We start from the raw sequence: 230686 nt of genomic DNA, 5'->3' as shown, positions 1-230686 counted from the left end.
GTGCGCCTGGGCCTCTGGATGACAAGCCATGGTGCACGGCGACGCGTGTCGATTGGCTACGGATCCGCACGAAAAAGCCCGCCTCCAATCCGGAGGCGGGCTTCTCGTGGCGATCGCGCAACCGCGATCAGGTCTTGAAGCCGCTGACCAGCTCGCGCATCCGCTCGGCGGCGTGCAGCAGCTCGGCGCTGGACGCCGACATCTCCTGCGTGGCGGCCGACTGCTCTTCGGCGGCGGCCGACACCTCCTCGGCGCTCGCTGCGTGCGACTCGGAGGTGGTGGACACGTCGGTCAGCGCCGACTCCACCCCGCTCATCGCCTGCGAATTGCGCACGGCGGCTTCCTCCACCTGGTTGGCGGCCAGGCGCACCCCGTCCACCGCCGCCAGGATCTGCTCCAGCGCACTGTCGGCGCCGCGCGACACCTCTTCGACGTCGGCCACCTTTTCGGTGCTGCGCCCCATGGTGCCCACCACCTCGGCGATGCGCCCGCGGATGGCCTGCACGTTCTGCGCGACCTCGTTGGCCGCGCGGGCGGAGCCCTCGGCCAGCTTTCGCACCTCTTCGGCCACCACCGCGAAGCCGCGGCCGTGCTCGCCCGCGCGCGCGGCCTCGATGGCCGCGTTCAGCGCCAGCAGGTTGGTCTGCCGCGCGATGGCGGTGATCGTTTCGACGAAGCGGTCGATCTGCGCCGAGGTCTGCGCCAGCTCGTTCACCTGGCTGGCCGACTCGGTGACCACCTCGCGGATCTCCAGCAGCCGCTGGAGCGCCCCCGACACCTCGGTGCGGCTTTGCGCGGCCACCACGTAGATCTGCTCGGAAAGCGACGTCACCATCTGCGACGCGTGGGCGATTTCGTCGGAGCGCTGCCCCATCTCCTCGAGCGCGTCGCGGGTGGCCTGCAGCCCCTGAGACTGCGTTTCGGCGCCGCCGGCGATGCCCACCATGGCCGTGGCCACCTCGCCGCTGGAGGCGGCCACCTCTTCGCTGATGCTGGACAGGTCCGACGCGAAGTTGCTGATGCGCTGCGCCGTTCCCGCGGTTTCGCCCACGATGTTGCGCAGCTGCCCGGCCATCTGCTCGAAGGCGCCGGCCAGCGTGGCGAACTCGCGCGTCATCCCCGCCGTCTGGCCGTTGAAGCTCACGCGAAGGTCGCCCTCCCCCAGCTGCGTGGCGGCCAGCTCCAGCGTGCGCAGCGGCGTCTGGATCTGCCGCAGCACCAGGTAGATGAGCCCGGCGGTGAACAGCCCCGCCAGCAGCCCCAGGGCGCCCAGCAGCAGCTGCCAGCGGCTGACCTCGCCGCGCAGCTCGCGGGCGGCGTCGGTCACCTTTTGCGTTTGCGCGGCGCTGATGGCGCGGATGGACTGCTCCAGTTCCCGCGTCTGCGGGCGCACCACCGCCACGCGGCGCAGCGCCGCGTCGCGCTCGCCCACGTCTACCTGCGCGTGCGCCAGGGCGTACTCCACCTCGATGCGCTGGTGCGCCTGCTCGATGGCGGCGATCTGCTGGCTCTCGGCGGTGGACAGGTTTTCCAGGTCCCGGTAGCGGCGCCGCGACTCGTGCGCCTGCCGGCCGTACTGCGAGAACGCCTGCGCGAACTGCGGGTCGGGGCTCACCAGGTAGCGCTCGCCCGCGGCGATCTGGTTGAGGATCAGCGACTCCAGCGAGGTGCCGATCTCGGAGCTGATGCGCAGCTGTGACATGCGGTTTTCCATGTCGCGCGACAGCTTCTGCAGCACCATCACCGACGTGACGGCGCCGATCATCGACACGGCGACGATGACGGCGCCGCCCAGGTACAGCCAGCGCTTGAGGGTGCCGCGCCCCCGGCCCATCTGCCACGCCGCGCTCATCGGGCCCCCTGGGGCAGCACGATGCGTCCGCCCTGAATCACTCCCAGCGTGAACTGCTTGTTCACCGGATCTCCGTTGCTATCGAATGCCACTCTTCCGGCCACGCCCTCGAAGGCGGGTGGGCCGCCGTCCTGCCCCACGTGCTCCAGGTAGCCGCGGATGGCCTCTGGGGTCTGCCGCCCGTCGGCCAGCGCGCGCGCCATCAGCCGCACCGCGTCGTACGCCAGCGCCGCCTGCGAGTCCGGCTCGTCGCCGTAGCGGGCCCGGTATCGCGCCGCGAAGGCGCGCGACGAATCCGACATCTGCGGATGGAACAGCAGCCCCACCCCGGTGCCGTCGAAGCGCGCCCCCGCGGCCGCCAGCCCCTCGATGCCGTCGCCGCCCATGAAGCGGGCCTGCATCCCCAGCGACTGCGCCTGGGTGATGGCCCGCGCGGCCGGGTCCTGCAGGCCGGCCAGGAACACCAGGTCCACCCCGCGGCGCTGCATCCGCCGCAGGTAGGGGGTGAAGTCCTGCGTGTCGTCCAGGAACGGATCGGCGGCTACGGCCGTCGCGCCGCTCTTCTGCAGGGCCGCCATGAAGTTGCGCGCCAGCCCCTGCCCGTAGTCGTCGTTGGCGTACAGCACGCCGATGCGCCGCCCCATCTGCCGGGCCATCTGCGCGAGCGCCACCGCGTTGGCCGAGTCGCTGCTGGCCACGCGGTAGATCCACGGCCCCAGGCGCGACACCTCGGGGCTGGTGGCGCTGGTGGCCAGGGCGGCCACCCGGCCCTCGTAGGTGGCGGCGGCCTTGATGGTGGCGCCGGAGTACACGTGGCCCACCACGGCCAGCACGCGCGGGTCGTTCACCAGCGAGTCGGCGGCGGCGATGGCCGACTCGGGGTCGCCCTTGTCGTTCACCACGCGCAGCGCCAGCTGCCGCCGGCCGATGCCCCCCGCCTTGTTGATCTCCTCTACCGCGAGCTCCGCCCCCAGCCGCGAACGCACCCCGTAGGTGTCTTCGGCGCCCTTGGTGTCGGTGAGCGGCACCGCGAGGCCCAGCAGCAGGGGCTCGCCCCCCTCCCGGCCGCACGCGCCGAGCGCCAGGAACGCGGCGGCACAGATCGCCAGCGCGGGGGCGCGGAGCGTCGCGGCGCCGGGGGAACGGGCCAGTGACATGCGGGTGTGTGGCGTAATGGAGCGTGTGGCCCCGTGAGTTGCCGGGAGGGAGGTAAGCGCAAGCTATTCGGGCGTTACAGCGTTGTCAACGATGGCCCGCGCGCGTTGCCCGCCCGCCTTGCCGCCGATACGTTCCGCCCCATGTCATCGGTCATTTTCCCCCGGGTTCGCGCGTGAGCGACGCCGCCCTGGAGCCCGACGCCCGGGCCTACGACGCGCGGCTCCTGCGCCGCATGATCGGCTACCTGCGCCCGTACAAGTGGCGCGTGGCGCTGGCCCTGCTGCTGCTGTTCGCCGGGGCGGCGCTGGAGCTGGCGGGGCCGTACCTGACCAAGGTGGCGCTGGACCGGGCCATCCCCGAGCGCGACGCCGCCCTGCTGACGCGGCTGGTGGCGTTCTACGTGGGTGCGCTGGTGCTGGCGTTCGCTACCGAGTACCTGCACACCCTGCTGACCACCTGGCTGGGGCAGCGGGTGATGTTCGACCTGCGCACGGAGGTGTTTGCGCACCTTCAGCGTCTGTCGCTGCGCTACTTCGACCGCAACCCGGTCGGGCGGCTGATGACGCGGGTGACCAACGACGTCGAGCAGCTGAACGAGGCGTTTTCGTCCGGCCTGGTCACGGTGTTCGGCGACGTGTTCACCGTGCTCTTCATCCTGGGGCTGATGCTTCAGCTGAACTGGCGGCTTGCGCTGGTGACCTTTACGGTGCTGCCGCTGGTGGCGGTGACCACGTTCGTCTTCCGCGGGCTGATCCGCACGGCCTACCGCGACATCCGGGTGCGGCTGGCGCGCATCAACGCCTTTACGCAGGAGCACGTGTCCGGCTTGCGCGTGGTGCAGCTCTTCGGGCGCGAGCGGCCGGTGATGGAGAACTTCAAGCAGGTGAACGCCGACCACCTGGAGGCGCACCTGCGCTCCATCACCTACTACGCCCTGTTCTTTCCCGTCATCGAGGTGCTGACGGCCGTGGCCCTGGCGCTGATCCTGTGGTACGGCGGCGGCGAAACCATCCAGGGCGCCATGACGGTGGGGGTGGTGGCCGCCTTCCTCCAGTACACGCGCCGCTTCTTCCGCCCCATCCAGGACCTGTCGGAAAAGTACAACATCCTGCAGGGCGCCATGGCGGCGTCGGAGCGCATCTTCGAGCTGCTGGACACCGAGCCCGAGGTGCGCGACGCGGCCGAGCCCCTTCGGCTGCCGGAGCCGGGGCGGGGTGAGATCGAGTTCCGCGACGTCTGGTTCCGCTACGATGACGACGGCGAGTGGGTTCTGCGCGGGGTCAGCTTCGTGGCGCGGCCGGGGGAGCGCGTGGCCATCGTGGGCGCCACCGGGGCGGGAAAGAGCACCATCATCTCGCTGCTGATGAGGTTCTACGAGCCCAGCCGCGGCGAGGTGCGGTTCGACGGGGTGCCCATCCACCGGGTGCCCGTGGCCGAGCTGCGCGGGCGCATTTCGCTGGTGCTCCAGGACGTGTTCCTGTTCAGCGAGGACGTGGCGTCCAACATTCGCCTGGGCAACGAGGGGATCAGCGACGAGGCGGTGCGCCAGGCGGCGGTGCGCGTGGGGGCCGACCGGTTCGTGCAGCGGCTGCCCGGCGGATACGCGCAGCCGCTGGGTGAGCGCGGGCTTTCGTTGAGCGTGGGCGAGCGGCGCCTGGTGTCGTTCGCCCGGGCGCTGGCGTTCGAGCCCCTGGTGCTGGTGCTGGACGAGGCCACCAGCTCGGTGGATTCGGAGCTGGAGGCGCAGATCGACGAGGCGCTGGCCGTGCTGATGCGCGGGCGCACCTCGCTGGTGATCGCGCATCGCCTGTCCACCGTCCAGAGCGCGGACCAGATCCTGGTGCTTCACCACGGCGAGCTTCGCGAGCGTGGCACGCACGGCGAGCTGCTGCGCCGCGGCGGGCTGTACGCGCGGCTCCACGAACTGCAGTTCGTGCGGTCCCAGGGCGGGTGAACCCGCGGTTCAGGGGTCCCGCGCCTCGGTGTCATCCCGAGGAAGCGGCCACGCGAACCCGGCCCGCGCTCCGCACTCCGCAGCGACCGAGGGATCCGCCACACACTCCCGGGTGCGCCCGGAATCCCGCCGGGCACCCCGTCCAGGAGCGGATCCAGGTGCGGGCCCAGGGGCGGGTGAACCCGCGGCTGGAAAAGCGGAAAGCCCCGACTCGGGCCGCTGTCGCGTCCCGCTCGGGGCTTCACCCGCACGCACGCCGTACCTGCCTAAGCGCGTGTCGTCATCCTGAGGCGCAGGGCAGGCGCACCGTGCCGTCGCGTCGCCAGACCTGCGCGCCGAAGGATCTAACCGCGGATGCGTACCAGCCAGCGCGCGGCAGCGGTCACCAACGCCGAGGCCACGGCGGGTGATGCGGCGGCAATCACAGGACCCGGCCGGCACGGAGTAGCCAGCCGAGCAGCGCGCAATTGATCGCCACAGTCGCCCAGAATACGAACTGGAACGTCGCTTTCCGCGTTTTGTGTCGCAAGCGATCTTGAGCGAGAAGTCCTCCGGGCCAGCCGCCGAGCAAATCGATCAGGTGGAGTGTCCGTTCTCTCGTGCGCATCCTGCCAGCTTGAGCCGCAGTCTTGTCATGGCGGTAAAACAAAAACGCAATACAGCTCAGTGCGCCGTAGCCAATCGCGACCGCCGGCGCGATCAGCTCTCCAGCCCATCCGGCGACTAGGGCGCTGAGAGCCACAGCGGCAGCCGCTGTGCGCCATCCGACCCGACCGGACTGCCTGTCCTTCGCCATCGAGAGAGTAGCCGGGTCGGTGAGGAGTATCCTAACGCCTAAACCTCCGTCGCATTCAGCTTCGCTCCAGAACATGAGCGGCACACCGACCGGCGCACAAGCCCGCGGCGGGCACCACCGCATGAGAAGCTGAATGTCGACTGCAGCGCTCGTTAGGCGACGCGGAGACGTAGCCCGTTTCAGCGGGCGACGTGCACGAGGCTTTGCGACCCGGCTCGCGACAGCCGCTCCTGAGTTAGCAGGTCAGCCAGGGCTTGCCGTCACTCACGCGCCCAGCGCACGTCCATGCCCTCACGCCCCGCGAGCGCCTCCCGGAGCAGACCCACCAACCCGGCATCGGCACCATCGCCCGCGAGCATGTCGATGGTCTCGGCCGTCAGGTAGTAGTCCTGGTCAGTCGCGGACTCCTCCTGGAGCGAGTCCACGAGGCGCTGGAACTGCACTTCGCTGATCTCGCCCAGCCGGGTTCCTCGCTCGGCGTCGTACAGCTGAATCATCTGGTACTCTCCAGGTCGAGTGAGTAGTGCGTCCGGCTGACTTGTTGTTCAGAAGACGGAATTCCGGCCAACACCCCGTCTGCTCGCGCATCGCCGAATCCCGCTCCTCCAGATAACGCGCCCCCACCCGTCCGTCAAGCGACAATACATCTCACACGCGCAAGCGAATTCTTTGCGGGCTGCAGCCGCCGTGGCGTTATCCGCAGTAGGCGTGTGAAGGAACCCATGATCTCGACCCCCGTCTCGCAATAAGCGGTTTGTACGGCACGCGCGCCGTGTCTGTCCACCCTCGTGGCCCCACCACGCTAGAACAGGTCCGCCGTCAACGTTGAACTGGGGATTCAGGCAAGACGGAGATGCCGCCGGACCAGCATGGTCAACTCCTCAACGCCTACGTCGGTCCATTCGCCCGCTGGTGTGTAGGGCAGCGGGTTCGCCTCACCGGATGGTAGCTCCAGTGACACATCGTATCGATTCTGCCGAGTGCCGAAAGTAGACAGATACACGAGCCGATCGGGGTCGTTCAATGACGCGATCCCCGTGGCGAAAAGGTCAGCCGACCAGTAGTCGCGGACTACGAAGGCCGCTGCCCCCAGCCGCAGGCGCAGCTCTTCGAGGGCCCGAAGTATCGATTCGTGCTTCACGGACAGCTCCGAAGATTCACGAAGGCAGCGCGATCCAGAAGGATGCCATGACGCCGGTCGAGCGTGAAGCGGATCGGGAACCGATCGTAGGACCGGGTGGGGCTCAGAACGACGCCTCGAATCCGATCGACGGCAGGAGCGGGAACATGCTGATGCCGGAGCGCGTGGGCGGGTTCTTGTCGTAGTTGTAGAAGTAGAACAGGACGTTGCGCTTGTTGTAGGCGTTCAGCACCTGCAGGTACGGCGTGAAGGTGCCCCAGCGGCGCGTGTAGGGGTGGGGTCCAGGGTGGTACACCGCGTCATCGTAGCACGCCAGGAACGCCACTTGGAGCTTACATGCCGATCACCGTCCGCGCGAAATCACCGTACAAGCCGAGCAGAATATCGCCGCGACCCGGTACACGCGTTATTAGCCCGAACATATCCATCTCAGTATCGTAGACGATCCGGTAGCCCGAATCGTCGGTACCCGTTTCGGCCGCGACCAGCCAGAACGTTTCGACGGTGTCGCTATCGAGGCTGATGCGCGCCGTGACCGGCCGAGGGGGGACGAGGTGAGCCTCGGCCCAGGCGCGGTAATGCCCGTTCAGCCCCCTGAGGCCAGCGGCGACTTCCTCCTCGATGCGGGCGAGGATGCGAGATTCGTCCACGTTGTCCCCCTCGTTAGAAGCTGGCCTCCATTCTCGTTGGCGGCAGGCACTCCGGGCCGGCGTTCGCTGCCGCGGTTGATTCGGTGGCGCAGGGCACTACAGTGGCATGATGAGCACGAGGGCTCCGGCAAGCGCCACAACGATCCCCCACCGGGCGCGACCACTCCAGCGGATGGGCTCACGGTGCCAGCTCAGGTACGCGAAGGCCAGAAGCGCGAGGAGCAGCAGAGTGATCCCCACCTGGAGCTGTACCCAGCCCGCGGGTTGAATGCGGGCGAGCCAACTGAGGGGGACGAGCATGAGTGCCGCGCACACAGCGTAGGAGCGGGCCAGGTGCCGAGGGTTTGCGGCCGGTCGGGTCAGATGCGTGTGGATGCTTTTGTTCATCTCGAAAATGTTTGGCCGGGGGATGGATGACTGCCGTCACCACGATGCATGTTCAGCGGCCCTAGCGTCCAACTCACATGCCGCTGGCCGCATCCGCTCTCGTGTCTGCACCGGGCTTGGGCGGCGAGCGGTCCGGTGCACGCCTGTCAGGAGGCTTGGCCCCTGTTCGCCTTCAACAACCGGCAAAGCACGCCAGCGATGTTCCACGCGTCGTCTGCGCCGCGGTGGTGGGTTCCTTCCATTTCGAGCCCCAACCGCGCATACGCCTCGTCCATGCCCAGCTCGCGTTCTGCGCCGGAGGCCACGGCGAATAGCGTCTTCACGTTCAGGTGGCTGATCCCAAAAGGATAGCCGATGCCCTTTTCCTTGCAGGCGCGCTCGAACTGGCGGCGATCATAGTCTCCCCAGCTGGCCCACAGCCGGTCCTGTGAAAAGAGCTCCTTCTTGAGAATGCGTGTCGCATCGGCCAGGGAGCCTGCGTCCTTCAGGTGAGCAGCGGTCAAGGTCGTGAGCCGGGTGCAGAACTCGCTGACCTCAGACTTCACCGGCTTGATGAGGATGCTCCGCTTCTCAACCCGCTCCAGCGAGGCGACATCGACAGTGCAGACGCCGATCTCGATGATCTCGCTGACTTGGCCGGGAGGAGGAGTCCCCTCCCAGCAGGTGGACTCGAGATCGACCACCAGGATCTGATCCAGACGCTTCGCCATCGTCTTCGTCGCCTCACGACACAAGGGTCAGGGTGCGGGGCCGACGCTGAAGAGTCTCGCCTCGCCCGAAAGCATGCAAGGCCCCGCATCCCCTGCAGCCGATCGTTAGGCGGCTCACGGAGACGCGGCGCTGCACAAACTACCCACTGTCGCAGCAACGTCCAGAAAATCTCCGCTACGGGTCTAATGTAACCTTGCGCAAGGTAACAGAAAGCTCATACTCGAACAGTGATACGTTCGGCACGTACGAGCAGGCAAGCCGAAGGTCTTCAGAAATCTCTCGCGCGGCTATCATTCCCCGAACCTGCTGATCGGGTTCGGCCTGATGCTTCTGAATCCACGCCATGTAACGGAGGAGTTGGCCCACCACGCGATCATAGCCTTTGGAGACCTTTAGCTCGATCACGACGAGATTTCGGTTGGAATCAAGTGCAAGTATGTCGATGAACCGACCGCCGGCCGGAAACTCAATTCCGGCGATGCCTTCATCCTGATAAAGTTGCAGGCCGGGTTCAAGCAAGCTCAAGTTCCTGGCCAGGAAATCACGCAAGTCACTTTCATACGCAAATTCGTTGGCCAGTTCTTCCGAAACCGACTCGCGAACAACCGGCGTTGTGATCACATCCGACCTGGCGTGAATCGGAGCAGGGTCGTTTGACGGATCGTACAGGCGGAAGCTCCCGCCGTCGACCTGAAACAGCAGGTCTTCATCCACCTTGACGCTGTAGTGAAGCCGGCTGGCAGCGTTGGTCGAGAAGCGAATCAAGTGCGCTGAAATAGTACCCTCTTTGATCTTGGGGTACTTCGCGGCAAACCACGCCAGCGCGTCGTCCTTGGTGAACACGTGGCCCAGAGCGGGAGCAAGCTCCTGCGCCATGTCGCGGATCAGAATTCGGACCGGCTTGTCGTAGATTGGCATAACCGTGTTAAATGAGAGTGACGCTAACGCCCCAAGGGCCAGGGGTGCGGGGCCGCCGCGCAAGACTTTCATCCCAGTCGAAAGCGTGCACTGCCCCGCATCCCCTGCAGCCGATTGTTAGGTCGCTCCGCGGACGCGGGAACTGACTCTATTGCTTGATGCACGTCACGGAGAGAGAGCACCTGCGGCTACCGCGATGCTTTCCAAGCGCCCTAACTTGTTGTTGAGTGGGCGAAATTCCGCCCAATACCCCGTCCGCTCGCGCATCGCCCGAATCCCGCTCCTCCAAATCATGCGCACCCACCCACCCGTCAAACGACGGTACATATCAGAAGCTCGCTTCGAAGCCGATGGACGGCAGGAAGGGGAACATGCTGATGCCGGAGCGCGTGGGCGGGCTCTTGTCGTAGTTGTAGAAGTAGAACAGCACGTTCCGCTTGTTGTAGGCGTTCAGCACCTGCACGTACGGCGTGAAGCTGCCCCAGCGGCGGGTGTAGGGGCGGCGCACGGTGACGTCCAGGCGGTGGTACGCGGGGTAGCGCTCGCGGTTGCGGTCCGCCAGCACCACATAGTAGTTCGGATCCTCGTCGTCCCCGGTCCGCGGGTAGGGAAAGCGGTATCCGCCCTCCGCGATGTCTGTCTCGAACCCCAGCACCTGCGCCACGGGACGCGTAAACGGCGTTCCCGATCCGTAGTTCCAGCGCAGCCCCGCGTCTATTCCGCCCGGCAGCTCGTACTGCATCACCACGTCGACGTCCACGCGCCGGTCGAAGATGGGCGCGAAGGTCACCGTCTGCGGCACGCCTTCGATGCCGACTGCCGCCGGATCGGGAAAGGTGCGAGACGCCTTCAGCAGGCTCACCGTCGTCCAGCCGGTCAGGCGGCCGGTGCTGCGGCGCACCAGCACGTCCATCCCGTAGCTGTTTCCATCGCCCAGCAGCAGGTCGTCGCCCGGATGGTTGGGGTCGTCGGCCGGGTTGAGGTCCGTCACGCCGCCGTAGTGCCGGTAGTAGCCCTCCACCGAGGCGTACCACCGCTCGCCCCAATACTTTTCGAGCCCCAGCTGCACCTGGTCCGACACGACGGGCGGCACGTTGGCGTCGGCCAGCACCCAGGTGTCGTTGCTCAGCGGAAGCTGCTCGTCGCGCAGGGAGTGGAGGAACTGCACGTAGCGCCCGGCCGCCACCTTCAGCGCCGCGCTGCGGTCCGCCCCCAGGAAGCGCTTGACGGCCAGCCGAGGCGAGGGAATCACGCACGAGCGGTTGGGGCGGACCACCACGTCCTCCGGGTCATCCGGAAACGGGTCGGCGGGCGGACCCGACGAGCAGGCGCCGGCGTTGCTCCGCCCGAAATCCAGCCGCAGCCCCGGCTCCACGATCCACGCGGGCGAGGGCTGCCAGCGAGCCTGCCCGTACGCAGCGGCGAACAGCCCGGAGCGCGACCCGTCGACGAACACCGTGCCTCCCGCCTCGGCGCGGTTGTCGTAGCGCATGCGGTTCAGCTCGCCGCCCGTCTGCACCGTCAGCCGCGGGCTGACCTGGCCCGTGAAGTCGCTGCGCAACGCGGTTTCCTGCACGCTGCTGCCGAAGCGCGCGTCGGAAAAATCGGGAAAGCGCAGGAGCTCGGCGTAGCGCGAAAAGCCCAGCCGCGTCTCCGCCACCCAGCGGCTGCCCACGGGCTGGGTCCAGCGCACCCCCGCCACGTCGTTCCCCCAGTTCCAGGTTACGCGCAGCACGCTGCCGGCGTCCTCCTCCCCCGGCGGATCGAAGTCCGACAGGTCCAGCACGTCCTCACCGAAGTAGCCCGTCAGCTGCACCCGCCCGCCGCCGCCCGTCTCCACCGTGGCGCCGGCCTGAAGGTCCGTCAGGTGATAGGGAAAGTCGGTGATGGGCCGCAGCAGCGCGTCGAAGTACGAGCGCCGCGCCGAGACGAACCAGCTTGCGTTCTCGCCGCCCAGCGACCGGGCGACGCGTTTCGGCAGGCTGGAATGGACGGCCACGCGCGACGACACCAGCGACACGCCCGTCTCCACCGCCAGCGGCCCGTCGCCCGGCTCGGTTTCCACCGTCAGCACCGACGACACGCGCCCGCCGTACTGCGCGCCGAAGCCGCCGGACAGCAGCTCGGCGCGGGCGATGACGTCGGAGTTGAAGACGCTGAACAGCCCGCCCAGGTGAAAGGGGTTGAAGATGGTGAAGCCGTCCAGCAGGATCAGGTTCTGGTCCGACGAGCCGCCGCGCACGTTGAAGGCGCTGGAAAAGTCGGAGGTGCTCACGACGCCGGGAAGCACCTCCACGGCCCGCAGCACGTCGGCCTCGCCCAGGCCGGGGAGCATCTTGATCTCGTTGCCGGTGATGACCCGCGCGGTGATGCCGGCCTCCGTCTCGAAGCGCACCCGCTCGCGCTGCGTTCCGCGCGGGCTGACCACCTCCACCCCTTCCAGCACGTAGGGCCGCTCGCCCAGCCGAAGCTGCACGGTGTGCCGCGCGCCGGCGCCCAGCGACACGGCCTGCCGCACGTCGCCGAACCCCACGCGCGAGGCGCGCAGCGTCCAGCGGCCGGGGCGCAGTCCGTCGATGCGGAACGCGCCGTCCTCGCCGCTCGTCGTGCGGCGGGCGGTACCCGACTCCGGCGTCGCCTCGACCGCCGCGCCCGCGACGCCCTCGCCCTCCGGCCCGATCACCCGCCCCGCGATGGACGCCGGCTCCTGCGCCGCGGCGGGAGCGGTCCACGCCGCGAGCGCGATCATGGCAAACCAGCAGATCCGCCGCACGAGGCGGTGGATCGGTGCATCCGATGTCGGCATTGATCCCCTGCGAAACCGCGTCCGTACGATGGCTACCTTGGAAAGAGACGCCGCCCGGCACGGCGGCGCAACCGGCTCTACGCCGGCCGGGCGCGAAAGGTCCGTACAAGGTGCGGCTACTTGACGCGCGGCACGGCGGGGGGGAGTTTGACCGGCCCGGGGCGAGCACGCCCGGTCATCCTGAACCGACCGACAGAGGACACGATGGAGTTGACCCGCCGGCGGCTGGTGAGCATTCGCCGCTACGTGCCGATGGACAGCATCCGCGACTACGCGGAGCTGTGGATTGCCCTGCACGCCGCCGCCACGTCCAAGGGCGCGCACGCCTGGCACTTCGCCTCGGCCGACCAGCCGAACGTCTACGTGGAGTTCCTGGAGTTCGGCGGAGACAGCGACATCCGCAGCGATACCGAGACGCTGGCCGCCATCAAGGCGCTGCACGAGCGCTTCGGCGAGCCGTATCCCACGCCGCTGACGCTGGAGGAGTGGGTGGAGCTTCCCCCGCCTCCGCCCATCACCCCCGCATGAGCGACCGCGCGCGGCTGCTGGCGCTGCTGCTAGAGCGCTCGTTCCGCACGGGCGACTTCGTGCTGGCTTCGGGCGCGCGCAGCAGCTACTACATCGACTGCCGTACCAGCACCACCCACGCCGAGGGCCAGGCGCTGGTGGGCCGGCTGGGGCTGGCGCTGCTCGCCGAAGCGGGGCTGCGTCCGTCCTCCGTGGGCGGGCTGACGATGGGTGCGGACCCGGTGTCGTACGCCATCGCGCACGCGTCGTGGCTGGCGGGGGAGCCGGTACACTCCTTTTCCGTGCGCAAGCAGCCCAAGGAGCACGGCACGGGCAAGCGGGTGGAGGGGTGCTTTGCGCCGGGGGACCGCGTGGTCGTGGTGGAGGACGTGATCACCAGCGGAAAGAGCGCCCTGCAGGCCTGCGACGCGGTGGAGGCGGAGGGCGGAACCGTGCTGGGGGTGCTGGCGCTGGTGGATCGCGAAGCGGGGGGGCGTGAGGCCGTCGAGGCGCGCGGCTACCCCGTGCACGTGCTCTTTCGCGTGGGCGAGCTGCTGGAGGCGGCGGGGTAGGGGGCGCGGCGGAGAGGGGTCGGGTGCGTCTCGATTGATCCCGGCGCATGCCCCTGGTGGCCCCCCATCCCCAACCCTTCCCCCGCAAACTGCGCGGGGGAAGGGAGCCAGCGCCGTGCGCTTCGGCTGGGGTGGTGCTCGGGCTGACGGCGGAGGCGGGATGCGGTGCGTTTCGACTGATCCCGGCGCATGCCCCTGGCAGCCCTCTCTCCCCGGCCCTCTCCCCCGCAAGCGGGGGAAAGGGAGAATTCGATCGCGCTTAGGTACGTTCGGCGCGCGTGCAGGTGAAGCCCCGAGCGGGACGCGACAGCGGCCCGAGTCGGGGCTTTCCGCTGTTCCAGCCGCGGGTTCACCCGCCCCTGGAACCCGCGCCGGGCCACCGCCCCTGGCTGTTCGGCCGCGCTGGTGCTTCGGATGACGGCGGAACACGGATCGGGTGCGTCTCGATCGATCCCGGCGCATGCCGCGGGTGGCCCCTCCCCCGGCCCCTCCCCGCACGCTACGCATGCGGAGAGGGGAGAATTTCGGGATGCGCCTGGCTGGCCAGGCGCACTCTACCATCCCGCGCAGTCCGCGAAGGCGGACTTCGGGCCGTTGTTGCCGCGAATTCATTCGCCCCAGCAGAGCCGAGGCCTCTGCTCCCGTGACGCTGCCGCGCCGGGGCTGGGCTCGCGGCCGTTGCCGTCCCCGCACGGGTCCTGCATGTTGGCCGCAGCCCTTCCCCGACCCACGACACCAGGACACGCGGATGATCAGGATCGTTCCGGCACTCGCTCTTCTGCTCCTGTCCGCCCCCGTGGCGGCCCAGGAGCGCGCGTACTTCCAGCAGGGCGTCGACTACCGCATCGAGGCGGCGCTGGACGAGGACAGCGACGTGCTGCACGGCCGGGCGCGGCTGCGCTACACCAACCGCTCCCGCTCCACGCTCGACACGCTGTTCATCCACCAGCACCTGAACGCCTTTCGCCCCAACAGCGCCTGGGCCCGGCGCGAGCTGGAGTATGGCGAGCGGCGCTTCACCAACCTGGGTCCCCAGGAGCACGCGTTCGAGCGGTTCACCTCGGTGACGGTGGACGGCGCCGCCGTGCGCCCCGCATACCCCGGGGCCCCGGACTCCACCGTGGCCGCCCTCGCGCTGCCCCGCCCGCTGGCTCCCGGCGCCTCGGTGACCGTGGTGATGGACTGGGACGCCCGCCTCAGCACCCTTCCGCGGCGGCAGGGCAGGCGGGGGCGCCACTTCGACTTCGCCCAGTGGTACCCGCGCATCGCCGTGTACGACCGCACGGGGTGGGCGTACCAGGCGCTGCTGCCGCAGGGCGAGTTCTACGGCGAGTTCGGCCGCTACGACGTGACGCTGGACGTGGCCGCCGACCAGGTGATCGGCTCCACGGGCATCGCCGTGGAGGGGAACCCGGGCTACCAGAACGCCACCCTGGGCCTTTCCGTGCGCCCCGGCCCGGCAGACGGGCTGGGGCTGCTGGCGGGCGAGCCCGCGGCGGGTCGCAAGCGCGTGCGCTTCGTGGCGGACAGCGTGCACCACTTCGGCTGGAGCGCCGACCCGGCGTACATACACGAGTTCGTGGAGCGCACGGTGCTCGACGAGGCGCGGGGGATGCATGGCGTGGCGGGAATCCACGTGCTGTACCTGCCCGGCGACACCGCGTGGGACGAGAACGCGGCCACCCGCCGCACCTACGACGCGCTCACCTGGCTGGAGGGGGTGTTCGGCCCGTACCCCTGGCCGCAGCTCACCAACCTCCATCGGCTGGAGAGCGGCGGCACCGAGTTTCCCATGCTGGTCATGAACGGCTCGGCCAGCGAGGGGCTGATCGTGCACGAGGTGACGCACCAGTACCTGCACGGCATCCTGGCCAACAACGAGTGGCGCGAGGGATGGATGGACGAGGGTTTCACCTCGTTCATGGTCAACTGGCGCCGCGAGCTGCAGGGCGACACTGCCGTCTGGCGCGGAACGATGGCGGGGCTGGAGCGGCTGGAACGGACGGATTCCATCGAGGCCATCGGCCTGCCGGGCGCGGCGTTCTCGTCGCCCCGCATCTACAGCGCGATGACGTATACCCGCGCCTCGGCCGTCTTCCGCATGCTGCGCGAGCTGGTGGGGGAGCAGACGTTCCGCCAGATCCTGCGCACCTTCTACGCGCGCCACCGGCTTCAGCACGTGACGGGCGAAGACTTCCAGCGCGTGGCCGAAGAGGTGAGCCGGCGCGACCTGGACTGGTTCTTCGGGCAGTGGATCACACGGACGGACCGGCTGGACTACGGCATCGCCCGGGCGAGCAGCGCGCCCACGGGCGACGGGCGCTGGCGCACGCGGGTGGAGGTGCTGCGGATGGGGCAGGCGTGGATGCCCGTGGTGCTGCGCGTGGGCGACGCCACGCGCACGCTGGATTCGCGCGCCCGGCGGCAGACGGTGGAGGTCGTTACCCGCGCCCGTCCGGCCGAGGCCGTGCTTGACCCCGCGTGGGTGCTGCTGGACATGGAGCGCGCCAACAACCGCGCGGAGCTTCGCTGACGTGAACTGGCTGCTGGTGGCGCTCGGCGGGGCCGCGGGCGCCGTCGCCCGCTACGGCGCCGGCCGGTGGGTGGGCGTGCCCGCCGGGGCCGGGTTCCCGTGGGCGACGTTCGGGGTGAACGTGGCCGGCTCGCTGCTGCTGGGCATCGTGGTGGCCCTCGTTCCGCCGGACGATCCGCGGCGCGCGCTGCTGGCCGTGGGCTTCTGCGGCGGGCTTACCACGTTCAGCACCTTTGGATACGAGACGATGGTGCTGTGGCAGCACCGCGTACGCCGTGGCGGCGGCCTACGTGGGCCTCAGTCTGCTGTCCGGTTTGCTCGGTGTCGTGCTTGGAATGTGGGGCGCTACAAGGCTGGCGCCATGAGCGCGCATGTATTTTTTACTGGCTTCCGCGCCGCTCTCACTGTATCTTTTCGGAGAGGATGATGGATCCATGAGCAAGAGGAAGAAGATGCTCACCGCCGAAGAGATCAAGGCTGCCGCGCTGGAACTCCCAGAGCACGAGTTGGATGACCTTATCGAGGACCTGGCGTCCATGCGCCCCGTGGAGTCGATCGCGGGGAAAGCGTGGATCGACGAAGCCGAACGGCGCATCGAGCTCTATCGCGCAGGAAAAGTGACCACGTACGACGCGGAAGACGTACTGGCTGATCCGGATGAAGCCACGTGAAGCTTCGGTTCACGGGTGACGCCAAGGCCGAGATCCACGAAGCGCGCGGATTTTACGCCGGAACCCCGGCGAGGGCGGGGTTCAATGCTGAACTTCGCCGTGCCGCGGCTCTGTTACGTGAGCGCCCGCTGGCTGGAAAACCCACAGGCAGGGTAGCGCGAGAATTCGTCCTGCCCGGACCGTACAGTCTCATCTACCACATCGATCACGACACGGTCGTGGTTTCTGCCGTGGCCCACCATCGCAGAGATCCAACATATTGGCACGGGCAATACGGTCAGGAACCCTGAGTGTCAACCTCCGCCTGGGGAAGAAGCCATGCTCACCGCCGAAGAGATCGAGGCCGCCGCGCTGGAACTGCCCGATAACGAGTTCGCGTCCCTGGTCGACCGGCTTGTGCAACTGGCTGCAGTCCGCAGCATCAGCCCCGCTGTGCTCGATTCCGCCGAGCGCCGCCTGGATGGCATTTACGTCGGCCGTGCGCCCACCATCGCATTTGAAGATCTGCTCGCGGAACTGGAAGCACCTCCGGGGCCTCGTCCGGGAGAACCCCGATGATCGGGAAGCCGTTTCCCCGTGTGGCTCGGCTGTTCGCCCTCACACCCGGTTTCCACATAGCATCGTTTACCAGCTGCTGCCGGAGTCGATTCCGGTCGCCGCCGTGACCCACCGACGGCCAGGATGACGTGGGCCGGGCTCATCCTGGTTACGAGGAGCGCGGCCGGTCCTCGCCGGGAGGTGACGCGACTGGCGGGTCGAGCACCGTAGAGGCGGGATCGGCCAGGGCTTCGCTCCGCTCCTGCGCCGCCAGCGCCTCGCGGCGGTCCCACTGGCTTCGCGCCTCCTGCGGCTCCACGTACAAAATGCGCACGGCCACCACGATCACGGCCAGCAGCGGCGTCGCCACGAACAGCGCCATCAGCCCGAACCCCAGCGCCAGCATCAGCTGCCACACCAACAGCACGGCGGGAGGAATGTTCACCGCCCGCTGCTCCACCAGCGGAACCGTGATGGCGTTCTGCACCTGCTGGAGCAGGAAGTAGAAGAGCGCCACGTACGCCGCCGTGATGGGCGAGATGGTAAACGCCACCATCATGGCCGGCGCCGCCGCGATCGTCGGGCCGAAGTTGGGGATGAACTCCATCAGCGCGGCGAACGCGGCCAGGGCCAGGGCGCCGGGAATCTTGAACAGCGTAAGCCCCACGTACGTCACCACGCCGATCAGCAGCATCGTGAGCGCCTTGCCGATCACCCACGAACGCAGGCTGCGCCCCGCCTCGTCGTAGATGCGCGTCCACTGCGGCCGCGCCTCGGGCGAGATCAGCCCCAGCAGCAGCGAGCGGTACAGGTGGGGCTGCGCGGCGAAGAAGCTGGCCAGCACGATGATGGCGAACGAGCCCAGCACCGTGGTGATCATGTTGAAGGCCAGCGGAACGAAGCGCCCCACGAAGTCCGTGAACTGGCGGGTGACGTTCCGCGCGAACTCCGAGTTGGGCCCCTGGCCCGTCTCTTCGCCCAGCCATGCCTGCGCACTCTCCACCGTGGCGGGCAGCTGAACGGCCAGCACGCGCATCTGACTGACCACCTGCGGGATCATGGCCCACAGCAGCCCCACCATGCTGCCGACGAACAGGATCACCATCAGCACCAGGCCGATGCGGAAGGGCAGCCCGTGCTTGGCCAGCCACCGCGCGGGCTGGTGGATGACGATGGCGATCAGGATGGCCAGCAGCACGACGAACACCGCGCCGTGCACCATCCAGAAGAAGCGCCAGAGGAAGAGGAACAGCATTCCCATGACGAAGATCCGCGCGACGTCGGCGGACCTCCAGACTACGCGGCGAACCTGGGCTTCTGACATTCAGACGGCGGCGCGGTGCGGTTGACTGGCCTGCTCGGGAAACGGACTTCGCCGGGTGGATGCACGATTCGGGCGTGAACGCCGGAGCCGCCCCCCGGAACGGCGCGAGGCCGCGCCCCCGGTGGGACGCGGCCTCGCCTGCGCGGGGCGGTTGGGTCAGCTGCCGCCGCCGCCGCCACGCCCGCCGCGGCTGCCCCCGCCGCTGCCGCCCCCGCGGGACGTCTTGGCCGCGCCGCCGCTCGATCCGCCCTTGGCACCGCCACCCGTGGTGCCCCCGGTGCTGCCACCCGTGGACCCTCCGGTGCTTCCGCCCGTCGTGCCGCCCGAGGCGCCGCCGCTGCGCGTGCCGGTGCCGCCCGACGTGCTGGCCGAAGCCGTGCCGCCGGTGCTCTTGCCGCGCCCCTTGGTGCCGCCGCTCGCCGCCACGGCACCCGCCACCGCCGCACCCGCGGCCGCGCCCACCGCCGCGCCGGCCGCGGCACCCGCCGCGCGCCGCCGGCCCGAGGGCGTGCCCTCACGGAAGTTCTTGCCGGCCGTGAACGAGATGGTGCTGCGCTCGGGGATCTGGATTTCCGCGCCGGTGCGCGGGTTGCGGCCCGTGCGGGCGGCGCGCGTCTTCTTGCTGAACTTGCCGAATCCGGGAATCGAAACCTCACCCAGCGAGTGCACCGCGCCCGAGATGGCACCCTCGGCCGTGTCGAAGATGGCGTCTACCGCCCGCTGCGCCGCCGCCTTGCTCAACTGGGCCTTGTCCGCGACCTGATCGATGAACTGCGACTTGTTCATTGGGCCTCTCCACGAGTGGCTGTTGAGATAAGGCGCGGCCGCTCGGCCGCCCCGCGCACCCCTGATGCAAACCCGGTTCCACTTCCGGCGGCGCCATTGCTGGGCTTAAGGCCCATCGGGCTGCAAAGTGCACGGGCCGCCGCGGCGGACGAGGCGCAAGGAATCCTCGTCCGCTGGCGCCATCTTCTTGTCGCGGGAGAGGTTAGGGCAGGGATCCCCCTGTCGCGCGAGAGTCCTCCCGCGCCCAAAAACCCTGAAATTACGCCGCCGCAAGGAAACGTGCGGGAGTGCGCATCGTGGCGTCTGGAGGCGCCCGGTGCTACCGCGGGCCGCTGAACCCCTGCCGGAACGAGTCCACCACGCGGCGGGCGGCCTGCTGGGCGTTGGAAAAGGTTTCGCGCGCGCTGTCGCGATAGCTGGCGGCGGCGGCGGACAGGTCCTGCGCGTACGCGGGCTCGGGCTCGCCGCGGCGCTTGTAGTCGCCCGCCAGGATGCGCTCGTAGGCGCCGCTCTCGAACCAGGTACGCATTTCGGCCACGCGGATCACCGGGGCCGGGTGGGTGAGCGCCAGCACGTTGAGCACCTTGAACACCTGGTCGGCCAGGTCGCCGGTCTCGCGGTACTCCTCGGCCTGGGCCAGGAAGTCGGCCAGGTTGGTGTCGCCGGAGTCGCCGCCCGCGAACTTCAGCATGGTGCGCATGGCGGGCTGCGGATCCTGCACCGCCAGGATCCCCGCGCGGTCGCAGCTGAGCTCGGCCTTGCGGTGCCACTCCATCAGCGCGGCCAGCACGGCGCGGGCGGCCAGCCCCACGATGGGAAAGCCCATCGTCGCCAGCTGGTACAGCACCGTCATCATCGTCAGGTACAGCGTGTGGCCGCTCATCACGTGGCCGATCTCGTGCCCCAGGATGAACCGCAGCTCGTCGTCGTCCAGCGCGTCGACCGTGGCTGAGGTGATGACGATGAACGGCTTCTGCATGCCGTACGCAAAGGCGTTGAACGTTACGTCCTGGCGCACGTATAGCGGACAGGGCGGCGCGTCGAGGGCGCGGCAGGCTTCGCCGTACAGCCGGTGCACCCGGCCGAACTGGGTGGGGCTCACGCGCACCGACGCGGAAAGAAAGGCCAGCCGCAGCGGCTTTTCGCCGAAAAAGCCGAACACCGCCCGCAGCACCTCGTCGAAGACGGGGATCTTGCGGAGCGCGTTCAGCGCGGCGCGGTCGGCCGGGTGCTCCCAGCTGCGCGGGTCGATGCCGGTGAGGATGCGGGTCTGGCGCGCCTCGGTCATGCGGGGCTCACGGATGCGGATGCGGCGAAACGGCGCGCCGGGGGGCGCGGGGATGGAAGCTGCGTACGGAAGGCGGGGCCGCGGGTTTCAGCAGGGAACCAATGGGCGGACGCACGGGGTATGCAGTACGTGTGCTTTCGCGCCACTATCGCGTTGGAGGGGAAACGTTTAGATTTTCCCCATCCTGCATCACGACCGGACGTTCGAACGGTCATCGCCGCCCGCGGGGCGGCGCACGCCGCGGTTCCACTTCTCTCTGCATCTTGGAGGATTTGCCATGCGCCGTCAACGCATCCTGAGCCTTTCGCTGGTTGCCCTGTTCGCCTTCGCGCTGCCGTCGGCGGTACAGGCGCAGCAGTCGCAGCTCCGGGGCACGTGGACGCTCAATCGTCAGCAGAGCGACGACATCAACGTCAAGATCAACACCGCCGTGGCGCGGATGAACGTCGTCGTTCGCCAGATCGCCCGTCCGCGCCTGCGCAGCACCAACACGGCGTATCCGCAGCTGGTGCTGACGCACGACGCCACCAACATCCGCGTCGACCTGCAGGGGCGCCCCTCGGTTTCCAGCCCCGCGAACGGCCAGCCCGTGCTGTGGCACCGCGAAACGGGCCGCACCTGCCCGCAGATGAAGGGCGACTGCGTCCGCGTGAGCACCGAGTGGGAGAACGGCCGCCTGGAGCAGACCTTTCAGGCCGAGGACGGCCGCCGCGTGAACGTCTACACGGTGAGCGCCGACGGCAACACGCTTACCATGAACGTCACCATCACCAGCCCGCGCCTGCCGCAGCCGCTTACCTACCGCCTGGTGTACAACCGCGCGCGGTAAGCTCCGCAGGAAGTCGAGGAACGAAGAGGCGGCCCGCGCGGGCCGCCTTTTTCGTTCCCCGGCGCCTTACGCCCCCGCTTCGCGGTCCGGGTGCTGCACCTCGCCGTCGTCGAACTCGGCCGGGAGCAGCGAGGGCACGATGCCGCCGCGCGTTTCCCAGGCGTCGAACACCTCGGCGTAGCCCAGGCCGTACGGCTCGCCCGTTACGCGCAGCCGCCGGTCGATCCATTCGGCGTTGCCGAAGCCGATGTTTTCGCGGTAGAAACGGCCCAGCTCGTGGATCCGGTCGCGGAAGGGCTCCACGTCCACCGCCACGGCGGGCAGGGTGGAATGCGCGCCGCGAAAGGTGAAGACGGGCACCGGCGCGCGGTGCGGCTGCCCGGGGCCCACCACCTTGGCGATGCGCGCCAGGGTGATGGCGTCGCGGAAGATCTTGCCGCTGGCCTGGTGGTCCGGGTGGCGCATGCCGCGCCCCCAGGCGTCGCCCCAGGTGAGCAGCGCGTCGGGCCGAATCTCCGCCACCAGCCGGGCCACGCGGTGGGCGCTCTCGGGACTGGCGTCGATGGAGCAGTCCGCGAAGTCCATGAACCGCGTTTCCACGCCCAGGATTTCGCCCGCGCGGCGCCCCTGCTCCTCGCGCCGCGCCGCCACCTCGGCGGTGGGGATGGGGCCCAGCGCCTCCGTCATCTCTCCCCGCGTCAGCCACACCACCACCACGCGGTCGCCCCGCGCACGCTGGGCCAGGATGGTTCCCGCGGCCCCCACCTCGTCGTCCGGGTGGGCCAGCCCCACCAGCAGCGTTTTCTGCATCCGTCCTCGTTTCCCGTTCGCATCCCCTCGTCCGTGGGGCTGGAATGTCCGCGCCGCCGGCGGCTACGGCAAGGCGCGTGCATTCGCGGGCCTTGCCGCGACGCAACGAGGTCCTGAGGGAGCGGATCGGCGCTGGCGGATCATCCGGCGACGATCGCGGGTACCTCGCCCGGCTCCGCGTCCGCCCACCGCGGCGCGGCCTCAGCGGCGGCGATCGCGATCCGCTCCGGGCGCGGCGGCGCGATCCGCATCCGGTCGTCCGCGTCCTCCGTGTCGGCGGGCAGCGGCCGGCGGCCGGCGAAGAGCGTCGCGAACACGTCGTCCATCCGCCGCTGGAGCGCGGGAGAGACGCGACTGTCGGCGCACGCCGCAAGCTCCGCCCGCTCACCTCCGATCATCGCCATCCATCCCCCAGAGTCGCCGGTTGACACGCACCGTCGTGAGGGCGCCAATGTACCGAATGAAAACCGAACAAGCAAGCTTCTGATTCGGGCGAGCGGCCATCGGGGGAGACGTGGACCGGCGACGGCGGTATCGATCGATGGCGTCTGGGGAGTCGTGGTGAAGCCGCGCATGGGCGGGGTGAACGGCGGTTTGCGGCCCTTCCACGCGGCGGCGGTTGGACATAGCTTCGAGCGGCGCACGTCCACCCTGTACCAGGATCCCGTTGCTCGCGGCTCTGCTCTACTCCCTTCCGTGGCTGCTCCTTCCCGTGCTGGCGGCGGCGTTCGTCCGGCGGCGGCCCCGGCTGGACGAGTGCCCGCCGGTGGTGGATGGAGACGCGCCGCTGGTCACGGTGATCGTCCCCGCGCGGAACGAGGCGCACAACGTGGCGGACTGCGTGAGCGGGCTGCTGGCGTCCGCGTATCCCCGCCTGCGGGTGATCGTGGTGGACGACGCTTCCGAGGACGGCACGGCGGCGGTCGCGCTGGCGGCGGGAAAGGGCGATCCGCGGCTGCTCGTGATCGACGCCGAGCCGCTGCCGGCCGGGTGGTTCGGCAAGCCGTGGGCGTGCGAGCAGGGGGTGCGGCAGGCGGAGGGCGAATTGATCGCCTTTTGCGACGCCGACATGCGGGTGGAGCCGGAACTGGTCGGGCGGAGCGTGGCCGCGCTGAAGGCGCACGGGGCGGCGCTGCTGTCGGCGGTGCCGCGCCAGGTGCTGGGCGGGTTCTGGGAGCGGGTGGTGATGGCGCAGGTGGGAATGCTGTTCCTGGCCCGCTACCCGGACGCGGCGCGCGTCAACCGTTCCCCCCGCACCCGCGACAAGATCGCGCTCGGCGGATACATTCTCGTGCGGCGCGACGCGTACCAGGCCGTGGGCGGACACCGCTCCGTGCGCCACGAGGTGTCGGAAGACATGGCCCTGGCCCAGCGCTTCCATGCGGCCGGCCACGCCCCGGTGCTGGTGCACGCCGAACCCTACCTCCGGGTGAGGATGTACCGCTCGCTGGCGGAAATCGTGGAGGGGTGGGGAAAGAACCTGGCGAGCTCGTCCACGCGCACGGCGCCGGGTCCGCTGGCCGCGCTGGTGCCCTGGCTGCTGGTGAGCGGCCTGTTCTTCTTCTGGCTGCTGCCGCCCCTGGTGCTGGTCCGCGGCGCGCTGGGCATCGTGGGTGCGCCGTGGGTCCCGGCGGCGGCGGTGGCGCAGGCCGTGTCGCTCGGGTTCTGGGCCGCCCTATACCGGCGCGAGGGGCAGAACCCGCTCTACGCGGTCCTTGCACCGCTGGGCGCGCTGGTGATGGCGGCAATCATCATCCGCAGCCTGCTGAGCGGCGGGCGCGTGACGTGGAAGGGCCGGCGATACGCGCCGGCCGCCGCGCGGGGATGAACGAGGGCCGACGATGAAGCTGCACGTGCTCGACCGCACCCAGCGGGTGCCGATTCCGCTGGAGCAGGCGTGGGACTTCTTTTCCGACGCGCGCAACCTGGCCACGATCACCCCGCCCGAGATGGGCTTCGAGGTCACGTCGCCGCTGCCGGAGCGCATGTACGCGGGGATGATCATCACCTACCGTGTCCGCCCGCTGCTGGGCGTGCCCGTCACCTGGGTGACGGAGATCACGCACGTGGAGGAGCACGTGCGCTTCGTGGACGAGCAGCGCTTCGGGCCGTACCGCTTCTGGCATCACCAGCACCTGTTCCGCCAGGTGCCGGGCGGCGTGGAGATGCGCGACATCGTGCACTACGCGCTGCCGCCGGGTGGCGGCGTGGCGCGCCGCTGGCTGGTGACGCCCAAGCTGGAGAACATCTTCGACTACCGGCGCAAGGTGCTGCATGACCGGTTCGGCCTGCTGGCCTGATCCACCTTCCCGCATCCGATGAACTCGCAGGAGACGGGCTTTCCCGCGTTCCCCCGCCTGGTGCACGAGGCACAGCCGCACCCCATGCTCACGCGCGGGGCGCTGCTCTGCGGCGTGCTGAGCCTGGCCATCATCGCGTCGCAGCTGGGGCCGCGGGCGTTCCTGCTGGGCTTTGCCGTCGCGGCGCTGCCGGTGCCCATCTACGTGGTGCTCGTCCTGTGGCTGGACCGGTTCGAGCCGGAGCCGGCGAAGACGCTGGCGCAGACCTTTGCGTGGGGCGCCACGGTGGCCGTGTTCGTGGCGCTGATCGTCAACTCGGTAACGGAAGAGGCGGTGGGCGGGGTGCTGGGGCCGGACGCGGGCGAGCTCTTCGGCAGCCTGGTGACCGCGCCGGTGATCGAGGAGGTGGCCAAGGGCGTGGCGCTGCTGCTGCTGTACCGCGAGCTCAAGGACGAGTTCGACGGGGTGATCGACGGCGTGGTGTACGCGGCGATGGTGGGGCTGGGCTTCGCGATGATCGAGAACGTGCAGTACTACGGCGATGCCATCGCCCGGGGCGACGAGAGCTCGGTGCTGACGTTCTTCCTGCGCGGCATGATGTCGCCGTTCGCGCATCCGCTGTTCACCAGCATGTTCGGCATTGGGCTGGGGTACGTGCGCGAGCGGCACGGCCAGGGAACGCGCTGGCTGGCGCCGCTGCTGGGGCTGCTCGTAGCCGTGCTGCTGCACTCGCTGTGGAACCTGGCGGCGAGCTTCGAAGGCTGGTTCCTGGCGCTGTACCTGGCGGTGATGCTGCCCGCCTTTCTCGCGGTGCTGGGGCTGATCTACCTGTCGCTGCTGCGCGAGGGGCGCGTGCTGCGCCAGCACCTCGCCTCGCTGGTGGGGGACGGCGTGCTGACCGGGGACGAGCTGGAGGCGCTCTGCCGGGTGCGCGCGCGGCTGGAGGCCAGCATGGCGGCGTGGCGCCGGGGCGGGGTCACGCACTGGCGCGACCGCCGCGAGATGCACCGCATTGCGAGCGAGCTGGCGTTCCACCGGTGGCGGGTGCTGCGCGGGCTGTCACTGGGGCCGGTTGCGGACGCCGAACGCGAAGCGGAATACCTGGGCCGCCTCTGCGAGCTGTGCGCCGCCGTCCGAACCCTGCAGGCCGGGCGCGATGCCGGAACGGGCGGGGCTCTGCCGTCCTGATCCCCTCGTTCTCACGCCGCAGCGAGCGCTGTCATCCTGGTCCCGACGCCGCACCAAGCCCTGTCATCCTGGTCCCGACGCCACACCAAGCCCTGTCATCCTGAGGCCCAGGCGCACCGCACTCGCCCGCAGAGCATCCCTTGCGGGCCGAAGGATCTAGCCAGGCGCCACTCCGAAAGCTGGGCGCGACAGCGGCACGGAAGCCCTGAATCGCCGGTCTCGGTGCGCTCCGGTGCGACTGTGCTCGGGCGGGTTCCCTCGCGGACCATGAGGCGTTTCGACTGGCGGCGGCGCATGCCTCGGCGGCCCTCTCCCCCCGGCCCCCTCTCCCGCAAGCGGGAGAGGGGGAGAATTCGATCACGCTTCGGCAGGTGCGGCGCGCGTGCGGTTGAAGCTCCGAGCGGGACGCGACAGCGGCCCGAGTCGGGGCTTTCCGCTGTTCCAGACGCGGGTTCACCCGCCCCTGGTCCGCCCGTCCACGCGCTTCGCTGTCGCTTTGCTTCACCGTCGCTGCGCTTCACCCCATGCCCTCCGCCTTGGACGGATCCCCGTCGCGCCGACGATGCGGAGGCGGACCAATGCAAAGAAGTGCGTCAAGACTCTGGCCGAAGTCGAATGGCCGCACTACTTTCGGCGGCGGACGGCGTTGTGCGCCGGCCGCGCTTTCGCTTTCCTGCTTTCCCCAGTACCGAAGTCCACATGCACCGGAAGATCTCCACGGGCCTCGTCGTGCTGAGCGCGCTCGGTGCCGCCGCGTGCACCGGGGGCCGCCCGCCTGCCGCGCCGGCACCCGCGCCGGCCGTCGTCCAGGCGCCGCCGCCCCCGGCCGACACACTGCGTCCCATCGGCGAGGGGTTCGGGCTGCAGGGCACGCGCCCCGAGGCCATCGGCGGCGATCTGCTGGGCACGGCCCAGTACGACCTGCCGGTCGTGGCCAACGAGTGGGTGCGGCTGGAGGTGGACTTCCTCGTCAACCAGCGCAAGTCCGTCGTCGCGGGATGGCTGCGGCAGGCGGACCGCTATGACGAGTGGGTGCGCGACGTCTTTGCGTCCTACGGCATTCCGCGCGACCTGCACCACCTGGGGATGGTGGAAAGCGGATACCGCGCCACCGTCCGCAGCCACGCCGGCGCCGTGGGGATGTGGCAGTTCATGCCCGCGACGGGGCGGGGGATGGGCCTGCGCATCGATTCACTCGTGGACGAGCGGATGGATCCCGTGCGCGCCACGCACGCCGCCGCGCGCCACCTGCGCCAGCTGAACCGCGAGTTCCGGGGCGACTGGGCACTCGCGGCGGCGGCGTACAACGCGGGCTCCGGCCGCATCAACCGCGGGCTGGGCCGCTTCAACGCCACGAACTTCTGGGACCTGGCGCAGCGCGGCGACCTGGCGCAGGAAACCCGGCACTACGTTCCCCGGCTGTACGCCGTCACCATCATCGCCAAGGACCCGGCGCGCTTCGGCTATCCCGCCCCCAGCGGCCCCGGCGAGCGCTTCTCGTACGACAGCGTGCGGGTAGACCTGGCCACGCCGCTCTCCGTGCTGGCGCAGGCCGGCAACCTTCCGGTGCAGCAGCTGGTGGATCTGAATCCGCACATGCTTCGGCAGGTGGCGCCCGCCAACTACTTCGTGTGGGTGCCGGCGGGGCAGGCCGCGGCCCTGCGCCAGGCGTACGCCGATTCGGAGTTCCGGCGGCGCGGCGGGTTCGCGTACTACCGCGTTCGCGAGGGCGATTCGCTGCAGCGCCTGGCCGAGCTTTCGGGCGTTTCGCAGGACCGCATCCGCTCGCTGAACCTGTCCACGAACCTCGATGCCCTGCGTCCCGGCGAGCGCCTGCGCCTCTTTGCCGACGCCGCCCGCACGCTGAACGCGCGCCCCGTGGAGCGTGTCGCGCGCCGCGAGAGCCGCGAATCCGAGCGCGAGTCGGGGAGCACGGAAGGCCGCTCGTCCGAGAGCCGGTCGTCGGAGAGCCGGGGCGAGCGCGCCGCCGGTTCGGAACGCGAGGGCCGCTCGTCGGAGTCGCGCAACGCGTCCGCCTCGCGCTCCTCGTCCGAGCGCAGCAACTCGGCAGAGCGCAGCGGCTCGACGGAGCGCAGCGGCTCGACGGAGCGGAGCAGCGAGCGCTCGTCCTCCACGTCGTCCGCGCGCCGGACGGAGTCGGGTGAGTCGCGGTCGGAGCGTTCGGCATCCGCCACGTCGCGCGCTGAGGGTTCATCGTCCGGCAACTCGTCCCGGAACGAGAGCGGGTCGTCGCGAAACGGGGGATCGTCGTCGCGCTCGGAGTCGAGCGGCGCGTCGTCCTCGCGCGCCGCGTCGGCCACTTCCTCGTCGCCGTCGCGTAGTGGATCGTCGTCCAGTGGCGCAGCGTTGGGCCGCACGCACAAGGTGGAAGACGGGGAGTCGCTGTGGGGGATCGCGCGGAAGTACGACGTGACGGTCGATGCCGTGCGCGCGGCCAACGACATGGATAGCGAAACCATCCAGCCGGGCCAGACGCTCCGCATCCCGCGCGCATCCTCGTCCGCCACCGCGAGCACGTCGCGCCCGGATTCCGCGCGCCGCTCCGCCAGCACGTCGAGCCGCGCTTCGGAGAACGAGCGGCGCTCTTCGTCCGCCAGCAGCGGGACCGCGCACACGTCGTCCTCCACCACCGGATCTGTTGATCGCCGGGCTTCCGCTTCGACAGCCGGTTCCGGTGAACGCCGCACGGGCTCTCGCGCGGATTCCTCCGCGTCCGGGGAGCGCCGGGCTTCGACTTCGGCATCGGGGAATGCGTCGGGCGGGCGCGGCTCGTCGTCGGCCGGATCGTCCGAGCGCCGTTCCTCGACGGCGGCATCCGGCCAGCGGGCGAACCCGACGGCATCCGGTGCGCGCGCGGCGGAGTCGGGGAGCCGGTCCGCGCGGCGGCATCACACGGTGGCGAGCGGGGAAACGCTGTGGAGCATCGCGCGGCAGTACAATACGAACGTCGATACGCTGCGCCGCGCCAACAACCTGGCTTCCGACGCGCAGATCCAGCCCGGACAGCGCCTGGCCATCCCCGCCGCCGACTGACGCGCGGATCGCGAAACATCATCACCCCCGGTGGGCGCCTGGCCTGCCGGGGGTGATTTTCGTTCGATGAGTGACGTGGATGGACTCGAGCGGGCCGCCGCGGCCGTTCGTCACGCGTGGTGTGTGGCGGATCCCTCAGTCGCTGCAACGCATGAAGCGAGGGAAAGTTACCCTTGGCCGCTCCATCGGGATGACATCGCGGGTCGGCAGGTGCGGCGTGCGTGCAGGTGAAGCCCCGAACGGGACGCGCCAGCGGCTCGTGCCGGGGCTTTCCGCTGGGTTTACCCGCCCCTGGTTCACCCGCCCGTGGATGGCGGCGCGCCATGGCCGGCTCCATCGTGACCCGATCCCCATCGTCACGAGCCGATCAGACCTGCGGCTCCGCGTCGACGGCGCCCACCTCGCCGGTCACGTCGTCGTCCGCCACGTCCTCCACCTCGTTTTCCGAGACGCCGATCACGGTGCCGTCCTCGAACTGCACCATGAACCCGTCGCGCCCATCCTCGTTGTTGTCGGCGCCCCAGTGGCCGATCACCTCGCCGGTGCGGCCGATGAACGGCTCCGACTGGTCATAATACGAGCGCACCACGCGTACCCTGTGCATCGCGGCCTCCGCGCTGAAATTCGGTGGATATCGAATCCTGGCCGGGCCGGGAAACGCACAAGCCGCGCCCGCCCCTGCTCAACCTCATCCAATGTCCGTGCCCAACCCCCGCGCCCGCAACCAGTTACCGTCGGCCCGGCCCGGGATGTGCATTGCCCGCGTCCCTTCATCGAACCCCAAGAGGAGGACGCGGGTGGCGGAGCGCAGCGAAACGGGACGGCCGCAGCCGTGGCCGGTGATCGGCGAGGAGCAGGAGGGTGATTTCGAGATGTTCACCGCCCGGGCCATCCGCGCCCGTTCGCCGGACGACGGCTCGGAGCACACCTTTCACATCGCCGACGCGCCGGACGGGGTAACGGTGATCGCTATCACCCCGGACGACGAGCTGGTGATGGTGCGGCAGTGGCGGCACCCGGTGCAGCGCGTGACGCTGGAAACGCCCAGCGGCATCATCGACGAGGGGGAGACGCCGGAAGAGGCCGCCGCCCGCGAGCTGCGCGAAGAAACGGGGTACGCCGGCGACGACCCCGAGTGCATCGGCTGCGTGGTGCTCAACCCGTCGTGGCAAACCACCCGCGTGCACGCCACGGTGGTCCGCAACGCGCGCCGCGCCGGCGAGCGCGACCTGGACGAGGGCGAGGACACGCGCGTGTGCCTGCTGAAGCTGAGCGAGGTGAGGCGGCGCGTGCTGGAGGGGGAAATCGACACCTCCAGCGTGGTCGCCGCGCTGGCCCTGTGGGACTGGCGCACGGGTACCATCGGGGCGAGCGTCGAGGGATGAGAATCGCGGTGCGGAAAACACATGAGTGCTTGCGGAGAAGCCACGCGCCGCTTACTTCTCCACCCGGGTCCGAGCGCGAAAAGATCAGATGTTTGTGTTCATCTCACACCTTACCGTCCCTGAAGCCGACCGCGGAGAGCTGGAGCGCCACTTTCGCCAGCGCTCCGGCCTGGTGGACGGCTTTCCCGGGTTTCTGTACCTGCAGCTGCTGCGGCCGCAGGCCGGCGAGGCCACGCACACCTTTCTCACCGCGTGGGAAAGCCGCGAGGCCTTTCGCGAATACATGCGCAGCCGCGAGCACGCCGAGTCGCACGCCCGGGAGCCGGGAGAGATCATGGGCCGCACCCAGGTGCGGCACGAAGCGTTCGAGGTGCTGATGGACTCGCGCACGCAGCCGGAGTGGCTGGCATGACGCCGGGCGAGCGCGCGGCCACCCTCATGCTGGACCGCCTGGGCGAGATCGCCCGCGCGGTGACCGAGGCCATGTACCGCGAAAATCCCGGGCTGCTGGCCCGGTACGGCGAGCGCGGCCGCGCCAAGTGCCTGCAGGACATGCGCTACAACCTGGAGCACCTGGCCCCCGCGGTGGAGCTGAACGATCCGCCCTGCTTCGTACGGTACATCGCCTGGTGCGACGAGCTGCTGCGTTCCCGCGGCGTGCCCACCCGCGACCTGGCGCGCTCGCTGGAATTGATGGAGGACGAGCTGCGCGCCCGCCTGGCGCCCGACGAGGCCGACGCGGCCATGGTGAGCCTTCGCGCGGGGCTCGCGATCCTGCGCCCCCGGGCCGCCGCGTGACGCTGGACGAGGCGCGCGAGCGCTACCTGGCCGCCGTGCTCGAGGGAAGCCGCAGGACGGCGTTCGGGGTGGTGGACGAGGCGTTCCACGCCGGCATCGGGCTGCGCGAGCTGTACCTGGGAGTGTTTCAGCCGGCCATGCGCGACATCGGCCGGCTGTGGCAGGAAAACCGCATCACCGTGGCCGACGAGCACCTGGCCACGGCCATCACCCAGGCCGCCATGGCGCGGCTGTACGACGAGCTGTTCCGCGGTGGGGGCGCGGCCGGGCCGCTGCTGATCGCCGCCTGCGCCGACACCGAGCGGCACGAGCTGGGGCTGCGGATGATCTGCGACGTGCTGGAGATGGAGGGCTGGGACACCGTGTTCCTGGGCGCCACCGTGCCCGTCGAAGACCTGGTGGCGATGGTGCGCGAGCGGCGCCCGCACGTGGTGGCGCTCTCGGCGAGCATCGCGCCGCACCTGCCGCGGGTGCGCGCGACGATCGACGCCATCCGCGAGGCCATGCCCGGCGCCGCCCCGCTGATCGCCGTCGGCGGGCGCGCCTTCGCCGACGATCCCGGCCTGGCGGAACGCCTGGGGGCCGACCTCACCGCGGCGGACGCGGTGCAGGCGGCCCGGCTGCTGAAGGAGAGAGTATCGGTATGACCTCGGCCACCACCCCGGGCCTTCCCCCCGTGCTGCGCGCCTTTCCGGGCGCGGTGCTGGCGCTCGACCGTGCCGGGATGGTCCTGGAATCCAACGGCTACCTGGAACGGGCCCTGGAGCGCGGCGTGGGCGGGCAGCCGTTCGCCACGGTGCTCGACCCGGCGTCGCGCCGAAAGCTGGACGCCATCCTCGCCCGCGAGCCGCGCGCCGGCCAGGACCCCGCCGCGGTGCCGGCGTGGGAGCTGATGCTGGCGGGGCGCGACACCCTGGAGCCCCGCTCGTTCTATCCCGTGTGGGACGACGGCGGCGACCGGCTGTGGCTGGTGGAGTGCCCCCGCGACCCGCGCTTCGACGCGCTGTACGAGGAGCTGGCGGCCGTCAACTCCGAGCAGGCCAACACGCAGCGCCAGCTGGCCAAGGAAAAGGCCCGCCTGGCGCGCGCCCTGGCCGAGCTGGAGCGAGAGCTGACGGAGAACGAGCGGCTGTCGCGCGCCCTGCAGGGGCAGAACGAGGAGATGGAGGCGCAGAACCAGGAACTCCTGGCGATGACCGAGGAGCTTCACGCGGGGCAGGACCAGCTGCTGGCCACCAACCAGCAGCTGGAGCGCCGTACGCGCGAGCTGCAGATTGCCCTGAACGCGCGCAGCCGCTTCTACTCGGCCATGAACCACGAGCTGCGCACCCCCATCAACGCGGTGATGGGGTACAACGACCTGCTGCTGGCCGAGGTGTACGGATCGCTCAGCGAGCAGCAGGAGCTGGCCGTGGAGCGCTCGCAGCGCGCGGCCCGGCACCTGCGGGAATTGGTGGACGACGTGCTGGACCTGTCGCGCCTGGAGCTGGGCAAGGCCGAGCTGGCCACGCAGGACGTGGACGCCGCCGCCCTGGTGGACGACATGCTGGACACGCTGCGCCCCGTCGCCGCGCAGGCCGGGGCGGAGATGCGCCGGGTGGATGGCGAGCCGGTGCGCGTGGTCACCGATCCGCGCCGGCTGCGGCAGATCGTGCTGAATCTGCTTTCCAACGCGTTGAAGTACGGTCAGGGCGCGCCGGTGTGGGCGCGGGTGGCGCGCGGCGCCGACGGCGGGCTGGTGCTGGAGGTGACGGACGGCGGGCCGGGGATTCCGCAGGAGGACCTGGGCCGCATTTTCGACGAGTTCGTGCAGCTGGCGCGCGAAGACAACACCGAGTCGGCGGGCCGCGACGGCACCGGGCTGGGGCTTTCCATCGCCCGCCGCATGGCCCACGCGCTGGGCGGTACCCTGGAAGCGGCGTCGACGGTGGGCGTAGGCAGCACCTTCCGGCTGACCCTGCCCCCGGCGCCGCCCCTGGCGGCCGGGCGCCCGAACGACCATCCACGATCCTGATACGGCCACATGGCGGAGCAGCAACCCGAAGCAAGGCAGGGCGAGCGCGCAGGCGACCGCCGCGGCCTCGAACGCCGCAGGTCCGATCGCCGCACCCCCGTTCCCCCCTGGCGCCGCTCGTGGGCGCTGGTGGGGTACGGCGTGGTGGGCGCGCTGCTGCTGATGATGCTCCTGAACTCCCTGGGCGACGGCGAGCCGGAGGGCCCGCCCGACGAGAAGCTCGTGTCGCGCAACGCGCCCCCCGAGACCACGGTGCGCGAGACGGAGGCCCCGGTGAACGCGCCGGAGGACGCCTACGGGCAGGCCGGTTTCGCGCGCCTGGTGGTGCAGGGCGATTCGGCGGTCGGCCGCATCGTCCGCGCGGAGATGTTCTGCGAGGCTCCCGGAAACTACACCGTGGTTTCGGCCGACACCGTCAGCCGCGCGGTCGCCAGCCTGATCCAGGAGGGCCGCGTTCCCGCCGCGGAGTGCAAGTGGGGACCCGCCGGCGAGGCGCAGCGCGAGGACTTCCTGCTGCTGGTGCCGCCGGCGCTGGCCGCGGAGTTCGCGGCCACCCCCGTGGTCACCGACGCGTTCGTCGAGCGCCACCGCGTGGTCGCCGAGCTGGAGTGGGTGGGCCGCTCCAAGGCGCTCGCGCTGCGCACGGCCGGCGTGTTCCGCGGCAACGCCACCCGGTGATCCATCTTTCCCGCACGCCCGAGACATCCATGAAATCTCGTACCCGCGTGGCCGCCGCACTGCTGGCGGCCACGTCCGCCGCGCTTCCCGCCGCCGCGCAGGAAACGCCGGACCCGCTGCTGCAGCGGGCGCTGCGCATCCACCGCACCGCCCCGCTGGTGGACGGGCACAACGACCTGCCCTGGGAAATCCGCGAAAAGGCGCAGGGCGACCTGACGCACATGAACTTCCAGGGGCCGCTCCCGCAGCAGCACACCGACGTGCCGCGGCTGCGGGCGGGGGGCGTGGGCGGCGTGTTCTGGGCGGCGTACGTTCCCGTCGAGCGCATCGGGAACGGGGCGGCGGCGTTCGCGCTGGAGCAGATCGGGCTGATCAAGCGGATGACGGACCACTCGCCCGACCTGGTGCTGGCGCGCACGGCCCAGGAGGTGGAGCGCATCCACGACGACGGGAAGGTGGCGTCGCTGATCGGCATCGAGGGTGGGCACGCCATCGAGAACTCGCTGGACGTGCTGCGCCAGTTCCACGAGCTGGGCGTGCGCTACATGACGCTCACGCACTCCAGCACCATCGACTGGGCCGACGCCGCCACCGACGAGGAGCGCCACGGCGGGCTCACCGCCTTCGGCGAAGAGGTGGTGCGCGAGATGAACCGGCTGGGGATGCTGGTGGACCTGTCGCACGTGTCGCCCGGGACCATGGCGGACGCCATCCGCGTCTCGGAAGCCCCGGTCATCTTTTCGCACTCCTCCGCCCGCGCCCTGGCCGACCATCCGCGCAACGTGCCCGACGAGGTGCTGCGGATGATGCCGGCGAACGGCGGGGTGGTGATGATCAACTTCTACTCCGGCTTCGTGGAGCCCTCGGCGGCGGCGCAGATGCGCAACATGTTCGACGTGCAGCGCCGCTTCCGCGAGCAGCACCCGAACGACGCCGAGGCCGCGCGCCGGGCCTACAACGAGTGGCGGGCGGCCAACCCGGTGCCGCGCGGCACCGTGGCCACCCTGGCCGACCACATCGACCACGTGGTGAAGGTGGCCGGCATCGACCACGTGGGGCTGGGCTCCGACTACGACGGCGTGACCTCGCTGCCCGTGGGGATGGAGGACGTCTCGCGCTTCCCCTACCTCACGGCGGAGCTGCTGCGCCGCGGCTACAGCGACGACGACGTGCGCAAGGTGCTGGGCGGCAACATCCTCCGCGCCATGCGCCGCGCCGAGGAAGTCGCCGAACGGCTTCAGCGCGAGCGCGGCCCGTCGCAGGCGGTGATCGACGTGATGGACCGCCGGCCCGTGCAGCGGGGCAGGGAGTAGACACTGTTGCGGCGGCTGGGGAAATCCGCCGGGCACTACGCGGAAAGCACCGAAGCAGACAGGCTGCCCCGGTGCTTTTTGCATCTCAGGCTTTGATCACCACTCCCATTCCTCTCCGTCCCACTCCGGCGAGCCGACGATTTCCGGGTCGAGAAGCGCATCGTCCCCTTCCTCGGCCATCCCCTGAAAGGCAGCATCCCAGCCGGCACGAGAGGGTTTCACTGCCTGGATGATGATCTGGTGGGACCGGACCTCCATCTCTACCTTGCCTCGAAGTCCGCTCTTTTCAAGGAGTGGTTTGGGGATGCGGATCCCATGCGAGTTGCCGATGCGAACGATGCGGGCTTTCATCCATGCCTCCCCTGGTGTGATCGCAATGTAAGCACGAAAGAGGCGTGGCCGAAGGCCGGAGGTGAAGGAAACGAGAAGGGGCGGGCGCCACGTGGCGCCCGCCCCTTCTCGTTTCCATCCGAAAGCCCGAGATCAGTCGCGGCTCTGCAGCTTCATGAGCAGGCGCAGGATCTCCAGGTACAGCCACACCAGCGTCACCATCAGGCCGAACGCGGCGTACCACTCCATGTAGCGCGGCGCGCCGTGCTCGGCGCCCTGCTCGATGAAGTCGAAGTCCAGCACCAGGTTGAGCGCGGCGATCACGATCACGAACACGCTGAACAAAATGCCGACGGTGCCGCCCGAGTGGATCATGGGGATGCTGGCCCCGAAAAAGCTCATCACGAAACCCGCCAGGTACACCAGCGCGATGCCGCCGGTGGCAGCCACGACGCCCAGCTTGAAGTTCTCGGTCGCGCGGATGAATCCCGAGCGATAGGCCAGCAGCAGGGCGAACAGCGTTCCGAAGGTGAGCGCCACCGCGGGGATCACCACGCCGGGGTACCGCGTCTCGGCCAGGGCCGAGACGCCGCCCAGGAACAGGCCTTCCATCACCGCGTACAGCGGCGCGGTCACCGGCGACCACTGCTTCTTGAAGATGGTCACCAGCGCCAGGACGAAGCCGCCGACCATTCCACCCACCATCAGCGGCAGGATGGACGCCGGGTCCCACGCCGTCATGGCCTTGTTCCAGATCCACGCGGCGGGCGCCATCAGCAGCAGGAGCATCAGCCCCACCTTGTTGACGGTGCCCTCGATGGTCATGCCCCCGGTGCCGTCCCACTGGCCCGCGAAGGTCTTGCTGTTCAGGGTAGGATTGGAGGTTCGCATCTGCTCGCGGTTCCGAAGGTGAAGGTTGGGTCTGGCGTATGATACGCCGCTGAGGGCCGCCGGTTTCGTCCGCGCTACCGGCGCCAGGTGAGCTCGATGGTGCTTACCGGGTGTCCGCCCGGCTCTTCGCGGTACTCGCGGGTGCGGGTGAGCACCCGGAACTCCCCGCCGAACCGGCCGCTCGCCACACCCACGCCCCAGCCCCGGCTGGCGACCAGGGGCTCGCGATGCACGCGCGGCGGCTGGCTTCCCAGGGTGTTTCCGTCCAGGAACAGGTTGCGCAGCACCGCCTGCCCGGAGGCCGTGGCGCTCAGGTACACCGAGGTGCTCTTCCGTGCGCGCGCGGCCCAGGGGTGGCGCAGGTCGTATCCCACGCGGGCGCGGACGCCGGCATGCGCGCCCGTGTGCACGTTGCCCAGCGTGGCCCCGACGTCCGCCACCACGTCGGCGATGCGGCCGTCGCCGGCGCGAAGCTCGGCCCGCTGCTCGGCGCCGTAGCGCAGCACCACGCCCGGCTCGAAGCCCAGCTGGTGCTGCCAGCCGACGACCTCCCGGAACCCGGTGAGCTCGTGGAAGGTTTCCATCACCGTCCGGCCCAGCGAGGGTTCCCCGGTGATGCCTACCTCGATGCCGTACGTGTGCCGCACGGGCCCTTCCACCACGCGCCCGGTGGCCGCCACGTACAGCCACCCGGCGTACGGCCGCTCCCCCGCGATGGCGACGTACGAGTCGTTGCGCGGCATGTACAGCCGCTGCCCGAACTCGAACGTGGTCGACACGCACCCGGCCTCGGGGTCCGCCGGGGCCGCGTCGCTCCCCTCGCGCGCGCAGGGCGCCAGGTCCGCGGCCAGCCCCGTCCATCCCGGCGCTCCCTCCAGCTCGGCCGCCAGCCGCAGGCCGTTGGAGTACTCGTAGTCCGGCCGTACGGCGAACGGAATCCAGAAGTTGTACGCGTCGTTGTCGGACGTCAGCTCCAACGAACGAACCTGGGCGGCCAGGGGCGCGGGGATGCACGCGGACGATGCGGCCAGGCCGAGTGCCAGGCGAAGGAGGACGGCGGGAGAACGCATTCAGGGAGATGGGCCGGCAGAGGGGACGCTGCAGGAATATAAACTCGCCCGGCAGCTCCGGACAGAGTGCACCTGCTCCTTGCGCACGAGCACTCGCCCCGTATGCTTCGGGCGCGCGGCCGCCCGCTCCTGACGCGGCGGTCTACTCATGCGGGACTCTCATGCATTCCTGTCCAGGCTGCGGGTCGGACGCAATCATCGCCGGCTCGTCTACGACCGCCACCGAAATCGCTCGCGCCTGGTCCATCCACGGCGACGGTACGCCGCCGCCCGCGTCGGTGGTCCACCGCAGCATCATGGAGGACGTGGGCGCGGAGGTGGTGCGCTTCGACCGCTGCCAGGGCTGCGGCCTGGAGCACGCCGTCCCCATGCGCAGCTGGAGCGGCTCGAACTACCCGCGCCAGGCGTACGGACTCGCCTTCGACCACCTGGTGGCGCTCGAGGACCTGGAGCGCCGCGAGCCGTCGAACCTCCTGGAGATCGGGTGTGCGAACGGCGCGTTCCTCGCCGCGGCCAGCGCGCTGGGGCATCGGCCCACGGGCATCGACTTCGTCCCCGAGTCCGTGGCGGAAGCCCGCGGCCAGGGACTCGACGTCCACGTGGGGGATGTCCGCTCGATCTCGCGGTTGAAGCCGGGGCAGCGATTCGAGACCATCGCCATGTTCCAGATCATCGAGCACCTGGAAGACCCCAATGCGGTCTTCGCCGACATCGCGGAGGTGGCCGCGCCGGGGGCACGCATCTACATCGGGTGCCCCTCGGCGACGCGCTACTCGCGGCACATCGCCAATGCGGGAACCCTCGCCGGAACAGACTTCTGGGACTGGCCCCCGGCGCACACGCTCCGCTGGACGGACGAGGCGTTCCGGGTGTTCCTGCCGCGCCACGGATGGACCGTGCGGTCCATCGGGCACGAGCCGCTTCACACGCTCGGCGCGGCGGCCCACCTCACCGCCATCGACGGAATGGCCCGTGGCTGGTACACGCGGCCGGTCCGCCGGCGCCTGGAGATCGCGCGGCGCCTGGTGCGGGTCGCCATCAGGCGGCGCCTGGCCCCGAGGCCGCTCACCGGCCTCCGCGTCCTCGTGATCGCCGACCTGTCCTAGGGGACCCCGGGCGAGATCCTTGGGCCGCGGCAGGTGGACGGTCTGGAAATGTGCGCGGTTCTTGCGCTCACCCGCCCGCGGGCGCCCTTACCGACTCACGCGGAGGCTGCGATGCCGCAAGGCTGGAGTAAGCACGACAACAAGATGTACGAAACCATCAGGGAAAGCTCCATGGACCGTGGGATGGATCCCGCCCAGGCCAAGGAGATCGCCGCGCGCACGGTGAACAAGCACCGGCGGCAGGAGGGCCGCACGCCCAACAAGCGCACCATGGGCACCGGCAACCCGCGCAAGCCGCTGGAGGAGCACACCCGCGACGAGCTGTACAACCTGGCGAAGGAGCACAAGATCGAGGGGCGCAGCAAGATGCAGAAGGACGAGCTGATCGCCGCGCTCAACGACGTGTAGCGCCGGCCCCGTCTCCACCAGGTTGCGGGATGCGGGGCGCGGAGGAACCTCTCCACGCCTCCGCGTCCTCACGTCTTTTTCCGCCGCTCAGGCCGCGAGGGCCGGGATGGACGTCATTCCCAGCAGGGCGCGGCGAACGTAGACCGGCACCATGGCGCGGCGCCAGTCGGGGTCTACGATGATGTTCTCCAGCGGATGGCACTGCTTGAAGGCCTGCTGGGCCACCGCCTCGGCCACGTCGCCCAGGCGCTGGCCCGCGGCCAGCTTGTCGAGCCCCGACACCACTCGCGGCCGCGAACCGAGAGCAGAGACGACGACGGCCAGCGTGCGCACCCGGTCGTCGGCGTCCAGGTCTGCCACCGTGGCGATGGAAAGCAGGGGAAAGTCGATGGAGTTGCGCTGGCGCACCTTCTGGTAGCCCATGCGCACCCCGGGGCCGGGAAGGGGCACGCGGACGCGGGCGACCAGCTCGTCGGGCCGCCGCACCGTGTTCCACTTGCCGTCGGCGATGAAGAACGCGTCCACCGGCAGGGTCCGCTCGCCGTCCGCCGAAACCAGGTCCACCACGGCGCCGAGGGCGATGAGCACGGGCGCAGTGTCGGACGAGTGGGCCGCCACGCACTTCTTGCCCGTACGGGTGACGTGGCAGACGTCGCCGTCCTTCTTCAGGCAGAAGCCCAGCGCGTTGCGCCAGAAGAACGACTGGTTGTAGTAGGTGCAGCGCGTGTCCAGGCACAGGTTGCCGCCCAGCGTGCCCTGGTTGCGGATCTGCGGGCCCGCCACCTTGCCCGCCGCCTCGGCCAGGGCGGGGAGCGCCTCGCGCACCAGCGGATGGCGCGACACCTCGGTCAGCGTCGCCGCGGCCCCCATCACCACCTGCGCCGCCCCGGCCGACCCAGCCTCCACCGCACGCCCCTCCGCGTCCGCCAGCCCGATGCCGTGAAGCTCGCCGATGCCCTTGAGCGCCACCAGGTGGCGCGGGGTGAACAGGCGGTGCTTCATGTTGGGCATCAGGTCGGTGCCGCCCGCGATGGGCATGGCGTCCGGATGCTCACGCAGGAACGCGGCGGCCTCGGCCAGGGTGCTCGGGCGGTGGTACGTGTATTCGTGAAGGCGCAGCATCGGCGGTTCGGCGGTCGGCGATCTCTCGAACGAGCGTTCAAGATACGGGGCGGGGACGCGAGATTCCAGATGGGCTCGTCCGGGGCAGTCCCGCACGACCCGCGGGGTGCGGAGAGGGGGCCTGTCATCCTGAGGCCCAGGCGCACCGTACTGGCCCGCAGCACATCCCGCGCGGGCCGAAGGATCCAGCCGCGGACGCGTACCAGCCCGGGCGCCGCAGCGGTCACGGATGCGGGGGCCTCGGCTGCCGTGTGGCCCTCACCCGGCGGCGCTGACACGCCTGCCACCCTCTCCCACAAACAGCGTGGGAGAGGGGGTACACTTCAGATGCGGTGCATGGTCAAGTCGTTGGTGCGCAAAGGCTTGTCATCCTTAAGGCCCAGGCGCACCGTGTTGGCCCGCAGCACATCCCCCGCAGGCCGAAGGATCCAGCCGCGGACACGTACCAACCGGGCGCGGTAGCGGTCACGGATGCGGGGGCCTCGGCCGTGCTGGGGCGAATGAATTCGCGGCAACAAGGGCCCAAAGTCCGCCTGCGCGGACTGCACGCGAAGCCGAGTGCGCAAGGCCAGCCGAAGCGCGTTTCAGGTCTCCCCCTCCCCTGCGAAGCGGGGGACGGGGGCCGGGGGGAGGGGGCTGCCGCGGCATGCGCGGGCAGCTAGTCGAGCCGCGATCGAAGGTCTCCTCTCTCCCACGCAGTTTGCGGGGGAGAGGACGGGAGAGGGGGCTCCCAGAGGCATGCACCGGCAGCCCGTCGAGCCGCGATCGACGTTCTCCCCTCTCCCGGCGCAGTTTGCCGGTGCAGGGGCGGGGGAGGGGCCAGACTTGGGCATTCTCCGGCACCCAGTCGAAGTCCCAAAGACGTTCTCCCCTCTCCGCACGGGGTTTGTGCGGGGAGGGGCTGGGGGAGGGGCCTCCAAGGCCCACGGCTTCGTGACCGCTGCCGCGCGCGGGCTTGTACGTGGCCGCGGCTAGATCCTTCGGCCCGCGTGGGATGTGCTACGGCCGGTTGGGGTGCGCCTGGGCCTCAGGATGACAAGGCTCCGGGCGTCGGCTCCGTCACTGGTTCCCAATTCTACGCGGGCAGCCGGACGACGAACTCCGCGCCTTCTCCGAACGTGCCGCCCACCGTGATGTCGCCCCCCAGCTTGCGCGCCAGCTGCCGCGCGATCGTCAGCCCCAGGCCCGTGCCGCGGGTGGCGGAATCGGTACGCGCCTCCCCACCCACCTGCTCGAACGGGCCGAAGATCCGCTCCCGGTCGTCGGGGTCGATCCCCGGGCCGGTGTCGCGGACGGCAATCTCCAGCCATCGCCCCTCGCCCGCCATCCGCGCCCGCAGGCTCACGACGCCGCGCGCCGTGAACTTGATGGCGTTGGAAACCAGCGCCGTCACGATCTGGCGCAGCCGCTCCGGGTCGGTGTCGATCGGCGGCAGGCCGCCGGGAACGTCTACCTGCAATTCCAGCCGCTTGGCCTCGGCCTGCTGGCGAAGGTGGGGAAGCACCGACTCCAGGAACGGGGCCAGGCTCACCGTGGCGGCGAACACGGGGAGCTTGTCGATCTCCACCGTGGTCAGCAGCAGCACGTCGTCCACCAGCCGCGACAGGTGCTCGGCGCAGACCCCCGCGCGCTCCGACGCGCGAATGGCGCCCGCGGGAACGTTGCCGTAGGTGTTGGTGGCCAGCAGGTGCGTGTAGCCGACGATGGCGTTCAGCGGGGTGCGCAGCTCGTGGCTGACCGCGGCGAAGAAGCGGCTCTTGGCGCGGCTGGCCTCCTCGGCCTCGGCGGCCAGGCGCGCCAGCTCCACCTCCTTGGCCAGCCGGTCGGTGACGTCCTCGAACAGGATCGACACGCCACCGTCCGGAAGGGGATGCGTCCACACGTCGAACCGCCGCCCGCGGTACAGCTTGCCCCGGGGATGGATGGCCTCCAGGTGCCGCGGCCCTCGCTCGCGCATGGTCCAGCGGATGGCGTTCACCACCGCGCGCGGCTCCTTGGGCAGCAGCGGCCACACGTCCACCCCCGCCGCGCGGCTGCGCCGGACGGAGAGCAGGGCCTCGGCGGCGCGGTTGACGTACGTGATCCGCCAGTCGCGGTCCACCGCGATGAAGCCGTCGCGGATGGATTCCAGCAGCTGCTCGTACTGCGCGGCCAGCCGCTGTTCGGCCGTGGCGTCGCGAAAGTGCAGGGCCAGCCCGCCGCTTTCCAGGGGCGACGCGTGCACCGCCAGGTGCCGCGCGAAGAGCTCGCGGTCGGAAAGCAGGGTCAGGTGAAGCACGGCCCCGGCACCGTCGGCCCGGGCCAGCCGCTCGCGCAGCTCCGAGGCGCCGTCTGCCGGAAGCAGGTCCCACACCTCGCGCCCGAGCGCGTCCCGGCGCGGAACGCCGAACAGGCGCTCGGCGGCGGCGTTCCAGTAGGTTACGCGGTGGTCGGCGTTCGCCATGCAGAACCCCTCGGCGAGTGCCTCGAGGGCCGCGTGGGCGGAACGCTCCAGCGATTGCGACACGGCGGTGGATACGGCGCGCTGCGGGGCGGCACCCCCGGCGGGGGCGCACGGAAACGGCTCCCGCGCCGCACGCCGCGTGCCCGCGAATCCGGCGGGATGCATTTTCCGCCACCCGCAGTGCTGTTCTGTCGATGGCCGAAAGAGCACGGACGTGCGGTCGAGTGGACCGTCAGCCGGCCGCGAGCGAGAAGCGTCCGCCGTCGTCGCGCACGCGCCCGCTGCTCCGCAGGTGATGGAGGATGGCGCGCAGCGAGCCCTCGGCGGCGCCGCGGAGGGCGGGGTGAAGCTCCGCCCCGTAGACGCGGTCGATCAGCTCGCCGGGGCGCGCGGGGCCTGCCGCCAGCGCGCGCTCCACCTGGGCGATGCGCTCCGCCCGGTGCGCGCGGTAGCGGTGGATGGCGGGGAGGGGATCCTCGATGGTGGGCCCATGGGCCGGGTGGATGGCGGACGGGTTCAGCGCCTGCACCCGGTCCAGCGACCGCAGGTACTCGGTCAGGTCGCCCTCCGGCGGGGCCACCAGCGTGGTGTCGGCGCCGCCCATGAACAGGTCGCCGGCAAAGAGGGCGCGGTCGCCTTCGCCCCCGTTCGCGTCCAGGAGAAAGGCGACGTGCTCCGGCGCGTGCCCCGGCGTCTGGATCACCCGCAGCACGCCGGCGTCGGTTTCCACGCGGTCGCGCTCGCCGATCCAGCGGAGGGCGCCGTCGAACAGGCGTGGACCGGCGGCGCCGCGGGCCATCATCACCGGCGCGCCGGTGCGCCGGGCCAGCTCCGGGGCCGCGTCGGCGTGGTCGGGGTGCGCGTGGGTGAGGAGGATGGCGACCGGCGGATGTCCATCCAGCGCGGCGGCGAGGGCGTCCAGGTGCGACGGGTCGGCCGGTCCGGGATCGATGACGGCCGGCCGCTCGCGCCCCACGAGAAAGGTGCGGGTGCCGTCCAGCGTCATCGGCGACGGGTTGGGGGCCAGCAGCGTGCGGATCATCTTACCGGGTATCGAGCAGGCTCCAAGGGACGAAACGGGCGGGGATCATGCAGATCCACGCCCGTCGTCGCCCTCCTCGGTTTTCTCCGGGACCGCCTTCGCGCGCGAACCGGGCTGGTGCACCTTGTTGAGCAGGTCGCGCGAGGACTGCAGCAGGTCCCGCGACTTGCGGAGCATGCTCCGCGTGCGCTCCACCACCTCGTCGATGCTGCCGTCGGCCGGCTGCCGCGGCGGAGGGGATTCGTTGTCGCTCATTCGGTGGCGGCTGGGGTGGCGGGGAGGGGCTCGGGGGCGAGCTCCGGCCGCGGCCGGCGGTCGGGGCGGGGCGCGACGGGGTCGGCGCTCATGCACAGGGCCAGCAGCTCCGGCTCGCCCAGCGCCTCCCAGTCGGGGCTGACCGGGTGAAGGCGGCGCTTTTCGCTGCCGCATTCGAAGCACAGCCAGCCCTCGGCCATGGACTCGGGGAGGAACAGGTCCGACTTGCGGCTGGGCGTCACGCTCCAGACGTTCCACTCGCGTCCGTCGGGGTCGAGAAAGCTCCGTACCGGCATTGCCTCACCGCGTTCTGGTACCCGGCATTCCTTGCCCGCCGTCACAACGTAGAGTCCCGCGGGCGTGGCCCGCAACGTGCTTCGCCACGAGCAACTTCCAGCCCGGCCCGGACGCACGACCTGCGATGGACATAAACATCAACTGCAAGCTTGCCGCCGTGCTGGCGGAGCGGATGCGCGGCGAGCGGAACGACCTCACCCGGCGCTGGCTGGACCGCATCGTCGCGCGCGTCGACATCGACCCCAACACCGTATTCCCCACCGACGAGCTGCTGAACCACGTTCCGCTGCTGATGGACCGCATCGCCGACTACCTGGAAAACCCGGCCGTCGACATCGTGGCCGAGTCGCCGGTGGTGGGCAAGGCCATGGAGCTGGGCGAGCTTCGCTACGCGCAGGGCTTCGACGTCCACGAGATCCTCAAGGAATACGAGCTCCTGGGCGGCGTGCTCTTCGCCTTCCTGGTGCGGACGGTGGAAAACATCGACGACCCGTGCACGCGGGCCGAGCTGCTGGCCTGCGCCCACCGCCTGTTCCGCGCCGTGTCCATCATCCAGCAGCTCACCACCTCGCAGTACCTGCGGCTGGCGTCGGAGCGGGTGCGCGAGCGCGAAGACCGGCTGCGCGGCTTCAACCGCACCGTCACCCACGAGCTGAAGAACCGCATCGGCGCGGTGCTGGGGGCGGGGCAGCTGCTGGAAGACCCCGACATCTCGGCGGACCCCGAGCGCCGCGCGCGCTTCGCGGCCATGGTGGTGCAGAACGCCGAGGGAATGCAGGACGTGCTGCAGAACCTGCTGGAGCTGTCGAAGATGGACAGCGACGCACGCCACCAGCGCAACGTTCCGCTTCCCCGGGTGGCGGCCGAGGTGTGCCGGCAGCTTCGGGAGATGTCGAGCGCGCGCAACGTGCGGGTGGTGATCGAGGACATGCCGGACGTCGAGGTGAACGCCGGCGCGATGGAGCTGTGCCTGACCAACTACGTGTCGAACGCCATCAAGTACTCCGACCCGTCGCGCTCCAACCGCTGGGTGCGCCTGAAGGCCGACGTGCGCCAGGGGGACGGCGGAGCCGACCTGGTGATCGCGGTGGAAGACAACGGGCTGGGGGTTCCCGAAGAGGCGCGCGAAAAGCTTTTTTCCCGCTTCTACCGCGCTCACGGCACCATCACGGGGGTGGAAGGCACCGGGCTGGGGCTCAGCATCGTGCGCGACACGGTGGAGTCGCTGGGCGGCCGCGCGTGGGCGGAGTTCGACGCGCCGGCCGGCTCGCGCTTCCTGCTGGCCGTGCCCTGCCGCCGGGCCGCGGACCGCGAGCGCCGCGGCGGGGCGGCCACGGCCCCGGACAGGTAACCGTTGGCGGGCGGCGCGCCGGAGCACCCTTTCACGCATTCGTCATTCGTTCTAACTTATTCGTCCCGGGGAACACCCCGCCGTTCCCGCCGGTAGCACAAATCAGATGTTTACCCGGCGGATTTCCGCCCCGCCCGCCCGCGCGCGACACCCGCGGGCGCTGGCCCCTGAGCAGCCCTCTCCCCGCTGGCCGATGCCGACGACACCCCTGAAAGTGCCCGATAGCCTGACGCAGCCCATGGACGCGGGCCGCCGCAACACGCGCGTGGAAGCGCTGAAGCGCGAGGTGGAGTCGCACGTGCGCTACACCCTGGCGCGCAACCTGGCCTCGGCCACGCCGCGCGACGTGTACATGGCCACGGCGTGGACGGTGCGCGACCGCCTGGCCGAGCGCTGGGCCGCCACCAACGCGCGCTACGAGCAGAGCGACGTCAAGCGCGTGTACTACCTGTCGCTGGAGTTCCTGATCGGGCGCACGCTGGGCAACGCGCTGATCAACCTGGGCTACTCGGGCGCCGCCGACGAGGCGCTGCAGGAGCTGGGGTACGAGATGGAGGAGCTGCAGGAGGGCGAGCCCGACGCCGGGCTGGGCAACGGCGGCCTGGGGCGGCTGGCGGCCTGCTACCTGGACAGCATGGCCACGCTGGAGCTGCCGGGGATGGGCTACGGCATCCGCTACGAGCACGGCATCTTCCGCCAGGCGGTGGACGAGCGCGGCCGGCAGGTGGAAAAGCCCGACAACTGGCTGAAGGACGGCAACCCGTGGGAGATCGCCCGCCCCGACCGCACCTACACGGTGCAGTTCTACGGGCGGGCGGAGCCGCGCCGCGACGCCGCCGGCCGCCTTCACTACCACTGGGTGGATACCAAGGACGTGCAGGCCATGGCGTTCGACACGCCGGTGCCGGGATACTGCAACAACACGGTGAACACCCTGCGGCTGTGGGCGGCGCGGGCCACCGAGGAGTTCGACCTGGAGGGCTTCATCCGCGGCAACTACATCGCCGCGGTGGAGGCGAAGACCCAGACCGAGACCATCTCCAAGGTGCTGTACCCGCCCGACGACACGGGCGCGGGCAAGGAGCTGCGGCTGAAGCAGCAGTTCTTCTTCGTCAGCGCCACGCTGCAGGACATCATCAAGCGGTACAAGACCGAGCGGTCGAGCTTCGGCGACTTTCCGGACAAGGTGCAGATCCAGCTGAACGACACCCACCCCGCGGTGGCCATCCCCGAGCTGATGCGCCTGCTGATGGACGAGGACGGGATGGAGTGGGACGTGGCGTTCGACATCGCGCGGCGCACCTTTGCCTACACCAACCACACGGTGCTTCCCGAGGCGCTGGAAACCTGGGGGCTGGACCTGTTCGGCCGGCTGCTGCCGCGCCACCTGGAGTTGATCCGTGAGATCGACCGGCGCTTCCGCGACCGCGTGTCCGAGAAGTTTCCCGGCGACGCGGCCCGCGAGGAGCGCATGGCCATCGTCGCCAACGGGCAGGTGAGGATGGCGCACCTGGCCATCGTGGGCAGCCACACCACCAACGGGGTGGCGGCGCTCCACACCGAGATCCTCAAGGACCGCATCTTCCGCGAGTTCGCCGAGCTCTGGCCCGACCGCTTCACCTCGGTGACCAACGGCATCACGCAGCGGCGGTGGATGCTCAAGGCCAACCCCGAGATGTCGGGGCTGATCACCGAGGCGCTGGGCAGCGAGAGGTGGGTGACGGAGCTGGAACTGCTGCGCGGGCTGGAGCCGTTCGCCGACGACGCCTCGTTCCGCGAGCGGTGGATGACCGTCAAGGCCCGCAACCGCGCGCGGCTGGCGACGATCGTCCACGAGATCACCGGCGTGGCCATCGCGCCGGGAACGATGATGGACGTGCAGGTGAAGCGCATGCACGAGTACAAGCGCCAGCTGCTGAACGCGCTGCGCTGCGTGGACACCTACCTGGAGCTTCTGGACTCGCCGGAGCGCGACATCCCCGTGCGCGCGGTGCTGTTCGGGGGCAAGGCGGCGCCCACGTACTGGTCTGCCAAGCTGATCATCCAGCTGACCAACGCCATCGCGCGCCACGTGAACGCCGACCCGGTGGCGGGGCGCAAGCTGCGGGTGGCCTTCCTTCCCGACTACCGGGTGTCGCTGGCGGAGCGCATCTTCCCGGGGAGCGACCTGTCGGAGCAGATTTCCACCGCCGGCTTCGAGGCGTCGGGAACGGGCAACATGAAGTTCGCCCTGAACGGCGCGCTGACCATCGGCACGCTGGACGGCGCCAACGTGGAGATCGCCGAGAACGTGGGCCTCGACAACATCTTCATCTTCGGGATGACGGCCGACGAGGTCGAGGCGCGGCGGGTGGCGGGCTACAATCCGCGGGCGGAGTACGAGGCCAGCCCGCGTCTGCGCCGGGTGCTGGACTTCGTCGCCAGCGGCATGCTGTCGCCCGAGGACCCGGGCCTCTTCCGCCCGGTGGTGGAGCACCTGCTGACGGCGGACGAGTTCATGGTGCTGGCCGACTTCGACGCGTTCCTGGACGCGCAGGCCACGGTAGACCTGGCCTGGGCCGACCAGCACGCCTGGACGCGCAAGGCGATCCTGAACGTGGCGCGCTGCGGGTTCTTCAGCAGCGACCGCTCGGTCAGGGACTACGCCAAGCGCATCTGGAAGCTGTAGGCTCTGGTGGGAACGCTCGACGCCCTCCTCCGCGGTGCGGGGGAGGGCCGTTTCGTGGGGAGAACTTCGGGTGGGGTTCCGGCGTTCCTCAGCGGTTGCGGATGGCGCCCACCCCCAGCCCCACCACCCCGCCGACGACCGCTCCCACCCCGGCCATCGGCAGGATGGCGATCCCGCACATGGAATCCGCGTCCCAGCAATCGGGGGACAGTGCGATGAGCGCGAGCCCGGCCACCGCCCCCACGCCAACCCCGATCACCCCGTGCGCGGCGGTGGACGGCGGTCGGGCGGTGAGGGCGGTCGAGCGCGCGTACACCGGCCCTGGGGTGAGCGCCGGGGGCAGCGGCTGGAGCGCGGCGCTGGCGAACGTGGCCGGAGCCTCGGCCGGACGGCCTTCGGCGTCGGCGGCCTGCTGGGCGTACGCGGGCGCGCCGAGCAGAGAGGCGAGGAGCACGGCAACGGCGTAGCGCACGAGGTTCATCGGTTTGCTCTGCGGGCGAGTGGTCGGAGCGCCGGGGTGCGCATCCGTGGTCGGCCGAAGTACCCGTTGGCCGTGCGCCGGTTCCGAGGGCTCACCGTGTAGGGGAGAGGGAGAATGCAGCCGCACGCCGGCTGCCCTCCATGATGTCATCCCGATGGAGCGGCCACGCGCAAGCCGCGGCAACGCCACACTTTGCAGCGACTGAGGGATCCGCCACAGACTTCACTGAAAATCGCCGATGCCGGAGATGCGCCGAGTCCGATCGGGGCCCCATCGTGCTGGCGGGGGGCCGCGAGGAGCGGGTCCGCACGCAGGTGATGGTGCGGCGGGTTCACCCGCTCTTTCTTTCGACGATGAGGACGGCTCGTCCGCGCGGGATGCCGCGATGGAACCGCTGCCCGGCGGCGGCGTTACGAGGCCGCGGCTTCCAGAAGGATCTCCGGATGCTTCTCGGCAATGCGCAGCAACCGCATGGCTGGCCCGCTCGGATCGCGCCGGCCCTGCTCCCAGTTCCGCAGCGTCTTTACACTGATCCCCAAGGCTTCCGCGAAGCGATCCTGCGTCATGCCGAGGCGCGCCCGTATCTCACGAGGGTCGGGCTCACCAAAGAAGTGAATCCGCTCGGCGGGAAGGTCCAGATCGCCACGGGAATGGGCGGCGGCCTCTTCCAGGCTCGCAACCAGCTCATCGAACAGCTTTTCCTCCATCACTCACCTGCCTCGATTTGATGGACCAGCGCAGCCAATGCCTTCCGCATGGCGGGCGACAAGTCTTCCTCCACGTTCTTGGCATAGAGGTGCAGGAGATAGCAGCGAAACGCCGGTGCACGGATGTAGTAGATGACCCGCACTCCGCCGCTCTTCCCACGCCCTTCCACCTTCCAGCGCAGCTTCCGCACGCCTCCGGTGCCTGGGATCACCACGCCGGCGTCAGGCCGTGCCAGCAACACGGCCTGAAGTTCTCGCAGGCCGTCATCCGCCAAGTACTCTTTCCGAGCGCGTTCGAATAACCTCGACTCTACGAAGATCATAGCAGCGATCCGGTTTCTACGCCAGAGGCGTAGCAGAGGTCCACCGATGAGCAAGCGCGTGAAGGGTTGCGGCCTATAGCCGATCGCCCTTAGAAGATGTGCACTTTGTGTGCTTTGCGCAACGGTTCCGTACAGTCGGCGCACGCGCTGTTCACGTCCAACCTGCCGCCGAACGGTCACCGCCGCGTCATCACCGGCAGCGGTTCATGGATCCTTTCGTCATGGGCGCGCCGTCTTCGGCGCAGGGCCAGAATCGCTACCGTTGCCCATGCATCCCTGCCCGGCGTACCTTCGCGGCAACCCCATCCCGTGATGCCCATGATCCGCCTGCCGTCCGCCCTGCTCCTGCTGGCCCTGGGCTGCGCCCCCGCCGCCACTCCACCCGCCGCCCCGGTCCAGGCCCCGTCCGCGCCCGCCGACGGGCTGGACGCGGAGCAGCAGGCGTGGGTGGACAGCACGCTCGCGTCTCTCACCCTGCGGCAGAAGGCGGGGCAGGTGGTGTTCGGGTGGACGGGGGGCGAGTACGTGGCGGCCGACTCGCCGGAGATGGAGCGGCTGCTGGAGATGGTGGAGCGCGACGGCATCGGGGGGCTGGTGATTTCGATGGGGCTGCCCCACAGCTACGCCGCCAAGCTGAACGCCCTGCAGCGCCGCGCCCCCGTGCCGCTGCTGGTGACCACCGACATGGAGAACGGGCCGGGGATGCGGCTGGCCGGCGGATACGCGCTGCCGTCGCTGCTCCCCCTGGGCGGAGGAACGTCGTTTCCGCCGGTGATGGCGCTGGGGGCCGTCGGCTCCGACTCGCTGGCGTACCAGGTGGGGCGGGTGATCGGGCGCGAGGCGCGGGCGGTGGGCGTTCACCTGACGTTCGGGCCGGTGCTGGACGTGAACTCCAACCCGCTGAACCCCATCATCAACGTCCGCTCGTTCGGCGAGAACGCGGGGGAGGTGGCGCGCCTGGGGTCGGCGCTGTCGCGGGGGATTCGCTCGGCCGGGCTGCTGTCGGCGGGCAAGCACTTTCCCGGTCACGGCGACGCCGAGGCCGACACCCACATCGGCTTCGCCGCCATCCGCGCCGACCGCGCCCGCCTGGACTCGGTGGAGCTGGTGCCCTTTCGCGCCGCCGTGCGCGCCGGCATCGACGGGATGATGGTGGCGCACATCTCCATGACCGGGATCGAGGGCCCGGAGGCGGCGCCGGCCTCGCTGTCGCCCGCCATTACCCGCGACCTGCTTCGCCGCGACCTGGGGTTCGGCGGGCTGGTGTTCACCGACGCCATGAACATGGGCGCGGTGATCCGGCGCTACGGCCAGCGCGAGCCGCTGCTGCTGGCGCTGGAGGCCGGGGCCGACGTGCTGCTGCAGCCCATCGACCCCCGGGAGGCGGTGGACGCCGTGGTCGCCGCGGTGCAGGCCGGCCGCGTCGCCCCGGAGCGGCTGGACGGATCGGTGCGCCGCGTGCTGGCCGCCAAGGCCCGCGCCGGCCTCCACCGGCGGCGGACCACCGAGCTGGACAGCGTGGAATCGGTCGTGGGCTCGCGCGCGCATGGCGAGCTGGCGCAGAGGGTGGCCGAGCGGTCCATCACCCTGGTGCGCGACGAAACCGGGCAGGTGCCCCTGGCGCCGGGAAGGCGGGTGCTGTCCATCACCTACGCGCAGCCGGCGGACATCATGGCCGGGCGCGGGTTCGACCGCGAGCTGGCGGCGGGCGGGTGGACGGTGGCCAGCGCCCGCGTGGACGACCGCACGCCGCCCGACGAGTACGCCCGCCTGCGCGCGCTGGCCGACTCGGCGGACGTGGTGGTGGCGTCGGCGTACGTGATGCCGCGCGAATACAGCGGAACGGTGGGCGCGCGGGGCGGCTTTCCCGCGCTGGTGCAGTCGCTGGCCGCGGCGGGGCGGCCGGTGGTGGCGGTGTCGTTCGGCAGCCCCTACGTGGTGGAGGCGTTTCCCGCCGTTCCCGCGTACCTGCTGGCGTGGGGGGGCGCGGAGGTCAGCCAGCGCGCCGCCGCCCGCGCCCTGGCGGGCGAAGCGGCCATCGGCGGACGCCTGCCCGTGTCGCTTCCGCCGCGCCACCCGCTCGGGACGGGGCTGGCGCGCCCGGCGCGCACGCCCCCGGGCCGGCCGTGAGGCGCCATCCTGTGCACGCCGATTGTGGAGCGGCACCCGGGCGAGCCATCCCGCGGATCACGATTTCGTAACTTTCGTCTTGTCAGCGGGGTCCGGGCGGCGTATCCTGTGCACCATCAACCCGGCTGCCGATCGGGCGCGGGGGCCGCCAGGCTCCTTGCGGCACGTGACGAAGGCTTCGCATCCGCGCGCAACGCGGTGGCCGCCCCGCCGCATCCCGCGGACGGGCGGGCCGCGGTTCCGGGCGCGCCCCACCCCCGTAGCGGAGGAAGAACTCCCCCCGAATTTCGTTCTGGTCCGGTTCCCGATCCATCCACGAATTATTCACGATTTCAGGAGGACGAGATGGGCATTCCCATCCAACGGAAGGGCTGGCTGACGCTGGCCGCCGCCGTGGGCCTGCTGTGCGCCGCCGCGCCGTCGCTGCACGCGCAGGGCGGCACCATCCGCGGCACCGTCGTCGAAACCGGCAACCGCCAGCCCCTGGCGGGCGCCACGGTGGCGGGCGGCGGCCGCAGCACGGTGACCGACGCGGCCGGCGAGTTCACGCTGGCCGAGGTGCCCGCGGGCCGGGTGCAGGTGCGCGCCAGCCGGCTGGGCTACCAGGCCGGCGAGACCTCGGTGTCGGTGGCGGCGGGCGCAACGGCGCGCGCCGACCTGGCGCTGGCCCCGGCCGCGCTGGGGCTGGACGCCATCGTGGTCACCGGCACCGCCGGCGTCACCAGCCGCCGCACCATTCCCAACTCCGTCACCTCGCTGGACGTGGCCCAGATCACCGAACGGACCACGGTGGGCGACGTCACCGAGATCCTGCAGGGGCGCACGCCGGGCGTGCAGATCCTTTCCAATTCGGGCACCCCGGGCGCGGCCGCCGACATCCGCATCCGCGGCGCGGGGTCGCTCACGGCGGTGCGGCCCGTCATCTACGTGGACGGCATCCGCTACAGCGACGCCGACCTGGGGAACTTCGGGGCCTCGGGCGGCGCCGTCACCTCGTTCAGCACGCAGGTGACGTCGGCGCTCTCCTTCATCAACCCCGAGGACATCGAGTCCATCGAGGTGATCAAGGGGCCCGCCGCCGCCACGCTGTACGGCGCCGAGGCCGCGGGCGGGGTGATCCAGGTGATCACCAAGAAGGGCACCCGCGGCAGCCAGCGCACCCAGTGGTCGGCCAAGGTGGAGTACGGCCAGAACCAGCTGCGGTCCGACCTGCCCGACAACTTCACCGTCTGCACCACGGCGCGCCTGACGGAAACGGTCAGCGCCACGAACCCCGCGCCGCGCTGGCCGGGGTGCCAGGGGCAGCAGGCGGGCTACGTGATCCGCGAGGAAAGCCCCATCCTGAACGACCCCTTCGGCGTGCGCGACGGTGACGTCCGGCGCCTGAACCTGTCGGTGCGCGGCGGGGGCGACCGCTTCTCGTACTTCGTGTCGGGCGACATGGACGAGGACAACGGCGTCTTCTACAACAGCTTCAACAACCGCCGCTCGGTGCGGGCCAACTTCACCGCCACGGCCAACGAGCGCCTGGACTTCCAGTTCAGCACCAACTTCGTCCGCAACCACCTGCGGCTTCCCATCGGCGACGAGTCGGCGCAGGGGCTGCTCTTCCTGTCGGTGCGCGGGCGTCCGGGGCGCTTCACGGGCTTTCCCGAAGTGTTTGCCGGGTACCCGGGCTCGGTGGGCGGCCTGCAGGCCAACGAGTACAACAACCAGACGCGCTCCGACCGCACCACGCTGGGCGGCACGGCCAACTACCGGCCCTTCCCCTGGTTCCGCAACCGCGTGACGCTGGGGCTGGACCTTACGCGGGGCGACGCGCAGATCCTTTCCACCCCGGGTTCCACCGACGCGCAGTTCGGCGAGGTTCCCGAGGGCATCGTGGCCATCCGCGAGCCCGAGGAGCGCTACTACACGGCCGACTACGTGGGCACCGCCGAGCTGCCGATCACCGACTGGCTGGAAAGCAGCACCTCGGTGGGCGTCAACTACATCGCCCGCCGGCGCGAAACGCTGACCGGCACCGGCCGCGGCCTGGGCGCCCCGGACATCACCACCATCCAGAGCGCGGCCTTCAGCTCGTCGAGCAACACCTACCTCGACAACAAGTCCATCGGCTACTACATCCAGGAGCAGCTGGGGTTCAACAACCGCCTGTTCCTGACCGGCGCGCTGCGGGCCGACGACAACTCCAGCTTCGGCCGCGAGTTCGACGTCATCGTGTACCCCAAGGCGGGCTTTTCGTGGGTGGTCTCGGAAGAGCCGCGGCTGGAAAGCTTCTTCCAGCGCTTCGCCGCCACGCAGGTGAAGGTGCGCGGCGCCTACGGCCAGGCGGGCCGCGCCCCGGACCCGTACTCGGCCAACCAGACGTACACCGTCGTCAAGGTCACCGCGCCCACGGCGACGGGCGTGACCACCGTCAACGGCATTCGCTCCGTGGGCTTCGGCAACCCCAACCTGGAGCCGGAGCGCGGCGAGGAGTACGAGCTGGGCTTCGAGGCGGGCTTCCTGGACGACCGGGTGACGCTGGACTTCACCTACTACGACAAGCGCACCGACAACCTGCTGCAGAACGCCGCGGTGGCGCCGTCCACGGGCTTCATCAGCTCGCAGCTCACCAACCTGGGCAACATCCGCAACACCGGCGTGGAGTTCCTGCTGAACCTGGTTCCCGTGCAGCGCGACGCCTTCACCTGGGAAAGCCGGTTCAACCTGGCCACCAACCAGAACGAGCTGGTGAGCTTCGGCGACGAGGCGCGCGTTCGCGCCGACGCGGCCTTCCAGGCGTACGGCACGGTGCAGGAGCATCGCGTGGGCCATCCGATCGCGGGGTTCTGGGCCCGGCTGCCGATGCGCGACGACGCCGGAAACATCCAGTTCGCCGCCAACAACCTGCCGCTGATGGACACGGCGTTCACCTACCTGGGATCGCCCACGCCCAGCCGCGAGATCGGCTGGGGCAACACCATCACGCTGTTCCGCAACGTGACGCTGTTCGCGCAGCTGGACTACAAGGGCGGCTTCAAGGTGTTCAACCGCAAGGAGTTCGACCGCTGCCGCCCGGCCGCGGCGGAGAACTGCGAGCGGTTGAACGACATCCGCTACTTCGAGCCGAAGAACGCTGCCGACAGCGCCCTGATCCGCGAGGTGAACGTGTACCGCGGAAGCGGCGTGAACTTCGCGACGGGGGCCACGCTCACCAACCTGCTGTTCTCCCCGTACGTCGAGGACGGCGACTTCCTGAAGCTGCGCGACGTTTCCATCAGCGTGGGGCTGCCGCGCGCGCTGGTGGCGCGCAGCGGCGCCTCCGGGGCCACCTTCACGCTGGCCGCGCGCAACCTGGCGACGCTGTGGACCCGGTACTCCGGCATCGACCCCGAGGCGAACACCTACGGCAACCGGTCGTTCGTGCGCGTGGACGCGTACGCGGCGCCGCAGAACCGCCGCGTCACCGCCTCGCTCAACATCAACTTCTGACCGGGAACCGGTGATGATGAAGAGATCTTTCGCCCCGGCCCGCTTCGGCCGCCGGGTGCTCGCGACGGGGGCCGCGCTGCTGGCCCTGGGAGGGCTGGGGGCCTGCGACGGGCTGCTGGACGTCGAGAACCCGCAGGCCATCGACCCCGAACAGCTGAACGATCCCGCGTACCTGACGCTGCTCACCTTCGGGGTGATGGGCGACTTCCAGCGGGCCTTCGACGACGTGGCCGTGTACACGGGGCTGTTCACCGACGAGCTGCGCAACCACGCCACCTTCTCGGAGGAGCCGCTGATCGAGACGCGGGCGGTGACCCCCGACAACGGCACCATCGGCGGCGGCGTGTACGCGCAGCTGCAGCGCGCCCGCGGCCTCGCCGACACCACGGCGCAGATCTTCCGCTCCGTCCGGGGCGATTCGGTGGCGACGGACCTTCGCTTCGCGCGGGTGCAGGCGTACAGCGGGATTTCGATCGTGCTGATGGGCGAGGTGCTGTGCGAGGCTCCCCTGAACAACAGCCGGCCCTACACGCCCCAGGAGCTGTTCCGCGACTTCGCGCTTCCGCGGCTGAACGAGGCCATCGCCGTGGCCACGGCGGCGCGGGCGGTGGGCGCCGCGGTGAACCCCTCCACGACGGCGTCGCGGGCGCTGGTGGAGGGCGCCGACTCCATCATCAACTTCGCCCGGGTGGGCGCCGCGCGCGCCGCGCTGAACCTGAACGACAAGCCGCTGGCCATCCAGTACGCCTCGCCGGTGCCGCTGGCGTTCCGGTTCAGCGCGTTCTACTCGGAGAACAGCGCCGAGGAGAACAACCTGGTCGACGCGCGGCTGCGGGCGGCCGTCAACTCGTCGGTGTCGGGAACGCCCTTCGAGGCGCTGGTGAACATGGACCCGCGGGTGCCCATTCCCACCGCCACCCGCACGGCGGTGGGGAGCGGGCAGCAGGTGTTCGTCCCCCGCTCGCCCAGCGCGTACAGCACGTTCACGGGAACGCTGCCGGGCGGCGATTTCAGCCGGGCGTCCAGCATCCGCGTGGCGTCGGGGCTGGAGGCGCGGTACATCCGCGCCGAGGCCGAGGGCCCCACGGCCGAGAACATCGCCTTCATCGAGTCGCGCCGCGTGATCGCCCCGGGCACCACCCCGGCGTCGGCCACGCAGCCGACGACGGCCGCGAACTACTTCAGCAATCTCCGCGACCAGCGGCGGCGCGACTTCTACCTCGACGCGCACCGCCTGGGCGACCTGCGCCGGTACCAGGCGCAGTACGGCGCGGGGATCGAGTCGTTCAACCAGTTCCAGACCGGGCCGGTGTCCGGCGCGCCGGGGCTGGCCTTCACCGAGCAATACTGCCTGCCGGTGAACCGCGCCGAGATGACGTCGAACCCGCACTATCAGTAACCTGCCGGACGCAGGGAGCGCTTCCGGCGCTCCCCGCGGGGGCTTCCGTCCCGGCGCCGCCGGGGCGGAAGCCCTTTTCGCATCCGCCGCTCGGGGCCGTTCCGGGGATGGCGCCCGGCGCGGAGCACGCGTAGTCTGAGGTCCTCCCCCAACCCGTATTCCCGATGCCCAACGCTCCGTCTTCCTGGTTCTCCGCGCTCCGCGACCGCCCGCTCGCCCTCGCCGCGGGGATGGCTGCCGCGCTGTCCGCCTGCACGGCCGCGGGCCGCCCGGCTGCCGCACCCCTCCCGGCCGCGGCCGAGGTCCGGGCCGAGGTCCAGGCCGAGGGGCTTCCCCCGGTGCCGCGCGAGTTCCGGGCGGTGTGGGTGGCCACGGTGGCCAACATCGACTGGCCGTCGCGCCCCGGCCTGTCCGCCGATTCGCAGCGGGCGGAGCTGGTGGCCATCATGGACCGCTCGGCGGCGCTCAACCTGAACGCCGTGATCCTGCAGGTGCGTCCGGCGGGCGACGCGCTGTACGCCTCGCCCCACGAGCCGTGGTCCGAGTACCTGACGGGCCAGTCGGGGCGCGATCCGGGCTACGACCCGCTGGCGTTCGCCGTCGACGAGGCGCACCGCCGCGGGATGGAGCTTCACGCCTGGTTCAATCCGTACCGCGCCCGCCACCCCTCGGCCCGGTCGGAGAACACGGAATCGCACATCACCCGGCGCCGGCCGGACCTGGTGCGCCGGTACGGCGGGAACGTGTGGATGGACCCCGGCGAGCCCGAGGTGCGCGCCCACTCGCTGCGCGTGATGCTCGACGTGGTGAGCCGGTACGACATCGACGGCGTGCACGTGGACGACTACTTCTACCCGTATCCCGAGCGGGACTCGGCCGGGCCGATCGGCTTTCCGGACGAGCCCAGCTGGCGGAAGTACGTCGCGGGCGGCGGGCGGCTGGCGCGCGACGACTGGCGCCGCGAGAACGTCAACACGCTGATCCGCGAGGTGTACCGCGGTATCAAGGACCGCAAGCCGTGGGTGAAGTTCGGCATCAGCCCCTTCGGCCTGTACCGGCCGGGACATCCGGCGGGGCAGGGCGTGGCGTTCGACCAGTACGCGCAGCTGTACGCCGATGCGCGGCTGTGGCTGCGGGAGGGGTGGATGGACTACTTCACCCCGCAGCTGTACTGGCCCATCTCGCGGCCGGACCTGAGCTATCCCGTGCTGCTGCGCTGGTGGGTCGAGCAGAACGTGCACAACCGGCACATGTGGCCGGGCAACTTCACCAGCCGGGTGGAGGTGCCCCCCGCGGGGTGGCGCGCGGAGGAGATCACCGACCAGGTGTGGGTGACGCGGGGGATGCCGGGCGCCACGGGCAACGTGCACTTCAGCATGCGGGTGTTCCTGCAGAACCGCGATTCCATCAACGAGCGGCTGGTGGCCGGCCCCTACCGGCACCCGGCGCTGGTTCCCGCGTCGCCCTGGCTGGGCGGCGGGGTGCTGGCGGCGCCCGGCGTGACGGTGCAGCTCACCTCGCCCGAGCGGCTGCTCTCGGTGCAGATGCAGCCGGCGCCGGGGACGGACCCGCGCTGGTGGGTGGTGCGCTGGCGCCGGGGGAGCGTGTGGGGGGTGGACGTGGTGCCCGGCGCGGACCGCACCTACACCATCCCCGAGCCGGCCGCGCCCGCCACCCCCGCGGTGCCCGCCGCCCCGGCGCCGCCCACCGCCGCCGTGGACCTGGTCACCGTGTCCGCGGTGGACCGCCTGGGGGTGGAGGGCGAGGCGGCGCGCGCGGTACCTCCGGCGGTCACGCCGTAATCCGTGGAGGCCTCGACCCAGTTGGGGCGACTGAAGTCGCGGCAACGACGGCCCGAAGTCCGCCTTCGCGGACTGCTGGCGAAGTGGCGTGTGCGAAGCCAGCGGGGTTGTGCATCCAGTGCCGGCATGGCGACAGGGCCCGTCATCCTGAGGCCCAGGCGAGCGACACCCGCCCGTACGCCACCCGTCGCGGGCCGAAGGATCTAACCGCGGACACTTCCAAGCCAGGGCGCGGCAGCGGGCACGAAAACCGAGGGGCCCCAAAAGCGGGTGAACCCGCCGCTGGGACAGCGGAAAGCCCCGACTCGGGTCGCTGATCGCGTCCCGCTCGGGGCTTCACCTGCACGCGGTCCGCACCTGCCGAAGCGCACACGAATTCTCCCCTCTCCCGCTTGCGGGAGAGGGGCCGGGGGTGAGGGCAGCCGCGGCATGCGCCGGCCCGATTCGAAGCGCCCCGACGTCGCGGCCTCTGCACGGGGCGATTCCGCGCTCCGGCCCTGCTCGGGCGACTGAAGTCGCGGCAACAACGGCCCAAAGTCCGCCTTCGCGGACTGCTCGCACAGTCGACTGCGCGAGGCCAGTCGAAGCGCAGTCGAATTCTCCCCTCTCCGCATGCGCAGCATGCGGGGAGGGGCCTCTCGCGGCATCCGCCAGCCCGATTCGAAGCGCCCCGGCGTCGCGGCCTCTGCACGGGTGCCCGCTGCCGCGCCCGGGCTCGGAGGCGCCCCAGGCTGGATCCTTCGGCCCGCGAGGGATGGAGTGCGGGAGGGTCAGGTGCGCCTGGGCCTCAGGATGACAGGCCCTTGTGCGGCAAGGAAACATCGTCGCCTCCCCTCCATACATCCCCACCATCCTCTCGCCCCCTCCGGCGGGGTGTGCTAGATTGGCAGCCCGCGAACGCGAGCGAATCACCCGCACCCGAACGTCCCGATGGCCGAGGGCACCCTTCTCCGCACCCCGCTGCACGGCGAGCACGCCGCGCTCAACGCCAAGCTGGTCCCCTTTGCGGGATACGAGATGCCGGTACAGTACCCCACCGGCATCACCGCCGAGCACCACGCCGTGCGCAAGGCCGCGGGGCTGTTCGACGTGTCGCACATGGGTGAGTTCGAGGTGCGCGGCGACGGGGCCATGGAGTTCGTCCAGTACGTGACGACCAACGACGTCAGCAAGATCGCCGTCGGGCAGGCGCAGTACGGCACCCTGCTGAACCACGAGGGCAAGCTGCTGGACGACCTGATCGTCTACCGCTACCCCGGCCACTACATGCTGGTGGTCAACGGCAGCAACAAGGACAAGGACTTCCGCTGGATCTCGCAGTTCACGGAGCAGTTCGGCGTGGAGCTGGTGGACCGGACGGACGAGATCGCCCTGCTGGCGCTGCAGGGCCCCCGCGCGGAAGATATCCTGCGCGGGCTGACCGACGCCGACCTCCCCGCCATACGCTACTACCGCTTCGCCGAGGGCACGGTGGACGGCATCGAGGCGACCATCAGCCGCACGGGCTACACGGGCGAGGACGGCTTCGAGCTGTACGTGCCGGCCGCGGACGCCCCGCGGCTGTGGCGCCGGCTGCTGGAGGTGGGCGCCGATGCCGGCCTGCTCCCCGCCGGCCTGGGCTGCCGCGATTCGCTTCGGCTGGAGATGGGCTACGCCCTGTACGGCAACGACCTGGACGAAGACACCACGCCGCTGGAGGCGGGGCTGGGCTGGGTGGTCAAGCTGGACAAGGGCGACTTCGTGGGGCGCGAGGCGCTGGCCCGGCAGAAGGAGCAGGGAGTGCAGAAGCGCCTGGTCGGCTTCCGGCTGAAGGAGCGCGGCTTTCCCCGTCACGGCTACCCGGTGTCGGTGGACGGGAGCGAGGCGGGCGTGGTCACCAGCGGCACGTCGAGCCCGTCGCTGGGGCAGGGGATCGGGATGGCGTACGTCCCCACCGCCGCCGCCAAGCCCGGGACGGAGATCGGCATCGTCATCCGCAGCGCGGCCGTTCCCGCGGAGGTGGTGAGGCCCCCGTTCTACACCGGCGGCTCGGTGAAGAAGGACTGATTTCCTCGTTTGATTCACGACGAAGCGATCCGGAACCGGAGCAGGATTCGAGAGTGGCGGAAGCGGTCCTGATTACCACGGACGACCTGGAGCCGGCGGTGCGGCTGCGGGCGGCCTTCGAAGGGCAGAACCTGCGGGTGGAGCTGCTGGCCCCCGGAGAGTCGCTGGACGACGCCCTGGCGGAGCCCATCCTGGTGGTGATCACCGGCGGCCTGCGCGAGCGCCGCGCCCGTGCACTGATCCACGCGGCGCGGGAGCGCGGCCGCACGCCCATCATCGGCCTGACGGAGCCGACGGAGCCGTCCAGCCGCGACATCTGCCGCCAGCTGGGCATCCACGAGTGCTTCCCCAAGCCCGTCGACGCCGACGAGGTTGCGCTGGTGGGGCGGCGGCTGGTGCAGCGCCAGGAACTGCGCGAAATCACCGGCATCGTCGGCGAGACCGCGGAGATGGAAGAGGTTCTGGAGCGCATCGTCCAGATCGCTCCGGTCAACTCCACCGTGCTCGTCCTGGGCGAAAGCGGCACGGGCAAGGAGCTGGTGGCGCGCGGCATCCACGCCCTCTCGCCCCGGCGGCACCGGCCGTTCATCGCCGTCAACGTGGCCGCGCTCCCCGAAAACCTGCTGGAAAGCGAGCTGTTCGGCCACGAGAAGGGCTCGTTCACCGGCGCGACGGACCGGCGCAAGGGCTTCTTCGAGCTGGCGAACGGCGGCTCCATCTTCCTGGACGAGATCGGCGAGATGCCGCTCTCCACGCAGACCAAGCTGCTGCGCGTGCTGGAGGAGCGCGAGTTCCGGCGCGTGGGCGGCGAAGAGTCCATCCGCGTGGACGTCCGCGTGATCGCCGCCACCAACCGCGAGATGCGCCAGGAGGTGGAGGTCGGCGAGTTCCGCCGCGACCTGTACCACCGCCTGAACGTCCTGCGCATCGACCTTCCGCCGCTGCGGGCCCGCCGCGACGACGTGCCGCGGCTGATCGAGGGCTTCATCCGCCAGTTCAGCGCCGAGCACGAGCGGCCCTTCCTGGGCATCGACCCGGAAGCGCTCGAGATCCTGGTGAACTACGACTGGCCGGGAAACGTCCGCGAGCTCAAGAACCTGATCGAGAGCATGGTGGTGCTGGCGCCCGGCCGCGTCATCCGCCCCGAGGACATTCCCCCGGAGGTGCGCCACGGCCGGCGCGAAACGCTGCTGCCGGTGGCCCTCGCGCGGCAGAACGGCCCTCGCGACGACGGCGGGCGGTCCTCCGGTACGCCTCCCGAACTGGAGTTCATCCTGCGCGCGCTGTACGACCTGCGCGTAGACATGGAAGACCTGCGCCGCGAGTTCGAGGTGTACCGCGCCCGCCAGCGAGACCCGATGGCCATTCCCGCGGCGCCCAACGCGTACGGCGCGTATCAACCGATCGCGCTCGGCCCGCCACCGATGGTGGACCTCGCGTCCGAGCCGGAGCCCGTGCGCGAGGAGGGGACGGTGGTGTTCCGCCCCGGCAAGACGATGAGCGACCTGGAGCACGAGGCCATCAACGCCGCCCTCCTCCACAGCCGCGGCAACCGCCGCAAGGCCGCGGAAATGCTGGGCATCGGCGAGCGGACGCTGTACCGCAAGCTCAAGGAATACGGCATCGAGACCTGAGGGTCGATGCAGTGGGATCAATGGCGACCGCCGGGCCTGGGCTCGGCGGTTCGCTTTTTGTGTGGAGCGCCGCGGACGCGTACCTGCGGGAGAGAAGACACCGATCACGAGCCGGATGACGAAGACCGACGGAACGCTGGACCTTTTCGCCATTACCGCACCCGGGCTCGAGCCACTGGCCGCGGCAGAGCTGCGGGCGATGGGAATCGACGGCGTGGTGGAGCCCGGCGGCGTGTCGTGGTCCGGACCGGCCGGGCAGATGTACGAGGCCAACCTTCGACTGCGGACGGCGAGCCGCGTGGTCGTCCGCGCCGCCAGCTTTCGCGCGCGGACGTTCTTCGAGCTGGAGCGGCACGCGCGCAAGGTGCCATGGGAGCGCTGGGTGAACCGCGGCGGGGCGGTGCGCCTGCGGGTGACCAGCAAGAAGAGCAAGCTGTACCACGAGGGCGCCATCGCCGAGCGCCTGCTGGACGCCATCACCCGCGCGGTCGGCCCGGTGGCAGGCGGCGCGCTGGGCAAGGACGAGGACGAGGCGGATCAGCCGGAGACGGCGGATGCGCAACTGTTCATCGTCCGCTTCGTGCGCGACGAGTGCGTGATCAGCGCCGATTCGTCGGGCGCGCTGCTGCACTTTCGCGGATACCGGCAGGCACTCGCGAAGGCGCCGCTGCGCGAGACGCTGGCCGCGGCCATGCTGCTGGGGAGCCGCTGGAACCCCGGCGCGCCCCTGCTCGATCCCATGTGCGGATCGGGGACGATCGCCGTTGAAGGCGCCCTTATCGCCCGTGGCATCGCGCCGGGCCTGGCGAACGCGGACCGCCAGCCGCGACCATTCGCGTTCACGTCGTGGCCAGACTTCGACCGGGCCGGGTGGGAATCCCTCGTGGACCGCGCGCGGGCCGAGATCCGGCCGTCAGCGGGCATCCCCATCCTGGGATCGGACCGGGACGAGGGTGCCATGCAGGCCGCCGCCGCAAACGCCGCCCGCGCGGGAGTGCTGGACGACCTGGAGTTGAGCGCGCGCCCGCTGTCCGCGATCGAGCCGCCGGAGGGCCCGGGGTGGATCGTCAGCAACCCGCCCTACGGCATCCGCGTCGGCGAGCGCGATCCGCTGCGCAACCTGTACTCGGCGCTGGGGCGCACGCTGCGGGAACGGTGCCCCGGGTGGACGCTGGCGCTGCTCTCGGCGGACCGCATGCTGGAGGGGCACACGGGCGTGCCCTTCGACGACGCCTTCCGCACCAGCAACGGGGGAATTCCGGTCAGGCTGGTGGTCGGGCGGGTGGAGTAGGAGGGGGAGTACGCTGGAGGAGGTGGGCGATCACGGGCAGCCATGCGGCCAGCGCCCCGGCGGCCAGAATCGCCAGGCACTGGTTCCGATCTTCCGCCGTATAAATCTCATCGGGAAGTTCGAGCATCGCCATCCAGACGCCGAGCATCGGCACGACCGCCGCGAGGCACGAGTGCCGGAGGGCGAAACGCAGGCTCGAATAGCGCCGCTTGTCAGCGAAGTACGCCAGCAGGATCAGGTGCACGAGCGCCAGCGGCGGAACGAACAGGTGCGAGATCACGAGCGTCCCGAAACCCGGGTAGGCCGTAGCGGACGCCGTCGAAGGCGTCGCCGCGATGGCCAGCATGCAGAAGAGCAGTCTTGTGCGCATGGAGCGGGATGACGGGCGGGACTTGATTGGGACTTGATGTATCAACGCCGGGTGAGGGTCGGCGCGGACGGGTGACGGCAAACGAGCCGGTCCCGATGCACGGGGCCGGCCCACTCGCATTGCCCGACGGCGCACCTTACTCGCGCGGAGGATCGCCCGGCTGGTAGGGAAGCTGGTTCATCAGGTAGCGCACCACAGAATCCACCTTGGACGTGCGCAGCCGGTCCGTCCGCGCGCCGACGATCGTGGTGTTGCCGTGGCGGTGCACCTCGACTACGACGGTGCCTTCGCCGCCGGAGTAGGTGCGCTCGTGGTGCCCGTCGCGGCTCATCGCAAGCTCGCCGCGGGTGGTGAGGATTTCGTCCGTCCGCGCCCAGATGTCACTGAGTGTCAGCACGGTGGTGCGCTCGTAGTCCGCCATCGTCCAAACCTTCCGTAAAGGGGGCCGCCGCGCCCCGCGAGTCACTGTTCCAGGATCGCATTCCGCAGCTCGGCGAAGGGCCGCGCGCCCACGATCCAGCGCGCCTCGTCGCCCGTGCCGGCCACGAGCGTGGGCGTCTGCTGGACCCCCACGCCCCGCGCCGCTTCCAGTTCCGCGTCGATGCGCGCCGCCGCGCCGCCCACGTCCAGCACCACGTGCATCTCCGTGGAATCCAGCCCCACCCCGGCGCCCAGCTCCGCCAGCACGTCGATGCGGCTGATGTCGCGGCCCTCGCCGAAGTAGGCGGCGAACAGGGCCTCGCGCATCCGCGCGCCCACGCCGTTGCGCGCCGCGAACGCCGCCGCCTCGTGCGCCTTGCGCGTCCGCACCGCCAGCGGGGGGACGACGAGCGGCAGGCCCAGCTCGTCGGCCAGGGGCCGCAGCGCATCCATCCACTCGCCGCTCATCTCCGGCAGCGGCCCGGGCGCGGGGTACAGCTCGAACGCCATCCAGGTGGGCTGCACCTGCCCCTCGCGCTGCATGCGCCGCACCGCCGCCTCGGCAACGTACGAGAAGGGGCAGGCGAAGTCCGAAAACACCACCAGCGGAACCGCCGCCATGCTCCAACCACTGCCCTGGGAACGCGCTCGGGAGGGCGCCAATCTGCCCCGCGTTTCGGCCCGCCGCAAGCCCGTCCAGCGCCCACGGGCGAATGAATTCGCTGCAACGACCACCCGAAGTCTGCCTTCGCAGACTGGCCTGTTGTCGTGTGGCTACAACGTGGGGGCACGCCCCGACCTCTGTCCTCCCGCCGAGTGCTGCCCCGGCGCAATCTGTCATCCAGAGGCCCGGGCGCACTGAACCGGCCCGCAGTGCATACCATGCAGGGCCGTGGGATCTTGCCGCGGATGCCTCTTGGCTGGGGCGCGGCAGCGGCGCGGAACCTCGGGCCTCCGTCCTGACCCTCGCCTGGGGGAGCGGCGCAAGCCTGCACGGGCGAATGAATTCGCTGCAACGACCACACGAAGTCTGCCTTCGCAGACTGGCTTGCTCTTGTGGCGAGGGCGCTGTTGCGCGACCGAGTTTTCCGGCCGGGCTCGCGTGCAGAGGTGGGTCCGGCGCGCGGCTTCAGTGTGTGGCGGATCCCTCAGTCGCTGCGGAGACTGGTGCGCAGTCGGGCTCGGGTGGGACCGCTCCTTCGGGATGACATTGCGCGTCGGCAGGTGCGGCGTTCGTGCGGCTTCAGCCGCCCCTGCTCGGGGGGGCGACGACTCGGGATTCCTGATCGTGGTTAGCCGTCAGCGGAAGCAGCGGAGGGGCGCGTCCAGCGGCTCGTAGTCGCCGCCGATCCGGAAGTGCCACCACTCCTTTTCGTAGTTGGCGTAGCCCTCGGCGCGCATCGCCTCCACCAGGATCATCCGGTTGGCGAGCACCTGACCGGTGGCGTTCGCGGTGTGGGCCGCCTCGGAAAAGGTGTCGTACGGCGTCCCCATGTCCAGCTCGCGGCCGGTCCGCGCATCCACCAGCGTCAGGTCCACCGTGGTCCCCAGGTTGTGGCCGCTCCGCCGCGCCACGTAGCCCTGCTGCAGCACCCACTGGTTTCCGCTGCGCTCGGCCCAGTTCACCATCGCCAGGGTGGCGCGGACGGGGCGATACGCGTCGAACACCTTCAGGCTCAGCCCCCGGGGGCGAAGCCGCCGCTGCACCCGGGCCAGCGCCTCGGCGGCGTTCGGCCGCAGCATCGCCAGGGGCCGCTCGTAGCCGGGGAGGACGGCGCCGGTGAAGTTGTTGCGCGTGGCGTAGCGGATGTCGGTGCGGATGGACGACTCCACGCGGCGCACGTTCACCAGCGTGCCCGCGGGGAGGTCGCACTCGCCCACGTGCGCCACCGCCGGCGCGCAGCCGGTGACGAGGACGGCGGCGAGGGCCAGGCCGAAGCTGCGCAGGAAGGGATTAGAAGTCATATCGGGCTCCGTCGGTGCCGAATTCAACGTGGGGAAAGATCGTCCGTGCCGCCGCGAGCTGCGCATCCTCCACGCCGGGCGGAAGGTGGACGAGCACCAGCCGCCCCGCGCCCGCCTCGCGCGCCACCTCGGCCGCCTGCTCGTTGGTGCTGTGCCCGCCCTGCTCGGTGCCGGTGGCCTCGTGCACCAGCACGTCCGCGCCGCGCGACAGCTCGATGATGGCGTCCGACTTGGCCGTGTCGCACGAGTACGCCGCCACGCCCGGGCCGCGCGCATCTTCCACGCGCAGGCCGACGACCGGAACGCCGTGGATGCCGGGCGCCGCCGTGATCCGCCACCGTTCGTTCGCCAGCACCTGCGCGCCGGACTCGTACGCCACCTCGTGCCAGTCGATGTCGGGCACGCCCTTCCATCCGCCGGTGCGGAACGCCTCCCAGGCGCGGCGGGCCTGGTCGATGGCGGGGCGGATTCCGTAGACGGGGATGGGGTCGCGGCGGCCGAGCAGCCAGAGCTTTTCCATGAACAGGGGAAAGCCCGAGACGTGGTCCGGGTGCTCGTGCGTAACGATCATCGCCTCGATGCCGGCCGGGTCGATGCCGGACGCCATCAGGCGCTGCACGGCGTCGCCGCCGCAGTCCACCACCACGCTGCGGCCCTGGCTTTCGAACGCCAGCATTGTGGTGGTGCGCGACGGGTCGCTGACCGCCGCGCCCGTGCCGAGAAGGTGAACGACGGGCATGGTGGCCCTGGTTCCAGGTGGGGGATGGAACTGCGTGCCTGCGTGCATCATCATGCGCCGCCCCGGCCCCACGGGGCAAGCGCCAGGCCCGGCGGGCCCCTCCCCCGGCAAACTGCGCCGGGAGAGGGGAGAACTTCGAGTGCGCTTCGGCTGGCTGCCGGTGAATGCCGCGGGAGCCCCCTCCCCCCGGCCCCCGTCCCCCGCTGCGCAGGGGAGGGGGAGACCTTCGATGCGCCTCGGCTGGCGTGGCGCACTCGACTGGCTCCCTTCCCCCGCGCAGTTTGCGGGGGAAGGGTTGGGGATGGGTGGCGCCGGCCCAGCACCGGACCTGCCCACTCACGCCTCTACCTTGGGGTGTACCCCTCTCCCACGCTGTTTGTGGGAGAGGGTGGCACGCGTGTCAGCGCGGCCGGGTGAGGGCCCCACGGCAGCCGGGGTCTCGGCTCCGGTGACCGCTGCCGCGCCCGGGCTTGTACGTGCCCGCGGCTAGATCGTTCGGCCCGCCAGGCCTGTGCTGCGGGCGGGTCCAGTGCGCCTGGGCCTCAGGATGACAAGCTCCTGTGCGGTTTTGTGGACTAGTGCGCGGAGACGCAGAAGGGCGGCCTCCCCCGTAGAGGAAGCCGCCCGTCCCTGTCCCTGCGCCCCGCCTGATCCAGCCGTCAGCGCTTCTCCTGGTCCTCCACCAGCTTGTTGCAGGCGTGGTCGGCGTACTCGCGCGACACGGTGAAGTCGTTGGCGTACAGGCGCGCGACGTTTTCCTCGACGCTGCCCTCCGAGGGCGGGCTCACCCTGAACTTGCCCGCCGACTGGATGTACGCCAGCGAATCCTGCTTGCTGCCGGCGTGGAACGCCGAGTCCAGGTACGCCGCCTCGTGCGCCTTTACGTCTGCGTACGCCGCGTACACCTGCGCGAACGTGTGCGGCGCCCGGACGATGTCGGGGATCTCGCCCCCGGCCTGCTGCTGCATCATGGTATCCAGCTGCGCCAGCTGCGACTGCGCCCGCTGCTGAAGCGCCTCGGTGATGCAGGCGGTGCGGCGGGCCTCCAGGCGCTTGGTGCGCTGCTCCGGCGTGATCTCGTCGCCGCCGCAGGCGGCCAGCAGCAGCGCCAGGACGGCAGGGGCGGTTCTGTACATGGCTCGGAAGGTCCGTTGGGCGTAGGGCATCGCAGGTGCGGCTTCAGGCGGATTCGGGAAACAGCGTCAGCTCGACGAGTTCGCAGAGCAGGTGGATCAGGGTGATGTGGCCTTCCTGGATGCGCTCCGTGGCCTGCGCGGGCACCGTCAGCAACTCGTCGCACAGTTCGCGCAGGGCGCCGCCGTGTTGGCCGGAAAGGCCCAGCACCAGCATCCCCCGTTGGCGGGCCGCCCGGGCCGCGCGGAGCACGTTGGGCGAGTTGCCGCTGGTGCTGATGGCCACCAGCACGTCGCCTGCGCGGCCCATCGCCTCCACCTGCCGGCTGAAGGCGGTGTCGAACTCGTGGTCGTTGCTCCAGCAGGTGAGCGTGGGCGCGTCCAGCAGGTGGTGCGCCGGGAGGCCCGGGCGGTCGCGCTTGTACCGCGCCACCAGCTCCTCCACCAGGTGCATCGCGTCGCACGCCGAGCCCCCGTTGCCGCACGCGTACAGCCGGTTTCCCGCGCGAAACGCCTCCGCCACCCGCGCCGCCGCCCGCGCCACGCCGGGCGCCATGTCGCGCATGGCCAGCTTCACCCGGGCAGATTCGTCCAGCGCGCCGCGCACCAGCTCCAGCGTTTCGGCTTCAGTCATGCGATACGGCGGCCCCGCGGGGCGTGGAACGGGCGAAAGCCGGGACGCGCCCCGGCCAGGATCGTACGGCTGATACTCCAACGCGGGTGGAATGATTCCATGGTGTGGACGGGCCACGCAAGGGCGGGGGCGGTGATGATGATGGCGGCGGCGGTGCTGGCCGCCTGCGAGCGCGCCGAAGACACCCTGGGCACCGTGCGCCGGGTGCCGCTCCCCGACAGCCTCGCCGACGGCGCCACCCTGGCAGTCGACTCCGCCCGGCACCTGTGGATCGGCACGCCGGGGCGGCTGATGGCGCTGGACTCGGCCGGGCGCTCCGTGCGCGTGGTGCAGACCCCCGGCACCGGGGCGCCGCGCCTGCTGGGGCAGAGTGCGGGACGCCTGGCCATCGCCGCGGGCGAGCGCGTGGCGGTGGCCGCCGCGGGAAGCGCGCGCGCCTCGGGCGGATGGAACTCGGCGGCGGTGCGCACCCTGGCGGCGGACCCGCGCGGGGCGTGGGTGTTCGCGGCCAACCGCCGGGGCGGCGTGGTGGGGCTGGACGCGGCCACGCTCACCCCCGCGTGGGGCTGGCCCGAAACGGGGACGCAGGCGCTGGCCGTGGCCGTGTCGCCGCTGGGCGACCGCGTGTACGTGTCGGTGGACGAGGGGGAAGACGGAAAATCGCAGGTGCAGGTGCGAGACGCGGCCAGCGGGCGGGTGCTCTTTCGCGCGGAGCAGGCCGATGCCTTGCGCTCGCTGGCCGCGGCCCCCGACGGCACCCTGTTCGGCGTCGCGGATGGCGCCGTCGTCCGGCTGCGGCACGAGGGGCAGGTGCTTCGGCGGCTGTGGTCGGTGTCGCCCGGGGCGGGTGACGCGGCGGAACTGCGGATGGACCCCACGGGGCGGCGGGTGGCGGTGCTGGGCAGGGGAAGCGGGGCCGCGCTGGCGGTGCTGGACGCGGGCGACGGCCGGGTGCTGGGACAAACGAAAACGGCGCCCCTCGACGCCGCGTTCGGCGTGGATGGGCGCCTGTACCTGCTGGAGCGCCGTGCCGTGCGGATCGTCCGCTAGCTCAGTGGCCCAGGTCCGAGTCGCCGCCCTTCATCATCAGGCCGGCCACCAGGAAGGGCAGCGAGTTCAGGGCAATGCTGAAGAACGCCGCGTAAACCAGGTACTGGTTGCCCCACATGAAGCCGGCGACCAGGGCGGCGATCGCCGGAAGGGTCATCAGCACGGCGGCGATCATGGCGAACTTCATCGGTCCGTCTCCAGAAGCGGTGCGTTGTCGCGGGTCGGGTGCCGCAAAGGCGCGCCAACCTACGCGCCCGCCCCGCCCTCCGGCAAGGGCCGCATTCGGCATGGAGGGTGCCAGCAGCCCCGGACGTGCCAAAGCTGCTCCGGTGATTTGTAGCAGACGTTGGGTTCGCAGGCCGCACTGAAGCGGGCGAAACGTTTGCGCGGCCGGTGGGGGGTCGCTATACTGTTCTGATTCCCGTATTCCCAAGCCGTTCCAAAGGTCCCGCTGCCTTCCTTGAAGGTACTGCTTCTCGACGCTGACCGCAGCCTTGGTCGAACGCTCGAACCGGAGCTGGACGACGCGGAGCTCCATGCCGCGTGTTCGCTGACGGACGGGCTGCGCCTGATCGCGTCGAGATCGTGGGACCTGATCCTCCTGGACGCCGATTTTTCCGGCGCGGGAATGGAACTGCTGGGGCGGCTGCACGGCGACGGGGGAATGGCGCCCGTGGTGCTGCTTTCGTCGCAGCCCACGATGGACCTGGCCATGGAGGCCATCCGGCACGGGGCGCACGACGTGCTTCCCAAGCCGCTGCCGCGCGGCCGGGTGCGCGAGATCCTGGTGGGGATCGAGGAGATCAAGCGGCTGCGCCCGCTCCCCGAGGTCACCACCCCCGACGGCACCACCATCGTGGGCGCCAGCTCGCAGATGATGGGGGTGTTCAAGTCGGTGGCCCGGGCCGCCACCAGCGACGCCACCGTGCTGGTTCTGGGCGAAAGCGGCACCGGCAAGGAGATGGTGGCCCGCGTGCTCCACTCGCGCTCCAACCGGTCGCGCGGGCCGTTCGTGGCCATCAACTGCGCCGCCATCCCCGAAAACCTGCTGGAAAGCGAGCTGTTCGGCCACGAGAAGGGCGCGTTCACGGGCGCCATCGGGCGGCGGATCGGCCGTTTCGAGCGGGCGAACGCGGGCACGCTCTTCCTGGACGAGATCGGCGACATGTCGATGGCGCTGCAGAGCAAGATCCTGCGGGCCATCCAGGAGCGCGAGGTAGAGCGGGTGGGCGGCGGGTCGCCCGTCTCCATCGACGTGCGCATCGTGGCGGCCACCAACCGCGACCTGGCGCAGGCGGTGCGCGAGGGCAAGTTCCGCGAAGACCTGTACTACCGCCTGGCGGTGGTCACGGTGATGCTTCCGCCGCTGCGCCAGCGCGGCGACGACCTGGACCTGCTCTCCCTGCACTTCTTCGCGCATTACGCACGAGAGCACGCGCGCCCCATTCGGGCCGTGGCGGAAGAAGTGTTCAACGTGATGCACCGCCACCCCTGGCCGGGCAACGTCCGCCAGCTGCGGAACGCGGCGGAGCGGGCGGTGGTGATGGCCAACGGCGAGATCCTGCTTCCACAGCACCTCCCCGCCGACATCCTGAACCCGCCCGAGGCGGCGGCGGACGGCGAGGGCGGCCAGGACGCGGCCGAGCCGCCCATGGTGACGCTGGAAGAGATGGAGAAGCGGATGATCCGCCGCGCGCTGCGCGAAACCGCCAACAACGTGACGGTCGCGGCCGAGCGGCTGGGCATCCACCGGAACACGCTCCGGCGGAAGATCCAGGACTACGGGCTGGGGCAGGACTGACACCCGCCTGGCCCTGCGCTTGCACGGCTGGTTCGTACACTTCTCCATTGCACCGGATGAGTGCACTGCGCCCACTTCCGGTGCGGAAGCGCCCCCTGCACGCCGTGGCCAGACGGTAGCTATTTCTGGCCTAAGCCGTTACGTTTCAAGCAGTTGACGCGCGTGCCGATCCGCGGTGCGCCGCGGTACGCGCCCTGCGCTGGCGCAATCGTCCCCTCTGTTCACCACCCCGGAGGACTTTGATGATCCACCTCATTCGTAAGCTGGGCTGCACCGTCGCCGTCGCGCTGCTGGTTCTTTCCGCCGGATGCACCGACGCGGCGTCGCCGCTTTCGGCGCGGGCGGGCGAGCCGGCGTTCAACACCGGCGGCGGCCCCGATGTCGCTGCGCTGGCCCGCTTCAAGACCAAGCCGCAGATCACCATCGCGTGGGCGAAGAAGTGGATCGGCCCGGAAGGCGGACGGCTGGACTTCTACGGGTTCGCCATCGAGGTGCCCGCCGGCGCGGTGGACAAGGTGACGATGTTCACCATCCGCCTCCCCGTGGATCCGAAGGGGTCGGACCACGTGCTGGCCGAGTTCGGCCCCCATGCGCAGCCGTTCAACGTGCCGGTCAGCATCGAGCTGCCCTATCGTAACACCAGCATCGAGGGCATCGCGCAGCCCACGATCGTATGGTGGAACAACGGCTGGTTCGACATGGGCGCCAGCGTCACGGCCGACGGCCTGCGGCTGCGCACCAGCACGGACCACTTCTCGACGTACGGCACGACGGACCAGCGCGGCGGCGGAATCCACACCTCCGGCGGCTGAACGGCCGCCCCTTCCAGCAGTCAAAGCCACAGGCATCGATCCGTGTTCAGTTCGCAAGCAACTGTCGAGCAGCTACTCCATCTCTTGCCCGGTGTGGACGAGTTGGAGACACTGCGTCTCGCCATGATTCGGACAGCCGTCCCGGATCCTGGAAAGGCGTGGGACAGTTCAAGCAGTTATGCGACGCTGGACAAGCGCATCCTTGCTAACGAGGATGTGGAGCAGGCACTCGCATTTTCCGAATCGGCGTTGCACGACTATGTGACGCTGCTTCACGACGGATTGCGACCCGTGTTCCGCAGCTATTTCACTGGTGACCACGCCGAAGCCGCGACGCATTTGCTCGCGCTTGGTGAGCGGCACGAAGCGACTGGCCGCGTGCGTGGTGCCAGCCAATGCTACCATGCGGCGCTCGTCCTTTCTCTTCCACTTGCCGAGAAGGCCTCCCAGATCGTCGCACTCCGCCGTATGGGCCGGGTGATGTTGGCGCTCGGGGAGTTTCGGGACGCGATTTCGTTCTATGACCGTAGCGTGGAACTGGCTCGCGATACAGGTGATCTTCGGGCTGAGGTAATCGCCCGCACGGGTGTGGGTAACGTCGCCATGTACCAAGGCCGGTGGGCCGATTCGGAACGCGCGTATCTGCAGGCGCTGGACCTCGTAAATGGCGCTGACGAAGGTGCTTTTCTGCTTGAGACGGGCCATCTGTTCAATAACTTGGGCAATGTCAATCTGCGCCTGAGCCGTCTCGATGAAGCGGACGAGTGGCTGCAGCGCGCCTTGGTGCTGTGGAATGCGGTGGATGCTCCGGAAGACCTCGGAACATGCTACCTCAACTTGGGTCAGCTTCGTGCCGAGCAGGGCCGAACAGGCGATGCACGGGCAGCATTCGAGGCAGCGGTGGGACTTCCGGTTTCACCGGCACTCAAGTCGCTGCTCGCGGGCGACCTTGCTGAATTGTGCCTGGTCGCCGGACATGTCACGGAGGCCGAAACGCTGGCGCGAATCGCCGAGGAGCACGCAATCGCGTCGTCATCGCCCTACACCCTGGGCTACATGTACCGGGTGCGGGGGAACCTGGCCAGATATCGCGGCCACGAGGACGGCTTCACCTTCTACGAGAAGGCGCTGGAGATCGCTCGCGAAAAGGGCTACCCGCCGCTGGAGGCCGACACCTTGGCTGACTACGCCGAACTGCGCCGGGGTACGGGCGGCGCCGAAGAAGCCGAGGCTTATCTCGAGCGGGCGCGCGAAATCTTCGATCAGCTCGGAGCCGTCCAGAGCTCGGCTCGCGTCCGCCGCGCTCTGGACGAACTCCGCACGGCGATCGAGGTACCGCTGGCTACGGTCGGGGACTGAACAGGGCAGGGCCATCTGTGCGACGGGGCTCCCGGGTGGGAGCCCCGTTCGTTTTGTGGCACCCGGCGACCCGGCCCGAACATTGCCCCCGTCCGATGGGTACGTCACGCTCCCCGACCCACCCGGCCCCGGCGTTCACCCGCGGCCGCGCCACGCCCTGACCAGAACCCGCGTGTCCGGTTCACGCATCTACGCCGCCGTTGCGCGCCTGGCGCCGCTCGCGCTGGCCCTTGGGGCCGCGCTTCCGGCGGCGGCCCAGGACGGCGGGTGCTCCGATGGGCGCGTGTCGGAGATCTTCATCGACGTGGGCGACGTGTTCGAGCTGGGCAGCCCCGACCTGGAGCCCCGCCTGAGCCGGGTGTACCGCGCCGCGAACGACATGCACCTGCGCACCCGCGAGTCCATCATCGCCCGCGAGCTGCTGTTCGAGGCGGGCGAGTGCTACCGCCCCGCGCTCCTGGCAGACTCCGAGCGCACCCTGCGCAGCTTTCCCTTCCTGGCCGACGCCAGCGTCTTCGGCGTGCGGCAGCCGGACGGCGACTGGCACGTGGTGGTGCGCACCCGCGACGAGTGGTCTACCCGGCTCGAGCCGCAGATGGACGGCGACTCCGACGGGTGGGGGCTGATCGGGGTGGAGTTCCGCGAAGAGAACGTGCTGGGCAGGGGGCTGCAGATCAGCCTCTTCGCCAAGGAGTACCAGCGGGAGCGGGTGTACGGCGGCGCCGTCTCCACCCCGCAGCTGTTCGGAACGCAGGTGGACGCCGAGGTGGGGCTGGAGCGCACGCCGGTGGGCGTGGCCGTCACGCAGCGGCTGGCGTACCCCTTCCGCGGCGAGAACGGGCGCTGGGCCTGGCGCCAGCAGTTCGAGCGGATGGAGCGCAACTTCGAGTTCTTCGTGCCGCGGGAGGACGGGGGCGTCCGCCGCACGTACTTCGCCGAGAAGCGCCAGTCGTTCGACGTGGGAACGGTCACGCGCTTCGGGCCGCGGGGAAGCCTGACGCTGCTGGGCGTGGCGCTGGCGGGCGAGCGCACCGAGTATCCGCGCGACTGGCTGAGCATGGACGGGAGCGGCGGCCAGCCGGTGCCCGTGGCGGGGGATCCGCCGCTGCAGGTAAACCCGCTGCCGGTGACGGGGCTGGACACGCTCTCCAGCGTACGGGTGGTTTTCCTGGCGGGGCATCGCAGCGTGTACTTCAAGCGCCTCCGCGGGCTGGACGCCATCCGCGGCACCGAAGACGTACGCATGGGCATCGACGTGGAGGCCGGCGTGGGCCGCAGCCTGTCGGCGCTCTCCACCGACGACGACCTGTCGGTGGCGGTGGGGGTGATGGCGGCGGGAGACCTGATTCCCGGTGTGCTGGCGGGGGTGCGCGCGACGGCCGAGGGGCGGCGCGACTACGGCGCGGAGCCGGGGCTGTCCGAGTGGCGCGACCTGTTCGGGCAGTTCGACGGCTGGGCGTACTGGCGCCCGCACGCGGAGTCGCGCCACACCTTCGTGGCGGCGGTGTCCGCGGTGGGCGGGTTCCGCACGCGGGTGCCGTTTCAGCTCACGCTGGGGCACCGGGCCGGGGCGCGGGGGCTTCCCGCCCACGCGTACCCGGGCGAGCGGCGGGTGGTGGGAACGCTGGAGCACCGCGCGTACCTGGGCTGGCCGAACGCGCGGCTCTTCGACCTGGGTTCGGCGGCGTTCGTGGACGTGGGCAAGATGTGGGCGGGGGGCGATGCCTTCGCGGCCAGCTCGCCCGTGGCGATGAGTGTGGGCGTGGGGCTGCGGGCGGCGTTCCCCCCGGGGTCGCGGCGCACCTATCGCCTGGACGTGGCCACACCGCTCGTCGGCGGCGTCCCCGGCCGCAGGCTGACGGTGACGCTGGGCATCGGGCAGGCGGTGGGCCGCAACAACGCGGGCGAAGACGCGCAGCTGCGCCGCAGCTCCCGCCGCCCCCTCTCGGCCTCGCTCTTCAGCTTCCCGGACTGAGTTTTGTCCGCACTCCCGCACTCACGCACTCACGCACTCACGCACTTCCCCGCAGTGTCCGACACGTTCACCACCCTCGCCGCGCCCGCCGAGGCCCAGATGCGCGAAAAGGCCTCGACGTTCCTGGCCTACGCGGCGCCGGTGGAAAGCGAGGCAGAAGCGCGAGCCATTCTCGCCGAGCGCGGCAAGGCGCTGTGGGACGCCACCCACCACTGCTCCGCCTGGTCGCTGCGCGACGGAACGCGGCGGGCGAACGACGGGGGCGAGCCGGGGGGCAGCGCGGGCCCGCCCATCCTGGCGGCCATCGAGGGCGCGGGGCTCACCGACTGCGTGGTGATCGTCACCCGCTACTACGGCGGAACCAAGCTGGGCGTGGGCGGGCTGGTGCGCGCGTACGGCGAGGCGGCGGCCGCGGCGCTGCAGGCGGCGCCCCGGCGCGTGGGCACGTACGCGGAGCGGCTGGCGGTGCGCTACGGGTACGAGCACACGGCCGCGGTCATGCGGGCGCTGGAGCGGGGTGGGGCGGAGCAGGTGGAGCACGGCTACGCGCCGGAGGGCGACGCGGGAACGGTGGATTTCACCCTGCCGCGAGGCCGCGTCCAGGCCTTCGCCGACGAGCTGCGGGAGGCGACGGCGGGGGCCGTGGCACCGGAGCGCGGGAGCGAATGCGTGCTCTATCGGAACGCGAAAACCTGATCGGCGTATTCCTACGCGTGTTCACTCCGCGGCGCACCCGCGGACCCCACTCGACACGTGATTGCCGGCCCTCCTCTTCCCGGGCCCGGCGCGCGCCAGAGCGCCCTGAAGGAGACCCACGGATGGATGGAGCCGTGCTCGCCGAGCCCATCATGGAGCGGTTGAGGAAACGCAACCCCGCGTATCACGAAACCGCGTACCTCTTCATCCTTGCCGCACTCCACTTCACCATCGAGCGCGTGGGCGAGGCTCGCCACATCACCGGCCGCGAGCTGGCCGAAGGGGCCCGCGACCTGGCGATCGAGCGCTTTGGGCTGATGGCCCGCTCCGTCCTGGAATACTGGGGCATCCGCACCACCCGCGACCTGGGCGAGCTGGTGTTCGCGCTGGTGGACTGCGGGGTGCTCGTAAAGCAGGACGGCGACTGCGTGCGCGACTTCGAGGACGTGTTCTGCTTCCGCGCCGCCTTCGAGCAGGACTATCCCTGGTGCTGCTCGCGCCAGACGCAGGACTCCTGACCCGCATCTTCCCCGAAAAACACCCGAGATCCACCCGTCTTCTTCGCGCCCTGGCTGGAACAGCCCTTGCGGCGCGCGGCCCCGGTCCGTGTGTGCGGGGCGGCGGTGCGCCCGGGGGAGGAGAACCTTCAGGGGAGGGGGAGAGGCCATGCCGGACGAGCGTGAGTTTCCGCAGTGCCGAAAGTGCAGCCAGGGCGTGCTGCTGCCGCTGTCGGACTATGGCCGCGACGGGGCGCCCATCACCTACAAGGCCTGGGTGTGCACCAACCCCGACTGCGGGTTCAACATCCGCATCGACAACGGCGAGATCAGCTTCGGCCGCACCATCGGCCAGAGCTTCAAGTGATGCCCCGTTCCGCATGACCACCCGGCCCACGGCGCCCGCGCGCCGTGGGCCGTTCGCATCCCATCCGCCATGACCCACGATCCCCAGTTCTTCGCCGCGCCGCACGTGCCCGTCCTCACCGCGGACGAGATGCGGCGGTGGGACGAGCATTCCATCCACACGGCCGGCATCCCCGAGCGCGTGCTGATGGAATCCGCCGGACGTGCCGCCGCGTCCATCATCCACCATCTGTATCCTGACGGACGGGTGGTCGCCGCGGTGGGAAGCGGCAACAATGGCGGCGACGCGATTCTGGTCGTTCGCACGCTGCGGGCGTGGGGGCGCGACGTGGCCGCGGTGCAGGTCGGCAGCCGTCCATCCGATCCGGCGCTGCTGCATGGCTGGGACGTGCCCTCCCTCGCGGCGGAGGACGCGGACGAGGCGTTTCGCGCGGCGGGGGTGATCGTCGACGGGCTCCTGGGCACCGGCGCGGCGGGTGCCCCGCGCGGCGCCTATGCCCGGACGATCGAGTCCATCGGGCGAGCCGGTCGCCCCGTCGTGGCGCTGGACGGGCCATCGGGCGTGGACCTGCCCACGGGTGGGGCGGAAGGTGTGGCGGTCCGCGCGGACGTAACCGTCACCTTCGGCGCGCCGAAGCGGGGCCTGCTGCTGTTCCCCGGGCGGGAGCGGGCGGGGCGGATTATCGCGGTGGAGATCGGGTTCGCGCCGCTGGCGGAGGCGGATGCCCGGCTGATCACGCCGTCGTGGGCGCGCGCCGTCCTCCCCCCCGTTCCGGCGAACGCGCACAAGGGGATGATGGGCAAGGTGTCCATCGTCGCGGGGCGGCGGGGGATGGCGGGCGCGGCGGTGCTGGCGGGATTCGGCGCGCTGCGGGCGGGGGCGGGGATGGTGTCGATCGTCTCGCCGGACGCCAATCGCGAGATCATCCAGTCGTCCCTCCCAGAAGCGCTGTACGTGGATCGGGATGCGCTCGGTCCGGGCTTTCAGTCCGGCTCGCAGGCTGTCGTCGCCGGGCCGGGGATGGGGACGGATGACGAGGCGCTGGACCTGCTCAGCATGATCGCGCGGGGGAGCGACGTGCCGCTGCTGCTGGATGCGGATGCGCTGACGCTTCTCGCTCGCGACCCGGAACTGCGCGACGTGATCGACCGGCCGCTGGTGCTCACGCCGCACCCGGGGGAGATGGGCCGCCTGATCGAAAGAACGGTCCAGGAGATCACGGCGGACCCGTTCGGCGCGGCGACGGAGGCCGCCGAGCGCTTCCGCTGCACCGTGCTGCTCAAGGGGAATCCCTCACTCGTCGCCGGCGAAGGAGAGCCGACGCTGGTGAACGTGGCGGGGCACTCGGGACTGGCGACGGGGGGCAACGGCGACGTGCTGAGCGGGGTGATCGGCGCGTTCCTGGCGCTGGGGATGGAGCCCCGAGACGCCGCCGGAGCCGCGCTGTACTATGCCGGCCGCGCGGCGGAGATCGCCGGCCGGGGCCGCGGGCTCATCCCCCGCGACGTGGCGGAGGCGCTTCCGGCCGCGCTGGAGGAGGAGGTGGGGCGGGGGAGCGAACTCGGGCTGCCGGGGATCGTGCTGGACCTGCCGGCGGCGCGGTAGACCGAGGGCGTGGGTGCGCATCGCTGCTGGCGCAGGGCATCCGCCAGTCTGAAGCTCGCCGCGGCTGTGCACGGGCGAATGAATTCGCTGCAACGACCCCACGATGTCCGCCTTCGCGGACTGCACGCTTTGGTGTGGTTCACGCTCGGTGGCGCGCCTCTGAAGTTGACAGTCGCGGGCCAGAAAAGTACGTTCCGCTGGCAGCCTTTCCGTCGAAATCACGACCCACTCACTCGCGCCCACGCGGTTCCGAATACATGGCGATCATCACCGAGATCCACGCACGCGAGATCCTGGATTCGCGCGGAAACCCCACCGTCGAAGCCGACGTCCTGCTTTCCAGCGGCGCCAGCGGGCGGGCGGCCGTGCCCAGCGGCGCATCGACCGGCGAGCACGAGGCCGTGGAGCTTCGCGACGGTGACGACAAGCGCTACCTGGGCAAGGGCGTCACGCGCGCGGTCGAGAACATCGAGGACCAGATCGCCGAGGCGCTGACCGGCTACGACGCCTACGACCAGGTGGCCGTCGACCGGACGATGATCGAGCTGGACGGCACGCCCAACAAGGGCCGCCTGGGTGCCAACGCCATCCTGGCCGTTTCGCTGGCCACGGCCCGCGCCGCCGCCGACGACGCGGGGCTGCCGCTGTACCGGTACCTCGGCGGGGCGATGGCCAACGTGCTTCCCGTCCCCATGCTCAACATCCTGAACGGCGGCGCGCACGCAGGCAACAACGTGGACTTCCAAGAGTTCATGGTGATGCCCATCGGCGCCGAAACGTTCAGCGAGGGGCTGAGGATGGGGGTGGAGGTGTTCCACGCCCTCAAGAAGGTGCTCAGCAAGGCCGGCAAGAGCACCGCCGTGGGCGACGAGGGCGGCTTTGCGCCGGACCTCAAGGACAACGAAGAGGCCGTCGCCGTCATCCTGCAGGCCATCGAGCAGGCCGGCTACCGCCCGGGCGAAGACCTGGTGCTGGCGCTGGACGTGGCCGCGTCGGAGATGTTCCGCGACGGCGGCTACGTCTTCCACAAGTCGTCGGGCGAGCGCAAGACGCCGCAGGAGATGGTGGAGTTCTACACGGAGTGGTGCCGCCGCTACCCCATCCGCTCCGTCGAGGACGGCATGGACGAGAACGACTGGGACGGCTGGAAGGCGCTGACCCAAGCGGTGGGCGCGGACATCCAGCTGGTGGGCGACGACCTGTTCGTCACCAACACCGAGCGCCTGGCGCGCGGCATCAAGGAAGGCATCGGCAACGCCATCCTGCTGAAGGTGAACCAGATCGGCACGCTCACCGAAACGCTCGACGCCATCCGCATGGCCCGCAAGGCGGGCTTCAACGCCGTGATGTCGCACCGCTCGGGCGAAACGGAAGACACCTTCATCGCCGACCTGGCGGTGGCCACCGGCGTGGGGCAGATCAAGACGGGGAGCGCCAGCCGCACCGACCGCGTGGCCAAGTACAACCAGCTCCTGCGCATCGAGGAGCACCTGGGCGACGCGGCCCTGTATCCCGGACGCGGGCTGTGGCGGTGAACCCGCGCGCGTTCCGCCGCCTGGCGACGGGCGGGGTGCTGGCCCTGGCGGCGTACTACGCGCTGTGGGGGGGCGAGTACTCCGCCTTTCACCTGCGGCGGCTGGACGCGGACCGCCGCGCCGTCGAAACGCGGCTGGCGGACACGCGCGGGCAGGTGGATTCGCTCAAGGCGCTGGCGCGCACGCTGGAGCGGGACGACGCGGCCGTGGAGCGCATCGCCCGCGAGCGCTTCGGGATGATCCGCGACGGCGAGCTGCTGTACCGCTTCGTCCCGGTGGACTCGGCCGCCGCGCCGAAGTAGGCGAACGGCCCCGCCGGGGGTTGACCCGGGGCGGGGGATTGCCTACCTTTGTCGTCCTGATCGCGGGGTGGAGCAGCCTGGTAGCTCGTCGGGCTCATAACCCGAAGGTCGCGGGTTCGAATCCCGCCCCCGCTATTGGACCGGGCCGGTCCTCGTAAAACAGGGCCGGCCCGGTTTCGTCGGCAGGGTAGCTCAGCTGGTTAGAGCGTACGACTCATAATCGTAAGGTCGGGGGTTCGAGCCCCCCCCCTGCTACTGAGGTAAGGAAAGGCCACACAACGGTTTTCGTTGTGTGGCCTTTTTTCATGTCGACGGCTCATCGGAGCCGCGAGCACCAGCCCGAGGCCGGCCTTCGATCTGCCGCTCCCGCCTCCGCGCCGAGCGTTTTCCCTCACTCCCCCGCTCGTCGGGGTTCCGCTCCAGAATCGCCGCGCGCCACATCGTACGGGAGCTGGCGGAGTGCGTTCACAGGCCGAAAGCACCTGCCCCCGCACGCGATGTTGCCATCCGTTGCAGAGGGGATTAGTATCCGACTATTAATGCAAAGTACAGGATCCCTGGCAGCGGCGGCCGGATGGACCTTCCCGAGCGCCCCCACGAGTGCCTTTCGCTCGCCGTCCGGCGCGTGGTGCCCTGCCTCTGCGGCATCACGCTCCTTCACCGTCCATCGTTCGTCCGTATCCCACAGCCCGTACGCAGAGGAAATCAATGTCCAGCGAGTACCAGTCCCAGCTGTGCGATCTGGTCCTCCGGGTCAAGGAGGCGGTGGAGAGCGCGGACGCCGAGCGGCTGCGCGAGGTGTTCACCCCGGACGCGCGCGTCGACGTCAACGGCCGCTTCGCCACCGCCGATGAGATCGTGAAGCACGTCGCAGAGTTCCTGTCGCGGGTGGAGCACCCGCAGCTGGACATCGTGAGCGTCGACGAGAGCGAGATCGGCGAGGCCGGGGGGCTGGCCGCGGTGGGGGTGGAACTCGCCTGGGTGGACCGCCATGCCTGGGAGGAGCACCTGCTGGCCGGCTCGCTGATCTTTCCGCTGGCGGCTGCCGAGCAGGGCTGGCGGGTGCCGGGGCTCACCGCCATCCAGGCGCAGGCGCGCCAGGACGACGCCTTGCCCGGCGCCGGGAGCGTCGCGGCTGCCCAGCCCGAGGCCGAGGCCGCGACTGTGGCGGCCCCCCCCGCGCCGCCGGTCGTGGTTCCGGGGATGAGCGCCGCGAGCCCCGCCGCGGAGTGGCCGCGCCAGCCGCGGCCGCATTTCCGGTCGGTGGAGCTGTTTCACCTCCTGGGAATCTACCAGGCCGTGGTGGCGATCCGGCCGCTGGATGTGGGGAACCGCGAGTTTCTGGAGTCGCTGCTGGCGGACTCGCGGGCGCTGGGGCAGGCGCTGGCCCGGGCACCCGCGCTGCACGGGGAGAACCGCGCCGCGCTGGGTGCGCTGCTGGCCGCCGTCGCGGCGCAGGAGCCCGGCTCGGCGGCCGAGCGGGCGCGGCAGATCCTGGCGGCGGGGGGGCGGCTGGTGCGGCGCGCCCAGGGGCGGAGGCTGCGGCCGGCCAGCGGCGGCGAGCTGGACCCGCTTCCGGCGGACTACGCGCGGCTCACCGTGGTGTTCGGCCCCGGGCTGGGGCTGGGCGACCAGATCATGTACCTGTCGCTCCTTCGCGCGCTGGCCGCGCACGTCCCCTGCGCGGAGATCACCGTCTTCACCCTGTATCCGGGGCTCTGGGCCGAGCTCCTTCCCGCCGCGCGCGAGCGGTCCTACCGGGGCGACCCGCTGCGCCCCTTCCGCTTTCTGCGGCGCGACGGCGCGCCGGGGCGCGAACTGGTGGTGGCCGCGGACTTCGGGCCCAACGACCTGCACCGCCGGGTGGCCCGGCCCTCGCGCGGGCGTGACGTGCTGGAGGTGGCGCTCGGGCCGCGCCGCGCCTGGTTCGCGCGCGCGGGCACCGAGCCCGTGCGCACGGAACAGTGGCCCGCGCCGGCCGCCGGGGGGAACTACGCGCTCGTGGCCGCCATGGCCGGCCGGCTGTGCCCCGCGGGGGCACCCTGGCCGGTGTGGGAGGCCGCGGCGCCCCGGCGCCCCCCCCAGCGCCCCCTGTGCGTGCTGGTGAACCCGCTCTCCTCCAAGCGGTTTCGCTTTGGGCCGGAGCACTGGGCCGCGGTGCTTGCCCGGCTGGACGGCCTGGTAGGCGGTCTGCGGGCGCGGGTGTTTCCCGGGGTTCACCCCGCCAGCCGCGCGGGCGCCATGCAGGTGGTGGAGCTGGCGCGCGCGGCGGGGTGTGTCCAGGTGGCGCCGCTCGACGAGGGCGAGGCGCCGCTCACCCCCGAGGATGGCGTGGCGCGGGTGTGCCGCGCGGCGCGCGAGGCCGATCTCTGCCTGACCGTCGACACCTTCACCGCGCACCTGGTCCCGCTGTTCGGCACCCCGACCGTGACGTTGACCCCCTGGGAGAACCGCGACTTCTGGGCGCCGGCCCCGTGGAACGAGGTGCGGGTGGTGCCCACTCCCGATCCCGCGGCGGTGGAGTCGCTCGCCCAGGCGGCGGCGGCCTCGGTCGGCGGCTGACCTCGTGGCCCCACCGCGGCCTCGTGAGACCTGCCCCTCAGCCCAGGGCGACGCCGGTCTGCCGGGCGACGCGCTCCAGCGCCTCTACCACCGGCCCGATGACGGGGATCCCCTCCCGCCGCCGCACCTGTTCCGTGCGGCGGCTGGGATCACCCGGGATGATGGGGCCCGAGGTGCCCTCGGCGGGGCGGGTCGCCCGGAGCGTGCGGATCCAGTCGTCCACCTGGCGCCCGAACTCCTCCGGATCGGCGAACGCGGCCACCTGGAAGGCGCCGAACAGGTGCCCCACCCCCTTTCCCACGGTCCGCGCCGGCGGCGGCAGGTGCGCGGGGAACGGCGGCGCGAAGGGCCCCCAGCTGGCACCTCCCAGCGGCCCGCAGAGCAGGTCGACCATCGCCCCCAGGCAGTACCCCTTGTGCGCGCCGCGCTCCCGGTCGGACCCCAGCGGAAGGAGTGCGCCTCCGTTCAGCATGGCATGCGGATCGGTGGTCATCCGGCCGTCGCGGTCGATGGCGCACCCTTCCGGGATGGAGGTTCCCTGCCGCGCCGCGTGCTCCACCTTGCCGAAGGCGAATGCGCTGGTGGTGAGGTCGATGACCACCGGCGGCTCCTCGAGCGCGGGGAAGGCGATCGCCAGGGGGTTGGTTCCCAGCATCTTTTCGGCCCCCCACAGCGGCGCCACCTGCGGCGGGGAGTTGGTCATCGCCCAGCCGATCAGGCCCCGGGGCAGCGCCTGCAGCGGGTAGTACTCGCCCGCCCCGAAGTGGTTGCTGTTCCCCACGGCCACCCAGCCGGTCCCCACCCGCTCCGCCTTTTCCAGCGCCAGCTCGTTGGCGCGCGGGCCCACCACCAGCCCCAGCCCGTTGTCTCCGTCCACCGTGGCCGTGGCGGGCGTTTCCCGGACCGTCCGGATGTGCGGGCGCGGGTTGATGCGCCCCTGCGCGAGCATCTCCACGTACTGCGGCAGCCGGGCCACCCCGTGCGTGTCGATGCCGCGCAGGTCCGCGCTGCTCAGCACGGCCGCGGCCAGCTCCGCGTCCTCGGCCGGCACGCCGAACGTCTGCAGCACGCGGGAGGTGAACTCGCGCAGCTGCGCGGCCTCGAACGTCTTTTCCGCCGTCGCGGGCGGGGTCTTCGGCACTGCGGTCACGTTCACTCTCCGTTCTCTCCGGTCCCCCGCCGCCACTCCGGAGCGCCTGGCGAGCCGGCGCGCGGAGCCCCCCCGCTGGCCGGTGGCACGGCGACCGGCCGTGCACCCGTCCGCGGGAGCGGCGCAGGGCGTTGGAGCAAGGTGGAATCACTTTCCAGGACAGCTAATCAATTACAGGACGGCCGGCCATTCGTCAACCGCGCGCCGGCTGGAGCGGGGATCACTGGTCCCCCCGGCGGCGCGAAAGGCGATGCTCTGCGCCCGGGGCCGGCAGCGTTCCGGGCGCGATCCGGATGCGTTCGTCCAGCCAGGCCTGCACGGCCAAAATGTGCCTGGGTCGGCGGAATTCCAGGGCGATCGGCTCACCCCCGGCCCGTCCAGGGCAGCGGAAGGAAGGGGGTCGGGTTGACACGACAGAAACGAATGCGTTAGAGTAGGGAGGACGCGGATTCTGGCGGATCAGGTGAGGATGATTTCCCGTCGCTAGGGCGCGCCGGTTCCCGCCCCCCGAATCCCGTCACGCCGGTCCGTGCACACGTTTATCCGCGAGGACTCACCGGACCCGCCGTGCGACTGCGCCGCGGCGGAGGTGAGCCTCCTCGCGGCGCATCCTCTACATCTACCTATCAACGGAGTCGGTATGGCAACGCTCGAGCCGGAAGTCCTCAAGGTCGCCGCGAGCCAGAGCGCGCTGGAGCTGGAGGGAATCGACCACGTGGAGCTGTACGTGGGCAACGCCTACCAGGCGGCGCACTTCTATCGCACCATGTTCGGGTTCCGCCCCGTGGCGCGAGCGGGGCTGGAGACCGGCGTTCGCGACCGGCTCTCGATCGTGGTGGAGCAGGGCGAGATCCGCCTGGTGCTCACCAGCGGCCTGCACCCCGACTCGCCCATCACCCAGCACGTCGCGGTGCACGGCGACGGGGTGAAGGACGTGGCGTTCCGGGTGGCGGACGTCGAGGGCGCGTATCGCACCGCCGTCTCGCGGGGCGCGGTGCCCGTGGCCGAGCCGCAGGTGCTGCAGAGCGATGCGGGACGGGTGGTGCGGGCCACCATCGGCGGCCCCGGCGCGGGGGTGCACTCGCTGGTGGAGCGCCAGGACTACATGGGGGAGTTCCTTCCTGGCTTCGAGCCCATCGACGACGCGCCGCACACGGTTTCCACGGGGCTGACGGAAGTGGACCACGTGGCCGTGAGCATGGAGCAGGGCGGGCTGGACAACTGGGTCGCCTTCTACAAGGACGTCCTGGGCTTCCACCAGTCGCACCACGAGATGGTGTGGACCAAGAACAGCGCCATGAACAGCAAGGTGGTCGAGGACGCGTCGGGCAAGATCAAGTTCCCCATCCAGGAGCCGGCGGTGAACGGCGGCAAGTCGCAGGTGCAGGAGTACCTGAACTTCAACCATGGCGCCGGCGCGCAGCACGTTGCGTTTCTGACGGACGACGCGGTGGCCACGGTGCGCGCCATCCGCGACAACGGCGTGCACTTTCTGCGCGTTCCCGGCAGCTACTACGACATGCTGGAGGCGCGGGTGGGCGAGGTGGACCCGCCGGTGATGGCGGCGCTGAAGGAGCTGGGGATCCTGGTGGACTCCGACGACGACGGGCGGCTCCTGCAGATCTTCAGCGAGCCGGTCACCTCGCGCCCGACCATGTTCGTGGAGATCATCGAGCGGCAGGGCGCCAAGGGCTTCGGCTCGGGGAACATCAAGGCGCTGTTCGAGGCGGTGGAGCGCGAGCAGGAACTGCGCGGCAACATCTGATGACCGACACCGCTCCTGCCCCCGCCGCCCTGCGGCTGGCGGGGTGGGCCCGGGCCTCGGGAACCTCGGCGCTGCAGACCATGCTCTCGGTGGGCACGCGCCCGGGGACCATCTCCTTTGCCCTGGGCCTTCCCGCGCCGGAGTTCTTTCCCTCGGAGGCGTACGGCCGCGCCGCGGCGGCCGTGCTGGCCGAAGACCCGCGCGCGCTGCAGTACTCCCCGCCCAGCGCGCCGCTGCAGGCGCACGTGGCGGCGCTCATGGCGCAGCGCGGGGTGGCCTGCGCGCCGGAGCAGGTGTTCCTGACCACGGGCGCGCAGCAGGGGATCAGCCTTCTGGCGCGCCTGCTGCTGGAGCCGGGCGGCGAGATCATCACCGACACGCTGTGCTACACGGGCTTTCAGCAGGCGGTGGAGCCGTTCGCCCCGCGGATTCTCACCGTGCCCACCGACCTGGACACGGGAATGGACGTGGACGCGGTGGAGGCGCTGCTGGCGGGCGGCGCGCGCCCGGCCTTCATCTACACCGTCACCGACGGGCACAACCCGCTGGCGGTGAGCATGTCGGCGGAAAAGCGGTTGCGGCTGGTGGAGATCGCTCGCCGCTACGGGGTGCCGGTGGTGGAGGACGACCCGTACGGCTTTCTTGCGTACGACGGCCCCCCGGCGCACCCGCTGCGGGCGCTGGAGCGGGAGTGGGTGTTCTACGTGGGCTCGTTCAGCAAGGTGCTGGCGCCCGCGCTGCGGCTGGGGTGGATCATCGTGCCGCCGGAGCTGGTGCCGCTGCTGGCCATCAGCAAGGAGGCCAGCGACATCAACACCGCCACGCTGGCCCAGCGCGGCGCGGCGCGCTTCTTCGACGGCGGCCACCTCCCCGCGCACCTCGCCATGCTGCGGCGCGAGTACCGCCTGCGCCGCGACACCATGCTGGCCGCGCTGGAAAAGCACTTTCCCGCCGGCACCCGCTGGCGGAAGCCGTCCGCGGGCGTGTTCATCTGGGTGGAGCTGCCGGAGGGGACCGACGCGGGCGAGGTGCTGCGCGTGGCCATCGAGCAGGAGGGGGTGGTCTTCGTCCCCGGCCACGCCTTTGCGGCGGACGGCAGCCGCACCGCCAGCGACTGCATGCGCCTCAACTTTTCCCACAGCACCCCGGACGTAATCGAGGAAGGCATCGCCCGCCTGGGCCGCGCCCTGCGGAGCCTGGCGCCCTGAGCGTACACGTCCAGGGGTGGCCCAGGGGCGTGCGGATGCCATGAAGCGGAGCCGGGGAATCCCGGCTCCGCCTTTCTGTTCTGACGACAGAATCGTTCGGGGAGCAGGGCGAGCCAGGTGGGGCCGGGTACCACCACGGGAGGGGTCCGAAGGCGGGTCGTGGCAGCCCTTCCCGATCGTCCGCGTGAGCCGCGCGCGCGGGGAGCGGATCGGGCCGAGCCCCTGGATCGAGATCGACGCAGGCAGTGCCGGGACACTTTCGTCCAGAGTACCAGCAGGGTGGCGGTTGCGGCGGATTGGATCGGGATGTCGTGCGGTTGCCTGCTCCCGCCACGTCCGGGGCGAGAACCGGTGCCGGCGGTGCACTCGTCCTGCACGCGGCAGCCCCCCGGTGGACGGATCCACCGGGGGGCTGTCGGCTACTTCAAGGATGGCTCGGCTGCCGTGCGGCGAGCGGGCTCGCCGTCGGCGGTCGTTCGTGCCGCTTACTTGACGATGAGCCAGCCCCACATCTGGGCCTCGAAGAAGTGCTTGTTGATGGCGCAGACCACCAGGTACTTGCCCGGCTTCAGGAACTTCAGCTTGATCGTCGGGTTCGGGGCAGCCTGCAGGAACAGCCGGCCCTTGGGGTAGAGCAGGAGGGCTCCCGGGGTGGGCAGGATGTCCTTCGGCTGCACACCGTCGTTGTAGATGGCCAGCCGGTGCCCGAATACGATGTTGAAGGTCACGATCTCGCCCGCGTTCATCACCACGGTGCCCGGATTCATCCGGTCGTTGGCATGCCACGACCCATCGTGCGAATTGGGGTAGGGCGAGCCGGTCTCCGCGTTGCCGAGCCTCATCACGGCGCCCGGCGCCGGCGCGGCCGTGGTCCCCACGGACTGCGTCGACATCACGTCCGAAGTCTCGCCATCCTCCACGAGCGCGAGCACGTCTTCCGGCGTGAACCAGTTCTCTTCTGCGGGCCAGGATTCTTCCGTGGACACGTCCCCTTCGGAGTGCACGGCGCCCGAAGCGGCCAGCGGCGCCGCCGAGTCGGGGGAGCAGTTCGCCAGGAGCGGGGTGACGAGGAGCAGAGCAAGGATACGTCGCAAGGTGACCTCCGGAACAGGAAATAGGTGAGAGCGGAGAGATGGAACGGCGGGCGCGGCGGGTAACCGCGTCCCGCCGCTCTTTGAACATCGCCCTTACGTCACAAATTGTCAAGTACCGGCGCGAGACCCTGGCGGGGGGCCGCCGGGCCCGGGGGCGGGAAGCCCGCGCCGGAGCACCGGCGGCAGGTACTTGCCAGCCTTTCACTTCCCTCCTCGTCCGGCCGGGCCGCCGATTCGCTTCGCGTCGCGGACGGGAAGGCCGCAGCGACGCGTCAGGCGATCTATTCACGCCACCCATGCGCAAATAACGAGGGGAGATGCCGTCGCGGCCCCGCGGCAGGGGGGGGCTGCGCTCGTCCCGGTTCGCGTTCTTGGATGGAAGAGTTCGTGCGCTCCCGTCGTGAATGGGGGACGGTCCGGCGCCGACACGCGTTCCGGCGACGCCCTTTCGGGCCATGGGGGGGAAAGCTGCGCGTTCGTACGTCGGATTGCGTTTTTCGGCGGCGAATAATATTTTTTTCCAGACGAACAAACGACGCTTCCCCGCCCAGTCGAACGTTTCCCGCCCGAGCGCGTGGAACTCCCGGGCGCGTGCGGTTCACGCCGGAAGGGAACGCGAGTCGGCACGGACCTGGGGTCCCGCCGGGCACGTGGGATCCCGCCTTTTTGTCTCAGGCGAGATTTTCGAGGGAAAACAGGCCGTGGGCGTGCTTGCCGGCCGGACGTCCTCCATCACCGCACGCGAACGAGCCCCGGCCATTTTCCCGATGACGAAGGAGAGATCGTGAGCGGTCCCGTGATCAACGCCGACGTGGTGGACGCGCTGGTGCTTCCCCGGCTGGTGTGGCTGCGTCCGAACCTGGTGGGGCTCGTGTTCACGCTGTCGAAGCTGCTCCCCGCGCGCTTCATCATCGGCAGGGCGCGCGAGGAGGGCGAGCTGCGGCCGGGCGGGTTGATCGCCGAGACCAGCTCGGGGACGTTCGGGCTGTCGCTGGCGATGGTGGCCCGCCTGCACGGGCACCCGCTGCAGCTGGTGAGCGACCCTTCCATCGAGCCGCCGCTGCAGCGCCGGCTGGAGGACCTGGGGGCCACCGTCAACATCGTGCGCGACCCGGGCCCCTCCGGTGCCTTCCAGATCGCCCGGCTCGAGCTCCTCGAGCGGATCCTGGCGGAGAATCCTGGCTCGTTCTGCCCCCGCCAGTACACCAACCCGCAGAACCCGGCCAGCTTCGCCCCCTGCGCCGAGCAGCTCGCCCACGCGGCCGGCGCGGTGGACTGCCTGGTGGGCCCGGTGGGCTCCGGCGGGTCGCTCTGCGGGACCGCGTCGTTCCTTCGCCTCCTTTCTCCTGAGCTGAGCGTGGTGGCGGTCGACACGCACCACAGCGTCATCTTCGGCCTGACCGAGGGCCGGCGCACGCTGCGCGGGCTGGGGAACAGCCTGGTGCCCCCCAACGTGGACCACGCGGCGGTAGACCTGGTGCACTGGGTGGGCGCCGCCGAGGCCTACCACGCCACCCGGCGGCTGCACGCGGAGCACGCGGTGTTCATGGGCCCCACCAGCGGCGCGGCGTTCCTGGTGGCCGACTGGTACGCCCGGAACAACCCCGACGCGCTCACCGCCGTGCTCCTCCCCGACGAGGGCTACCGCTACCAGGACACCGTCTACGACGACGCCTGGCTGCAGGAGAAGGGGCTGCGGCTGGATGCGCCCCCCGCCGGGCCGGTGGAGTGGGACCGCCCCCACGACGGCGCCGATGCGTGGTCGTACTTCCGCTGGGGCCGCCGCGACTACGCCGCGGTGATGGGGGCTCCCCCCGAGCGGCTGGAGCTGGCGTCGCTCTGACGGCGCGTGGATCGGCCCCGGCCGACGCACGGTCGTGTCCGGCCCGTGGACCGGCCGTGAAAGAAGGGTCTGCACAGGCGAAGCCCCGAGGCCGCTGCACTGCAGCAGCCGCGGGGGTTCACGTTTCGGGCGTGCCCGCACAGGAGGAACCCCGGACCCTTCGCGCTTCGAGGCCGGTGCTCTCTCGCATGCTCCTTTGCGGCAGAAAAGGCGAATGCGCGTAGTGATTCCGCTAAACGTGGCGGGAACGGTTGACGGCACGGGAGCGGCCGGGTTATCGTTCATTTCCCCACGTTTTTGTGCCATCGCGTAGTTCAAGTCTTCCAGACCCAAGGCCGTGCCGCCAGAGGGAATCGGACGCCTCCCCCGCTTCCGTCACCGAGGCGGTGGTCTGGAAGCCTGTCTGCATTTCGGGCAGGGCCGACCAGCGACTGCCGGGAGTCGTCACGCGAGGTGGCAAGACAAGGGATACTGCGGGGCACATGGGCCCCGCAGTTTCGCGTTCCAGGCGAGATCGTACGATGGGAAACAGCATGGACGCGCTTGCTGGTGAGACGTTCTCCGCACCGCTGCCGGTGACGGTGAGCACGGTCCACTCGGAACCGACGGCGGGCGGCGACGGGCTGCCGCGGGAGCAGGCAGAGTACTGGCGGGAGACGCTGGCCGACGCCCCGGAGCCGCTGGAAGTGCCGGCCGACCGCCCGCGCCCCGCACAGCTGGACTCCGCCGCCGCCCTCGTTCGCCTGGAGCTGGACGAGGAGCTGGGCGCGGCTCTCAGCACGCTCGGAATGCGCCACAGCTCGCACGTCTCCACGGTGCTGCTGGCGGGGTGGGCCGCGGTGCTGGGCCGGCTGTCGGGGCAGGCGGACCTGGTGATCGGGTGCTTCGCGAACGCGCTGCCGGTGCGGGTGGACCTGTCGGGCTCGCCCACGGCCGCGGAGCTGGTGGGCCGGGTGGAGGCGCGGGTGCGGGGGGCGCTGCGGAACCAGGACCTTCCCTTTCAGCGGGTGATGGAGCTCGTGCAGCCGGACGGCGCCGCTCCTTCGGCCACGCCGCTGTTCCGGGTGGGGTTCGCCTGGCGGGACGCGCCCGGGAGCGGCCTGCAGATCGACGCGGAGCCGCGCTCGATGGCCGGGCTCGACCTTTCGCTCGACCTGTGGGAAGAAGGGAGGGGGATCGCGGGACACGTGGTGTTCGCTACAGCGCTGTTCGACCGGGCGACGGTGGAGCGCTACACGGGCTACCTGCGCCGGGTGCTGGCGGGGATGGCGGCGGACGAGACCCGGCCGGTGGACCGGCTGCCGCTGCTCGCGGACGAGGAGCGCCGCCTCGTCGTCGAGGGGTGGAACCGCACCGCGACGCCGTATCCCGCCGAGTGGTACATCCATGAGCAGTTCGAGGCGCAGGCCGCGCGGACGCCGGACGCGGTGGCGGTGGTCCATGAGGACCGGGAGCTGACGTACGGGGAGCTGAACGCCCGCGCCAACCGGCTGGCGCACCACCTGAGGAGCCTGGGCGTGGGCCCCGACGTGCGCGTGGGGATCTGCGTGGAGCGCGAGCCCGAGCTGGTGGTGGCCGTGCTGGGGGTGCTCAAGTCGGGTGGCGCGTACCTGCCGCTGGACCCGGGCTATCCGCGCGAGCGGCTGCTGGACATGGTGCAGGACAGCGCCCCCGTGGTGATGCTGACGCAGGAGGCGCTGGCCGGACGGCTGGCGGCGCTGGACGTGCCCCTGCTGCCGCTGGACGAGGACGCGGGTTGGTGGGACGGCCAACCCGCCACCGATCCGGAGCGCGCCGCGCTGACGCCGGAGCACCTGACGTACGTGATCTACACCTCCGGCTCCACGGGGCGGCCCAAGGGGGTGGAGATGACGCACCGTGGCGCGTCGAACCTGCTGCACTGGTACTTGGGCGCCACCGCGCTCACGGAGCGCGACGCGGTGCTGGTCGTCACCTCGTTCAGCTTCCACCTCACCCAGCGCAACCTGATGGCCCCCCTGTTCGTGGGCGGCCGGGTGCACCTGGCGCGCGAGCCGTTCGAGCCCGGCAGGATCACCGCGCAGATCGTGGCGTCGGGGATCACCATGATGAACCTGACGCCCACGGGCTTCCAGGCGCTGGTGGAGGCGGACGGGGGAAAGGCGATCGGCGGGCTGCGGATCGTGGTGTTCGGCGGGGAGCCGCTGTACCCGCGCCAGCTGGCGCGGGTGCCGGAGCCCCGTCCGGTGTTCCTGAACCCGTACGGCTCCACCGAGGCGACCGGGATCACGGCCCACCACTACGCGCGGGCGGACCTGTCGAGCTACTCGAGCCGCTCCATGCCGCCGGGCTGCCCCATCGCCAACGCCACGATCTACGTGCTGGACGCGGCCGGCGAGCCGGTGCCGGTGGGGGTGACGGGCGAGCTGTACCTGGGCGGCGCCGGGGTGACGCGCGGGTACCGGGCGCTCCCGGGGCAGACGGCGGAGCGCTATCTCCCCGATCCCTTCGGCCGGGTGCCCGGCGCGCGGCTGTACCGCACGGGCGACCTGGGGCGATGGCTGCCGGACGGGACCATCGAGTTCATGGGCCGCGGCGACGCGCAGGTGAAGGTGCGCGGATTCCGCATCGAGCTGGGCGAGATCGAGGCGCGGCTGGCCGAGCATGCGGCGGTGCACGAGACGGTGGTGGTGGCGCGGGCCCGCGAGGGCGAGATGGGCGACCCCCGGCTGGTGGCCTACTACACGGGGGACCGCGCTGCCCCGGCCGCGCTGCGCGCCCACCTGGCCGAGCGGCTGCCGGAGTACATGGTCCCGGCCGCGTTCGTCCACATGGACGCGCTCCCGGTGAACCCCAACGGCAAGCTGGACCGCAAGGCGCTGCCGGAGCCGGAGTTCGGGCCGGACGAGGAGACGTACGTCGCGCCGCGCACCCCCGTGGAAGAGGTGCTGGCGGGGGCCTGGGCCGAGGTGCTGGGCGTGGAGCGGGTGGGGGTGCACGACGCGTTCTTCGAACTGGGCGGGCACTCGCTCCTGGCCACGCGGGTGGTGTCGTGGGTGCGCGAGGTGTTCGGTGTGGAATTGCCGCTGCGCGCGCTCTTCGAGGGACCCACGGTAGCCGAGATGGCGATGCGCGTGGAGGAGATGCGCCGGGCGGGGCTGCCGGTGCTGCCCCCCGTCGTCCCGGTGGACCGCGCAGAGCCGCCGCCGCTGTCGTTCGCACAGGAGCGGCTCTGGTTCCTGGACCAGCTGGAGCCGGGGAGCGCCTTCTACAACCTTCCCTTCGCCCTGCGCCTGCGCGGCCCGCTGGACGTGAACGCGCTGGAGCGGAGCCTGGGCGAGATCGTGCGGCGCCACCAGGCGCTGCGGACGGTGTTCCGGGAGCAGGGCGGCACCGCCCGGCAGGTGGTCGTGCCCTTCGGCGGCTTCGCGGTGACGGTGCAGGACCTGTCCCACCTTCCCGAAGCGGCGCGCGAGGCCCAGGTGCAGCGCGAGCTCGTGGCGGAAACCGCCGAGCGGCCCTTCGATCTCGCGGCGGGCCCGCTCTTCCGGGTGACCCTGCTGCGCCTGGGGGCGGAGGAGCACGTGCTGCTCCTTTCCATGCACCACGTCGTCAGCGACGGGTGGAGCATGGGGGTGCTGTACCGCGAGCTGTCGTCGCTGTACGCGGCGTATCGTGACGGGCGTGAGTCGCCGCTGCCGGAGCTGGCGGTGCAGTACGCCGACTTCGCGGTGTGGCAGCGCGAGCAGCTGGAGGGCGCGGCGCTGGAGCGGCAGCTCTCGTACTGGCGGGAGCGGCTGGCGGGTGCGCCGGAGCTGCTGGAGCTGCCGACCGACCGTCCCCGCCCGGCGGTGCAGACGTACCGGGGCGCGATGGTGCCGGTAGAGCTTTCGCTGGAGCTGGCGGAGCGGCTGCAGGCGCTCGGGCGGAGCGAGGGCGCCACGCTGTACATGACGCTGCTCTCCGCCTTCCAGGTGCTGCTGGGCAAGTACGCCGGGAGCGACGACGTGGTCGTGGGCAGCCCCATCGCGGGGCGGACGCGGAAGGAAACCGAGGCGCTGATCGGTTTCTTCGTCAACACCCTGGTGCTGCGGACCGACCTTTCCGGCGACCCCAGCTTTCGCGAGGTGCTGCGGCGGGCGCGCGAGGTGACGCTGGGCGCGTACGAGAACCAGGAAGTGCCCTTCGAGCGCCTGGTGGCCGAGCTGCAGCCGGAGCGCACCCTGAGCCACGCGCCCCTCTTCCAAGTGCTGCTGACGCTGCAGAACGCCGGCGGCGGCGGCGCGGCGCTGCCGGGCGTGGTGGTGAGCGGCGTGGAAGCCGAGCGCGCGAGCGCCAAGTTCGACCTGTCCCTCGTGCTCACCGCCACTCCGCGCGGGCTGCGGGGCGGAGTGACCTACAGCACCGACCTCTTCGAGCGCGGCACCATCGAGCGGATGATCGGCCACCTGGAGCGGGTGCTGGAGCAGGTGGCCGCCGACGCGGACGTGCGCCTGTCGCGCCTGGCGCTCGCCGGGCCGGAGGAGCGCGACCGGGTGGTCGTGGAGTGGAACCGGACGGAGGCGGAGTATCCGCGAGACGCGAGCATCCACGCGCTGTTCGAGGCGCAGGCGGAGCGCACGCCCGCCGCGGCGGCGCTGGTGTGGGGCACGGAGAAAGTGACGTACCGGGAGCTGGACGTGCGGGCGAACCGGCTGGCGCACCACCTGGCCGGGCTGGGCGTGGGGCGGGAAAGCCGCGTGGGGCTGCGCCTGGAGCGCAGCGTGGACAACGTGGTCGCCACGCTCGCCGTGCTCAAGGCCGGCGGCTGCTGCGTATCCATCGACGCCACCTACCCGGCCGAGCGGATGGAGCTCATGCTGGCCGACAGCGGCGCGCGCGTGCTGCTGAGCGAGGGAGAGATCGACGCCCCGGCCGGTCTCCACGTCGTCCGTCTGGACCAGGTGGCGGAGGTGCTCGCCGCCGGGCAGGACCATCCCCTGTCCACGAACGCGTGGGCGGGGAACCTGGCCTACGTCTTCTACACCAGCGGCAGCACCGGGCGGCCCAAGGGCGTGATGATGGGGCACCGCGAGGTGGTGCAGTACGCCGCGTGCCTTCCCGGGACGATGCCGATCGGCCCCGGCGACCGGGTGGCGCAGGCATCCAACGTGAGCTTCGACGCCGCGGTCTTCGAGATCTGGGGCGCGCTGCTGAACGGGGCCACGCTGGTGGGCATCGAGCGCGACGTCCTCCTTTCCGCGCCGCTGCTGGGGCAGGCGCTGCGCGAGCAGGCGATCACGCACCTGTACCAGACGGCGGCGCTCTTCAACCAGCACGTGCGCGAGCAGGTGGACGTCTACGCCAGCCTGCGCCAGCTGGTGTTCGGCGCCGAGGCCGTGGGGACGGAGAGCGTGCGCCGGACGCTGCGCGAGGGCAAGCCTGCTCGCGTGCTGCACGAGTACGGGCCCACCGAGGCGACCGTGTGGTGCACGCTCGAGGAGGTGGACGAGGTGGCGGACGACGCGCCCACGGTGCTGATCGGGCGGCCGATCCCGAACGCGCGGGCGTACGTCCTCGATCCCGCGGGCGAGCCGCTGCCGGTGAACATCCCCGGCGAGCTGTGCATCGGCGGCGAGGGCGTGGTGCGCGGCTACCTGGGGCGGCCGGGGCTGACGGCGGAGCGCTTCGTCCCCGATCCCTTCGCGGACGCCCCCGGCGCGCGGATGTACCGCACCGGCGACCGTGCGCGCTGGAAGGCCGAGGGGAAGCTGGAGTTCATGGGCCGCCTGGACGACCAGGTGAAGATCCGCGGCTTCCGCATCGAGCCGGGCGAGGTGGAGGCGGCGATCGTGGCGTATCCCGGGGTGAGCGAGGCCCGGGTGATGATGCGCGAGGACCAGCCGGGCGACAAGCGGCTGGTGGCGTACGTCGTCGGGACAGTGGACGTGGACGGGCTGCGCGCGCACCTGCGCCAGGGGCTGCCGGAGTACATGGTGCCGCGGGCCATCGTCGCGCTGGACCGCCTGCCGCTGACCCCGAACGGAAAGGTGGACCGCAAGGCGCTGCCGGCGCCCGAGTACGCGGCTGACGCCGACCGGTACGTGGCGCCGCGCACGCCGGCCGAGGAGGTGCTGGCGGGGATCTGGGCCGAGGTGCTGCGCCTGGAGCGGGTGGGCGTGGAGGAAAGCTTCTTCGAGCTGGGCGGACACTCGCTCCTGGCGATGCGGGTGGTGTCGCGGGTCCGCGAGCTGTGCGGCGTGGAACTGCCGCTGCGGGCGCTCTTCGAGGGACCCACGATCGCGGAGATGGCCAGGCGCGTGGATGCCGTGCAGGCAGAGATGGACGCCGAGCTCGCCCAGGTGGGCTCGGACGAGATGGCGAAGCTGCTCGAGCTCCTCCGCACCTCTCCCGTCACATGACTTCCCCCGTTCCTCGCGCGCTCCGCACTGAGCGGGGCGGTTCGCCGGCCGTGCGGGCGAACGGCCGGCACGCCGGCGCGCCCGGCCGCCCCCGCCGCGGGGAATCCACCCGCGGCATCGACACCTTCCCTCGTCCGGCCGCTTCGCCGGGCGCGAGGGGATCCGTCCGCGTTCCACGCACCCGATCGACAGGCGTCCCCAGGCCATGAACTTCCCCGCGGCACTCACCGAACTGACACCGGCCCAGCGCCTGGAGCTCCTGAAGATGGCGCGGGCCCGCGACCTGGTGCGGGACCGGTCGGAGCTCCCGCCGATCGAGCCCGCCACCCGGGAGGGCCGGCCGCCGCTGTCGTTCGCGCAGGAGCGGCTCTGGTTCATCGACCGGCTGGAGCCGGGGAGCGCCGTCTACAACATCCCCGTGGCATGGCGCCTGGAGGGTGCGCTGGACGAGGCGGCGCTGGAGCGGAGCCTGGGCGAGATCGTCCGGCGCCACGAGGCGCTGCGCACGGTCTTCGCCGAGGTGGACGGCTCGCCGGTGCAGGTGATCCTGCCCTTCGGCGGGTTCGCACTGCCGGTGGAGGACCTGTCGGGGTTGAGCGGCGCGGACCGCGAGACGGCGCTCAGGCAGTGCGTCCGCGACGAGGCGGGACGGGCGTTCGACCTTGCGGCGGGACCGCTCTTCCGCGCGGCGCTGCTGCGGCTGCGTGCCGACGATCACGTGCTGCTGCTCTCGGTTCACCACGTCGTCGGCGACGGGTGGAGCCTGGGGGTGCTCTACCGGGAGCTGTCGTCGCTGTACGAGGCGTATCGCGACGGGCGTGAGTCGCCGCTGCCGGAGCTGCCGGTGCAGTACGCCGACTACGCGGTGTGGCAGCGCGATCAGGTGGAGGGCGAGGTGCTGGAGCGGCAGCTCTCGTACTGGCGGGAGCGCCTGGCGGGTGCGCCGGAGCTGCTGGAGCTGCCCGCGGACCATCCGCGCCCGGCGGTGCAGACGTTCCGGGGGGCGCGCGAGAAGAGCGAGCTTCCCCTGGAGCTGCTGGAGCGGCTGCAGGCGCTGGGACGGAGCGAGGGCGCGACCCTGAACATGACGCTGCTCGGCGCCTTCCAGGTGCTGCTGTCCAAGTATAGCGGGAGCGACGACATCGTCGTGGGCACCCCGGCCGCGGGGCGGACGAGGAAGGAGGTCGAGGACCTGATCGGCTTCTTCGTCAACACCCTGGTGCTGCGCACCGATCTCTCCGGCGACCCGAGCTTCCGCGAGGTGCTGCGGCGGGCACGGGAGGCCACGCTGGGCGCGTACGAGCACCAGGACGTGCCCTTCGAACGCCTGGTGGCCGAGCTGCAGCCGGAGCGCACCCTGAGCCACGCGCCCCTCTTCCAGGTGATGTTCGCGCAGCAAAACGCCGTGGACCGCGGAGTCGCGCTGCCGGGGCTGGAGGTGAGCGAAGTCGAAGCGGAGCTCGCGAGCGCCAAGTTCGACCTCTTCCTCACGGCCAAGGCGACCACCGGGGGCCTGCGTGTCGGGCTGAACTACGCCACGGACCTCTTCGAGCGCGCCACGGCCGAGCGGATGCTCGGCCACCTGGCGCGGGTGCTGGAGCAGGTGGCCGCCGACCCGGACGTGCGCCTCTCGCGCCTGGCGCTCGCCGGGCCGGAGGAGCGTGCCCAGGTGGTCGTGGAGTGGAATCGCACCGAGCGGCCGTTCCCGGAGGGCTGCATCCACGCGCTGTTCGAGGCGCAGGCGGAGCGCACGCCCGACGCGGTGGCGCTGGCGTGGGGAACGGAGGTGGTGACGTACCGGGAGCTGGACGCGCGCGCCAACCGGCTGGCCCACCACCTGGCCGGGCTGGGCGTGGGGCCCGAGAGCCGGGTGGGGCTGCGCCTGGAGCGCGGCGTGGACACCGTGGCCGCCACCTTGGCCGTGCTCAAGGCCGGCGGCTGCTGTGTTCCCGTAGACCCGGCCTACCCGGCCGAGCGGATGGAGCTCATGCTGGCCGACTCCGCCGTACGCGTCCTGCTGAGCGATGGGGAGCTCGCCGCACCGCCAGGCCTCCACGTCGTCCGTCTCGACCAGGCCGCGGATGTGCTCGCCGGCGGGCCGGATCACCCCCTGTCCACGAACGCGTCGGCCCTGAACCTGGCCTACGTCTTCTACACCAGCGGCAGCACGGGACGCCCCAAGGGCGTGATGATGGCCCACCGCGAGGTGGTGCAGTACGCATCCGGCCTCCCCGGGACGATGCCGATCGGCCCCGGCGACCGCGTGGCGCAGGGATCGAACGCGAGCTTCGACGCGGCGGTGTTCGAGATCTGGGGCGCGCTGCTGAACGGCGCCACGCTGGTGGGCATCGAGCGCGACGTGCTCCTTTCCGCGCCGCTGCTGGGGCAGGCGCTGCGCGAGCAGGGGATCACGCACCTGTACCAGACGGCCGCGCTCCTCAACCAGCACGTGGGCGAGCAGGCGGACGTCTACGCGAGCCTGCGCCAGCTGGTCTTCGGGGCCGAGGCGGTGGGGACCGAGAGCGTGCGCCGGATGCTGCGCGAGGGCAAGCCTGCCCGCGTGCTGCACGAGTACGGGCCCACCGAGGCGACCGTATGGTGCACGCTGGAGGAGGTGCATGAGGTGGCGGAGGACGCGCCCACGGTGCCGATCGGCGGGCCGATCCCGAACGCGCGCGCCTACGTCCTCGACCCCGCGGGCGAGCCGCTCCCGGTGAACATCCCTGGCGAGCTGTGCATCGGAGGCGAGGGCGTCGTGCGCGGCTACCTGGGCCGGCCCGCGCTGACGGCGGAGCGCTTCGTCCCCGATCCCTTCGCTGACGCCCCCGGCGCGCGGATGTACCGCACGGGCGACCGGGCGCGGTGGCGGGCGGACGGGAAGCTGGAGTTCATGGGCCGCCTGGACGACCAGGTGAAGATCCGCGGCTTCCGCATCGAGCCGGGCGAGGTGGAGGCGGCCATCGCGGCGTACCCGGGGGTGCGTGAGGCCCGGGTGATGATGCGCGAGGACCAGCCGGGCGACAAGCGGCTGGTGGCGTACGTGGTGGGAGAGGTGGAGGCGGACGGGCTGCGCGCGCACCTGCGCCAGGGGCTGCCGGAGTACATGGTGCCGCAGGCGATCGTGGCCCTGGAGCGGCTGCCGCTGAACGCGAACGGCAAGGTGGACCGCAAGGCGCTGCCGGTGCCCGAGTACGCGGCCGGCGCGGACCGGTACGTAGCGCCGCGCACCCCGGCCGAAGAGGTTCTGGCGGGGATCTGGGCCGAGGTGCTTCGCCTGGAGCGGGTGGGCGTTGAGGAAAGCTTCTTCGAGCTGGGCGGGCACTCGCTGCTGGCCGTCCGCGTGATGTCGCGGGTCCGCGCGCTGTCGGGCGTGGAGCTGCCGCTGCGGGCGTTCTTCGAGGGACCCACCGTGGCGGCGCTGGCCGGCCGCGTGGAAGAGATGCGCCGCGCCGGGCTGGCGGCGGTGCTGCCGCCCGTGGTGCCCACCGAACGCACGGGGGCGCCGCCGCTGTCGTTCGCGCAGCAGCGGCTGTGGTTCCTGGAGCAGCTGGGAAACCTGGGCAGCACCTACCACGTCCCCATGCGCCTGCGGATGCGGGGCGAGCTGGACCGGGGCGCGCTGGCGCGGTCGCTGGACCGCATCGTCGCGCGCCACGAGGTGCTGCGCACCTCGTTCCCCACGGTGGACGGCGAGCCGGTGCAGCACATCGCCCCGGTGGAGGAAAGCGCGTTCCGGCTGGTGGAGCACGACCTTCGTGGCTCGGCGGACGCGGACGACGAGCTGCGGCGCCTGGTGCAGGACGAGGGGACCGCGCCCTTCGACCTGGAGCACGGCCCGCTGGTCCGTGGGCGGCTGGTGCGGATGGCGGCGGACGAGCACGTGCTGCTGCTGACCATGCACCACATCGTCTCCGACGGCTGGTCGATGGGCGTGCTGCGCCGCGAGCTGGGCGTGCTGTACGCCGCCTTCGCGCGCGGCGAGCCCGATCCGCTCCCGCCGCTTCCGGTGCAGTACGCCGACTACGCCGTGTGGCACCGCGGCCTGGTGGAGGGCGAGGTCCTGCAGCGGCAGGCGGAGTACTGGCGCGAGACGCTGGCCGGCGCGCCGGAGCTGCTGGAGCTGCCGACGGACCATGCGCGCCCGGCGAAACAGGACTTCGCCGGCGCGTCGGTGAACGTGGAGCTCGGCGAGGCGCTGGCCGCGGCGCTCAAGACGCTGGGGCAGCGGCACGGCACCACGCTGTTCATGACGCTGCTGGCCGGGTGGGCCGCCGTGCTCGCCCGGCTGTCGGGGCAGGACGAGGTGGTGGTTGGCACCCCCACCGCCAACCGCGGGTGGAGCGAGATCGAGGGCCTGATCGGCTTCTTCGTCAACACCCTGCCGCTGCGCGTGGACCTGTCGGGCTCGCCCCGCGTGGCGGAGCTGCTGGAGCGGGTGAAGGAGCGCGCCCTGGGTGCCCAGCAGCACCAGGACATCCCCTTCGAACAGGTGGTGGAGCACGTTCGCCCCACGCGAAGCCTGGCGCACGGCCCGGTATTCCAGGTGATGTTCGCCTGGCAGAACGCGCAGGGGGAAAGCCTGGAGCTGCCGGGGCTGGCGCTGGGCCCGCTGTACCCGGCGGCTTCCGGGGGCCCGCCGTCGCAGGGGAACGCCAGGTACGACCTTTCGCTGGCGCTGCGGGAGGAGGGCGGGCGGATCACGGGCACGGTGGAGTACGCCACCGCGCTCTTCGGCCGCGCCACCGTCGAGCGGCACGTGGGCTACCTGCGGCGGCTGCTGGAAGAGATGGCCGCGGACGAGGCGAAGCCGGTGGACCGGCTGGCGCTGCTCTCCGCGGCCGAGCGGCGCACGGTGGTGGAGGAGTGGAACGCCACCGGCGCCGCGTACCCTGCCGACGCGTGCATCCACGAGCTCTTCGAAGCCCGGGTGAAGCAGGCGCCCGGCGCGGTGGCGGTGTCGTTCGAAGGGGAGCGGCTCACCTACGGGGAGCTGAACGCCTGGGCCAACCAGGTGGCGCACCACCTCCGCGCGATGGGGGTGGGGCCGGAGGTGCGCGTGGCGGTGGGCGTGCGGCGGGGGCTGGAGACGGTGGTCGCGCTGCTGGCGGTGCTCAAGGCCGGCGGCGGCTACGTTCCCCTCGACGTCGGGCATCCGGAGGACCGCATCCGCTACGCGCTGCACGACAGCGCGCCCGCCGCGCTGCTGACGGGGGGGCCGCTCGTCGGCCGCTTCGCCGGCACCGGGGTGCCGCTCGTGGACGTGGGCGACCGCGCGGCGTGGGGTGAGCATCCCGCGTCGGACCCCGATGGGGCCGAGGTGGCGGTGGGGCCGGAACACCTGGCGTACGTCATCTACACCTCCGGGTCCACCGGGCTGCCCAAGGGCGTGCTGGTGCGCCACGGCTCGCTGGTGAACCTGCTGGCCGTGGCCCGCGCGGAGTACGGTGTGGGCCCCGGCGACGTGCTGCCGGCGCTGGCCTCGAGCGCCTTCGACATCTCCCTCTTCGAGCTCCTTCTCCCGCTCATCTCCGGCGCCGAGACCCGCCTGGTCATGCCCCAGCGGGTGATGGACGCCCGCGCGCTGGTGAGCGAGATCGCCGACGCCACGCTCCTGCACGCGGTCCCCGCGCTGATGCGCGAAATCGTGCAGGTGGAGCGCCGGGCGCGGCGCCTGGGGCGCGTCCGCTGCACCTTCGTGGGCGGCGACCAGGTTCCCGCCGACCTGCTGCCGGAAATGAGCGCCGCCTTCCCGGCCGCGCGGACCTCGGTTCTCTACGGCCCCACGGAAACGACGATCCTGGCCTCCGCGCACCAGGTGCCGGCGGACGGCGTGGTCGCCGGGCACCCGATCGGCCGGCCGCTGGGGAACGTGCGCCTGTACGTCTGCGACGCGCGCGGCGAGCCGCAGCCCGTGGGTGTCGCAGGCGAGCTGCTGATCGGGGGGACGGGTGTGGCGCGCGGCTACCTGGGCCGGCCCGCGCTCACCGCCGAACGCTTCGTCCCCGATCCGTTCTCCGCCGTCCCGGGCGCGCGGCTGTACCGCAGCGGCGACCGGGCACGATGGAAGGAAAGCGGCGTTCTCGACTTCCTGGGACGCGCCGACTTCCAGGTGAAGATCCGCGGCTTCCGCATCGAGCTGGGCGAGATCGAGGCGCGGCTGCGCCAGCACCCGGCGGTGCGCCAGGCGGTGGTGCTGGCGCGCGAGGACGTCCCGGGGAGGAAGCGGCTGGTGGCCTACGTGGTGGGCGAAGCGCCGGCCGACGCGCTCAAGGGGTACCTCGAGGCCCGCCTGCCGGGGTACATGGTGCCGGGGGCGTACGTGCGGCTGGAGGCGCTTCCGCTCACGAGCAACGGCAAGCTCGACCGCAAGGCGCTGCCCGCGCCCGAGGGCGACGCGTTCGCGCGCCGGGGCAAGGAGCCGCCGGGCATCATGACGGAGCAGGTGCTGGCGGAGATCTGGGCCGAGGTGCTGGGGGTGGAGTGGGTGGGCCGGCGCGACCACTTCTTCGACCTGGGCGGCCACTCCCTGCTCGCCGTGCGGCTGGTGAACCGGATGCGCGAGGCGCTGAACCCGGCGGCGACGGTGGAAGACGTGTTCGCGTACCCGATGCTCTACCAGCTCGCGGCGCGGCTGCAGGAGAGCGGCGCGTGGTTCGGCCCCACCCGCGCCATCCCGGTCCGGGAGACCGGCTCCGAGCGCCCCCTGTTCCTGGTGCACGACACCATGGGGATCGTCTACTACGGGCAGCTCCTCCGGCCGCACCTGGACCCGGAGATCCCCGTGTACGCCCTGCCGGGGCCGCTCAACGACACCGACGAGCCCGACTCCGCGGAAGACCTGATCACCCGGCTGGTGCGGATGATCACCGAGGTGCAGCCGGAGGGGCCCTATCGCCTGGCGGGGTGGTCGGCGGGCGGGGTCTTCGCCTACGCGGTGGCGGAACGGCTGGTCGGAACGGGACGGGCGGTGGAATTCGTCGGGCTGCTCGACACCGCCTACCCGACCCCCAAGCGCACGCTGGAAACGCCGCTGGAGCGGCAGATCTCGGTGCTGGAGGTGCTGGCCCGGGACAGCGGCGAGACGCGGGCGACGGCCGAGGCGATCGTGGCGCTGCGGGTGGATGCCAACGGGCTGGACATGGCGGACTTCATCGCCGAGTGCAAGGCGCGGGCGCTCCTTCCCGAATCGGTGACCGTGGCCCGGGCCGAGCAGGTGCAGCGCCGCATCACCCTGCTCCAGAACAGCCACGGGGAGTTCGTCCCCGGGCCGCTCCCCGTCTCCGTGCACCTTTTCAGCAGCGACGATGCCGAGAGGACGGGCGACCCGCGCCGCGGCTGGCAGGACATGCCGGGGGGCGCTCCGTTCCGGCTGGTGCGCATTCCGGGTGAGCACCACACGATGTGGACGAAGGGGAACGTGGAGGCGGTGGGGGCGGCGATCTCCGTCGCGGTCCGTTCGTCCGCGGGCGGGGGCTGAGGCCCGGCGGGGCCGGCGTCTCACGACCGGCCGCCCGCCCGGCCGATCCTCACCCGACGGATTCGCCGGATTTGCGCCATCGTAGACACCGGGTCGCCGCGGCACGCGAACGACCCTGCTTCGCCGTTCTGCCGCGTCCAGTGCGCATCTTTCGTGTCATGTAGTACCCATAATCTCCCGGGTCAAGTGGGCCGATCGTTCTCCCGAAAGCTCCTTTCCGACAGAAAAGCTGGAGAGGGGCCCATGATTCCGCTAAACTCGGCGGCAACCGTTGACGCCACGGAAGCGCCTAGGTTATCGTTCATTTCCCTACGTTTTAGTACCATCGGGTAGTTCAAGTCCTCCCGACAAAGGCCGTGCCGCCGGAGTCAGCCGGACCGCCTCCCCACCTCCGTCGTCGAGGGCGGTGACGTGGGAGGCTGTTTCCGTCTCGGGCGGGGCCGGCCGGCGGGGGCCGCGAATCCGTGTGAGCTGGCAAGACAAGGGATCCTGCGGGGCACCTGCGCCCCGCAGTTTCACTGCTTTGGCAAGATATTCCGAGGGAAACAGGTTATGGACGTGCTTGCTGGTCGGACATCCTCCACGTCGCCGTCGGTGGCGGACGGGGGGCTGCTGCGGGAGCAGGCAGAGTACTGGCGGGAGACGCTGGCGCACGCCCCGGAGCCGCTGGAAGTGCCGGCCGACCGCCCGCGCCCCGCGCAGCTGGACTCCGCCGCCGCCCTCGTCCCGCTGGAGCTGGACGAGGAGCTGGCTGCGGCCCTGAACGCGCTCGGAATGCGTCACAGATCGCACATCTCCACGGTGCTGCTGGCGGGGTGGGCCGCGGTGCTGGGCCGGCTGTCGGGGCAGGCGGACCTGGTGATCGGGTGCTTCGCGAACGCGCTGCCGGTGCGGATGGACCTGTCGGGCTCGCCCACGGCCGCGGAGCTGGTGGGCCGCGTGGAGGCGCGGGTGCAAGGGGCGCTGCGGAACCAGGACCTTCCCTTCGCCGCTCCCTCGGCCACGCCGCTGTTCCGGGCGGGGTTCGCGTGGCGGGATGAGGCCGGGAGCGGCCTGCAGATCGACGGGGCGGAGCCGCGGTCGATGGCTGGGCTCGACCTTTCGCTCGACCTGTGGGAAGAAGGGAGTGGGATCGCGGGCCAGGTGGTGTTCGCGACGGCGCTGTTCGACCGGGCGACGGTGGAGCGCTACGCGGGCTACCTGCGCCGGGTGCTGGCGGGGATGGCGGCGGACGAGACCCGGCCGGTGGACCGGCTGGCCCTGCTTGCGGACGAGGAGCGGCGCCTGGTCGTCGAGGAGTGGAACCGCACCGAGACACCCTATCCCGCCGACTCGTACATCCACGAGCGGTTCGAGGCGCAGGCCCGTCGCACGCCCGACGCGGTGGCGGTGGTCTTCGAGGACCGGCGGCTGACGTATGGGCAGCTGAACGCCCGCGCCAACCGGCTGGCGCACCACCTGAGGAGCATGGGTGTGGGCCCCGACCTGCGCGTGGGGATCTGCGTGGAGCGCGAGCCCGAGCTGGTGGTGGCCGTGCTGGGGGTGCTCAAGTCCGGTGGCGCGTACCTGCCGCTGGACCCCGCTTATCCGCGGGAGCGGCTGCTCGACATGGTGCAGGACAGCGCCCCGGTGGTCATGCTGACGAAGGATTCGCTGGCGGGACGGCTGGCGGGGCTGGACGTGCCCCTGCTGCCGCTGGACGAGGACGCGGCGTGGTGGGCGACGCAGCCGGCCAGCGACCCGGAGCGCGCGGCGCTGACGCCGGAGCACCTGACGTACGTGATCTACACCTCGGGCTCCACGGGGCGGCCCAAGGGGGTGATGATGACCCACGGGGGCGCGTCCAACCTGCTGCACTGGTACCTGGGCGCCACCGCGCTCACCGAGCGCGACGCGGTGCTGGTCGTCACCTCCTTCAGCTTTCACCTGACGCAGCGGAACCTGATGGCCCCGCTGTTCGTGGGCGGCCGGGTGCACCTGGCGCGCGAGCCGTTCGAGCCCGGCAGGATCACCGCGCAGATCGTCGCGTCGGGGATCACCATGATGAACCTGACCCCCACGGGCTTCCAGGCGCTGGTCGAGGCGGACGGAGGCCGGGCGATCGGCGGGCTGCGGATCGTGGTGTTCGGGGGGGAGCCGCTGTACCCGCGCCAGCTGGCGCGGGTGCCGGAGCCCCGTCCGGTGTTCCTGAACCCGTACGGCTCCACGGAGGCCACCGGGATCACGGCGCACCACTACGCCCGGGCGGACCTGTCGAGCTACTCCAGCCGCTCCATGCCGCCGGGCCGCCCCATCGCCAACGCCACCATCTACGTGCTGGACCAGGCCGGCGAGCCGGTGCCGGTGGGGGTGACGGGCGAGCTGTACCTGGGCGGCGCCGGGGTGACGCGCGGCTACCGGCGGCTCCCGGGGCAGACGGCGGAGCGCTATCTCCCTGATCCCTTCGGCGGGACGCCCGGCGCGCGGCTGTACCGCACGGGCGACCTGGGGCGGTGGCTGCCGGACGGGACCATCGAGTTCATGGGCCGCGGCGACGCGCAGGTGAAGGTGCGCGGATTCCGCATCGAGCTGGGCGAGATCGAGGCGCGGCTGGCCGAGCATGCGGCCGTGCACGAGGCGGTGGTGGTGGCGCGGGCGCGCGAGGGCGAGGCCGGCGACCCCCGGCTGGTGGCCTACTACACGGGTGACTCCGTAGGCGCCGCGGCGCTGCGTGCCCTCCTCGCCGAGCGGCTGCCGGACTACATGGTCCCGGCCGCGTTCGTCCACATGGACGCGCTCCCCGTGAACCCCAACGGCAAGCTGGACCGCAAGGCGCTGCCGGAGCCGGTGTTCGCGGGGGACGAGGAGGCGTACGTGGCGCCGCGCACCCCGGTGGAGGAGGTGCTGGCCGGGATCTGGGCCGAGGTGCTGGGCGTCGCGCGCCTGGGCGTGGAGGCGAGCTTCTTCGAGCTGGGCGGGCACTCGCTGCTGGCCACGCGGGTGGTGTCGCAGGTGCGCGAGCGGTTCGGCGTGGAGCTGCCCCTGCGGGCGCTCTTCGAGGGGCCCACGGTGGCGGAGTTGGCCGCGCGCGTCGAGGAGATGCGCGGAGCGGGGCTACCGGTGCTCCCCCCCGTGGTGCCGGCCGGGCGTACACGGACGCTGCCGCTGTCGTTCACCCAGCAGCGGCTCTGGTTCCTGGAGCAGCTGGGGACGCCGGGGAGCGTGTACCACCTCCACAAGTCGCTGCGCCTGCGCGGCGCGCTGAACGTGGACGCGCTGGCGCGGGCACTGGACGGGGTGGTGGCCCGCCACGAGGCACTGCGCACCACCTTCGCGCAGGTGGACGGCGTTCCCGAGCAGCGGATCGCCCCGGCGGCGGCGAGCGGATTCCGCCTGGTGGAGCACGACCTGGGCGGGCGGTCGGACGCCGAGGCGGAGCTCGACCGGCTGATCGCCGCGGAGGCCCGTGCGCCCTTCGACCTGGAGCGGGGGCCGCTCGTCCGCGGCCGGCTCGTCCGGCTGGGGGCCGACGACCACGTGCTCCTCCTGGCGATGCACCACCTGGTCACCGACGGCTGGTCGTTCGGCGTGCTCTTCGACGAGCTTTCCGCGCTCTACGCAGCCCACGCCCAGGGGCGGGAAGCGCGCCTTCCCGATCTGCCGGTGCAGTACGCCGACTACGCGGTCTGGCAGCGCCGGTGGGTGGAAGGCGACGTTCTCCGCGAGCAGGCGGACTACTGGACGCGTACGCTGGCGGGCGCGCCGGCGCTGCTGGAGCTCCCCACCGACCGCCCGCGGCCGGCGCAGGTGGACCATGCGGGGGCGGTGCTCGGGGTGGAGCTGGACGAGGCGCTCACGGCGGGGCTGAAGGCGCTGGCACGGCGGCACGGCACCACGCCGTACATGACGCTCGTGGCCGGGTGGGCCGTGGTGCTGAGCCGGCTCTCGGGCCAGGACGACGTGGTGATCGGTACGCCCACGGCGGGCCGCGGACGGCCCGAGACCGAGGGGCTGATCGGCTGCTTCGTGAACACCCTGGCGCTGCGCCTGGAACTGTCGGGCGCGCCCACGGTGGCGGAGCTGCTGGGGCGGGTGAAGGAGCGGGCGCTCGCGGCGCAGCACCACCAGGACATCCCCTTCGAGCAGGTGGTGGAGCTGGTGGACCCGGTGCGCAGCGTGTCGTACCACCCGCTCTTCCAGGTGGTGATCGCGTGGCAGAACATGGCCCGCGGAGAAGGCAACGCGCTGTCGCTCCCGGGGGTGGAAGCGGGCGTGGCCGAGGAGTCCGCGCACGTCGATGCCAAGACCGATCTCTGGCTCGGATTGTGGGAGGCGGACGACCGGATACTGGGACGCGTGAAGTACTCGACGGCGCTCTTCGACCGGGCGACGGTGGAGCGCCACCTGGGGTACCTGCGCCGAGTGCTGGAGGCGTTTGCCGCCGACGACCTGCAGGCCGTGGACACCCTCCCGCTGCTCCCCGGGGCGGAGCGGCGCCTGGTGCTCCAGGCGTGGAACCGCACGGAGGCCGCGTATCCGCGCGGGGCGTGCATCCACGAGCTGTTCCAGGCGCAGGTGCGGAACACGCCCGACGCGGTGGCCCTGGTCTCCGGCGACATCTCGCTGACGTACGCGGAGCTGAACGCCCGCGCCAACCGCCTGGCGCGGCGGCTGGCCGCGCTCGGCGCCGCCCCCGAGACGATCGTGGCGCTGGCGCTGGAGCGGTCGGTGGAGATGGTGGTCGCGCTGCTCGCCGTCACCAAGACGGGCGCCGCCTTCCTCTCGATCGACCCGGACTACCCGGCCGAGCGCCGGCGCTGGATGCTGGATCGTTCCGCCGCCCGCCTCGTCCTGACCACCTCCGCGCTCGCCGCCGATCTCCCGGAGACGGGGGCGGCCGTCGTCGCGCTCGACCGGATCGCGGCGGAGGTCGCGGGTGAGGACGGCGGCGACCTTTCGGTGCGCGTGGATGCCGAGAACGCCGCCTACGTGATCTTCACCTCCGGATCCACCGGGCGGCCCAAGGGCGTCGTGGTTCCGCACCGGGGGATCGGGAACCTGGCGGCGGCGCAGCGCGAGGCGTTCGGCGTCCAGCCGGGCGGGCGCGTGCTGCAGTTCGCCTCGTTCTCCTTCGACGCGGCGGTGGCCGAGGTGGCCCACACGCTGCTCGGCGGCGCCACCCTGGTGATGGCGCGCCCCGGGCAGGCCGGCCCCGAGCTGCTGGCGCTGCTGCGCGACAGCGCGGTCACCGTGGCCACGCTGCCCCCCTCGCTCCTCGCCACGCTCCCGGCGGAGGGCCTGCCGGCGCTGCGGACGGTGGTTTCGGCCGGCGAGGCCGTTTCCGCCGACGTGGTGGCGCGCTGGGGCGAGGGGCGGCGCTTCGTGAACGCCTACGGACCCACCGAGACCACCGTCTGCGCGACGGTCTCCATCGACCCCTCCCCCCGCGGACGTCCCCCGATCGGAAGCCCGATCGCGAACGTGCGCACCTACGTGCTCGACGCGCGGATGCAGCCGGTGCCCGTGGGCGTGCCGGGTGAGCTGTACGTGGGCGGCGTGGGGGTGGCGCGCGGCTACCTGGGCCAGCCCGCGCAGACGGCGGGGCGCTTCGTTCCCGACGCGTTCGGCGGCGAGCCGGGCGCGCGGCTGTACCGCACGGGCGACCTGGTGCGGTGGCGGCCGGACGGGTCGATCGAGTTCCTGGGCCGCACCGACTTCCAGGTGAAGATCCGCGGCTTCCGCATCGAGCCGGGCGAGATCGAGGCGCGGCTCGTGGAGCACGCCGGCGTCCGGGAGGCGGTGGTGCTCGTGCGCGAGGACACGCCGGGCGAGAAGCGGCTGGTGGCGTACTGGACGGGCGAGGCGGGCGCCGACGTCGAGGCGCTCCGCGCGCACCTGGGCGGGCGGCTGCCGGAGCACATGGTGCCGGCGGCGTACGTGCACCTGGAAATGCTTCCGCTTACGCCCAACGGCAAGCTGGACCGCAAGGCGCTGCCCTCGCCCGACGGCGAGGCGTTCGTGCGGCACGGCCACGAGGCGCCGGTGGGCGCGGTGGAGCAGGCGCTCGCCGAAATCTGGAGCGAGGTCCTGGGCGTGGACCGGGTGGGCCGCCACGACGACTTCTTCGAGCTGGGTGGCCACTCGCTGCTCGCCCTGCAGATGGCCTCGCACGTCCAGCAGGTGCTGGACGTGGAGGTGGAGCCGGGGAAGGTGTTCGAGTGCCCGGTGCTGAAGGACCTGGCGGAGGTGCTGGCGGCGGCCGGGCGCGTGGAGTTGCAGCCCATCGAGCGGGTGGACCGCGGCGGACACCTGCCGCTCTCCTTTGCGCAGCAGCGCCTGTGGTTCCTGGAGCAGATGGGCGGCCTGGGGAGCGCGTACCACGCGTCGCAGCGGCTGCGGCTGCGCGGCGCGCTGGACCGGGGGGCGCTGGGGCGCGCGCTGGACGGCGTCGTGGCCCGCCACGAGGCCCTGCGCACCACGTTCGCGGAGGTCGACGGGACCGCGGAGCAGCGCATCGCCCCCGCGGAGGCGGGATTCCACCTGGTGGAGCTGGACCTGGCGGGGCGCCCGGAGGCGGAGCTGGAGCGGGTGATGGCCGAGGAGCGGCGCGCGCCCTTCGACCTGCGGCGCGGCCCCCTCGTCCGCGGACGCCTGGTACGCCTGGCGGACGACGACCACGTGCTGCTGCTGACCATGCACCACATCGTCACCGACGGGTGGTCCATGGGCGTGCTCTTCGAGGAGCTTTCGGCGCTGTACGCCGCCCAGCGCGAGGGCCGGGAGGCGCGGCTCGCCGCGCTTCCCGTGCAGTACGCGGACTATGCGGCGTGGCAGCGGCGCTGGCTGGAGGGCGACGTGCTGCGGGAGCAGGCGGAGTACTGGACGCGGACGCTCGCGGGCGCCCCCCGGCTCCTGGAGCTGCCCACCGACCGCCCCCGGCCGGCGGAGATGGACCACGCGGGGGCGGTGCTCCCGCTGGAGCTCGACGCGGAGCTCACCGCGGGGCTCAACGCCCTGTCGCGCCGGCACGGGGCCACGCTCTACATGACGCTGCTGGCCGGGTGGGCGGCCGTGCTGGGCCGGCTTTCCGGCCAGGACGACGTGGTGGTCGGCACGCCCACGGCCGGCCGCGGGCGGTGGGAGATCGAGGGGCTGATCGGGTTCTTCGTCAACACGCTGGCCGTGCGGGTGGACCTGTCCGGCGCGCCGACGGTGGCGCAGCTGCTGGAGCGGGTGAAGGAGCGGTCGCTCGAGGCGCAGGGTCACCAGGACATCCCCTTCGAGCAGGTGGTGGAGCTGGTGCAGCCGGCGCGCAGCATGTCGTACAGCCCGCTCTTCCAGGCGCTGTTCGCGCTGCAGAACGCGCCCATGGGCGAGGCGCCGTCGCTTCCCGGGCTGGAGGTGGGGGCCGTGGGCGCCGGCGGGTCCATGCAGGAGGCCAAGTTCGACCTCTCGCTTTCCCTGCGCGAGGCGGACGACCGCATCGCGGGGAACGTGACCTACGCCACCGCGCTCTTCGAGCGGGACACGGTGGAGCGCTGGATGGGCTACCTGCGCCGGGTGCTGGCGGAGATGGTGGCCGACGACGCGCGCGGGGTGGAGCGGCTGGCGCTGATGCCGGAAAGCGAGCGCGCCCTGGTGGTGGAGGCGTGGAACCGCACCGACGAGCCCTTCACCGACCTCGTCCTCATCCACCGCCACTTCGAGGCGCAGGTGGCGCGCGCGCCCGGCGCGACCGCGGTGGAGTTCGGCGGCGAGTCGCTCACCTACGCCGAGCTGGACGCGCGGGCCAACCGCCTGGCGCACCGGCTGGTGGAGCTGGGCGTGCGCCCCGAGGGGCGGGTGGCGCTCTGCATGGAGCCGTGCAGCGGGGCCATCGCCGGCCTGCTGGGGGTGATGAAGGCCGGCGCGGCCTACGTTCCCCTGGACCCCGCGGCGCCGGACGAGCGCACCGCGTTCATGCTGGCCGAGTCCGGCGCCCGCATCGTGCTCGCCGACGCGGCGAGCGCCGCGCGCCCCTGGGCCGCGGGATACGAGGTGCTCGTGGTCGGCGGTGAGCTGGACGCCGAGCTGGAGCGCCATCCCGCCACCCCGCCCGCGGTGCAGGTCGGGCCGCGCCACCTGGCGTACGTCCTCTATACCTCCGGCTCCACCGGCGTGCCCAAGGGGGTGCTGGTGGAGCACGGCGGCGTGTGCAACACCATCGCCACCTTTTCCCGGCTGTACGAGAACGGGCCGGAGTCGCGGGTGCTCCTCTTCGCCCCGCTGCACTTCGACGCCTCGGTGCTCGACGTCTTCACCGCGCTGGCCAACGGCGGCACGCTGATCGTCGCCCCGCGCCACGAGACGATCCCCGGCGACGAGCTGACCGGGCTGCTGGCCCGCAAGCGGATCACCCACGCCAAGTTCACCCCCAGCGCGCTGGCGGCCACCCCGTGGGCCCACCTCCCGGAGCTGCAGGTGGTGATCCTGGGCGGGGAGATCTGCTCGGCCGAACTGGTGGCGCGCTGGGCGCCCGGACGCCGCTTCTTCAACGGGTGGGGCCCCACCGAGGTCAGCGTGCGCTCCACCGCCTTCCAGGCCACGGACGGCACCTGCCCGCCGCCGATCGGGCGGCCGCTGGGGAACGTCACGCACTACGTGCTGGACCCCGCGGGACGGCCCGTCCCCGTGGGCGTGCCCGGCGAGATCTACGTGGGCGGCGCCGGCGTCACCCGCGGCTACCTGGGGCGGCCGGCGCTCACCGCCGAGCGCTACGTTCCCGATCCCTTCGCCAGGCACCCCGGCGCGCGGATGTACCGCACCGGCGACAAGGTGCGCTGGCGCGCCGACGGAATGCTGGACTTCGTCGCCCGCATGGACGGGCAGGTGAAGGTGCGCGGCTTCCGCATCGAGCTGGGCGAGATCGAGGCGGTGCTGCGCCGGCACGAGCGCGTGGCCGACTGCGTGGTGATGGTGCGCGAGGACGTGCCCGGCGATCAGCGGCTGGTGGCGTACGTGGTGGGCGGCGCCGGGACGGACGAGCTGCGCGAGCATGTGCGGCAGACCCTGCCGGAGTACATGGTCCCGGCCGCATTCGTCTTCCTGGACGCGTTCCCGCTGTCGCCCAACGGCAAGCTGGACCGCAAGGCGCTGCCGGCGCCGGAGTACGGGGCGGCGGAGGAGACGTACGTGTCGCCCCGCACGCCCACCGAGGAGGTGCTGGCGGGGATCTGGGCGGAGGTGCTGGGCGTGGAGCGGGTGGGGGCCGACGACCAGTTCTTCGAGCTGGGCGGGCACTCGCTGGTCGCCACCCGCGTCGCCGCGCGCGTGCGCGGGGTCTTCGGCGTGGACCTGCCGCTGCGCGCCGTGTTCGAGCACTCGGTCCTTTCCGAGCTCGCGGCCGAGATCGAACGCCTGCGCGGCACGGGCGCGTCGGCCGGCGAGGGCGCCATCGCCCCCGCCCCCCGCGAGGGCGACCTGCCGGTGACCTTCGCGCAGGAGCGGCTCTGGTTCGTGGACGCGCTGGACCCGGGGAGCCCGGTGTACGCCATCCCGTTCTCGTACCGCACCACCGGCCGCCTGGACCCCCACGCGCTCCGCCGCGCGCTGGCCAAGCTGGTGCGCCGCCACGAGCCGCTGCGCACGACTCTGCCGGCGGTGGATGGCGTTCCCGTGCAGCGGATCGGCCCGCCTCCCTCCAGCTTCGACCTGCCGGTCGCCGACCTGCGGCACCTGCCGGAGGAGGAGCGGCGGGCGGAGGCCCGGCGCCTGGAGGCCGAAGCCAGGCGGCACCGCTTCGACCTGGCGCGGGGGCCGCTCTTCCGCGCCTCGCTCGTTCGCGTCGCCGACGCCGAGCACCACCTCCTCCTGAACATCCACCACGCCATCGGCGACGGGTGGTCGCTGGGGGTGCTGCGGGAGGAGCTCTCGGCGCTGTACGGCGCCTTTGCGCGCGGCGAGCCGTCGCCGCTGCCGGAGCCCGCGCTGCAGTACGCAGACTACGCGGTGTGGCAGCGCGAGCGGCTGTCCGGCGCCGTGCTGGAGCGGCAGGTGGAGTTCTGGCGGCGGGCGCTGGACGGCGCCCCGGCGCTGCTGGAGCTGCCGACGGACCGTCCCCGGCCGCCGGTGGAATCGCACCGCGGCGCGCTGGAGCGCCTGGTCGTCTCGTCCGATCTGACGGCGGAGGTGCACGCGCTGGCCCGCCGCGAGGGCGCCACGCTGTTCATGGTGCTCCTCGCCGCGCTGGACGTGGTGCTCGGACGCCTGGCCGGGCAGAAGGACGTCGTCGTGGGGACGCCGATCGCGGGGCGGACGCGGGCGGAGACGGACCGCATGGTGGGGCTGTTCCTCAATTCGCTGGCGCTGCGGACCGACCTTTCCGGCGACCCGAGCTTCCGCGAGCTGCTGGGGCGGGTGCGCGAGACCACCCTGTCCGCGTACGCGCACCAGGAGCTCCCCTTCGAGCGGGTGCTGGAGGAGGTGCGTCCCGAGCGCAGCATGGCGCACGCCCCCGTGTTCCAGGTGATGCTCAACCTCGCCAACTTCCAGCGCGGCGCCTTCCAGGCCGACGACCTGGAGGTGGCCGAGGCGAGCCCGGGCGACGACGCGGCCAGCAAGTTCGACCTGACGCTGTACGTGAAGGAGCGGGACGGGGGGCTCCACGTCAACCTCGTGTACGCAGCCGACCTGTTCGACGCGCCGCGGATGCGCGGGCTCCTGTCGCAGGTGGAAGGCGTGCTCCGCCAGGCCGTCGCCGCGCCGGAAACCCGCGTCGGCGCGCTGTCGCTGGCGACGGAAGCGGCGCGCGGCGTCCTCCCCGATCCTGCCCGGCCGATCGAGGCCGAGGCCTGCCGCGGGGCCGTGCACGAGGTCGTTGCCGCGCGGGCGATGGCGACGCCGCACGCGCTGGCCGTGGAGGATCCGCGCGAGCGCTGGACGTACGCCGAGCTGGACGCGGCGGCCAACCGCATCGCGCACCGGCTGATCGACTGCGGGGTGAAGCCGGGCAACGTGGTGGCCGTCTACGCCCACCGCTCCGCGGCTCTCGTGCGGGCGATGCTGGGCACGTGGAAGGCAGGCGCGGCGTTCGCCATCCTCGATCCCGCGTATCCGCCCGCCCGCCTTGCGGCGCAGGTTCGCGCGTCGAAACCCCTCGTCATCCTTCTCGTCACCGCCGCGGGCGACGTCCCGAGCGACCTGATCGAGGCACTGGGAGAGAGCGTCAAGGGCGCCATCGTCCTCGGCCCCAAGTCCGACGACCCGGACAGCATCGCGCGCTTCCCGGCTACCGCGCCCGCGGTCTCCGTGGGGCCGGACGACCTGGCGTACGTGGCCTTTACCTCGGGGACCACCGGCACGCCGAAGGCCATCGCCGGCACGCACCGGCCGCTGGCGCACTTCTTCGGCTGGTACGCGAAGGAGTTCGGGATCGGCGAGGCGGACCGCGTCTCGCTCCTTTCCGGCCTGGCGCACGACCCGCTGCTGCGCGACGTCTTCGCCCCGCTGGCGGTGGGTGGGAGCATCGCCATCCCCGACGCGGGGGAGATCGGCACGCCGGGGTGGCTGGCGGGGTGGATGCGGGACTTTGGCGTCACCGTCGCCCATCTCACCCCCGCGATGGCCCAGGTCCTGGCGACGGGGCCAGCGGATGCACAGCTCCCCGCGCTGCGGCTGGCGTGCTTCGGCGGCGACGTTCTGCGCGCGGCGGACGTGGAGCGGCTGCGCGCCGTCGCGCCGAACGCCGAGGCGGTCAACTTCTACGGCGCCACCGAGACGCCCCAGGCCATGGCTTTCTTCCGCATCCCCGCCGACCTGTCGGCGGTGGGCCCGGCCGTCCCCATGGGCCGCGGGATCGAGGGCGTGGACCTGCTGGTGATCACCCCGTCGGGAGCGCTGGCGGGGATCGGCGAGCGGGGGGAGATCGCCGTCCGCACCCCGTATCTCTCGCGCGGCTACCTGAACGACGCGGAGCTGACCGCGTCTCGCTTCGTTCCCAATCCCCTGACCGGCGACCCGGCCGACCGCGTGTACCGCACCGGCGACCTGGGACGCTACCGCGCTGACGGCGCCGTGGAGCCCGCCGGCCGCGTGGACGGCCAGGTGAAGGTGCGCGGCTTCCGCGTGGAGCTGGGCGAGATCGAGGCCGCGCTGGCGAAGCACCCCTCCGTGCGCGAGGCCGTCGTCGCCGCCCGGGGCGAGGGAGACCGCGCGCTCGTCGCGTACGCCGTTCCGCGTGAGGGCGCCGGGATGGACGTGGAGGCGCTGCGGGCGCACCTGAAGTCCCTTCTCCCCGACTACATGGTGCCCGCGGCGTTCATGGCGATCGCGGCGGTGCCGCTGACGGCGAACGGCAAGGTGGACCGCCGCGCGCTGCCGGAGCCGGAGGCGAGCGCGTCCGGACAGGTCGCGCCGCGCACGCCGACGGAGGAGATCCTGGCGCAGCTCTGGGCCGAGGTCCTGCGCCTGGACTCCGTGGGCGTGAACGACGACTTCTTCGCGCTCGGTGGGCACTCGCTGCTGGCGACGCGGCTCCTGGCGCGGGTGCAGAACGCGATGTCTGTCGTCGTTCCGCTCCGCGCGCTCTTCGAGGGGCCCACGGTGGCGGAGCTGGCCGTACGCGTGGAGGAGATGCGCCGCGCCGGGCTGCCGGTGCTGCCGCCGGTGGTGCCTGTCGATCGTGACCGCCCCCTCCCGCTCTCGTTCGCCCAGGAGCGCCTCTGGTTCATCGACCAGCTGGAGGGCGGGAGCGCGCCGTACAACATCCCCGCCGCGCTGCGCCTTACCGGCGCGCTCGACGTGGACGCGCTGGAGCGCAGCCTGGGCGAGATCGTCCGCCGCCACGAGTCGCTGCGGACCATCTTCCGCGAGGTGGACGAAGGGGCGGTGCAGGTGATCGCGCCCTTCGCCGGCTTCGCCCTTCCCGTGGACGATTTGTCCTTGCTGCCCGAGGCGGAGCGCGAGGCGGAGGTGCGGCGGCGTGTGCGGGAGGATGCGGCGCGTCCGTTCGACCTCACCGCGGGCCCGCTCGTGCGCGCCGTGCTGCTGCCGGTGGCGGACGAGGAGCACGTCCTGCTGCTGTGCATCCACCACATCGTCAGCGACGGGTGGAGCAGCGGCGTGCTTCGGCGCGAGCTGTCGGCCCTGTACGCCGCCTATCGCGAGGGTGGCGATTCGCCGCTGGCTGCGCTGCCGGTGCAGTACGCCGATTTCGCCGTGTGGCAGCGCGAGCAGCTGCGGGGCGAGGTGCTGGACGCCCAAGTCGGCTATTGGAAGGAGCGGCTGGCGGGCGCGCCGGCGCTGCTGGAGCTGCCGACGGACCGGCCCCGGCCGGCGGTGCAGTCGCATCGCGGCGCGCGGGAGCGGTTCGACCTCCCGCGCACGCTGCTCGACCGTCTCCAGGCGCTGGGCCGGGGCGAGGGCGCCACGCTGTACATGGTGATGCTCTCCGCCTTCCAGCTGCTGCTGAGCAAGTACAGCGGAAGCGACGACGTCGTCGTGGGCAGCCCCATCGCGGGGCGGACGCGGCGCGAGGTGGAGGAGCTGATCGGCTTCTTCGCCAACACGCTGGTGCTGCGGACCGATCTCTCGGCCGACCCCACCTTCCGCGAGCTGCTGGGGCGCGTGCGCGAGGGTACCCTCGGGGCGTACGAGCATCAGGACGTGCCCTTCGAGCGGCTGGTCGCCGAGCTGCAGCCGGAGCGGTCCCTGAGCCATTCGCCGCTCTTCCAGGTGATGTTCGCGCTCCAGAACGCCGACCGCTCCGGCTTCGACGTCGCGGGGCTGCGGATGGAGGGGGTGTCTGGGGAGGTGGAGACCACCCGGTTCGACCTGGGGCTCACCGCCATCCCGCACGACGGCGGCATTCGCGGCGCGTTGGAGTACAGCACCGACCTCTTCGACCGCTCCACCGTCCAGCGGATGCTCGGCCATTTGGAGCGGGTGCTGGAGCAGGTCGCCGAGGATGCGGACGTGCGGCTTTCGCGGCTGGAGCTGCTCTCGGCGGAAGAGCGCGGCCTGGTGGTGGACGCCTGGAACCGCACCGAACGCGAAACCTCCGACCCGCCGGCCCACGTGCTCTTTGCCGAGTGGGCGCGCCGTGCCCCGGAGGCCGTCGCCCTCCTGGACGGCCGCGAGGCCGTGACCTATGGCGCGCTGGACCGGCGCGCGGCGGTCCTTGCCGGGCACCTGCGCAGCCTTGGAGTCGGGCCCGAGACCCCGGTGGGCCTGTGCATGGAGCGCACGCCCGAGCTGCTCGTGGGGGTGCTGGGGATCTGGAAGGCGGGCGGCGCCTACGTTCCCCTGGATCCCGGCTACCCCGCGGAACGGCTGGGATGGATCATCGCCGACGCGGCGCTTCCGGTGGTGGTCGCCACGGCGGGTACGGCCGGAGTGCTGCCGGAGCACGGAGCCACTGTCGTCCGGGTGGACGAACTCGTGGAGACGGAAGCGGCGCCGGAGGTGCCCGCGTCCGACGCGAGCCTGGCGTACGTCATCTACACCTCCGGCTCTACCGGGCGTCCCAAGGGGGTACTGGTGGAGCACGGCTCCCTGGCGAACCTGCTGGCCGCCACGCGCGAGGCGTTCGGCATCCGCGAGGGCGACGTGATGCCCGCGCTGGCTTCGTACGCCTTCGACATCTGGCTCTTCGAGGCGCTGCTTCCGCTCACCTCGGGCGCGACGGTGCGCCTGGTCGATCGCGAGCGGGTGATGGACGTGCCCGCGCTGGTGGAGGAGATCGCGGACGCCACGCTCGTGCACGCCGTCCCCGCGCTGATGCGGCAGCTGGTCCATGCGGAGCGTGAGACGCCCCGGCTGGGGCGGCTGCGGCGCGCGTTCGTGGGTGGCGACCGTGTCGCGGCCGACCTGCTGGCGGAGATGCGCGAAGCACTTCCCGCAGCGGAGTCGCACGTCTTCTACGGTCCCACCGAAGGGACCATCCTGGCCTCCACGCACCCCGTCCCGCAGGACGGAATGGTATACGGGCACCCGATCGGGCGTCCCTTGGGGAACGTGCGGCTGTACGTCTGTGACGCGCTCGGCGGCCCGCAGCCGGCGGGCATCCCGGGCGAGCTGCTGATCGGCGGGGCGGGGGTGGCGCGCGGCTACCTGCGCCGGCCGGCGATGACCGCGGAGCGCTTCGTCCCCGATCCCTTCTCCGCCGATCCGGGCGCACGGCTATACCGCACGGGCGACCGGGCGCGCTGGCGGGCGGACGGAACGCTGGAGTTCCTGGGGCGCACCGACTTCCAGGTGAAGATCCGCGGCTTCCGCATCGAGCCGGGGGAGATCGAGGCCGTGCTGCGTGAGCACGAGGGCGTGCGCGAGTGCGCAGTCCTGGTGCGCGAGGACGCGGGCGAGAGCCGGCTGGTGGCGTACGTGGCCGGTGGCGTGGAGGCGGACGCGCTGCGGGAGCACCTGAGGCGGAGCCTGCCGGAGTACATGGTGCCGGCGGCGTTCGTGGTGCTCGACGCGCTGCCGCTGACGCCGAACGGCAAGCTGGACCGGCATGCGCTGCCGGCGCCGGACTACGCGGCAGGCGCCGACCGGTACGTCGCCCCGCGGACGCCGGCCGAGGAGGCGCTGGCGGAGATCTGGGCGGAGGTGCTGGGGCTGGACCGGGTGGGCGTGCAGGAAAGCTTCTTCGACCTGGGCGGGCACTCGCTCCTGGCCACGCGGGTGGTGTCGCGTGTCCGCAAGCGGTTCGGCGTGGAGCTGCCGCTGCGGGCGCTCTTCGAGCACCGCACGGTGGAGGAGCTGGCGCGCGTCGTGGCAGAATCGGAGGCGGTGGCCCAGGCGGGACCGGTGCCCGAACCGGCGCCCGGTCCCGAGGCCAGCGCGCACCACCTGCTCGCGACCATCGACGAGCTGTCGGAAGAAGAGCTGGACCGGCTCCTGAGCGCGCAACTCTGAAGAACCAGAAATTCGAATGATCGTCACCCCCGGGTCTGCCGGCACGCTCTCGCGCAGCGAGAAGCAGGAGCTGCTGCGGAAGATCCTTCTCGAGAAGCTCGGCCGGCCGCGGACCGCGCCCACCTCCTTTGCACAGGAGCGGCTCTGGTTCATCGACCGGCTGGAGCCGGGCAGCGCCGTCTACAACCTTTCCGTGGCACGGCGCCTCGAGGGTGGGCTGAACGTGCCGGCGCTGGAGCGGAGCCTGGGCGAGATCGTCCGGCGCCACGAGTCGCTACGCACCACCTTTGGAGTGGTGGACGGCTCGCCGGTGCAGGTGGTGGCGCCCTTCGGCGGGTTCGCCCTGCCGGTGGAGGACCTGTCGGGGCTCGGCGAGGAGGAGCGCGAGGAGGCGGTCGCGCGGCGGGCCGGGGAAGAGGCGCGGCGGCCGTTCGACCTCGCCGCGGGCCCCCTCTTCCGTGCGGCGCTGCTGCGGCTGGGCGCTGAGGAGCACGTGCTGCTGCTCGCGATGCACCACATCGTCAGCGACGAGTGGAGCAGCGGAGTGCTCTTCCGGGAGCTGTCGGCGCTGTACGCGGCGTACCGCGAGGGCGGGGAGTCGCCGCTCCCCGAGCTGGCGGTTCAGTACGCCGACTACGCGGCGTGGCAGCGCGAGCAGCTGGCGGGCGAGACCCTGGACCGGCAGCTGGCGTACTGGAAGGAGCACCTGGCGGGCGCGCCGGGGCTGCTGGAGCTGCCCACGGACCACCCGCGCCCCGCTGTGCAGACGTTCCGGGGCGCGTCAGTGCCGGTGGAGCTTTCCCCGGAGCTGCTGGCGGGGCTGCAGGCGCTGGGGCGGGGTGAGGGCGCCACGCTGTACATGACGCTGCTGGCCGCCTTCCAGGTGCTGCTGGGCAAGTACGCGGGCAGCGACGACGTGGTGGTGGGGAGCGCCATCGCCGGGCGCACGCGCGCGGAGGTGGAGGCGCTGATCGGCTTCTTCGTCAACACGCTGGTGCTGTGCACCGACCTTTCGGGAGATCCGAGCTTCCGCGAGCTGCTGGGGCGGGTGCGCGAGGCGACGCTGGGGGCGTACGAGCACCAGGAGGTGCCCTTCGAGCGCCTGGTGGCCGAGCTGCGGCCGGAGCGGTCCCTGAGCCACTCGCCGCTCTTCCAGGTGGTGTTCACGCTGCAGGACGGCGAGGGCGCGGGAGCCGCGCTTCCGGGGCTGCGCGTGAGCACGGTCGCGGCGGCCAGGGAGATCGCCAAGTTCGACCTGTCCCTGACGCTCGGGGCGAGCGCCCAGGGCCTGCGCGGCGCGCTGAACTACAGCACCGACCTCTTCGAGCGCGGCACGGTCGAACGGATGCTGGGCCACCTTGAACGCGTGCTGGAGCAGGTCGCGGCGGATGCGGACGTGCGGCTTTCACGGCTGGAGCTGCTCTCGGCGGAAGAGCGCGGCATAGTGGTGGAGGAGTGGAACCGGACCGACGCGGAGTATCCCGCGGACCGGTGCATCCACGAGCTGTTCGAGGCGCAGGCGGCGCGCACGCCCGACGCCGTGGCGGTCGAGATCCAGGGCGAAACCCTCAGCTACGCCGCGTTGAACGAGCGGGCGAACCGGCTGGCGCACCATCTCGCCGGGCTCGATGTCGGGCCGGAGGTGCGGGTGGGGATCTGCCTGGAGCGCGGGACGGAGATGATCGTCTCCCTCCTGGCCGTGCTCAAGGCCGGCGGCGCGTACGTCCCGCTGGACCCCGCCTATCCGGCCGAGCGGCTGGCGTTCATTCTGGCGGACGCGGCCGTCCGCGTGCTGGTGACGCAGGAGTCGCTGCTCGCGGCGCTCCCCGCTGGCGACGGCGTCGCGGTGGTGAGCGTGGATGGGGACGCGGAGCGGATCGCGGCGGAGTCCGCGGAGAACCCGGAGCGCCCGGTCTCGCCCGATCACCTGGCGTACGTGATCTACACCTCCGGCTCCACCGGGACGCCCAAGGGGGTGATGGTGCCGCACCGCGGCGTCCCCAACCTGGCGTACGCGCAGGCCCGCCGCTTCGGCATCGACGGCACCAGCCGCGTCCTGCAGTTCGCCTCGTTCTCCTTCGATGCGGCGGTGGCGGAGGTGTTCGACGCGCTGCTGGCCGGAGCCACGCTGGTGATGGCTTCGCGGGAGGCGCTTCTTCCCGGTGCGGGGCTGCTGGAAACGCTGCGGGGTGGGCGCGTCACCGTGGCCACCCTGCCGCCGCCGGTGCTGGCCATCCTGCCGCCGGACGACCTGCCGGAGCTGCGTACGGTCGTGAGCGCGGGCGAGGCGGTGGACGCCGCCACGGTGGCGCGGTGGAGCGGTGGCCGTGCCTTCGTGAACGCCTACGGGCCGACGGAGGTCACCGTCTGCGCGACGTCCGCCTTCAGCGAGGCGGACGGGCGAGTCCCGGCGATCGGCCGCCCCTTGGAGAACGTGCGGGTGTACGTGCTGGGCGCGGCCGGCCGGCCGGCGCCGGTCGGTATCGCCGGCGAGCTGTACGTGGGGGGCGTAGGCGTGGCGCGCGGCTACCAGGGCCGGCCGGGGCTGACGGCGGAGCGCTTCGTCCCCGATCCGTTCTCCGTGGAAGGCGGCGCACGGCTGTACCGCACGGGCGACCGGGTGCGGTGGTCGGCGCGGGGTGAGCTGGAGTTCCTGGGGCGGGTGGACGCCCAGGTGAAGGTGCGCGGCTTCCGCATCGAGCCGGGCGAGATCGAGGCGCGGCTGCGGCGGAGCCAGGGAGTCGCCGACTGCGTGGTCGTGGCCCGCGAGGACGGCCCTGGGGAGAAGCGCCTGGTCGCGTACGTGGTGGGGAGCGTGGACGCGGGCATCCTGCGCGAGCACCTGCTCCGGGAGCTTCCGGAGTACATGGTCCCGTCCGCCTTCGTGGCGCTGGACGCGCTGCCGCTGACGCCGAACGGCAAGCTGGACCGCAAGGCGCTGCCTGCACCGGAGGGCGATGCGTACGCGCGGCGCGGCTACGAGGCACCGCTGGGAGAGGTGGAGGCGGCGCTGGCCGGGGTCTGGGCAGAGGTGCTGGGCGTGGAGCAGGTGGGGCGGTGGGACCACTTCTTCGAACTGGGCGGGCACTCGCTCCTGGCGATCCGGCTCACCGAGCGGATGCGGCAGGCGGGGCTGCACACCGACGTGCGGGCCCTGTTCACCACGCCCGTGCTGGCCGAGCTGGCCCTGGCCGTGGGCGGAGCCTCTTCGGAGATGGAGGTCCCCCCGAACGCGATCGCGGAGGGATGCGCGTCCATCACGCCCGAGATGCTGCCGCTGGTCGATCTCAGCCAGGAGGAGATCGACCGCATCGTGGCCGCGGTGCCGGGTGGAGCCGCGAACGTACAGGACATCTACCCGCTCGCCCCGCTGCAGGACGGGTTCCTCTTCCATCACCTGATGTCGGAGGAGGGCGATCCGTACCTGACGTCGAGCATGGCCGAGTTCGACACCCGCGACCGCCTGGACCAGTACCTGGCGGCGCTGCAGGCGGTGATCGGCCGGCACGACATCCTGCGCACGGCCATGGCCTGGGACGGGCTTCGCGAGCCGGTGCAGGTCGTCTGGCGCCACGCGCCGCTGCCGGTGGACGAGGTGCAGCTGGACGCGGATGCGGAGGATGCGGCCGGGCAGCTGTGGCGGCGCTACGACCCCCGGCACTACCGGATGGACCTGGGGCGGGCGCCGCTGCGGCGGGCGATCATCGCCGAGGACCGCGCGCGGGGCCGGTGGGTGCTGCTGATGCTGATGCACCACCTGACGGGCGACCACGAGTCGCTGGAGGTGCAGCGCGAGGAGATTTCGGCGCACCTGATGGGTCGCGAGTCGGAGCTGCCGGCGCCGCTGCCCTTCCGCAACTACGTGGCGCAGGCGCGCCTGGGGGTCAGCCGCGAGGAGCACGAGCGGTTCTTCCGCGCGATGCTGGGCGACGTGGAGGAGCCGACGGCACCGTACGGGCTGCTCGACGTGTGGAGGGAGGGGCATGGGATCGGGGAAGCGCGCCTCCGGGTAGCGGACGACCTGAGCGCACGGCTGCGCCGCCGGGCACGGGCGCTGGGGGTGAGCGCGACGAGCCTGTGGCACCTGGCGTGGGCGCAGGTGCTGGCGCGGCTGAGCGGCCGGCCGGACGTGGTCTTTGGGACGCTGCTCTTCGGCCGCATGCAGGGGGGCGAGGGCACGGCGCGGGTGATGGGCCCGTTCATCAACACGCTGCCGGTGCGGATCGGCGTGGGAGAAGAGGGCGCCGAGGCGGCGGTGCGGCGCACGCACGCGCTGCTGGCGGACCTGCTGCGGCACGAGCACGCCTCCCTCGCGCTGGCCCAGCGCAGCAGTGGCGTGGCGGCACCCGCGCCGCTGTTCACCTCGCTGCTCAACTATCGCCACGGCGCCGCGCCGAAGCCTTCGCGGCAGGCGGGGCAGCCGGGCGAGGGCGTGCGGGGCATTCGCGTACAGGAGCGGACGAACTACCCCGTGGTCCTGTCGGTGGACGACCTGGGCGAGGCGTTCTCGCTGGTCGCGCAGGTGGCCGCCCCCGCGGACGCGGAGGGGATGTGCCGGATGGTGCACACGGCGCTCGAGCGGCTGGTCGAAGCGCTGGAGACTGCTCCCGGGCGGGCCATCGGGAGCCTCGACGTGCTGCCGGAGGCGGAGCGCCGCCTGGTGGTGGAGGAGTGGAACCGCACGGACGCGAAGTACCCCGCGCACGCCCCCATCCACCGGCTCTTCGAGGAGCAGGCGGAGCGCACGCCGGATGCGGTGGCCGTGCGCTTCGGCCACCAATCGCTCACCTACCGCGAGCTGGACGCGCGCGCCAACCGGCTGGCGCACCACCTCGTCGGCCTGGGCGCCGGCCCCGAGGTGCGGGTGGGCATCTGCCTGGAGCGAAGCCTGGAGACGGTGGTCGCCACGCTGGCGGTGCTGAAGTCCGGCGGGTGCTGCGTCCCCGTCGACACCAGCTACCCGCCCGAGCGGATGGCGCTGATGCTCGCCGACAGCGGCGCGCGCGTGCTGGTGAGCGAGGGTGACCTCGCCGCCCCGCTGACGGGGTTGGGTCTCCACGCGGTCCATCTCGACAAGGTGGCCCAGGTGCTCGCCGCCGAGCCTGATCACCCGCCGCGGACGAACGTGGCGGGGGAGAACCTGGCCTACGTCTTCTACACCAGCGGGAGCACCGGGCGGCCGAAGGGCGTGATGATGGCCCACCGCGAGGTGGTGCAGTACGCTGCCGGCCTCCCCCTGACGATGCCCATCGGCCCCGGCGACCGCGTGGCGCAGGGGTCCAACGCGAGCTTCGATGCGGCGGTGTTCGAAATCTGGGGCGCGCTCGTGCACGGGGCCACGCTTGTCGGCATCGACCGTGACGTGCTCCTTTCCGCGCCGCTGCTGGGGCAGGCGCTGCGCGAGCAGGGCATTACGCACCTCTACCAGACGGCCGCGCTCTTCAACCAGCACGTCCGCGAGCAGGCCGACGTCTACGCCAGCCTGCGGCAGCTGGTGTTCGGTGCCGAGGCGGTGGGAACGGAGGGCGTGCGTGCGATGCTGCGCTCGGGCAGGCCTGGGCGCGTGCTGCACGAGTACGGTCCGACGGAAGCGACGGTGTGGTGCACACTGGACGTCGTGGAGGAGGTGGAAGAGGACGCGGCCACCGTCCCCATCGGCCGCCCCATTCCCAACGCGCGCGCCTACGTCCTCGATCCGGTGCTGCAGCCGCTCCCGCCGGAGGTGGCGGGCGAGCTGTACATGGGCGGAGCCGGCGTGGTGCGCGGCTACCTGGGCCGGCCGGGGCTGACGGCGGAGCGCTTCGTTCCCGATCCCTTCGCCTCCGCGCCCGGCGCGCGGATGTACCGCACCGGTGACCGCGCGCGGTGGCGGGCGGACGGCAAGCTGGAGTTCATGGGCCGCCTGGACGACCAGGTGAAGATCCGCGGCTTCCGCATCGAGCCGGGCGAGGTGGAGGCGGCGACGGCGGCGTATCCGGGGGTGCGCCAGGTACGGGTGATCGTCCGCGAGGACCAGCCGGGCGACAAGCGGCTGGTGGCGTACGTGGTGGGGACCGTGGACATGGACGGCCTGCGCGCGCACCTGCGCCAGGGCCTTCCGGAATACATGGTGCCCCGGGCGATCGTCGCCCTGGAGCGGCTGCCGCTGAACGCGAACGGCAAGGTGGACCGCAAGGCGCTGCCGGCGCCGGAGTACGCGGCCGGGGCCGACCAGTACGTAGCGCCGCGAACGCCCACCGAAGAGGTGCTGGCGGGGGTCTGGGCCGAGGTGCTGGGCGTGGAACGGGTGGGCGTGGAGGAAAGCTTCTTCGAGCTGGGCGGGCACTCGCTCCTGGGCACGCGGGTGGTGTCGCGGGTCCGCGGGCTGTTCGGCGTGGAGCTGCCTCTGCGGGCGCTCTTCGAGGGGCCCACGGTGGCGGAGCTGGCCGGGCGCGTGGAAGAGATGCGGCGCGCCGGGGTGCCCGTGCTTCCGCCGGTGGTGCCGGCCGCGCGCACGGGGGCGCTCCCGCTCTCCTTCGCGCAGGAGCGCCTCTGGTTCATCGACCGGCTGGAGCCGGGGAGCGCCGTCTACAACATCCCCGTGGCCCGGCGCCTGGGCGGTGCGCTGGACGCGGCGGCGCTGGAGCGCGCACTGGGCGAAATCGTCCGTCGTCACGAGGCGCTGCGGACGGTCTTCGGCGAGGTGGATGGCACGCCGGTGCAGGTGGTGGCGCCCTTCGGCGGGTTCTCCCTGCCGGTGGAGGACCTGTCGGGGCTCGGCGAGGCGGATCGCGTGGAGGCGGTCAGGCGGCGCGCCGGCGAGGAGGCCCGGCGGCCGTTCGACCTCGCCGCGGGCCCGCTCTTCCGTGCGGCGCTGCTGCGGCTGGGCGCCGAGGAGCACGTGCTGCTGCTGACGATGCACCACATCGTCAGCGACGGGTGGAGCATGGGGGTGCTCTTCCGCGAGCTCTCCGCGCTGCACACGGCGTACGGTGCGGGGCGCGAGTCGCCGCTCCCCGAGCTGGCGGTGCAGTACGCCGACTACGCGGTGTGGCAGCGCGAGCAGCTGGCGGGCGAGGTGCTCAATGGGCAGCTGGCCTACTGGAAGAAGCGCCTGGCGGGCGCGCCGGAGCTGCTGGAGCTGCCCACGGACCGTCCCCGCCCGCCGGTGCAGACGTACCGGGGCGCGGCGGTCCCGGTGGATCTCTCCCCGGAGCTGCTGGAGCGGCTGCGGGCGCTGGGGCGGGCCGAGGGCGCGACGCTGTACATGACGCTGCTGTCCGCCTTCCAGGTGCTGCTCTCGAAGTACGGCGGCGGTGAGGACGTCGTCGTGGGCAGCCCCATCGCCGGACGCACGCGCGGCGAGGTGGAGGAGCTGATCGGCTTCTTCGTCAACACGCTGGTGCTGCGCACCGACCTGTCGGGAGACCCGAGCTTTCGCGAGGTGCTGCGGCGGGCGCGGGACTTCACGCTCGGTGCGTACGAGCACCAGGACGTGCCCTTCGAGAAGCTGGTGACCGAGCTGCAGCCGGAACGCAGCTTGAGCTACTCGCCCCTCTTCCAGGTGCTCTTCACCCTTCAGAACGCCGAGGGGCAGGGAGACGCAATCGCGGGGCTGGAGGTGAGGGGAATCGGAGCGGAGAGGGAGATCGCCCAGTTCGATCTCTCCCTTACGCTCACGGCGAGCGCCCAGGGCCTGCGCGGCGCGCTGAACTACAGCACCGACCTCTTCGATCGCGGCACCGTCGAGCGGATGCTCGGCCACCTGGAGCGGGTGCTGGAGCAGGTGGCGGCCGACGCGGACCTGCGGCTTTCGGGGCTGGAGCTGCTCGGCGACGCGGAGCGCGAGCAGGTGCTGCAGGCGTGGAACCGGACCGAGGCGGAGTATCCGGCGGACCTGTGCATCCACGCGCTGTTCGAGGCCCAGGCGGCGCGCATGCCGAACGCGGTGGCCGTGCGCTTCGGGGCGCAGTCGCTCACGTACGCGGAGCTGAACGCCCGCGCCAACCAGCTCGCCCACTCCCTTCGCGGGCGCGGCGTGGGCCCCGAGGTGCGGGTGGGGATCTGCCTGGAGCGCGGGCTGGAGATGGTCGTTGCCATCCTGGCCGTGCTCAAGGCCGGCGGCGCGTACGTGCCGCTGGACCCCGGCTATCCCGCCGAGCGGCTGTCGTTCATCCTGGCCGACTCCGCCACCCCGGTGCTGCTCACGCGCGAAACGCTGCGCGGTGCGCTCCCGGCACTGGAGGGCGTGCAGGTGGTGAGCCTGGACTCCGCGGCGGAGGAGATCGCGGCGGAAAGTACCGAGAATCTGGCGAGCGGCGCGGGGCCGGATTCGCTGGCGTACGTCATCTACACCTCCGGCTCCACCGGCACGCCCAAGGGCGCGCTGATCGAGCACCGCAACGTCGCCCGCCTGTTCAGCGCGACGGACGCGTGGTTCGGCTTCGGGCCTGACGACGTGTGGACGCTGTTCCACTCCTACGCCTTCGACTTCTCGGTCTGGGAGCTGTGGGGCGCGCTGCTCTACGGCGGGCGCGTCGTCGTCGTGCCCTTCGACGTGAGCCGCGACCCGGAGGCGTTCCACGCGCTGGTGCAGCGCGAGCGTGTCACCGTCCTCAACCAGACGCCCTCGGCGTTCCGGCAGTTCATCCGCGCGGACGGCGAGCGGGGCGGCGAGCTGGCGCTGCGCGTGGTCGTCTTCGGCGGCGAGGCGCTGGAGCCCGCCTCCCTGCGCGAGTGGGTGGAGCGCCGCGGCATCGAAACGCCGCGTCTGGTGAACATGTACGGGATCACCGAGACCACCGTGCACGTGACCTACCGGCCGCTGGGCCGCGAGGACGTCTTCGGCGGATCGGGGAGCCCCATCGGGCGGGCGATCCCCGACCTGCGGCTGTACGTGCTGGACCCCGGGCGGCGTCCGCTGCCGGTCGGCATCCCCGGCGAGCTGTACGTGGGCGGTGGCGGCGTGGCGCGCGGCTACCTGAACCGCCCGGAGCTGACGGCGGAGCGCTTCGTGGACGACCCGTTCGCCCCCGGCCGGCTGTACCGGAGCGGCGACCGGGTGCGGTGGCTGGCGGACGGGACGCTCGACTACCTGGGCCGCCTGGATGAGCAGGTGAAGATCCGGGGCTTCCGCATCGAGCTGGGCGAGATCGAGGCCGCGCTGCGCCAGGTGCCCGGCGTCACGGACTGCACCGTCGTCGTGCGCGAGGACGAGCCGGGCGACCGGCGGCTGGTGGTGTACGTCGTCGGAGGGGCGGACGTGGACGCGCTGCGCGAGCACCTGCGGCTGTCACTGCCGGAGTACATGGTGCCGTCCGCCTTCGTGGCGCTCGACGCGCTGCCGCTGACCGCCAACGGCAAGCTGGACCGCAAGGCGCTGCCGGCGCCAGAGGGCGATGCCTATGGGCGGCGGAGCTACGAGGCACCGCTAGGGGAGGTAGAGACGGCGCTGGCGGAGATCTGGGCCGAGGTGCTGGGCGTGGAGCGGGTGGGTCGCTGGGACCACTTCTTCGAGCTGGGCGGGCACTCGCTCCTTGCGATCAAGCTGATCGGGCGGATGCGCGCCGCGGGGCTGCACACGGACGTGCGGGCCCTGTTCACCACTTCGGTGCTGGCCGAGCTGGCCCTGGAAGTGGGCGGAGCGCCATCGGAGATAGAGGTCTCCGCGAACGCCATCCCCGAGGGCTCCACGTCCATCACGCCGGAGATGCTGCCGCTGGTGGATCTCACGCAGGAGGAGATCGACCGGATCGTTGCGCAGGTGCCGGGCGGCGCCGCGAACGTGCAGGACATCTACCCGCTCGCTCCGCTGCAGGAGGGCTTCCTCTTCCACCACTTGATGTCGGAGGAGGGAGACCCGTACCTGGTGTCGAGCATGACCGAGTTCGACACCCGCGCGCGCCTGGACCAGTACCTGGCTGCCCTGCAGGCGGTGATCGACCGCCACGACATCCTGCGCACCGCGATCGCCTGGGAGGGGCTTCGCGAGCCGGTGCAGGTCGTCTGGCGGCACGCGCCGCTTGTGGTGGACGAGGTGGAGCTGGATGCGGGGGCAGGGGAGGTGGCGGGGGAGCTGCTGCGGCGTTACGACCCCCGGCGCCACCGCATGGAGCTGGGACGGGCGCCGCTGCTGCGGGTGCACACGGCCGAGGACCGCGCGAGTGGCCGGTGGGTGCTGCTGATGCTCAGGCACCACCTGACCGGCGACCACGAGTCGCTGGAGGTGCTGCAGGAAGAGGTCACCGCGCACCTGCTGGGACAGGAATCGGAGCTGCCGGCGCCGCTGCCCTTCCGCAACTACGTGGCGCAGGCGTGCCTGGGGGTGAGCCGGGACGAGCACGAGCGGTTCTTCCGGGCGATGCTGGGCGACGTGGAGGAGCCGACGGCGCCGTACGGGCTGCTGGACGTGTGGGGCGAGGGACGTGGGATCGGCGAGGCGCGCATTCCCGTGGCGGACGAGCTCGCCGCACGGCTGCGTAAGCGGGCCCGGGTGCTGGGGGTGAGCGCGGCCAGCCTGTGCCACCTCGCGTGGGCGCAGGTGCTGGCGCGGCTGAGCGGGCGGCAGGACGTGGTCTTCGGGACGCTGCTCTTCGGCCGCATGCAGGGCGGCGAGGGAGCGGAGCGGGTGATGGGCCCGTTCATCAACACGTTGCCGGTGCGCATCGGGGTGCAAGACGACGGGGCCGAGGCGGCGGTGCGGCGCACGCACGCGCTGCTGGCGGACCTGCTGCGGCACGAGCACGCCTCGCTGGCGCTCGCGCAGCGGAGCAGCGGCGTGGCGGCACCGGCGCCGCTGTTCACCTCGCTGCTCAACTATCGCCACGGCGCCGCGCCCAAGCGTTCGCGCCAGGCCAGGAAGGGCATGCGCGGCGTCGGCGCACAGGAGCGGACGAACTACCCCGTGGTGCTCTCGGTCGACGACCTGGGCGAGGCCTTCTCGCTGGCGGCGCAGGTGGCGGCGCCCGTGGATGCGGAGCGGGTGTGCCACCTGATGCACACGGCGCTGGAGCGGCTGGTCGAGGCACTGGAGATTGCTCCGGGGCGGGCCGTCGGGAGCCTCGACGTGCTGCCGGAGGCGGAGCGCCGGCAGGTGGTGGACGAGTGGAACCGCACCGACGCGGAGTACCCCGCGCACGTCCCCATCCACCGGCTGTTCGAGGAACAGGCGGAGCGCACGCCCGGCGCGGTGGCGGTCGTCGACGAGGACCGCTCGCTGACGTACGCGGAGCTGAACGCGCGGGCCAACCGTCTCGCGCACCACCTCCGCGCCATGGGCGTGGGGCCGGATGCGCGCGTGGCCATCCTGGTGCCGCGCTCCACGGAGCTGGTCGTCTGCGAGCTGGCCATCCTCAAGGCCGGCGCGGCGTACGTGCCCATCGACCCCGCGTTCCCCGCCGAGCGCATCGCGTTCATGGTGGCCGACAGCGGGGCTCCCCTGGTGCTCAGCCGCGCGGGCGACGATCTGCCCGCGCTCGCCGGGGTGGAGCGGGTGGACGTCGATGCGCTCTCTGAGGGCCCCTGCCACGATCCCGGGGTGCCGGTGGACGGCGGTGCCACGGCGTACGTGATGTACACCTCCGGCTCCACGGGCGAGCCCAAGGGAGTGGTGGTGCCGCACCGGGCGATCGCCCGGCTCGTCTTCAACAACGGCTACGCCGATTTCCGCGCGGACGACCGTGTGGCCTTTGCCGCGAACCCGGCGTTCGACGCGACGACGATGGAGGTGTGGGGGCCGCTTCTGCATGGCGGCCGCACCGTCGTCATCCCGCGAGAGGTGCTGCTCGACGCCGACGCGTTCGCGCGTACGCTGGCAGGCCAGCAGGTCACGACGCTGTTCATCACCACCGCCGTCTTCAACCAGTACGCACAGGCGATCCCGGGCGCGCTGGCCAACCTCCGCCGCCTGCTGACCGGCGGCGAGGCGGCCGATCCGTCGTCCTTTGCGCGGGTGCTGGCGGAGAACGGCCCCGTCTCGCTCATCCACTGCTACGGTCCCACCGAGACGACGACGTTCGCCATCACGCACGAGGTGACGGACGTGGAGGAGGGCGCGCGTAGCATCCCGCTGGGGCGTCCCATCGCGAACACGCGCATCTACCTCCTGGATGCGCACGGGGAGCCGGTGCCGGTGGGTGTCGCGGGGGAGCTTCACATCGGCGGTCCGGGCGTGGCGCTCGGCTATCTGGACCGGCCGGGGCTTACGGGCGGGCGCTTCGTTCCCGATCCGTCCGGCGGGACGCCAGGCGCGCGGATGTACCGCACGGGCGACCTGGGACGGTGGCTGCCGGACGGGGCGATCGAGTTCCTGGGGCGCAACGACTTCCAGGTGAAGGTGCGCGGCTTCCGGATCGAGCTGGGGGAGGTCGAGGCGCGGCTCCTGGCGCACCCGGAGGTGCGGGAGGCGGTGGTGCTGGCGCGCGAGGATGCGCCGGGAGACCGGAGGCTGGTGGCGTACTACGTGGGAGGGGAAGGGGCCGAAGCGGAGCAGCTGCGTTCGCACCTGTCGGAGCAGCTGCCCGAGTACATGGTGCCCGCGGCGTTCATGCGGCTGGAGGCGCTGCCGCTGACCCCCAACGGCAAGGTGGACCGGCGGGCGCTGCCCGCGCCGGAGCTCGCGTCGGCCGAGAACCTGTACGTCGCGCCGCGCACCCCGGTCGAGGAGGTGCTGGCGGGGGTCTGGGCCGAGGTGCTGCGCCTGGAGCGGGTGGGGGTGGAGGACAGCTTCTTCGAGCTGGGCGGGCACTCGCTGCTGGCCACGCGCATGGTTTCGCGCATCCGCGAGGTGTTCGCCGTGGAGCTGCCGCTGCGCGCGCTCTTCGAGGGACCCACGGTGGCGGCGCTGGCCAAGGCGGTAGAGGAGATGCGCCGCGCGGAGCTGCCGATGCTGCCGCCCGTGGTGCCGGCCGGACGCACGGCCCCGCTGCCGCTCTCCTTCGCGCAGGAGCGGCTCTGGTTCATCGACCGGCTGGAGCCGGGAAGCGCCGCGTACAACATCCCCGTGGCACGGCGCCTGGCGGGTGCCCTGGACGTGGCGGCGCTGGAGCGGAGCCTCGGCGAGATCGTCCAGCGCCACGAGTCGCTACGGACCGTCTTCGCCGAGGCGGCCGGTTCGCCGGTGCAGGTGGTGGCGCCCTTCGGCGGGTTCGCCCTGCCGGTGGAGGACCTGTCGGGGCTGGGCGAGGCAGACCGCGAGGCGGAGGTCCGGCGGCGCGCCGGCGACGAGGCGCGGCGGCCGTTCGACCTGTCGGCGGGCCCGCTCTTCCGTGCGGCGCTGCTGCGGCTGGACTACGAGGAGCACGTGCTGCTCCTTTCCATGCACCACATCGTCAGCGACGGGTGGAGCATGGGGGTGTTCTTCCGTGAGCTGTCGGCGCTGTACGCGGCGTACCGCGAGGGGCGGGAGTCGCCGCTGCCGGAGTTGGGGGTGCAGTACGCGGACTATGCCGCCTGGCAGCGCGAGCACCTGCGCGACGACGTCCTGGAGCGGCAGCTCGGCTACTGGAGGGGGCGGCTCGCGGACGCACCCGCGCGGCTGGAACTGCCTACGGACCGTCCGCACCCGGCGGTGCAGACGTTCCGCGGCGCGTCGGCCCCGGTGGCGCTCTCGCCGGAGCTGCTGGAGCGGCTCCAGGGGCTGGGGCGGAGCGAGGGGACCACGCTGTACATGACGCTTCTGGCCGCCTTCCAGGTGCTGCTGGGCAGGTACGCGGGGAGCGACGACGTGGTGGTGGGAAGCCCCATCGCGGGGCGCACGCGCGGCGAGGTGGAGGAGCTGATCGGCTTCTTCGTCAACACGCTGGTGCTGCGCACCGACCTTTCGGGCGATCCCGGCTTCCGCGAGGTGCTGGGGCGGGTGCGCGAGGCGACGCTGGGGGCGTACGCGCACCAGGAGGTGCCCTTCGAACGCCTGGTGGCCGAGCTGCAGCCGGAGCGGAGCCTGAGCCACGCGCCGCTCTTCCAGGTGATGTTCGCGCTGCAGGACGCCGAGAACGGGAGCGGCGCCCTCGCGGGGCTGGAGGTCAGCGGCGTGGGAGCGGCCCGGGAGATCGCCACGTTCGACCTGTCGCTGGCGCTCGCGCCGACCCCCCGGGGGCTGCGCGGATCGCTGAACTACAGCACCGACCTCTTCGAGCGCGGCACGGTCGAGCGGATGCTCGGCCACCTGGAGCGGGTGCTGGAGCAGGTGGCCGCCGATGCGGACGTGCGGCTTTCGCGGCTGGAGTTGCTGGGCGAGGCGGAGCGCGCGCTGGTGCTGGAGGGGTGGAACCGCACGGACGCGGAGTACCCGGCCGCCTCGTGCATCCACGAATTGTTCGAGCAGCAGGTGGAGCGCACGCCGAACGCCGTGGCGATCGTCTACGAAGGAGAGGCGCTGCGGTACGCGGAGCTGAACGCGCTCGCCAACCGCCTTGCCCACCACCTGCGCAGCCGCGGCGTGGGTCCCGACGCGCGGGTGGCGCTGTGCGTGGAGCGCGGCGTCGAGATGGTGGCCGCCGTGCTGGCGGTGCTCAAGGCCGGCGGGGCGTACGTGCCGCTGGACCCGGAGTATCCCGAGGAGCGGCTGGGCTACATGCTCCAGGACAGCGCGCCCGTCGTGCTGCTGACGCAACGCTCGCTCGCGGGACGGTTCGATGGAGCGGGCGTTCCCATAGAGGTGCTCGACGGAGATGCCTGCGCCTGGACCGGCCAGCCGGACTCCAACCCCGGGCGTGGGGGGCTGACCCCGGAGAACCTGGCGTACGTCATCTATACCTCCGGTTCCACGGGGCAGCCGAAGGGGGTGATGAACGGGCACCGCGCCGTCCTCAACCTGCTGGCCTGGGGCGAACGGCACTGGGAGCTCGGAGGCGCGGACGCGGTGCTGCAACGAACGTCGCTCAGCTTCGACGTCTCGGTGCGGGAGCTGTTCTCGCCGCTGCTGGCGGGCGCCCGCCTGGTCGTCGTGCGCCCCGGTGGACAGCGGGAGGTGGACTACCTGGTGGAGGTCGTCCGCCGACAGGATGTGAGCACCATGGTCCTCACCGTCTCGCACATGCAGGCGTTCCTGGAGCACCCGGGGCTGGAGGGCTGCTCCAGCCTCCGCCGGATCGTGCTGGGCGGCGAGTCCATCCCCGCGGGGATGCTGGCGGAGCTCCGGGCCCGGCTGCCGGGGGCGCGGGTGTACCACGAGTACGGCCCCACCGAGGCGACCGTGGTCGCGACGGTGCGGAGCTGCGGCGCCGAGGGGGAGGCGTCGGGCGGCTCGATCGGGGCGCCGATCTCCAACACGCGTGTCTACCTGCTGGACGCGCGCGGGGAGCCGGTGCCCGTGGGCGTCCCGGGCGAGCTGTACGTGGGCGGCGCGGGGGTGGCGCGGGGGTACCTGGGCCGGCCGGCGCTGACTGCGGAACGGTTCGTTCCCCACTCGTTCGGCGCCGCGCCGGGAGCGCGGCTGTACCGAACGGGCGACCTGGGGCGGTGGCTGCCGGATGGCACCATCGAGTTCCTGGGCCGTGTGGACACCCAGGTCAAGGTGCGGGGCTACCGGATCGAGCCCGGTGAGATCGAGGCTCGGCTCCTGGAGCGCGAGGGGGTGAGCGAGGCGGTGGTGGTCGCGCGCGAAGACGGGGCGGGGAACCGGCGCCTGGTGGCGTACGTGGTGGGCGACGTGCAGGCGGGGGAGCTGCGCGAGCACCTGCGCCGCGAGCTCCCGGGCTACATGGTGCCGGCGGCCTTCGTCCCCATGGAGCGGCTTCCGCTCACGCCGAGCGGCAAGCTGGACCGCAAGGCGCTGCCCGCGCCCGAGCTCGCGTCGGCGGAGGACCGCTACGTGGCGCCGCGCACCCCCGCCGAGGAGGTGCTGGCGGGGATCTGGGCCGAGGTGCTGCGGCTGGAGCGGGTGGGCGTGGAGGAGAGCTTCTTCGAGCTGGGCGGGCACTCGCTGCTGGCCACGCGGGTGGTGTCGCGGGTCCGCGAGCTGTTCGGGGTGGAGCTGCCGCTGCGGGCGCTCTTCGAGGGGCCCACGGTGGCGGAGCTGGCCGGGCGCGTACAGGAGATCCGCCGCGCGGGGGTGCCGCTGCTGCCGCCGGTGGTGCCGGCCGGGCGCACGGGGCCGCTGCCGCTTTCGTTCGCGCAGGAGAGGCTCTGGTTCATCGACCGGCTGGAGCCGGGAAGCGCCACCTACACCATCCCCGCCGCGTGGCGCCTGGGCGGCGCCCTGGACGAGGCGGCGCTGGAGCGCGCGCTGGGGGAGATCGTCCGGCGCCACGAGTCGCTGCGGACGGTCTTCGCCGAGGCGGACGACTCGCCGGTGCAGGTGATCGCGCCCTTCGGCGGTTTCACGCTGCCGGTGGAAGACCTGTCGGCGCTGGGCGAGGCGGAGCGCGAGGCGGCGGTCCGGCGGCTGGCGGGCGAGGAGGCGCGGCGGCCGTTCGACCTGTCGGCGGGCCCGCTCTTCCGCGCGGCGCTGCTGCGGCTGGGCGACGAAGCGCACGTGCTGCTGATCTCCATGCACCACATCGTCAGCGACGGGTGGAGCATGGGGGTGTTCTTCCGGGAGATGTCGGCGCTGTACGCGGCGTATCGCGAGGGGCGCGAGTCGCCACTCTCCGAGCTGCCGGTGCAGTACGCCGACTACGCGGTGTGGCAGCGCGAGCAGCTGGCGGGCGAGGTGCTCGACCGGCAGCTGGCCTACTGGCGGGAGCGGCTGGCGGGCGCGCCGGAGCTGCTGGAGCTGCCGGCGGACCATCCCCGCCCGCCGGTGCAGACGTTCCGGGGCGCCACGGTGCCGGTGGCGCTTTCCCCGGAGCTGCTGGAGCGGCTGCAGGCGCTGGGGCGCAGCGAGGGCGCGACGCTGTACATGGTTGCGCTGGCCGCCTTCCAGGTGCTGCTGTCCAGGTACAGCGGAAGCGACGACGTGGTCGTGGGCAGCCCCATCGCGGGGCGGACGAGGAACGAGATCGAGGAGCTGATCGGCTTCTTCGTCAACACGCTGGTGCTGCGCACCGACCTGTCGGGAGACCCGAGCTTCCGCGAAACCCTGCGGCGGGTGCGCGAGGCGACGCTGGGCGCGTACGCGCACCAGGAGGTGCCCTTCGAGAAGTTGGTGGCCGAGCTGCAGCCGGGGCGCAGCTTGAGCCATTCTCCGCTCTTCCAGGTGATGTTCACGCTGGAAAACGCCGAGGACGGCGGCGCGGCGCTGCAGGAAGTGAGCGTGAGCGGGTTCGGCGCGGAGCTGGGGAGCGCCAAGTTCGACCTGTCCCTCGCCCTCGCGGCGACCCCCCAGGGGCTGCGCGGCGGACTGAACTACAGCACGGAGCTGTTCGAGCGCGGCACGACCCTGCGGATGCTCGGCCACCTGGAGCGCGTGCTGGAGCAGGTCGCGGCGGACGCGGACGTGCGGCTGTCGCGGCTGGAGCTGCTCTCGGCCGAAGAGCGCGGCCTGGTGGTGGAGGAGTGGAACCGGACGGAGGCCGAGCCCCCGGACGTGCCGTTCATCCACGAGTCGTTCGCGGCGCAGGCGGCGCGCACGCCGGAAGCGCTGGCCGTGCGCTTCGGGGACGAGTCGCTCACCTATGCGGAGCTGAACGAGCGGGCCGACCGGCTGGCGCACTCCCTCCGGCGGCGCGGGGTGGGCCCGGAGGTACGGGTGGCCCTCCTCCTGGAGCGCGACGCCGGGGCGGTGGTTGCCCTCCTGGCCGTGCTGAAGGCGGGAGGCGCCTACGTTCCCCTGGACCCCGACTACCCGCCCGAGCGGCTGGCCTTCATGCTCTCCGACTCCGGGGCGCGCGTCCTTCTCACCCGTTCCGGGCTCGTGGAGCGCCTTCCCGCCGAGGGAGTGGAGACGGTGTGCCTGGACGGGGACCACGGGGACGACGGGGACTCCGCGGCTGCGCCGCGGGTGGCGCTTTCCCCGGAAAACCTGGCGTACGTGATCTACACCTCCGGCTCCACGGGAACGCCCAAGGGGGTGCTGGTGCCGCACGGAGGGGTCGCCAACCTCATCGGCGCCGCGCGCGAGCGCTTCGGGACCGGACCCCGGAGCCGGGTGCTCCAGGCGGCGTCGCTCAGCTTCGACGCCTCGGTGCTGGAGATCTTCCTGGCGCTCACCAGCGGGGCGGCGCTCCACGGGGCCGACCGGGCCACGCTCCTGGCGCCCGGCGCGCTCGCCGAGCAGGTGCGGCACGCGGAGATCGACACCTGGATCGCCGTCCCGGCGCTGCTGGACACCCTCGTGCCGGAGGAGGTGCCCACGCTGCGCACCCTATCCGTGGGCGGCGACCGGTGCGGCGCGGAGACGGCGGCGCGCTGGGCCCCGGGACGGGCGCTCTTCAACGTCTACGCGCCGACGGAGGCGACCATCTTCGCCACCCTGCACCGCGTGGACGGCTCGCAGGCGCCGCCCATCGGGCGTCCCGTGCGGAACCTGCGCGCCTACGTCCTGGACGCCGCGGGAAGCCCGGCGCCGCTGGGCGTGCCGGGCGAGCTCTACCTGGGCGGAGCGGGCGTGGTGCGCGGGTACCATGCGCGCCCGGGGCTGACGGCGGAGCGCTTCGTTCCCGATCCCTTCTCCGGCGCGCCGGGGGCACGCCTCTACCGCTCGGGAGACCGGGCGCGCTGGCGGGCGGACGGGGAGCTGGAGTTCCTGGGGCGGGTGGACTTCCAGGTGAAGGTGCGCGGCTTCCGCATCGAGCTGGGCGAGATCGAGGCGGTGCTGCGCCGGCACGAGGGCGTCGACGACTGCGTGGTGATCGCGCGTGCCGACCCGGGCGGGCAGCGGCTGGTGGCGTACGTGGCCGGCGAGGCGCGGGCCGAGGCACTGCGCGCGCACCTGCGGCGGAGCCTGCCGGAGTACATGGTACCCTCCGCGATCGTGACGCTGGACGCGCTGCCGCTGACGCCCAACGGCAAGCTCGACCGCAAGGCCCTGCCGGCGCCGGAGCTCGCGTCGGCGGAGGACCGGTACGTGGCGCCCCGCACCCCCGTGGAGGAGGTGCTGGCGGAGACCTGGGCGGAGCTGCTGCGCCTGGAGCGCGTGGGGGTGGAGGAAAGCTTCTTCGACCTGGGCGGGCACTCGCTCCTGGCCACGCGGGTGGTGTCGCGGGTCCGCGAGGCGTTCGGGGTAGAGATGCCGCTGCGGGCGCTCTTCGAGGGGCCCACGGTGGCGGAGCTGGCGGTGCGCGTGGAGGAGATGCGCCGCGCGGGGATGCCCGTGCTGCCGCCCGTGGTGCCGGCCGGGCGCACGGGGCCGCTGCCGCTGTCGTTTGGGCAGGAGCGGCTCTGGTTCCTGGACCGCATGGCGCCGGGGAGCACCATCTACAACCTCCCCGGGGCATGGCGCCTGGGGGGCGCGCTGGACGAGGGCGTGCTGGAGCGCGCGCTGGGCGAGATCGTCCGACGCCACGAGACGCTGCGCACGGTGTTCGGCGAAGTGGACGGTTCGCCGGTGCAGGTGGTGGCGCCCTTTGGCGGGTTCGCCCTGCCGGTGGAAGACCTGTCGACGCTGGACGAGGGGGAGCGCGAGGCGGCGCTCCGGCGCCGGGCCCGGGAAGAGGCGGCCCGGCCCTTCGACCTGGCCGCGGGCCCGCTCTTCCGTGCGATGCTGCTGCGGGTGGGGCCCGACGACCACGTGCTGCTGCTCTCGATGCACCACGTGGTGAGCGACGGGTGGAGCATGGGGGTGCTCTTCCGGGAATTGTCGGCGCTCTACGAGGCGTACCGCGACGGGCGCGAGTCGCCGCTGCCGGAATTGGCGGTGCAGTACGCCGACTACGCGGTGTGGCAGCGCGAGCAGCTGGCGGGCGAGGTGCTGGACCGGCAGATGGCGTACTGGAATCTGCGGCTGGCGGGCGCGCCGGAGCTGCTGGAGCTGCCGGCGGACCATCCCCGCCCGGCGGTGCAGACGTACCGGGGCGCGACGGTGCCGGTGGAGCTCTCGCTGGAGCTGCTGGAGCGGCTGCAGGCGCTGGGACGGAGCGAGGGCGCGACGCTGTACATGACGCTGCTGGCCGGCTTCCAGGTGCTGCTGTCGAAGTACGCCGGGAGCGACGACGTGGTGGTGGGAAGCCCCATCGCCGGGCGCACGCGCGGCGAGGTGGAGGGGCTGATCGGCCTCTTCATCAACACGCTGGTGCTGCGGACGGACCTTGCGGGAGACCCCACCTTCCGCGAAACCCTGCGCCGGGTGCGGGAAACCACGCTGGGGGCGTACGCGCACCAGGAGGTGCCCTTCGAAAAGCTGGTGGCCGAGCTGCAGCCGGAGCGCTCCCTGAGCCACTCGCCGCTCTTCCAGGTGCTGTTCACGGTTCAGAACGCCGGGGCGGGGGGAGGCGCCCTGCCGGGGGTGGCGGTGAGCGGAGTGGACGCGGAGCTCGCGGGCGCCCGGTTCGACCTCAACCTGGCGCTCACGGCGACCGCCCAGGGGCTGCGCGGCGCGCTAAACTACAGCACCGACCTCTTCGAGCGCGGCACCATCGACCGGATGCTCCGCCACCTGGAGCAGGTGCTGGAGCAGGTGGCCGCCGACGGGGACGTGCGGCTTTCGCGGCTTGAACTTTTCTCGGCGGAAGAGCGCGGCCTGGTGGTGGAGGCGTGGAACCGGACCGGGGCGGAGTACCCGGCGGAGCGGTGCATCCACGAACTGATCGAGGCGCAGGCGGCGCGCACGCCCGGCGCGGTGGCCGTGGTCTTCGAGGACCGGTCGCTCACCTACGCGGAGCTCGACGCGCGGGCGAACCGCCTGGCGCACCACCTGGCGGGCCTGGGCGCCGGGCCGGAGGCGCGCGTGGGCATCTGCGTGGACCGCTCGGCGGAGATGGTGGTGGCCATGCTGGCCGTGCTCAAGGCCGGCGCCGCGTACCTGCCGCTGGACCCGTCCTATCCGGCGGATCGCCTGGCGTACATGCTCCAGGATTCCGGCGCGCCGCTGCTGGTCACGCAGGGTTCGTTGCGCGGCCTGCTGCCGGCGGAGGGCGTGCGGATCGTTTCGGTGGACGAGGACGCGGCGGCGATCGCGGCGAATTCCGCCGACGCGCCGCGGACCCGGGTGGATGCGGCCAACGCGGCGTACGTCATCTACACCTCGGGCTCCACGGGCAGGCCCAAGGGCGTGCAGGTGACGCACGGGAACGCGGTGAGCTTCTTCGCCGGGATGGACGAGCGGGTGGGCGGGCCGGCGGCGGGAACGTGGCTGGCCGTGACGCGCATCAGCTTCGACATCCACGTGCTGGAGCTGCTCTGGACGCTGGCGCGCGGCTTCCGCGTGGTGGTGCAGCCGGAGCCGGACCGGGCGCGCGAGGGCGAGTCCATCGCGGAGCAGATCCGCCGCCACGCCGTCACGCACCTGCAGTGCACCCCCTCCCTCGCGGCGATGATGATCGCGGAGAGCGGGACCGGGGCGCTGTCGGGGCTCGAGCGCATCCTGCTGGGCGGCGAGGCGCTCCCCCCGGACCTGGGGGCGCAGATCACGGCCGTGCTGCCGAACGGCCTCGTCAACATGTACGGCCCCACGGAAACCACCGTCTGGTCCGCCACCCACGCGGTCGAAGCCGCGGAGGGGCCGGTTCCCATCGGCCGCCCGATCGCGAACACGCGCGTGTACGTGCTGGACGCGGCCCTGCGCCCGCAGCCGGCCGGGGTGCCGGGCGAGCTGTTCATCGGCGGCCACGGGGTGACCCGGGGCTACCTGGGCCGGCCCGGCCTCACGGCCGAGCGCTTCGTGCCCGACGCGTTCTCGGCGCAGCCGGGCGCGCGGCTGTACCGCACCGGCGACCGCGCGCGATGGACGGAACGCACGGACGCACTGACGCACTCACGCACCCACGCACTCGAGTACCTGGGCCGCCTGGACGAGCAGGTGAAGGTGCGCGGCTTCCGCATCGAGCCGGGGGAGATCGAGGCGGTGCTGCGCCGCCACCCCGGCGTGGTGGAGTGCGCCGTGGTGGCGCGCACGGCCGCGGCGGGCGACACGCGCCTGGTGGCGTACGTGGTGGGCGCGGCCGAGGCGGAGGCGCTGCGGGCGCACGTGGGCCGCAGCCTGCCGGAGTACATGGTGCCGGGCGCCTTCGTGCCGCTGGACGCGCTGCCGCTGACCCCCAACGGCAAGCTGGACCGCAAGGCGCTCCCCGCACCGGAGGGGAGTTCGTACCCCGCGCGCGTGTACGAGGCGCCGCGCACCGAGGCGGAGCGCACCGTGGCCGCGGTGTGGGCCGAGGTGCTGGGGGTGAAGGACGTGGGCGCGCACGACCGCTTCTTCGACCTGGGCGGCCACTCGCTCCTGCTGGTGCGGGTGCAGGCGCGGCTGCGCGAGGCGTTCGGCCAGCCGGTGCCCATCACCCACCTTTTCCGCTATCTTACGGTGAGCGCCCTGGCCGCCGCTCTGGGGGCTCCCGCGCCGGAGCCGGCCGCCACGCCGGCGGACGACGCGCGGGTGCGGGACGGGCGGCACAGGCTGCGGGCGAGGGCGGGGCGGGCGGGGGTGAACGGGTGACGGGGCGGCCGGCCGGTCCCCGTTCCTTCGACGACGATGAACGAGCTTTCTGAGCGATAGATGAGCCTGACCAGCGAGCCCACCGGGCTGGAGATCGCCGTCGTGGGAATGGCGGGGCGCTTTCCCGGCGCGCCCGGCGTGGACGCCCTGTGGGCCAACCTGCGCGCCGGGGTGGAGTCCATCCGCCGCTTCACCGACGAGGAGCAGGCCGCCGCGGGGGTGCCGGAGTCGCTGCGCACCGACCCCGCGTACATCCCCGCGGGAGGCGCGCTGGCGGAGGTGGACCTCTTCGACGCCGCTTTCTTCGGCTTTACCCCGCGCGAGGCGCAGGTCACCGATCCCCAGCAGCGCCTGTTCCTGGAGGTGGCGTGGGAGGCGCTGGAGCACGCCGGCTACGACGCCGCGCGGGTCCCCGGCCGCGTGGGCGTGTACGCGGGCACCAGCATGAGCAGCTACTACCTGAACCTGCTCTCGCGCCCCGACGTCGTGGCCGCGGCCGGCAAGATGACCGTGGACATGGGGAACGACAAGGACTACCTGGCCCCCCGCGCCGCGTTCAAGATCGGGCTCGAAGGCCCCGCCGTGGTGGTGCAGACGGCGTGCAGCACCTCGCTGGTGGCGGTGCACCTGGCCTGCCAGGCGCTGCTGGGCGGCGACTGCGACATGGCCCTGGTCGGGGGCTCCTCCATTTCGGCGCACCAGCACGCCGGCTACCTCTACCAGGAGGGGAGCATCCTTGCGCCCGACGGGCACTGCCGGGCCTTCGACGCACAGGCGCGGGGAACGGTGGGGGGGAACGGGGTGGCCGTCGCCGCGCTCAAGCGGCTCGAAGACGCGCTGGCGGACGGCGACACCGTGCACGCGGTGATCCTGGCGACGGCCATCAACAACGACGGCTCCGACAAGATCGGCTTCACCGCGCCGCGGGTAGAGGGGCAGGCGGCCGCCATCCGCGCCGCGCACGCCGCCGCGGACGTGGACCCCGCCACCATCACCTATATCGAGGCGCACGGCACGGGGACGGAGCTGGGCGACCCCATCGAGATCGAGGCGCTCACCCAGGCCTTCCGCGCGGGGACGGACCGCACGGGGTACTGCGCCGTCGGCTCCATCAAGACCAACCTCGGCCACCTCGACGCGGCGGCGGGGATCGCGGGCTTCATCAAGGCCACGCTGGCGCTGCGCGAGGGCGAGATCCCGCCGTCGCTGCACTTCACGCGGCCCAACCCGCAGATCGAGTTCGCGTCCAGCCCCTTCTTCGTCAACGCCGCGCTCGCGAAGTGGACGCCTCCCGCCGGGGTGCCGCGGCGCGCCGGGGTCTCGTCATTCGGCATCGGCGGCACCAACGCGCACGTGGTGATGGAGCAGCCGCCCGCCGTGGCGCCCTCCCCCGCGCCGGCGCGCTCCGAGCAGCTGCTGGTGCTTTCCGCCCGCACCGGGCCGGCGCTGGACGCGGCGGCGCGGCGGCTTGCCGCGCACCTGGAGCAGAACCCGGATCAGGCGCTGGCGGACGTGGCGTACACGCTTCAGCAGGGGCGGCGCGGGTTCGCCCACCGCCGCGCCGTGGTGGCGCGCACCCACGCCGATGCCGCGCAGGCGCTGGCGGACCCGGCGGCGGGCGCGGCCGCCCGGGCGGGGAGCGAGGCGCCCGCGGCCGTCTTCCTCTTTCCCGGCCAGGGCGCGCAGTACGCGGGGATGGCGCGCGGCCTGTACGAGCGCGAGCCCGTCTTCCGCGCGGAGCTGGACCGCTGCGCGGAGATCCTGCGCCCGCACCTGGGGCTGGACCTGCGCGAGGCCATCTTCTCCGACGACGCCGGCCGGCTGAAGCAGACGGCGCTGACCCAGCCGGCGCTCTTCGCCGTGGAATACGCGATCGCCAGGGTGTGGATGGCGTGGGGCGTGGCGCCGGAGTCCATGATCGGCCACAGCGTGGGCGAGTACGTGGCCGCCTGCCTGGCCGGCGTCTTTTCGCTGGACGATGCGCTGACCCTCGTCGCCGAGCGCGGGCGGCTGATGCAGTCGCTGCCGCCTGGCTCCATGCTCGCCGTGCCCCTTCCCGCCGCCGAGGTGCAGCCGGCGCTGGGCGGGTCGGTGTCCATCGCCACCATCAACGCGCCGGACCGCTGCGTGGTTTCGGGGCCGAGCGAGGAGATCGCGCGGCTGGAGGCGGAGCTGGCGGGCCGCGGCATCCAGGCGAAGCACGTGGAAACGTCGCACGCGTTCCACTCGCCCATGATGGACCCCATCCTCCGCGCCTTCGCGGCCCGCGTGGCGCAGACCGCCCGCGGCGCGCCCTCGCTGCGCTGGGTGTCGAACCTCACGGGAACGTGGATCACGCCGGAGCAGGCGGCGGACCCGGCGTACTGGGCGAGCCACCTGCGCCAGGCCGTCCGCTTCGCCGACTGCGTGGCCACGCTGGCCGCGGAGGGGCGCACGCGGGTGTTCATCGAGTGCGGGCCCGGGCGCACGCTGTCGTCGCTGGTCCGGCGGCAGGTGCCGGGATCCGCCGCCATCCCCTCCCTCCGCCACGCCGACGATCCGGCGGACGACGTCACGGTTCTGCTGGGCGCGCTGGGCCGGGCCTGGGCCGTGGGAACCGCGATCGACTGGCGCGCCGTGCACGGGGGCCAGGCGCGCCGCCGCGTGCCGCTCCCCACCTATCCCTTCGAGCGCAAGCGCTTCTGGATCGACCGCGCGCCCCCGCGCAGCTTCGTGGCCCCGGCTGCGGTCGTTTCTGCGGACGAAACGGAGGCGGACGCGGCCGCTGGCGACCCACGCAAGGGATGGTCGGCCACGGAGCGGGCCGTCGGGCGCATCTGGGAAACGCTGTTCGGCGCCGCGCCGGGGCTGCACGCCGATTTCTTCGAGGAGGGTGGCGACTCGCTCCTGGCGACGCAGCTGGTGGCCCGCATCCGCGCGGAACTGGGGGTGCACATTGGCGTGCGCGCCGTGTTCGACGCGCCCACGGTGGCCGGGCTGGCGGCGATGGTGGATACCCCGGCGGCGGACGACGATCTGGACGCGCTGCTGGCCGGGGTGGAGGGGCTGAGCGACGACGAGATCGAGGCGCTGCTGGCGGCGGGCACCGAGAAGGACGGCCATGACTGAGCTGGCTGATCGCCTGGCGAAGCTGACGCCCGCGCAGCGCAAGCTGCTCGAGCTGCGGCGCGCCCAGCAGTCCGCGGCCGCGTCACCCGCGGAGCCCGCCCCCATTCCCGCGCGCGGACAGGGGCCGGCGCCGCTCTCGTTTTCGCAGCGGCGCCTGTGGTTCCTGGACCGCATGGAGCCGGGGAACGCCTTCTACAACCTGCCGAACGCCGTGCGGATGCGCGGCGCGCTGGATCTGCCCGCGCTGGAGCGGGCACTGGGAGAGATCGTTCGGCGCCACGAGGCGCTACGCACGGTCTTCACCGAGGCGGACGGCTCGCCGGTGCAGGTGATCGCGCCGTTCGCCGGGTTCGCCCTGCCGGTGGAAGACCTGTCCGGGCTAAGCGAGGCCGATCGCGAGGCGGCGGCCAGGCGACGGGTGGGGGAGGAGGCGGCACGGCCGTTCGACCTGTCGGCGGGCCCGCTCTTCCGCGCGGGGCTGCTGCGGCTGGGTAGCGAGGACCACGTGCTGCTGGTGTCCATGCACCACATCGTCAGCGACGGGTGGAGCCTGGGGATCCTGCTGCGCGAGATGTCGGCGCTGTACGCGGCGTACCGCGAGGGGCGCGAGTCGCCGCTGCCGGAGCTGGCGGTGCAGTACGCCGATTTTGCCGCGTGGCAGCACGAGCAGCTGGCGGGCGGGGTGCTGGAAAGGCAGCTGGCGTACTGGCGGGAGCGCCTGGCGGGTGCGCCGGAGCTGCTGGAGCTGCCCACGGACCATCCGCGACCCGCGGTGCAGACGTACCGCGGCGCCACGGTGCCGGTGGAGCTTTCCCCGGAGCTGCTGGAGCGGCTGCAGGCGCTGGGGCGCAGCGAGGGCGCGACGCTGTACATGACGCTGCTGTCTGCCTTCCAGGTGCTGCTCTCCAAGTACAGCGGGAGCACCGACGTCGTCGTGGGCAGCTCCATCGCGGGGCGAACGCGCAAGGAGGTCGAGGAGCTGATCGGCTTCTTCGTCAACTCGCTCGTCCTGCGTACCGACCTCTCCGGCGACCCCACCTTCCGCGAGACCCTGCGGCGGGTGCGGGAGGTCACGCTGGGTGCGTTCGCGAACCAGGAGGTGCCCTTCGAAAAGCTGGTGGCCGAGCTGCAGCCGGAACGCAGCTTGAGCCACTCGCCGCTCTTCCAGGTGATCTTCGAGCTGCAGAAGGCTGCCGGGGGCCAGGGAGGCGGGCTGCCGGGGCTGAACATGCAGGCAGCCGGGGCAGAGAACGCGAGCGCCCAGTTCGATCTTTCCCTGGAGCTCGCGGCGACCCCCCAGGGGCTGCGCGGCGGGCTGAACTACAGCACCGACCTCTTAGAGCGCGCCACGGCCGAGCGGATGATCGGCCACCTGGCACGGGTGCTGGAGCAGGTGGCCGCCGATCCCGACGTGCGCCTCTCGCGCCTGGCGCTCGCCGGCGTGGAGGAGCGTGCGCAGGTCGTTGTGGAGTGGAACCGGACGGAGGCCGAGTATCCGCGAGCCGCGAGCATCCACGCGCTGTTCGAGGCGCAGGCCGGGCGCACCCCCGACGCGGCGGCGCTGGTCTGGGGCACGGAGGAGGTGACGTACCGCGAGCTGGACGCGCGCGCGAACCGGCTGGCCCACCACCTGGCCGGGCTGGGCGTGAGGCCGGAAAGCCGCGTGGGGCTGCGCCTGGAGCGCAGCGTGGAGAACGTGGTCGCCACGCTCGCCGTGCTCAAGGCCGGCGGCTGCTGCGTTCCCGTCGACACCAGCTACCCGGCCGAGCGGATGGAGCTCATGCTGGCCGACAGCGGCGTCCGCGTGCTGCTGAGCGGGGGCGAGATCGATGCCCCGCCCGGTCTCCACGTGGTCCGTCTCGACCAGGTGGCGGATGTGCTCGCGGGCGGGCCGGATCATCCCCTGCCGGCGAACGCGTCGGCGGGGAACCTGGCCTACGTCTTCTACACCAGCGGCAGCACCGGGCGGTCCAAGGGCGTGATGATGGCCCACCGCGAGGTGGTGCAGTACGCGGCGTGCCTCCCCCAAACGATGCCGATCGGGCCGGGCGATCGCGTGGCGCAGGCGTCGAACGCGAGCTTCGACGCGGCGGTGTTCGAGATCTGGGGCGCGCTCGTGCACGGCGCCACGCTGGTAGGCATCGACCGCGACGTTCTCCTTTCCGCGCCGCGGCTGGGGCAGGCGCTGCGCGAGCAGGGGATTACGCACCTGTACCAGACGGCGGCGCTCTTCAACCAGCACGTACGCGAGCAGGTGGACGTCTATGCCGGCCTGCGGCAGCTGGTGTTCGGGGCCGAGGCCGTGGGGACGGAGAGCGTGCGCCGGATGCTGCGCGAGGGGAAGCCTGCTCGCGTGCTGCACGAGTATGGGCCCACGGAGGCTACGGTCTGGTGCACGCTGGAGAAGGTGGACGAAGTGGCCGAGGACGCGCCCACGGTGCTGATCGGCAGGCCGATCCCGAACGCGCGCGCCTACGTCCTGGATCCGGCCGGCGAGCCGCTGCCGGTGGGCGTCCCCGGCGATCTGTGCATCGGGGGCGACGGCGTGGTGCGGGGCTACCTGGGCCGGCCGGCGCTGACGGCGGAGCGCTTCGTCCCCGATCCCTTCGCCACGGAGCCCGGCGCGCGGATGTACCGCACGGGCGACCGGGCGCGGTGGAAGTCCGAGGGAAAGCTGGAGTTCATGGGCCGCCTGGACGACCAGGTGAAGATCCGCGGCTTCCGCATCGAGCCGGGCGAGGTGGAGGCGGCGATCGCGGCGTACCCGGGGGTGCGCGAGGCCCGGGTGATGATGCGCGAGGACCAGCCGGGCGACAAGCGGCTGGTGGCGTACGTGGTGGGAGAGGTGGAGGCGGACGGGCTGCGCGCGCACCTGCGCCAGGGGTTGCCGGAGTACATGGTGCCGCAGGCGATCGTCGCCCTCGACCGGCTGCCGCTGAACGCGAACGGCAAGGTAGACCGCAAGGCGTTGCCGGTGCCCGAGTACGCCGGCGCGGACCGGCACGTCGCCCCGCGGACGCCGACCGAGGAGGTGCTGGCGAGCGTGTGGGCGGAGGTGCTGGGTGTGGAGCGGGTGGGGAGCGAGGACCACTTCTTCGACCTGGGCGGCCACTCGCTGCTCGCGACCCGCATCGCCGCGCGCGTCCGTCAGGCCTTTGGCGTGGACCTTCCGCTCCGCGCCCTCTTCGAACGATCGGTCCTTTCCGAGCTCGCGGCCGAGATCGACGGCCTGCGCGGCACCGGCGCGCCGGCCGACGCCATCGCCCTCGCCGCGCGCGGGGGCGACCTGCCGGCGACGTTCGCCCAGGAGCGGCTCTGGTTCGTGGACGCGCTGGACCCGGGAAGCCCGGTGTATGCCATCCCGTTCTCGCACCGCATCACGGGCCGTCTGGACGAGGATGCGGTGCGCCGCGCGCTGGCCGAGCTAGTGCGCCGCCACGAGCCGCTGCGCACCACGCTCCCGGCCGTGGACGGCGTTCCCGTGCAGCGGATCGCCCCGCCTCCGGCCGGCTTCGACCTGCCGGTGACCGACCTGCGGCACCTGCCGGCGGACGAGCGGCGGGCCGAGGCCGGGCGCCTGGCTGCCGAGGCCAAGCGGCACCGCTTCGACCTGGCACGCGGGCCGCTCTTCCGCGCGTCGCTCGTCCACGTGGCTGACGACGAGCACCTCCTCCTGCTCAACCTCCACCACGCCATCGGCGACGGCGGCTCGCTGGGGGTGCTGCTGGAGGAGCTCTCGGCGCTCTACGGCGCCTTTTCTCGCGGCGAGCCGTCGCCGCTGCCGGAGCCCGCGCTGCAGTACGCGGACTACGCGGTGTGGCAGCGCGAGCGGCTGTCCGGCGCCGCGCTGGAGCGGCAGGTGGAGTTCTGGCGGCAGGCGCTGGACGGCGCTCCGGCGCTGCTGGAGCTGCCGACGGACCGTCCCCGCCCTCCGGTGGAGTCGCACCGCGGCGCGGTCGAGCACCTGTTCGTGCCACGGGATATGGCGGCGGAGGTGCACGCGCTGGCCCGCCGTGAGGGCTCCACGCTGTTCATGGTCCTTCTCGCCGCGCTAGACGTGGTGCTGGGACGCCTCGCCGAGCAGGACGACGTGGTGGTCGGAACGCCGATCGCGGGACGGACGCGGGCGGAGACCGACCGGATGGTGGGACTCTTCCTCAACTCGCTGGCGCTGCGCACCGATCTTTCGGGCAATCCGAGCTTCCGCGAGCTGCTGGGGCGGGTGCGCGAGAGCACGCTGGACGCGTACGCGCACCAGGATCTCCCGTTCGAGCGGGTGCTGGAGGAGGTGCGCCCGGAGCGCAGCATGGCACACGCCCCCGTGTTCCAGGTGATGCTCAACCTCGACAACTTCCAGGACGGCCTCGGCGGTGAGGTTCTGGAGGTGGCGGGGGGCGGCACGGGCGACGAGGTGGCCAGCAAGTTCGACCTCACCCTGTACGTGGGGGAGCGCGACGGGGGAATCGGCGTCAGCCTGGTGTACGCCGCCGACCTGTTCGACGCGCCGCGGATGCGCGAACTCCTAGCGCAGCTGGAAGTCGTCCTTCGCCACGTCGCGGCCGTACCGGAGACCCGCGTGGGCGCGCTGTCACTGGCGACCGAAGCAGCGCGCGACGTCCTTCCCGATCCCGCACGGCCGATTGAGGCCGAAGCTTGGCGCGAGGCCGTGCACGAAACGTTCGCCGCCTACGCGACGCAGGTTCCGGAAGCGCCGGCGGTTTCCGATGCGTCGGAGACGTGGACGTACGCCGAGCTGGACGCGGCAGCCAACCGCATCGCGCACCGGCTGATCGACTGCGGGGTGCGTCCGGGCGACGTGGTGGCCGTCTACGCCCACCGCTCGGCGGCGCTCGTGCGGGCGATGCTGGGCACGTGGAAGGCCGGCGCGGCGTTCGCCGTGCTTGATCCGGCGTATCCGCCCGCCCGCCTGGCCGCGCAGGTCCGCGCTTCGAAACCCCTCGTCATTCTGCTCGTCACCGCCGCGGGCGACATTCCCAGCGACCTGATCGAGGCGCTGGGAGAAAGCGTCAAGGGAGCCATCGTCCTCGGCCCCAAGTCGCACGACCCGGACAGCATCGCGCGCTTTCCGGCCACCGCGCCCGCCGTCAGGGTGGGGCCGGACGACCTGGCGTACGTCGCCTTCACCTCGGGGACCACGGGCACGCCGAAGGCGATCGCCGGCACGCACCGGCCGCTGGCGCACTTCTTCGGCTGGTACGCGCGCGAGTGCGGCTTGTCGGCGGGCGACCGCTTCTCCCTCCTTTCCGGCCTGGCGCACGACCCGCTCCTGCGCGACGTGTTCGCCCCGCTGTCCGTGGGCGCCCGCATCGTCATCCCCGATCCCGGCCAGGTAGGCACGCCCGGGTGGCTGGCGGGGTGGATGCGGGACTTTGGCGTCACCGTTGCCCATCTCACTCCCGCGATGGCGCAGGTCATCGCGTCCGCCGCGGATGCGGAGCTCCCCGCGCTGCGGCTCGCCTGCTTCGGCGGCGACGTGCTGCGCGCGGTGGACGTGGAGCGGCTGCGCGCCCTCGCGCCGAACGCGGAGGCCGTAAACTTCTATGGCGCAACCGAGACGCCACAGGCCATGGGCTTCTTCCGCCTTCCTGCGGATCTCGCGGCGGTGGGCCCGGCCGTTCCCGTGGGCCGCGGGATCGACGGTGTCGACCTGCTGGTCCTCACCCCGTCGGGAACGCTGGCGGGGATTGGCGAGCGGGGCGAGATCGCGGTCCGCACCCCCTATCTCTCGCGCGGCTACCTGAACGACGCGGAGCTGACGTCCGCGCGCTTCGTCTCCAATCCCCTGACCGGTGACCCGGCCGACCGCGTGTACCGTACCGGCGACCTGGGCCGCTACCGCCCCGATGGCGCCGTGGAGCCGGTTGGGCGCGCCGATCAGCAGGTAAAGGTGCGCGGCTTCCGCGTGGAGCTGGGGGAGATCGAGGCCGCGCTGGCATCGCATCCGGCCGTCAGGGAGGCCGCCGTGGCCGCGCGCGGAACGGACGCGGGCGACGGCCGTCTCGCCGCGTACTGGGTTCCCTCGGACGAAACCGCCGACGGGCCCGATGCCGCCGCGTTCCGGGCGCACCTGAAGGCGCTGCTGCCGGAGTACATGGTCCCGTCGGCCTACGTGCGGCTGGAGCGGCTTCCGCTGACGGCGAACGGCAAGCTGGACCGCCGCGCCCTGCCAGAGCCCGAACCGGTGGCGACGGACTCGCGCCCCGCCGCGCCGCGCAACCCGACGGAAGAGATCCTGGCGCAGATCTGGGCCGAGGTCCTCCGCCTGGAATCCGTGGGCGTGGACGACGACTTCTTCGCGCTCGGCGGACACTCGCTGCTGGCGACGCGGCTCCTGGCGCGGGTGCAGAATGCGCTGGGTGTCGTCCTTCCGCTCCGCGCCGTCTTCGAGGGGCCCACGGTGGCGGAGCTCGCCGTGCGTGTCGACGAGATGCGCCGCGCCGACCTGCCGGTGCTGGCGCCGGTGGTGCCTATCGACCGTGATCGGCCCCTCCCGCTCTCGTTCGCCCAGGAGCGCCTCTGGTTCCTGGATCGGCTGGAAGGCGGCAGCGCGTCGTACAACATCGCCACCGCGGTGCGCGTGAACGGCGCGCTGAACACGGACGCGCTGGAGCGCGCGCTGGCCGAGATCGTCCGCCGCCACGAGTCGCTGCGGACCGTCTTCGCCGAGGTGGACGGAGGGGCGGTGCAGGTGATCGCACCCTTCGTCGGCTTCGTCCTGCCGGTGGAGGACCTGTCGGGGCTGGACGAGACCGCGCGTGAGGCGGAGGTGCAGCGGCGCGCGCGGGAGGATGCGGCGCGTCCGTTCGACCTCGCCCAAGGGCCGCTCTTCCGCGCCGCGCTGCTGCGGCTGGCGGACGAGGAGCACGCGCTGCTGCTGTGCATCCACCACATCGTCACGGACGGATGGAGCAGCGGCGTGCTCTTCCGCGAGCTGAACGCGCTGTACGCCGCCTACCGTGATGGGGGCGATTCGCCGCTGGCCGAGCTGCCGGTGCAGTACGCGGACTACGCCGTGTGGCAGCGCGAGCAGCTGCAGGGCGAGGCGCTGGATCGGCAGCTGGCGTACTGGAGGGAGCGGCTGGCGGGCGCGCCGGCGCTGCTGGAACTGCCGACGGACCGGCTCCGGCCACCCGTGCGGTCGCATCGCGGCGCGCGGGAAATGTTCGACCTGCCGCGCACGCTGCTCGACCGCCTCCAGGCGCTGGGCCGGGGCGAGGGCGCCACGCTGTACATGGTGCTGCTGTCTGCCTTCCAGCTGCTGCTGTCGAAATACAGCGGGAGCGAGGATGTCGTCGTGGGCAGCCCCATCGCCGGCCGCACGCGGCGCGAGGTGGAGGAGCTGATCGGCTTCTTCGCCAACACGCTCGTGCTGCGGACCGACTTGGGTGGAGACCCGACGTTCCGCGAGCTGCTGGGGCGCGTGCGCGAAGGGACGCTGGGCGCGTACGAGCACCAGGAGGTGCCCTTCGAGCGGCTGGTGGCCGAGTTGCGGCCCGAGCGGTCCCTGAGCCACGCGCCGCTCTTCCAGGTGATGTTCATCCTTCAGAACGCCGACCGCTCCGGTTCCGGCTTGGCGGGGCTGCGGATGGAGGGGGTGGGGGCAGAGTCGGAGACCACCCGGTTCGACCTGGCGCTCACCGCCGCCACGCACGAGGGCGGCATCGGCGGCGCGCTGGAGTACAGCACCGACCTCTTCGACCGCTCTACCATCCAGCGGATGCTGGGCCACCTGGAGCGGGTGCTGGAGCAGGTCGCGGCGGACGCGGACGTGCGGCTCTCGCAAGTGGAACTGCTCTCGGCGGACGAGCGCGGCCTGGTGGTGGATGCCTGGAACCAGACCGAAGCCGAGTATCCGGCGGACCGGTGCATCCACGAGTTGTTCGAAGCCCAGGTGGCGCGCACGCCGGACGCCGTGGCGATCGCTTTCGATGGGGAAAACCTCGGCTACGGGGCGTTGAACGAGCGGGCGAACCGCCTGGCGCACCATCTCGTTGGTCTCGGCGTGCGGCCGGAGGTGCGGGTGGGGATCTGCCTGGAGCGGGGGCCGGAGATGATCGTCTCCCTCCTGGCCGTGCTGAAGGCCGGCGGCGCGTACGTCCCGCTGGATCCCGCCTATCCCGCGGAGCGGCTGGCGTTCATTCTGGCCGACGCGGCCGTGCCCGTGCTGGTGACGCAGGAGTCGCTGCGCGCGGCGCTCCCCGCTGGCGACGGCGTCGCGGTGGTGAGCGTGGATGCGGACGGGGCGCGGATCGCCGCGGAGTTCGCCGAGAACGCGGAGCGCGGCGCACGGCCGGACCAGCTGGCCTATGTGATCTACACCTCCGGGAGCACGGGCACGCCCAAGGGGGTGATGGTGCCGCACCGGGGCGTGCCCAACCTGGCGTACGCGCAGGCCCGCCGCTTCGACATCGACGGCACGAGCCGCGTCCTGCAGTTCGCCTCGTTCTCGTTCGATGCGGCGGTGGCGGAGGTGTTCGACACGCTGCTGGCCGGGGCCACGCTGGTGATGGCGCCGCGCGAGGCGCTTCTTCCCGGTGAGGGGCTGATCGAGACCCTTCGCCGCGGGCGGGTTACCGTGGCCACCCTTCCGCCGCCGGTGCTGGCAATCCTCCTGCCCGACGACCTGCCGGAGCTGCGTACGGTGGTGAGCGCGGGGGAGGCGGTGGACGCCGCCACGGTGCAGCGGTGGAGCGGTGGCCGCGTTTTCGTGAACGCCTACGGGCCCACGGAGGTGACGGTCTGCGCGACCTCCGCCCGCTGCGAGGACGAGCGTGTCCCGGCGATCGGCCGCCCGCTGGAGAACGTGCGGGTGTACGTGCTGGACGCGGCCGGTGCGCCGGCGCCGGTCGGTATTCCCGGCGAACTGTACGTGGGCGGCGTGGGTGTGGCGCGCGGCTACCTGGGTCGTCCGGGGCTGACCGCCGAACAGTTCGTCCCCGATCCGTTCTCGGAGGAAGGCGGCACCCGGCTGTACCGCACTGGCGACCGGGTGCGGTGGTCGGCCCGGGGCGAGCTGGAGTTCCTGGGGCGGGTGGACGAACAGGTGAAGGTGCGCGGTTTCCGCATCGAGCCGGGAGAGATCGAGGCCGTACTGCGGCGGAGCGAGGGAGTCGCCGACTGCGCGATCGTCGCCCGTGAGGACGTGCCTGGGGAGAGGCGGCTGGTGGCGTACGTGGTGGGCGACGTGGAGGCGGGTGCCCTGCGCGAGCACCTGCTCCGGAATCTGCCCGAGTACATGGTACCGTCCGCGTTCGTGGCGCTGGACGCGCTCCCGCTGACGCCGAACGGCAAGCTGGACCGCAAGGCGCTCCCGGCGCCGGACTTCGCCCCGAGGGAGGACCGCTACGTGGCGCCGCGCACGCCCACCGAGGAGGCGCTGGCGGAGATCTGGGCGGAAACGCTGCGCCTGGAGCGCGTGGGCGTGCACGACAGCTTCTTCGAGTTGGGGGGCCACTCGCTTCTGGCTACGCACGTGGTCTCGCGGCTGCGGCAGGTGTTCGGGGTAGACGTGCCGCTGCGGGCGCTCTTCGACGAGCCCACGGTGGCGGAGATGGCCGTGCGCGTAGACGCTGCCCTGGAAGCGATGGACGCCGAACTCGCCCAGGTAGACCCGGAGGAGATGGCGGAGCTGCTCGCGCTCCTCCGCGAGTCCACCACGGCATGATCTCCCGCCTGCCTACGCGTCGCTCCTGGCCGAAAGGGAGCGGCGCGCCTTCGCCGCGCGGCTGCGCGACGAGCGGCGGATGGGGGGCGGCGGCTGCGGGGGCGCTTCGGAAAGAGGAGACGCCACGATAAGCCATCCTGGGTCAGCACAACCATCTTCAGACGTTAACCCTCTCGTTCCTCACCCGCTGCGCCCCGCCTCCTCCCTTCCAGGCACCGCTCCGTCCAGCCCGCTCGCCGGGACCGCGCCAGCCGCTGGGCCCCTGCTCCCAAACAGTACAATTTCAACACATTTTACTCCCACTTTTTCGAAGTGGATCGTTGACGAAACATCATGCGCGGGGTTATCATCAGCAACGTTACCTATCGGACATCGCGGGAACAAAAACCCAAATCGCATATGGCGCGGTTCGGCGCGATGTGATCGCGTCCACTTCTCGGGCCGGTGGCGAGGCGGGAGATGAAAGGCGCGTTTCCGCCCCCTGGAGCACGGCCCCGGTGGTGGCCGAGCCCCGGCGCACAGGCGGAGCCGGGCCGAAACGTGGACGCCCGCTCAGCCTGGACCGGGGCCGCTCGCCGTGGGGCGAGTGGCCCCGCGCGCGAGGCGTGCGGGCGGGAGGTGAAGGTCTCGTCGAGTGAGCCGGTCACCCGCCGGTGCTCCAGGGCGTGACGGACTGCCGAGCCGGACGAGATGACGCAGCGGCTCCGCGGGTCCACCGTCGCACGAGCTCCCACTTTTCACACGCGCTCCGCACCGGCAATCGAGGCGCCCGGGGGCCGGGGCCCAGTCTACTGTCTGAAGGGGCTCTCGGTGCAAGATGCCGAGAGCCCTGCTGAGCCCGCGGAAGGCGCGTGACGGGCCCTGGCCGCACCCGCGCGTCTCCATCCCTTGCGAAAGGACCGCCCGTGACCCCGCCCTCCGCCACCGCCGCGGTGGAGATTCCGCAGGCCGCCTGGACGCGGGACCTCAAGCAGTCTTCGCTGCGCGAGATCCATGCGCTGCTGTCGCGGCCGGGGCTGCTCTCGTTCGCGCTGGGGATGCCCGCGGCGGAGCTGTTTCCCGTGCGGGCGTACGCGCGCGCCGCGCAGCACGTGCTGCGTACCGAGGCGAACGCGCTGCAGTACGGGCTGCCCGTGCGCCGCCTGCGCGAGCACGTGGTGGAGCTGATGGCCCGCCGCGGGGTGGAGTGCACCGAGGCCGAGGTGTTCCTGACCTCCGGGGCCCAGCAGGCCATGAGCCTGCTGGGCAAGCTGCTGGTGACGCCCGGCGGCACGGTGGTCGTGGAGGAGATGGCGTACGACGGGATGCTGAACGCCCTGCGCCCCCTGCAGCCCCGCGTGCTGACCGTTCCGTCGCACCTGGAAACGGGGATGGACCTGGACGCGCTCGAGGCCCTGCTGGCCGGGGGCGAGCGTCCCGCCCTGGTCTACGCCATTCCCGAGGGGCACAACCCGCTGGGCACCAGCATGCCCGCCGCGAACCGGCGCCGGCTGGCGGAACTGGCCGCGCGCTACGGCGTGCCGGTGATCGAGGACGACGCGTACGGCCTGCTGAGCTACGACGCCGAGCCCTCCGTCACCCTGCGGGCCCTGGAGCCCCGGTGGACGCTGTACGTGGGTTCGTTCAGCAAGATCACCGCGCCGGCGCTGCGGTCGGGGTGGGTCGTGGCGCCGCCGGAGCTGGTGCAGCGGCTCTCCATCCTCAAGCAGGGAAGCGACCTGGACGTGTGCTCGCTCGCGCAGCGCACCCTGGCCACGTTCATGGACCGCGAGGACGTCGGCGCGCACCTGGCGCGGCTGCGCGACGCGTACACCGCCCGCCGCGACGCCATGCTGGCCGCGCTGGCGGCCCACTTTCCCGCCGGCGCGCGGTGGAGCTGCCCGCGCGCCGGGATCTTCGTCTGGGTGCAGACGCCGGGGACGGACACCACGGCGCTGCTGCGCCGCGCGGTCGAGGAGGCCGGCGTGGCCTTCATCCCCGGCCGCGCCTTCTGCGCGCGCGGCGGCGAGCGGGGCGGAGACGCCCTGCGGCTGACCTTTTCGTGCACCACCCCGGACGAGATTCACGACGGCATCGCGCGGCTGGGGCGGCTGCTGCAGCCCCGCGCCCCCGTGATCGCCCTGCCGGCGGACTTTTGCCTGGGCACCGAGGCGGCGGAGTGTGCCGCGCCCCAGGCGAGCATCGAGACCCACGAGCCCCGTTCATGACCGACATCTCCAGCCGCATCGATCTCTTCCCTCACCCGGCCGCCGCGCCGGGCGCGGGGGGAGCCGTGCGCGTTGCACACACCGTCTTCATCGGCGTCACCAGATCATGAACGCGACACTCACCGATCTGACGCCGGCGCAGCGCATGGAACTCCTGAGGCTGGCGCGGGCGCGCAAGCTGGTGGGGGAGCGGTCGGAGCTTCCGCCGATCGTGCCGGCCGCCCGGGACGGTGGGCTGCCGCTGTCGTTCGCGCAGGAGCGGCTCTGGTTCATCGACCAGCTGGAGCCGGGGAGCGCCACGTACACCCTCCCGGCCGCGCTGCGCCTGACGGGCGCGCTGGACGAGCGGGCGGTGGAGCGGAGCTTGAGAGAGATCGTGCGGCGGCACGAGGCGCTGCGGACGGTGTTCGCCGAGGCGGACGGCTCGCCGGTGCAGGTGATCGCGCCCTTCGCCGGGTTCTCCCTGCCGGTGGAGGACCTGTCGGGGCTGGGTGAGGCCGATCGCGAGACGGCGGTCGGGCGGCGCGCCGGCGAAGAGGCGGCACGCCCGTTCGACCTCGCCACGGGCCCGCTCTTCCGTGCGGCGCTGCTGCGGCTGGGCGCGGAGGACCACGTGCTGCTGCTTTCCATGCACCACATCGTCAGCGACGGGTGGAGCATGGGGGTGCTTTCGCGCGAGTTCTCGGTGCTGTACGAAGCGTACCGCGACGGGCGGGAGTCGCCGCTGCCGGAGCTGGCGGTGCAGTACGCGGACTACGCCGTGTGGCAGCGCGAGCAGCTGGCGAGCGAGGTGCTGGACCGGCAGCTGGCGTACTGGCGGGAGCGGCTGGCGGGTGCGCCCGAGCTGCTGGAGCTGCCTGGGGACCATCCGCGCCCGGCGGTGCAGTCGCACCGGGGGGCGACGGTGCCGGTGGAGCTTTCCGCGGAGCTGCTGGAGCGGCTGCAGGCGCTGGGACGCAAGGAGGGTGCAACGCTGTACATGGTTGCGCTGGCCGCCTTCCAGGTGCTGCTGTCGAAGTACAGCGGGAGCGAGGACGTCGTCGTGGGCAGCCCGATCGCCGGGCGCGAGCGCGACGAGGTGAAGGGGCTGATCGGCTTCTTCGTCAACACGCTGGTGCTGCGCACCAACCTCTCGGGCGATCCGAGCTTTCGTGCGGTGCTGGGGCGGGTGCGCGAGGTGACGCTGGGCGCGTACGAGCACCAGGAGGTGCCCTTCGAAAAGCTGGTGGCGGAGCTGAGCCCGGAGCGGTCGTTGAGCCACTCGCCGCTGTTCCAGGTGGCGTTCACGCTCGACAACGCGCAGGGCACGGGCGGCAGGTTCGCGGGGCTGGGCGTGCGGGAAGTGGAGACGGAGTTCGAGGTCGCCAAGTTCGACCTGTCGCTGAGCCTGGCGGAAACCGCCCAGGGGCTGCGCGGCGGCCTCAGCTACGCCACGGACCTGTTCGAGCGCGGGACGATCGAGCGGATGCTGGGCCACCTGGCGCGGGTGCTGGAGCAGGTGGCCGCCGACGCGGACGTGCGCCTCTCCCTCCTGGCGCTCACCGGGCCGGAGGAGCGCGCCCGGGTCGTCGGGGAGTGGAACCGCACGGAGCGGCCGTACCCGCGCGGCGTGTGCATCCACGAGCTCTTCGACGCGCAGGTGCGGGAGCGGCCCGGTGCCGTGGCGCTGGTCTGGGGCGAGGAGTCGCTGACCTACCGGGAGCTGGATGCGCGGGCCAACCAGCTCGCCAATCACCTCGCCGGCCTGAGCGTGGGCCCCGACGCTCGCGTGGGCGTGCTGCTGGAGCGGAGCGCGGAGCTCGTCGTCTCGATGCTGGCGGTGCTGAAGGCGGGCGGCGCGTACGTGCCGCTGGACCCCGGCTATCCGCCTGAGCGGCTGCGCCTGATGCTCGCCGACAGCAGCGTTCGCGTGCTGCTCACCCGCGGCGACCTGGCGGGGGTGGTGGAGGGCGGGGGTCTGGACGTCGTCCACCTGGACCAGGTCGCGGACGCGCTCGCGTCGGAATCGCCCGAAGCGCCGGTCAGCGGCGCCACGGCGGAGAACCTGGCGTACATCGTCTACACCAGCGGCAGCACGGGCAAGCCCAAGGGCGTGATGGTGGCGCACCGCCATGTCGTCCAGCTCGTCGTCGACACCGACTACGTGCGGTTCCATCCCGGAGATCGCGTGGCGCAGGCGTCGAACGCAAGCTTCGACGCGCTGACCTTCGAGGCGTGGGGCGCGTTCCTCAATGGCGCCACGCTCGTCGGGATTCCCCGCGACGTGCTCCTTTCGCCTCCCGCGCTTCGCGAGATGCTGCGCGAGGAGCGGATCACCACGCTGTACCAGACGACGGCGCTGCTGAACCAGCTCTCGCGCGAGCAGCCGGACGTGTTCGCGCCGCTTCGCGAGGTGCTCTTCGGCGGGCAGGCGGTGGACCCCGGCAGCGTGCGCCGGCTGCTGAAGGCGGGTGGCCCCGAGCGCCTGCTGCACATGTACGGCCCGACAGAGACGACCGCCTGGTGCTCGTGGGAGCAGGTGGAGCAGGTGGCGGAAGACGCGCTCACCGTCTCCGTGGGCCGCCCCACCGGCAACCAGCGGATCTATCTGCTCGATTCCGCCCTCAACCCGCTGCCGGTGGGTGTGCCCGGCGAAGCGTACGTGGGCGGTGACGGGGTGGTACGCGGCTACCTCGATCGTCCGGGGCTCACGGCGGAGCGCTTCCTTCCCGACCCGTTCGCGGCGGAGCCCGGTGCGCGGATGTACCGCACGGGCGACCGGCTGCGCTGGATAGCGGACGGCCGGCTGGAGTTCATCGGCCGGGTGGACGCGCAGGTGAAGGTGCGCGGCTTCCGCATCGAGCCGGGCGAGATCGAGGCGACGCTGACCGCCCACGCCGACGTGCAGGAGGCGCGGGTGATCGTGCGCGAGGACGTGCCAGGCGAGCAGCGGCTCGTGGCGTACGTCGTCGGCGGGGCGGACGCGGAGGCGCTGCGGGCACACCTGCGGCTGTCGCTGCCGGACTACATGGTCCCTGGCGCGTTCGTGTCCGTGGAGCGGCTGCCGCTGACTCCCGCGGGCAAGCTCGACGTCAGGGCGCTCCCCGCGCCGGAGTACGCCTCGGCGGAGGATCGCTACGTGGCGCCGCGGAACCCCGTGGAGGAGGTGCTGGCGGGGATATGGGCCGAGGTGCTGCGCCTGGAGCGGGCGGGGGTGACGGAAAGCTTCTTCGACCTGGGCGGGCACTCGCTGCTGGCCACGCGGGTGGTTTCGCGGGTGCGCGAGCTGTTCGGGGTGGAACTGCCGCTGCGGGCGTTCTTCGAGGGACCGACGGTGGCGGAGTTGGCCGGGCGCGTGGAGGAACTGCGGCGCGAGGGCGGGAGCGCCGCCCTCCCGCCGCTCGTTCCCGTGGGCCGGGACGCGCCGCTGCCGCTCTCCTTTGCGCAGGAGCGGCTCTGGTTCCTGCAGCAGATGGAGCCGGAGGGCGCGGGCTACAACATGCCCTGGTCGCGCCGGCTGCGGGGGAGCCTCGACGCGGGCGCGCTGGAGCGCGCGCTGGGCGAGCTGGTGAGCCGCCACGAGGCGCTGCGCACCACCTTCCAGCCGGTGGAGCAGGGTGCCGTGCAGGTCATCCACCCGGCCGCGCCCGCGGAGCTGCCGGTGCTGGACCTCACCGAACTCGCGCCGGAAGTGCGCGAGCAGGAGGCGCGCCGCCTGGCGCGCGAGGACGCGGAGTGCCCGTTCGACCTGGAGCGCGGTCCGCTGCTCCGCGCGACGCTCGTGCGCCTCTCGGGCGAGGAGCACGTGCTCCTGCTCACCATGCACCACATCGTCAGCGACGGGTGGAGCATGGGCGTGCTCTTCCGCGAGCTGTTCACCCTCTACGAATCGTTCTCGCCGGCCTCCGGTGCGGCACCGACGGCATCGACGGCGCCGCCGCTGCCGCCGCTCGCGGTGCAGTACGCCGACTTCGCCGTGTGGCAGCGCGGCTGGCTGCAGGGCGACGTGCTCCAGCGGCAGCTCGACTGGTGGCGGGAGCGGCTGGGCGGCGCGCCCCCCGCACTGGAGCTGCCGACCGACCGCCCGCGCCCCGCCGTGGCGAGCTCGCGCGGCGCCGCGCTCATGCTCCGCCTTCCCGCGGACGTCACGCGCGGCCTTCGCGCTCTCGCCCGGCGCGAGGGGGCGACGCTCTACATGGTGACGCACGCCGCGCTGGACCTGCTGCTCTCGCGCTGGTCGGGGCAGGAGGACCTGGTGGTGGGGTCGCCGATCGCGGGACGCACGCAGGTGGGGACGGAGGGGCTGATCGGCTTCTTCATCAACACGCTCGCGCTGCGCATCGACCTGTCCGGCGACCCGTCGTTCCAGGAGCTCGTGCGCCGCGTGCGCGAAACGGCGCTGGGGGCGTACGCCCACCAGGAGCTGCCGTTCGAGCGGCTGGTGGAGGAGGTGGCCCCGGAGCGGGGCCTGTCGCACACGCCGCTCTTCCAGGTGATGTTCGCGCTCCAGAACGCGGACACCGGCGGGGGGGCGGCCGTTTCCGAAGTCCGGCTGGAGCCGTTCGGGGGCGAGGTGCAGACGGTGCACTTCGACCTGGAGCTGGACCTCAGGGAGGTGGGCGAGGAGATGTTCGGGAGCCTGCGCTTCCGGACGGACCTGTTCGACGCCGCCACCATGGGGCGCTTCGCGGAGCAGTACGGCGCCGTGCTGGCCGCGGCGGCCGCCGCGCCGGAAGAGCGCCTGTCGCGCCTGTCCATCCTTCCGGAGCCGGAGGCGCGGACGCTCCTCGAATACGGGAGCGGTCCGGCGCGCGAGGACGCCTGCGTCCCGGTGCACCACCTGTTCGGGGCGCAGGCCGCCCGCACGCCCGAGGCCCCGGCCCTGCTGTTCGCGGGGGAGTCGCTCACCTACGCCGAGCTGGACGCGCGCGCCGAGCGCCTCGCGCGGCGGCTGCGCGCCCGGGCCCTGCCGGGCGCCACCATCGCCGTCTGCCTGGAGCGTGGTCCGCAGGCTGTCGTCGCACTGCTGGCGGTCTGGAAGATGGGCGGCGTCTACCTGCCGATGGACCCGGGCCACCCGGTGGAGCGCCTTGCCTTCTTCCTGCACGACTCCGGGGCCAAGCTCGTCGTTTCCGACCTTCCGCTGGCCGGGGCGCTCGTGGCGCGCGAGGCGGACGTCCAGCTGCTCGACTCCACCGCGCAGGATGTCCCCGATGGAGAGCTGGAGCTCCACGGTGACGGCGGCCCCGGCGGCCTCGCATACCTGATCTACACGTCGGGCTCCACCGGCACCCCCAAGGCGGTGATGGTGGAGCACGCGCATCTCGCCCACACCCTGGGTGCCAGCCTGGAAACGCTCGGCTTCGCCCCGGGTGACGTGGTGGCGGCGCTCGCCTCGACCGCGTTCGACATCTCGCTGCTGGAGCTGCTCACCCCGCTCCTGGCCGGGGGCGGGGTGCGGATCGTTCCGCCCGAGGTGGCGCGGGATCCTGAGACGCTGGTGGAGGCCGCGGCGGACGTGAGCGTGCTGCACGCCGTTCCCGCGCTGATGCGGCAGGTGGTGGAGGTGGTGCGGGGCGGGCGGATGCTTTCCTCGCTGCGGCTCCTGCTGGTGGGCGGCGACACGGTTGCGCCCGACCTGCTGGAGGACATGCGCGAGGTGTTCCCCGCGGCCCGGACGCGTGTTCTCTACGGGCCCACCGAGGCGACGATCATCTGCGCGACGTATGCCGTGCCCGCGGAGGGCGCGGTCGCCGGGCACCCGCTCGGGCGGCCGCTGCCCGGCGTGCGCCTGGCCGTCCGCGGCCCGCGCGGCGAGATGTCGCCCGTCGGGGTGCCGGGCGAGGTGTGGATCTCGGGCGGCGGCGTCGCGCGGGGCTACCTGGGCCGGCCGGAGCTGAACGCCGAGAAGTTCGTCGGCATTGGCGCGGAGCGGGCCTACCGCACGGGCGACCGCGCCCGCTGGCGCGCGGACGGCGTCCTGGAGTTCCTGGGCCGCGCCGACGAGCAGGTGAAGGTGCGCGGCTTCCGCATCGAGCCCGGCGAGATCGAGGCCGTGCTGCGCGGCGAGCCCGGCGTGCGCGAGGCCGTGGTGCTGGCTCGGGAGGACGCGCCCGGTGACAGGCGCCTGGTGGCCTACGTGGTCCCGGGCTCGGACGGCGCCGAGGCCGCCGGCGGCAGGGCGCAGGTGTCGGAGTGGGAAACGCTCTTCGACGACACCTACGCGCAGGACGAGGAGGACGAAGATCCCACCCTGCAGCTGAAGGGGTGGAACAGCAGCTACACGGGCGAGCCGATCCCGCGCGAGGAGATGCGCGCCTGGGTCGAGGACACGGCGGATCGCATCCTGGCCCTCCGTCCGGAGCGGGTGCTGGAGGTCGGCTGCGGGACGGGGCTGCTGCTGTTCCGGGTGGCGCCGCACACGCGTGCCTACCACGGCACCGACTTCTCGGGGGTGGCGCTGGAGCACGTGCGCCGGCACGCCGCGGGACTTCCGCAGGTGTCGCTCTCCGAGGCTGAGGCCGACCGGCTGGACGGCTTCGTGGGGGCGGAGTTCGACCTGGTGGTCGTCAACTCGGTCGCGCAGTACTTCCCGGACCTGGACTACCTGCTGCGCGTGCTGGAGGGCGCCGCCGCGGCGCTGCGGCTGGGCGGGCGGATCTTCGTGGGCGATGTGCGCAGCCTGCCGCTGGCCGGGGCGTTCCACGCCTCAGTGGAGCTCGCCCGCTCACCCGACGGCCTCCCTGCCGCGCAGCTGCAGGCGCGGGTGCGGCGCGGGATCGCGGAAGAGCAGGAACTGCTGGTCGACCAGGCGCTGTTCGAGGCCGTGCGGGCGCGGATGCCGCGGCTCGGGCGCGTGGAAGTGCAGGTGAAGCGGGGCGAGTACGACAACGAGGTCTCACGCTTCCGCTACGACGTCGTTCTCCACCTGGACGTGCCCGCCGCCGCTTCGGCGCCCGTCGTCCACGAGTGGAGCGGCGAGGACGTGAGCGGCCTGCGAGCGCTGGCGGAGGAAAGCGCGTCGGCGCTGCTCGTCCGCGGCGTGCCCGACGCGCGGGTCCGCGAGCACGTCTGCGCGTACGAGCTGGTATCCCGCGGCCGTGACGAGACCGACGCTGCGGCGGTGCGCGCGCTGGCGGCCCGGGACGCGGGCGGCATCGCCCCCGAGGCGCTGTTCGCCCTGGCCGGCGAGCTGGGGCGGGAGATCGAGGTGCGCCCCGGCGCGTCCGGCACGCTGGACGTGCTCGTCCACCCCGCCGGCGACGTCGCGCACGTTCCCGCCGCGCTGGATGCGGAGCGGCCGTGGGAAAGCTATGCGAACGATCCGCAGTGGGGCCGCCGCATGCGCGCGCTCGTCCCCGCGCTCCGCGAGGCCGCGCGCGCCCGGCTGCCGGAGTACATGGTGCCGAGCGCCTTCGTGGTGCTGGAGGCGTTCCCCGTCACCCCCAACGGCAAGGTAGACCGGGCGGCGCTGCCCGCGCCCGACACGCTCGGCTCGGGCGCCGGGACGTACGTGGCGCCGCGCACGCCGGCCGAGGAGCGGATGGCGGCGATCTGGGCCGAGGTGCTGGGGGTGGAGCGCGTTGGCGGCGAAGACAACTTCTTCGACCTGGGCGGCCACTCGCTGCTCGCCACGCAGCTGGTGTCGCGGGTGCGGGAAACGTTCGGGACCGAGCTGCCGCTGCGGGCGGTCTTCGAGGCGCCCACGCTGGCCGAGCTGGCGGGCCGCGTAGAGGCGCTCCGGGCGGAGACGCTGGGCGACGCGAGCGTCCCGCCGGTGGTGCCGGTGCCGCGCGACGGCTCGCCGCTGCCGCTGTCCTTTGCGCAGGAGCGGCTCTGGTTCATCGACCGGCTGGAGCCGGGGAGCACCGCCTACAACCTTCCCGGTGCATGGCGCCTGGGCGGAGCCCTGGACCACGCGGCGCTGGAGCGGACGCTCGGCGAGATCGTCCGGCGCCACGAGGCGCTGCGGACCGTTTTCGCGGAAGTGGACGGCTCGCCGGTGCAGGTGATCGCGCCGTTCGCCGGGTTCGAGCTGCCGGTGGAAGACCTGTCGGGCCTGAGCGAGGCGGATCGCGCGGCGGCGGCCAGGCGCCGCACCGGTGAAGAGGCGCTGCGGCCGTTCGACCTCGCCGCGGGCCCCCTCTTCCGCGCGGCGCTGCTGCGTCTGGGCGCCGATGACCACCTGCTGCTGATCTCGATGCACCACATCGTCAGCGACGGGTGGAGCATGGGGGTGCTCTTCGGTGAGCTGAGCGCGCTGTACGAGGCGTTCGCGCGCGGCGACGCGTCGCCGCTGCCCGAGCTGCCGGTGCAGTACGCCGACTACGCGGTGTGGCAGCGCGAGCGGGCGGGTGAGGTGCTGGACCGGCAGCTGGCCTACTGGCGCGAGCGGATGGCGGGTGCGCCCGAGCTGCTGGAGCTGCCTTCGGACCATCCCCGCGCGGCGGTGCAGACGTTCCGGGGCGCGACGGTGCCGGTGGAGCTTTCCGCGGAGCTGCTGGAGCGGTTGCAGGCGCTGGGGCGGAGCGAAGGGGCCACGCTGTACATGACGCTGCTCTCCGCCTTCCAGGTGCTGCTGGGCAGGTACGCCGGCAGCGACGACGTGGTGGTGGGGAGCCCAATCGCGGGGCGCACGCGCGGCGAGGTGGAGGGGCTGATCGGCTTCTTCGTCAACACGCTGGTGCTGCGCACCGACCTATCGGGGGATCCGGGGTTCCGCGACGTGCTGCGGCAGGTGCGGGAAGCGACGCTGGGCGCATACGCTCACCAGGAGGTGCCCTTCGAGCGCCTCGTGGCCGAGCTGCAGCCGGAGCGGTCCTTAAGCCACTCGCCCCTGTTCCAGGTGATGTTCACGCTGCAGGACGTCGGCAGCGGGGGAGCGGCGCTTCCGGGGCTGGAGGTGAGCGGAGGCGGAGCGGCCATGGAGGTCGCCAAGTTCGACCTCTCCCTGACGCTCGCGGCGACCCCGCAGGGGCTGCGCGGCGGACTGAACTACAGCACCGACCTCTTCGAGCGCGGCACGGTCGAGCGGCTGCTCGGCCACCTGGAGCGCGTATTGGAGCAGGTGGCCGCGGACGCGGACGTGCGCCTCTCGCGCCTGGAGCTGCTCTCGGCGGACGAGCGCGGCCTGGTGGTGGATGCCTGGAACCGGACCGAGGCGGATTATTCCGCGGACGGGTGCATCCACGAGCAGTTCGAGGCGCAGGCGGCGCGCACCCCGGACGCCGTGGCCGTGCGCTTCCGCGAGGAATCGCTCACCTACGGCAAGCTGAACGAGCGCGCCAACCGGCTGGCGCACCATCTCGCCGGCCTCGGTGTCGGGGCAGAGACGCGGGTCGCGATCTGCCTGGAGCCGGGCCCGGAGATGGTCGTCTCCGTCTTGGCCGTGCTCAAGGCCGGCGGCGCGTACGTCCCGCTGGACCCCGCCTATCCCGCGGAGCGGCTGGCATTCATGCTGGCCGACGCCGCCGTGCCCGTGCTGGTGACGCAGGAATCGCTGCGTGCGGCGCTCTCCCTGAGCGACGGCGTCGCGGTGGTGAGCGTGGACCGGGACTCGGTCGCAGCAAAGTCCGCCGAGAACCCGGAACGTAGCGTTTCCCCTGGGCACCTGGCGTACGTGATCTACACCTCCGGCTCCACCGGGACGCCCAAGGGGGTGCTGGTGCAGCATGGCTCGCTGGCCAACCTCCTGGCGACCACGCGCGAGGCGTTCGGGGTGGACGAGGGCGACCTGATGCCGGCGATGGCCTCGTACGCCTTCGACATCTGGCTCTTCGAGGCGCTGCTGCCGCTGACCTCCGGCGCGGCGGTACGCCTGGTGGAGCGCGAGCGGGTGATGGACGTGCCCGCGCTCGTGCAGGAGATCGCCGACGCCACGCTCGTGCACGCGGTCCCCGCGCTGATGCGGCAGCTGGTCCAGGCGGAGCGCGAGACGCCCCGGCTCGCTCGGCTGCGGCGCGCCTTCGTAGGCGGCGACCGCGTCGCGGCCGACCTGCTGGCGGAGATGCGCGAGGCGCTTCCGGGGGCGGAGTCGCACGTCCTCTACGGGCCCACGGAGGGGACCATCCTGGCCTCCACGCACCCGGTGGACGGGGTCGTGTTCGGCCACCCGATCGGCCGTCCCCTGGGGAACGTGCGCCTGTACGTCTGCAATGTGCAAAGTGGCGCGCAGCCGGTGGGCGTCCCGGGCGAGCTCCTGATTGGCGGGGCGGGGGTGGCACGCGGGTACCTGGGCCGTCCCGGCCTGACGGCGGAGCGCTTCATCCCCGATCCCTTCTCCGCCGATCCGGGCGCACGCCTCTATCGCACGGGCGACCGGGCGCGCTGGCGGGCGGACGGGACGCTGGAGTTCCTGGGTCGCGTTGACACGCAGGTGAAGGTGCGCGGCTTCCGCATCGAGCCGGGGGAGATCGAGGCGGTGCTGCGGGCCCACGAAGACGTCACCGACTGCGTGGTCGTGGCGCGCGAGGACGCGGGCGACCAGCGGCTGGTGGCGTACGTGACCGGTGGCGTGGAGGCGGAGGAACTGCGCGAGCACCTGCGGCGGAGCCTGCCCGAGTACATGGTGCCGGCGGCGTTCGTGGTGCTCGACGCGCTTCCGCTGACGCCTAACGGCAAGCTGGACCGCAAGGCGCTGCCTGCGCCGGACTACGCGGCCCAGGCGGACCAGTACCTGGCGCCGCGGACGCCCGCGGAGGAGGTGCTGGCGGGGATCTGGGCCGAGGTGCTGCGCCTGGAGCAGGTGGGGGTGACGGAGAGCTTCTTCGAGCTGGGCGGGCACTCGCTGCTGGCCACGCGGGTGGTGTCGGCGGTGCGCGAGGCGTTCGGGGTGGAGCTGCCGCTGCGGGCGCTCTTCGAGGGACCCACCGTAGCGGAGCTGGCCGGGCGCGTGGAGGAGATGCGCCGCGCCGAGCTGCCCGTGCTGCCGGCGGTGGTGCCGGTGCCGCGCACGGGACCGCTGCCGCTCTCCTTTGCGCAGGAGCGGCTCTGGTTCATCGACCGGCTGGAGCCGGGAAGCGCCCTCTACAACATGCCCATGGCACGGCGCCTGGAGGGTGCGCTGGACGTGCCCGCACTGGAGCGGACGCTGTCCGAGATCGTCCGGCGCCACGAGGCGCTGCGCACGGTCTTCCGCGAGGTGGACGGCTCGCCGGTGCAGGTGATCGCGCCGTTCGCCGGCTTCGCGGTGCCGATGGAAGACCTGTCGGCGCTCGGCGCGGCGGATCGCGAGGCGGCGCTCAGGCGCCGCGCCGTCGAAGAGGCGCAGCAGCCGTTCGACCTGTCGGCGGGGCCGCTGTTCCGCGCGGTGCTGCTGCGGCTGGGCGCCGAGGACCACGTGCTCCTGCTCTCCATGCACCACATCGTCAGCGACGGGTGGAGCATGGGGGTGCTGTACCGCGAGCTGTCGGCGCTGTACGCGGCGTACCGCGACGGGCGCGAATCGCCGCTGCCGGAGCTGCCCGTGCAGTACGCCGACTACGCGGTGTGGCAGCGCGAGCAGCTGGAAGGCGAGGCCCTGGACCGGCAGCTGGCGTACTGGAAGGAGCGCCTGGCGGGCGCGCCGGAGCTGCTGGAAGTGCCCACGGACCATCCCCGCCCGGCGGTGCAGACGTACCGGGGCACGACGGTCCCCGTGGAATTCTCGCTGGAGCTGCTGGAGCGGTTGCAGGCGCTGGGGCGGAGCGAGGGCGCAACGCTGTACATGACGCTGCTGGCCGCCTTCCAGGTGCTGCTGGGCAAGTACGCCGGCAGCGACGACGTGGTGGTGGGGACCGCCATCGCCGGCCGCACGCGCGGCGAGGTGGAGGAGCTGATCGGCTTCTTCGTCAACACGCTGGTGCTGCGTACCGACCTCGGTGGAGATCCCGGCTTCCGCACGGTGCTGCGGCGGGTGCGGGAAGCGACGCTGGGCGCGTACGCGCACCAGGAGGTGCCCTTCGAGAAGCTGGTGGCCGAGCTGCAGCCGGAGCGCTCCCTGAGCCACTCGCCCCTCTTCCAGGTGATGTTCGCGCTGCAGAACGCCGAGAGCGGCGGAGGCGCGCTGCCGGAGGTGGAGGTCAGCGGGTTCGGAGCGGCCACGGAGAACGCCCAGTTCGATCTGTCCCTGGAGCTCGCGGCGACCCCGCAGGGGCTGCGCGGCGGACTGAACTACAGCACCGACCTCTTCGAGCGCGGCACGATGGTGCGGATGCTCGGGCACCTGCAGCGGGTGCTGGCGCAGGTGGCGGCGGACGCGGACGTGCGGCTTTCGGGGCTGGAGCTGCTCGGCCCGGCGGAGCGCGAGCAGGTGCTGGAGGCGTGGAACGACACGGCCGCCGCGTATCCGGCGGACCGGTGCATCCACGAGCTGTTCGAGGCGCAGGTGGCGCGCTCGCCGGACGCGGTGGCCGTGCGCTTCGGGGACGAGTCGCTCACCTACCGCGAGCTGGACGCGCGCGCCAACCGTCTGGCGCACTACCTCGCCGGCCTGGGCGCCGGCCCCGAGGTGCGGGTGGGAATCTGCCTGGAGCGCAGCCTGGAAACGGTGGTCGCCACGCTGGCGGTGCTGAAGTCCGGCGCGTGCTGCGTCCCGGTGGACACCACCTATCCGCCCGAGCGGATGGCGCTGATGCTGGCCGACTCCGCCGTCCGCGTCCTGCTGAGCGAAGGTGAGCTCGCCGCCCCGTTGGCCGGGTCGGGTCTCCACGTCGTTCTCCTTGACCAGGTGGCGGAGGTGCTCGCCGCCGAGCCGGATCATCCCCTCTCGGCGAACGCGTCGGCGGGGAACCTCGCCTACGTCTTCTACACCAGCGGGAGCACGGGGCGCCCCAAGGGCGTGATGATGGCCCACCGCGAGGTGGTGCAGTACGCCGCCGGCCTCCCCGGGACGATGCCCATCGGCCCCAGCGACCGCGTGGCGCAGGCCTCGAACGCCAGCTTCGACGCGGCCGTGTTCGAGATCTGGGGCGCGCTGCTGAACGGCGCCACGCTGGTCGGCATCGAGCGCGACGTGCTCCTTTCCGCGCCGCTGCTGGGCGATGCGCTGCGCGAGCGGGGCATTACGCACCTCTACCAGACCGCCGCGCTCTTCAACCAGCACGTGCGCGAGCAGGTGGACGTCTACGCGAGCCTGCGGCAGCTGGTCTTCGGCGCCGAGGCGGTGGGGACGGAGGGCGTGCGGACGATGCTGCGCGAGGGGAAGCCTGCTCGCGTGCTGCACGAGTACGGCCCGACGGAAGCGACGGTGTGGTGCACGCTGGAGATCGTGGACGAGGTGGAGGAGAACGCCGCCACCGTATCCATCGGCCGGCCGATTCCCAACGCGCGGGCCTACGTCGTGGAACCGGCGGGCGAGCCGCTGCCCGTGGGCGTTCCCGGCGAGCTGTGCATCGGCGGGCACGGCGTGGTGCGCGGCTACCTGGGCCGGCCGGGGCAGACGGCCGAGCGCTTCATCCCCGATCCCTTCGCTTCGGAACCCGGCGCGCGCATGTACCGCACGGGCGACCGGGCGCGGTGGCGGGCCGAGGGGAAGCTGGAGTTCATGGGCCGCCTGGACGACCAGGTGAAGATCCGCGGCTTCCGCATCGAGCCGGGCGAGGTGGAGGCGGCGATCGTCGCATATCCGGGAGTGCGCGAAGCCCGGGTGACCATGCGCGAGGACCAGCCGGGTGACAAGCGGCTGGTGGCGTACCTGGTGGGCGATGCGGAAGCGGCAGCCCTGCGCGAGCACCTGCTCCGGGCACTCCCGGAGTACATGGTCCCGTCCGCGTTCGTCCCGATGGACCGGCTGCCGCTCACACCCAACGGCAAGCTGGACCGCAAGGCGCTGCCGGTGCCGGAGGGCGATGCCTATGCCCGCGGGAGCTACGAGGCGCCGGTGGGCGAGGTCGAGGCGGCGCTGGCGGAGATCTGGGGAGAGGTGCTCGGCCTCGAAAAGGTCGGTCGCTGGGACCACTTCTTCGAGCTGGGCGGGCACTCGCTCCTGGCCGTCAAGCTGATCGAGCGGATGCGGCGCGCGGGGCTGTACATGGAAGTGCGGGCCCTGTTCACCACGCCGGTGCTGGCCGAGCTGGCCCTGGCCGTGGGCGGCGCGTCTTCGGACGTGGAGGTCCCCGCGAACGGCATCCCCGAGGGGTCCGCCTCCATCACGCCGGAGATGCTGCCGCTGGTGGAGCTGAGCCAAGCGGAGATCGACGGGATCGTGGCGATGGTGCCGGGCGGAGCCGCGAACGTGCAGGACATCTATCCGCTGGCGCCGCTGCAGGAGGGGATCCTCTTCCACCACCTGATGTCGGAGGACGGCGACCCGTACCTGCTTTCGAACGCGGCCGAGTTCGACACCCGCGCGCGCCTGGATCACTACCTGGGGGCACTGCAGGCGGTGATCGACCGACACGACGTCCTGCGCACGGCCGTGGCCTGGGAGGGGCTGGCCGAGCCGGTGCAGGTGGTCTGGCGCCGCGCGCCGATGGCGGTGGAAGAGGTGCAGCTGGCGGTGGATGCGGGGGATGCGGCCGCGGAGCTGTGGCGGCGCTTCGACCCCCGGCACTACCAGATGGACCTGGGGCAGGCGCCGCTGCTGCGGTCGATCATCGCCGAAGACCGCGCGAGCGGCCGGTGGCTGCTGCTGATTCTGCGCCACCACCTGACGAGCGACCACGAGTCGCTGGAGGTGCTGCAGGAGGAGGTCTCGGCGCACCTGCGGGGCCGCGAGTCGGAGCTGCCGGCGGCGCTGCCCTTCCGCAACTACGTGGCGCAGGCGCGCCTGGGGGTGAGCCGCGAGGAGCACGAGCGGTTCTTCGGCGCGATGCTGGGCGACGTGGAGGAGCCGACGGCGCCGTACGGGCTTCTCGACGTCTGGGGCGAGGGACGCGGGATCGGCGAGGCGCGGCTTCCGCTCGCGGGCGACCTGGGCGCGCGGCTGCGCAGCCGCGCGCGGGCGCTGGGGGTCAGCGCGGCGAGCCTGTGCCACCTGGCGTGGGCGCAGGTGCTGGCGCGGCTGACCGGCCGGCGGGACGTGGTCTTCGGCACGGTGTTCTTCGGCCGCATGCAGGGCGGCGAGGGCGCGGACCGGGTGATGGGCCCGTTCATCAACACGCTGCCGGTGCGGATCGGGGTGGCGGAGGAAGGAGCCGAGGCGGCGGTGCGGCGCACGCATGCGCTGCTGGCCGACCTGCTGCGGCACGAGCACGCCTCACTGGCGCTGGCGCAGCGCAGCAGCGGCGTGGCGGCGCCCGCGCCGCTGTTCACCTCGCTGCTCAACTATCGCCACGGCACCGCGCCGAAGCGTTCGCCGCAGGCGGCGCAGGCAAGCGAGAACGTGCGCGGCCTTCGCACACAGGAGCGGACGAACTACCCCGTCATGCTCTCGGTGGACGACATGGGCGAGGAGTTCTCGCTGGGCGCGCAGGTGGCGGCCCCCGCCGACGCGGAGCGGGTGTGCCACCTGATGCACACGGCGCTGGAGCGGCTGGTCGAGGCACTGGAGCTTGCTCCCGGGCGAGCGGTCGGGAGCCTGGATGTGCTGCCGGAGGCGGAGCGCGAGCAGGTGCTGCAGGCTTGGAATCGGACCGAAGCGGAGTATCCGGCCGACCGGTGCATCCACGCGCTGTTCGAAGCGCAGGCGGCGCGGGCGCCGGGGTCGGTCGCCGCCGTCTACGAAGGAGAGGCGCTGAGCTACGCGGAGCTGAACGCCCGCGCCAACCAGCTCGCCCACTCCCTGCGGCGGCGCGGCGTGGGCCCCGAGGTGCGGGTGGGGATCTGCCTGGAGCGCGGGCTGGAGATGGTCGTCTCCATCCTTGCCGTGCTCAAGGCGGGCGGCGCCTACGTGCCCCTGGACCCCGGCTATCCCGCCGAGCGGCTGTCGTTCATCCTGTCGGACTCCGCCACCCCGCTGCTGCTCACGCGCGAAACGCTGCGCGGCGTGCTCCCGGCGCTGGAGGGCGTGCAGGTGGTGAGCCTGGACGGCGCGGCGGAGGAGATCGCGGCGGAGAGCCCGGAGAACCCGGAGAGCGGCGCGGGGCCGGATTCGCTGGCGTACGTGATCTACACCTCCGGCTCCACCGGCACGCCCAAGGGAGCGCTGATCGAGCACCGCAACGTCGCCCGCCTGTTCAGCGCCACGGATGCGTGGTTCGGCTTTGGCCCGGACGACGTGTGGACGCTGTTCCACTCGTACGCGTTCGACTTCTCGGTCTGGGAGCTGTGGGGCGCGCTGCTGCACGGCGGGCGCGTCGTCGTCGTTCCCTTCGACGTGAGCCGCGACCCGGAGGCGTTCCACGCGCTGGTGCAGCGCGAGGGCGTGACCGTGCTCAACCAGACGCCCTCGGCCTTCCGCCAGTTCATCCGCGCGGACGGCGAGCGGGGCGGCGATCTGGCGCTGCGGGTGGTGGTCTTCGGCGGCGAGGCGCTGGAGCCCGCGTCGCTGCGCGAATGGGTGGAGCGCCGCGGTATCGACACGCCGCGTCTGGTGAACATGTACGGGATCACCGAGACCACCGTGCACGTGACCTACCGGCCGCTGGGCCGCGAGGACGTGTTCGGCGGATCGGGGAGCCCCATCGGCGTGCGCATTCCGGACCTGCAGCTGTACGTGTGCGATCCCGCGCTGCGGCCGCAGCCCGTGGGCGTGCCGGGCGAGCTGTACGTGGGCGGCGGCGGCGTGGCGCGCGGCTACCTGAACCGACCCGAGCTGACGGCGCAGCGCTTCGTCGAGAATCCGTTCGGCGCCGGAAAGCTGTATCGCACGGGCGACCGGGTGCGGTGGCAGGCGGACGGGACGCTGGAGTACCTGGGCCGCCTGGACGAGCAGGTGAAGATCCGGGGCTTCCGCATCGAGCTGGGCGAGATCGAGGCGCGGCTGGCCGAGTACCCGGAGGTGCGTGAGGCCGTCGTCCTGGCGCGCGAGGATGTGCCGGGCGATCACCGGCTGGTGGCGTACGTCGTCGGGGGGGTGGACGCGGACGCGCTGCGCGAGCACCTGCGGCTGTCGCTGCCGGAGTACATGGTGCCGTCCGCCTTCGTGGCGCTGGACGCGCTGCCGCTGACCGCGAACGGCAAGCTCGACCGCAAGGCGCTGCCGGCTCCGGAGGGCGATGCGTACGGGCGGCGGAGCTACGAGGCACCGCTGGGAGAGGTAGAGGCGGCGCTGGCCGGGATCTGGGCAGAGGTGCTGGGGGTGGAGAAGGTGGGGCGGTGGGACCACTTCTTCGAACTGGGCGGGCACTCGCTGCTGGCGGTCAAGCTGATCGGGCAGATGCGGCGTGCCGGGCTGTACATGGAAGTGCGGGCCCTGTTCACCACCCCGGTGCTGGCGGAGCTGGCCCTGGCCGTGGGCCGGGCGTCGACGGAGCTGCAGGTTCCCGCGAACGGGATCCCGCAGGGGTCCGCGTCCATCACGCCCGAGATGCTGCCGCTGGTCGATCTCACGCAGCAGGAGATCGACGGGATCGTGGCGGGGGTGCCGGGCGGCGCCTCGAACGTGCAGGACATCTACCCGCTCGCCCCGCTGCAGGAGGGCATCCTCTTCCACTACCTGCTGTCGCAGGAGGGAGACCCGTACCTGCTGTCGAGCATCACCGAGTTCGACACCCGCGCGCGCCTGGACCAGTACCTGGCGGCGCTGCAGGCGGTGATCCACCGGCACGACATCCTGCGCACCGCCGTGGCCTGGGAGGGGCTGGGCGAGCCGGTGCAGGTGGTCTTGCGGCACGCCCCGCTGCCGGTGGACGAGGTGCAGCTGGACGCGGATGGGGATGCGGCCGGGCAGCTGTGGCGGCGCTACGACCCGCGGCACTACCGGATGGACCTGGGACGCGCGCCGCTGATGCGGGCGTGCATCGCAGAGGACGACGGGCGCGGCCGATGGCTGCTGCTTATGCTCGCCCACCACGTAACTGGCGACCATGCGTCGCTCGAGGTGCAGCAGGAAGAGGTCACCGCCCACCTGGTGGGCCGCGAATCCGAGCTGCCGGCGCCGCTGCCGTTCCGCAACTACGTGGCGCAGGCGCGCCTGGGGGTGAGCCGCGACGAGCACGAGCGGTTCTTCACGGGCATGCTGGCGGACGTGGAGGAGCCGACGGCGCCGTACGGGCTGCTGGACGTGTGGGGGAGCGGACTGGGGATCGGGGAAGCGTGGCTTCCGGTGGCGGACGACCTGAGCGCGCGGCTGCGCCGCCGGGCGCGGGCGCTGGGGGTCAGCGCGGCCAGCCTGTGCCACCTGGCGTGGGCGCAGGTGCTGGCGCGGCTGACGGGCCGGCAGGACGTGGTCTTCGGGACGCTGCTCTTCGGCCGCATGCAGGGCGGGGAGGGCGCGGAGCGGGTGATGGGTCCCTTCATCAACACGCTGCCGGTGCGGATCGGGGTGGGCGAGGAGGGCGCCGAGGCGGCGGTGCGGAGGACGCACGCGCTGATGGCGGACCTGCTGCGCCACGAGCACGCCTCGCTGGCGCTTGCACAGCGCAGCAGCGGTGTGGCGGCCCCGGCGCCGCTGTTCACCTCGCTGCTCAACTATCGCCACGGCGGCGCGCCGAAGCGTTCGCAGGACGCGGGGCCGGCGGCGCAGGGCATACGGGGCGTTCATGGACAGGAGCGGACGAACTACCCGGTGGTGCTGTCGGTGGACGACTGGGGAGAGGCGTTCTCGCTGAACGCGCAGGTGGCGGCCCCCGCAGAGGCCAAGCGGGTGTGCCACCTGATGCACGCCGCGCTGGAGCAGCTGGTCGACGCGCTGGAGGCCACTCCCGGGCGGGCGATCGGGAGCCTCGACGTGCTGCCGGAGGCGGAGCGCCGGCAGGTGGTGGACGAGTGGAACCGCACGGACGCGGAGTATCCCGCGGGTGCCTCCATCCACGGGCTGTTCGAGGCGCAGGCGGAGCGCACGCCGGACGCGGTGGCGGTGCGCTTCGAGGACGAGCATCTCACCTACACGGAGCTGAACGCGCGCGCCAACCGTCTCGCGCACCACCTCCGCGCGATGGGCGTGGGCCCCGAGGTGCGCGTGGGCGTGCTGATGGAGCGGAGCCTGGAGATGGTGGTCTCGCTCATGGCCGTGCTGAAGGCCGGGGGCGGGTACGTGCCGCTGGACCCGGGGCTTCCCGCCGAGCGGCTGGCGTACATGCTGGACGACAGCGCCGTGCCGCTGGTGCTGGTGCAGGATGCCATTCGCGAGGCCGTTCCCGCGCGTGACGGCGTCAGGGTGCTGGCGGTGGACGCCCTGGCGGAGCGGCTGGCGGCGAACCCGGCGGAGAACCCGGCGGCCGGCGCGGGACCGGATTCGCTGGCGTACGTCATCTACACCTCCGGCTCCACCGGCCGTCCCAAAGGCGTGATGAACCAGCACCGGGGCGTGGTGAACCGCCTGGTGTGGATGCAGGCGCACTTCGGGATCGGCGCGGACGACGTGGTGCTGCAGAAGACGCCGTTCTCGTTCGACGTGTCGGTGTGGGAGTTCTTCTGGCCGCTGCAGCAGGGCGCCTGCCTGGTGATGGCGCGGCCCGACGGCCACCGCGACCCGCTGTACCTGCAGGAGGTGATCGAGCGGCGCGGGGTGACCACGCTTCACTTCGTTCCCTCCATGCTGCAGCCGTTCGTCGAGACGGTGGAGGCCGGCCGCTGCGCGTCGCTGCGCAACGTGGTCTGCAGCGGCGAGGCGCTGCCGCCGGCGCTGGTGGAGCGCTTCTACGACCGGTTCGCCGGCCCCGTGGTGCTCACCAACCTGTACGGCCCCACCGAGGCGGCCGTGGACGTGAGCTGCTGGACCTGCCCGCGCGACGGAGCGGCCGGCGTGGTGCCCATCGGCCGGCCGGTGTGGAACACGCGGCTGTACGTGCTGGACGCCGCGCTGCGGCCGGTGCCGGTGGGGACCGACGGCGAGCTGTACATCGGCGGTGTGCAGGTGGCGCGCGGCTACCTGGATCGTCCGGGGCTCACCGCGGAGCGCTTCGTCCCCGATCCGTTCTCGGCGGAGGGCGGCGCACGGCTGTACCGCACGGGCGACCGGGCGCGGTGGCGGACGGACGGCGCCATCGAGTACCTGGGGCGGCTGGACTTCCAGGTGAAGATCCGCGGCTTCCGCATCGAGTTGGGCGAGATCGAGGGCGCGCTGCGGCGGAGCGAGCTAGTCGCCGACTGCGTGGTCGTGGCCCGCGAAGACGCCGCCGGGGAGAAGCGTCTGGTGGCGTACGTCGTGGGCGATGCGGAGGCGGGGGTCCTGCGCGAGCACCTCCTCCGGGAACTCCCGGAGTACATGGTGCCCGCGGCGTTCGTGGCGCTCGACGCGCTGCCGCTGACCCCGAACGGCAAGCTGGACCGCAAGGCGCTGCCGGCGCCCGAGGGCGATGCGTACGCCCGCGGGAGCTACGAGGCACCGCTGGGCGAGGTGGAGGCGGCGCTGGCGGAGATCTGGGCAGAGGTGCTGGGCGTGGACCGGGTGGGGCGCTGGGACCACTTCTTCGAGCTGGGCGGGCACTCGCTCCTGGCGGTAAAGCTGGTCGAGCGGATGCGGCGGGTGGGGCTGTACATGGAAGTGCGGGCCCTGTTCACGACGCCGGTGCTGGCCGAGCTGGCGCTGGCCGTGGGCCGGGCGTCCTCGGACGTAAAGGTCCCCGCGAACGCGATCCCCGAGGGCTCCGCGTCCATCACGCCGGAGATGCTGCCGCTGGTGGAGCTGAGCCAGTCGGAAATCGACGCGATCGTGGCGAAGGTGCCGGGCGGAGCCGCGAACGTGCAGGATATCTACCCGCTGGCGCCGCTGCAGGAAGGCATCCTCTTCCACCACCTGATGTCGGAGGAAGGCGACCCGTACCTGCTGTCGAGCGTGACCGAGTTCGACACCCGCGCGCGCCTGGATCAGCACCTGGCGGCACTGCAGGCGGTGATCGGCCGCCACGACGTTCTCCGCACGGCGATCGCCTGGGAGGGGCTGCGCGAGCCGGTGCAGGTGGTGTTGCGGCACGCGCCGCTGCCGGTGGACGAGGTGCAGCTGGACGCGGACGGGGATGCGGCCGGGCAGCTGTGGCGGCGCTACGACCCCCGGCACTACCGGATGGACGTGGCGCGCGCGCCGCTGCTGCGGGCGTGCGTCGCCGAGGACCGCGCGTGTGGGCGGTGGCTGCTGCTGATGCTCATGCACCACCTGGCGGGCGACCACGAGTCGCTGGAGGTGCAGCGCGAAGAGATCACGGCGCACCTGCTGGGCCGCGAGTCGGAGCTGCCTGCGCCGCTGCCCTTCCGCAACTACGTGGCGCAGGCGCGCCTGGGGGTGAGCCGCGAGGAGCACGAGCGCTTCTTCCGCGGGATGCTGGCCGACGTGGAGGAGCCGACGGCGCCGTACGGGATGCTGGACGTGTGGGGCGAGGGACACGGGATCGGGGAGGCGTGGCTTCCCGTGGCGGGCGAGATCTCTGCACGGCTACGCCGGCGGGCGCGGGCGCTGGGGGTGAGCGCGGCGAGCCTGTGCCACCTGGCGTGGGCGCAGGTGCTGGCGCGGGTCTCGGGGCGGAGCGACGTGGTGTTCGGCACGCTCCTCTTCGGCCGCATGCAGGGCGGCGAGGGCGCGGACCGGGTGATGGGCCCGTTCATCAACACGCTGCCGGTGCGGATCGGGGTGGGCGAGGAAGGCGCCGAGGCGGCGGTGCGCCGCACGCATGCGCTGCTGGCGGACCTGCTGCGGCACGAGCACGCCTCGCTGGCGCTGGCGCAGCGCAGCAGCGGCGTGGCGGCACCGGCGCCGCTGTTCACCTCGCTGCTGAACTATCGCTACGTGGGCGGGGGCGGGCGTTCCTCCGGGGCGGGGCAGGCCCGGGAAGAGGGCGTTCGGGCCATTGGCGGACAGGAGCGGACGAACTACCCCGTGGCGCTGGCGGTGGATGATTGGGGGGAGGATTTCTCGCTGGCGGCGCAGGTGGCGGCCCCGGCAGAGGCGGAGCGGGTGTGCCGGCTGATGCACACGGCGCTGGAGCGGCTGGTCGAAGCGTTGGAGGCTACTCCCGGGCGGGCGATCGGGAGCATCGGCGTGCTGCCGGAGGCGGAGCGCACGCTCGTGCTGGAGGAGTGGAACCGCACGGCGGCTGAGGTTCCGGCGGACCGGTGCATCCACGAGCTGTTCGAGGCGCAGGCGGCGCGCACGCCGGGGGCGGTGGCGGTGGTCTTCGAAGGTTCCGCGCTGACGTACGATGAGCTGAACCGGAGCGCGAACCGGCTGGCGCACCACCTCCGCGGGCTCGGCGTCGGCCCGGACGCGCGCGTGGCGATCTGCGTGGAGCGCGGCCCGGAGATGATCGCCGGCCTGCTGGCCATCCTCAAGGCGGGCGGTGGCTACGTGCCTCTGGACCCGGCGTACCCCGCCGGCCGGCTGCGCTCCATGCTGGAGGACAGCGCGCCGGCGGCGCTCGTCACCCGGTCGTCGCTGGCCGCTGCGTTCGCCGGGGTGGACCTCCCGGTGGTGGAGCTCGACGACCCCGCCCCGGCGTGGGCGGATGGACCGGAGACGAACCCCGCGTTCGCGGGGCTCACGCCCGGGCACCTGGCGTACGTCATCTACACCTCCGGCTCCACGGGGCGCCCCAAGGGCGTGATGGTGGAGCATCGCAGCCTGGTGAACCACACCGCGTGGCAGGCCGCGGCGTTCGGCATCGGCGCGGGCGACACGGTGCTGCAGCGCACCTCGATCTCCTTCGACGCGTCCGTGTGGGAGCTGTGGACGCCGCTGGCCACCGGCGCGCGGATGCTGCTCCTCTCCGCCGACGCGGCGAGGGACCCGGGCGCCATCGGGCGTGCCGTCGAAGAAGGCCGGGTCACCGTCGCGCAGTTCGTCCCCACCCTTCTCCAGGCGGTGCTCGGCGCGCTTCCGGGGGACCGCTCGCTCCCCTGCCGCGTTCTCTTCTGCGGGGGCGAGCCGCTTTCGGCGGCGCTGGTGCAGGCGGCGCGCGCGGCGGGCGCGGGCGAGGTGGTGAACCTGTACGGCCCCACCGAAGCGACCATCGATTCCACCTCGCACGTGTGCGGCGTGGACGGCCGTGCGCCCGCCATCGGCCGGCCGGTCGCCAACGCGCGGATCTACGTCCTGGACGCGCGCGGCGAGCCGGCGCCGGTGGGGGTCGCGGGCGAGCTGTACGTGGGCGGGGCCGGCGTGGCGCGCGGCTACCTGGGCCGCGCCGGTCTGACGGCGGAGCGCTTCGTCCCCGATCCGTTCTCCGGCGAAAGCGGCGCGCGGATGTACCGCACCGGCGACCTGGGCCGCTGGCGGGCCGACGGGACGCTGGAGTTCCTGGGACGCACCGACTTCCAGGTGAAGGTGCGCGGCTTCCGCATCGAGCCGGGCGAGGTCGAGGCGGCGATTCGCCAGCACGAGAGCGTCGCCGAGTGTGTGGTCGTGGCACGCGCGGACGCGGGCGAGACGCGGTTGGTGGCGTACGTCGTAGGCGAAGCGGAGGCCGAGGCGCTGCGCGCGCACCTGCGGCGGAGCCTGCCGGAGTACATGGTGCCGTCCGCCTTCGTCTCCCTGGAGGCGCTGCCGCTGACCCCGAACGGCAAGCTGGACCGCAGGGCGCTGCCCGCGCCGGAGCTCGCGTCGGCGGCCCAGACGTACGTAGCGCCGCGCACCCCGGTCGAGGAGGTGCTGGCGGAGATCTGGGCGGAGGTGCTGCGCCTGGAGCGCGTGGGCGTGCACGACAGCTTCTTCGACCTGGGCGGGCACTCGCTGCTGATCATGCGCCTGCTCGCCGTGGTCCAGACCACGTTCAATCAGGAAATCTCGATCCGTACCGTGTTCTCGATGCCCACGCTGGAAGCGATGGCGGGAGAGATCGAGCGCAGGATCTACGAAGACGTAGCCACCATGTCCGAATTCGAGGCCAAGCAGTTGGCCGAATCCAACCCCGTTGCAGGAGTCTGAGATGGCCCCGGAACAGACGGCCGAGCTTCCCCGCCCGGAGCTTTCTGCCGCCAAGCGCGCGCTCCTCGATGCCATGCTCAGGGGGAAGGTCCGCTCGTCGGGTATCGTCCGCCGTGCCCACCCCGACGGCGCTCCGCTCTCCTTCGCGCAGGAGCGGCTCTGGTTCCTGGACCAGCTGGACCCGGGAAGCGCCGCCTACAACGTCCCCGGTTCATGGCGCCTGCGGGGCGCGCTGGACGAAGCGGCGCTGGAGCGGGCGCTGGGCGAGATCGTCCGGCGGCACGACGCGCTGCGCACCACCTTCCGCGAGGTGAATGGCTCTCCGGTGCAGGTGATTGCGCCGTTCGACGGCTTCACGCTGCGGGTGGACGATCTCTCCGGGTTCCCCGCCGCGGACCGCGACGCCGAGGCGACGCGCCGCGCCACCGAAGATGCGGCGCTGCCGTTCGACCTCGCGGCGGGGCCGCTCTTCCGGGCGGCGCTGCTGCGGCTGGGCGAGGAAAGCCGCGTGCTGCTGCTTTCCATGCATCACATCGTCAGCGACGGGTGGAGCATGGGGGTGTTCTTCCGCGAGCTCACGGCGCTGTACATGGCGTACCACGAGGGCCGGGAGTCCTCGCTGCCGGAGCTGCCGGTGCAGTACGCCGACTACGCGGTCTGGCAGCGCGAGCACCTGCGGGGCCCGCTGCTGGAGCGGCAGCTCTCGTACTGGCGGGAGCGCCTGGCGGGCGCCCCCGAGCTGGTGGAGCTGCCCACCGACCGTCCACGTCCGGCCGTGCGGACGCACGAGGGGGCGACCGAGCCGGTGGAGCTTCCCGCCGAGCTGCTGGAGCGGCTGCGGGCGGTGGGGCGGGGCGAGGGCGCGACGCTGTTCATGGTGGTGCTGGCCGCCTTCCAGGTGCTGCTGTCCAGATACAGCGGGAGCGAGGACATCGTCGTGGGAAGCCCCATGGCGGGGCGCACGAGGAACGAAGTCGCGGGGCTGATCGGCTTCTTCGTGAACACGCTGGTGCTGCGCACCGAGCTGGGCGGAGACCCGAGCTTCCGCGAGGTGCTGCGGCGGGTGCAGGAGGTGACGCTGGGGGCGTACGACCACCAGGACCTTCCGTTCGAAAAGCTGGTGGCCGAGCTGCGGCCCGAGCGCTCCATGAGCCACTCCCCGCTCTTCCAGGTGTCGTTCACGCTGGACGACGTGGAAGATGCGCAAAGTGGCGCGGACAAGGAAAAGAAGGCGAGCGGCGAGGCAGAGTCGGAAACCGCGGAGCTCGACCCGGGTTTCGCGGTCGCCAAGTTCGACCTGGCGCTGGGCCTCCTAGGAACGCGCCACGGCCTGATCGGAGCACTGAACTTCAGCACCGATCTCTTCGAGCGCGGCACGATCGTGCGGATGCTCGGCCACCTGGCACGGGTGCTGGAGCAGGTGGCCGCGGACCCGGACGTGCGGCTCTCACAGCTGCAGCTGCTCTCGGCGGACGAGCGCGGCCTGGTGGTGGAGGAGTGGAACCGCACGGAGCGCGAGTCCGCCGACCCGCCGGCCCACGCGCTCTTCGCCGAGTGGGCGCGCCGTGCTCCGGAGGCCGTCGCCCTCCTGCACGGCCGCGACGCCCTGACCTATGGCGCGCTGGACCGTCGCGCGGCGGTGCTCGCCCGGCACCTGCGCGCGCTGGGCGTGGGGCCCGAGACCCCGGTGGGGCTGTGCATGGAGCGCACCCCCGAGCTGCTGGTGGGCGTGCTGGGCATCTGGAAGGCGGGCGGCGCCTACGTCCCTCTCGATCCCGGATACCCGGCGGAGCGGTTGGGATGGATCATGGCCGACGCGGCGCTCCCGGTGGTGGTCGCCACGGCGGGCACGGCCGGAGTGCTGCCGGAGCACGGAGCCACCCTCGTGCGGGTGGACCAGCTTCCGGATCCCGCATCGGAGACGGCGGCGGCGGCGGAGGTGCCCGCGTCCGACGCGCGGCTGGCGTACGTCATCTACACCTCGGGGAGCACGGGCAAGCCCAAGGGCGTGCTGGTGGAGCACGGCTCGCTGGCCAACCTGCTGGCCGCCACGCGCGACTCGTTCGGCGTGGGCGCGGGCGACGTGATGCCGGCGCTGGCATCGTACGCCTTCGACATCTGGCTCTTCGAGGCGCTGCTGCCGCTCACCTCCGGCGCGGCCGTGCGCCTGGTGGATCGCGAGCGGGTGATGGACGTGCCCGCGCTGGTGCGGGAGATCGCCGACGCTACGCTCGTGCACGCGGTTCCCGCGCTGATGCGGCAGGTGGTGCACGTGGAGCGCGAGGCGCCCCGGCTGGCCCGGCTGCGTCGCGCCTTCGTGGGCGGCGACCGGGTCGCGGCCGACCTGCTGGCCGAGATGCGCGAGGCGCTTCCGGGGGCGGAGTCGCACGTCCTGTACGGCCCCACGGAGGGGACCATCCTGGCCTCCACGCACCCGGTGCCGGTGGACGGGACCGTGTACGGGCACCCCATCGGCACTCCGCTGGGGAACGTGCGCGTGTACGTCTGCGACGCCCTCGGCGGCCCGCAGCCCGCGGGCATCCCGGGTGAGCTCCTGATCGGCGGGGCGGGGGTGGCGCGCGGCTACCTGGGCCGCCCGGCGATGACCGCGGAGCGCTTCGTTCCCGATCCGTTCTCGGCGAAGGGCGGTGCGAGGCTGTACCGCACGGGCGACCGGGCGCGCTGGCGGGCGGACGGGACGCTGGAGTTCCTGGGCCGCACTGACTTCCAGGTGAAGGTGCGCGGCTTCCGCATCGAGCCGGGGGAGATCGAGGCCCTGCTGCGGCAGCGCGAGGGCGTGCGCGAGTGCGCGGTCCTGGTGCGCGAGGACGCCGGCGAGCAGCGGCTGGTGGCCTACGTGGTGGGTGACGTTCCCACCGACGAGCTGCGGGAGCACGCGCGGCGGAGCCTGCCGGAGTACATGGTTCCCTCCGCGATCGTGGCGCTGGACGCGCTGCCGCTTACCCCGAACGGCAAGCTGGACCGGAAGGCGCTGCCGGCGCCGGACTACGCGGCCGGGGCGGACCGGTACGTGGCGCCCCGGACGCCGGCCGAGGAGGTGCTGGCGGGGATCTGGGCCGAGGTGCTGCACCTGGAGCGCGTGGGCGTGGAGGAAAGCTTCTTCGACCTGGGCGGGCACTCGCTCCTGGCCACGCGCGTGGTTTCGCGGGTCCGCGAGCTGTTCGGCGTGGAGCTGCCGCTGCGCGCGCTCTTCGAGGGACCCACGGTGGCGGAGCTGGCCCTGCGCGTGGAGGGGACGGGCCGCGCGGAGCTGCCGATGCTGCCGCCGGTGGTGCCGACCGACCGCACGGGGCTGCTGCCGCTCTCCTTCGCGCAGGAGCGGCTCTGGTTCATCGACCGGCTGGAGCCCGGGAGCGCCACGTACAACATCCCCATGGCATGGCACCTGGGGGGAGTCCTGGACGAGGCGGCGCTGGAGCGGAGCCTGGGCGAGATCGTCCGCCGCCACGAGGTGCTGCGGACCGTCTTCGCCGAGGTGGACGGCTCGCCGGTGCAGGTGGTCGCGCCCTTCCTCGGCTTTACGCTGCCGGTGGAGGACCTGTCGGGGCTGGGCGAGGCGGATCGCGGGGAGGCGGTCCGGCGGCGCGCCGCCGAGGAGGCGCGCCGGCCCTTCGACCTCGCCGCGGGCCCGCTCTTCCGTGCGGCGCTGCTGCGGGTGAACGACGAAGAGCACGTGCTGCTCCTGTCCATGCACCATATCGTGAGCGACGGGTGGAGCAGCGGGGTGCTTTCCCGCGAGTTCTCGGTGCTGTACGAGGCGTACCGCGAGGGGCGTGAGTCGCCGCTGCCGGAGCTGCCCGTGCAGTACGCGGACTACGCGGTGTGGCAGCGCGAGCAGCTGGCGGGCGAGGTGCTCGACCGGCAGCTGGCGTACTGGCGCGAGCGGCTGGCCGGCGCGCCGGAGCTGCTGGAGCTGCCCACGGACCGTCCGCGCCCGCCGGTGCAGACGTTCCAGGGCGCGTCGGTGCCGGTGGAGCTTTCCCTGGAGCTGCTGGAGCGGCTGCAGGCGCTGGGACGCAGTGAGGGCGCCACGCTGTACATGACGCTGCTCTCCGCCTTCCAGGTGCTGCTGGGCAAGTACGCGGGGAGCGAGGACGTGGTGGTGGGAAGCCCCATCGCCGGGCGCACGCGCGGGGAGGTGGAGGAGCTGATCGGCTTCTTCGTCAACACGCTGGTGCTGCGCACCGACCTGTCGGGAGACCCGAGCTTCCGCGAGGTGCTGCGGCGGGTGCGCGAGGCGACGCTGGGCGCGTACGCGCACCAGGAGGTGCCCTTCGAGAAGCTGGTGGCCGAGCTGCAGCCGGAGAGGTCCCTGAGCCACTCTCCGCTCTTCCAGGTGCTGTTCACGGTTCAGAACGCCGGGGGCGGAGGCGGGGGCGGAGGAGATGCGCTTGCGGGCCTGAGGGTCGGCGGCATCGGTGCGGCGATGGAGAACGCCAAGTTCGACCTTTCCCTGGAGCTGGCGGCGACCCCCCAGGGCCTGGGAGGCGGAGTGAACTACAGCTCCGACCTCTTCGAGCGCGGCACCATCGTGCGGATGCTCGGCCACCTGGCGCGGGTGCTGGAGCAGGTGGCCGCCGACGCGGACGTGCGGCTTTCGGGGCTGGAGCTGCTCGGTGATGCGGAGCGCGAGCAGGTGCTGCAGGCGTGGAACCGGACCGAGGCGGAGTATCCGGCCGACCGGCCCATCCACGCGCTGTTCGAAGCCCAGGCGGCGCGCACGCCGGACGCGGTGGCCGTGCGCTTCCAGGAGCAGTCGCTCACGTACGCGGAGCTGAACGCCGGCGCCAACCAGCTCGCCCACTCCCTGCGGCGGCGCGGCGTGGGCCCCGAGGTGCGGGTGGGGATCTGCCTGGAGCGCGGGCTGGAGATGGTCGTCTCCATCCTTGCCGTGCTCAAGGCCGGCGGCGCGTACGTGCCGCTGGACCCCGGCTATCCCGCCGAGCGGCTGTCGTTCATCCTGGCCGACTCCGCCGTGCCGGTGCTGCTCACGCGCGAAACGCTGCGCGGCGCGCTCCCGGCGCTGGAGGGCGTGCAGGTGGTGAGCCTGGACTCCGCGGCGGCGGAGATCGCGGCGGAGAGCGCGGAGAACCCGCAGAGCGGCGCGGGGCCGGATTCGCTGGCGTACGTCATCTACACCTCCGGCTCCACCGGCACGCCCAAGGGAGCGCTGATCGAGCACCGCAACGTCGCGCGCCTGTTCAGCGCCACGGATGCGTGGTTCGGCTTCGGCCCGGACGACGTGTGGACGCTGTTCCACTCCTACGCGTTCGACTTCTCGGTCTGGGAGCTGTGGGGCGCGCTGCTGCACGGCGGGCGCGTCATCGTCGTGCCCTTCGACGTGAGCCGCGATCCGGAAGCCTTCCACGCGCTGGTGCAGCGCGAGGGCGTGACCGTCCTCAACCAGACGCCCTCGGCGTTCCGCCAGTTCATCCGCGCGGACGGCCAGCGGGGCGGCGAGCTGGCGCTGCGGGTGGTGGTCTTCGGCGGCGAGGCCCTGGAGCCCGCCTCCCTCCGCGAGTGGGTGGAGCGCCGCGGCATCGACACGCCGCGGCTGGTGAACATGTACGGGATCACCGAGACCACCGTGCACGTGACCTACCGGCCGCTGGGCCGCGAGGACGTGTTCGGCGGATCGGGGAGCCCCATCGGGCGGGCGATCCCCGACCTGCGGCTGTACGTGCTGGACCCGGCGCGGCGGCCGCTGCCGGTCGGCATCCCCGGCGAGCTGTACGTGGGCGGCGCGGGGGTGGCACGCGGGTACCTGAACCGCCCGGAGTTGACGGCGGAGCGCTTCGTGGACGACCCGTTCGCCCCCGGCCGGCTGTACCGGAGCGGCGACCGGGTGCGGTGGATGGCCGACGGGACGCTGGAGTACCTGGGCCGGCTCGACGAGCAGGTGAAGATCCGCGGCTTCCGCATCGAGCTGGGCGAGATCGAGGCCGCGCTGCGCGACGCGCCCGGCGTCGCGGACTGCACCGTCGTCGTTCGCGATGACGAGAGCGGCGACCAGCGGCTGGTGGCGTACGTGGTGGGCGATGCGGAGGCCGAGGCCCTGCGCGACCGCCTGCGGCTGTCGCTGCCGGAGTACATGGTGCCCGCGGCGTTCGTGGCGCTCGACGCGCTGCCGCTGACGCCGAACGGCAAGCTGGACCGCAAGGCGCTCCCTGCGCCGGAGGGGGATGCGTACGCGCGGGGGAGCTACGAGGCACCGCTGGGAGAGGTGGAGACGGCGCTGGCCGAGATCTGGGCCGAGGTGCTGGGCGTGGAGCGGGTGGGGCGGCGGGACCACTTCTTCGAGCTGGGCGGGCACTCGCTCCTGGCGATCCGGCTGATCGAGCGGATGCGGCGGGCGGGGCTGTACATGGAAGTGCGGGCCCTGTTCACCACGCCGGTGCTGGCCGAGCTGGCCCTGGTCGTGGGCGGCACGTCCACGGAGGTGGAGGTCCCCGCGAACGCGATCCCCGAGGGGGCCGACTCCATCACGCCCGAGATGCTGCCGCTGGTGGAGCTGGGCCAGGCGGAGATCGACCGGATCGTGGCGGGGGTGCCGGGCGGAGCGGCGAACGTGCAGGACATCTACCCGCTGGCGCCGCTGCAGGAGGGGATCCTCTTCCACCACCTGCTGGCGCAGGAGGGAGACCCGTACCTGCTGTCGACGGTGAGCGAGTTCGACACCCGCGCGCGCCTGGACCAGCACCTGGCGGCACTGCAGGCGGTGATCGACCGCCACGACATCCTGCGCACGGCGATGGCCTGGGAGGAGCTGCCCGAGCCGGTGCAGGTCGTCTGGAGGCACGCGCCGCTGCGGGTGGAGGAGGTAGAGGTGGCTTCGGGGCCCGGCGCCAGGCCGGCGGAGGAGCTGTGGGGGCTCTACGACCCCCGGCACTACCAGATGGACCTGACGCGGGCGCCGCTGCTGCAGGCGTGCATCGCCGAGGACCGCGTACGGGGCCGGTGGGTGATGCTGATGCTCAGGCACCACCTGACCAGCGACCACGAGTCGCTGGAGGTGCTGGAGGAGGAGATCTCGGCCCACCTGCAGGGGCGCGAGTCGGAGCTGCCGGCGCCGCTGCCCTTCCGCAACTACGTGGCGCAGGCGCGGCTGGGCGTGAGCCGCGAGGAGCACGAGCGGTTCTTCCGCGGGCTGCTCGGCGACGTGGAGGAGCCCACGGCCCCGTACGGGCTGCTCGACGTGTGGGGCGAGGGACATGGGATCCGGGAGGCGTGGCTTCCCGTGGCCGACGACCTCGCGGCGCGGCTGCGCCGCCGGGCGCGGGCGCTGGGCGTCAGCGCGGCGAGCCTGTGCCACCTGGCGTGGGCGCAGGTGCTGGCGCGGGTCTCGGGCCGGAGCGAAGTGGTCTTCGGGACGCTGCTCTTCGGCCGCATGCAGGGCGGCGAGGGGGCGGACCGGGTGATGGGCCCCTTCATCAACACGCTCCCGGTGCGCATCGGCGTGGGAGAGGAGGGGGTGGAGGCCGCGGTGCGCCGCACGCACGCCCTGATGGCGGACCTGCTGCGCCACGAGCACGCCTCGCTGGCCCTGGCGCAGCGCAGCAGCGGCGTGGCGGCACCGGCGCCGCTGTTCACCTCGCTGCTGAACTATCGCTACAGCGGCATGGGCGGGCGTTCGCCGCAGGCAGGAGAGGCGGGGGCGGGGCAGGGGGAGCAGGCTGGGCAGCCGGCGGAGGGCGTGCGGAGCATTCACGCCGAGGAGCGGACGAACTACCCCGTGGTGCTCTCGGTAGACGACATGGGGGACGCGTTCTCGCTGGTGGCGCAGGTGGCGGCCCCCGCGGAGGCTGTGCGGGTGTGCCGGATCATGCACACGGCGCTGGAGCGGCTGGTCGAGGCGCTGGAGGCCACCCCCGGGCGGGCCATCGGGAGCCTCGACGTGCTGCCGGAGGCGGAGCGCCGGCAGGTGGTGGAGGAGTGGAACCGCACGGAGCGGCCGTACCCGCGGGGCGTGTGCATCCACGAGCTGTTCGACGCGCAGGTGCGGGAGCGGCCGGAATCGGTAGCGCTCGTCTGGGGCGAGGAGTCGCTGACCTACCGGGAGCTGGATGCGCGGGCCAACCAGCTCGCCAATCACCTCGCCGGCCTGGGCGCGGGCCCGGATTCCCGCGTAGGCGTGCTGCTGGAGCGGAGCGCGGAGCTCGTCGTCTCGATGCTGGCCGTGCTGAAGGCGGGCGGCTGCTACGTGCCGCTGGACCCCGGCTATCCGCCCGAGCGGCTGCGCCTGATGCTCGCCGACAGCAGCGTCCGGGTGCTGCTCACCCGCGGCGACCTGGCGGGGGTGGTGGAGGGCGGCAGCCTGCACGTCGTCCAGCTCGACGAGGCCGCCGGTGTGCTCGCGTCGGAGTCCACCGAGGCGCCGCGGAGCGGGGCGATGCCGGAGAACCTGGCGTACATCGTCTACACCAGCGGCAGCACGGGCAAGCCCAAGGGCGTGATGGTGGCCCACCGGCACGTGGTGCAGCTGGTCGTGGAGACCGACTACGTCCAGATCCGCCCGGGCGACCGCGTGGCGCAGGCGTCGAACGCGAGCTTCGACGCGCTGACGTTCGAGGCCTGGGGCGCGTTCCTCAATGGCGCTACGCTCGTCGGAATTCCCCGCGACGTGCTCCTTTCGCCCGCCGCGCTGCGTGAGATGCTGCGCGAGGAGCGCATCACCACGCTCTACCAGACGACGGCGCTGCTGAACCAGCTTTCGCGCGAGCAGCCCGACGTGTTCGCGCCGCTGCGCGACGTGCTCTTCGGCGGGCAGGCGGCGGACGCCGACAGCGTGCGCCGGCTGCTCAAGGCGGGCGGTCCCGAGCGCCTCGTGCACGTGTACGGACCCACCGAGACGACCGCCTGGTGCTCGTGGGAGCAGGTGGCGCAGGTGGCGGAAGACGCGCTGACGGTTTCCGTGGGCCGCCCGACGGGGAACCAGCGGATCTATCTCCTCGATTCCACGCTGAACCCGGCGCCGGTGGGTGTGCCCGGCGAGGCGTACGTGGGGGGCGACGGCGTGGTGCGCGGCTACCTGGATCGGCCGGGGCTGACGGCGGAGCGCTTCCTTCCCGACCCCTTCGCCACGGAGCCGGGAGCGCGGATGTACCGCACGGGCGACCGGCTGCGGTGGGAGGCGGACGGGCGGCTGGAGTTCATCGGCCGGGTGGACGAGCAGGTGAAGGTGCGCGGGTTCCGCATCGAGCCGGGCGAGATCGAGGCGACGCTGACCGCCCACGCCGACGTCCAGGAGGCGCGGGTGATCGTGCGCGAGGACGTGCCCGGCGAGCAGCGGCTGGTGGCGTACGTCATCGGGAGCGTGGATGCCGAGGAGCTGCGCGTGCACCTGCGGGAAAGCCTGCCGGAGTACATGGTGCCGGCGGCGTTCGTCACGCTGGAGCGGCTGCCGCTCACGCCCAACGGCAAGCTGGACCGCAAGGCGCTGCCCGCGCCGGAGGGGGCCGCGTTCGGGCGGGGGAGCTACGAGGCACCGCTGGGAGAGATAGAGGCGGCGCTGGCGGAGATCTGGGCAGAGGTGCTGGGCGTGGAAAAGGTGGGGCGGTGGGACCACTTCTTCGAGCTGGGCGGGCACTCGCTCCTGGCGATCCGGCTGATCGAGCGGATGCGGCGGGTGGGGCTGTACATGGACGTGCGGGTGCTGTTCACCACGCCCGTGCTGGCCGAGCTGGCCCTGGCCGTGGGCGGGGCGTCTTCGGAGGTGGAGGTTCCCGCGAACCGGATCCCGGAGGGGGCCGCGTCCATCACCCCGGACATGCTGCCGCTGGTGGAGCTGAGCCAGGCCGACATCGACGGGATCGTCGCGAAGGTGCCGGGCGGAGCCGCGAACGTGCAGGACATCTACCCGCTCGCCCCGCTGCAGGAGGGGATCCTCTTCCACCACCTGATGTCGGAGGAGGGCGACCCGTACCTGCTGTCCATCGTGAGCGAGTTCGACACCCGCGCGCGCCTGGACCAGCACCTGGCGGCACTGCAGGCGGTGATCGGCCGCCACGACGTCCTGCGCACGGCCATCGCCTGGGAGGGGCTGCGCGAGGCGGTGCAGGTGGTCTTGCGGCACGCACCGCTGCCGGTGGAGGAGGTGGAGCTGGATGCGGGGGCCGGCGCCAGGCCGGCCGAGGAATTGTGGCGGCGCTACGATCCCCGGCGGTACCGGATGGACGTGACGCGGGCGCCGCTGCAGCGGGCGGTGATCGCCGAGGACCGCGTACGTGGCCGCTGGCTGCTGCTCATGCTCGTGCACCACCTGATGAGCGACCACGCCTCGCACGAGGTGCAGCAGGAGGAGATCGCGGCGCACCTGCTGGGCCGCGAGTCGGAGCTGCCGGCGCCGCTGCCCTTCCGCAACTACGTGGCGCAGGCCCGCCTGGGGGTGAGCCGCGAGGAGCACGAGCGCTTCTTCCGCGGGATGCTGGGCGACGTGGAGGAGCCGACTGCGCCGTACGGGATGCTGGACGTGTGGGGGGAGGGACATGGGATCGGGGAGGCGCGGATCCTGGTCGCGGGCGACCTCAGCGCGCGGCTGCGCCGCCGGGCGCGGACGCTGGGGGTGAGCGCGGCGAGCCTGTGCCACCTGGCGTGGGGGCAGGTGCTGGCGCGGGTCTCGGGGCGGAGCGACGTGGTCTTCGGGACGCTGCTCTTCGGCCGCATGCAGGGCGGCGAGGGCGCGGAGCGGGTGATGGGCCCGCTGATCAACACGCTGCCGGTGCGGATCGGGGTGGGCGAGGAAGGGGCCGAGGCGGCGGTGCGGCGCACGCACGCGCTGCTGGCGGACCTGCTGCGGCACGAGCACGCCTCGCTGGCCCTGGCGCAGCGCAGCAGCGGCGTGGCGGCACCCGCGCCGCTGTTCACCTCGCTGCTGAACTACCGCCACGGCGGCGCGCCGAAGCGTTCGCAGGAAGGGGCGGGGCAGCCGGGGCAGGCGGGGCAGGCGGAGGAGGGCGTGCGGGGCATTCACGCACAGGAGCGGACGAACTACCCCGTGGTGCTCTCGGTGGACGACCTGGGGGATGAGTTCTCGCTGGCGGCGCAGGTGGCGGCCCCGGCAGAGGCGATGCAGGTGTGCCGGCTGATGCACACGGCCCTGGAGCGGCTGGTCGAGGCGCTGGAGACTGCTCCCGGTCGGGCGATCGGGGGCATCGACGTGCTGCCGGAGGTGGAGCGCACGCTCGTGCTGGAGGAGTGGAACCGCACGGACGCGGAGTATCCCGCGGGTGCCTGCATCCACCAGCTCTTCGAGGCGCAGGCGGCGCGCACGCCGGGCGCCGTGGCGGTGGTCTTCGAAGGTTCCCCGCTGACGTACGACGAGCTGAACCGGAGCGCGAACCGGCTGGCGCACCACCTCCGCGGGCTCGGCGTGGGGCCGGACGCGCGCGTGGCGATCTGTGTGGAGCGCGGCCCGGAGATGATCGCCGCCCTGCTGGCCATCCTCAAGGCGGGCGGTGGCTACGTGCCGCTGGACCCGGCGTACCCCGCCGGCCGGCTGCGCTCCATGCTGGAGGACAGCGCGCCGGCGGCGCTCGTCACCCAGTCGTCGCTGGCCGGCACGTTCGCCGGGCTGGACCTCCCGGTGGTGGAGCTCGACGCGCCCGCCCCGGCGTGGGCGGACGGGCCGGAGACGAACCCCGCGTTCGCGGGGCTCACGCCCGGCCACCTGGCGTACGTCATCTACACCTCCGGCTCCACGGGGCGCCCCAAGGGCGTGATGGTGGAGCACCGCAGCCTGGTGAACCACACCGCGTGGCAGGCCGCGGCGTTCGGCATCGGCGCGGCCGACACGGTGCTGCAGCGCACGTCCGTCTCCTTCGACGCGTCGGTGTGGGAGCTGTGGACGCCGCTGGCCACCGGCGCGCGGATGCTGCTCCTCTCGTCCGACGCGGCGAGAGACCCGGGCGCCATCGGGCGTGCCGTCGAAGAGGGCGGGGTCACCGTCGCGCAGTTCGTTCCCACCCTTCTGCAGGCGGTGCTCGGCGCGCTTCCGGCGGACCGCTCGCTCCCCTGCCGCGTCCTCTTCTGCGGAGGCGAGCCGCTTCCGGCGGCGCTGGTGCAGGAGGCGCGCGCCGCGGGCGTGGGCGAGGTGGTGAACCTGTACGGCCCCACCGAGGCGACCATCGATTCGACCTGGCACCCGTGTCTGGCCGAGGACGGCCGCCCGCCCGCCATCGGCCGGCCGGTCGCCAACGCGCGGATCTACGTCCTGGACGCGCGTGGCGAGCCGGCGCCCGTGGGGGTGGCGGGCGAGCTATACGTGGGCGGGGCCGGCGTGGCGCGCGGCTACCTGGGCCGCGCCGGGCTGACGGCGGAGCGCTTCGTCCCCGATCCGTTCTCGGGGGTAAGCGGCGCGCGGATGTACCGCACCGGCGACCTGGGCCGCTGGAAGGCCGACGGGACGCTGGAGTTCCTGGGACGCACCGACTTCCAGGTGAAGGTGCGCGGCTTCCGCATCGAGCCGGGCGAGATCGAGGCGGTGCTGCGCCAGCACGAGAGCGTCGCCGAGTGCGTGGTCCTGGCACGCGCGGACGCGGGCGAGACGCGGCTCGTGGCGTACGTGGTGGGTGAAGCGGAGGCCGAGGCGCTGCGCACGCACCTGCGGGCCAGCCTGCCGGAGTACATGGTGCCGGCTGCCTTCGTCTCCCTGGAGGCGCTGCCGCTGACCCCGAACGGCAAGCTGGACCGCAAGGCGCTGCCGGCGCCGGAGCTCGCGTCGGCGGCGGCGACGTACGTGGCCCCGCGCACCCCGGTCGAGGAGGTGCTGGCGGAGATCTGGGTGGAGGTGCTGCGCCTGGAGCGGGTAGGCGTGCACGACAGCTTCTTCGACCTGGGCGGGCACTCGCTGCTGATCATGCGCCTGCTCGCCAAGATCCAGGCCACCTTCGACCTGGAAATCTCGATCCGCACCGTGTTCTCGATGCCCACGCTGGAAGCCATGGCGGGAGAGATCGAGCGCAGGATCTACGAGGACGTGGCCACCATGTCCGAATCCGAGGCCGAGCAGCTGGCCGGGTCCAGCCCCGCTGCGGGAGCCTGAGATGGCCCCGGACCAGACGGTGGAGCTTCCGCGCCCGGAGCTTTCCGCGGCCAAGCGTGCGCTCATCGAGGCCAGGCTCAGGGGAAAGGTCCGCTCGTCGGGCATCGTCCCCCGCGCCCACCCCGATGGAGCTCCGCTTTCCTTCGCGCAGGAGCGGCTCTGGTTCATCGACCGGCTGGAGCCGGGGAGCGCCGTCTACAACCTCGGCGTGGAACGGCGCCTCGTGGGGCTGGACGAAGCGGCGCTGGAGCGGGCGCTGGGCGAGATCGTCCGGCGGCACGAGGCGCTGCGCACCACCTTCCGCGAGGTGGATGGCTCGCCGGTGCAGGTGATTGCGCCGTTCGACGGCTTCACGCTGCCGGTGGAGGACCTGTCGGGGTTGAGCATGGCGGAGCGCGCGGCGGAGGTGAGCCGCCGCGCCGTCGAGGAGGCGATGCTGCCGTTCGACCTCGCGGCGGGGCCGCTCTTCCGGGCGGTGCTGCTGCGGCTGGGCACCGAGGATCACGTGCTGCTCGTTTCGATTCACCACATCGTCAGCGACGGGTGGAGCGTGGAGGTGTTCGGCCGCGAGATGTCGGCGCTGTACGCGGCGTACCACGAGGGGCGGGCTTCGCCGCTGCCGGAGCTGCCGGTGCAGTACGCCGACTACGCCGTCTGGCAGCGCGAGCACCTGCGGGGCGAGCTGCTGGAGCGGCAGCTCTCGTACTGGCGGGAGCGACTGGCGGGAGCCCCGGAGCTGGTGGAGCTGCCCACCGACCGTCCGCGCCCGGCCGTGCGGACGCACCAGGGGTCGAGCGAGCCGGTGGAGCTCCCCGCCGAGCTGCTGGAGCGGCTGCGGGCGGTGGGGCGCAGCGAGGGAGCGACGCTGTTCATGGTGGTGCTGGCTGCCTTCCAGGTGCTTCTGTCGAAGTACAGCGGGAGCGACGACATCGTCGTGGGAAGCCCCATCGCCGGACGGACGAGGAATGAGCTCGCGGGGCTGATCGGCTTCTTCGTGAACACCCTGGTGCTGCGCACCGACCTGGGCGGAGACCCGAGCTTCCGCGAGGTGCTGCGGCGGGTGCAGGAGGTGATGCTGGGGGCGTACGACCACCAGGAGCTTCCCTTCGAAAAGCTGGTGGCCGAGCTGCAGCCGGAGCGCTCCATGAGCCACTCTCCGCTTTTCCAGGTGTCGTTCACGCTGGACGACGTGGAAGAATCGGGAAATGGCGTGTCCGGGCAAGAGCCGGGAAGTGGCGCGGCAGCGTCGGGCACCGAAGGGGGCGAGCCGGGTTTCGCCTTCGCGAGGTTCGACCTGGCCCTGGTCCTCCTGGCAACGCGCCGGGGCCTGCGCGGCGAGCTGAACTACGGCACCGACCTCTTCGAGCGCGGCACGATCGTGCGGATGGTCGGCCACCTGGCACGGGTGCTGGAGCAGGTGGCCGCGGATGCGGACGTGCGGCTCTCGCGGCTGGAACTGCTCGGCAAGGCGGAGCGCGAGCAGGTGCTGGAGGCGTGGAACCGCACGGAGCGGGGATACGCTGAGCCGCCGGCCCACGTGCTCTTCGCCGGGTGGGCGCGCCGTGCTCCCGAGGCCGTCGCCCTCCTGGACGGCCGCGAGGCCGTGACCTATGGCGCGCTGGACCGGCGCGCGGCGGTCCTCGCCGGGCACCTGCGCAGCCTTGGAGTGGGGCCCGAGACGCCGGTGGGCTTGTGCATGGAGCGCACGCCGGAGCTGCTGGTGGGGGTGCTGGGGATCTGGAAGGCGGGCGGCGCCTACGTCCCCCTGGACCCGGGGTACCCGGCGGAGCGGCTGGGCTGGATCATCGCCGACGCGGCGCTTCCGGTGGTGGTCGCCACGGGAGGGACGGCCGGGGTGCTGCCGGAGCACGGAGCCATCCTCGTGCGGGTGGACCAGCTTCCGGATCCCGCATCGGAGGCGGAGGCGGAGGTGCCCGCGTCCGATGCGAGCCTGGCGTACGTCATCTACACCTCCGGCTCTACCGGGCGCCCCAAGGGGGTGCTGGTGGAGCACGGCTCGCTGTCCAACCTGCTGGCCGCCACCCGCGACGCGTTCGGCGTGGGCGAGGGCGACGTGACGCCGGCGCTGGCGTCGTACGCCTTCGACATCTGGCTCTTCGAGGCGCTGCTGCCGCTCACCTCCGGCGCGGCGGTGCGCCTGGTACAGCGCGAGCGGGTGATGGACGTGCCCGCGCTGGTGCAGGAGATCGCGGACGCCACCCTCGTGCACGCGGTCCCCGCGCTGATGCGGCAGGTGGTCCATGCCGAGCGCGAGACGCCCCGGCTGGGGCGGCTGCGGCGCGCCTTCGTGGGCGGCGACCGGGTGGCGGCCGACCTGCTGGCGGAGATGCGCGAGGCGCTCCCCGCGGCGGCGTCGCACGTCCTGTACGGCCCCACCGAGGGGACCATCCTGGCCTCCACGCACCCGGTCCCGCAGGACGGGATCGTCGCGGGGCACCCCATCGGCCGTCCCCTGGGGAACGTGCGCCTGTATGTCTGCGACGCGCTCGGCGGCCCGCAGCCGGCGGGCGTTCCGGGCGAGCTGCTGATCGGCGGGGCGGGGGTGGCGCGCGGCTACCTCGGCCGCCCGGGAATGACGGCGGAGCGCTTCGTTCCCGATCCGTTCTCGGCGGAAGGCGGTGCACGCCTGTATCGCACCGGCGACCGGGCGCGCTGGCGGGCCGACGGGACGCTGGAGTTCCTGGGTCGCGTGGACGCGCAGGTGAAGATCCGTGGGTTTCGGATCGAGCCGGGGGAGATCGAGTCCGTGCTGCGGGGCCACGAGAACGTCACCGACTGCGTGGTCGTGGCGCGCGAGGACGTGCCGGGCGACCAGCGGCTGGTGGCGTACGTGGCCGGCGGCGTGGAGGCGGACGCGTTGCGGGAGCACCTGCGGCGCACCCTGCCGGAGTACATGGTTCCGGCGGCGTTCGTGGTGCTGGACGCGCTGCCGCTGACGCCCAACGGCAAGCTGGATCGCAAGGCGCTGCCCGCGCCCGATCTCACGTCGGCGGAGGAGACGTACGTCGCGCCGCGGACGCCCACCGAGGAGGTGCTGGCGGGGATCTGGGCCGAGGTGCTGCGCCTGGAGCGTGTGGGGGCGGAGGAAAGCTTCTTCGAGCTGGGCGGGCACTCGCTCCTGGGCACGCGGGTGGTCTCGCGGGTGCGGGAGGTGTTCGGCGTGGAGCTCCCGCTGCGCGCCCTCTTCGAGCGGCCGGTCCTCCGCGAGCTCGCGGAGGAGGTCGACGGTCTGCGCGGCACCGGCGCGGCGGCCGGAGAGAACGCCATCGCCCCCGCCGTGCGCGAGGGCGACCTGCCGGTGACGTTCGCGCAGGAGCGGCTCTGGTTCGTGGACGCGCTGGACCCGGGGAGCCCGGTGTACGCCATGCCGTTCTCGTACCGCATCACCGGCCATTTCGACGACGACGCGCTCCACCGCGCGCTGGCCGAGATGGTGCGCCGCCACGAGCCGCTGCGCACGACGCTGCCGGCGGTGGACGGCGTCCCCATGCAGCGGATCGCCCCGGCCCCGGCCGCCTTCGACCTGCCGGTCGCCGACCTGCGGCACCTGCCGGCAGAAGAGCGGCGGGCCGAGGCCCGGCGCCTGGAGGCCGAGGCCTCGCGGCACCGCTTCGACCTGGCGCGCGGGCCGCTCTTCCGCGCGTCGCTCGTCCACGTGGCCGACGACGAGCACCTGCTCCTCCTGAACATCCACCACGCCGTCAGCGACGGGTGGTCGCTGGGGGTGCTGGTGGAGGAGCTGTCCGCACTGTACGGTGCGTTTTCGCGCGGTGAGGCGTCGCCGCTGGCGGAGCCCGTGCTGCAGTACGCGGACTACGCGGTCTGGCAGCGCGAGCGGCTGTCCGGCGCCGCGCTGGAGCGGCAGGTGGCGTTCTGGCGGCAGGCGCTGGAGGGCGCTCCGGCGCTGCTGGAGCTGCCGACGGACCGTCCCCGCCCGCCGGCGGAATCGCACCGCGGCGGGATCGAGCACCTGTTCGTGCCGCCCGGCCTGACGGCCGAGGTGCAGGCGCTGGCCCGCCGCGAGGGCGCCACGCTGTTCATGGTCCTTCTCGCCGCGCTCGACGTGGTGCTGGGACGCCTGGCCGGGCAGGAGGACGTCGTGGTGGGGACCCCGATCGCGGGGCGGACGCGGGCGGAGACGGACCGGATGGTGGGGCTGTTCCTGAACTCGCTGGCGCTCAGGACCGACCTGTCGGGCGACCCGAGCTTCCGCGAGCTGCTGGGGCGGGTGCGCGAAAGCACGCTGGACGCGTACGCGCACCAGGATCTCCCCTTCGAGCGCGTGCTGGAGGAGGTGCGTCCGGAGCGCAGCCTGGCGCACGCCCCCGTGTTCCAGGTGATGCTCAACCTCGCCAACTTCCAGGACGGCGGCTTCCAGTCCGAGGGGCTCGAGGTGGCGGGGGCCGGCGGGGCCAGCGAGGTGACCAGCAAGTTCGACCTCACCCTGTACGTGGGGGAGGGGAACGGCGGGATCCTCGTCAGCCTGGTGTACGCCGCCGACCTGTTCGACGCGCCGCGGATGCGCGGCCTGCTGGCGCAGCTGGAAGGCGTGCTGCGCCAGGCCGCGGCCGCGCCGGAAACCCGCCTGGGCGCACTATCGCTGGCGACGGAGGCGGCGCGGGGCGTCCTTCCCGACCCCGCCGCGCCGCTGGACGAAACGTGGCGCGGCGCCGTGCACGAGGTCTTCGCGGCGCGGGCGATGGAGACGCCGCACGCGCTGGCGGTGGAGGACCCACGCGACCGGTGGACGTACGCCGAGCTGCACGCGGCGACGGACCGCATCGCCCGCGGGCTCGCCGGCCAGGGGGTCGGAAACGGCGACGTGGTGGCGATCACCGGCCACCGGAGCGCCGCGCTGGTGCGCGCGCTGCTGGGGACGATGAAGAGCGGCGCGGCCTTCCTCGTCCTCGATCCGGCCTATCCGGCCGCCCGCCTGGCCGAGTACGTCCGCATCGCCCGCCCCGCCGCGCACGTCCACCTCCGCGCCGCGGGCGACCTGCCGCGCGAGGCGCTGGACGCGCTGGGGGAGACGGTCCGCACCACCGTCGTCATCCACCCGCGGAGCGAAGAGCCCGCGGACGCCATCCATCCCGCCGGCGCTCCGCTGAACGTGGACGTCGGGGCGGACACGCTGGCGTACCTGTCGTTCACCTCGGGGACCACGGGGACGCCCAAGGCGGTGATGGGGCGGCACTCGTCGCTCACGCACTTCACGCCGTGGCTGGCGGCGGAGTTCGGCCTCTCCGCCTCGGACCGCTTCAGCCTCCTTTCCGGGCTGGCGCACGACCCGCTGCACCGCGACGTCTTCACCCCCCTTCAGCTCGGCGCGGCCGTCGTGGCGCCGGAGCCGGACGAGACGGGCACCCCCGGCTACCTCGCCCGGTGGATGCGCGAGGCGGGCGTCACCGTGGCACACCTGACCCCCGCGATGGGCCAGCTGCTGGCCGACGCGTCCGCGGGGGAGCGGATCGATTCGCTGCGCCGCGCCTTCTTCGTGGGCGACGTCCTCCGCCGCGGCGACGTGCAGCGGCTGGCGGCGCTCGCGCCCAACCTGCGCGTCGTCAACTACTACGGATCCACCGAGACGCAGCGCGCCGTCTCGTACCACGTGGTCGATCCCGCGTCCGAGCAGAAGGAGATCATCCCCCTGGGACGCGGGATCCCCGGCGTGCAGCTGCTGGTGCGCAGCGCCGCGGGGGAGATCGCGGGGATCGGCGAGGTGGGCGAAGTCTGGATGCGCTCGCCGCACCTGGCGGCCGGCTACCTGGGCGACGAGGAGCTCTCCGCGTCGCGCTTCGTGGCCAACCCGTGGACCAATCGGGCGGGCGACCGGCTCTACCGCACCGGCGACCTGGGCCGCTACCGCCCCGACGGCGGGGTCGAGCCGATGGGGCGCGCCGACCAGCAGGTAAAGGTGCGCGGCTTTCGCGTGGAGCTGGGCGAGGTGGAGGCGGCGCTCGGCAGGCACCCCTCCGTCCGCGAGGCCATCGTCATGGCGCGCGGGGAGGTCGACGCCAAGCGGCTGGTGGCGTGGCTCACCTCCACCGGCGAACGGCCGGCGGCGAGGGCGATGCACGACCATCTCCGCGCGCTGCTGCCGGAATACATGGTGCCCTCCGCCTTCGTGTGGCTGGAAGCGCTCCCGCTGACGCCCAACGGCAAGGTGGACCGCCGCGCCCTCCCCGATCCGGAGGCGCCCTCCACGGCCGCACCGGTGGAGCCGCGCACGGTCACGGAACGGGTGATCGCGGAGATCTGGACGGAGGTGCTGGGCGTGGAGAACATGGGCGTGGAGGCCGATTTCTTCGTGCTCGGCGGCCACTCGCTCAAGGCGACGCAGGTGCTGGCGCGCATCTCCCAGCGGCTGGAGGTGGAGCTTCCCCTGCGCGTGCTCTTCGAAACCCCCACCGTCGCCGGGCTCGCCGCCGCGGTCGAGGCCGCCGTGGCCGCGGCGGACGACGGCGGCGGCGGCGCCATCGCCGACGCGCTCGCGGAGCTGGAGGGGCTGAGCGACGAGGAGGTGGCGGCACTGCTGGCGGAGATCGGGGAGGGGGCGTGAGGGCGGGCGTGGGGCAGCGGTGCGCCCCGGCGTCCGCGCCGCGGTAGAAAAGCCCTCTCCCACCGCTTGCCGCCGCTTGCCGGGGACGGCTTCGGGGAGGCATCAAGCCAACCCGAACAATGGCAATGATTTATGTTTGCCGGGTAGCGCAAGTCGCGCCTGAGACATACATTATTGGACACCGCAAGCGCAAATCGTTGCCCCAAAATCGCTTAAGTTGACGCCCGTGGGGGTCGGGAGGAGGGGGCCGCCGCGGCATGCGGCCAGCCCCGCCGAACCCCCACCCGCGGCGGCTGCCCGCCGGTCACGAAACGGCCGCGCCGCCCTGGACCGCGGGCGCGAAGCACCAGGCACCTCCGTATCGCCGCACACAGAGCAGGACATGACTGATATCCTCACCCGGCTGGCCGGCCTGTCGCCCGAAAAGCAGAGGCTGCTGGCGCTGAAGCTGAAGCTGAACGCCGCCGCGGTCGCGGCGTCCGCCGGCCACGGCGGCGGCGAGCGGCCATCCGAGTTTCCCACGTCGTTCGCGCAGCGGCGGCTGTGGCTGCTGGACCGCCTGGAGCCGGGGAGCACCGCCTACTCCATGCCCCGCGTCTGGCGCATCCCCGGCCCGCTGGACGTGGCGGCGCTGGAGCGTGCCCTGGACGAGCTGGTGCGGCGCCACGAGTCGCTGCGCACGCACCTGGAGGAGCGCGGCGGCGAGCCGGTGCAGGTGGTTGCCCCGCCCGCGCCGTTCCGCCTGGAGGTGACCGACCTTTCCACGCTGGCTCCCGGCGAGGCGGGGGCCGAGCTGCAGCGGCTGGCCCACGCCGACGCCTCCACGCCCTTCCGGCTGGAGGAGGGCCCGCTCTTCCGCGCCTCGCTGGTTCGGCTGGCGGCCCACGAGCACGCCCTGCTCTGGAACCTGCACCACGCGGTCACCGACGGCTGGTCCAGCGGCATCCTGGCGCGCGAGCTGGCGGCGCTGTACCAGGCCTTCTCGCGCGGCGAGCCCTCGCCGCTGGCGCCGCTTCCCCTGCAGTACGGCGACCACGCCCTCCGCGAGCTCGAGCGCCTTTCCGGCGACGCGCTCGCGCGGCTGGTGGGCTTCTGGCGCAACACGCTGGAGGGGGCACCCACGCGGCTGGAGATCGCGCCCGACCGCCCGCGGCCCGCCGTGCGCACCCATCGCGGCGGTGTCGTTGCCGCCTCGCTGGGCGCCGGCCTTCCCGCGCGCGTCGACGCGCTGGCGCGGGCGCACGACGCCACGCCGTTCATGGTGTACCTGGCCGCCTTTCAGCTCCTCCTGGGCCGCTACGCCCGCCAGGACGACGTGCTGGTGGGCACGGCCGTCGCCAACCGCGCCTCGGCCGACGTGGAGGGGATCGTCGGGTTCTTCGTGAACACGCTGGTGCTGCGCGGCGACCTTTCCGGCGATCCCACCTTCGCCGAGCTGCTGGGGCGCGTGCGCGAGGCCACCCTGGGCGCCTTCGACCACCAGGCGCTCCCGTTCGAGAAGCTGGTGGAGGAGCTGAACCCCGAGCGCTCGCTGACCCACGCCCCGCTGGTGCAGGCCGTCATCGTCCTGCACAACCAGCACGGCGTGGGCGGTGGACCGGCGGCGGCGGCTCCGGCGCGGGCGGCGGGGCCCGCGCTGCGGCTGGAGGCGGCGGGGAGCGCCGAGGAGGATGCGCGCTTCGATCTCACCCTGGAGCTGGGCCAGGGGCCCGACGGGGTCCACGCGCGCCTGAGCTACGCCACCGACCTCTTCGAGCGCGGAACGGCCCTGCGGATGCTCGGCCACCTGGCACGGGTGCTGGAGCAGGTCGGCGCGAACGCGGACGTGCGGCTTTCGCGGCTGGAGCTGCTCGGGGATGCGGAGCGCCGGCAGGTGGTGGAGGAGTGGAACCGCACGGAGCGGCCGTACCCGCGGGGCGTCTGCATCCACGAGCTCTTCGACGCGCAGGTGCGGGAGCGGCCGGGTGCCGCGGCGCTGGTCTGGGGCGAGGAGTCGCTGAACTACCGGGAGCTGGATGTGCGGGCCAACCAGCTTGCGAATCACCTCGCCGGCCTGGGCGTGGGCCCCGATGCCCGCGTGGGCGTGCTGCTGGAGCGGAGCGTGGAGCTCGTCGTCTCCATCCTGGCCGTGCTGAAGGCGGGCGGCTGCTACGTGCCGCTGGATCCGGGCTATCCGCCCGAGCGGCTGCGCCTGATGCTCGCCGACAGCAGCGTCCGCGTGCTGCTCACCCGTAGCGACCTGTCGGGGGTGGTGCAGGCCGGCGGCCTGCACGTCGTCCACCTCGACGAGGCTGCGGACGTGCTCGCGTCGGAGCCGACGGACGCTCCGCGGAGCGGGGCGACGCCGGAGAACCTGGCGTACATCGTCTACACCAGCGGCAGCACGGGCAAGCCCAAGGGCGTGATGGTGGCGCACCGCCATGTCGTCCAGCTCGTCGTGGAGACCGACTACGTCCAGATCCACCCGGGCGACCGCGTGGCGCAGGCGTCGAACGCGAGCTTCGACGCGCTGACGTTCGAGGCCTGGGGCGCCTTCCTCAATGGCGCTACGCTCGTCGGAATTCCCCGCGACGTGCTCCTTTCGCCCCCCGCGCTGCGTGAGATGCTGCGCGAGGAGCGGATCACCACGCTCTACCAGACGACCGCGCTGCTGAACCAGCTCTCCCGCGAGCAGCCGGACGTGTTCGCGCCGCTGCGCGACGTGCTCTTCGGCGGGCAGGCGGTGGACGCCGACAGCGTGCGCCGGCTGCTGAAGGCGGGCGGCCCCGAGCGCCTGGTGCACGTGTACGGCCCCACCGAGACGACCGCCTGGTGCTCGTGGGAGCAGGTGGAGCAGGTGGCGGAAGACGCGCTGACGGTGTCCGTGGGCCGCCCCACCGGCAACCAGCGGATCTATCTGCTCGATTCTGCCCTGAACCCGGTGCCGGTGGGTGTGCCCGGCGAGGCGTACGTGGGCGGCGACGGGGTGGTGCGCGGCTACCTGGATCGTCCGGGGCTCACGGCGGAGCGCTTCCTCCCCGATCCGTTCGCCGCGCAGCCGGGTGCGCGGATGTACCGCACGGGCGACCGGCTGCGGTGGAAGGCGGACGGTCGGCTGGAGTTCATCGGCCGGGTGGACGAGCAGGTGAAGGTGCGCGGCTTCCGCATCGAGCCGGGCGAAATCGAGGCGGTGCTCTCGGCGCACGCGGAGGTGCGCGAGGCACGGGTGATCGTGAGCGACGATGCGTCGGGCGAGAAGCGGCTGGTGGCGTACGTCGTCGGGAGCGTGGATGCGGAGGAGCTGCGCGCGCACCTGCGGGAAGGCCTGCCGGAGTACATGGTGCCGGCGGCGTTCGTGGGGCTGGAGCAGCTGCCGCTGACGCCCACGGGCAAGCTGGACGTCGGGGCGCTCCCCGCGCCGGAGTACACGTCGGCCGAGGACGAGTACCTGGCTCCGAGCACGCCGGTGGAGGAGGTGCTGGCGGGGATCTGGGCCCAGGTGCTGCGCCTGGAGCGGGTGGGGGTGAAGGAAAACTTCTTCGAGGTGGGCGGGCACTCGCTGCTCGCCACCCGGGTGGTCTCGCGCGTCCGCGAGGTGTTCGGGGTAGAGGTGCCGCTGCGGGCGCTCTTCGAGGGACCGACGGTGGCGGAGCTGGCCCGGCGCGTGGAGGAGATGCGCCGCGCGGGGCTGCCGGTGCTGCCGCCGGTGGTTCCGGTGGGGCGATCGGGGGCGCTGCCGCTGTCGTTCGCGCAGGAGCGGCTCTGGTTCATCGACAGGCTGGAGCCGGGAAGCGCCGTCTACAACCTCCCCGTGGCACGGCGGCTGGGGGGTGCGCTGGACGAGGCGGCGCTGGAGCGCGCGCTGGGCGAGATCGTCCGCAGGCACGAGGCGCTGCGGACCGTCTTCCGCGAGGTGGACGGCTCGCCCGTGCAGGTGATCGCCCCCTTCGACGCCTTCGTGCTGCCGGTGGAGGACCTGTCGGCGCTGGCCGAGGCCGATCGCGAGGCGGCGGTCGGGCGGCGCGCCGGCGAAGAGGCGCGCCGGACATTCGACCTCGCCGCGGGGCCGCTCTTCCGCGCGGCGCTGCTGCGGCTGGGCGCCGAGGAGCACGTGCTGCTGCTCTCCATGCACCACATCGTCAGCGACGGGTGGAGCATGGGGGTGCTCTTCCGCGAGCTGTGGGCGCTGTACGAGGCGTATCGGGCGGGGCGTGCGTCTCCGCTCCCCGAACTGCCCGTGCAGTACGCCGACTACGCGGTGTGGCAGCGCGAGCAGCTGGCGGGCGAGGTGCTGGACCGCCAGCTGGCGTACTGGCGCGAGCGGCTGGCGGGCGCGCCGGAGCTGCTGGAGCTGCCGTTGGACCGTCCCCGCCCGGCAGCGCAGACGTTCCGGGGCGCGACGGTTCCGCTCCAGCTTTCCCCGGAGCTGCTGGCGCGGCTGCAGGCACTGGGGCAGAGCGAGGGGGCGACGCTCTACATGACGCTGCTGTCCGCCTTCCAGCTGCTGCTGAGCAGGTACGGCGCGGGCGACGACGTGGTGGTGGGGAGCCCCATCGCCGGGCGCACGCGCGGCGAGGTGGAGGAGCTGATCGGCTTCTTCGTCAACACCCTGGTGCTGCGGACGGACCTGTCGGGAAACCCCTCCTTCCGCGAAACCCTGCGGCGGGTGCGCGAGGCGACGCTGGACGCGTACGCGCACCAGGAAGTGCCCTTCGAGAAGCTGGTGGCCGAGCTGCAGCCGGAGCGCTCGCTCAGCCACTCGCCCCTTTTCCAGGTGATGTTCACGCTGGAGGACGCCGGGGGCGCAGGAGGCGCGCTTTCGGGGCCCAGGGCGGGCGGCGCCGGTGCGCAAACGGAGATCGCCAAGTTCGATCTTTCCCTGACGGCCGGGGTGGGCGCCCAGGGGCTGCATGCCGCGCTGAACTACAACACCGACCTGTTCGAGCGGGGCACGGCCGAGCGGATGCTCGGCAACCTGGCACGGGTGCTGGAGCAGGTCGCGGCCGACGCGGACGTGCGGCTTTCGCGGCTGGAGCTGCTCGGCCAAGCGGAGCGCGCGCTGGTGCTGCAGGCGTGGAACCGCACGGAGCGGCCGTACCCGCGGGGCGTGTGCGTCCACGAGCTCTTCGAGGCGCAGGTGCGGGAGCGGCCGGAAGCGGTGGCGCTGGCCTGGGGCGATGAGTCGCTGACCTACCGGGAGCTGGAGGCGCGGGCCAACCAGCTTGCGAATCACCTCGTCGGCCTGGGCGTGGGCCCCGACGCGCGCGTCGGCGTGATGCTGGAGCGGGGGGTGGAGCTCGTCGTCTCGCTGCTGGCCGTGCTGAAGGCGGGCGGCTGCTACGTGCCGCTGGACCCGGAGTATCCGGCCGAGCGGCTGCGCCTGATGCTGGAGGACAGCCGCGTTCGCGTGCTGCTCAGCCGCGGCGGCCTGGCGGGGGAGGTGGAGACCGGCGGCCTGGAGGTGGTTCACCTGGACCGCGCCGCCGGCGCGATCGCGTCGGAATCGGGCGAAGCGCCGCTCAGCCGGGCCACGGCCGAGAACCTGGCCTACATCGTCTACACCAGCGGCAGCACGGGCAAGCCCAAGGGCGTGATGGTGGGCCACCGGCAGGTCGTGCAGCTCGTCGTAGAAACCGACTACGTGCGGCTGCGCCCGGGCGACCGCGTGGCGCAGGCGTCGAACGCCGGCTTCGACGCGCTGACCTTCGAAGTGTGGGGCGCCTTCCTCAACGGGGCCACCCTGGTGGGCATCCCCCAGGACGTGCTCCTTTCCCCCCGCGCCCTTCGCAAGGCGCTGCGCGAGGAGCGCATCACCACGCTCTTCCTGACGACCGCGCTGGTGAACCAGCTCGCCCACGAAGAGCCGGACGTCTTCGCGCCGGTGCGCGAGGTGCTCTTCGGGGGCCAGGCCGTGGACGCCGGCAGCGTGCGGCGGCTGCTGAAGGCGGGGCAGCCCGAGCGGCTGCTGCACATGTACGGGCCCACCGAAACGACCACGTTCTGCCTGTACGAGGAGGTGGAGCAGGTCGCCGACGACGCGCTGAGCGTTCCGCTGGGGCATGCGACGGGAAACCAGCGGGTCTACCTGCTGGACGGTGCCCTGAACCCCGTGCCGCGGGGCGTGCCGGGCGAGGCGTACGTGGGCGGCGGCGGGGTGGCCCGCGGCTACCTGGACCGGCCCGGGCTGACGGCGGAGCGCTTCGTTCCCGACCCGTTCTCCACCGAGCCGGGTGCGCGGATGTACCGCACCGGCGACCGGATGCGCTGGCGTGGGGAGCGAAAGCTGGAGTTCGTGGGGCGCGTGGACGAGCAGGTGAAGATCCGTGGGTTCCGGATCGAGCCGGGAGAGGTGGAGAGCGCGCTGTCCGCGCATGCGGCGGTGCGCGAAGCGCGGGTGGTGGTGCGCGAGGACGTGCCGGGAGAGCCCCGGCTGGTGGCGTACGTGGTGGGAGCGGTGGAGGCGGATGGGCTGCGCGAGCACCTGCGGCGCACCCTGCCGGAGTACATGGTCCCCTCCGCGTTCGTCTTCCTGGAGGCGCTGCCGCTGACGCCCAACGGCAAGGTGGACCGCAAGGCGCTGCCCGCGCCGGAGCTCGGGTCGGCGGAAGAGGCGTACGTCGCGCCGCGGACGCCTACCGAGGAGGTGCTGGCGGGGATCTGGGCCGAGGTGCTGCGCCTGGAGCGGGTGGGGGTGGAGGAAAGCTTCTTCGACCTGGGCGGGCACTCGCTCCTGGGCACGCGGGTGGTTTCGCGGGTGCGGGAGGTGTTCGGCGTGGAGCTCCCGCTGCGCGCCGTCTTCGAGCGGCCGGTCCTCCGCGAGCTCGCGGCCGAGGTCGACGGTCTGCGCGGCACCGGCGGGTCGGCCGGCGCCGGGGCCATCTCCCCCGCCGCGCGCGAGGGCGACCTGCCGGTGACGTTCGCGCAGGAGCGGCTCTGGTTCGTGGACGCGCTGGACCCGGGGAGCCCGGCGTACGCCATGCCGTTCTCGTACCGCATCACCGGCCATTTCGACGACGACGCGCTGCGCCGCGCGCTGGCCGAGCTGGTGCGCCGCCACGAGCCGCTGCGCACGACGCTGCCGGCGGTGGACGGCGTTCCCGTGCAGCGGATCGCCCCGGCCCCGGCGAGTTTCGACCTGCCGGTCACCGACCTGCGGCACCTGCCCCCGGAGGAGCGGCGGGCCGGGGCGGGCCGCCTGACCGCCGAGGCCTCGCGGCACCGCTTCGACCTGGAGCGCGGGCCGCTCTTCCGCGCGTCGCTCGTGCACGTGGCCGACGACGAGCACCTGCTCCTCCTGAACCTGCACCACTCGGTCGGCGACGGATGGTCGTTGGGGGTGCTGCTGGAGGAACTGTCCGCGCTCTACGGCGCCTTTTCGCGCGGCGAAGCGTCGCCGCTGCCCGAGCCCGCGTTGCAGTACGCGGACTACGCGGTCTGGCAGCGCGAGCGGCTGTCCGGCGCCGCGCTGGAGCGGCAGGTGGAGTTCTGGCGGCAGGCGCTGGAGGGCGCTCCGGCGCTGCTGGAGCTGCCGACCGACCGCCCCCGGCCGCCGGCGGAATCGCACCGCGGCGGGGTCGAGCGCATGTTCGTGCCGCCGGCCCTGACCGCCGACGTGCAGGCGCTGGCCCGGCGCGAGGGCGCCACGCTGTTCATGGTTCTTCTCGCCGCGCTGGACGTGGTGCTGGGACGTCTGGCGGGGCAGGAGGACGTCGTGGTGGGGACGCCGATCGCGGGGCGGACGCGGGCGGAGACGGACCGCATGGTGGGGCTGTTCCTGAACTCGCTGGCGCTGCGGACCGACCTCTCGGGCGACCCGTCGTTCCGCGAGCTGCTGGGGCGCGTGCGCGAAAGCACGCTGGACGCGTACGCGCACCAGGATCTCCCCTTCGAGCGGGTGCTGGAAGAGGTGCGTCCGGAGCGCAGCCTGGCGCACGCCCCCGTGTTCCAGGTGATGCTCAACCTCGCCAACTTCCAGGACGAAGGCTTTCAGGCCGAGGGGCTGGAAGTGGGGGGCGCCGAGGCCGGCGCGGGCGGCGAAGCGTCGAGCAAGTTCGACCTCACCCTGTACGTGGGGGAGCGGAACGGCGGCATCGGCGTCAGCCTGGTGTACGCCGCCGACCTGTTCGACGCGCTGCGGATGCGGGAGCTCCTGGCGCAGTTCCAGGGCGTGCTGCGCCAGGCCGCGGCCGCGCCGGAAACACGCGTGGGCGCGCTGTCGCTGGCGACGCGGATGGCGCGCGACGTCCTCCCAGACCCGGCACGGCCCATCGAGGCCGAGCCCTGGCGCGGGGCCGTGCACGAAACGTTCGCCGCCCTCGCGGCGGAATCGCCGGAATCGACGGCGGTCTCCGATGCGTCGGAAACGTGGACGTACGCCGAGCTGGACGCGGCGGCCAACCGCATCGCGCACCGGCTGATCGACTGCGGGGTGAAGCCGGGCGACGTGGTGGCCGTCTACGCCCACCGCTCGGCGGCGCTCGTGCGGGCGATGCTGGGCACGTGGAAGGCCGGCGCGGCGTTCGCCATCCTGGACCCCGCGTATCCGCCCGCCCGCCTGGCGGCGCAGGTCCGCGCTTCGAAACCGCTCGTCATCCTGCTCGTCACCGCTGCCGGCGACGTCCCCAGCGACCTGATCGAGGCACTGGGAGAGAGCGTCAAGGGGGCCATCGTCCTCGGCCCCAAGTCGGACGACCCGGACAGCATCGCGCGCTTCCCGGCCACCGCGCCCGCCGTCACCGTGGGGCCGGACGACCTGGCGTACGTCGCCTTCACCTCGGGGACCACGGGCACGCCGAAGGCCATCGCCGGCACGCACCGGCCGCTGGCGCATTTCTTCGGTTGGTACGCGAAGGAGTTCGGGATCGGCGCGGCGGACCGCGTCTCGCTCCTTTCCGGCCTGGCGCACGACCCGCTGCTGCGCGACGTCTTCGCCCCGCTGGCGGTGGGTGGGAGCATCGCCATCCCCGATCCCGGCCAGATCGGCACGCCGGGGTGGCTGGCGGGGTGGATGCGGGACTTTGGCGTCACCGTCGCCCATCTCACCCCAGCGATGGCGCAGATCGTCGCGTCCTCGGCGGATGCGCACCTCCCCGCGCTGCGTCTCGCCTGCTTCGGCGGCGACGTGCTGCGCGCGGCGGACGTGGAGCGGCTGCGGGCGCTCGCGCCGAACGCGGAGGCCGTCAACTTCTACGGCGCCACCGAGACGCCGCAGGCCATGGGCTTCTTCCGCCTTCCCGCCGACCTGGCATCCGTGGGCCCGGCCGTCCCCCTGGGCCGGGGGATCGAGGGCGTGGACCTGCTGGTGATCACCCCGTCGGGAACGCTGGCGGGAATCGGTGAGCGGGGGGAGATCGCCGTTCGCACCCCGTATCTCTCGCGCGGCTACCTGAACGACGCGGAGCTGACCGCGTGTCGCTTCGTTCCCAATCCGTTGACCGGCCACCCGGCCGACCGCGTGTACCGCACCGGCGACCTGGGCCGCTACCGCCCCGACGGCGCCGTGGAGCCGGTGGGACGCGCCGACCAGCAGGTGAAGGTGCGCGGCTTCCGCGTGGAGCTCGGCGAGGTGGAAAGCGCCCTGGCGTCGCATCCGGCGATCAGGGAGGCCGCCGTGATCGCCCGCGAGGCGGAGGGCGGCGACGGGCGGCTGGTGGCGTACTGGGTTCCCTCGGACGAAGGCGCCGACGCGCCCGATGGCGCCGCGTTCCGGGCGCACCTCAAGGCGCTCGTGCCGGAGTACATGGTGCCGTCCGCCTACGTGCGGCTGGAGCGGCTTCCGCTGACGGCGAACGGCAAGCTGGACCGCCGCGCCCTCCCCGAGCCGGAGGCGCTGGCGGCGGACTCGGCTCCCGCCGCGCCGCGCACGCCGACGGAGGAGATCCTGGCGCAGATCTGGGCCGAGGTCCTCCGTTTGGATTCCGTGGGCGTGAACGAAGACTTCTTCGCGCTCGGCGGGCACTCGCTGCTGGCGACGCGGCTGCTGGCGCGGGTGCAGAACACGCTGGGCGTGGTCCTTCCGCTCCGCGCGGTCTTCGAGGGGCCCACGGTGGCCGAGCTCGCCGTGCGTGTGGAGGAGATGCGCCGCGACGGGCTGCCGGTGCTGGCGCCGGTGGTGCCCGTCGGCCGTGACCGTCCCCTCCCGCTCTCGTTCGCCCAGGAGCGCCTCTGGTTCATGGACCGGCTGGAGGGCGCGAACGCCGCGTACAACATCCCCGCCGCGCTGCGTGTGCGCGGCGTGCTCGACGTGGACGCGCTGGAGCGCAGCCTGGGAGAGATCGTCCGCCGCCACGAGTCGCTGCGGACCGTGTTCCGCGAGGTAAACGGCGGGGCGGTGCAGGTGATCGCCCCCTTCGCCGGCTTCGCCCTCCCCGTCGACGATTTGTCCTCGCTCCCCGAGGCGGATCGCGAGACGGAGGTGCGGCGGCGCGCCCGGGACGATGCGGCGCGTCCGTTCGACCTCGCCCAGGGCCCGCTCTTCCGCGCCGCGCTGCTGCGGGTGGCGGACGAGGAGCACGTCCTGCTGATGTGCATCCACCACATCGTCACGGACGGGTGGAGCAGCGGGGTGCTCTTCCGCGAGCTGAACACGCTGTACGCCGCCTTCGCGCGCGGCCAAGCGTCGCCGCTGGGGGAGCCCGCGCTGCAGTACGCGGACTACGCGGTCTGGCAGCGCGGGCAGCTGGGGGGCGACGCGCTCGACCGCCAGATCGGCTACTGGAAGGAGCGGCTGGCGGGCGCGCCGGCGCTGCTGGAGCTGCCGACGGACCGGCCCCGGCCGCCGGTGCAGTCGCACCGCGGCGCGCGGGAGATGTTCGGCCTGCCGCGCGCGCTGCTCGATGGTCTCCAGGCGCTGGGCCGCGGTGAGGGCGCCACGCTGTACATGGTGATGCTCGCCGCCTTCCAGCTGCTGCTGAGCAAGTACAGCGGGAGCGACGACGTCGTCGTGGGCAGCCCCATCGCGGGGAGGACGACCAAGGAGGTGGAGGAGCTGATCGGCTTCTTCGCCAACACGCTGGTGCTGCGCACCGACCTGGGTGGAGACCCCACCTTCCGCGAGCTGCTGGGGCGCGTGCGCGAGGGGACGCTGGGCGCGTACGAGCACCAGGAGGTGCCCTTCGAGCGGCTGGTGGCCGAGCTGCAGCCGGAGCGGTCGCTGAGCCATTCACCGGTCTTCCAGGTGATGTTCACCCTCCAGAACGCCGACCGCTCCGGCTCCGGCCTGAAGGGGCTGCGGATGGAGGGGATGGGCGGGGAGGTAGAGACCACCCGCTTCGACCTGTCGCTCACCGCCGTGCCGAACGACGACGGCCTCCGCGGCGCGCTGGAGTACAGCACCGCCCTCTTCGACCGCTCCACCGTCCGGCGGATGCTGGAGCACCTGGGGCGGGTGCTGGAGCAGGTCGCGGCGAACGCGGACGTGCGGCTCTCGCGGCTGGAGCTGCTCTCGGCGGAAGAGCGCGGCCTGGTGGTCGAGGCGTGGAACGCGACGGACGCGGAGTACCCGGCCGACGCGTGCCTCCACGAACTGGTCGAGGCGCAGGCGGAGCGCACGCCGAACGCCGTGGCCGTGGTCTTCGAGGATCGCTCGCTCACCTACGCGAAGCTGAACGCGCGGGCCAACCGGCTGGCGCACCACCTCCGCTCGCTGGGCGTGGTTCCCGACGCGCGGGTGGCGGTCTGCGTGGAGCGGAGCGCGGAGATGGTCGTCGCGCTGCTGGCCGTGATGAAGGCGGGCGGTGCGTACGTGCCGCTGGACCCGGGCCACCCGGCCGAGCGGCTGGAGTACATGCTGGCCGACAGCGCGCCCGCGGCGGTGCTGGCGCAGACGCACTTCCGCGATCGGGTCGAGCACACGGGCGTGCCGGTGCTGGAGATGGGCGCCGACAGGCCGGAGTGGGGGGACCACCCCGCGACCGACCCGGCGATCGGGGGTCTGACGCCGGCGCACCTGGCGTACGTGATCTACACCTCCGGCTCCACCGGCCGTCCCAAGGGGGTCGCCGTTCCGCACCGCGGCGTGGTCAACCTCCTCCGCTCCATGCGGGAGACCGTGGCGATGGAGCCCGCGGACCGCCTGCTGGCGGTGACCACGTACGCCTTCGACATCTCGGTGCTGGAGATCTTCCTTCCCCTCCTGCACGGCGCGGCGACGATCGTGCTGCCGCGGGAGCGGGCCGCCGACCCCGCGGCGCTGGCGGAGGCCATCCGGGCGTACGCGCCCACGGTGATGCAGGCCACCCCCGCCACCTGGCGGATGCTGGTGAGCGCGGAGTGGGCGGGCGCGCCGGAGATGCGGGCCCTCTGCGGCGGCGAGGCCCTTCCCGCGGAGCTGGCGTCGGCGGTGCGGAGCCGGGTCGGTGCGTTGTGGAACGTGTACGGGCCCACGGAAACCACCATCTGGTCGACCTCCCAGGCCGTCCGTGGCGATTCCGCCGGCGGTGGGCAGGTGCCGATCGGGCGGCCGGTGGCGAACACGCGCGTCTACGTCCTGGACGCGGCGGGCGAGCCGGTGCCGGTGGGAGTGGCGGGCGAGCTGTACATCGGGGGGGCGGGGGTGGTGCGGGGCTACCTGGGGCGCCCGGAGCTGACGGCGGAGCGCTTCGTGGCCGATCCCTTCAGCCGAGCGCCGGGGGCGCGGATGTACCGCACGGGCGACCTCACGCGGTGGCGCCCTGACGGCACGATCGAGTACCTGGGCCGCACCGACTTCCAGGTGAAGGTGCGCGGCTTCCGCATCGAGCCGGGGGAGATCGAGGCGCGTCTGGCGGAGCACCCGGGCGTGCGCGAGGCGGCGGTGGTGGCGCGCGAGGACCTGCCGGGCGACGTGCGGCTGGTGGCGTACGTGGTCGGCGAGGCCGACGCGGAGGCGCTGCGCGCGCACCTCGCCACGGCGCTCCCGGAGTACATGGTGCCGGCGGCGTACGTGCGGCTCGACGCCTTTCCGCTCACGCCGAACGGCAAGCTCGACCGCAAGGCGCTGCCGGCCCCCGAGGGAGACGCGTACGCGTCCCGGCAGTACGAGGAGCCGGCGGGGAAGATCGAGGTGGCGCTCGCGGAGATCTGGACGGAGCTGCTGCGCGTGGAGCGGGTGGGCCGAAGGGACCACTTCTTCGAGCTGGGCGGCCACTCCCTGCTGGCGTTGCAGGTGGTTTCGCGGGTGCGGGAGGCGATGGAGGTAGAGCTTCCGCTGTCGACCCTGTTCGAGAAGCCCGTGCTCGCGGCGCTCGCCGAAGAGCTCCTGGAGCTGCGGCTCGCCGGGTTCGATCCCAAGACCCTCGCGCGCCTCGCGCCACTCGCGCGCCAGCCCGACGTGCGGGAGGGCCGCGTGCCGCTGTCGTTCAGCCAGCAGCGGCTGTGGTTCCTGGAACAGCTGGGAGACCTGGGCGGCACCTACCACATTTCGCAGCGGCTGCCTCTTCGCGGGGAGCTGGACCGGGCGGCGCTGGTGCGCGCGCTGGACCGCATCGTGGCGCGGCACGAGGCGCTGCGCACCACGTTCGCGCAGGTGGACGGGGTTCCGGAGCAGCGGATCGGGCCGGCGGACACCGGGTTCCGGCTCGAAGAGCACGACCTGGGCGGGCAGGCGAACGCGCAGGCGGAGCTCGGCCGGCTGCTGGCCGAGGAGGCGCGTGCGCCTTTCGACCTGGAGCGGGGGCCGCTCATCCGCGGCCGGCTGATCCGCGTAGCCCCCGACCATCACGTCCTGGCGGTGACGATGCACCACATCGTCAGCGACGCCTGGTCGATGGAACTGTTCACCCAGGAGCTGGGGGCGCTCTACGGCGCGTTCCGCAGCGGCGAGCCCGATCCGCTACCGCCGCTGCCGGTGCAGTACGCGGACTATGCCGCGTGGCAGCGGAAGTGGGTGGAGGGAGACGTTCTCCAGGCGCAGGCGGAGTACTGGACGGAGACGCTCGCCGGCGCGCCGGAGCTGCTGGAGCTGCCCACCGACCATCCGCGTCCGGTGCAGATGGACCACGTGGGGGGGCGCCTCGCGGTGGAGCTGGACGAGGCGCTGACGGCCGGCCTGAAGGCGCTGGGCCAGCGCCACGGTGCCACCCTCTTCATGACCGTGCTGGCGGGCTGGGCCACGGTGCTCGGCCGGCTGTCGCGGCAGGAGGACGTGGTCGTCGGCACCCCCACCGCCAGCCGCGGCCGCATCGAGATCGAGGGGCTGATCGGCTTTTTCGTGAACACGCTGGCGCTGCGCGTGGATCTCGCCGGCTCCCCCTCCGTCGCGGAAGCGCTGAAACGGGTGAGGGAGCGGGCGCTGGGCGCGCAGCAGAACCAGGACATCCCCTTCGAGCAGGTGGTGGAGCTGGTGCAGCCGTCGCGCAGCATGGCGCACAGCCCGCTCTTCCAGGTGATGTTCGGGTGGCAGAGCGCCCCGCGCGGCGGGCTGGAGCTGCCGGGGCTCACGCTGGAATCGGGCTCGGCGGGGGCGGCGGGATCGGCGGGATCGGCGGGGTCGGCGTCGGAAGCGGCCGCATCGGCGGGGGCCGCGTCGGAAGCGGCGGCGAAGTTCGACCTGTCGCTCGACCTGGCCGAGCGGGGCGGGCGCATCGCGGGAAGCGTGACGTACGCGGCCTCGCTCTTCGAACACGCGACGGTGGAGCGCTGGGCCGTCTACCTGCGCCGGGTGCTGGAGGCGATGGTGGCGGACGAGCGGCAGCCGGTGGACCGCCTGCCGCTGCTTCCCGAACACGAGCGCCGGCAGGTGGTGGAGGAGTGGAACGCGACGGACGCGGAGTACCCGGCCGACGCCTGCCTCCACGAGCTGTTCGAGGCGCAGGCGGAGCGCACCCCCGACGCGGTGGCCGTGGTCTTCGAAGATCGCTCGCTCACCTACGCGGAGCTGAACCGGCGGGCGAACCGGCTGGCGCACCACCTCCGGGGGCGGGGTGTCGGTCCCGACGTGCGGGTGGGGATCTGCGTGGAGCGCTCCCCGGAGATGGTGGTGGGCCTTCTCGCCGTCCTGAAGGCGGGCGGCGCCTACGTGCCGCTCGACCCCTCGTATCCGGCGGAGCGGCTGGAGTACATGCTGGCCGACAGCGCCCCCGCGGCCGTGCTCACGCAGCGCTCGCTGCACGGCGTGGAGGCGCTGTTCGCGGGGATCGAGGCGCCGGTGATCGACCTGGCGGGCGCGGAGTGGGGGGACCACCCCGCGACGAACCCGGAGCGTGGCGCGCTCACGTCCGGGCACCTGGCGTACGTGATCTACACCTCCGGAAGCACCGGCCGTCCCAAGGGGGTCGCCGTTCCGCATCGCGGCGTGGTGAACCACCACCGCGCGTTCCGCCAGATCGTGGGGATGGAGGCGGCGGACCGGGTGCTGGCGGTCACCACGTACGCCTTCGACCCCTCGGTGCTGGAGATCTTCCTCCCCCTCTTCCACGGTGCGCGGATCATCGTGCTGCCGCGGGAGCGGAGCGCCGACCCGGTGGCGCTGGCCGAGGCGATCCGGGCGTACGCGCCCACGGTGATGCAGGCCACGCCGGTCACCTGGCGGATGCTGGTGCAGGCGGGGTGGGAAGGCGCGCCGGACGTTCGGGCACTCTGCGGCGGCGAAGCGCTCCCGGCGGAGCTGGCGTCGGCGCTGCGGAGCCGGGTCGGCACCCTCTGGAACGTGTACGGGCCCACGGAAACCACCATCTGGTCCACCACCCAGCGGGTCGGTGGCGATATCGCCGGGGGGCAGGTGCCGGTGGGGCGGCCGCTGGCGAACGCGCGCCTCTACGTCCTGGACGCGGCGGGCGAGCCGGTGCCGGTGGGGGTGGCGGGCGAGCTGTACATCGGGGGTGCGGGGGTGGTGCGGGGCTACCTGGGGCGCCCGGAGCTGACGGCGGAGCGCTTCGTGGCCGATCCCTTCAGCCGAGTGCCGGGGGCGCGGATGTACCGCACGGGCGACCTCACGCGGTGGCGCCCGGACGGCACGATCGAGTACCTGGGCCGCACCGACTTCCAGGTGAAGGTGCGCGGCTTCCGCATCGAGCTGGGGGAGATCGAGGCGCGCCTGGCCGAGCACCCGGGCGTGCGCGAGGCGGCGGTGGTGGCGCGCGAGGACCTGCCGGGCGACGTGCGGCTGGTGGCGTACGTCGTCGGCGAGGCGGACGCGGAGTCGCTGCGCGCGCACCTCGCCGCCGCGCTCCCGGAGTACATGGTGCCGGCGGCGTACGTGCGGATGGAGGCCTTCCCGCTCACCCCCACCGGCAAGCTGGACCGCAAGGCGCTGCCGGCCCCGGAGGGAGACGCGTACGCGTCCCGGGAGTACGAGGAGCCGGAGGGGAAGATCGAGGTGGCGCTCGCGGAGATCTGGACGGAGCTGCTGCGCGTGGAGCGGGTGGGCCGGAGGGACCACTTCTTCGAGCTGGGCGGCCACTCGCTGCTGGCGCTGCGGGTGGTTTCGCGGGTGCGGCAGTCGATGGAGGTAGAGCTTCCGCTGGCGGCCGTGTTCGAGAAGCCCGTGCTCGCGGCCCTCGCCGAACACGTCCTGGAGCTGCGGCTCGCCCGGTTCGATCCCGAAACCCTCGCACGGCTCGCGCATCTCGTCCGCCAGGCCGGCGCGGAGACGGAGGAGCCGGAGTGAGAACGTCCAGCCGCACGGAGGCGGCGGAGCCGGGCGAGCCGTGCGTGCACGCGCTCTTCGAAGCGCAGGCGGCGCGCGCGCCCGGCGCGGAGGCGGTGGTCCTCGGGGGGGAGCGCCTCACCTACGCCCAGCTGAACGCGGCGGCCAACCGGCTGGCGCGGCGTCTTCGCGCGGCTGGCGTGGGCCCCGAGGGGCGCGTGGGGGTGATGCTGGAGCGCTCCGCCGAGCTGGTGGTGGCGCTGCTGGCGGTGCTCAAGGCCGGGGGCGCGTACCTGCCGCTGGACCCGGCGCTCCCGCCGGCCCGCCGCGCCGGGCTGCTGGCCGACGCGGGCGCCGCCGTGCTGGTGACGCGCGCCCCGGGGCTCGAAGGCTTCGCCGGCACGGTGGTCTCCCCCGCGGAGGCGGAGGGGGAGGACGGCGGCGACCTGGCGCTCGACGTCCCCGCTGGCGCGCTGGCGTACGTCATCTACACCTCGGGCTCCACCGGCACGCCCAAGGGCGTGGGCGTGGCCCATGCCGAGGCGGCCGCGCACTGCCGCGCGGCCGCGGCGGTGTACGGCCTCACCCCCGCCGACCGGGTGATGCAGTTCGCGGCGGCCGGGTTCGACGTGTCGCTGGAGCAGCTGCTGGCGCCTCTCTTGGCCGGCGCCTGCGTGGTGATGCGGGGGAACGAGGTCCCCACGCCGCTGGAGCTGGGGCGGCAGGCGGCTGAGCAGGGGCTTACGGTCATCAATCCCCCGACGGCGTACTGGCACCAGCTCGTGGCCGACGCGGACGCGCTGGAGCTGCTCGCCCGCAGCGTGCGCCTGGTGATCGCCGGGGGCGAGGCGATGAGCCCGGCGGCGGCGCGCGGCTGGGCGGCCGGACCCGCGGCCGGCGTGCGGCTGCTGAACGGCTACGGGCCGACGGAGGCGGTGGTCACCTGCACGGCGTACGACGTGGCGCCCACGCTGCCGGCGGGAGCGGTGCACGTGCCCGTGGGGCGGCCCCTTCCCGGGCGCGCGGCGTACGTGCTGGACGGGGGGATGCACCCGGTCCCGCCGGGCGTGCCCGGCGAGCTGTGCATCGGCGGAACGCTGGCGCGCGGCTACCTGGGGCGCCCGGCGGCGACCGCGCAGGCGTTCGTCCCCGACCCGTTTGCCGGCACGCCCGGCGCGCGGATGTACCGCACCGGCGACCGTGTTCGCTGGCTGGCCGGGGGCGAGCTGGAGTACCTGGGCCGCACCGACCACCAGGTGAAGGTGCGCGGCTACCGCATCGAGCCGGGCGAGATCGAGGCGCGGCTGGCGGACCACGCGGGCGTGCGCGCTCCGGTCGTCCTGGTGCGCGAGGACGCGGCCGGCGACCGGCGGCTGGTTGCGTACTACCTGGCGGATGAGCCGGTTGCCGTCGCCGCGCTGAAGTCGCATCTCGCCCCTTCGCTGCCGGGGTACATGGTGCCGGCGGCGTACGTGTGGATGCAGGCGTATCCGCTCACGCCCAACGGCAAGGTGAACCGCGCCGCGCTCCCCGCCCCGGAGGCCGGCGCGTACGGGGCCCGGGAGTACGAGGCCCCGGTGGGCGAGACGGAGCAGGCGGTGGCCGCGATCTGGGCCGAGGTGCTGGGCGTGGAGCGGGTGGGCCGCGGGGACGACTTCTTCGACCTGGCCGGACACTCGCTCGTGGCGGTGCGCGTGTGCTCGCGCGTCCGGCAGGCGCTGGGCGTGGAGGCCGTGCCGCGCGACCTGTTCGAGCGGCCCGTGCTGGCGGACTTCGCGCGCGGGCTGGAGAGCGCCGCGCGTGCCGAGGCGACCCCCATCGCGCCGGTGGAGCGCTCCGGCCCGCTCCCGCTCTCGTTCGCGCAGCGGGGGCTGTGGTTCATGGAGCAGCTGGGGAACCTGGGCAGCACCTACCACATCTCCCTGCGCCTGCGGCTGCGGGGCGGCCTCGACCGCGGTCCGCTGGCGCGGGCGCTGGACCGCATCGTCGCGCGGCACGAGGCGCTGCGAACGACCTTCCACGCGGTGGACGGCGAGCCGGTGCAGCGCATCGCCCCGGTGGAGGAGAGCGCGTTCCGGCTGGTGGAGCACGATCTCCGTTCCTCGGCAAACGCGGAGCACGAACTGCGGCGCCTCGCGGACGACGAGGCGGACGCGCCCTTCGACCTGGCGCGCGGGCCGCTGATCCGCGGGCGCCTGGTGCGGATGGCGGCCGACGACCACGTGCTGCTGCTGACGATGCACCACATCGTCTCCGACGGCTGGTCGCTGGGCGTGCTCTTCCGCGAGCTGGCCGCGCTGTACGCCGCCTTCGCGCGCGGCGAGCCCGATCCGCTCCCGCCGCTGCCGGTGCAGTACGCCGACTACGCCGCGTGGCACCGCCGCTGGGTGGAGGGCGAGGTCCTGCGGCGGCAGGGGGACTACTGGCGCGCGACGCTGGCGGGCGCCCCCGAGCTGCTGGAGCTTCCGGCCGACCACGCACGCCCGGCGCGGCAGGACTTCGCGGGTGCGTCGCTGAAGGTGGAGCTGGGCGAGGCGCTGACCGCGGCGCTGAAGTCGCTGGGGCAGCGGCACGGAGCCACCCTGTACATGACGCTGCTGGCCGGGTGGGCGGCCGTGCTCGCGCGGCTGTCGGGGCAGGACGAGGTCGTCGTCGGCACCCCGAGCGCCAACCGGGGGCGGAGCGAGATCGAGGGGCTGATCGGCTTCTTCGTCAACACGCTGCCGGTGCGGGTGGACCTTTCCGGCGCGCCGACGGTGGCGGAGGCGCTGGGGCGCGTGAAGGCGCGGGCGCTGGAGGCGCAGCAGAACCAGGACATCCCCTTCGAGCAGGTGGTGGAGCTGGTGCAGCCGGCGCGGAGCCTGGCGCACAGCCCGCTCTTCCAGGTGATGTTCGCCTGGCAGAACGCGCCCGCGAGCCGCCTGGAGCTGCCGGGGCTGACGCTGTCGCCCGCGGACGCCGGGGCGGGCGCCACGGCCAAGTTCGACCTGCTGCTGTCGCTGTCGGAGGAGGACGGCCGGATCGCCGGCGAGCTGGAGTACGCCACCTCGCTCTTCGACCAGGCGACGGTGGAGCGCTGGCTGGGCTACCTGCGCCGGATGCTGGAGGAGATGGCGGCGGACGATGGCTTGGGCATCGACCGTCTGCCGATGCTCGCCGAGGCCGAGCGCCGGCGGGTGCTGCGGGAGTTCAACGACACGCGGCGGGAGTTCCCGCGCGACGCGTGCGTCCACGAGCTGTTCGAAGGCCAGGTGGTGCGCACGCCGGGCGCGGTGGCGGTGGTGTTCGACAGCCAGCAGGTGACGTACGCCGAGCTGAACGCGCGGGCCAACCGGCTGGCCCACCACCTCCGCGCGCGCGGCGTGGGCCCCGACGCGCGGGTGGGGATCTGCGTGGAACGCAGCGTGGAGATGGTGGTGGGGCTGCTGGCCATCCTCAAGGCCGGCGGTGCCTACGTGCCGCTCGACGCCGGCTACCCGGTGGCCCGGCTTCGCGACATGCTCGAGGACAGCGCCCCGGCCGTCCTCCTGACGCACCCGCCGCTGGCCGCCACCGCCGCCACGCTGTCGGCGGGGTTCGCCCTCCCGGTGCTCGATCTCACCGCTGATAAGGCGTGGGCGCACCGGCCGGAGACGAACCCCGATCGGGACGGGGTGGGGCCGGGGAACCTGGCGCACGTGCTGTTCACCTCGGGCTCCACCGGGCGCCCCAAGGGGGTGATGCTGGAGCACGGCAGCCTGGTGAACCGGCTGGCGTGGATGCAGGACCGCTACGGGATGGAGGCGCACGAGGCGCTCCTGCAGAAGACGCCGTTCTCCTTCGACGTCTCGTTCTGGGAGTTCTTCTGGCCGCTGATGGTGGGTGCCCGGCTGGTGATGGCGCGCCCCGGCGGCCATCGCGACCCGGCGTACCTGGTGGAGGCGATCCGCCGCGAGGGGATCACCGTGGCGCACTTCGTCCCCTCGATGCTGCAGCTCTTCCTGGAGCACCCGGATGCCGGACGCTGCACGGGGCTGCTGCGCGTGGCGGTGAGCGGCGAGGCGGTTTCCGCGGCGCTGGCGCGGCAGTTCCACGAGCGGCTTCCCGGCGTGGGGCTGTTCAACCAGTACGGGCCGACGGAATCCGGCGAGGTGACCGAGTGGGCGTGCGCCCCCGGCGCGGCGCGCGTTTCCATCGGCCGGGCGATCCACAACTCGGCGGTCTACGTGCTGGACCGCACGGGCGAGCCGGTGCCCGTGGGGGTGGCCGGCGAGCTGTTCATCGGCGGGGTGGCGGTAGCGCGCGGCTACCTGGGCCGGCCGCGGCTGACGGCGGAGCGGTTCGTTCCCGACCCCTTCGGCGAGCCGGGCGCGCGGATGTACCGCAGCGGCGACCTGTGCCGGTGGCTCGCCGATGGAACGGTGGAGTACCTGGGGCGGAGCGACTTCCAGGTGAAGGTGCGGGGCTTCCGGGTGGAGCTGGGCGAGATCGAGGCACGGCTCGCCGCGCACCCCGGCGTGCGCGAGGCGGTGGTGCTCGCGCTGGACGACGGCTCCGGCGGGAAGCGGCTGGTGGCGTACTTCGCGGGCGAGGCGCTGGAAAGCGAGGCGCTCCGTTCACACCTGTCCGCCCAGCTGCCGGAGTACATGGTTCCCGCGGCGTTCGTGCGGCTGGACGCGTTTCCCGTCACCCCCAACGGCAAGCTGGACCGCCGGGCGCTCCCCGCGCCCGACGCGGACGCGTTCGCCGCGCGTGCGTACGAGGGGCCCGCGGGCGAGGCGGAGATCGTGCTGGCCGGGATCTGGTCGGAGCTGCTGGGGGTGGAGCGGGTGGGCCGGGGCGACCACTTCTTCGCGCTGGGCGGGCACTCGCTGCTGGCGGTGCGCGTCGTCTCGCGCGTGCGGCAGGCGCTGGGGGTGCAGGCGGAGGTCGGCGACCTGTTCGTGCGGCCGGTGCTCGCGGACTTCGCGCGGGGGCTGGCGGCGGGCGCGCGGGCCGAGGCGCCGTCGATCACGCCCGTGGACCGGACCGCGCCCATCCCCCTCTCGTTCGCCCAGCAGCGGCTGTGGTTCATGGAGCGGCTGGGCGACCTGGGCGCCACGTACCACATCGCCTCGCGCCTGCGGTTGAAGGGCGAGCTGGACCGGGATGCGCTGGCGCGCGCGCTGGACGGGATCGTGGCCCGCCACGAGGTGCTGCGCACCACCTTCGCGGAGGTGGACGGCGTCCCCGAGCAGCGGATCGCGCCGGCGGAGGCGAGCGGGTTCACGCTGGCCGAACACGACCTGGGCGGGGCGGAGCTGCACCGGGTGCTGGCCGAGGCGACGCGTGCGCCCTTCGACCTGGAACGCGGGCCGCTCATCCGCGGGCGCCTGGTCCGGCTGGCCGCCGACGACCACGTGCTGCTCATCACCATGCACCACATCGTCAGCGACGGCTGGTCGATGGGGGTGCTCTTCAACGAGCTTTCCGAGCTCTACGCCGCCCACGTCCAGGGCAGGGAGGCGAACCTTCCCGCGCTGCCGGTGCAGTACGCGGACTACGCCGCGTGGGAGCGGGAGTGGATCGAGGGCGAGCTGCTGGAGCGGCAGGCGAGCTACTGGGAGCGGGCGCTGGCGGGTGCCCCCGAGCTGCTGGAGCTGCCGGCGGACCGTGTGCGGCCGCGGAAGCAGGACTGGACCGGCGCGTCGGTGAACGTGGAGCTGGACGAGGAGCTTGCCGCGGCGCTGAAGGCGCTCTCGCGCCGCCACGGCGCGACCCTGTTCATGACGCTGCTCGCCGGCTGGGCGACGGTGCTCGCCCGGCTCTCGGGACAGGACGACGTGGTGATCGGCACCCCGTCGGCGAACCGCGGCCACGCCGAGGTGGAGGCGCTGATCGGCTTCTTCGTGAACATGCTCCCCCTGCGCGTGGACCTCTCCGACGGGCCGGGGGTGGGCGAGCTGCTGCAGCGGGTGAAGACGCATGCGGTGGAGGCGCAGCGGAACCAGGACATCCCCTTCGAGCGGGTGGTGGAGCGGGTGCGGCCCGCGCGCAGCCTGGCGTACAGCCCGCTCTTCCAGGTGATGTTCGCCTGGCAGAACGCGCCGGGCGGCACGCTGGCGATGCCGGGGCTCACCGTGGGCGCCGCGGGGGTGGCCGCCGACGACACGGCCAAGTTCGACCTGTCGCTGGCGCTCTGGGAGGACGGCGGGCGGATCGCCGGCGTGCTGAACTACGCGGCCGCGCTCTTCGACCCCGCGACGGTGGAGCGCCACGCGGGCTACCTGCGGCGGGTGCTGGAGGAGATGGCCGCCGACGACACGCAGCCCGCGAACCGGCTGGAGCTGCTTCCCGCCGAGGAGCGCGCGCGGGTGGTGGTGGAGTGGAACCGCAGGGAGGCGCCGTATCCGCGCGAGTGCATCCACGCGCTCTTCGAGGCCCAGGCGCGGCGGACGCCGGCCGCCGTGGCCGTGGAATACGAGGACCGCGCGCTGGCGTACGGCGAGCTGAACGCGCGGGCCAACCGGCTGGCGCACCACCTCCACGCGCTGGGCGTGGGTCCCGACGCCCGGGTGGCGCTCTGCGTGGAGCGCCGGGTGGAGATGGTCGTGGCGATGCTGGCCGTGCTCAAGGCCGGCGGAGCGTACGTGCCGCTGGATCCCTCGTACCCCGACGAGCGGCTGCGCTACATGCTGGCCGACAGCCGTCCGGCGGTGCTGCTGGCGTCGCGGCAGGCGGCGTGGTTCGCGGCGGCGGGCGTGCCGGTGCTCGACCCCGCGGACGAGGCGGCGTGGGCGCATCTTCCCGCCACCGATCCGCGGCCCGCGGGGCTCTCGCCCGACCACCTCTGCTACGTCATCTACACCTCGGGGAGCACCGGGCGTCCCAAGGGCGTCACGGTGCCGCACCGCGGCGCGGCGAGCCTGCTGGCCGACGTCCAGCACCGCGCGCCCATCGGCGAGGGGGACGGGTGCAGCCTGTGGACCAGCACCAGTTTCGACGTTTCGGTCTACGAGATCTTTTCCGCGCTGCTGGCCGGCGGGCGGCTCTGCATCCCGCGCGACGAGGTGCGGCTGGAGGCGGGCGCCTTCCTCGGCTGGATGGAGGCGCGCGAGGTCCGCAGCGCCTACCTGCCCCCGTACTTCCTTGCCGAGCTGCGCGAGCGCGTTTCCCGGTCGCCCGGGCGCACCCGGCTGCGCCGCCTGCTGGTGGGGGTGGAGCCCATCGCCGAGCCGCTGCTGGCGGAGATCCGGCGGAGTGTCCCCGGGCTGCGGATCGTCAACGGCTACGGGCCTACCGAGACCACCATCTGTGCCACCCTCCACGACGTGCCCCACACGGCGCGTGGCGAGCGGGTGACGCCGATCGGCGCGCCGGCGGCCAACACCCGCGTCTTCGTGCTCGACGCGCGGATGCGGCCGGTGCCGATCGGCGTCGCCGGCGAGCTGTACGTGGGCGGCGCCGGGGTGGCGCGCGGATACCTGGACCGCCCCGCGCTGACCGCGGAGCGCTTCGTTCCCGACCCGCTCTCGGGCGAGCCGGGCGCGCGGCTGTACCGCACCGGCGACCTGGGCCGGTGGCTGCCGGAGGGGGCGCTGGCGTTCGCCGGCCGCACCGACGCGCAGGTGAAGGTGCGCGGCTACCGCGTGGAGCCCGGCGAGATCGAGGCGCGGCTGGTGGAGCACCCGGCGGTGCGCGAGGCCGTCGTCGTGGCGCGAGAGGACTCGGCGGGCGACCGGCGGCTGGTGGCGTACTACCTGGCGGACGAGCCGGTTGCCGTACAGGCGCTGAAGGCGCACGTCGCCGAGCGCCTCCCGGAGCACATGGTGCCGGCGGCGTGCGTGTGGATGCAGGCGTATCCGCGGACGCCGAGCGGAAAGACCGACCGCGCGGCGCTCCCCGCGCCGGGGAGCGACGCGTACGCCACGCGCGGGTACGAGGCGCCCGCCGGCGAGACGGAGGAGGCGCTGGCGGAGATCTGGGCCGACCTCCTGGGCGTGGAGCGGGTGGGCCGCCACGACGACTTCTTCCAGCTGGGCGGGCACTCGCTGCTGGCCACCCGGCTCGTGTTCCGGATCCGCCGCGAGATGGACGTGGAGATCTCCGTCAGCGACGTCTTCGAGAAGCCCGGGCTTTCCCTGCTGGCCCAGCAGCTCCTCGACGCACAGCTGGCCCAGTTCGATCCGGACCAGATCGAAGAGATGCTCGCGCTGGCCCGCGCCGCCGCCGCGGGATGACCGGCCTGCCGTCTCCCATCACCCCGACGAACCGCCCTCGGAGCCGATGAACCCGACGCTGTCGACCGCCGAACGCGAACAGATCCTCCGGATGGCGCGCGCCGCCCGCCTGGAGCGCAGCACGCCCAGGAGCTCTCCCATCGAACCGGTGGAGCGGGGCGGACGGCTGGCGCTCTCCTTCGCCCAGCAGCGGCTCTGGTTCCTGGAGCAGCTGGGGGAGCTGGGGAGCACCTACCACATCCCGGAGCAGCTGCGGCTGCGGGGAGTGCTCGACCGCACGGCGCTGGCGCGGGCCCTGGAGCGCATCGTGGCGCGGCACGAGTCGCTGCGAACGGTGTTCGTGATGGTGGACGGCGAGCCGGAGCAGCGCATCCTGCCGGTGGAGGAGAGCGGCTTCGCCCTGGCGGAGCACGACCTGCGCGGCGATCCGCACGCCCAGGCAGAGGTGGAGCGCCTGGTGAACCGGGAGGCGGAGGCGCCCTTCGACCTGGCGCGGGGGCCGCTGGTTCGCGCGCGCCTGGTGCGCCTGGCGGACGACGACCACCTGCTGCTGGTGACCATGCACCACGTGGTATCCGACGCGTGGAGCATGGGGGTGTTCAACCGGGAATTGGCCATGCTGTACACGGCGTTCAGCCAGGGGATGCCCGATCCGCTCGCCCCGCTCCCGGTGCAGTACGCCGACTACGCCGCCTGGCAGCGGCGCTGGGTGCAGGGCGAGGTGCTCGACGCGCAGGCGGCGTACTGGACGCAGGCGCTGGCCGGCGCGCCGGAGCTGCTGGAGCTTCCCACCGACCACGCGCGCCCCGCCCGGCAGGACCACGCGGGGGCCACCCTGCGCGTGGAGCTGGACCGTGAGTTGACGGCGGAGCTCACGGCGCTCAGCCACCGCCATGGCACCACCCTGTACATGACGCTGCTGGCCGGCTGGGCCACGGTGCTCGCCCGGCTCTCGGGGCAGGACGACGTGGTCGTCGGCACCCCGTGGGCGAACCGCACGCGGCCCGAGGTGGAGGAGCTGATCGGCTTCTTCGTCAACACGCTGGCGCTGCGGGTGGACCTCTCCGCCCGCCCCACCGTGGCCGGGCTGCTGGCGCAGGTGAAGGCGCGCGCGCTGGAGGGGCAGCGGAACCAGGACATCCCCTTCGAGCAGGTGGTGGAGCGGGTGCGTCCCGCGCGGAGCCTGGCGTACAGCCCGCTCTTCCAGGTGATGTTCGCGTGGCAGGGCCCGGCGGAGAGACGCCTGGAGCTGCCGGGGCTCGCACTGGGTTCGCTGGACCCGGCGGGCTCCGGGGGCTCGCGGCGGCAGGTGACCGCGAAGTTCGACCTCGCGGTGGACCTGTGGGAGGAGGACGGGCGGATCGCCGGCGACGTGGAGTACGCCACCGCCCTGTTCGAGCGGGCGACCGTGGAGCGCTGGGCCGGCTACCTGCGGCGGGTGCTGGAAGGGATGGTGGCGGACGAGCGGGGGAGCGTCGACCGCCTGGAGCTACTGTCCGCGGCCGAGCGGCGCCGGGTGGTGGAGGACTGGAACGCCACCGACGCGGCGTTCCCCGATGGCGCCTGCGTCCACGAGTTCTTCGAGGCCCAAGCGGCGCGCACGCCGGACGCCGCGGCGATCGCCTGGGAAGACGGCACGCTGAGCTACGGCGAGTTGAACGAGAGGGCCAACCGGCTGGCGCACCATCTCGCCGGCCTCGGCGTGGGGCCCGAGGCGCGGGTGGGGATCTGCCTGGAGCGCGGGCCGGAGATGATCGTCTCCCTCCTGGCGGTGCTGAAGGCGGGCGGCGCATACCTCCCGCTGGACCCCGCCTATCCCGCGGAGCGGCTGGCGTTCGTGCTGACGGACGCGGCCGTGCCGGTGCTGGTGACGCAGGAGTCGCTGCGCGCGGCGCTCCCCGCCGGCGACGGTGTCGCGGTGGTGAGCGTGGATGGGGACGGGGCGCGGATCGCGGCGGAGGGTGCGGAGAACCCGGAGCGCGGCGTCTCGCCCGATCATCTGGCGTACGTGATCTACACCTCCGGCTCCACGGGGACGCCCAAGGGGGTGATGGTGCCGCACCGCGGGGTGCCCAACCTGGCGTACGCGCAGGCCCGCCGCTTCGGGATCGACAGCACGAGCCGCGTCCTGCAGTTCGCCTCGTTCTCCTTCGACGCGGCGGTGGCGGAGGTGTTCGACGCGCTCCTCGCCGGGGCCACGCTGGTGATGGCCTCGCGCGAGGCGCTCCTTCCCGGTGAGGGGCTGCTGGAAACGCTGCGGGGCGGGCGCGTCACCGTGGCCACCCTGCCGCCGCCGGTGCTTGCCGTCCTTCCGCCGGACGACCTGCCGGAGCTGCGTACGGTGGTGAGCGCGGGGGAGGCGGTGGACGCCGCCACGGTGCAGCGGTGGAGCGGGAGACACGCGTTCGTGAACGCCTACGGGCCGACGGAGGTCACCGTCTGCGCGACCTCCGCTGCGTGCGAGGCGGACGGGCGTGCGCCGGCGATCGGGCGGGCGCTGGAGAACGTGCGGGTGTACGTGCTGGACGCGGCCGGCCGGCCGGCGCCGGTCGGCATCCCCGGCGAGCTGTACGTGGGGGGCGTAGGGGTGGCCCGCGGCTACCTGGGCCGACCGGGGGTGACCGCGGAGAAGTTCGTCCCCGACGCGTTCGGCCGCGCGCCGGGCGCGCGGCTGTACCGCACCGGCGACCGTGTGCGCTGGAGCGCGTCCGGGAACCTGGAGTTCCTGGGGCGCACCGACTTCCAGCTGAAGATCCGCGGCTACCGCGTGGAGCCGGGTGAGATCGAGGCGGCGCTTCGCAGCCACCCCGCCGTGCGCGACGCGCTCGTCCTGGCTCGCGAGGACGCGGCGGGCGACCGGCCGCTGGTGGCGTACTACCTGGCGGACGAGCCGGCTGCGGTACAGGCGCTGAAGGCGCACGTCGCCGAGCGCCTCCCGGAGTACATGGTGCCGGCGGCGTACGTGTGGATGCAGGAGTATCCACGGACGCCGAGCGGGAAGACCGACCGCGCGGCGCTCCCCGCGCCGGGGAGCGACGCGTACGCCACGCGCGGGTACGAGGCGCCCGCCGGCGAAACGGAGGAGGCGCTGGCGGAGATCTGGGCCGACCTCCTGGGCGTGGAGCGGGTGGGCCGCCACGACGACTTCTTCCAGCTGGGCGGGCACTCGCTGCTGGCCACCCGGCTCGTGTTCCGGATCAGGCGCGAGATGGACGTGGAGATCTCCGTCAGCGACGTCTTCGAAACGCCCGGGCTTTCCCTGCTGGCCCAGCACCTCCTGGACGTACAGCTGGCCCAGTTCGATCCGGACCAGATCGAAGAGCTGCTCGCGCTGCCCGGCGCCGCCGACGTGGGATGACCGGCCGGCCGTCTCCCATCACCCCGACGAACTGCCCTCGAAGCCGATGAACCCGACGCTGTCGACCGCCGAACGCGAACGAATCCTCCGGATGGCGCGCGCCGCCCGCCTGGAGCGCAGCACGCCCCAGATCTCCCCCATCGAACCGGTGGAGCGCGGCGGGCGGCTGGCGCTTTCCTTCGCCCAGCAGCGGCTCTGGTTCCTGGAGCAGCTGGGGGAGCTGGGGAGCACCTACCACATCCCGGAGCAGCTGCGGCTGCGGGGAGTGCTCGACCGCCCGGCGCTGGCGCGCGCCCTGGAGCGCATCGTGGCACGGCACGAGTCGCTGCGAACGGTGTTCGTGATGGTGGACGGCGAGCCGGAGCAGCGCATCCTGCCGGTGGAGGAGAGCGGCTTCACCCTGGCGGAGCACGACCTGCGCGGCGATCCGCACGCCCAGGCAGAGGTGGAGCGCCTGGTGAACCGAGAGGCGGAGGCGCCCTTCGACCTGGCGCGGGGGCCGCTGGTCCGCGTGCGCCTGGTGCGCCTGGCGGACGACGACCACCTGCTGCTGGTGACCATGCACCACGTGGTGTCCGACGCGTGGAGCATGGGGGTGTTCAACCGGGAATTGGCCACGCTGTACACGGCGTTCAGCCAGGGGATGCCCGATCCGCTCGCCGCGCTCCCGGTGCAGTACGCCGACTACGCCGCGTGGCAGCGGCGCTGGGTGCAGGGCGAGGTGCTCGACGCGCAGGCGGCGTACTGGACGCAGGCCCTGGCGGGCGCGCCGGAGCTGCTGGAGCTCCCCACCGACCATGCGCGCCCCGCCCGGCAGGACCACGCGGGCGCCACCCTGCGCGTGGAGCTTGACCGCGAGCTGACGGCGGGGCTCACGGCGCTCAGCCACCGCCATGGCACCACCCTGTACATGACGCTGCTGGCTGGCTGGGCCACGGTGCTCGCCCGGCTCTCGGGCCAGGACGAGGTGGTGATCGGCACCCCGTGGGCGAACCGCACGCGGCCCGAGGTGGAGGAGCTGATCGGCTTCTTCGTCAACACACTGGCGCTGCGGGTGGACCTTTCCGCCCGGCCCACCGTGGCCGGGCTGCTGGCGCAGGTGAAGGCGCGCGCGCTGGAGGGGCAGCGGAACCAGGACATCCCCTTCGAGCAGGTGGTGGAGCGGGTGCGGCCCGCACGGAGCCTGGCGTACAGCCCGCTCTTTCAGGTGATGTTCGCGTGGCACAGCGCGGCGGGGGGCGCATTGGCGCTGCCGGGGCTCACCGTGGCCCCGGCCGACTCGGCGCCGCGCGTGAACGCCAAGTTCGACCTGCTGCTGTCGCTGGGCGAGGAGGACGGCCGCATCACCGGCGAAGTGGAGTATGCCACGGCCCTGTTCGAGCCGGCCACCGTGGAGCGCTGGGTGGGCTACCTGCGGCGGGTGCTGGAGGAGATGGCCGCGGACGAGAGCCGGCCGGTGGTGCGGCTGGCGCTCGCGCCGGAAAGCGAGCACTCCCGGGTGCTGCAGGAGTGGAGCCGCACGGAGGCGGCGGAGCCCGGCGAGCCGTGCGTGCACGCGCTCTTCGAAGCGCAGGCGGCGCGCACGCCCGGCGCGGAGGCGGTGGTCCTCGCGGCGGAGCGCCTCACCTACGCGGAGCTGAACGCGGCCGCCAACCGGCTGGCGCGCCGTCTTCGCGCCGCCGGCGTGGGCCCGGAGGGGCGCGTGGGGGTGATGCTGGGCCGCTCCGCCGAGCTGGGGGTGGCGCTGCTGGCGGTGCTCAAGGCCGGGGGCGCGTACCTGCCGCTGGACCCGGCGCTCCCGCCG

94 protein-coding genes, 2 tRNA genes and 3 pseudogenes are annotated in these 230686 nt (G+C 72.4%); 62 read left to right on the top strand and 37 right to left on the bottom strand.

Features of this window, described 5'->3' with window-relative positions:
- Positions 1-127 precede the first annotated feature (127 nt).
- Entirely contained in the window at positions 128-1852 is a 1725-nt protein-coding gene (locus VGB24_RS07815) for a HAMP domain-containing methyl-accepting chemotaxis protein (protein WP_331072380.1), read from the bottom strand.
- The gene (locus VGB24_RS07810) at positions 1849-3009 is read right to left on the bottom strand and encodes an ABC transporter substrate-binding protein (RefSeq protein WP_331072379.1); all 1161 of its coding nucleotides are present in this window, start codon (positions 3007-3009) and stop codon (positions 1849-1851) included. Before VGB24_RS07810 ends, VGB24_RS07815 begins: the two co-directional genes overlap by 4 nt.
- Before the next feature lie 173 nt (positions 3010-3182).
- Between VGB24_RS07810 and VGB24_RS07805 the strand changes: the two genes are divergently transcribed.
- Positions 3183-4964: an ABC transporter ATP-binding protein gene (locus tag VGB24_RS07805; RefSeq protein WP_331072378.1), complete on the top strand. Its 1782-nt coding sequence runs from the start codon at positions 3183-3185 to the stop codon at positions 4962-4964.
- 421 nt (positions 4965-5385) lie between these two features.
- Here VGB24_RS07805 and VGB24_RS25440 read toward each other — a convergent pair whose 3' ends face one another.
- From VGB24_RS25440 to VGB24_RS07765, 8 genes are all read right to left on the bottom strand, one after another.
- The gene (locus VGB24_RS25440; RefSeq protein WP_331072377.1) at positions 5386-5760 is read right to left on the bottom strand and encodes a DUF1294 domain-containing protein; all 375 of its coding nucleotides are present in this window, start codon (positions 5758-5760) and stop codon (positions 5386-5388) included.
- A gap of 260 nt (positions 5761-6020) precedes the next feature.
- Positions 6021-6257 (bottom strand): hypothetical protein, encoded by a 237-nt coding sequence (locus VGB24_RS07795; RefSeq protein ID WP_331072376.1) that lies wholly within the window; start codon positions 6255-6257, stop codon positions 6021-6023.
- 341 nt (positions 6258-6598) lie between these two features.
- Positions 6599-6901, bottom strand: coding sequence for a hypothetical protein (locus VGB24_RS07790; RefSeq protein ID WP_331072375.1), 303 nt, complete (start codon positions 6899-6901; stop codon positions 6599-6601).
- Between the two features lie 103 nt (positions 6902-7004).
- Complete coding sequence (locus VGB24_RS07785) at positions 7005-7196, bottom strand: hypothetical protein (RefSeq protein WP_331072374.1); 192 nt, start codon at positions 7194-7196, stop codon at positions 7005-7007.
- 37 nt (positions 7197-7233) lie between these two features.
- Entirely contained in the window at positions 7234-7551 is a 318-nt protein-coding gene (locus tag VGB24_RS07780; protein WP_331072373.1) for a hypothetical protein, read from the bottom strand.
- 533 nt (positions 7552-8084) lie between these two features.
- Positions 8085-8648: a 3'-5' exonuclease gene (locus VGB24_RS07775; protein WP_331072372.1), complete on the bottom strand. Its 564-nt coding sequence runs from the start codon at positions 8646-8648 to the stop codon at positions 8085-8087.
- Between the two features lie 175 nt (positions 8649-8823).
- On the bottom strand, positions 8824-9567 hold the full coding sequence (locus VGB24_RS07770; protein ID WP_331072371.1) for an endonuclease NucS domain-containing protein: 744 nt from the start codon (positions 9565-9567) through the stop codon (positions 8824-8826).
- Between the two features lie 328 nt (positions 9568-9895).
- Positions 9896-12316 (bottom strand): TonB-dependent receptor, encoded by a 2421-nt coding sequence (locus VGB24_RS07765; RefSeq protein WP_331072370.1) that lies wholly within the window; start codon positions 12314-12316, stop codon positions 9896-9898.
- 261 nt (positions 12317-12577) lie between these two features.
- Between VGB24_RS07765 and VGB24_RS07760 the strand changes: the two genes are divergently transcribed.
- From VGB24_RS07760 to VGB24_RS07735, 7 genes are all read left to right on the top strand, one after another.
- A complete protein-coding gene (locus VGB24_RS07760; protein ID WP_331072369.1) occupies positions 12578-12901 on the top strand; it encodes a hypothetical protein in 324 nt (107 codons plus the stop codon).
- Entirely contained in the window at positions 12898-13452 is a 555-nt protein-coding gene (pyrE, locus tag VGB24_RS07755; RefSeq protein ID WP_331072368.1) for an orotate phosphoribosyltransferase, read from the top strand. The genes VGB24_RS07760 and pyrE overlap by 4 nt, the downstream gene beginning before the upstream one ends.
- Positions 13453-14200: 748 nt before the next feature.
- Positions 14201-15985 carry a M1 family metallopeptidase gene (locus tag VGB24_RS07750; protein ID WP_331072367.1) on the top strand — a complete coding sequence of 595 codons (1785 nt, stop codon included), beginning with the start codon at positions 14201-14203 and terminating at the stop codon, positions 15983-15985.
- 1 nt (position 15986) lies between these two features.
- Positions 15987-16412, top strand: a complete 426-nt coding sequence (locus tag VGB24_RS07745; RefSeq protein WP_331072366.1) for a CrcB family protein — start codon at positions 15987-15989, stop codon at positions 16410-16412.
- Positions 16413-16419: 7 nt separating this feature from the next.
- Positions 16420-16656 carry an addiction module protein gene (locus tag VGB24_RS07740; RefSeq protein WP_331072365.1) on the top strand — a complete coding sequence of 79 codons (237 nt, stop codon included), beginning with the start codon at positions 16420-16422 and terminating at the stop codon, positions 16654-16656.
- On the top strand, positions 16653-16946 hold the full coding sequence (locus VGB24_RS25435; RefSeq protein WP_414676720.1) for a type II toxin-antitoxin system RelE/ParE family toxin: 294 nt from the start codon (positions 16653-16655) through the stop codon (positions 16944-16946). The genes VGB24_RS07740 and VGB24_RS25435 overlap by 4 nt, the downstream gene beginning before the upstream one ends.
- Before the next feature lie 28 nt (positions 16947-16974).
- Entirely contained in the window at positions 16975-17214 is a 240-nt protein-coding gene (locus VGB24_RS07735; RefSeq protein WP_331072364.1) for a hypothetical protein, read from the top strand.
- Positions 17215-17362: 148 nt separating this feature from the next.
- Here VGB24_RS07735 and VGB24_RS07730 read toward each other — a convergent pair whose 3' ends face one another.
- From VGB24_RS07730 to VGB24_RS07720, 3 genes and pseudogenes are all read right to left on the bottom strand, one after another.
- The gene (locus VGB24_RS07730; protein ID WP_331072363.1) at positions 17363-18517 is read right to left on the bottom strand and encodes an AI-2E family transporter; all 1155 of its coding nucleotides are present in this window, start codon (positions 18515-18517) and stop codon (positions 17363-17365) included.
- A gap of 513 nt (positions 18518-19030) precedes the next feature.
- Positions 19031-19303: pseudogene (locus VGB24_RS07725) on the bottom strand (HU family DNA-binding protein); the annotation flags it as partial.
- Positions 19304-19622: 319 nt separating this feature from the next.
- Complete coding sequence (locus tag VGB24_RS07720; RefSeq protein WP_331072362.1) at positions 19623-20591, bottom strand: M48 family metallopeptidase; 969 nt, start codon at positions 20589-20591, stop codon at positions 19623-19625.
- A 277-nt stretch (positions 20592-20868) separates the two neighbouring features.
- Between VGB24_RS07720 and VGB24_RS07715 the strand changes: the two genes are divergently transcribed.
- Positions 20869-21420: a hypothetical protein gene (locus tag VGB24_RS07715; protein WP_331072361.1), complete on the top strand. Its 552-nt coding sequence runs from the start codon at positions 20869-20871 to the stop codon at positions 21418-21420.
- A 66-nt stretch (positions 21421-21486) separates the two neighbouring features.
- Here the strand turns inward: VGB24_RS07715 and VGB24_RS07710 are convergent, their stop codons facing one another.
- Positions 21487-22230, bottom strand: a complete 744-nt coding sequence (locus tag VGB24_RS07710; RefSeq protein ID WP_331072360.1) for a PIG-L deacetylase family protein — start codon at positions 22228-22230, stop codon at positions 21487-21489.
- 140 nt (positions 22231-22370) lie between these two features.
- The gene (locus tag VGB24_RS07705; protein WP_331072359.1) at positions 22371-22634 is read right to left on the bottom strand and encodes a hypothetical protein; all 264 of its coding nucleotides are present in this window, start codon (positions 22632-22634) and stop codon (positions 22371-22373) included.
- Positions 22635-22897: 263 nt separating this feature from the next.
- Here VGB24_RS07705 and VGB24_RS07700 point away from each other — a divergent pair, with 263 nt between their 5' ends.
- From VGB24_RS07700 to VGB24_RS07685, 4 genes are all read left to right on the top strand, one after another.
- The gene (locus VGB24_RS07700) at positions 22898-24058 is read left to right on the top strand and encodes a glycosyltransferase family 2 protein (protein ID WP_331072358.1); all 1161 of its coding nucleotides are present in this window, start codon (positions 22898-22900) and stop codon (positions 24056-24058) included.
- Between the two features lie 13 nt (positions 24059-24071).
- Positions 24072-24530 carry an SRPBCC family protein gene (locus tag VGB24_RS07695; protein ID WP_331072357.1) on the top strand — a complete coding sequence of 153 codons (459 nt, stop codon included), beginning with the start codon at positions 24072-24074 and terminating at the stop codon, positions 24528-24530.
- An 18-nt stretch (positions 24531-24548) separates the two neighbouring features.
- On the top strand, positions 24549-25718 hold the full coding sequence (locus tag VGB24_RS07690) for a PrsW family intramembrane metalloprotease (protein ID WP_331072356.1): 1170 nt from the start codon (positions 24549-24551) through the stop codon (positions 25716-25718).
- A gap of 699 nt (positions 25719-26417) precedes the next feature.
- A complete protein-coding gene (locus tag VGB24_RS07685) occupies positions 26418-28772 on the top strand; it encodes a LysM peptidoglycan-binding domain-containing protein (protein ID WP_331072355.1) in 2355 nt (784 codons plus the stop codon).
- A gap of 367 nt (positions 28773-29139) precedes the next feature.
- Here VGB24_RS07685 and VGB24_RS07680 read toward each other — a convergent pair whose 3' ends face one another.
- On the bottom strand, positions 29140-29376 hold the full coding sequence (locus VGB24_RS07680; protein WP_331022748.1) for a hypothetical protein: 237 nt from the start codon (positions 29374-29376) through the stop codon (positions 29140-29142).
- A gap of 193 nt (positions 29377-29569) precedes the next feature.
- Here VGB24_RS07680 and VGB24_RS07675 point away from each other — a divergent pair, with 193 nt between their 5' ends.
- The 7 genes from VGB24_RS07675 (at position 29570) to VGB24_RS07645 (ending at position 34960) form a co-directional block, all read left to right on the top strand.
- Positions 29570-30157: an NUDIX hydrolase gene (locus VGB24_RS07675; RefSeq protein ID WP_331072354.1), complete on the top strand. Its 588-nt coding sequence runs from the start codon at positions 29570-29572 to the stop codon at positions 30155-30157.
- A gap of 88 nt (positions 30158-30245) precedes the next feature.
- Positions 30246-30569, top strand: coding sequence for an antibiotic biosynthesis monooxygenase (locus VGB24_RS07670; RefSeq protein WP_331072353.1), 324 nt, complete (start codon positions 30246-30248; stop codon positions 30567-30569).
- Complete coding sequence (locus tag VGB24_RS07665) at positions 30566-30955, top strand: hypothetical protein (RefSeq protein WP_331072352.1); 390 nt, start codon at positions 30566-30568, stop codon at positions 30953-30955. Before VGB24_RS07670 ends, VGB24_RS07665 begins: the two co-directional genes overlap by 4 nt.
- Positions 30952-31602, top strand: coding sequence for a cobalamin B12-binding domain-containing protein (locus tag VGB24_RS07660; RefSeq protein ID WP_331072351.1), 651 nt, complete (start codon positions 30952-30954; stop codon positions 31600-31602). Before VGB24_RS07665 ends, VGB24_RS07660 begins: the two co-directional genes overlap by 4 nt.
- Entirely contained in the window at positions 31599-32969 is a 1371-nt protein-coding gene (locus tag VGB24_RS07655) for a HAMP domain-containing sensor histidine kinase (protein ID WP_331072350.1), read from the top strand. Before VGB24_RS07660 ends, VGB24_RS07655 begins: the two co-directional genes overlap by 4 nt.
- A 9-nt stretch (positions 32970-32978) precedes the next feature.
- Entirely contained in the window at positions 32979-33647 is a 669-nt protein-coding gene (locus VGB24_RS07650; RefSeq protein ID WP_331072349.1) for a hypothetical protein, read from the top strand.
- A gap of 29 nt (positions 33648-33676) precedes the next feature.
- Positions 33677-34960, top strand: a complete 1284-nt coding sequence (locus VGB24_RS07645; protein ID WP_331072348.1) for a dipeptidase — start codon at positions 33677-33679, stop codon at positions 34958-34960.
- 96 nt (positions 34961-35056) lie between these two features.
- On the opposite strand, the gene VGB24_RS07640 is transcribed toward VGB24_RS07645, so the two are convergent.
- From VGB24_RS07640 to VGB24_RS07630, 3 genes are all read right to left on the bottom strand, one after another.
- A complete protein-coding gene (locus tag VGB24_RS07640; RefSeq protein ID WP_331072347.1) occupies positions 35057-35311 on the bottom strand; it encodes an AbrB/MazE/SpoVT family DNA-binding domain-containing protein in 255 nt (84 codons plus the stop codon).
- Positions 35312-35443: 132 nt separating this feature from the next.
- Complete coding sequence (locus VGB24_RS07635) at positions 35444-36181, bottom strand: Bax inhibitor-1/YccA family protein (protein ID WP_331072346.1); 738 nt, start codon at positions 36179-36181, stop codon at positions 35444-35446.
- Positions 36182-36255: 74 nt separating this feature from the next.
- On the bottom strand, positions 36256-37251 hold the full coding sequence (locus VGB24_RS07630) for a lipid A deacylase LpxR family protein (protein WP_331072345.1): 996 nt from the start codon (positions 37249-37251) through the stop codon (positions 36256-36258).
- 161 nt (positions 37252-37412) lie between these two features.
- On the opposite strand from VGB24_RS07630, the gene VGB24_RS07625 reads away from it, so the two are divergent.
- Both VGB24_RS07625 and VGB24_RS07620 read left to right on the top strand, forming a co-directional pair.
- Positions 37413-38357, top strand: coding sequence for a class I SAM-dependent methyltransferase (locus tag VGB24_RS07625; RefSeq protein ID WP_331072344.1), 945 nt, complete (start codon positions 37413-37415; stop codon positions 38355-38357).
- A gap of 111 nt (positions 38358-38468) precedes the next feature.
- The gene (locus tag VGB24_RS07620; protein WP_349263902.1) at positions 38469-38765 is read left to right on the top strand and encodes a Rho termination factor N-terminal domain-containing protein; all 297 of its coding nucleotides are present in this window, start codon (positions 38469-38471) and stop codon (positions 38763-38765) included.
- Between the two features lie 87 nt (positions 38766-38852).
- Here the strand turns inward: VGB24_RS07620 and VGB24_RS07615 are convergent, their stop codons facing one another.
- The 5 genes from VGB24_RS07615 to VGB24_RS07595 all read right to left on the bottom strand — a co-directional run bounded on the left by VGB24_RS07615 (position 38853) and on the right by VGB24_RS07595 (position 43923).
- A complete protein-coding gene (locus VGB24_RS07615; protein ID WP_331072343.1) occupies positions 38853-39887 on the bottom strand; it encodes an FAD binding domain-containing protein in 1035 nt (344 codons plus the stop codon).
- A 1075-nt stretch (positions 39888-40962) separates the two neighbouring features.
- Positions 40963-42495: a PAS domain-containing sensor histidine kinase gene (locus VGB24_RS07610; RefSeq protein ID WP_331072342.1), complete on the bottom strand. Its 1533-nt coding sequence runs from the start codon at positions 42493-42495 to the stop codon at positions 40963-40965.
- A 67-nt stretch (positions 42496-42562) separates the two neighbouring features.
- Positions 42563-43372 (bottom strand): MBL fold metallo-hydrolase, encoded by an 810-nt coding sequence (locus VGB24_RS07605; protein WP_331072341.1) that lies wholly within the window; start codon positions 43370-43372, stop codon positions 42563-42565.
- A 45-nt stretch (positions 43373-43417) separates the two neighbouring features.
- On the bottom strand, positions 43418-43627 hold the full coding sequence (locus VGB24_RS07600; protein ID WP_331072340.1) for a hypothetical protein: 210 nt from the start codon (positions 43625-43627) through the stop codon (positions 43418-43420).
- A complete protein-coding gene (locus tag VGB24_RS07595) occupies positions 43624-43923 on the bottom strand; it encodes a hypothetical protein (protein WP_331072339.1) in 300 nt (99 codons plus the stop codon). Before VGB24_RS07595 ends, VGB24_RS07600 begins: the two co-directional genes overlap by 4 nt.
- Before the next feature lie 125 nt (positions 43924-44048).
- On the opposite strand from VGB24_RS07595, the gene VGB24_RS07590 reads away from it, so the two are divergent.
- Together VGB24_RS07590 and VGB24_RS07585 are read left to right on the top strand one after the other, a co-directional pair.
- A complete protein-coding gene (locus tag VGB24_RS07590; protein ID WP_331022730.1) occupies positions 44049-45275 on the top strand; it encodes a sensor histidine kinase in 1227 nt (408 codons plus the stop codon).
- 214 nt (positions 45276-45489) lie between these two features.
- On the top strand, positions 45490-47943 hold the full coding sequence (locus VGB24_RS07585) for a glycogen/starch/alpha-glucan phosphorylase (protein WP_331072338.1): 2454 nt from the start codon (positions 45490-45492) through the stop codon (positions 47941-47943).
- 88 nt (positions 47944-48031) lie between these two features.
- Here VGB24_RS07585 and VGB24_RS07580 read toward each other — a convergent pair whose 3' ends face one another.
- The 3 genes from VGB24_RS07580 to VGB24_RS07570 form a co-directional block, all read right to left on the bottom strand.
- Complete coding sequence (locus tag VGB24_RS07580; RefSeq protein WP_331072337.1) at positions 48032-48424, bottom strand: hypothetical protein; 393 nt, start codon at positions 48422-48424, stop codon at positions 48032-48034.
- A gap of 410 nt (positions 48425-48834) precedes the next feature.
- Positions 48835-49131, bottom strand: a complete 297-nt coding sequence (gene nadS / locus VGB24_RS07575) for a NadS family protein (RefSeq protein ID WP_331072336.1) — start codon at positions 49129-49131, stop codon at positions 48835-48837.
- The gene (locus tag VGB24_RS07570) at positions 49131-49454 is read right to left on the bottom strand and encodes a type II toxin-antitoxin system RelE/ParE family toxin (protein ID WP_331072335.1); all 324 of its coding nucleotides are present in this window, start codon (positions 49452-49454) and stop codon (positions 49131-49133) included. The genes nadS and VGB24_RS07570 overlap by 1 nt, the downstream gene beginning before the upstream one ends.
- Positions 49455-49766: 312 nt before the next feature.
- Between VGB24_RS07570 and VGB24_RS07565 the strand changes: the two genes are divergently transcribed.
- From VGB24_RS07565 to VGB24_RS07535, 7 genes are all read left to right on the top strand, one after another.
- A complete protein-coding gene (locus VGB24_RS07565) occupies positions 49767-51584 on the top strand; it encodes a glycoside hydrolase family 3 protein (protein ID WP_331072334.1) in 1818 nt (605 codons plus the stop codon).
- A gap of 345 nt (positions 51585-51929) precedes the next feature.
- Complete coding sequence (locus tag VGB24_RS07560) at positions 51930-55061, top strand: SusC/RagA family TonB-linked outer membrane protein (RefSeq protein WP_331072333.1); 3132 nt, start codon at positions 51930-51932, stop codon at positions 55059-55061.
- Between the two features lie 13 nt (positions 55062-55074).
- Positions 55075-56460, top strand: a complete 1386-nt coding sequence (locus tag VGB24_RS07555) for a hypothetical protein (protein ID WP_331072332.1) — start codon at positions 55075-55077, stop codon at positions 56458-56460.
- 164 nt (positions 56461-56624) lie between these two features.
- Positions 56625-58262, top strand: coding sequence for a glycoside hydrolase family 10 protein (locus VGB24_RS07550; RefSeq protein WP_331072331.1), 1638 nt, complete (start codon positions 56625-56627; stop codon positions 58260-58262).
- 930 nt (positions 58263-59192) lie between these two features.
- On the top strand, positions 59193-60308 hold the full coding sequence (gene gcvT, locus VGB24_RS07545; RefSeq protein WP_331072330.1) for a glycine cleavage system aminomethyltransferase GcvT: 1116 nt from the start codon (positions 59193-59195) through the stop codon (positions 60306-60308).
- Between the two features lie 53 nt (positions 60309-60361).
- A complete protein-coding gene (locus VGB24_RS07540) occupies positions 60362-61942 on the top strand; it encodes a sigma-54 dependent transcriptional regulator (protein WP_331072329.1) in 1581 nt (526 codons plus the stop codon).
- A 115-nt stretch (positions 61943-62057) separates the two neighbouring features.
- On the top strand, positions 62058-63233 hold the full coding sequence (locus VGB24_RS07535; RefSeq protein WP_331072328.1) for a hypothetical protein: 1176 nt from the start codon (positions 62058-62060) through the stop codon (positions 63231-63233).
- Here the strand turns inward: VGB24_RS07535 and VGB24_RS07530 are convergent.
- The 7 genes from VGB24_RS07530 to VGB24_RS07500 form a co-directional block, all read right to left on the bottom strand.
- Positions 63205-63579 carry a hypothetical protein gene (locus VGB24_RS07530; protein ID WP_331072327.1) on the bottom strand — a complete coding sequence of 125 codons (375 nt, stop codon included), beginning with the start codon at positions 63577-63579 and terminating at the stop codon, positions 63205-63207. The two genes, VGB24_RS07535 and VGB24_RS07530, sit on opposite strands and share 29 nt — an antisense overlap.
- 160 nt (positions 63580-63739) lie before the next feature.
- The gene (locus VGB24_RS07525) at positions 63740-64024 is read right to left on the bottom strand and encodes a hypothetical protein (RefSeq protein ID WP_331072326.1); all 285 of its coding nucleotides are present in this window, start codon (positions 64022-64024) and stop codon (positions 63740-63742) included.
- A 41-nt stretch (positions 64025-64065) separates the two neighbouring features.
- Positions 64066-64644, bottom strand: coding sequence for a DsbA family oxidoreductase (locus VGB24_RS07520; protein ID WP_331072325.1), 579 nt, complete (start codon positions 64642-64644; stop codon positions 64066-64068).
- 678 nt (positions 64645-65322) lie between these two features.
- Complete coding sequence (locus tag VGB24_RS07515) at positions 65323-65988, bottom strand: M15 family metallopeptidase (protein ID WP_331072324.1); 666 nt, start codon at positions 65986-65988, stop codon at positions 65323-65325.
- Complete coding sequence (locus VGB24_RS07510; protein WP_331072323.1) at positions 65978-66727, bottom strand: MBL fold metallo-hydrolase; 750 nt, start codon at positions 66725-66727, stop codon at positions 65978-65980. The genes VGB24_RS07515 and VGB24_RS07510 overlap by 11 nt, the downstream gene beginning before the upstream one ends.
- Positions 66728-67386: 659 nt before the next feature.
- On the bottom strand, positions 67387-67863 hold the full coding sequence (locus tag VGB24_RS07505; protein WP_331072322.1) for a hypothetical protein: 477 nt from the start codon (positions 67861-67863) through the stop codon (positions 67387-67389).
- Positions 67864-67906: 43 nt separating this feature from the next.
- The gene (locus tag VGB24_RS07500; protein WP_331072321.1) at positions 67907-68494 is read right to left on the bottom strand and encodes a D-sedoheptulose-7-phosphate isomerase; all 588 of its coding nucleotides are present in this window, start codon (positions 68492-68494) and stop codon (positions 67907-67909) included.
- A gap of 99 nt (positions 68495-68593) precedes the next feature.
- Here VGB24_RS07500 and VGB24_RS07495 point away from each other — a divergent pair, with 99 nt between their 5' ends.
- Entirely contained in the window at positions 68594-69544 is a 951-nt protein-coding gene (locus VGB24_RS07495; protein ID WP_331072320.1) for a hypothetical protein, read from the top strand.
- 1 nt (position 69545) lies between these two features.
- Here VGB24_RS07495 and VGB24_RS07490 read toward each other — a convergent pair whose 3' ends face one another.
- Positions 69546-69731, bottom strand: a complete 186-nt coding sequence (locus VGB24_RS07490; protein WP_331072319.1) for a hypothetical protein — start codon at positions 69729-69731, stop codon at positions 69546-69548.
- A gap of 273 nt (positions 69732-70004) precedes the next feature.
- On the opposite strand from VGB24_RS07490, the gene VGB24_RS07485 reads away from it, so the two are divergent.
- The 13 genes from VGB24_RS07485 (at position 70005) to VGB24_RS07425 (ending at position 83055) form a co-directional block, all read left to right on the top strand.
- Positions 70005-71345 carry a sigma-54 dependent transcriptional regulator gene (locus tag VGB24_RS07485; protein WP_331072318.1) on the top strand — a complete coding sequence of 447 codons (1341 nt, stop codon included), beginning with the start codon at positions 70005-70007 and terminating at the stop codon, positions 71343-71345.
- Positions 71346-71587: 242 nt separating this feature from the next.
- Positions 71588-72157, top strand: coding sequence for a hypothetical protein (locus VGB24_RS07480; RefSeq protein ID WP_331072317.1), 570 nt, complete (start codon positions 71588-71590; stop codon positions 72155-72157).
- 42 nt (positions 72158-72199) lie between these two features.
- Complete coding sequence (locus VGB24_RS07475) at positions 72200-73516, top strand: tetratricopeptide repeat protein (RefSeq protein WP_331072316.1); 1317 nt, start codon at positions 72200-72202, stop codon at positions 73514-73516.
- A 172-nt stretch (positions 73517-73688) separates the two neighbouring features.
- Complete coding sequence (locus tag VGB24_RS07470; protein ID WP_331072315.1) at positions 73689-75491, top strand: hypothetical protein; 1803 nt, start codon at positions 73689-73691, stop codon at positions 75489-75491.
- Positions 75492-75545: 54 nt separating this feature from the next.
- The gene (locus VGB24_RS07465) at positions 75546-76187 is read left to right on the top strand and encodes a YigZ family protein (protein ID WP_331072314.1); all 642 of its coding nucleotides are present in this window, start codon (positions 75546-75548) and stop codon (positions 76185-76187) included.
- A gap of 122 nt (positions 76188-76309) precedes the next feature.
- Positions 76310-76705, top strand: a complete 396-nt coding sequence (locus tag VGB24_RS07460) for a Minf_1886 family protein (protein WP_331072313.1) — start codon at positions 76310-76312, stop codon at positions 76703-76705.
- 148 nt (positions 76706-76853) lie between these two features.
- Positions 76854-77051 carry a hypothetical protein gene (locus VGB24_RS07455; protein WP_331072312.1) on the top strand — a complete coding sequence of 66 codons (198 nt, stop codon included), beginning with the start codon at positions 76854-76856 and terminating at the stop codon, positions 77049-77051.
- Positions 77052-77120: 69 nt separating this feature from the next.
- Positions 77121-78656 carry an NAD(P)H-hydrate dehydratase gene (locus VGB24_RS07450; RefSeq protein WP_331072311.1) on the top strand — a complete coding sequence of 512 codons (1536 nt, stop codon included), beginning with the start codon at positions 77121-77123 and terminating at the stop codon, positions 78654-78656.
- Positions 78657-78913: 257 nt separating this feature from the next.
- Positions 78914-80191 (top strand): phosphopyruvate hydratase, encoded by a 1278-nt coding sequence (gene eno / locus VGB24_RS07445; protein ID WP_331072310.1) that lies wholly within the window; start codon positions 78914-78916, stop codon positions 80189-80191.
- Positions 80188-80493: a septum formation initiator family protein gene (locus tag VGB24_RS07440; protein WP_331072309.1), complete on the top strand. Its 306-nt coding sequence runs from the start codon at positions 80188-80190 to the stop codon at positions 80491-80493. The genes eno and VGB24_RS07440 overlap by 4 nt, the downstream gene beginning before the upstream one ends.
- 61 nt (positions 80494-80554) lie before the next feature.
- A tRNA-Met gene (locus VGB24_RS07435) sits at positions 80555-80628 on the top strand.
- A 46-nt stretch (positions 80629-80674) separates the two neighbouring features.
- Positions 80675-80748: transfer RNA gene (locus VGB24_RS07430), tRNA-Met, on the top strand.
- A gap of 453 nt (positions 80749-81201) precedes the next feature.
- Complete coding sequence (locus VGB24_RS07425; protein WP_331072308.1) at positions 81202-83055, top strand: hypothetical protein; 1854 nt, start codon at positions 81202-81204, stop codon at positions 83053-83055.
- Between the two features lie 37 nt (positions 83056-83092).
- Here VGB24_RS07425 and VGB24_RS07420 read toward each other — a convergent pair whose 3' ends face one another.
- Positions 83093-84211: an Ldh family oxidoreductase gene (locus VGB24_RS07420; protein WP_331072307.1), complete on the bottom strand. Its 1119-nt coding sequence runs from the start codon at positions 84209-84211 to the stop codon at positions 83093-83095.
- 634 nt (positions 84212-84845) lie between these two features.
- Here VGB24_RS07420 and hppD point away from each other — a divergent pair.
- Together hppD and VGB24_RS07410 are read left to right on the top strand one after the other, a co-directional pair.
- Complete coding sequence (gene hppD, locus VGB24_RS07415) at positions 84846-85970, top strand: 4-hydroxyphenylpyruvate dioxygenase (RefSeq protein WP_331072306.1); 1125 nt, start codon at positions 84846-84848, stop codon at positions 85968-85970.
- The gene (locus VGB24_RS07410) at positions 85970-87178 is read left to right on the top strand and encodes a PLP-dependent aminotransferase family protein (protein WP_331072305.1); all 1209 of its coding nucleotides are present in this window, start codon (positions 85970-85972) and stop codon (positions 87176-87178) included. Before hppD ends, VGB24_RS07410 begins: the two co-directional genes overlap by 1 nt.
- Positions 87179-87663: 485 nt before the next feature.
- Here VGB24_RS07410 and VGB24_RS07405 read toward each other — a convergent pair whose 3' ends face one another.
- The gene (locus tag VGB24_RS07405; RefSeq protein ID WP_331072304.1) at positions 87664-88272 is read right to left on the bottom strand and encodes a hypothetical protein; all 609 of its coding nucleotides are present in this window, start codon (positions 88270-88272) and stop codon (positions 87664-87666) included.
- Between the two features lie 784 nt (positions 88273-89056).
- Here VGB24_RS07405 and VGB24_RS07400 point away from each other — a divergent pair.
- The 15 genes and pseudogenes from VGB24_RS07400 to VGB24_RS07330 all read left to right on the top strand — a co-directional run.
- Positions 89057-90115 (top strand): cysteine synthase family protein, encoded by a 1059-nt coding sequence (locus VGB24_RS07400; protein ID WP_331072303.1) that lies wholly within the window; start codon positions 89057-89059, stop codon positions 90113-90115.
- Positions 90116-90636: 521 nt separating this feature from the next.
- Positions 90637-96495: an amino acid adenylation domain-containing protein gene (locus VGB24_RS07395; protein WP_331072302.1), complete on the top strand. Its 5859-nt coding sequence runs from the start codon at positions 90637-90639 to the stop codon at positions 96493-96495.
- Between the two features lie 205 nt (positions 96496-96700).
- Positions 96701-103972 (top strand): amino acid adenylation domain-containing protein, encoded by a 7272-nt coding sequence (locus VGB24_RS07390; RefSeq protein WP_331072301.1) that lies wholly within the window; start codon positions 96701-96703, stop codon positions 103970-103972.
- Positions 103973-104524: 552 nt separating this feature from the next.
- On the top strand, positions 104525-119842 hold the full coding sequence (locus VGB24_RS07385; protein WP_331072300.1) for a non-ribosomal peptide synthase/polyketide synthase: 15318 nt from the start codon (positions 104525-104527) through the stop codon (positions 119840-119842).
- Between the two features lie 16 nt (positions 119843-119858).
- The gene (locus tag VGB24_RS07380; protein WP_331072299.1) at positions 119859-142289 is read left to right on the top strand and encodes a non-ribosomal peptide synthase/polyketide synthase; all 22431 of its coding nucleotides are present in this window, start codon (positions 119859-119861) and stop codon (positions 142287-142289) included.
- A 60-nt stretch (positions 142290-142349) separates the two neighbouring features.
- Positions 142350-145397 (top strand): type I polyketide synthase, encoded by a 3048-nt coding sequence (locus tag VGB24_RS07375; protein ID WP_331072298.1) that lies wholly within the window; start codon positions 142350-142352, stop codon positions 145395-145397.
- Positions 145390-155082, top strand: coding sequence for an amino acid adenylation domain-containing protein (locus VGB24_RS07370; RefSeq protein ID WP_331072297.1), 9693 nt, complete (start codon positions 145390-145392; stop codon positions 155080-155082). Before VGB24_RS07375 ends, VGB24_RS07370 begins: the two co-directional genes overlap by 8 nt.
- A gap of 905 nt (positions 155083-155987) precedes the next feature.
- A complete protein-coding gene (locus VGB24_RS07365; protein ID WP_331072296.1) occupies positions 155988-157289 on the top strand; it encodes a PLP-dependent aminotransferase family protein in 1302 nt (433 codons plus the stop codon).
- A gap of 145 nt (positions 157290-157434) precedes the next feature.
- On the top strand, positions 157435-181143 hold the full coding sequence (locus tag VGB24_RS07360; RefSeq protein WP_331072295.1) for a non-ribosomal peptide synthase/polyketide synthase: 23709 nt from the start codon (positions 157435-157437) through the stop codon (positions 181141-181143).
- Position 181144: 1 nt separating this feature from the next.
- Positions 181145-194203 carry an amino acid adenylation domain-containing protein gene (locus VGB24_RS07355; RefSeq protein ID WP_331072294.1) on the top strand — a complete coding sequence of 4353 codons (13059 nt, stop codon included), beginning with the start codon at positions 181145-181147 and terminating at the stop codon, positions 194201-194203.
- A gap of 1 nt (position 194204) precedes the next feature.
- A complete protein-coding gene (locus VGB24_RS07350) occupies positions 194205-200783 on the top strand; it encodes an amino acid adenylation domain-containing protein (protein ID WP_331072293.1) in 6579 nt (2192 codons plus the stop codon).
- A gap of 382 nt (positions 200784-201165) precedes the next feature.
- Positions 201166-217347 (top strand): non-ribosomal peptide synthase/polyketide synthase, encoded by a 16182-nt coding sequence (locus VGB24_RS07345; RefSeq protein WP_331072292.1) that lies wholly within the window; start codon positions 201166-201168, stop codon positions 217345-217347.
- Entirely contained in the window at positions 217344-225524 is an 8181-nt protein-coding gene (locus VGB24_RS07340) for an amino acid adenylation domain-containing protein (RefSeq protein ID WP_331072291.1), read from the top strand. Before VGB24_RS07345 ends, VGB24_RS07340 begins: the two co-directional genes overlap by 4 nt.
- 136 nt (positions 225525-225660) lie before the next feature.
- Positions 225661-228882, top strand: a pseudogene (locus VGB24_RS07335) (non-ribosomal peptide synthetase); the annotation flags it as partial.
- Between the two features lie 91 nt (positions 228883-228973).
- Positions 228974-230686, top strand: a pseudogene (locus tag VGB24_RS07330) (condensation domain-containing protein); the annotation flags it as partial.

The organism is Longimicrobium sp. (genome assembly GCF_036399935.1).
Lineage (GTDB): Bacteria > Gemmatimonadota > Gemmatimonadetes > Longimicrobiales > Longimicrobiaceae > Longimicrobium.
The sequence above is the reverse complement of the archived record's forward strand: the minus strand, read 5'-3'. Positions and strand labels throughout refer to the sequence as shown.

Excerpts from the sequence above, each read along its gene's own strand:
- VGB24_RS07815 (WP_331072380.1), bottom strand. The coding sequence starts at position 1,852 with ATGAGCGCGGCGTGGCAGATGGGCCGGGGGCGCGGCACCCTCAAGCGC.
- VGB24_RS07810 (WP_331072379.1), bottom strand. The coding sequence starts at position 3,009 with ATGTCACTGGCCCGTTCCCCCGGCGCCGCGACGCTCCGCGCCCCCGCG.
- VGB24_RS25440 (WP_331072377.1), bottom strand. The coding sequence starts at position 5,760 with ATGGCGAAGGACAGGCAGTCCGGTCGGGTCGGATGGCGCACAGCGGCT.
- VGB24_RS07795 (WP_331072376.1), bottom strand. The coding sequence starts at position 6,257 with ATGATTCAGCTGTACGACGCCGAGCGAGGAACCCGGCTGGGCGAGATC.
- VGB24_RS07775 (WP_331072372.1), bottom strand. The coding sequence starts at position 8,648 with ATGGCGAAGCGTCTGGATCAGATCCTGGTGGTCGATCTCGAGTCCACC.
- VGB24_RS07770 (WP_331072371.1), bottom strand. The coding sequence starts at position 9,567 with ATGCCAATCTACGACAAGCCGGTCCGAATTCTGATCCGCGACATGGCG.
- VGB24_RS07765 (WP_331072370.1), bottom strand. The coding sequence starts at position 12,316 with ATGATCGCGCTCGCGGCGTGGACCGCTCCCGCCGCGGCGCAGGAGCCG.
- VGB24_RS07760 (WP_331072369.1), top strand. The coding sequence starts at position 12,578 with ATGGAGTTGACCCGCCGGCGGCTGGTGAGCATTCGCCGCTACGTGCCG.
- pyrE (WP_331072368.1), top strand. The coding sequence starts at position 12,898 with ATGAGCGACCGCGCGCGGCTGCTGGCGCTGCTGCTAGAGCGCTCGTTC.
- VGB24_RS07750 (WP_331072367.1), top strand. The coding sequence starts at position 14,201 with ATGATCAGGATCGTTCCGGCACTCGCTCTTCTGCTCCTGTCCGCCCCC.
- VGB24_RS07740 (WP_331072365.1), top strand. The coding sequence starts at position 16,420 with ATGAGCAAGAGGAAGAAGATGCTCACCGCCGAAGAGATCAAGGCTGCC.
- VGB24_RS07735 (WP_331072364.1), top strand. The coding sequence starts at position 16,975 with ATGCTCACCGCCGAAGAGATCGAGGCCGCCGCGCTGGAACTGCCCGAT.
- VGB24_RS07730 (WP_331072363.1), bottom strand. The coding sequence starts at position 18,517 with ATGTCAGAAGCCCAGGTTCGCCGCGTAGTCTGGAGGTCCGCCGACGTC.
- VGB24_RS07720 (WP_331072362.1), bottom strand. The coding sequence starts at position 20,591 with ATGACCGAGGCGCGCCAGACCCGCATCCTCACCGGCATCGACCCGCGC.
- VGB24_RS07715 (WP_331072361.1), top strand. The coding sequence starts at position 20,869 with ATGCGCCGTCAACGCATCCTGAGCCTTTCGCTGGTTGCCCTGTTCGCC.
- VGB24_RS07710 (WP_331072360.1), bottom strand. The coding sequence starts at position 22,230 with ATGCAGAAAACGCTGCTGGTGGGGCTGGCCCACCCGGACGACGAGGTG.
- VGB24_RS07705 (WP_331072359.1), bottom strand. The coding sequence starts at position 22,634 with ATGGCGATGATCGGAGGTGAGCGGGCGGAGCTTGCGGCGTGCGCCGAC.
- VGB24_RS07695 (WP_331072357.1), top strand. The coding sequence starts at position 24,072 with ATGAAGCTGCACGTGCTCGACCGCACCCAGCGGGTGCCGATTCCGCTG.
- VGB24_RS07690 (WP_331072356.1), top strand. The coding sequence starts at position 24,549 with ATGAACTCGCAGGAGACGGGCTTTCCCGCGTTCCCCCGCCTGGTGCAC.
- VGB24_RS07685 (WP_331072355.1), top strand. The coding sequence starts at position 26,418 with ATGCACCGGAAGATCTCCACGGGCCTCGTCGTGCTGAGCGCGCTCGGT.
- VGB24_RS07680 (WP_331022748.1), bottom strand. The coding sequence starts at position 29,376 with ATGCACAGGGTACGCGTGGTGCGCTCGTATTATGACCAGTCGGAGCCG.
- VGB24_RS07670 (WP_331072353.1), top strand. The coding sequence starts at position 30,246 with ATGTTTGTGTTCATCTCACACCTTACCGTCCCTGAAGCCGACCGCGGA.
- VGB24_RS07665 (WP_331072352.1), top strand. The coding sequence starts at position 30,566 with ATGACGCCGGGCGAGCGCGCGGCCACCCTCATGCTGGACCGCCTGGGC.
- VGB24_RS07655 (WP_331072350.1), top strand. The coding sequence starts at position 31,599 with ATGACCTCGGCCACCACCCCGGGCCTTCCCCCCGTGCTGCGCGCCTTT.
- VGB24_RS07650 (WP_331072349.1), top strand. The coding sequence starts at position 32,979 with ATGGCGGAGCAGCAACCCGAAGCAAGGCAGGGCGAGCGCGCAGGCGAC.
- VGB24_RS07645 (WP_331072348.1), top strand. The coding sequence starts at position 33,677 with ATGAAATCTCGTACCCGCGTGGCCGCCGCACTGCTGGCGGCCACGTCC.
- VGB24_RS07640 (WP_331072347.1), bottom strand. The coding sequence starts at position 35,311 with ATGAAAGCCCGCATCGTTCGCATCGGCAACTCGCATGGGATCCGCATC.
- VGB24_RS07635 (WP_331072346.1), bottom strand. The coding sequence starts at position 36,181 with ATGCGAACCTCCAATCCTACCCTGAACAGCAAGACCTTCGCGGGCCAG.
- VGB24_RS07630 (WP_331072345.1), bottom strand. The coding sequence starts at position 37,251 with ATGCGTTCTCCCGCCGTCCTCCTTCGCCTGGCACTCGGCCTGGCCGCA.
- VGB24_RS07625 (WP_331072344.1), top strand. The coding sequence starts at position 37,413 with ATGCATTCCTGTCCAGGCTGCGGGTCGGACGCAATCATCGCCGGCTCG.
- VGB24_RS07620 (WP_349263902.1), top strand. The coding sequence starts at position 38,469 with ATGCCGCAAGGCTGGAGTAAGCACGACAACAAGATGTACGAAACCATC.
- VGB24_RS07615 (WP_331072343.1), bottom strand. The coding sequence starts at position 39,887 with ATGCTGCGCCTTCACGAATACACGTACCACCGCCCGAGCACCCTGGCC.
- VGB24_RS07610 (WP_331072342.1), bottom strand. The coding sequence starts at position 42,495 with ATGCATCCCGCCGGATTCGCGGGCACGCGGCGTGCGGCGCGGGAGCCG.
- VGB24_RS07605 (WP_331072341.1), bottom strand. The coding sequence starts at position 43,372 with ATGATCCGCACGCTGCTGGCCCCCAACCCGTCGCCGATGACGCTGGAC.
- VGB24_RS07600 (WP_331072340.1), bottom strand. The coding sequence starts at position 43,627 with ATGAGCGACAACGAATCCCCTCCGCCGCGGCAGCCGGCCGACGGCAGC.
- VGB24_RS07595 (WP_331072339.1), bottom strand. The coding sequence starts at position 43,923 with ATGCCGGTACGGAGCTTTCTCGACCCCGACGGACGCGAGTGGAACGTC.
- VGB24_RS07590 (WP_331022730.1), top strand. The coding sequence starts at position 44,049 with ATGGACATAAACATCAACTGCAAGCTTGCCGCCGTGCTGGCGGAGCGG.
- VGB24_RS07580 (WP_331072337.1), bottom strand. The coding sequence starts at position 48,424 with ATGAACCTCGTGCGCTACGCCGTTGCCGTGCTCCTCGCCTCTCTGCTC.
- nadS (WP_331072336.1), bottom strand. The coding sequence starts at position 49,131 with ATGGAGGAAAAGCTGTTCGATGAGCTGGTTGCGAGCCTGGAAGAGGCC.
- VGB24_RS07570 (WP_331072335.1), bottom strand. The coding sequence starts at position 49,454 with ATGATCTTCGTAGAGTCGAGGTTATTCGAACGCGCTCGGAAAGAGTAC.
- VGB24_RS07565 (WP_331072334.1), top strand. The coding sequence starts at position 49,767 with ATGCCCATGATCCGCCTGCCGTCCGCCCTGCTCCTGCTGGCCCTGGGC.
- VGB24_RS07560 (WP_331072333.1), top strand. The coding sequence starts at position 51,930 with ATGGGCATTCCCATCCAACGGAAGGGCTGGCTGACGCTGGCCGCCGCC.
- VGB24_RS07555 (WP_331072332.1), top strand. The coding sequence starts at position 55,075 with ATGATGAAGAGATCTTTCGCCCCGGCCCGCTTCGGCCGCCGGGTGCTC.
- VGB24_RS07550 (WP_331072331.1), top strand. The coding sequence starts at position 56,625 with ATGCCCAACGCTCCGTCTTCCTGGTTCTCCGCGCTCCGCGACCGCCCG.
- gcvT (WP_331072330.1), top strand. The coding sequence starts at position 59,193 with ATGGCCGAGGGCACCCTTCTCCGCACCCCGCTGCACGGCGAGCACGCC.
- VGB24_RS07535 (WP_331072328.1), top strand. The coding sequence starts at position 62,058 with ATGACGAAGACCGACGGAACGCTGGACCTTTTCGCCATTACCGCACCC.
- VGB24_RS07530 (WP_331072327.1), bottom strand. The coding sequence starts at position 63,579 with ATGCTGGCCATCGCGGCGACGCCTTCGACGGCGTCCGCTACGGCCTAC.
- VGB24_RS07525 (WP_331072326.1), bottom strand. The coding sequence starts at position 64,024 with ATGGCGGACTACGAGCGCACCACCGTGCTGACACTCAGTGACATCTGG.
- VGB24_RS07520 (WP_331072325.1), bottom strand. The coding sequence starts at position 64,644 with ATGGCGGCGGTTCCGCTGGTGGTGTTTTCGGACTTCGCCTGCCCCTTC.
- VGB24_RS07515 (WP_331072324.1), bottom strand. The coding sequence starts at position 65,988 with ATGACTTCTAATCCCTTCCTGCGCAGCTTCGGCCTGGCCCTCGCCGCC.
- VGB24_RS07510 (WP_331072323.1), bottom strand. The coding sequence starts at position 66,727 with ATGCCCGTCGTTCACCTTCTCGGCACGGGCGCGGCGGTCAGCGACCCG.
- VGB24_RS07505 (WP_331072322.1), bottom strand. The coding sequence starts at position 67,863 with ATGTACAGAACCGCCCCTGCCGTCCTGGCGCTGCTGCTGGCCGCCTGC.
- VGB24_RS07500 (WP_331072321.1), bottom strand. The coding sequence starts at position 68,494 with ATGACTGAAGCCGAAACGCTGGAGCTGGTGCGCGGCGCGCTGGACGAA.
- VGB24_RS07495 (WP_331072320.1), top strand. The coding sequence starts at position 68,594 with ATGGTGTGGACGGGCCACGCAAGGGCGGGGGCGGTGATGATGATGGCG.
- VGB24_RS07490 (WP_331072319.1), bottom strand. The coding sequence starts at position 69,731 with ATGAAGTTCGCCATGATCGCCGCCGTGCTGATGACCCTTCCGGCGATC.
- VGB24_RS07480 (WP_331072317.1), top strand. The coding sequence starts at position 71,588 with ATGATCCACCTCATTCGTAAGCTGGGCTGCACCGTCGCCGTCGCGCTG.
- VGB24_RS07460 (WP_331072313.1), top strand. The coding sequence starts at position 76,310 with ATGGATGGAGCCGTGCTCGCCGAGCCCATCATGGAGCGGTTGAGGAAA.
- VGB24_RS07455 (WP_331072312.1), top strand. The coding sequence starts at position 76,854 with ATGCCGGACGAGCGTGAGTTTCCGCAGTGCCGAAAGTGCAGCCAGGGC.
- VGB24_RS07450 (WP_331072311.1), top strand. The coding sequence starts at position 77,121 with ATGACCCACGATCCCCAGTTCTTCGCCGCGCCGCACGTGCCCGTCCTC.
- eno (WP_331072310.1), top strand. The coding sequence starts at position 78,914 with ATGGCGATCATCACCGAGATCCACGCACGCGAGATCCTGGATTCGCGC.
- VGB24_RS07425 (WP_331072308.1), top strand. The coding sequence starts at position 81,202 with ATGTCCAGCGAGTACCAGTCCCAGCTGTGCGATCTGGTCCTCCGGGTC.
- hppD (WP_331072306.1), top strand. The coding sequence starts at position 84,846 with ATGGCAACGCTCGAGCCGGAAGTCCTCAAGGTCGCCGCGAGCCAGAGC.
- VGB24_RS07410 (WP_331072305.1), top strand. The coding sequence starts at position 85,970 with ATGACCGACACCGCTCCTGCCCCCGCCGCCCTGCGGCTGGCGGGGTGG.
- VGB24_RS07395 (WP_331072302.1), top strand. The coding sequence starts at position 90,637 with ATGGGAAACAGCATGGACGCGCTTGCTGGTGAGACGTTCTCCGCACCG.
- VGB24_RS07390 (WP_331072301.1), top strand. The coding sequence starts at position 96,701 with ATGAACTTCCCCGCGGCACTCACCGAACTGACACCGGCCCAGCGCCTG.
- VGB24_RS07385 (WP_331072300.1), top strand. The coding sequence starts at position 104,525 with ATGGACGTGCTTGCTGGTCGGACATCCTCCACGTCGCCGTCGGTGGCG.
- VGB24_RS07380 (WP_331072299.1), top strand. The coding sequence starts at position 119,859 with ATGATCGTCACCCCCGGGTCTGCCGGCACGCTCTCGCGCAGCGAGAAG.
- VGB24_RS07375 (WP_331072298.1), top strand. The coding sequence starts at position 142,350 with ATGAGCCTGACCAGCGAGCCCACCGGGCTGGAGATCGCCGTCGTGGGA.
- VGB24_RS07370 (WP_331072297.1), top strand. The coding sequence starts at position 145,390 with ATGACTGAGCTGGCTGATCGCCTGGCGAAGCTGACGCCCGCGCAGCGC.
- VGB24_RS07360 (WP_331072295.1), top strand. The coding sequence starts at position 157,435 with ATGGAACTCCTGAGGCTGGCGCGGGCGCGCAAGCTGGTGGGGGAGCGG.
- VGB24_RS07355 (WP_331072294.1), top strand. The coding sequence starts at position 181,145 with ATGGCCCCGGAACAGACGGCCGAGCTTCCCCGCCCGGAGCTTTCTGCC.
- VGB24_RS07350 (WP_331072293.1), top strand. The coding sequence starts at position 194,205 with ATGGCCCCGGACCAGACGGTGGAGCTTCCGCGCCCGGAGCTTTCCGCG.
- VGB24_RS07345 (WP_331072292.1), top strand. The coding sequence starts at position 201,166 with ATGACTGATATCCTCACCCGGCTGGCCGGCCTGTCGCCCGAAAAGCAG.